Source organism: Sagittula salina (assembly GCF_017813235.1).
Classification (GTDB): Bacteria; Pseudomonadota; Alphaproteobacteria; order Rhodobacterales; family Rhodobacteraceae; genus Sagittula; species Sagittula salina.
Map to the genome: position 1 here is coordinate 1 of NZ_JAGISH010000009.1, position 198,694 is coordinate 198,694.

Sequence of the window (198,694 nt, forward strand, 5' to 3'; positions counted from 1 at the left end):
ATGGCGGCGTCGCTGAATTGCTGCTGCCGACCGCGTTTGCCGCTCGGTGGTGGTGCCCACACCATCTCCGGGTCGAACCAAAACGACAACGATCCGCGCTGCTTCAAACTGTCGTTGTACGATGGCCAGTTCGTGGTCTTGTACCTCGTAGGGGCCCAACTGCTCATAGCCCCTCGCTATCATGCTGGATTCACGCAGTGAATCCCCGGCGTGGATTTGTGCAACAAAGCCCCGCCAACTGAAAAATTTCGCTCTCCAGCAGAATCGGACGAAAACTCTCAAACAGAGCCTTTCAGAAATATTCGAGGGAGATGAAGATTCCCCTTGACACGGGTGCGCGCGAAAAACCGCCGGGTTGCGCACTCTTATGCCCCCTTGGCATGCTGGGGAGGGGCTTGGCGAGCCGTGGAGGACTCGAACCCCCGACCTGAGAATTAGAAGTTCCCTGCTCTAATCCAGCTGAGCTAACGGCCCGTTTTCGCTTCGGCTGTATCAGCCGAATTCGCTACCTTGTCAACTTTGTATAAGTTGGGGTGTCTACTGAAAAATCTTACAAGATCTCATGAACTTGTCACTAGAGGGTAGTTTTCAGGGTGTTATTCCTGCCCTATCCAGTTGAGCTAAGGGACCGATGGGGAGGCTTTTGCAGGCTTTCGGGGGCCGAGGGAAGTGCGTCTCTCCGCGCCCTGCCTCCGCCCCCGGTGCGTCCGCATCCTGTAGGGTACACGCGCGTCAGGCGCTGCTGCGCAGGCCGGACGGGCGGGCGGGCTGGGTCGCGCCGGTCTGTGCAGGGGCGGGGGAGGGTGCGGAGGCAACCTTCAGCCGGGCGAGGCCCCAACTCAGCAGGGCGGCCAGCGGCGGGATGAGCCAGCGAATTTCCTGATCGGGCGTCAGAACAAAGACGATCTGACCGGAGAGGGCCAGCATCGTGCCAAAGGCAAAGACCGGCAGGCTGTGGCGGCCCAGTAGACGCAGAGGCGCCGCCAGCCGGTGCCCGGCGATCACGCGGACGGAGCCGAGGCAAGACAGCACGTAGACCACCGCCAGCATGTGGCTGAGGCGGGGGAAGGCGAGGTAGGTCTTGTTGTGCGAGGTAAAGGGGTAGGGTACGCCAACGCTGCTCAGCTGCGCCATCTTGTGGTTTATGAACTGCCCAAGCGCCGGGATCTCACGCCAGGCCAGCACGAACAGCAGATAGCCCGCAGCCACCGCCAGCAGGAGGCGGGAAACCGGGACCAGACGTTCACCCCGCCGGTGTCGGATGCCGATCAGGAGGCCGACGACAAAGATCAACTGCCACGACAGCGGCGACAGGAACCAGCCGCCGTTGCCGGGGTAGTTCGGGATGTTCAGCCGATAGATGCCGCCGATCAGCCACAGCGTCACGCTAGCCGCTAGTGTCAGGCGTGGAAAACGCAGGCCGCCGATCAGAGCGAGCGGCGCGGCAAGCATCAGTACGATATAGCTGGGAAGGATGTTGACGTAACCGATCTGGAAGCCCAGAAGCGGCAGGCCGATCAGCGCCTTGGCCGGGTCGCGGTAGAAGGTGGCGAGGTTGTGCATCTCGCTGAATTTCGGGTTCACGAAAGCGTAGGTCGCCCAGGCGAAAAGCCCCAGCGCCAGCACCGTCAACAGCATCTGCACCATGTAAAGCGTCCAGGCCCGCCGCCACAGCGGCAGAACCGCGTCGCGCAGGCGACCCTTGCCGTCCAGCCAGCGCAGCATGGCGGGTGAATAGGCGATCCCCGCCGCGATGCCGGACATGACGAAGAACGCCTCTGCCGCGTCGGAAAAACCGAAGTTGCGCGAGGTGATCGCCTCCCACGGATTGCCGGGCATGTGGTTGATGAGGATCATCACCAGCGCCAGCCCGCGGAACATGTCGATGCGCGGATCGCGCGGGGCCTTCACCGGCACCGGGGTCCGGGCAGAGAGGGGAATGATCTGCGGTTGGGTCATGATCTGGGACTCGGGTCCTGAGAAAGGGGGCCGTGCCGCCTCAGGCGGCGTGTGCCGCCGCCGCGGGGAGGGGCGACGGCGCAGAGTGGAGTGCGCGGTAATGCGACAGGACGGGGCTGGGGCGGGCGTCTTCGGGTGTCCGGAACAGACCGTCGAGGATCGGCAGCGAGGTTGCCCAGATCAGCAGTGGGGCCGCGATCATCGGCAGGGTCACAGGCAGCAGCCAGATGGTCAGGGCGGGGGCCAGCCACCCGGTTGCCAGCAGCACCGCCAGCCCCCAGAGCGCGATCCAGCCCCCGGCGGCGATGCTTTCGGGCAGGGACAGGCGGCCTTCGCCGCGTTGGTTGGCGGGCCACCCGCCATCCTGCCCGGACAGCACCTGCAAAACCGCCCGCGTCTGGTAGGCCAGCATCACCGGCGCGATGAACGAGGACAGCACCACCTCCGCCAGCACCCCCGCCGTGGCGCGCAGCGCTCCGCCGAAACCAGGGGTGCGGCGCGCGGCGACAGCCTGCGCAAGAATGGCAAACTTTGGCAGCAGCAGCAGCCCGCCGATGCCGATGGCCAGCGCCACGATCTCGCGCGTGCGGTCGTCGGGAAAGACCGGGAACAGCTGATAGGGTTCGGGGAAGTAGTTGGGCGCGGGCTCCGTCACCGTCGCCAGCACGGAGGCGATCATGAAAGCCGCCCACAGTGTCGAGACGAGGTAGGCCGCGATCCCCTGCACAAAGACAAAGCGGCTCCAGGTTTTCAGCCCCGGCGCGGTCAGCAGGCGGATGTGCTGCAGATTTCCCTGACACCAGCGGCGGTCACGGCGCGCGTAGGCGATGATGTTGTCGGGGCCTTCCTCGTAGGATCCTTCGATCGCGGGGTCGACCTCCACACGCCAGCCGCCGCGCGCCAGAAGCGCGGCCTCGACGTAATCGTGGCTCAGGATCGTGCCGCCAAAAGGCGCGGGGCCGGTCAGTTGCGGCAGCCCGCAACATTGCGCCAGCGCGCGCACGCGGACGATGGCGTTGTGCCCCCAGAATGGACCGGTCTCGCCCTGCAACCGTTGCAGGCCGCGAGCAAAGACCGGCGAATGGAACGACGCCGCGAACATCATCGCGCGCCCGAAAAGCGACGAGCCGCCAACGATTTTCGGCAGCGTCTGCAACAGGCCCAGCCGCGGCTCCGCCATCATGCGGGCGATCATGTGGGCGATGGTTTCGCCCTCCATCAGGCTGTCGGCGTCTAGGATGACGGCAAATTCCCAGGCAGCACCCGAGCGGCGGATGAATTCCTCGATGTTGCCCGCCTTGCGACCGTGGTTGTCGGTGCGGTTTCGGTAGTAGACGCGCAGCCGGTCGGGGCGTTCGCGCAGCAGCGGCAGGAAGGCCGCGTATTCGCGGGCCTGCGCCTGCCGGTCGCGGGTGTCGGAAAGAACGGCGAAATCAACCGTCAGCCCGGCGGCGCGGCAGGATTGCTCCATCGCCTCGAGTCGGGCGCTGGCCGCGACAGGGTCCTCGTTGCATATCGGCAACAGCACGACGGTCGGCGCGGTGGGGGCGGGCAGTTCGCGGACCCTGCGCCGCAAATCGGGCAGGCCGATCAGGGCCTGCGCCGCGCCCCAGGCCAGCCAAAGCGTCGTGATGAAGATCAGCGCCACCCGCGCCGCGTCCCACAGCGATCCGCCATGGGCAAAGCTGGCGTCGGTCATCAGAACCGCCGCCGCCGTGGCACAGAGCAGGGCAAATCCCAGCGCCGTCACGCGCCAGCCCAGCGTCGCTGCTGTCAGCCGATCACGCATGGCGCAGGAACAGCCTTGCCAGCAGGGACTGCATGGCGGCGCGCGGGCTGTCCCCGGCGGGGTTCACCCTCTCCAGCACCTGCGTCGGCATGTCGAGCGGCGCCACCGGGGGCAGGCCGGTCAGAGTGTCGTCGGTGGTCGGGATCATCAGGTTCTTGTCCATTGGTAGAGCCAGGTCTCTGTCAGTCTCAGGTCGTCAAGCGTCAGGTCCGCGCTAAGTTCGACGGGGGCGTCATCCTCGGCGCGGACCTCGAGAACGAGGCGCCAGATGCCGCCCTCCTCTTCGAGCCGTTCGACGATGGATTGCACAACTTCGCCGTTACGGGCGGACACTTTTGCCTTGACGTCCTCGGCGGCGGAAAGTTCCGCCAGAATGGAGCCGCCGAAGTCTATGACGAACTTTTGCCGGTCGCGGGCGGGCTCGATGCCCGCAACACCGCCATGTCCGGCCAAAGTGCGCAAAACGCGGGCATGTTCGGAATCCGGCTTCAGCGGTCCCATGCCCCAGAGCAGCCGGTAGGACAGCTCCAGCGCATCCCCGGCCTGCACCTTGGCTTCGGGCACCCAGAAGGCGGCGATGTTGTCGTTGCTCTCGAGCTTTGTGGGAATCTCGATCAGGCGCACGGCGCCACGCCCCCAGTCGCCAACGGGTTCGACGATCAGCGAAGGCCGCCGTTCGTAGCCCGCGTGACTGTCGAGGTAGGCGTCAAAGCTGCGCGCGCGCTGCTCCAGCCCGAAGGCGGTGGGCGACACGGCACCGATGTAGGAATTGCCCAGCCGCGCAGGATTGCGCAGCGGGCGGAAGAACCGCCTGTCACCGGTGACCACCACCAGTCCCTCGCTGTCGTGAACGCGAGCGCGGTAATCGTGGAAATCGCCCATGTCGTTCGGGGCGAAGAGGAACATGGAGGTCAGCGGCGCGATGCCCACCTGATCCACGGCGTCGCGGAAATACAGCCGCTGGTCGACGGCGATCTCTGTCGTCTCGCCCGGCGTCAGGGTGAACCGGAAGGCGCCCGCAACGGATGGGCTGTGCAGCGCGGCGTAAAAGGTCACCGTCTCCTGCCCGGGTGCGGGGCGCTCCAGCCAGAACTCGGTAAAGGCGGGGAATTCCTCCTCGCCTCCGATGGCGGTGTTCAGAGCCAGCCCGCGCGCCGACAGGCCATAGAGGTTGTCGCGCCCCAGCGCGCGGAAATAGCTTGCGCCCAGAAAGGACACGACCTCATCGAAGCGGGTCGGATTGTTGAGTGGCGCGTTGATGCGGAAACCGGCCACCCCCGGCAGATCGGCATCCTCGGAAAACCGTTTGTCGAGGTCGTCGTAGTACCGGAAATCCTCGCGGGTGAACTGCATGGGCGTCGCCTGTCCGTCGACCACCTCGTGCAAATGCACGGGGGTGCGGAACAGCCAGCCGGGGTGGTAGGCGTGCAGGACGGCGCGCGCGTCTTCACCGGCCCAGCGGGCGCGCTCCGGACGGAACTGCACCTTACGGTAATCGTCGTAGGTCAGCGCGGCGGCAGGGCCGGTGATCTCGGTCGGCGGAACGTATTCCTCCTGCGCGGCGGCCTGCATCCTTTGCGACAGAATGTCGAAGGAAAAGGGTGTGCCTCCTGGTGCCGCAGGCGTGGGTTCACTCGCCTCTTGCGCGTTGCCGCGCTGCGGCAGGGTCGCGGCTAGAGCCAGGACCTGCGCGAGGAAGCTGCGCCGCGAGACGGCGGAGAGGGACGGGGGGAGGGGGTGGGATTCGGTCATGCTGCCTTGGGTGGCCAATCGTTTGCGAATTGAGCATTTATCGTGAACGGCGGGTTTTCCAAGTCCCTCCGGCAAACTGCTGCCAAAACCGAACGCCTGCGGCGGGAACCTGCCTCGAAAGTCTGCAAACACGCGATTTCCTCACCCCTAAGGCGCTTTTTTACAACTGACGGGTGCAGTGTGTGCGCATTCGTCAGTGTGGACATGTTCCCGTGTTGGCGGGATTCGGTCGCGCGCTCGGCGCGGGGCTCGTTCAATCTCGGCATGAGCGGCCGACCGGGTGGCCGTAACGGGCGAATCAGTGGAGAAATTGATTGGTGCAGGTGCAGAATAAATCACGTATGGGTTGTTTTTCGCCGGGTTTTTGGGGCTTAGCCGCACGCCTGCTGTATTCTCGCGGTAAGGCGCGCGCCGACGCGCGCCGTGTATCAATCGGTCCGGATGTCGGTCGGCCGCCTTGCACCCAAGACGGCGACGACCTGGACGATGACCGGGACGGGCAGTGCCGCCCGAAATGCGCGCCACCTGCAGCATGCCCACGCAGCCAAGCACCACGGCATCGAAGCGGTCCTCCGCCACCGCGCGCGGGGCCTCGGATGGGATGCCCGCGCAGGCGGCGTCCGGGGCGGCGTCCGGGGCGGCATCCAGAGCCAGAACCGGGATGCCGCTGGCGCGGACCCTGTCCAGCAGATTGTTCAATCCGAAACCGCGAATGTTCGCGTCGATAACCCGGACGGAAACAGCCAGCGTCGTTACCACATTATAGCGCCGGCAGCGCGGCGCGCAGTGGTGACAGGCGGTGCTGCCCGATACCGACCACCGGACGGGGCACGGCCCGCTGTGCCTGGGCAGCGCCGTGTCGTCGGAGCAGCCCTCCAGCGGTAGTTCGCGCCCGTGCCAGCGCGTCATCGACAGGGTGGAAATGGGGTTGATGGGGTAGACGGTCATCACACCAGGCCCTCGTCCGCGAACGCCCCCGCGCCGCACGCCTGTGGTCGACCTCCCGGCAGACTCGCCCGAAGACCGCTATCACCGCAAAGGAAAATGCCGTTGTCAGCGCGCCAGATCCCGAGCTCGCTCAATGTACCCGCAGCCCCGACGGGACAATGATCAACCGGACTCCAAGCGAGACCGGAATGAAGGGGATCACCAGTGCCCTGATGATGCGGTAGAATAATCCGCCTGACCCGGCGAGTCGCCTGCGGAAGGCGGGGCGCCCAAGAAGGAAGCGACCTCCAGTGGTGCCATGACCATCAGCCCCAGCATCAGCGACCGCCAGAAGGCGTCCCGGTTGTCGCCCTCCGCCTGCTCCTTTAGCAGGTCGCGGAACCGGCGCAGCGGCGGTGTTGCAGACCTCTGGAAGTCATGGATTCACGTCGTGAATACCCGTGCCCATACGAGACACATGAATAAGCCGTCACCCGCCGGCTACCGCACGACGCACTGGTCCGACGCCAATGCGGCACCGAGGCAGAGGGGGGCGGTGCCGCAGTGGCTGGACAAGGCGATGGCCTGGCACGCACCGCCTGAGGGCCGACCGGGGCGCCCCCCGGTCTTCTCGAGCGTGGCGATCCGGATCTGCCTGTTGGTCGAGGTGCCTTCCGTCGCAACCGGACCTGCGGAACCTTCTCGAGGGCAGCCCCTCACTGCGGGAGGCGTTGGGCGCATGAGGGCATACCGGGATGTGGCGGCGAAACCGGCGAGGGTGCCGGGCCGCACAGGTGCATGGCGACGCGACACCCCGGCGGGCCTGCCCGGTTGCTTTGGCGGCTATTCCGGATCCTTGCCGAGGCGCGGGGCCTGCCGCGTCGGTATGGGCTGACATGGGGCTGGTTGCCGCGCCGCCGCTCCGGCATAGTTGATCCCAGACGGCAGGAGGGCGCCATGACGCTGATTGTTTTCACCGACCTTGACGGCACCTTGCTGGATCACGAAACCTATTCCTGGGAACCGGCTCGCCCCGCGTTGGACGCGCTGAAGGCGCGCGGTGTGCCCGTGGTGCTGGCCACATCGAAGACTGCCGCCGAGGTGGCGGTACTCCACGAGGCCCTCGGGCTGGGGCAGACCCCCGCCATCGTGGAAAATGGCGCCGGGATCTACCGCCCCGGACAGCCCATCGAGGGCGGCGAGGATTACGCGCGCATCCGGCAGGCGTTGCGCGACGTCCCGACCGAACTGCGCGCGGTCTTCGAGGGCTTCGGCGATGTCTCCGACGAACGGGTGGCAGAGATGACCGGGCTGGCTGAGGAGACCGCTGCGCTGGCGCGGCAGCGGCAGTTCTCCGAACCCGGATCGTGGACCGGGACGGCGGCGGAGCTGACCGCCTTTCGGACGATGCTGGGGATGTATGGCGTGACGGCGCGGCAGGGTGGACGGTTCCTGACGCTGTCGCTGGGCCGGACGAAGGCCTGCGCCATGCGCGAGATCGCGGCGGAGTTGGGCGCCGACCGGACCATCGCGCTGGGAGACGCGCCCAACGACAGCGAGATGCTGGAGGCGGCGGATCACGGCGTGATCGTGGCCAACGGCCATGGCGCCGGATTGCCCCCCATGGACGGCGAGTCAAAGGGACGCATCCGGCGCACGCAGGCGCCGGGGCCACAGGGCTGGGCCGATGCGGTCCTGGCCCTGCTGAACGAGATTGAGAAGGACTGAAATGCATGGCTGACTTTCACCAGAACGGCAATATCGCCCAGTTCCACGACCTGCGGCAAAGGCCGATCGAGGAGATGGTCTACGAGATCGAGAGCTACGCGCAGACGCGTCGGATCAGCCTCGTCCTGCCGTCGCTGTTCTCCGAGCTGGAGGGCCCGGCGCTGGGCAAGATTCTTGGAGAGCTTTCGCAGGTCAGCTACCTGCATCGCATCATCATCGGTCTCGACCGCGCCGACGAGCACCAGTTCCGGCGGGCGAAGGACTTTTTTTCGGTACTGCCGCAGGATCACGTGGTGCTCTGGAATGACAGCCCGCGCATGACCGCCTGGATGGAAAAGCTTGACGGGCTGGGGCTGGCGCCGCAGGAGCCGGGCAAGGGCAAGAACATGTGGACCTGCATGGGCTACATGATCTCTTGTGCGGATACGTCGGTGATGGCGCTGCATGATTGCGATATTATTACATATCAAAGGGATATGCTGGCAAAGCTGGTCTACCCCGTGGTCAACCCCAACTTCCGCTACCAGCTGTCGAAGGGATTCTATCCCCGCATCGGCGTCGGCAAGCTGAACGGCCGGGTGACGCGGCTGCTTGTGTCGCCGCTTCTGATCGCGCTGAAGAAGGTGATCGGGGACCGCGATTACATCGACTACCTGCGCGCCTTCCGCTACCCGCTGTCGGGGGAATTCGCGCTGCGGACCGGACTGGTGCCGGACCTGCGCATTCCTTCGGACTGGGGGCTGGAGATCGGCGTCCTTTCGGAGGTCTGGCGCAACTCGGGACGGCATTCGGTCTGTCAGGTCGAAATCGCCGACGCCTACGACCACAAGCATCAGGAGGTCAGCGAAGATGACGCGCAGGCCGGGCTGAACCGCATGTCCACGGACATCTGCAAGGCGATCTTCCGCAAGCTGGCCGCCGATGGGACAGTTTTTTCCGCCAATACGTTCAGGGCTTTGAAGGCGACTTACTACCGGATCGCGCTGGACCTGCTGGAGTTCTACGACAATGACGCGCGGATGAACGGGCTGACGCTGGACCGGCACCGCGAGGAACGCACGATCGAGCTGTTCGCAGAGAACATCATGGCGGCGGGGCACGTTTTTCTGGCGAAGCCGAACGAGGCGCCCTTTATTCCGAACTGGAGCCGGGTGAACGCTGCCGATCCGGGTCTGGTGGGCGAGTTGCGCGCGATCGTGGCCGCCGACAACGCGGAGTATGAGGCGCGCCCGTTCTGAGGGTCGGCTTGTCAGAGGGCCCGAACGGGTCGGGGGCGGCTCTCGCGCGTTCCGCGCATCGCCCGCCCGCCAACCCGTGGTGCATGGTGTCGGCGCACCGCACATGGCTGTGAGGGATACGGGAGCTCTGCCCCCGGCCTGCGCCTCCCCCCGGAGATGCTGGCCCCACGGAGAAGCAGGCAGCGCGCAGGCTGGCGTGGTCAGCCCGGCATGAGGCCGATGTAGGCGGTGTAACCCGCGAGAAGCACGGCGCCTTCGGCACGGGCGATGCGCAGCCGGGTGGCGGCGAAGACAAGGAACAGAAGCGAGACCACAAGCATCGCGGGCGTGTCCACCGCGAGGATGCGGGGCGGCAGATCGGATGGCGCGATCAGCGCGGTAATGCCGCCGATGCCGAGGATGTTGTAGATGTTGGATCCCACGATATTCCCGAAGGCGACATCGCCCTGTCGGCGCAGCGCGGCAATGACGGAGGTGACGAGCTCCGGCAGCGAGGTGCCGACCGCGACCAGCGTGAGGCCGATGGTGGATTCCGAGATCTGCAGCGTGCGGGCGATTTCCACGGCGCCCGACACCAGCAGCCCGCCGCCGGTGATGATCAGGGCGAGTCCGGCCGTGGCCATCAGCAGCGGGAAGAGCAGGGGGGCGGGCGGGGCCGGGCTCTCCTCCGGCGGCGGGGTGTTGCGTTCCTGGCGGTAGACGAGGGCGATGTAGGTGGCGAGGCCCGCGAGGCAGAGCACGCCGGGCAGGCGGCCCATCCCGGCGCTGGCGGCGAGCAGCGCGAAGGCCACGGCGGTCGCCACCATGACGGAGGCATCGCGTCTGAGTCCCGCGCGGGAGACGGCGATCGGAAAGAGCAGCGCGGAGATGCCGCCAATGAGCAGGATATTCGCGATGTTGGATCCGACGATATTCCCCCATGCGATGCCCGGGGCGCCGATCAGCGCCGCGCGCAGGGAGGTGACCAGTTCCGGCAGCGAAGTGCCAAAGCCGACGAGCACGAGACCGATCATCAGCGGCGACACCGCGAGCCGGCGGGCGAGGGCGACGGCTCCCCGTACGAGGATATCCCCACCGAAGGTAAGAAGGACGAGGCCGCCGAGGAGCGGCGCCCAGGTATCGAGCATGGGTGTTATCCGGGCAGGGGCGGCGCGGGATGCGCTGCCGGTCCTGCTCAGGTCATGGCGCGGGGGGCCATTTGCAAGCCCCCTTCGGCACGATATTCGCGGGCCCCGGCGGAACGGCGCGCGCGGTCCGGGGGTCATCCCCGGTTGGTGATCCAGCGGCATTGATAGGGTGCCAGGGTGACGCCGTCTTCTTCGGGGTGCAGGGTTTCGCCAGTCAGCAGGTCGGTCCATGTTTCGTCGGCGATCAGGTTCATTGCGCGGGGTGGCAGGTCGACCGTTTCGGCGGACACGTTGTGCAGCGCGAATATGGACTGCGAGCGGTCCGGCGCCTGCCGCCAGACGGCCATGATCCGGTCGTCCAGCGTCAGGGTGAAGTTGGTGGCATTGGGGTGGAACGCGGGCTGGCGGGCCCGCAGTTTCAGCCGTCGGGAGAGTTCCGCCAGTACGCGGGACTGCGGGCTTTGGGGATCGTCCAGCAGGGCGCGCAGTTCGGGGTAGTCCCAGCGATGACGGTTGATCGCGCGGTTCATGCCACGACGGGTGACGCCGTCGAGGTCGTTTTCCGTGGCAAGCATGGCGTGGATGTAGAAGGCGGGAACGCCTTCGAGCGACATGACGATAGTCTGCGAGGCGATGAACCGGTCGAGGTGGTGCGCCGTGTCGCCCTTGTAGCTGCGCGCCACGGCCGAGAAGAAGGTGGCGTTCAGCTCGTAGACTGCCGTGCCGCCGTCAGGCAGCGCGCGCATCGACGCCCGCCCGCCGGAATCCATGACGGTCGAGATCATGCGCGCGATCTCCTCGTCGGGCAGCAGCCCTTCGGCGGGACGCATCCCGATGCCGTCATGGCTGGCAGTGAAGTTCAGGTAGGCGCAGCCCTGCGGCGCGGGCGGCATTGCGCGCATCCAGTGGGCGAGGTAGCGCGCGTCACCCGACAGCATGGCATGCAGGATCAGCGGCGGCAGGGGGAAGTTGTAGATCCAGTGCGCCTCGTTCAACTGCCCGAAGTAGCTGAGGTTCTCGGCCTTGGGGACGTTGGTTTCCGTGAGCAGCACCACAGGCTCCTGCGCGAAATCCGCCAGCACGCGCAGAAGTTGCACGATGGCGTGGGTCTGCGGCAGGTGGATCGAGGGCGTGCCCGGCTCCTTCCAGACAAAGGCCACGGCGTCCAGCCGGATGATCTGGACGCCCATGTCGACATGCAGGCGGATGATGCGGACGATCTCCTTCAGCACCTCGGGGTTCTTGAAGTTCAGGTCGACCTGATCGTGGGAGAAGGTGCACCAAACGTGTTTCGTGCCCCCGGCGGTCTCCACCTCCTGCAGGAGCGGGGTGATGCGCGGGCGCACGACCGTGGAGAGGTCATCCTCGGGCGAGGCTTCAAAGAAGAAGTGGTCGTAGGGGGGCTGCTGCTGGCGGTAGGCGTTGAACCACGCCCCCTGCGAGGAGACGTGGTTCAGCACGAGGTCCGACATGAGCTTCCACTCCGCGCCGATGCGCTGGATATCGGGCCAATCGCCGAGCGTGGGGTTGACCTTCGTGTAATCGGTCACGGCGAAACCGTCGTCGGAGGTGAAGGGGAAGAACGGCAGGATATGCACGCCGTTGACCACGCCGCTGAGGTTTTCGGACAGGAAGTCGCGCAGCAGGTCGAGCGGTTTGTAGACGCCGTCGATCAGGCTGTCGCCGTAGGTAATGAGCAGCACGTCCTTCTGCGACCAGAGCGCGTTGCCGGGCTTGCGCGCGCGGGCACGGGGCCGGGTGCCGCCTGCATGGTCCGCGGGCCAGAAGGCCGCGATGATCTCGGAGGCGAGTTCGTCCGGGTCGCGGTCCTTGTAGAGGCGCATGAGCAGTGCCCGCAGGCGGGACCGCAGGGCGGCGGGGGCGACGGGGGTATCCTCGGGCATGGGCTCTGTCTTCCGGGCTTGGTCCTGACGGGTATAGCGCAGGCAGCGTCCGGCAGGAAACCTGTCTTGCCGGGGATTGCCCCGGATTGGCGGCGGCTGCCCGGAAATCGAGCGTATGCGCTGGGGCTTGCGGGGTTGCGCGGGGCGCGCGGTTGGGGGAGCGTGACGCAGAGGGATGGAGGACAGCGAATGGCGGATGCGACGGTGAAGGCGCGGGGCCGCGTGCTGGAGATCACGCTGGAGCGCGGCGAGGAATACGCCGTGGACGCCGCGACCTCACCGGTGCTGCGCGCGGCCTTTGCGCGGTTGCAGCGGGACGACGGGCTTTCGGTCGGGATCGTCACCGCGCGGGGGCGGTTCTTTTCCGCCGGTTGGGACCTGAAAGCGGAGGATGCGGTTGCCTTACTGGGGAGGGGCTCTGCCAGAGGCGAGGGCGATTTTGCCGGTCTGACGGGGTTCTGGGGCCTGACAAAGCCGGTGATCGCGGCGGTAAATGGCAACGCGCTGGGTGGCGGCTTCGAATTGGTGCTGGCGGCGGATATGGTGATGGCGGCGGTGATGGAAAAGCGCGCGCCCGTCTGGAGCGGCGAATGATACCGAAGGCGGAGGCCGTCCTGCACCCCGTCTGGACCGGTGCGGTAGCGGCGCCGCTGGTGCTGGTGGAGGACGCGGTGCATCCGGAGTGGGTGGACGGATTCGGCCAGATGACCATGGCGTATCACCTGACGGTTTGCGAATTGGCGAACCGGGCTTTCTTCGACTGGGTGAACGATCCTTGTGCGGTGGCCGCGCGGGAGGGCCACGAATTTGTCGTCACTGAGAGCCATATGATCAGCGGCGGCGCGTTGCTGGAGGGGGAGGCGTTCTGCATCGAGACGCAGGTTCTGGCGTGGAATGCGAGGGGGGCCATCCTGTTTCACCGGGTGCTGGACGCCACCGGCGCGGTGGCGGCGACGGCAGAGATGGGGCTTCTGGGGTTCGACCTGCGCACCCGGCGTCCGGAGGGGTGGCGCGCGGTCGTGGCGGAGCGGCTGGCCATGGTCGCGGACCGACACGCGCGGCTGGAACGACCGGCGGTGGCGGGGCGGGGGATCGTGCTGGCGCGAGACTGAAACGCTTTCGCCTTGCGTGTGGCAAGGCGCGCGGCCTGCGGCTGCGCGAGGGGCTCTGCCCCTGTCCCTGCGGGACTGACCCCGGAGGTATTTGGGAACCAAAGAAGCTGAAGCGGGGGTGCCATCTGGGCCGTCGCGTGACCCGGTTCCGGTGGGGCGGCATTCCTCCTGGACCGCTGAGAGACCCCACCCGGACCCTTGGCTGACAGGACCTTGGTCGGACAGTGTGGGCAGGCCTTTTCGGGTGGCGGAACCTGGCATTAATCGGACCAGAATCGGGCCAGTCCGCCCTGCGCCGTCAGGTGGATGCGGCCATCGGGGCTACGGGGGTGGTGTTGCTGGTGTCCACCGTGCCGAAGCTGCCGGTGTAGAGCGTGTCGAGGTCGTCGTCGGTGACGATCGCCACCGGCAGGTCCGCTACGGCTTCGGCCCCTATGGCTGCGATCTGCAGCACGGTGACCAGCGCGCCGTCGATGGAGACGGTGATTTCGGTAATAGTATCGTCGCTCGACACGGTGGTGAGCGACACGTCAGCCAGCACCGTGCCGGGCGGGACAGCGACCAGAAGCTGATCCTGAGCCGGGTCGAAGTCTGTGATCATGATCGGTTCGTCGGCCCCCGCATCCACGATGAAGCTGTCCGCGCCGCTGCCGCCGGTCATCGTAGCATAGGAAACGCCGTAAAGCAGGTCGTCACCGGCACCACCGTCCAGAGACGTGGGGCCGTTGAAGAATGCATCCTCCGGCGCGGCGAGCGTATCGTTGCCAGCCTCACCGTAGAGTTCGTTGCCTTCGTCGCCATTGTCCACCAGCAGGTCGTCGCCCGTGCCGCCGTACAGGATGTCATTGAAGCTGCCACCCTCCAGCGTATCGTTGCCCGCCCCGCCGTAAAGAATGTCCGCGCCGTGGTCGCCGATGAGGCTGTCGTCGCCGTCCCCGCCATAGAGTATGTCCGCATCGTAGTAGCCATCGAGCGTGTCGTCGCCCGAACCGCCCAGAAGCGTATCGTCGCCATCTGCGCCGCCGAGCAGGTCGTCGCCGCCACCGCCGTCGATGCTGTCGTTGCCGTCTGCGCCCCAGGCGGTGTCATCGCCCGCACCCGCGATCACGGTGTCATCGTCCTGACCGCCGTCAAGATAGTCGTCGCCAGTGCCGCCCACGACGGTATCCTCACCGCTCGACCCATCGAGAACATCATTGCCGGAGGCACCCAGCAGCAGGTCGTCGCCGTCGTCACCGGACAGGTCGTCGTTCCCGGAATTGCCCTGCAGCGTGTCGCTGTCGGCCCCGCCAAAGACGACATCGTCGCCCGCGCGGCCGCGCAGCAGGTCGGCGCCGTCCCCGCCGTGTAGTTCGTCGTCTCCGGCGTCACCGATCAGCGTATCGTCGCCGCCTTCGCCCGCGATCCAGTCGTCGTCCCTGCCGCCGCGCAGCCAGTCGTCGCCGGGGCCGCCGAGAAGGTCGTCGATTCCCGGGCCGCCATTCATGGCGTCGGCACCTTCGCCACCGTTCAGCTGGTCGTCGCCGCGGCGGCCGTGGATGTCGTCGGCGCCAGTGCCGCCCCCAAGGCTGTCGTCGCCTGAACCGCCGCTGAGCGTGTCGTCGCCCGCCTGACCCTCGAGGCTGTCGTTTCCGGCGTTGCCGTGGATCAGGTCGCCGCCCGCGCCGCCGTAGATCTCGTCGTTGCCGCCGCGCCCGGAGATGGTGTCGTCGCCCTCGGTGCCGGTAACCTGATCGTAACCATTCGTACCCGCATAGGCGAATGTCGCGCCGAGAATGCCGAAAAGCGTCGCCAGGAAAATCATCACCCGTCCCCCCAAAGCCTTGGTTCAATCCTCGCAAACTGTGGCGGCGGGTGGAAAATGTGGCAAGAAGTTGTTGGTCTTGCTGGCGCGTTTGCCGGGGTGGTGGCGACAGTGTAGTTGTTTGAAACAAATTGTTTCCCTAAACGCAACGACCCCCGCAGGAAGGTCCGGGGGGCGTGCATTGGATCGGGAGGGCCAGGGCCCCTCGGGCCGTCAGGGCGATCAGTTCATGAACGCCTTGTCGGTAATGGCGTCGGTGAAGGCGCCTTCGGGTTGTTTGGTGATCACCGGGTCGGAGCCGCCGGCCAGCAGCGTGTCCACGGTGCGCTGGTAGTCAGCTTCGTCCAGGGAGCCGTCCGACCCCGCCGTCAGCTTTGCCACTTCGCCCATCATGCGGATCTGGTGCTCTTCGGTCTGAGCGCCGGTCTCGTCGTAGTCAAGCACGATCATCGCCGCTTCTTCGGGATGCTCCTCGGCCCATTTCCAGCCCGCCATGGAGGCCTTCACGAAGCGCGCCATCTTGTCGACGAAGGCCTCGTCGGAGAGCTTGTCCTCCAGCACGTACAGGCCATCCTCCATGGTGGCGACGCCCTGGTCCTGATACTTGAAGGTCACCAGTTCCTCCGGCGCCACACCGCTGTCTATGACCTGCCAGTATTCGTTGTAGGTCATGGTGGAGATGCAGTCCGCCTGGCGTTGCAGCAGCGGGTCGACGTTGAAGCCCTGCTTCAGCACCTCGACCGATCCTTCGGCCTTGCCGTCGGTCTTGATGCCCAGCGAAGACATCCACGACAGGAAGGGATATTCGTTGCCGAAGAACCAGACCCCCAGCGTGCGGTTGGCGAGGTCGGCGGGGTCCTTGATGCCGACGTCGGCCCAGCAGGTCAGCATCATGCCCGAGGATTTGAACGGCTGGGCGATGTTCACCAGCGGCAGGCCGTTTTCGCGTGCGGCGAGGGCCGCAGGCATCCATTCGACGATCACGTCGGCACCGCCGCCCGCGATCACCTGCGTCGGCGCGATGTCCGGACCGCCCGGCATGATGGTGACGTTAAGATCCTCGGCCTCGTACAGACCCTGATCGAGCGCCACGTAGTAGCCCGCAAACTGTGCCTGCGTGACCCACTTCAGCTGCAGCGTGACATCGTCGGCGGCCAGAGCCTGGCTGGCCATGAGCGCAAGCGCGGAGGCGGCGGTGAGGGTGTATTTCATGGTCTTCTCCTGTTGGTTTTGGTTGATCCCCCGATTCTTTGCCGGGGGGTTCTGGTGAACTCTAGCGTTGGCGCTGGCTGGCGTGCCAGAAGGTTGCACGGTTTTCGAGCAGCGCCACGACGCCATAAAAGGCGGTGCCCGCCAAAGCAGCAGTCACGATCGCCGCCCAGACCATGGCGAGGTCGAGCTGGCCGATGGAAGTCGATATGCGGAACCCCAGCCCCAGAGTGGGCGAGCCGAAGAACTCTGCAACGATTGCACCGATCAGGGCGAGGGTCGAGGTGATCTTCAACCCGTTGAAGATGAACGGCTGGGCGGCGGGCAGGCGCAGGGACCACAATGTCTGGGACCAGCTTGCGGCGTAGGTCTTCATGAGATCGCGTTGCATCTGGGACGTTTCCGCCAGCCCGGCCACGGTATTCACGAGCATGGGGAAGTAGACCATGAGCACGACGACGGCAGCCTTCGACTGCCAGCCGAAGCCGAACCACATCACGAGGATCGGCGCGGTGCCGACGATGGGCAGCGCGGCCATGAAGTTGCCCAGCGGCAGCAGCCCCTGGCGCAGCCAGTCTGAGCGGTCGATCAGCAGCGCAGTCAGGAAGGCGGCGCCATTGCCGATGATGTAGCCCGCCACGGCGCCCTTGAGGATGGTCTGGGTGAAATCCCCCCAGAGCAGGCCGAGGTTGGCGGCGAACCGCTCCGCGATGGCGGAGGGCGGCGGCAGGATCACCGCCGGAACGCCCGCGCCGCGCACGACAAGCTCCCACATGACGACGAGGGTCGCGCCGAAGATCAGCGGCACGGCCAGACGGACGGGCCGTGTATGGCAGGAGGGGCCGTTGGCGAGGACGGCGTTGAGCGTCCAGCCTGCGGCCCAAAGGACGAGTGCGGCGAGGATCAGGGGCATAGGGGAACTCCGGTCTTGGCGGTGGCGGATGCCTCCGGCGGGAGTATTTCGAAAGCAAAGAAGCGGGGGCGCGGGATCAGGGGATGGCTCATGCGCTCATCCCCATCTTTGCGAGGGTGCGGCGCTCGATGGCGCCGATGCCCCAGACGAGCACCGCGGCGAGCCCGGCGGCCATCAGAAGCGCTGCCCAGATCTGCGCGGTCTGTCCGTAGTAGCTGCCCGCGAGCATCCGCGCGCCCAGTCCGCCCTTCTGCACCGGCAGTTCGCCCACGATGGCGCCCACCAGCGAGGCCGCGATGGCGATCTTCAGGGAGGCGAAGAGGTAGGGCGTAGACGCGGGCAGGCGCAGTTTCAGGAGGGTGTCGCGGGAGGTGGCCGACCAGGTCTTCATCTGGTCCATCTGCATGGCGTCGGGCGAGCGCAGGCCCTTTACCATGCCGACGACCACCGGGAAGAAGCTGAGGTAGGCGGAGATCACCGCCTTGGGCAGCAGGCCCTGAATACCGACGGAGTAGAGCACGACGATGATCATGGGCGCCAGCGCCACGATGGGGATGGTCTGGCTGACGATGGCCCACGGCATGACGCTCATGTCCATGGTGCGCGAATGCACGATGCCGATGGCGAGAAGGGTGCCCAGTCCGGTGCCGATCAGGAAGCCGAGGAAGGTCGCGTTCAGCGTCACCAGGGCGTGGTAGACCAGGCCGCGGTTCGACAGCGAGCCGCTCTGGACCAGGCCGCGGCGGCCGGTGAGTTCCTCTCCGATGGTGGAGATGTAGAGTTCCGCCACCACCTGGTGCGGGGCGGGCAGGCGGGGCCGGTCGAGCGACCAGCTTTCTCCGAGGTGGTCGAGGTTCGACGCCACGAGCACGAGGTTGGAGGTGTCGCGGCGCGCGGTGGCCTCGGTGGGGGTGACCACGGCCCCGGCGCGTTGCGCCTGCGTCAGGGTCTCCTGCACGTTCATCGGCACGACGGCTGCGTACCACAGGGCGATCAGGGCGGCGAGGACGCCGAGTAGCGGGGGGATGCGTGTCATGCTGTGCCTCATGCGGGGCGCCACCATTCGAGGCGCAGTTCGGGCAGGTCGTTGAAGCCGCAGCGCAGGTGTTCACCGACGGGCACAAAGCCCTTGCGGCGGAAGAAGACCTGGGCGGCGATATTGCGCAGCGGTGGACTGGCGGTCAGCGTGTCATGTCGCGCCTGCACCCGGGCGAGCAGGGCGCTGCCGATGCCCTTTCCTGCGGGGATGCAGTAGAGGCCGCCGATGTCGCGGGTCTCCGGGTCGACGGAGATGTAGCCCAGAGGCGCCTCCGTTGCGGGGGCTTCTGCGACCCAGATCTCGCGCTGGTGGAAGACGCGGCGTACGCGTGCTTCGACTTGGACGTGGGTCAGCGAACGCGGATACCAGTCGGTCGCCTGGGCCCAGCGGGAGAAGATCGCGGCGCAGGCGGCGGCGTCGCCCGCCCGCGCGCGGCGGACCGTGAATTCCTCGCCTGAGAAGCCAGCCGGCTGGATCGCGGGTGGCTGAGGTACGGGTGGCAAGGGGGGCGCCTGCCAGGGCGGGATGGTGTCGACCATCACGACCCCGCGCTCTCGTCGCGGAGATTGCCGGCCGCGCGTGTCATTCCTCGTACCCCGCGCGCAGGCCCTCGCGGACGCGATGGGCGATCTCGATGAATTCTGGCGTGTCGCGGATATCAAGCGGGCGTTCGCGCGGCAGCGGGCTTTCGATCACGTCGGTGATGCGACCCGGACGCGGGCTCATGACGACGATATGGGTCGAGAGGTAAACCGCCTCGGGGATGGAATGTGTGACAAAGGCGATGGTCTTCTGCGTCTTGTCCCAGAGCCGCAGCAGTTCCTCGTTCAGGCGGTCGCGCACGATCTCGTCCAACGCGCCAAAGGGTTCGTCCATCAGCAGGATATCCGCGTCGAAGGCCAGCGCGCGGGCGATGGACGCGCGCTGCTGCATGCCGCCCGACAACTGCCAGGGGAATTTTTTCTCGAACCCGGAAAGCTCGACAAGGTCGAGCACACGCTGGATACGCTTTTCCTGCTCGGCCTTGGGAATGCCCATGATCTCCAGCGGCAGGGCGATGTTGCGCCCGATGGTACGCCACGGGTAAAGCCCCGCGGCCTGGAAGACATAGCCGTAGGCGCGGGCCCGCCGCGCGTCGTCCGGGGTCATGCCGTTTACTGTCAGCGTGCCTCCGGTGGGGTGTTCGAGCGCGGCCATGCAGCGCAGAAAGGTGGTCTTGCCGCAGCCCGATGGCCCGATGAAGGAGACAAATGCCCCCTTCGGGATGTCGAGCGAGACGTCCTTGAGCGCGTGCACGGGACCGTCATTGGTGTGAAAGGTCAGGTCGACGTGGCTTGCCTGGATGACCGGCGGGCGGTCGGCTGTCTGGGGAGCTGTCGGCGTTGGGGTTTGCATGGGTGTCCGGGCTATTGGGGCGTTCATTGTCGGGGGCGGGCCTTCTGGTCTTCTGGATTGGTGTCAGGGACTGTCGCGATGGCGCCGGGCGCCATGGAAGCAGGCGAAGCGGGGTCGCGGCAAGTGTTTTGCGCCGCTATTCGGGTGCGGGCCATCGCGGTCGGGTTCCGGGCGCGCATCGCGGCGCCGTCGCCCCAGAGCGGTGAAACGGTGCCGCGAGACGCGCGCCAACGGACGATGCGGCCTGGCGGGCGAGGGCTGGACGCGGCGGTGAAAAGCCTCATGAGGCGGTCCGGTCGTAGGTCAGGCGGGCTTTCAATCCCGGCAATTCGAGAAGTCCCTCGTAGCCTGCAACCGGCAGCGGGCGCAGTGTGGCGGTGCCACGGCGGCCATCGGCACAGGTCAGCGGGGCCTGCAGCAGCGGCCCTTGGGCGGCGTCACGCGTCAGCGGTTTCGGGCGGGCGGTGCAGGTGGTGCCGTCCATGGTGACCGCCAGCCGGGCGCCATCCGCTGCCAGCCGTCCCGAAGCTCCGGCCGGACCCTGCGTCAACGGCAGGGACGTGTCGGCGCAGGCGGCAGGCTGCAGCGTGGCGAGGACGGCTGCGCGGCAGGACACGCGGAGCAGTCCGTCTTGCGAGGGCCGAGCGCGGGGCCGCCGGAGACGATTGCGGAGGCATCCACAGGAGGCAATGCCCGCGACAAGAGGCGCGTCATGCCGCACCCTCCAGCCGGGTGGGGGAGACGAGGGGCAGTGAGTATTCGCAGAGCGGAGAAGCAGGACCCAGGTGCGAGCGGCGGTTTCATGGGCAGTCACAGGCTGCGGCGCGGAGGAGAGCCGCTGGCTTTGAGCGCGGGCGGCAGGGTGGATCTGAGTATTTTTGCCAAGAAGAAGCTGGGCGCGCGCCCTGGCTGACCTGGCTGACCTGGCTGACATGGCGCGTCTGACGGCAGGGGGGAGGGCGCGACGGTGTTCGGGCACCGCGCCTGTCTTCAGGGCGGTCGTCATGCCAGTCGCGATACCTGTCACGACGGCGGTGAGCGGACCGCGCGCGCCAGGTCCCGCACCCCGGAGGGGGCGCGGCGCCGGGCAGGCCGTCTTTTGGGCGCGCGGTCCGGTCATGGTGCGGTCAGACCCCGGTGGCCGGGATGCCGGAGCGCTGCACCGGGCGGGGGGCGGTAAGGTTCTTCCACTGTGAAAGCGCGGTGTTGGTCGGCGTGTTCGGTGTTCGGGCGACGAATTCGCCGTGGCCTTCGCGCGAGCTCAGCGCACCGTCGGTCACAGCCAAATGGCCGCGCGTCATGACGAAGCGGGGCAGGCCCTTGACCTCCTTGCCCTCGAACACGTTGTAGTCGATGGCGCTGGTCTGCGTCGCCGCCGAGATGGTTTTCGTCTTCTCCGGGTCGAGCACGAGGATATCGGCATCAGAGCCGACACGGATCGCACCCTTCCTCGGGTAGCAGTTCAGGATCTTGGCGATGTTGGTCGAGGTGACGGCGACGAATTCCTCCGGCGTCAGGCGGCCGGTCCCCACGCCCTGCGTCCAGAGCATCGGGATGCGGTCCTCGAGCCCGCCGGTGCCATTCGGGATCTTGGTGAAATCGCCCACGCCGTAGCGTTTCTGGTCTGTCGAAAACGCGCAGTGATCCGTCGCCACAACCGAAAGCGAGCCGGACATCAGCCCCGCCCAGAGGCTGTCCTGATGCTTCTGGTTGCGGAATGGGGGCGACATGACGCGGCGCGCTGCGTGGTCCCAATCGGTGTTGAAGTACTCGCTTTCGTCCAGCGTCAGGTGCTGGATCAGCGGCTCGCCCCAGACACGCTTGCCCTGACTGCGGGCGCGGCGGATGGCCTCGTGCGCCTCCTCGCAGGAGACGTGCACGATATACAGGGGCACGCCCGCCATGTCGGCGATCATGATGGCGCGGTTTGCGGCCTCGCCTTCCACCTGCGGCGGGCGGGAGTAGGCGTGCGCCTCGGGTCCGGTGTTGCCCTCTGCCAGGAGCTTGGCCGAGAGTTCAGCCACCACGTCGCCATTCTCGGCGTGGACCATGGCGATGCCGCCCAGCTCTCCCAGACGCTTGAACGAGGCGTACATTTCGTCGTCGTTCACCATCAGCGCGCCCTTGTAGGCCATGAAGTGCTTGAAGGTGGTGATGCCGCGCGTGTCGATCACGGTCTTCATTTCGTCAAAGACCTGTTCCCCCCACCAGGTCACCGCCATGTGGAAGGAATAATCGCAATGAGCGCGTGTGGATTTGTTGTCCCACATCTGCAGCGCATCCAGCAGACCCTGTCCGGGCGAGGGCAGGGCGAAGTCGATCACCATGGTCGTGCCGCCCATGAGCGCGGCCTGCGTGCCGGTGTCGAAATCGTCCTTTGAGTAGGTGCCCATGAAGGGCATTTCCAGATGCGTATGCGGGTCGATGCCACCGGGCATGACGTAGCAGCCCGTGGCGTCCAGGGTTTCGTCGCCGCTCAGACTTTCGCCGATCTCGATGATCTTGCCGCCTTCGACGAGGACGTCTGCCTTGTAACTCAGGTCGGCGGTGACGACTGTGCCGTTCTTGATGACGGTGGTGCTCATGGTTTTTCTCCCTGTTGGGCACGGACCGGCCATGCGGTTCTTCGTGCGGTGTTCGACATGGCGGGGCGGCGCGTCACGGCATATCCCCGCAGGTGACAAAGTCGCGGGTCCGGTCGCGGTCCTGGAAGGTCCGCGAGCGGCCGGATTTCCTGGCGGCCTCGCAAGGGGTGCGGCGCGGGTGGCTGTATTCGGCGGCGAAGACCGGCGTGCCCGCGTCACGACGGGGCTGGTCGGCGCCACACCCGCCGTCGAGAGAGCCGCTTTCGAAGATGGCCAAATCCATCGACTGTTCGAGGCGCGCCACGAGATCGGGGGTGTTCTTCCGCCCGGTCTGCAAGCCCATTGCATCGGCCCGGGCGAGCCGCATCCGGAAGTGCCCGGTGGTGTCTCCAGCCGTCAGGCCCAAGCCGCTGTCGTTCAGTTGCGCGTCCATGTTGTCCGGTTCGATCGCATCGAAGCCCGCATTGCAGAACCGCTCCGCCATGATCGGCAGCCGCACATCGTGCCGCCGGATGTCGAGGAACCGCTCGTCCGACCTGTCCGGCAGAGCGTTGCCCAGCACATCTTCGGACGTCGGGTCGGTACGCCCGGCCTCTCGGGTGCCGATCGAAAGGCAGCGGATCCACCCAACGCCGCGCGCGTCCAGCGCGTCGATGTCGGCATTCGGATGGTCTTGCGGGTCGGGGTCCATGACATCTACCGTGCGGCGCAGGTCGAAGGGCGCGGTCATCAGCTGCCAGTCCCACGTCTGAACGCCCGCCGCGCCCGGATCCGTCGGGGTGAGGAGAGGCAGGAGGGACAGGGCGCGCAGCATCCGCAATCAGATCCCGACGAAATCGGAACCCGGAGGTCCGTCATGCGTTTGAACCGAAGGCCCAGGCGGCGCCAGAACAAGGAAAGAGCCATGTCCGACACTACCACCGACGCCCTCGAGCACGCGCTCGGCACCATGTTCGAGACCGCCGAGGACAATGGCAAGCAGAGCCTGACCGTCTCGGTGCAGGATCTGCACAACGCTGGCGAATCCGACGGCGACCTGCCGGGCGACGCCATGGCACGTGCGGAACAGGTGCTGCGCGAAGCCATGCGCGACGGTGACACAGCAGCGGAGGGCGAAGGTTTCGCCGTCCGTTTTGGCCTGCCGCGCACCTGAGGTCACGCGACGATCCCCGCGGTTTCCACAACGGCATGGAACAGCACGTCGGTGCCCGCTTTGGCCCATTCCTTCGAGATGTCCTCGGCCTCGTTGTGGCTGAGCCCGTCAACGCAGGGACACATAATCATTGCGGTTGGCGCCACGTCGTTGATCCAGCAGGCGTCGTGACCGGCGCCGGACACGATGTCCATATGCGAGTACCCCAGCCGTTCGGCCGCGTTTCGGACCGCCGTCACGCAGCCCTCGTCGAAGGCCACCGGATCGAAGTGACCGACTGGCTCTATTTCCAGCCCGAGGCCAAGCTCGTCGGCGATTTCCTTTGCCTTCGCTTCGTACTGCTCGCGCATCGAGGTCAGCTTACCCAGGTCGGGCGACCGGAAATCGACGGTGAAGACGACCTTGCCGGGGATCACGTTGCGCGAATTCGGGTAGACGTCGCAGTGCCCCACGGCGCCCACCGCGTGCGGTTGGTGCGCCATGGCGATCTGGTGCGCGGCCTCGGTCATGCGCGCCATGCCGAGGCCCGCGTTCACGCGCATGGCCATCGGGGTCGAACCGGTGTGCGCGTCCTTGCCAGTCACCGTGCATTGCAGCCACCACAGGCCCTGGCCATGGGTGACAACGCCGATATCCTTTTTCTCCGCCTCGAGGATCGGGCCCTGCTCGATGTGCAGTTCGAACATGGCGTGCATATTGCGGTCGCCGACCCTTTCGTCGCCTTTCCAGCCGATGCGCTCAAGTTCGGCGCCAAAGGTCTTGCCCTCCGCATCCTCGCGTCCGTATGCCCAGTCCAGCGCGTGCTTGCCGGCAAAGACGCCGGAGGCCAGCATGGCCGGGGCAAAGCGCGTGCCCTCCTCGTTCGTCCAGTTGGTCAGTACGATGGGGTGTTTCGTCTTGATGTCGAGGTCGTTGAGAGTGCGCAGAACCTCCAGCCCGCCGAGAACACCCAGAACCCCGTCATATTTCCCGCCTGTGGGCTGGGTATCGAGATGGCTGCCCATGTAGACCGGCAGCGCGTCGGGGTCCGTACCCTCACGTCGGGCGAACATGTTACCCATCTCGTCGACGCCCATGGCGCAGCCCGCAGCCTCGCACCAGGACTGGAACAGCGCGCGGCCCTCCGCGTCGGCGTCGGTCAGGGTCTGGCGGTTGTTGCCACCCGCTACGCCGGGGCCGATCTTTGCCATCTCCATGAGCGAGTCCCAAAGGCGGTCACCATCCGTGGTCATGTTCGCCGCGAGGTTGGTCATCTCTGCTGCCATTTCATACACTCTCTGTTGGACCCGTCTGTCGCGGGCTGTTCCGATTTGACCAATCGGTCAAAACAACGCTACCAAAGGTCGAGTATCAGTCAAGCGTTCTGCCAAGGTCCGCGGCAAATGCTTAGGAAATATGCAGTCGAGGCTCAGGATGACGGAGAAAACGGCAGCGGTGCAAGCCAACGGAGGCACCCGAATCCAGCGCGAAAAACGCGCCGCGATCCTCGAAGCGGGGCTGACCGTCTTCGCCGAGGCCGGTTTTCGTGGCGCCACTCTGGACCGGATCGCCTCCGAAGCGGGCCTGTCGAAGCCCAACCTGCTCTATTACTTCCCCTCAAAGGAGGCGATCTACGAGGCGCTGCTGCAGGAGCTTCTGGAAACCTGGCTCGATCCGTTGAAGGCGCTGAACCCGTCGGGCGACCCGGTCGGGGAACTTCTCTCCTACGTTATGCGCAAACTGGAAATGGCGCGTGATTTCCCGCGTGAGAGCAGGCTCTTTGCCAATGAGATCCTCGCCGGGGCTCCGGCGATGCTCCCGGTATTGGAGGGCGAATTACGCACATTGGTGGACCACACAGCGGCAGTGATCGACGGCTGGGTGGCAGAGGGGCGGCTGGCAAAGATCGACGCCCGGCATCTCCTGTTCTCGATCTGGGCGCAGACGCAGCACTACGCCGATTTCGATACGCAAGTGCGCGCGGTCATGGGAAAGGCGGATTTCGACGGCGCGGCGGCGCATCTGGACTTGCTCTTCCGGCGTGTTCTGACGCCCTGAATTTCACCTTGGATTAACCGGATTCGCGACAGGGTGCGGGCATGCACCCCGTTCACCTGTCCAATGATCCCGCGAACGAACCCTGGCTCAGACAGATCCTTGCCGCGAAGGCCGTGCGCGAAGGCGGCGTGGTGCGGCGGGCCGTGCACGACTTGGAGCGGGAGATCGGGCGCGGCAGGCTGGTGGGGGAAGTGGCCCGGCGCGGCTTTCACATGATCGAATGCGGCGGCCAGTTCGTCATCATCTGCCGGACATCGGACCTGATCGTTCACCTCTGAGGCGTGCAAAGGCTTTTCGTACGAAAAGCCTTTGCAGCACGAAGAGTTCTCGTGGAGAACTCTTCGGTACCAGTCACTCTGCGGCCTTGGCCATCGGGTTGTTGGGGTGCGTGGTCCAGTTGCCATACTCGGCGGGGACGGTGCGGCCCGTGCGCGGATCGACGGTACCAGGCGCCAGACGCTCCATGGTGATGCAGTTCTCCACCGGGCAGACGTCGACACAGAGGTTGCAGGCCACGCATTCGGCGTCGTTGACTTCGAAGGTGCGGCCCTCGTGCATCCAGATCGCCTGGTGCGATGTGTCCTCGCAGGCGGCATAGCAACGGCCGCACTTGATGCAATCCTCCTGGGAAATCCGCGCCTTGGCGACGTAGTTGAGGTTCAGGTACTGCCAGTCGGTGACATTGGGCACGCCTTTGCCGACGAAATCGGCGGTGGAGGTGTAACCCTTTTCGTCCATCCAGTGCGACAGGCCGCGGATCATCTCCTGCACCACCTTGAATCCGTAGGTCATCGCCGCCGTGCAGACCTGTACGTTGCCCGCGCCCATGACCATGAATTCCGCCGCGTCGCGCCACGTGGTGATGCCGCCAATGCCGGAGATCGGCAGACTGTGTGTCGCCGGATCGCGGGCGATTTCGGCCACCATGTTCAGCGCGATGGGCTTTACCGCCGGCCCGCAGTAGCCGCCGTGGGTGCCCTTGCCGTCGATGGTGGGTTCGGGCGCGAACAGGTCGAGATCCACCGAGGTGATGGAGTTGATCGTGTTGATCAGCGACACCGCGTCGGCGCCGCCGTTCTTCGCCGCCTTGGCCGGGCCGCGGATATCGGTGATGTTGGGCGTAAGCTTCACGATCACCGGCTTGTCATAGTACATCTTGCACCAGCGGGTGACCATCTCGATGTACTCGGGGACCTGGCCCACGGCTGAACCCATGCCACGCTCTGCCATGCCATGCGGGCAGCCGAAGTTCAGCTCGATCCCGTCGCAGCCGGTCTCTGCCACGCGTGGCAGGATGGCTTTCCACGACGCTTCGTCGCACGGCACCATGATGGAGGCAATGAGCGCGCGGTCGGGGTAATCTGCCTTTACCCGCGCCATTTCGTCAAGGTTCACCTGCAGCGGTCGGTCGGTGATCAACTCGATGTTGTTGAGGCCCAGCAGGCGGCGGTCGGCGCCGTAGATCGCGCCATAGCGTGGGCCGTTGACGTTGACGACCGGCGGGCCTTCGGCGCCGAGCGTCTTCCAGACGACGCCGCCCCAGCCAGCCTCGAAGGCGCGGCGGACGTTGACCTCCTTGTCGGTGGGCGGCGCTGAGGCCAGCCAGAAGGGGTTGGGAGATTTGATGCCGAGGAAGTCCGTGGTAAGATCAGCCATGGGTATGCTCCTGTCGGGTGGCCCGTCCCGGGTGGACTGCGACCATTTCTGTTGTGTCTCCGGCGTCGGCAGCGCGTCGGGCTGCGCGGCGCCGTGAGTATGTGAAAAGCAGAGAAACGGTCAGGCTTCCCCGGTCAGCGTTGTGTGGATGTCCATGGCGGCGTCGCGGCCTTCGGCTACGGCGACCACTGTCAGATCCTCTCCGGGTGTACAGTCCCCACCCGCCCAGACACCGGGGATCGAGGTACGGCCCGTGGCGTCCACCGCGATCTTGCCGTGCTCCAGCGCCGGGCCGTCGGTGCCTGCGGGCACGAAGGTCTGGCCGATGGCGCGGAAAATCTGGTCGGCGGGCAGGCGGGTCGTTTCGCCCGTGCCCTTCAGCGTCCCGCCCTCGGTGGTGGTGTACTCCAGTTCGATTTCGGCACATGTCCCGTTGCCGTGGATTGCCACCGGCATGACATTGGGCAGGATGCGCACGCCTTTCGCGGTGGCAAGCTCCTGCTCGTAGAGGCTGGCGGGCATGGCGTCCTGCGCGCGGCGGTAGGCGATGGTGACGTTTTCCGCGCCTAGCAGCTTGGCCTGTACGGCGGCGTCGACCGCGGTCATGCCGCCGCCAATCACCACAACGTTGCGCCCGATGGGCAGGGCCGCGAGATCGGAGGCCTGCCGCAGCTCCTCGATGAAGGACACCGCATTGCTGACACCGTGGCGGTCAGTGCCCGCGCAGGTCAATGCATTCACCGCGCCAAGCCCCAGACCGAGGAAGACCGCGTCGAAATCCGACTGCAATTCAGAAAGCGTCACGTCCACGCCCAGCTTGCGCCCGGTGTGCAGGGTGATGCCACCGATCTGCATCAGCCATGCGGCCTCGCGGGCGGCAAAGTCCTCGGTCGATTTGTAGGAGGCGATGCCGTATTCGTTGAGGCCGCCGGGCTTCGGCTTGGCATCAAAGAGCGCCACGTCATGGCCCAGCATGGCCAGCCGGTGCGCGCAGGACAGGCCCGCCGGGCCGGCACCGACCACCGCCACGCGCTTGCCAGTGGATGGCGCCCGCGTGAAGGGATGCGCGTTCGACGCCATCACGCTGTCGGTGGCGTGGCGCTGCAGGCGACCGATCTCCACCGGCTTTCCCTCGGCGGTTTCGCGCACGCAGACCTGTTCGCAGAGCGTTTCCGTCGGGCAGACCCGGGCGCACATGCCGCCGAGGATGTTCTGTTCGAGGATGGTGCGCGCCGCCGCCTGTGGCTGGCCGGTAGAGATCTGGCGGATGAACAGGGGGATGTCGATATCCGTCGGGCAGGCGGTCATGCAGGGCGCATCGTGGCAAAAGTAGCAGCGGTCCGCCGCCACGGAGGCTTCGTGACCGTCGTAGGGTGCGTGCAAGTCGGAAAAGTTCGATGACAGCGTCTCGGGGGTGAGGCGCCCTGCTGTGATACCGGGGGTGAAAGGACTGGTCATGACGGCTCCCTGTTTATTCTTTCGTTCAGAGTGCCACAGGTTGAAATTTTATCAATTGGTAAAATTTCGACGCCCGCACTTTTCGCGCAGCGCCTTGACCACCTTGCCCATTTTTGCAGCGGTCAGACTGTAGCGTGACGCGATCTTTTGCAGTCAGTGACACGTTTCTTTACAGCAACGCATTTTCCTGAATAGCTCGCTCCGGCACCGCTATCTCTTCAATAGCCCCTCCCGCGGGCCCCTCGTAACCGAGCGTTGAACGGTCCTTGACGAACTCGATCAGCGTTACCCGTAGATCGCGGCGCGCTCGAAAATGAGCGCCAAGATCCTTGACCCATTGCTGTCGGCATGCAGGTTCACGAGCCGTCCGTCTCCGAACAGGTCGAGGAACGGCACGCGTGGCTTCTCGCTGGGGTGCGTGTAATCGAAGCTCAAGAGGCGTTTGGCCTGCCAAGACCCGCCCACATACTGATGCAGAACCATGCCATAATAAGCATAGGCCACGAGGACGGCGGTCCGGGCCATCTCGGGCGTCTCGATGCTGATGGTGTTGTAGACGCTGCCGACGCCCAGGTTGGCGATCTCGATGGAAGGCCACGGATCGACAAGCGGCGCCGCAGGGGCGGCGAGATAGCGGACCGACTGCTGGGCGTTGACCCCGTAAACGATGTCGATGCCGCGCTTGTCCCCTTGGAAATCTCCGGCGTCGATCCAGCAGACATCGACCCCATCGGCAGCCGACATAAGGGTGGTGATTGGCCATTGGTCGGTGACCGTTGCAGGGCGGCGCGCCAGATAGATGCCACCCTGCCCGTTGGGCTGCCGGTCATTGTCGCGACATGTGAACGCCAGGCATTGTTGCCCGCCAAGCCAAAGGAATTTACCCCGCTTGAGGAAGGACCAGGGCCCACGGCGGACGACCATGGTGTTCTGCACGAAGCTCGCGGTGGTGAGAGGATCTGCCCCGAAGGTCCACTTGTACCAGACGATCCCCCCGTTGGTGAGCGCGGAGCCGCTGCCAGCTCCCTGAAAGGCGACCACCAGTTCCTCGCGTCCGTCGCCATCCACATCGGCGACGAAGCAGTCCTGCCCGTTCGCATAGTTGGCCACGTTCAGCCGCACTCGGGTCCAACGGCCGTTGAGCCGCGTGGGGTTGACTGGGCGGTAGAGCCAGAACACGTCAGCCAGCTGGTCGATGATGACCAGCCCCTTGACCCCGTCGCCGACGTCCCAGACGCACATGCCTTCGATCTTTACGAAGCGATCGGTGGTGGTGGCGTTGACGTTTTCGTCCACCGTGTGGCGCACGAACTTGCCCGGGGCGATTTGCTCGTTGATGTAGACGCCTGCGACCCTCCCGTTCTTGTTGGTTGACGCTGCAAAGACGACGTCCTTCAGACCGTTCCCCGTAAGATCAAAGGTGTCGATGGCGTCGGGGTCGCCAACGTTTGCCAAGGTCATCGCGCCAGCGAAGTTCAGACCCTCCCCGAGGGTCAGGCCTGCCACTTGGTCGAGCGGGTAGACCGTGATGTAATGGGCCTCGCCCACGGCACTGCCGCCGATTGCCGTGGCGGTCCATACGCCGACGCTCGTCATGGCGGCATACGCCGTAGTGATGCTGAGCGTCTGACCGGTCCCGATATGGGTCACGGTAACAGCGGTCCCGACCTTGCGGATCTTGAAATGCTGAACCTGAGTGTCGTCGATGCCGGTCAGGGTCACGCTACCAAGCGACGTGGCTACACCGGAAGTGCGGTTCACCTCCTGCACCTGCATGGCTCCCCCGCCATAGCTCAGGCGTAAGAGATCGTTGCCGTTGCCGTCGATAATAACCCCCACGTAGCCCGTGGAACGTGCTCTCAGTCCGCAGAAGATCTCTCGGTTCGCACATCCCGCCGGAATCAGCATCACGGTCCGGGTAGGTGCGGTCGCGACGGTTGTATCCCCGGTCATCACGCCCGCGCCGTTGACCAGCAAGCTCTTCGCTCCGATCCGGTTGAAGGTCGCGGGGAACGCCTTGGAACCGCGCACAGCCCGCCGGTGGTGGGCGACGCGGCGATCATCCAGGAACCCGGCCTGGCCCTCGAAATCGTCGTGCACCGTGGCCAGAGGCGAGCCGTCATCGCGCAGCCACAGTCCCCGCGCCACGGAGTAGGTCGCGATCTCGCCGGTCGGCGCCCATGTCATTTTCTGGCCGTCACTGGCGGTTGTCGGGATGGTGCTGACCGACTGGATCGTCACCGTGTCGGCGAGAGCGTCAAAGGCGGCCTGCATGGCACCTGCGTCCGCGACCTTGGTCACCGTGATCGCATGGGTGCCGAGCACAAAGGTACCCGGATCTGCCACGCTGTAACGGTACGTGTGCCCCCCCTTGGTGGTCCCGCCGTTTACGAAGGTCGTGCGTAGATGCACCTCGGCGCTGGCATCCATGTCCGTGGCGCGAGTCCATGCGCCGGACGCGACCACATAGATGCCGTTCAGCGCGGCGTTTGTCTGGCCCCCGACACCGACCCGCTGTCCCGCCGTCACGGCCACCCCGTCGATGGTCTGCGCGCCGCTCAGGGTGATATTGCCGGCAGCCCATACAACTACGGGATCCACCACTTTTCCTCCGGTCGCCTGGAAACTTTCGGCGGCGGCAATGCGGGTATTCAACGTGGCGGCTGTTGCCCCGAGGCTGACAATGCTGCTGGCGTTCGCTGCCCCGGTGCCGGCCGCTTGCTCCGCAATTTGACGAATGCCCGACAATTCTTCTGCCACCGGTCCGGACCCGACGAGCTGGTTGGCCAGGGTGTCAGTGGCCAAAGGCCCGACTGTCCCGTCGCGGACGCCAACGAGCTGATCGACGCCGGTCAGTGAGGGTTTTTCAGTTACTTTGCCCATGTGCAAATCCTCAAATGATCGTGGCGGGGACCGGCCCCGCAGGTTGGTTGGCGATCCGGTCCGCATTGACCGGGGCGACGTAGTAGTCCCAGGCGCCCTGCGGCGCGGTGGTGCTCGAGGCGCGGTAGAGCAGGACGGACATGACGGTCGCGTCGCAATCCGCGCTCCAGGCGATCTCGATCGCATCCGATGCGGCGATGGCCGTGGCGGTGAACATCTGCGTGCCGTTGGCGGCGATCTCGATGACCTCGACGCCCGCGCCGCCTGCCAGGCGGACCGTGACGGTTCCGGCGGTCAGCCCCGTCACGACGATCTGCCCGCGATAGACCGCGCCTGCGGCCAGCGTCAGGTCCTGGGCGATGCTGCCTGAGCTGCCCGGCGCATGATCCGCCTGACCCGCGGCGATGCTCGCCCCGTCCATCGTCCAGGCGCCGGCATCGGACATGTCGCCGGCGGTCAGCAGCGAGCTGCGCGACGTGTCGCCGTCGATCATCGTGACGCTCGATCCGGACGCCGCCGACTGCGGGCCGCCCACGGCATGGCTGCCGATATCCAGGGCCGCACCCTGTGGCGCGCGGAACAGCTGCAGCTCGACAGTGTCCGGCGCGGTCGCGACCGTCACGAACGCATTGCCCAGGCCCCCGAGCGCCGTCATGCCGTCCGGGTCGAGCGGCACCGGCACCTCGATGTTGCCCGTGACGGTCGTGCTGGTCACGGCCGTGGCCGGGCTCGGATCGCCGAAGACGGAGATGGCCGTGGCAAAGATCTCGAGTGTGGTGCCGATGGGATAGTCGAGCTGCGCCCTGCCGCCGTTGCCCTGCACATCGGTGATCGTCCAGGCACCGCTGCCCGCGATCCGGTGGCTGACCTCGATGCGTTCGATCGAGACCCTGTTCGACGGCGGCATGCTGACCGGCACGGAGACCGCGGCGGCGGGCGCGCCGGTGTAATCGTATTCCGCCGCCTCCAGCGTGAGCGTGCCGACCACGGGCGTGGCCGGCGTGCCGGCGGTGTAGACGACATCGCCGGAGACGGCCGTCCAGGCGGGCGGCACCTCGGCATCGGTGAGCGTGTCGATCTCCGGGGCGTCGTTCTGCAGCGTGAGGCGGTAGGACATGTCCTCCGCGGGCTCGACCCCGACCACACGGCACGGGATGTCCACGCGCATCGCCTCCCCGAAGTGCACCTGCGTGCCCACCGGCGGCACCTCCGCCAGGTCGGGCAGGATCAGGACATGCGTCTCGCCCGGCACCGTCGCGAGGCTCGCCTGCACCGTGTCTCCCACGGTGTCCCCGGCGTCGTAGACCTGCCACTTCAACGCGTATTGAAGACCCTCTTCCATGACCACCGGCGCGTCGAGGATCACGCTCCGGTCCTCGACGCGCCGCACCCGGGCCGCAACCTGGACAGCGTCGAGAATATCGCAGGAGAGACCCACCGCATCGCCGCGCGTGGCGGTGCGCAGCAGGCTCGACTGGATGCAGCTGAAGGTGTCCGGGCGGTGGTCCAGTTCGTATTGCCGGCGGCGCGTCTCGATCCAGACCTCGGACGGATCGGTCTTGCCATCGAGCGGGAGGTCCTCGAAGTGCCGCGGCTCGCCCTCGAAGCCCGGCCAGGGGATGATCCGCTCCGTCTCCTCCCAGCCCGCCGTCTCGTCCCGGAAGGTCACGCGGAACGCATCCGGCCGCCGCGTCCAGCTTTTCGACCACGTGATGGCGGATGCGGTGAGCGGGCTGAGCCGGTCCGTGACGTAGGGCTGCGGCCGATCGATGATCACGCCCCAGCCCGTCCCGTCCCGCCGCCAGGTCGCGCGGCCGGCCGCCAGAACGCCGTGCAGCGCGTCCCCGAAGGTCTCATCGCCCGAGAGGACCCGATCGAACTTCAGCCCCTTCGCGTCGCAATGCTCGAAGAACTCCACCATGTCCGGCCAATGGATCGCGCCATCCGCGACGGGATAGGCATTCGCGGCGCCCCGCATCATGGCCAGGGCGGCGGAGGCCGGGTTGCGGCTCAGGCCGTCCTGCCACTCCGACCCGGTCCAGACCGGCGCGTAGCGCTGCACCACGCCGTTGAACGTGTCGAGCGTCCCGTTCGCGATCTTCGACGCCGGGATCCTCAGCTCGGTCAGTGCCAAGGGCCCGTCGTAGGCCAGCGGAGCACGCTCGCGTATCCCGGCAATCGATGACAGATAGGTGGTATCCACCGACGTGGCGCTGATCGACGTGGACAGTCGCACAACGTCGACCTCCCAGCGCCCGCGGGTCGGCACCCGCCATTCGAACTGCTGGAAGAAGCCGCTGGTGGTTTCCGCGCTCAGGGGCAGGACGCCGTAGACGCTGGACCACTCGGTCTCTCCGACCTGGCGCTGCCGCATCTCGACGCGGACCAGCGCGCCGGTGATCCCGCCCTTGCTGGTCCGCCCGTAAAGCCCGTTCGGATATTGCAGGATCACCCGCACCCGGTCCGTCTGGCCCGGCGAGGTCCAGACGATCCTCTGGTCTCCGGCCGGATTCGGTCGCAGCTCCGTCGCGAGACGATCCTCGATCACCTGCTCGCGGACGATCTCCAGCGGCGCATCGGAGGGCGTGCCCTCGCGCGTGTTCCAGATGGCCCCGGGGAACTCCCCGATCGGCGTGTCCTTGATCTTCAGGTTCGAGATGTCGAGCCGCCCGTGCCCCCAGAGGAACAGCCCGTGCAGGTACTGCTGGCCGCCGATGACCTCCGAATAAGGCCGAGCGGCAAACAGCGGCGCCATCCGGATGCGCCCCGCAGGCCAAGGGATCGCCTCGCCGGGGTTTGCCTGGTTCTGCCAGCCGTCGAGCTGGTAAAGCTCCTCGCCCTTCGGGGTCTGGTGCTGCTTCGGCGGCACCGGGATCAACGAGGATGCTAATGCCGCCCCTGCGTAGAGCACGGCGACACCAGCTGCGATGCCGACGACATTTGCGACACCAGCGCTCACCCCCAGCCCGGTGACTGCGCTCATTGCGAATTGTATGGCGACGGCGGCGCCCGGCACGTACCTCACGACCACGACGCTCCCCGGGCGGGGCCGCACTGCGCGCCAAAGCCCCATCGGAACCGCGACAGCATCGCGTGCTCCACCAATCGTGACGCGCACGCGCTGCGCATCCTCCTCGGGCAGATAGGGCAGACCGCGCGCGACGATCTCCGCGACGGTGATCCCGGCGTCGATCTCGATCGAGCGGCGGTGATCCGGCAGCGCCGCGTCTGCGATGATGACCCGGATCATGTCATCAGCTCCGCGTGCCGCCAGATGCCGACGCGCCGGGACCGCCAGGAGGGATCGTCGAGGCGCGCCACCGAGACCCGGTGCACATGCGCGTGCAGCATCCGCCCCGGGTCGATCGCGACACCAATGTGACTGGCATGCCCCTGCATGCGGAACAGCAGCCAGTCGAATGGCTGAATGTCATCGACCCGGTGCCAGGGTCCGACCCGAGCGGCGCCCTGGATCAACTGCGCGAGTTCCACCCGCTCCGCCCCGCAGGCATAATCGCCGGTGTAGGACGGCAGCTCGATCCCGTGCTCTTCGGCCATGATCAGCCGCGCGAGGCCGTAGCAGTCCACGCCGGACCAGTCGCGGCCCAGTTCGACGCGCGGAATGCCCACGTATTCGGAGACCCACGCGCTCATCGATACAGCCCCGGAAACGCCCGCTGTGTCATGCGCGGCGAGGGGAACATCTCGATATCGATCGGGACGTGGCTGAGAACCAGCTCCACACGACCGCCGGCACTGAGGTCCGCTTCCGCACTGCGCAGCTCGAGATCGAGATAGACCTCTTCGGGGCCGGCACCGAGGTGCCCGGAGAGCATCAGCGCCATGTGGCAGGTGGCGGGTGTGAGGATCGAACGCAGCAGGTCGAGGATCGACGATTGGACCAGGGAGAGCGTCAGCCGCGCCTCCGGCATCGTATCCTCGATCTCGCCAGGCCACTCGACATCGACGCCGACAAAGAGCCAGGGCTCCTCGACCAGGTCTGCCCCGCGCCAGCCGCAGCGCGTGCCATAGCGCAGCGGGTCCGTCGACAGGCGTTCCGTCATGTCGGTCGACAGCCGCAGCGGGGCGTTCATCTCAGGGTGCGTGATCTCCATCAGCACCAGCGGCACCGAGGCCGTGTCCAGCCCGTCGAAATGGCGGCGTCCGGGAAGGGAGAGGCGCCGGCTCATGGCATCACCGTCAGGTCGAAGTGGATGTCGAGGGATCTGCCGCGCCAGTTGCCCTCCTCGGGCTGGGTGGTGCCCCAGGCGCAGAGCATCCGCGCCTCGTCGAACCAGGGCGAGCCGTCCTCGAACTGCAACGGCGCGCCGGTCTCGTCGAGCAGCGGCCAGCCATCGCGCACCGGATCGGGCATCCAGAAATAGCGCGTGCCACCCTGGCAGGTCACATCGAAGAACATCCAGAACGTCGCCAGTTGAGGCTGCGTCAGCGTGAGCGTCACGGTCATCGGATGCGGCGTGAGCGTCAGGCGGCGCTCGAAGACAGGCGCGCCACTGTCGGTGGCACGCATCCGGCGGGTGTCCTGCCTGCCGCGACTATGGCCGTCGCGGCGCGGCTGCGGGACGTCGGAGGGCCAGGCGGGATAGCTCATCGCCGCGGCCCCGTCTGTCGCAATCCGAGCTGCTTCATGCGGCGGTCCGCGCCCCCGCCACGAACCGACATGCCTTGACCGACGGCCTCCGCCAGTTCGAAGCGTATCCGCCGCCGGCCGGAGGCATCTCGACCCCCTTCGCGGGCCTTGAACTCGACCCCGGTGTGGTTCTCGATGATGATCGGCATGTCGGCCCAAGGCCTCGGAGCAGCCCCGGAGAGGGAGCCCCCGTCCGCGTACCGGGGCAGCGGCAGCGGGGCGCCGGCATTGATCGCCTCCAGCAAGGAACGATGCCGGGCCGTGGCGTCGCTGTTCACCACGAATTCACCGGGGCTCTTCCGGTAGGGGCCGGTGGCAGACCACCCCAGGATACGATCGTCGCGCGATCCCCCCGGCCCGTAGGTCATCCCGCCGTCGGCAAACCCGAAGAGCTTGAAGATCGACGGGACGATGCCACCGCCGAAGAGACCGCCAAGAGGACCCTCACCCATGATCAGGGCGTCAGCCATCACGTCGAGGATCTTGGTGCCGATCCGGTCCCAGATCTGGTAGGCTGCATCCCCCTTCGCGCGCATCAGATCGAGGCCATCACGCATCAGTGACCCGCTGAAGTCCTGCAGCCCCTTGATACGCTCCTGCAGCGTCGTTTCATTCTGCAGGGCTTCGATCTTCTGTCGGACGGCGTCCACCTGAGACTGAGCCGCCTTCGTCAGGGCCTCCGCGTGGCGGAGGAGTTCCTGCTCGACCGGGTCGGTCTCGCGAAGGATCGCAAGCCGCCGATCGTAATCCTTCAGCAGGTCCTGAACCTCGTCGCGCTCCTTCTTGGTGGGCGACTTGCCTTTGCCGCCAGCGCCCTTGGTCAGCGAGTGTTGGAGCTTCGCATAGGCGGTATCGGCGGCCTGGGCTTCCTGCGCCAGGCGCGCGGCATTCTCTGCCTCTGCCTTGACCGTGCTCTCCATTTCCTTCAGCTGACCGATGCGGCCGGATGCGATCATGCCGTAGCCTCCATCCGGCAGCGACCGCTGGAAGTCATCGGCAGCTAGGCGGCCGGCGCGTTCGACGGGCTTGCCGACAGTGTCGAGCATGATCTGAGAGCGCGCGGCGGTCTGTTGCGATCCGGAGATCGCTGCCATCGCGGCCTTTTGGGCGGCGGCTCGGGAGAGGTTGGAGGCGAGCTGCGACGCAGCCTCGGCGGCTCCCCAGATGCCGCCGGCAATGTCCAGGGCGGCGAGGGACTGCCCTTCCAGGAACGCGGCCCGGAGTTCCTCCTTCATGCTCTCGGCGACGTCCAGCGTCCCCAATGTCTCATCGAAGACGGCTCGCTGCGCGTCCTGCTGGGCGCGCAGGACTTGAAGGCTGTCCTCGCCGTAGGTTGCCGCGAGACTGCGAAGGGCGTTCTCCTCGCGCATGGTATCGAGCATCTCGCGGGCGCTGGCCAGCGCCGCGTCAGAGGCGGTACGGCTCGATTGATAAGGCCCGTATGCCCGTGCTGCCTGTGTCTGTCGGAGTGTCTCCTGGTACTGCCGTTCACCGAGGATCCGTGAACGCTGGTACTCTGCCCAGGCCTGGCCAGCTTTGGCGGCATCGCGCGCGGGGGCGGGCTCCAGACCCTTGATCTCCAGAAGCCGTTGGATCAGCTCCTCGACGCCGGCGATACGCTCGTTCTCGGCTGCGCTGATCCCGTCCTGGAGTTCAGCGCCGGCAATGAGTGCCTCGCGCAGGCGTTGGGCGGCCGCCAGCTGCTCGTCAGTGCTCTGGGACGCCGCATCATGCAGCTGCGTATAGCTTGCGAGTACCTCATTGATGGCCGCGCGGCGTTCCTTGCGTCCACGCCCGAGGAGGGAGAGGTCGAAGAATTCCCCGATGGCCGCCTGGTCGCCGATGTCCCACTTCGGGACGTCCAGCTGCGTCTCGTCCAGAAGCGTGCGGATGGCAGCGCGCTGCGCCTCCTGCAGGCCACGAAGCGATGTCGCGCTGAACGACTTCAGATATCCCTGCGCGGCGATGGCGGCCGAGCCAAAGCGTTCCTCAAGCTCCTTCGTCGTGGCAGATGCGAGCTCACTGCCTTCCTTGTATTCCTTGATCCGGTCGCTCAGCGAGGAGACCCGATCCTCGTAGGTCTCCGCCTTCTCCTCGGAGGAGGAGAAGAGCTTCGCAACGACGCCCATGGCCGCGATCGAGCCGATGGTGATCAGGTTGATGGGGCTCAGCATTGCCGCGACCGAGGTCGTGATCATCTTCCAGGCTGCCGCGCCTTTCACGCCGGTCTGCTGGAAAACTTGGCCGATCTGGGTACCTTGCTGGATCGCCAGCTGCAGCGGGTTTTGACCGGCCATCAGCATGACGCCGATGTCGTTGAACTGCGAGGTGAGGTTCGCGACCGACCCTGCTGCCATTTCGCCGGTGCGGGCGAGCTGAGTGCTTTGCGTCGCAGCCCCACCTATCGCGCGGCCGGCGTCTTGTCCCCGCTGGGTCAGGCCCTTGGTTGCGGCGCTCAACCGATCCGTTTCGGACGCCGTCTTGCGCAGCTCGGCCTGGGCCTGCGTGCCATCCGCGGTGATCCTGCCGTGCAGCTTCAGCGCCATTTCAAACCCCGTTTAATGCGCGTTCAACGCGTCTCGCGCGCCTTGTTCGATGGCCCGGACCTCGGCCCAGAGTTTGGGTGTCATCTCGATCCCGGCCAACCGCAGACTGGCCTCCGCCCGCAACGGGTCGAGGCCGCGGTAGTGCAGCCCGGGGGCGCCCATCGGCGAGGTGATCTGCAGGATGTCCCACTGGTCGCCAATCGCGAGGAACGCTTCCACGGCGGGAACGTGTTCCGGCCAGACGCCCTCGTGTCCCTCGTCTCTGTGCTGCAGGGCATCCGCGGGCAGCCCCCAGAAAGCGCATTCCTCGGCCTCCGCATCGCTCACCCGGGTTTCGGACCAGAGCGCGCCGGAGACCGAAGCGCGCCCGGCCCATTTCAGTTTCCCAGCTTGCCGGTGATAATGGCCTCGTTGTACGCGCGGCTCAGCGAGAGCGCGTCGGCGGCATTCCCGATGACTTGGTCCAGTACCTCAGCATCGAACTCGACCAGCGTGCCGCCCTCGCCCTCGACATCGATGTGCGCGACGGTCGCCCTCAACATCGCCTGCAGCCCCTCCCCCTGGACGCGATCGATCTCGTCGTCGGGAAGCATGCGGAAGACCACCTTCGCGGACTGGCCGTCGACGAAATGGGCGGTGGTGGTGAATGTGCGGGAGGTGGCGATGCGCAATGCCATGGGGATCTCCGTCAGGTGAAGGTCAGGGTGAACTGGTCGTTGCCGGCGATGGGCATGGGCTTGGCGTTCAAGGGCAGTTCCTTGATGCCCTGCGCCTCGGTCGGCGCGCCCGGACGCAGCATCTGCCCGGCCGGGACGTCGATCCTGATCGTGCGTCCTGCAGCCGCCTCGTGCTGGAGAACCCAGACGGGTCCGGCCTGCGCATCCGCCAGCGACCAGGGGTTGAAGACCGCGAGGGCCTCCGCCTCGATCTGCGCCTGGATCATCTCGGCGCGATCGACCAGGGCGATCTCTTCCTTGTTGGCCAGGAAGCGAGGCTCGACCTGGCATGCCAGATCAAGCGTGAAGCTGCGCAGGAAGAGCGAGGCGCCGTCGATGGTGAAGATCGGGGTGTTCGCTTTCGACACGGCCTTCGGCTTCAGCCAGGACGAGAGGTCGGGCACGACGGGAGCCGCGTCGGTCGGCGCAGAATACAGCGCCGTGAACGACCATTCGATCATCGGCTCCGAGGAGGCGTTGAGAACCAACTTCGCGGTGCCCCGCGTCCCGGCGAAGGCGTAGAGGACCCCGTCCACGTTCAGCCAGAACGTGGCGCTGTCGAGCGCATCGGAAACGGGGTTGTAGACCACGGAGGTGCCGGGGGTGACGGTCTCGGCCATCCCCACGGCCCGCAGCATCGTTGCGAATGCGGGGGGCGTGCCGGCAGTGCCGGATCCGACCAAGTCGGTCTGGAAGCTGAGCGTTGCGTGCTTGTCGATCGGCAGGGATGCGCTGTTGCCCATCATGGGCGTTTCATGCGCGAGGTCTTTGTCGGCCCCCTCCGCCGGGTTGAAGGCGACGTTTTTCGCCTGGATCGCCGCGCAGGACCCGATGGCCAGCGGGGTGCCATAGGTCGCCTCGATGCCGCCCATCAGGACCTTCTTGCGCCAGAACTTGCCCATCGATCAGGCCTCCTTTTCGGTTGCCGGCGCGGGGCGCGCGGGCGCTTTGGTGGGCTTGCCGGTCTGTTCCAGCGCGCCCTTGTCGGTGACGGTGAAGCTGCCGCCGGACTGGGGCAGCTTGCGGGCCGCGCGGGGCGGCGCCGGGGTGGTCTTTTTCGCGGTCATGGCGTGGTCCTCAGTTGGTCGGTGATCGAGAACTCGGTGACGACGCTCATCACGCCGGAGGTTTCGGGCACGAAGCGTTGGCGGGTGAATTCGAACACGCCGACCGTTTCCCCTGGTGCCCAGCCGGCGAGCGCGGCGCGGATGTCGCCGAGGTGTTCGGTGATCCGGTCCAGCGCGCGCTGGCCGCGGGCATCCACCGATTGCAGCATGGTCACCACGGTTACGCTGTCGCGGATATCCTGGACGAAGGCGCCGGTTGCGAGCTCGGCCTTGCCGCCGATCGCATCGCCTGGCAGGAGGAACGTCGTTACGCCGCCGTTGGGCTGGCGACCGCTCTTCATCAGGCGGGACCATTCGGCGGCGAGACGGATCTCGCCGCATTCAGGGCACCGGGCTTCCAGTCGCGCTTTCACCTCATTCAGCATCAGATGAAGCCCTTCATCGTCTCGGCGGTAAAATCGCGGTCGCGGTCGGTGACCTGGGCACCGCTGGATCCGGTCCCCGGCGGCGTCACGCCATCCGCATCGAGCTGCACCACGCCCTTCTGGATCTCGCGCAGGGTCTGCATCGCGTCCTTGTAGTCCTGGGCGATCTTCTCATCCGGGGCGTAGACATGGAGCGTGTAGAACGTGATCGCGCGGGCCAGGGCGGGGAGCGGATCGGGAACCTCGGTAAAGGGCAGTCGGTAGCGCCCGGCCAGGTAACCATCCATCAGCGCCTCGGTGTCGGCGATCGCGCGGGCAACAGTGGCCGCGTTGATCGCGCCGGTTGCCATGGCGCCGCGGTCGGTCAGCTCAACCAGCAGGCCGGTGCCGTAGCGCTCTTCAAGGTCTGCTTGGGAGGTGTAGGGCATGGATGGCGTCCTGGTGGCGGGGTCGGGCCCCCCGGCGATCAGGACCGCCGGGGGATTGCGGGGCCAGCCGCGTGCCTGGCTGGCCCTGCGGTATCACTCGCCCGGCCAGGGCGTGACGAGCAGGGTCGGGTCTGCCTCGATCTGGGCCTTCTGGGCGGCGGTGAGATCCGAGATCAGCAGGATCACGGGCTCGGGGGTGAAGTGCATCCCGGCGCGCCAGCGGCCGCGCTTCGGCCCCTGAACCTTCAGGGCGCTGTCGGGCGCAGGGGGTTCGAGGGCGGGCGCCTGGCCGGGCCCGCCCCCTTCCGCCACCGGCGCCGCCGTCCCCAGAGCGGCGCCGGTTTCGTTGTCCGTCACGGCGGCGGGGGCTGCATCCTGGACGGGCGTCTGCTCGCCTGCTGCGGACTTCTCCGCTTCGGCTTCTGCGATCTTCTCGCGCAGGGTTTCGTCCTTCCAGTTGCTGCGGAAGGCGATGTTCAATTCGGACGCGCGGGCCTCCAGGGCCTTTCGGTCGGACATGTCGGGTCTCCTGCACCTGATCTTGGGATGGGGGCCGGCCAGCCGGCCCCGCACCGAAACTCAGGAACGCTCAGGCCAGAGCGATCAGGCCAGCCAGGGAACAACCAGCAGCTCGGCCGTGCCCTTCCACTCGTTGGTTTCGCCACCGGCGCCGTTTTCGGAGTTGAGGATCTTCCGGCCAGCGCTCTCCAGGGAGGGGCCCAACACCAGCAGGTTGGGCATCAGGCCAAGCGGCCGCCTCCCGTCGCCCTTCATGCCGGAGATCGCGGCGCGGGCGGTGGCGTAGTTCGCCGAGGTGAGGCTCTGCTTGGAGCCCCAGGCCATCTGCCAGAACCCGAAGCCCGCGTTCATGCGCGCGTCGGTGCCATAGACGAATTCGTTCTGGTCGAAGACGTTGTCGTCGGTCGGCTTGTCCTTCGCGACGAACTGGAAGTCCTTGCGCTTCTGCAGGATGAGCGGCTTCAGGGCGCGGGACGTATCCATCAGGAACCACGGGGCACCGCTGCCGCCGTCGGTGTTGGCCACGGTGGTCTCGTTGCCTTTTTCATCCAGCACCGGGTGGTCGGTATCGAAGAAGTTCTGGCCGTCGTAGCACTCGGTCGTGAAACCGTCCTTCAGCAGCGAGAAGATCAGCGTATCGGGGTGCGCCCCCGAGGACCGGCCCATCTCGGCGAACATCGGTCCGTAAATCCCGAGATTGTCGGTCTCGACGTCGTCCTTGTCGACGCCGATGGTCAGTTCGAAGGGCTTCTCGCGGATTGCGTAGTCGTGCTGCTGCAGGTTCTGCACGGCGCGGGGGCCGATCCATTCGCGGACGTTCGGCATCTTGCCGAGCCAGCCGTACTTCTGCTCCTTCTGCGTGGAGCGGACCTCGGTGGCGACGCGCTGCCACTGCGACGGCGCCTGGTCGAGGCCGTTCTGGAACGCACCGGAGAAACCGACGCGCAGGCTGTTGAGGTTTGCTGCGTTCACCAGCATGTCAGGGTCTCCTTCAGGAAGCGTTGGTCAGCGCGGCGTCGAAGCGGACCCAGACGCCTTGGGCGTCCACGTCGTCGACCACGCCAGCGGGCGAGCGGGTACCGGTGCCGTCGGTCTTCGCGACCGTCTGGTCGTCGACGGCGAAGGCCTTGGCGCCGATGTCGGCCGCGGTGATCTCGTCGCCACCCGCGCTGTTGGCGTACCGGAACACGCCGGGGCGGTAGGTGCAGGTCTTCTCACCGGCGGCACCGCCGCTGTTGTCGACCTGCTCTTCGGCGCGGCCGACACCAACCAGGCCGGTTGCGGTCTGCCCCGGCACCAGGTGCCCGGCGGAATTCCGCATGAGGTAGGCGCCGGCGAAGATCTTCACGGCGGCCGCCACGGTCCCGCGGCGGACGTCGCCCTCGGCGCGGGGCGTGTTGCGGTCTTGGGTCAGTGCAGACATCGTTCAGGCCTCCCGCGCTTCGGCGTCGGCCTTCAGCCCCGCCAGGTAGACGTCATGCGCCACGCCGAGCTGGTCGGCGATGGTGCGCTGCTCCGCCGTCAGGGCGGTGATCTCGATCCCGGCCGGGGCCGGTTTCCCGGTATGCGTCGGCGACAGTTTCGGCAGGCGCTTGGCGATCTTCTCGGCGCGCTGGGGATTGTCCGCGTGCATCGCGGTCAGCTCGACCGTCATCTCGTCGTCGATGGCGTAGCCTTCGCCGCGCATGCGCTCGATGAAGCGTTCGGCCTGCAGCCCGGCGACCTGGGCGGTCAGCACGACCACGTCGCCTGCGCCCTCGGCCTTCTTCGTCAGGGCCTTGGCCAGAACGGTGAGTTCCTGCACATCTGCATCGCCCTCCGCGCCGAGAACGGTGGCGAGGGCGGTCAGCTCGACCGGTCCCGCCTCCTTTTTGAGAGCCGTGATGGCGGCGAGGATGTCCTCTTCGCTCGCGGTCTCTGCCAGGCCCACGGCCTTGGCGAATTTCTCAAATCCCATGGCTTCGGTCTCCATTGTGAGGGATGCGATACTCCCGCCCAGCGCGGGGACATTGGTCAGTGACACCTGCGCCACGCGCAGGATCTTCGAGGGCTGGCTCTTGGCGCAGAGCAGCACCGGAGAGACGCCGGAATAGGCATAGGGCCGGGAGCCCATCAGCGCGCGACCCTGGGCGTTCCACTCGACGCGCCCCCAGAGGCCGTCGGCGCGCGCCTGCAGCTCGACGACGCGGCCCATGGCCGGCGCGTCCTCGCCCTTCGGCGTGCGGCGGATTGTGGAATGGTTCACGTCGACGATGATCGGCCCGGCGCTCAGGCTGGAGGAGATCAGCGCGGTGGCGTCATCGTAGCGCCACGGGCCACGGCCATCGATCGCCTGGAACGGCACGCCCGCGGCGGGCAGCAGCTGCATCCACTCCGGCGGACCGTCCTCGGAGGAGGCGGTCAGCTCGAAGACCTGGCAGAGAATGGCGGGCTCGGTTTTCATAGGGGGCAAACTGCCCCTCTTCACCGGCTCCGTTCACCGGGAAGGTTGATCCCGAGCTTCAGCCGTCGAAGGCGCCTTGCAGGTAGTCTTCGATCGTCTCGACGATGTCGACCTCGTCTTTCGGTCCCACGCCAAGGAAAGGGCGTGTTGGGATTTCACCCCAGGGGATAGGCGATCCGTTCGACATCGAGCCGAAAGCTCCGCGCTTTGCGCCGAATTGCATCGCGGCCGCCTGGATGCGGTTCGAGCCCCAGTCGACGCCCTGGGCAGACGCTTCGTAGGCGATCGTGTAGCTCAGCATCCGGGTCACGCCGATCAGCGGCTTCGTCGGAACGGGCGCATTGGCCTTCTTGCCCTCGCGGCGGCGGTAGCTTTCAAGGCTGGCCAACGACTTCGCGGGCCAGGGCGTGCCATCGGGTGCACGGCTGGTCGCAAAGTTCTGTTTGGTGCTTTCGACCATGAGTTCGCCCAGGTCGCGATAGAGCGGGGTCGGATCCTTCAGGGCCGCCGCCACACGTCGAAGGCCCGGCGTGATCTGGTCGCTGGTGAAGTCGATCGAGGTTCCGACCATCAGAGCCCCAGCTCGAGCGTGGGCGCGGCCGGGTCGAAGTCGGCCGCCTGGCGCGCAGTGGCCAGGGCTTCGTGCCACAGAGCGGCCTCGGTGCTCCGGTCCGGTTCGGGCAGTTCCTCGAGCAGCGTGTCCAGCTGCTCCTCGGCGTTCCCGGGCAACGGCTGGGCGTTGATCAGGGCGAGGATACGTTCTTCAACGTCAGACATTCCACCGGTCCTTCGCTTTGAAGACGGCCAGCAGCTCCGGCTTGATCCGCCAGTGGTGCTCCGGTCCAAGATTATACAGGACAAAGCTTTCCGCGACAAACTCCATCGCGTTGCTGCTGCCGTATTTCGAGACTGCCAGGTGCCAACCCTGCTGGTTCCAGCCATGGATCGCGTCGTTGATCTCGGTCCAGTGGGAGAAGTGCAGCTGGTGGCCGGTCTCGTGCACGGCGACGCCGCGAGGCGCTTCGTCGCCGGGGTAATCGACTGTGAACTGCCAAAGGCCGGCGTCGTGGGCCCGCTGCGCCGCCTGCTTTGCCGCGCCTTCCGGCAGTCGCTCTATCCCCTTGGCCTGTAGACGGCGGTACTCATCGAGCTTTCGATCCCGGGCGGCGAGGCGGCGGTCGAGGGGAAGTTTCGCCCAACCGCCCTTTTCCCACCAATCGCCGAATTCGAGGCCGCTGCGGTCCCACCCCATCGCACGGACGCGGGGCGCGTACCAGGCATGCGCCTTCGATGTGCTGCGGAGCCCCGCGGTGGCGCGGGCGATCAGCGTAGCCGATCCCACGGCTTGTAGAGGGACCATCTCGAAGCGATGCTTCAGATCCCACAGGGTGCGGATCACCTGGTTGACGGCGTCGAGCTGCACCTTGCCTGGCCAGGCAACTTCCTTCTCGGCGATCCCGGCCTCCACGACCAGGCGCGCGGTATCCTTCAGGTTCTTCGCCTCGCGCAGTTCCGGGGGACGCGGTGGTGGCGGGTTTTCGATCGAGCTGGCAAGGTCTGAAGCCAAGGGCTGCGGCAAGGTCGCCACCTTCGCCGCGACCGCCGCCCGCACCTGCTCGACCACCGTGCGGCCGGGCGCATAGCCCCAGCCTTTGTCGATGCCCTCGGGCTCGCCGGTTTTCGGATCCCGTGTGTTCCAGTCGTCGCCCAGCAGGACCATCGGATTGCCGCCCTTTCGCATGGCGTCCTTGATCGAGCGGGCCCCAACGACATAGCACCCACAGCCCCAGCCGTTTGGTGGGAAGTGGGTGAACCAGAAAGGGTGGTCGGAGGGGAGGATGAGGCCATCCCAGGCAAGGTGCTGCTCCCGCGGTTCCGCCGCGCCGGAGTGGCGATAGACCCAGAAGGGGAAGCCGCCGTCGACCAGCTGGGCGAAACGGCCGGCGGCATAGGTCGAGCGCAGATTGGTGGTATAGATCACCCGCGTGCGCCATGCCTCGCCGGCCTTGGTTCCCTCGCCCGTCCAGCCATGCCAGCCGCGCCGCGCGACGGTGGCCCGAAAGTCGCGGCGGAATTCCTCGATCGAGGTGCCGTCCTCGATCGCCTTGCCAACCGCGGCGGCGAGATCCCCGAGGAGGTCGGCCTTCAACGCCCCTGCCACCATGAACGCGTGATCGTGCTCACCATGCCATACGTCCGTCCAGCGGCTGGTCGGCAGCAGGGTGCCCAGTCGTTCGCGCCAGGCCGCGACCTGGGCGCCGAACGGTTGGTGAAAAACCCCGGACAGTTCGGCCATCGGTTATTCCGCCACCTCTGCCCGTCCGCCGAGCTCTGCTGCGGCAAAGCCGCCTGCGAAGAATGCGGTGAGGTCTTCCACCGGGATCTCGGGAAAGGCCCCGAGAATGATGTCGCGGGCCTCCTCAAGCGTCTCGGCGCCCGCGACCAGGTGCTCGATGCGCGAAAGCATTCGGCCGATGATCGGCGCTGCCTCCGCCTCCATACGATCGGCCATCGGGACGATTGGCTCAGGGCGCGGCTGGGGCTTGCCAACGCCTGTCGCCGGGCCCTGGGACGCGGTCAGGGCTTCTTGGGTGTTTAAGGGGTGTTTAACGGGGCGCTGCAGGTCATTTGCGGTCCCGACGCGGGGCGCGCTTTGCTCCGGGCTCGGGATCGCAGCCGATTTGCTGAGAGTTCGCGCCCCCTCGGCCGGACGGCGCAGCCCCAGCTTCGCGTACACGTCGTCCTCGGCGACGGAAAGCCCCAGGCCGACCGCCGTATCGACGTTCTGCATCCAGGCCGTCACGTCCTCGGCTTCCGGTCGGGCGATGACAACGCGCGGATAGCGGCCATGGCCTGGGAAGTTCAGGTCGACGATAGGGCGGATCAGGTCGCGGTTGATGGCTGCGGCGAGGGCCTTGGCATCCGCGCGCTCGATATCCTCCTGGACCAGCCGGTGTTCGGCTCCGGAGCCGAGCCCGCCGGTGACAGCGTCGGTCGTGGCCGTCTGGCCGAGAACCGCCTTCGATACCTGCTTGTCCAGCCAGTCGGCGCGCTGCTCGTAGAGCTGGACGGAGGAGGAGACCTGACCGGTCTGGATGAACTCGATCTCCACGCCCTCCGGGACGATCCCGGCGCAGTCTCCCGCGATGTTCGCGACCGCGCGGAACAGAGTGCGGCGATCCTCCTCCGATGCCCCGGTCGGATACTTCCCGAGGCGGAGAGGCTGGCCATAGGTCTGAACGAAGATCGCCCAGTCACGCTCCGTGAACTTCTTGAAGAGGTAGGCCCAGGTCACCGGGCGGGCGAGACCGCCGCGGGCCGGGATCCCAGACTTCGCGCGGATCTGCGCGGTGATGAACTTGAACGCCGGCAGGGGGACCTCCGGGCCGTGCTCGTCCAGCATCATCGGGGTGCGGAGGTCGCGCCGATCGAAGCGGAACCAGCGCGGGTCGCGCCATTCCAGTCGCGTCGGCATGAACTGCCCCATCGATCGATCCCAGATGATCTCGGTGAAGCTGTAGCCCTTGCCGATCGCATCGAGGATGTCGAACATCTCGTCCTGCAGTTCCTCCCGCTGCACCCAGTCACGGATCAGCTTGCCGGCTTCCACGTCGATCGGGTCGGCGCTCGCGTCCTCAACGGAGATGTCCAGCCCGGTCACCGACCGCCTGCGCGTGCCCAGGACGCCGACGTAATGAAGGTCGCGCTCCTCGATGATCTCCGCGAGCTCCAGGTAACGCAGCGGGTCGCCAGTCTCGGCCTCCCGCAGGATCTGGGCGAGGCGCCGAGGGTTCAGCCCATCGCCTGGGGACCCGGTCAGCGGCGATCGCACGCCGCCGAGCGTGGGACCCGCGACCTCCTGCGTGAGGACCGCCCGCTTGACGGGGCGGCCCCATTGGTCGAGCAGCTGCGTGTCTCGTGCCATGGTGGCTCCTCTCAGATTATGCCGCGCAGTCGTGCGCCCAAAGGTTGCGTCCACCAGCGGCGGCCCTCATCGTCGTCGTTGCCGGCATCGATGTCCTGGTCCCGGCGCGGAACCGGGGTGTATCCGATCTCGGAGGGCTTCTGCCGCGACGCGTACCAGGCAAGCGCTCCGGCGATGGCCGTATCGCCGTGGCGGTCGAGCCCGTCGGACCCCTTGAAGCGGAAATTGTCGGGTACCTTGATCACGCCTCCGTCGAACTGAAGGGCCTGGTGGTCGGAGAGAATGTCAGCGTGCGCCGGCAGCTGGATGGTCCGGTCGGTGAAGGCCTCGATGTAGGGAGGCATCTCTTCCTGGTACCACGCCCGGCTGAAGGAGACCTCGACGATCCGCGCCCCGTAACGCTGCGCCGCGACCTCCGCCAGGTATCCGCCGTTCCCCGTCTTATCGACCGCTCCCTTGGCGAAGCGCGGCAGCGCATCGACAACGTAGAAGAGCACCTGCTTCTGCTGCTGGAAGGGGATGTTGCGCATCTCGACCACGATCTTCGCCCGGCGCACGAGATCTTCGCCCTCCTCGAGCACCACGATGTCGGTGGCGTCGCCGGAGCGCGCGAAGTCTTCACCGAAGTAGTGGCGACGGGACGGGTTCAGGGTCTTCAGGACCGGGCGGAGATGGGCCTTGCACCAGGCCTCGGTCTCGGCCCGGCGGTCAGGCTCCGGAGCGTTCTTGAAGGCGTCGGGCTGGTGCCACCGGACGAACGGGATCCCCCTCACGAGGCAGGCCTCGATCTGGACCCGCGTCAGGGCGGCGCCCGCCATCTCGGACGGGATCGCGTCAAGCTCCTGCTTCATCGCCGCGTCGCGGGCGCCGTAGGAGCCACGGATCTGTGCCTCCCATGCCTTCTGGCCTGCCTGCGTCCACTCGGTGCCCCTCATCTGGCAGACGCGCACGTAGAGGCCGTTCCGCACCGCGTCGCCAAAGGTGTAGCGATGCACCTTCCAGGCGTTCTTGCCGGCACGCGCCTCGCGGATCACTTCGTTGAAGGGGTTCAGGTGGCCGTTGTGCGTCGAGATCATCACGACCTTGCCACCCCAGATCAGCATCGCGTTCACCGCGTCGATGACCTCGCGAACGTCGCGGTGAAACGCCGCCTCGTCGATCACCACCTTGCCCTGGAGGCCGCGGATGTTCGCCGGGTTCGACGACAGCGCCTCGACCCGGTAGCCAGAGGCGAACTGGACGCGGTAGGCGGCGATCTTGCGGGTCGTGCCGTCGTCCTGCTGATCCTCGAAGAGGAACTCCTCGATCTTCCCCAACTCGCCCGCGATGACCTTGGCGAAGTGCGCAACGTAGCCGATGAACTCGCGGCCCTTCTCCTTTGTGTCGCCGATGTAGAAGACGTTCATGCCGCCGGCCGTGCGACTGGCGGCGGCGACCAGCGTGTCGTCGAGCGCCTCGGCGAAGGTGATGCCCGTGCGGCGCCCCTTCTCGCAGATCTTCAGGTCGGAGTTGTCCTCCAGCCAGGTCTTCTGGTGCTCCATCAGGATCCCGTCGACACGCGGGTCGAGATCCGGCGTGATGTCACCGCCGCGCGGCAGGTCGCCGGGCAGCTGGTCGGGGTCGCGGCTTAGGACGGCAGCGGTCATCGTACGCGCGGCTTCGCATAGAGCGCACTGAGTGTCTCACGGGCGCGGAAGAAGTTCGGGTATCCTTGAAGGTTCGCCCCTCTGGCCTCCAACCTGAGCAGCCGTGCGTGCAGGCCGCCGTAGGTTCGCCCGTCAACCCGCTCACCGGCAAGGAACGCACGGATCAGGCTTGCCGCCTGGCGACAGGCGAGTGCGATCCGGCGGTCGCGCTTGTCCCAGTATTGGCCGTGCGCTGCCATGTCGTTTGCTACTTCTGCGGGGGATGCCATCAGGCGCGCCCCTTACGCTTAAGGCGTTCTTCCTGGCGGCGGACCTGCCGGGATTTTGTCGTCGGTAATGGTGGCGGCGAGCCCTTGAAGACACTCTTCAGAAAGCGGTTCAGCAAAGAAGCGAACATCAGCATCAGCAGGCCTCCCAGTAGCCGTTACGCAGCCAGCCGTGCCAGCCGGGACAGGGCGGGGCGCCCTGGTTCTTCACCGAGGGCTCGAGGCTCGTCTCTGTCCGGCTGCCATTCCAGCGCCAGGACGGGCCGCTCTGCTTCGGCTTGTGCGCATGTCCTACGGTGATCCGGGCGAGAGACCCGCAGCCGCAGGGGCAGTAGAACCACAACGACGCCACGTCCCCTTCGCCCGCGGCCGAGATCCAGATCGAGCCAGCCAGCCTCTCGGCGCGATGCCGGTGACGGTCTGAGAACACGATGGCGCGCAGCGGACCTGTCATGTCGATGCGCCCTCCCAGGCGGCGTTGAAGCGGTCTTCAAGGGCGTCTTCACCGGGTGCGGAAAGACGCCCGTCACGGTTCAGCAGGTCGGGTGCGAAGTCACCTTCTCCGAGGCGCCAGAGGTGGCGGGCGCAGATCTGGTTCACCAGGCGGCTGCAGCGCGGGTAGATCTCGACGGCGCGGGCCTCCGGTCCCCACACGGTGTTCTTGATCTCGAAGAGCTGGTCCCAGGTCAGCTGGCCTTCGTGCTCGACGCAGAGATGGCCGACGGCGTCGTCGATTGTGACGGGATAGCCGAGGAGGGTGAGGGTGCGGGGCTCGGTCATTTGCGCAGCCCCAGAAACTCGCTCCTCATCACCGCCAGGACTTCGGGGCTCAGCCCGTGCTCATCGCGTTCCAGCTTCTCGATGACCTCCGCCGCGTGCGCCTCGGCCTCTCGCAGCGCCGCCTCGCGGGCCTCTCGCGCCACGCGGGCGCGCTCGTCGGCGAGCAGCTTCTCGCGCATGCCGGAGGAGCTCATCAGGTCCTTAAGCATCCGGCCCAGCGACATCAGGTCCTTCGGGTCGAGATGTTCGTCCTTCACGCGCACCGCGTTGATCATGTGCACGGCGCTGGTGGCGATCATCTGCATCAGCACCTTGTGCAGCTCGCCTTCGGCCTCGATGTCCATATCGGCCAGCAGTGTCTCCGCGATCGAGAACGCCTCTCGCTGGTCCTTCAGCGCCTTCGAATAGTCACCCACCGCCGACTTGCCGACGCGCAGCTCCAGACCAGCCTCATCCAGGCGGAAGTTCAACGCCTCGGTCACGTCGACGATGTCGGCAAAGCCGCGGTCGCGCAGCTCCTCCGCCAGCCAGCGGCGAAGCTCCTCCGGGATAAGGTCCAGCTTCTTCGGCACGGGCATGTCAGGCCCTCGGCCGGGGACGCTGGATGCCGGGATAGGTGGCAATGCCCTGGGCGATCTCGCAGCCGCGCGTGGTGGCCGTCGCCACGATGAAGCCGCCCGGCAGATCCTCGGTGGTCAGCATTCCCTGGTCCTTCAGCCAGGCCAGTTCCCCCACCACCTGGTCGCGGGTGTAGCTGATGCCGAAGCGCGGCAGCAAATCGGTCATGATCGAGACGTTGGAGGTATAACGCGGTGCGTCTTCCAACATGCGAAGGATCGCTAGGCGGGCGTGCTCGCGCAGTTCTTCGGCGTAGCTCGACACGGGTTAACTCCTGTTCAAGAGGTAGGTTTCGAGGCGCTCTGTGACGGTCATCAGCCGCTGCACCCCGTCGCGATTGGCGATCAGGGTCGCGTCGATGCGCTCCAGATCGCCCCGGAGAGACGCCACTCCGAGCTGGATCTCGTGAAGGTCCTTCTTGGCAGGAAGGTTATCGACGGTGGTCTCCAGCCGGTCGATCCTGCGCTCGTGACGCGAGCAGCGATCGTCGACGGCGTCGATCCGGCCATCCACGTCCTTGCTGCGGGTTGCGAAGAAGGCATAGATGCCGGTCGCCAGGGACAGCAGAAAAGCCGCGACCGCTGCGATATCCTTGAGCGTTGCGAGGTCGAGCATCACTGCAATACCACCCGCAGTGGCCAGCACGGTCCGGACGTCCCGCGGAACCAGTTAAGCATGATCAGCCCTCTCGGATTGCGCGCCAATCGGCCAGCGCGGGGTTGTCGTCGTAGGTCCCGTGAGCCGGGGCATCAGTCAGTGTGGTGGCGGAGCCGGCGCCCAGCGCGCGCAATTCGCGGCGTTGAGCCAGGGCCGCTTGCGTCCCCGACATGACGCTGGCCAAATCGCGCTGGAAATCGAGGTCCTTGGCCTGCGCCCGCCCCCCAAAGAAGAAGGTCACGATGGCGGTGATCAGTACCCAGACCGGCGCGGGAATGATCGCCCAGGTCGTGAACACCTCCGCCATGAAGGCGGGGTCTCGGGCGGTCCAAACCAGCACCATAAAGACGCCAAGCGTGAAAGCCGGGCGCGGCAGGCGGTTCAATCCATCGACCAGACTGTCCCACCAGGTGCGCCGGCTGCGCGCGACGAACTCGGCCGCGAACTGGTTCAGCGCGGCCGTGTCCAGATCGTGACCGCGTGCGTCGGAGGCCTCGGCGTTGACCTTGAACACCTCGGCCAATTCCTTCACTGCCTTGCCGTTGCCTCCAAGAAGCGTCTGGACCAGCTGGATCAGCCCCATGCCGCCACCCGCTTGCGAAACTGGGCGTCCGTCATGTGGTACCGTGGAGAGATGAACTCCTCGGCCCGTTTGATCCAGCCGCCTTTGCCTCCGGCCCGCGTGCGAGCGTACTTGCGGGACTTCGGGCGGCGATCCGCGATGCGGAAGTAATAATCCCGCCGAGCGATCCCGTAGGCATCGGCGAAGCGCAAGGCATTGCGGGCGCAGGCCCGGTTGACCGCGGCGATCGAGCGGGGCCCTATAACGCCATCCACGGCGACGCTCTCCCCCGCGTCGTTGAGAAGCGCCTGGAGGATCTTCACTGCGTTCGCGCCGGCGTTCACATACATATCGAAAACGGAAGGCTGAAGCAGCGCGGGCAGCTCGTCGATGCGCGGGCCGTGGAAGTAGCGATCCTCGAAGATCTGCACGGCGTGGCCCCGGGTCAGGGCCTTGACGTCCATCACGTCGATGTCACCGTCACCGTCCAGATCGCCCCAGGGGATGTTGCGCAGGGTATGGATCGTGACGCCAAATTTCGTGGCGCCGCCTGGGTCGTCCGGATCGTTGACGAAGCCGCCCTCGCGGTCGACGATCTCTTCGGCCATTTGTCGGATCGCATGTGCCATTGAAGCCCCCTTGAATGGGGCCATCATGGCTGTCGCGGCCGTGTCATTCCGGGGGGAAGGTTGATCCTAGAACAGCGAGAACTGGTCCGGATCGGGCTTGCGCATGGGCTCGTCTCCGGCCTCGCGCAGCGTTCGCTTGACGTTAGTCGTCGTCGTCTTCAGGGCACGGCAGATCTGCGCCACGGAATAGCCCTCCGCGCGCAGGGCGCGGATCAGCCAGGTCTTCGGCATCGGGATCTCGGTCTTCGGATCGCGCATCATAGCCCCGAGACGCTTCAGCCGATCGGCACCGATCAGTGCCTCCGCTGCAGAACGGCCAGCCGGATCGGTGGGGAAGTAGAGCTGGCAGCCGCCGAACATGACAAGGAACGAGATCGCAGTCTCGTAGCCGAGGACCTCGACATAGGCGTCGAGGTGCGCCGGGTGGCGGGGATATGCCACCCGGTCATTCATTCGTCGTCAATCTCGCGGCGGCGCCTGGGGCCGCCCTTTCCGTTTGGGGGCGTATTGGCCCTGCAGCAGGTGATGACCGTCGTCTCCTTGATCCTGTAGTGCATGCCGTCGATGTTGACGGCGTTCATTCCGGTGGCGCTTCCCGCCGCGGCATCCACGCGACGACCGAGGTCCCGGCGGAGCCTTTCGACATCGAGGCCAAGCCCCCGCTCCATGTAACGGACCAGGGCGTGGTCGCTGACGTAGTGGCGCGGTTTCTTCATCCCTTGATCCTTTCCCAGTCGAAATCGATCTTCTCGCGCTTCAGCCATTGCTTGAGCGCATTCAGAACCGCGTCAATCTGCGCCCGGTCCCGCATGGTGTTGATGTCGATCGGCACGCTTCCCCAGGACCCCTCGAAGCGGTTCCGAACGAATGCATGCAGCCCGCGCGCCGAGGGGTCTTTCAAGACGCCTGCGTCCCCCAGCGCGCGCCAGAGGACGAAGATCAGGCGGACATCTCCACGCGACGCTTGCCGGAAGCGCCCCTTGCCGCGGGCGGAAGGCCGGAACCCCCGTGCCGACAGTGCGTCGAGCACCTGCTGATGCTCCGCGTCGCTCATGTCGGAGAGGCTGGCCTTGCCCACGAGCTCCAGCTGCATGGTCTTGCGGGTGTCCTCGTCAATGCCCAGGACACGGCAGGCCACGTGGATCGTGCGGATGGTTCGGTCCGTCATTGACAGGTCCTCCGCAGGGCGGCACCGTCGTGAGCGTTTGTCAGGAGGTCGCCATGTTCCGAACCGTTGCCGCTCTCGCAATCGTTGCCGCCAGCCCAGGGCAGGCACAACAGATATACGAACGCGTGAAATATCTTGAGGCAAGCTGTCAAACCCTGATCGTTTCGGTGTCCGATCGCCCATTGGTGACAGCCGATGCGGCGCTCTACTTCGACGGCATGATTCAAGGGGCAGCGGCGGCAGGAAGCACGCCAGCGGCGGTTCTCAATGCCTACCGCGTCCTGTGTAACCGGGATCCGGCCTACACGGTCGAAAGCGCGCTTAAGCGGGTGATGAAGGATCTCGGGCGGTAGCATCAACGCGGCTCCGCCCGGTAGATCACCTCGCTCGCCACCATCGCCGCCGAGGTAGGCGGCGATGGTGGCATCTCGCAGTCCGTGCAAGCGATCGAGCTGCTGGCGAGGGGACTGGCCATCGCGCTACGCCTTCGCCATATCGATGGTAATCGCTTCCCACTGCGCCTGGCCGTGTTCGCGGCGATAGAAACGCATGTAGGTCTTGGAGCCGATGGCGCGCTCGGCGTCGGTGATCGCCTGCATGGCGTTCCGCCAGCGCGGGTCGTCAATCTCCAGGCGCTTCAGGCCCAGCAGTTCCGCGCGGTTGATCTTGCCCTCCTTGTTGGTCTGGAAGGCGCGCTCAATGATGGCGCGCAGCTCCGGCCGGGCATCGGCGCTCCATTCGATCAGGCACTGGTCGACGAGGTTCTTGGCGATCTGCAGTTCCGGGCCGTAATCGAAGTGGTCTGCGACCTGGACCTTGACCTGCATCGTGCCGTCGAAGGACGTGAGCGTCAGGTTGCCTCGCGCGCCCCCCTTCGTTTCGCCGTACTCCGCGCTCAGCAGGCCCAGGAAGTCGTTTACATCCTCGAAGCAGTGGCCCTTGAACCGGGCGATCTGCCCGCTGAGGTCAGTGGCGAAGCCGATGATCTTGCGCACCAGCTCGTCGAGGAGTTGATCCTGCGGACGGATCTGCTCCAGCGGCACGGAGTGGCCCTGGGCGTTCTTCATGTGGGCTTCGCCGTTTACCTCGAAGACACCGGGTTTCGTCTGCTCGTTCATTGGTCGATTTCCTTCTCGGAGGTGGTTTCGGTAGTCGTGTCGCGGTGCCGGGGGCACCGGTTGCAGGCGCGAAACATCTGGACGTACAGGGTGTTCACATTGCGAAATTCGCGGGCCTTGGTGCGCCAGTCGCGGCAATCCTTTTTCCCGATTTCGCCCAGGGCGGGGCAGGCCAGCGTCTCGGAGAGGAGGATGCCGCGGACCAGGTCCTCCACTGCCGCCATGTCGCCGGCGTACTTGGCCGCCAGAACGTTGGAGACGAGCGACGGCGAACGCCCGATGCGATCAGCAGCCTTGTTCTGGCTGCTCCGGTCGCATTCTTCCGCCAGGGCACGTACCCAGTTCGGCATGTCTTCACCCCAGGCGGAGCGCGCCTTTTCCAGAGCGCTCATGTCCGCACCTGCTTCGCGCCCGCGAGCCAGCGTTCGCCTGAATTGCTGTCTGCTACGACCGTGACGCGTTCCACGACAGGAGCGTTCGGGCCTGTGTTGCGGACCAGTTGATAGTGGGTTTCCTGCTTGCCAGGGACGGCCTGTCCGCGAACTTTCAGGAAACCGGCCTCGAACAGTGCCAGGCAGTAGGCGCGAGCCTTGCCGCGCGAGATCTCCACGCCGCCCGCGTTGCTGTGCATGGCGATGTCGAGGTGGGTAAAGTGCTGGAGGTAGCGCATCGAGCGCCACATATTGGCCTCCGGCGTCGCCGCGGGGGCGGGTGATGCGCCAAGGGTTTCACGCCGTGCAGCGGCGATGAAGTAGCGGCGGTTCGCCTCCTTCCGCGTTATGACGATCAAACCCTCAGCCAGCCAGTAGGTGATGTACCGCTGCGCGGTTCCCTCTGGCAGCCTAAGGTTTCTGATGAGGTCGGGCAGGGTCCACTCGTCCATGGTCAGGACGGTCGACATTGCCGCATCACGCCGCGCGAGGGCGGTCTTTCTGGCGTCGCTCTCGGCCATCAGCGTGCCTTTCGTGCCAAGGCGGCGGAAGCACCCGGATAGACCTCGACCTTGCGGCTCACCGGCGGCGCGCCGGTGAAGTATGCCCGATCTCCCCACAACGACAGGTCGGCCCGCTTGGCGCCTTGGCGGCGCGCCAATTCCTTGACCATGTCAAGGTTGGTGGCCACCCGGCGAATGGCTCCGCTTGACGCAGCGACGATGCTTTCCAGCAGATCGGGAGCAACGGTGATGCCGGCACAGTAGATTTCCGCGAGCTTGCCCGCGTCGCGCACATCACAATCAACCGTTTCCTGCCAGTCCAGCACGCGGTTGTGGATGTTCTCCCAGCGGGTCAGTCCCTGCGGAAGGTTGGTTTCACCTACCAGGACGATCGGCGCCAGGCTGCTTTCGTAGATGTCACGCACCAGTTCGATCATGTTCCCGCGCAACATGTACTGTGCGTCGTCGATGATCAGAGGGCGGTCGGTGATCGCCAGGTGGGCCGAAATCGCATCGACGTAGTAGGGCGTGGTCTTGCGCCGCGGTTGGACGCCCATTTCCTCGCAGACCTTCTCGACGAAGTAGGCCTTCGTCCAGGACTGTTTCATCTGCACGACATGGGCCTGGTACTCGTTGGCGGCCACGATCACGGCCGTGGATTTGCCACTGCCCGACCGGCCGGAAAAGACACCCAGACCAGGAAGGCCGGGGGTGCGGTGGATCAGCCGCTCGGTGTGTTGCATCAGGGCTGCGACGTTGCGCAGGGGAGCGATGCGGGGAATGTTCATGCTCTCGTCCTCAATTGTCTTTGTCGCCAAGCGCCCGGTTCATCCGGGCGTGCGCGCGGTATTCGCCGGTGGTCTGGTAGTCGGCCAGCCACGCGGTCTGCTCTTCGGTCATCGGATGCCCTTCGGCTTGAAGGACCTCCAACTCCTGCGCCCGGGCAAAGCGAGCCTCGGGATCGTCTTCGGTTTGCGCCTGATGGCGCGTTTTCAGCTGGTGGATCTTCGCCTCCAACCGCTGCTCGGCATCGATATCCACGTGCCGCGTGCTGCGCCCTTGGCCCTTCGGGGCCTTGCTGTGCGGCACAGCCAGGCGCACGACCTCAGCCTCGGGCAGGGGCCCTTCCGGAACACTCTGACCTGCTGCGCGCAGACGGGCGGCGATGGCGGCATCGGTCAGCGTCTTGTGTGCCTTGGCCTCGGCGCGGGTCGCCTTGACCAGGGCGTTGCGCGCGCGCTGGTGCGCCCGGGCATCGTCGACGTTCAGGAAGTCGCCTTTCTGGACAACGGCGGCGCCTCCCAGGTACCGACCGTCCAGGTCATATACCCGAATGGCCTCGTGCAGGTTGTCGGGGTCGAACCGGGCCACGACCTTCTTCCCCGCGATGCTGTACATCCATTCGGACCAGTACCGGTTATCGTAGAGGCTCAGTTCGCCGTTCTTGCTGCTCGCCCGAACGCCCTTGGCGGTCAGGAGCCACAGTACCTGTTGCTCCTCGGTCGCTTTGCGGATCGGCGCCTGGCGATAACTGTCGTTGAAAACCTCGTCAAAGGACCGCTTGTTTGCCGTTTCCGACCGCCGCCCCCGGCGGGCATTGTGCGCGGCGATCTCCTGGTCGAGAACTTGCCTGAACTCGGAAAGCGTGACTGCTCGGTCCTGGTAGTTCTCCGGTTTGGCCGTGGGGCTGTTTCCCGTGTAGGCACCGACGAATGCGGGATGCTTCGCGACGCGACCGCAGAGATCCTTGAAGGCTCGCTCGATCGGCTTGGCCTGCCCCCAGGCGGGCTGGGCCCAATGAACCGTAATGCCGAGCAGGTGAAGGAGGCCGGGAATGTCATCGTCCTGGATCTTGAACCGGAAGCGCGTCTTGGCCCCACCGGTCATGACCTTCGCGGCGAATTCCCGCCCGTTGTCGAGCAGCGCGTGGTATGGGATGCCGTACTTCCGCACCAGATCTCCGAAGCACAACTGAACGGTGTTGCTGTTGGCCGTAAGGGACAGGCGGTAGGCGAGGATCTTGCCCGAATAGATGTCGGAGAATGCGATCATCTGGACCCGGACGGGTGCTTCCATTCCGGGCCAGAGGACGAAGACATCGAACTTGTGGTAGTCGCCCTGGACCGCTTCCATGGCGTGCATCGAGGTCTTGGAGCGCGTCTGGTGCGGGAAGTACCGCCGCAGTCCCATCACACCCTCGCGTTTGAAAACCTCGATGTGTTTAGGAACGGTTTCGGCGATCACCCGGCGAACCTTCCACAGGGGGGGTACGGGTTCTCCCCTGGACTTCGCGTCACGCTCGGCCCACTCGTAGGCGGCGGTCATGTCTGGTCCGGACTGGGTGAGCCAGGCACTCTTCACGAACTCGAGGAAGACCTCCGGGACCACGACCTTATCGGTCGCGCCGCCACCGCTGCGTGGCGCCAAGTGCGGCAGCCAGTCTTCGCGTGGCACACCGGCAACAAGGGAAAGCCAGTTCCAGACCGACTTCTCGGAGACCTTCCTGCTGCGCCGCACCTCGTCGACGGCGGCGCTGCGCGTCAGGCCGGCCAGTTCGAGCGCCTCGACTTCTGCGAGCGCGGCGAGGCGATCCTGCGACCTGCGCTTCGCCTTGTCGCTCTTGCGGTCATAGTCCGCCCAGAGGGTATCCCGATCCCGGGACGGCCGCGGGGAAGCCGTGGTCTGCCTGCGGCGCGCCAGGGCCACCTTGGCGCGGGTAGGAAAGAGGCTGAAGTGGTACTCCATTCCCCCCCCGCGACCGGCACGGCGTCGGGTCTTGCCCGGATGGTTGGCCCATCCCTCGCGCTTGGCCATGATCTGGACCGCGCGGGCAGTACCAGGCAAGTCCGGGAGGCCCGCGGCGGCGATCTCCGCCGCGCTCCACCACGTCTGGTCGGAGGCGTCGGTCATGTCGCGTCGCCCTCCCTGAACTCGGCCTTCTCGCCTTCCTTCCGTGCTGCCATGAAGCGTTCGAACTGAGCGTTTTTCCGGCAGAGCACAGGGAAGTTGTGGCGGTGTTTCGCTTCGGCCGCATAGGTCCGGAACGTCTGCCCACAAGCAAAGCAATGGTAGTCGGGAAGGCGTCGACCCATCACTGGTCTCCCATCTCGTCCAGAAGTGCGCGAACCTCGGTGCCGAGGTCCTCCAGGAACCGCCGGCGCGCCGCCTTGTTGGCCCGTGTCCAGGCGTCCTTCAGGCGTGCATGGCCTGCGTCCGTTGCGTCCTTGGGGGCGGGGCCTTCGCCGAGGTCCGACCGATATTGTGCCCGGGCGGCCGTGGCATTACGGGCTCGTCCCTGTGCCAGGGCGTCGACAACGTGAATGCGCTCGCCCGAATGCGTGATCTTCGAGAGCTCGACGAGATCGGCCAGCGTGACCGGTCGGGGGGCGCTGCGCAGGCGGCGGGCATCGCCACCCGACAGGGCTTCACCCGCCCGGACGAAGCTGCGGACATGGCGCGGGGTGCATCCCAGGCGCTCCGACACGCTCTCGGCGAAGGATACGACGGAAATCGTTTCCGCCGTATCCCAGCGCTTGGCGACAAGCCCGGCACCAACCTGCGCCCGTGTCTCCGGGTGCAGTTTCTCGTACACCTTTTTCCGCTCGGCCAGGAAGACGGCCGTGTCGAGGGGCGTCAGCTCAGCACCGGCGAGATTGTCGTCGATCTCCATAAGCTTGGCAAAGTCGTCGTTGCACGACCAGCACACCACCTTGATCGGGTCCATACCGGCCATGCCCTCGTCGCGGAGCGCACGTGCCGCCGTCAGGCGGTGTCCGCCAGCGAGGAGAACATACGCCCCGGTCTTCTTGATCTTCCTGACGTGGATCGCGTCCTTGATCACGCCAAGGTCACGGATCGAAGCCTTCAAAGCCTCGACGCCGGCCGGCGAGACCGGCCGCAGGCGATCACCAAGTCCGATCTCGTCTAGCGGCAACTCGGTAATGGTCGTGAGGATGTCAGCCATGCTTATGCGGCCCCTTCGTCATCTTGTAGTACCAGACCGGGCCATCGGGCCCCTTTCTCCGGGTGCACGCGATCACGGCCCCGTTCTGCCGCAGCTCTGACACGCAGGTACCTGGCGCAGGCGTCTTGGCTTTCCGGACCAAGTCGAAGCTCGAATGCTCCCGCCCATCGGACAGCACGGTCAGCACCCGCTTTAGGCGAGCGCTCCGGATGGCGCTTGCTGCGTTCATGACCGCACCCCGATCCGGGCGCGGCGGTGACCGATCTCAAAGGGCGCATCGGCGCTGAGTGTTCGGCACGACGCACACATGCGATGGTGCGGCCCCTCAGACAGGAATGCCTTTTCGCATGTGATGCACGGACGCGGACTGCTTGCAGCACGACGCCGGAGTTCACGCCGCGCAGCAGCCGCCTCCGCAACGGAACCGTGGGGCTCGCCGATGTTTTTACCGGTGGCCCGATCCTTGACCACATAGCCGCCATTCGACGAGAGGATGACGTAATCAGCCATGGGTCACCTCGTTGCGAAGGATCATTGCCAGCCCTCCGGTACGAAGAGCGGCCATCCAACCAGGAGGAATATCGCGATGAGGGCGGCGCAGACGGCTGACACGAAATCGCCGCCCCAGCTGTCAGAGAACCGCGCCTCGGCGGCGATGAACCTGGCCCAGGCCGCTCCCAGGGAGGAGGAGAAGGAGCGGCCTGGGTCCCCCGGCGTCACTTCGCCGGGGATATCGGACGGGCCGTTCTGCTCGATGGCTCCGCGAGTGGGCTGGCCCGTGTCCGACCCGTCCGATGTCTCGAGTTGCAGAAGCGGCGTGTCCAGGCAGGCGACGCCGCTGATGTCAGAGTTCTGGAGCGCTTCACCGTGCTCGCGGACATGCCGGGCCGCCATCAGGACGTGCGCCGCACGGTCCGTGCGCAGCACCGTCTGGATCAGCGCGGCACCGAGCGCGACACGCTCGATGTCAGTGAGCTCCATCGCCAACGCATGTGCGCGGAGGGTCATGGCTTCGTGGCTCACTTGCCCGCCCCCCTGTACCCGGCGTCCAAAAGGGCGCGCAGAACATGGATAACCAGAAGTGTGAGGATCAGCAGCTCGATCAGTAGGACGATGGCCACCCCGATCACGATCATCGTGTTCATCAGCCCCGCCCCCCGAAGTCGAAGGCAGGGGCGACCAGGTCGTCCCTCATCCAGCTCAGAGCGCAGCCAAGGCATAGGGAGGTCCAGAGCATGACCATGACCGCAAGAAGCAGTCCGAGCCAGATGGCAATCCATGCGAAAAACGTGAGCATCACGCGGCGTCCTTCCGTGTCAGGCGGTCGGGGAGCGAAACTCCGACGCGGCTCGCCTCTTCGCGGATCTCCGCTTCCAGGCGGCCCGCCTTTGCCAGCGTCACCGCATCGGGGTTCTTGATCATGCGACCGACCCGGTTGGCAGAACTGCGAACCCCGTCTTCGTTCAGAAAATGGCTAGGGCGGCACTTCTCCGCCTTGGCCGAGCGCAATTCGGCGAGCGCCAAGAGCACCCACCGCACGAAGGCCTCTCCATCGAAGAGCCTTCCATCCTGTCTGTTTTTGTCCGTCATTATGCCTGCTCCACATCTCTGCAGGCATAAAATCACCTTGTAAGTAGTTTTTCAATCCCTGAACTACACATTTCGCGCCGGATTGCACAAAACTGCATATGGCTTGCGTTGCGAAAATGTGAAAAACACGCTCAACGGATGATTTCTGAATTGGAGCAGAAGGACGTGACAGAGATCGACTGGGAGAGGCGTCGGAGAAACCTGCGCATCATGATGGCTGCCGCGGGTACCAACCCGACGCGGCTTGCGCGTGATGCCGGCTTGGCCCCCAACACTGTCAGCCAATTCACGAATGGGTCGAAGGGATTTCTCTCAGAAAAGACGCTTGCGAAAATTCTGCCATTGATCGACCTGACAGAAGTGAGCGACCTGGATACGGACAACCCTCTGGCTGATCCTAGGGTCGAGATCCGGCGCTTGATCGATCAGGTTCCAGAGGAACGGCTAGGGTTGCTGTTGGAGGTACTGCGTACCGAATTCCCTAAGACCAAACGCGAATAATCGTTCTGACCAGCCCTCTTTCGCATAGGCGATCCGAGAGGTCGGGCGTTCAGCTGATCGCCTACGTTTTCCAGTCTCTAAGCCAAGGGCCTTGCCCGACCCTGACCGTGAGCTGGGGCGAGAGGCCTTTTCTGCCCCTCACGTCGGGGCGGGACTTGGCCACCGATTGAGGGCGCTTGAAAGCTTCCTCGGACGGCATGCGAATAAACCCCTCCAAAATAGACGAGGCGCCTGCCAGTGCCTCCGGTGACAGGTTTTCGAGATGGCTTCGAATAGCCTCGCGGAGCTTTTCCACTCCTGTGGTGCCAAAATCATTGCCCAAGTACATTTTCCATGGTCTAACTACACTATTCACCCTGTGGAGAGGATACAGACCATGGTTTCACCTATCGTACAAGATGAAATGTCCAGCTTTGGACACGTTACGTTCTCGACTGACGGTCTGACCCAAGGCCATGCCGTCTCTACATTTTCCGCCGGATGGCAGGATCGCTACTTCGCCGGAAAGTTTTACTTGGCCGACCCGGTCATCAGCTTCGGCCTGCATGGAGCGGCCGGGTCGCGAATAACCATACTGCCGGAGAAAGTGAGAAAGACGCCGCTCTACGAAGAGGCGCGCGCCTTCGGCGCGGAAAGCAACGTTGCAGCGGTGAGCCATTTTGGCGGATCAACCCGCCTCTTTGGCGGCGTGAACCTTGATCTTGATGAACGCGTTCTGCCCCGCCTCCTGGGTAGCGTGCAGATGGATCACCGCCGCGACCTGGCCCAAGGCCTTCAGAGACTTTCCGACATCCAGATCGACCTCCTAGACCTCGCTGAAGAAGGTCATCCAGAGAAAGTCATCGCCGCGGAACTTGGCGTAAGCCTATCGACAATCGCACAGCGCAAACGGGCGATCTGTAATGCGATGGGCATGACGGTCTGGCGGTCTGTCCTTCAACTCTACACCTGGAACAAATGGGGTGGGCTCGTGGCGGAAGCTCGCTCGGAGCATGGGCAATGACAGGACGCTCCACACCGGTCGTGGTCATCGACCTGGCGGATCCAGGGCTTGATCATGAACTCTACTGGCAATGCCTGCGTCTTCGCCGCCAGGTATTCATCTCGGCACTCGGCTGGAACCTCTACGAACGGCAGGGGGTCGAATACGACGAGTACGATACTCCGGCTGCAGTTCACTTGGCCGCAATCATGGATGGAGAAGTGCTCGGATGTATGCGGATGCTACGGACCGACAACCGGCAGGGTGGTACCACTTACATGATCCTGGATGCGCACTTAGGGCGTATTCCGAACCTGCCGTCTGGGTTGCTGGACGAGGTGATTGCGAGTGCGTACGCTTGGGAGGCCTCGCGCCTGGCGCTTTCGCCTCGCGTGCCGGCAGTAGGGCGAAATGCCCTCCTGGTTGATCTGATTCGGGCCGGAATGGAGTATGCCGCCGAAAGGGGCGGCCACACCCTTCTGGGCCTAATGAACCCAGTGTTCGAAAGAGTTTTCAGGCGTGCCGGCTTGAAGGTTTGCCGGTCCGGGCCGATCTTGAGCCAGCGTGACGGTCGCATCTGCGTTCTCCGGATGAGTTTTTCCCCCAATCCGGACCGACATTGGTGCGCGGCTTGACACCTCGATGCCGGGCTAAACACTGTTCTGCCGGCTGTTCTCGCCGAGCATTCAAGGCAGGAGGCTCTCAAGTAAAGAGGCTCGTAATTGGAGCCGCTGGAGCAAAAATGGTATACCCATGTGGCCTTCCGCTGTGCCAAAATGGGTTCGACGTGTTCTTCGCCTGCTTGCGAATCTAGCGCCACGCCGATGTACTCGGCATTAGGGTGGAATAGATTGGAACCCTTGGCGGGCGATCAGTCATAACGGGCGATATCCATCTAGAGGATGTTGGCATGGGCGAGGCGAAGCACAGAAAAGCTATAGATCCATATTATGGCAAGAAGCCCAAATACGGACGAGGTATCCTGCTGAGTCCTCCCATGGTCTATGACGGAAAGAAAGTTGTGTTGCAGTCCTCAAGTATTGATCCTGGGGAGCTACGTCGTTCTGCGCTCTTTTGGGACAGGCTCGTTTGGCCGGACAGTGCTATCATATCCACGGGCTCCAATATCGATGAAGAGTTCCTGAAGGCCGAGGGACTGCTCACCCGTCCGAGACCAACTAGGTATAACCAAGAAGCGGGCCTGGGTGGGGCACTGTCTCTCACCCGGCTCGTATCGGCTTCAGATATCACTGTTGAAAGCCGGCAGGTTGGCTTGTTTGTTCAACAGCATGTCGAGGAATTCTTGGATCTGGAACGAGCTGAGCCCGGGCAGTGGACTATGGCCCAGGGTGAGGGGTCTCTTGTCATGGAGAACGAAAAATTCGTCAAGGGGCGGGGGCAGCTAGTGAAACTTTCGCGTGCGATCCCGCTGCCCGACCCCGGTTACCCGCTGCAAGATCTGCTGGAATTTAAGGAGAAACGGCAGTCAGAAATCATCGGGTTGACGCATGAATTAGACAAGTTTTTCTCGCAAGTAGCCAGTGCCAAGGACGGCGACTTCGAGCTGGCTCGACTGCTGCGCGTGGTGGATCGGCAGTGCTGCGACATGATCAAGGTCGCGAAAGAGAGCAAGCGACGCTTCCGCTTGGGCGATTTGAGCTTTTCGTTGTCACTCGACAGTTTTGAAAGCGCCGTCAAAAGGGTTGCTGCTTGGGAGGCGGCCGGCATTGTCGCGACGGGCTTGCCGATAGTAGGTGGGGTTCTGGGCGGAGCAACATCGCTCGTGTCTATTTCGCGCGGCATCGGGGCGCGCGAGATCACTGCTCGCGATAATCCGTTCAGGGTGGTCGGTACGATACACAAAGAACTGGTGTAAGGGTAATCCCCCGGGACTAGATCATCCCTTGCTGCACCGATGTCTCCCGCTGTCTCCTCCGGCCCGGGATGCAGGCGCGTATCAAGGTTGCTTCAGGCAACATTTGCAGCAAGAGTATGGGTGCGAGCGGCACCATTTCTGTTCCGGGGCAAGCTCGTCCCGCGAAAACCGTTTCGCAGTATGCGAGGGCGAACGTTTCCGCACGGATAGATCATCATTTTGATTGCATTGCAATTTTCTGGTATCTCCGAAACGGCTGACATTCTCCGTCCACCCTTTCGCGGTTCCGCGGCCCACGAACCACGATTTCTCATCTCTTCCAGTGCTCGTGAATGCCGGTTTCAACTATATTTGAAAGGGTTTTTGACGTGTGCCCCGTCTTGTCTGCGGAGCTGCCTCAGAACCGCTCTCACAGGCGCGTTCTTACCTGTTTCGCCTTCCCCTGCAAAAATCGCAGCCTGACGGGATTCGGCGACAAGATTCGCGCAAGGCCCTTTTTTCATTGCTCTTCCGTGAACCTCCGACCTCTTCGGATCTCTTCCGACATCACTGTAGAAAGATGTGTCACCCTACACAGACGTATGACAACGCCGGGAGCGGGCGCTTTCGCTTGGTTCAGGTTGGGATACGCCACCGAAGCGTTGGGGTGTTGACCCCATCCGGGATTCCACGCTGCGTGTAGGGTGCCAGAGCGGAAACAGGCATAGGGTGCCGTCCTTGGCACCGGCCGGCGACCTCTCGGCAAAGCGAGGGGACCGATGTACTGGCTGTCGGTCCTCCCGATGTGGATACGGCGGATGAGCACCCGCCGCGTTGCCGGGAACTCATTAGAGGATGCGAAAGAGGCTCCCATGCATAGCCCGTGGCAATCCGTTGGGCCACCCGCAGGGCCAGTCCCCGCAGGGCCAGTCCCCGCAGGGTCAGTCTCGGCATGTGTGGCGCGAAAGGGGCCCCGCTTACAATCCGCCCGTTACCGGGAACCGCCGATCGTCGACAGTCCCGCGCGGAAGGTGGTGGGGCTGCACAGCTCGGGCAACACGAAGGTCGGGGTGAACGTCGGCATCCCCATGGCGATAATTCTCACCAATTCACAGGTGTTGCGCACAATTCCCCGGCGGGTACGCGGCCGCAGCCGCTGGTGACGACGGCCCACCCGGGCTGAGCGACGTGCCCACCTGCTGGAGCCGGCCTTTGCCGCCATCAGCTCCACGGCCCAACGGACGCTGATGCCGCCAAAGTTGTTCCAAACGGTCGACATCGGGCCGAAGCATGACCGCTGCCAAGATCTCGGGCGGGGGGCGATATGGCCTGGCCGTGGTGCCGGACCGGGTGGGGGTGTGCTCCTGCCTTGCCGCCAGCATCAGGGCGCGCTGTTCTACGGGGCCGCGATTCCTGGCGAAGATGCCGTTAGAGTGTCCGGGGAGATCCAAGGCTTCTCGGGCCGGTACTCTGCCCGCGCTGCGGATCATCTGTATTGGCGCGCTGCGGCGCGGAGATCGAACCGCACCTCGGCGCACAGGTCCGGCTTTCGGTCTTTTTCACCGGATACGGACTCCGGTGCGATCGCCGGAACCGGAAGGACTGCGCCCCGAGTTTGCCGGCATGGCTTGTCACGCCCGCGACTGCGCGGACGGGAGCTGGCGGGGCGAACCGCTTCAGAAGGCGCGGAAGGTCAGGGTGGTCAGCGTCCGTTCCAGCCCGTCGATATCCAGCAAGTTGTCGTTGATGTACTTGCCGGTGTCCGCGTCCTCGGGAATGTACATCTTCATAAGCAGGTCATACTCTCCGCTGGTAGAGTAGAGTTCCGAGTGAATCTCGCGTAGGGCGATTTCGCCCGCCACTCGATAGGCGGTGCCGGGCTTGCAGCGGATCTGGATGAAGACACAGGTCAAGGGACTCTCCTGATCGTCAGTCGGGCACAGGGGTATCCCGCGCCGGGGCTTTGGCAGGGGTTAGAGCGGAAAATTCTCCGCGATACCAGCCCCCCCCTTCGGTGTGCCGTGGCGCTGGAGGGGAAGAGCTGGCGGGCTTGGCGGTGGACGACCGGGCCAGAAGGGTGGCAGGGTAGCGCAAAATCCTGTTGCGAGGCCCCATGACCACTCTGACGACCAGCCCCGTCATTACCCTGTCCGACACGAAATGTACCCTCGGAGAAGGCGCCTTCTGGCACCCGGAGCGGCAAAGCTTCTTCTGGTGCGACATTCTCGGGCACAGGTTGTATGAGCACGACGGAACGGCGCAGCACGCGTGGGATTTCGACCGGGCCATATCGGCCTGCGCCTGGGTGGACGCGGGGCGGTTGCTGATAGCCTCGGAGGTGGATCTGTTTCTCTTCGACCTCGCGACGGGGACGGAGGAACGCCTGGTGGCGCTGGAGGCCGACCTGCCCGGCAATCGGTCGAACGATGGCAGGGCAGATCCGATGGGCGGCTTCTGGATCGGTACGATGGATTACGGCTGCGCGCCCGGTAAGGGGGCGATCTACCGATTGTACAAGGGCGAACTGCGGCGGTTGGTCCCCGGCGTGGGTATCCCGAACGCCATCTGTTTCAGCCCGGACGGCCGCACGGCGCATTACGCGGATACCGACCTGGGGATGGTCTGGCGCGTGGCGCTGGATGCCGAGGGCTGGCCCCTGGGCGCGCCGGAGGTTTTCCTGGACCTGGCAGAGGATGGGCTCAATCCCGACGGTGCCGTGGTGGATACCGAAGGGCGATTCTGGACAGCGCAATGGGGCGCGGGGCGGGTGGCGTGCTATGGCACTGACGGGGCGCTTTTGCGGACGGTGGATCTGCCCGCAACCCAGGTGACCTGCCCGGCCTTCGGCGGGGCAGAGCGGCGGCGTCTTTTCGTCACCTCCGCAGCCGAGGGAAAGCCGGAGGAGGCGGAAGCGGGCCGTACCTTCTGCGTGGATCTTGACGGCGTGCAGGGGCAGGCGGAACCACGCGTTTTGCTGTAGCCAAAGCGCAGGTACAGGAAGGGAGGCAGCCATGCCCCATCACGGCGACGCAACACGCGAAGGCGAAATCGCGGCGGACCTGCCGCCCGCCAGCGATGCGGGCCTGCGCTTCATCGGCCGGATCGAGACGCCCTTCATTACGCGCGGCGACTGCCCGAGGCAGGGCGACATGGAAAACGGCCCCGATTGTGTCCTGAATCTCGCGCCAATCTACGGACCTGCGCTGCGCGAGATCGGCAAGCGCCGGCACCTGCAGGTCTTTTACTGGCTACACGCGGCCCGGCGCGACATGCTGGTTCAGCGCCGCAAGGGGGAGGGGCCGATGATGGGCACCTTTGCGCTGCGTTCGCCGCTGCGGCCGAACCCCATCGGCGTCTCTGTCGTGCGGCTTCTGCGCGTCGAGGGGACGCGGCTTTTTGTGCGCGGGCTCGATTGTCTCGACGGCACGCCGTTGCTGGATATCAAACCGATCACCTGCCGGGAGGAAATGCGCTGAACAGGAGGTACCCTCGCCCGGTCTTATCGTTCGTTATCCGAAGGCCTTGCTGGAGGGTTTCAATCGTTGGCGTCGACCTGCTCGGCGTAGCCGCGCCGAGCCAACTCGGCGCAGGTCTCGTCCCAGCAGCGCGCCAGTTCCCGGCCCTGCGTGCACAGGGCCGCCAGATCCTCGCTACGGGCCATTGTCTGGAACTGCCGCAGGAGGCCCGCCATGGGCAACGCGCCAAAGACCCCTGCGGACCCGGCGAGCCTGTGCGCCTCCTGCGAGAGCGAGCCGAAGGTGGGGTCGGGAGCCGCGAGCGCCTCTGGCAGGTGGTCGAGAAACCGGTCTATCTCTTTGGCGCAGTTGGCCAGCATGGCGCGCAGGTGGTCGTCGGCCAGCTCCTCCGTGACCTCCCGGAAATGTGCCGCATCAATGCGGGGCGGCGCGGTCTCCGCCAGCGCCTGGGAGGCATCCGTCCCGCCCGACGCGGCTTCTGGGTCTGGCGTCGTAACACCCCCGCGCCCTAGCATCTCTGTCAGGGTCCGGCGAAGGCTGGCCACGGTGATCGGCTTTGTCAGGACGCGGTCCATCCCGACGGCCCGGAACGCCCGCACTTCCTCGGGCAGGGCATGGGCGGTGGTGGCGACAATGGGGGTGCGGACGTTCGGTCCTTTGCCAGCGCGGATCATCCGCGCGGCCGTCATGCCATCGAGTCCGGGCATCGAGATGTCCATCAGGATCACGTCAAAGCGCCGCACCGCCGCCGCATCCAGCCCCTGCTGCCCGTCCTCCGTAATGGTTACGCGATGACCGTCGCGCTCAAGCATCTGGCGGGCGACTTCGCGGTTGATGGCATTGTCCTCGACCAGCAGCACGTCCAACGCTCGCGGCGGTGCCGCCTGCGGTTCGTTGGCCGGGATCCGCGCCACGGGGGCGTCGGCGGGCGGGTCCATCGGCAGCCGGACCCAGAAGAGCGACCCGTCGCCCGGTTCACTTTCGGCGCCCAGCTCTCCCCCCAGCGCCACCGCCAGTCGCTGCGAGATGCCAAGCCCGAGCCCCGTGCCGGTATTGCGCCGCCCGTAGCTGGAATCGATGGTCACGAAGTCGTCGAAGATCCGACCCAGATCCTGCGCCGCGATGCCGTCGCCGGTATCGGTCACGCGCAATTCGACAGCGTTCAGCCCTTCCGAAACGTCGGCTTCCAGCGTGATGCGCCCGTTCCGGGTAAACTTGATCGCGTTGGAGACGAGGTTCAGCAGGATCTGCCGCAGCCGGTCCGGGTCCGAATATGCATTGTGCAGTTCGGGCGAGGGGGGCAGCAGGTGCAGCTTGTTCCCCAATGCGCTGGCGCGGGGCGTCTGGCTGTCGATGATCTCCCGCATCAGTGCCACAAGGTCGAACCGGCGCTTGCGCAGCGGCATCTTGCCCGCGTCGAGCCGCGAGATGTCGAGCACGTCGTTGACATGCGACAGCAGCACTTCGCCCGATTGGCGGATGATGCGCAGATGGCGGCGGTTCTTCTCGTCCAGTTGTTCGGTCTCGCACAGGTCCAGCGTGCCGAGTATGCCGTTCAGCGGGGTGCGCATCTCGTGGCTCATGACCGCCAGCAGTTCGGCCTTCTGCTTTTCCCCGGCCACGGCACGGTCGCGGGCGCGCCTGAGCGCCTGTTCGGCGCGGACCCGGTCGGTGATGTCGCGCATGAAGGCGACAAAGATCTCGCCGCGCGGTCCCTGCGCCTCGGCCAGCGACAGGTCGACGGGAAAGATGCTACCGTCCTTGTGCCGTGCTTCGAGCTGGACGATGCCGCGCCCGACGACACGACCGACACCGGTGCGGGCATACCGCTGCATGGCCTGCCGGTGCATTGGACGGAAATGTTCGGGCACGATGAGCGAGGACATCTCTGCCCCGACCGCCTCCCGGTTGGTGTAGCCGAATACGCGCTCCGCCGCGCCGTTCCATTCGATCACGCGATCGGTCTGGTCGATCACCACCACCGCGTCGAGCGAGGTCGAAACGATCGTCTCCAGCCGTTCGCGGGTCTCGTGGTTCAACCGGGCTTCGCGTTCGCGCTGCCGGGCCAGACGGAGCACGGCAATCATCAGGATCAGCAGGATGCCAACCAGCGCGACCGTCATCATCCCGATCGAAGACAGGATGCGCGAAATTTCGATCCGGCGCACGTCGCCCGCGCGGGCAAAGAAGGAGACCCCGTCGAGCGCCAGCGCACGCACGGCCTGCCGCACCAATTCAGCCTGATCGAAAAGCTGGGGCAGGGCAGGGCGCAGCGCCGCGTCGGGGCCGTCGATCAGCGGCACCCAGTCGCTCCGGAAGGCTTGCGTCAGGGCCAGCCGCGCCTCCATCCCCGGCAACTTCCGCAGTTCGATCAGGACGTCGGCCCGGTTCAGCGTATCGATTCGGCTGTAGACCACGTCGAACCGCAGCCGCACGTGCTTAAGCAGGTCGGGTTCGTCGGGTGCGAGAATTGCCGTCTGCGTGGCGATCTGCAGCGCCATGACTTCGGTTTCGGCCTGACCCAGCGACCATTGCACGTTGGTGGCGGCCGAGGCGTTGAGCTGTTCGAGCTGGTGGCGTACCTCGATCACAAGAACGACGATCACGCCGATCAGAAGGGCGACGATGCAGACCGCCAGCCCGCGCCGGACCAGCGAGTTGCGCGAGAACTCGATGGCGCGGGGTGGCTGCGCCGACTGTCCGGTTCCAAGTGTCGCCACGGGCGTCCTGTCTTGCTGCGATGGCGGCTTCCGCACGTCCTGTCATGATCCCGCCGTGCCTTGACTTATCAGGTTTCGTGGGCTGGGTCAGGCGGTATCGCGGCGATATCCGGGCCTTTTTCGGACATGAACGCGGCTATTTCTTCAGCGCTTGATATCGATCCGCTGGAGCTGCCAGATCGAGCGCGCGTGGTAGGTTTCCTGCCGGAAGCGCGGGTCGTCGTCATAGGGGAAGATCAGCCAGATCGGACCCTTGTCCCGCACTGTCATCGGCTCGCCGTTGCGGTCGAGCGCGAGCAGGGCGAAATCCTCCTCCACATCAGACCACGGAATATTCACGGAGTAGTCGTTGACAGCTGTCGCGGCAATCGTGCCGTCTTTGATACCGAGAGCCATGGCAAAGGTCTTCAGGGGCACGCCGACGAAGGACTGCGGACCCTCCGTCCAGATCGTGTGGGTGACGACCTCGCGCGTGCCGAGCTTCATCAGCATCGCGCGGTCGAATTGCGCCGCTTCGCCAGCGTTGTGCTGTCCGATGTCCCCGGTCACGGTCAGGAGGATATCCCCCTTGGGCGCGGCGAGACCTTCGGCGGCAGCGGCGTTGCCGAAGAGCACGACGACCAAGAAAGTTCTGAAAAGCTTCATAAAGAGCTTTTCCATGTTGTTAACCTCCGTTAATTACGTCGGGGTAAAACGGCGTTTATGAGCGTAGCGGAACTTGCGTGGTGCCGCTACCATCGGTACGGTTTCGCTGCGTGCGCATTCGTATAGGCAGTGTGGATTTCGCACCTGTCGGCAGCAGCTTTTCAACTTTATTTTGTAGTGGGCGACGTCGCGCAACCTGACGTTATGTCGTGTTGCGGGTAAGTGAGGGTGAGTTGTAGATGGTGTCTTAATCTTCCTCGTTCATATGTCGCGCAACGGCATAGAACGGGGGCTTGGGGAATTCGCCCGGACGCGCCTGCGTGCGTCCAGGCAGGCAGAAGGGACTGCGTGATGCGTATTCTGGTGGCAGACGATCACGATCTCGTGCGGGAAACCATAGCGGCTTTCCTCGACAGCGCCGATATCGACGAGGTGCAGACCGTCGCCACGCTGGACGATGCCGTGCACGCGGCGAACTCGTCCGGGAGCTTCGACCTCGTGCTGCTGGACTACAACATGCCGGGGATGAACGGGCTGGAGGGGCTCGGCCGCATGCGGGAGGCCAACGATGGCCGGCCGGTGGCGATCCTTTCGGGCAGCGCCACGCGGGACGTCGCGGACGCGGCGCTGAAATCCGGGGCGCAGGGCTTCATCCCGAAGACGCTGAGTGCGCGGTCCCTGCTGACGGCGGCGCGGTTCATGGCGGCGGGGGAGATCTACGCCCCAATCGATTTCATGCAAAAGCATGGAGAAGAGCAGGGCGGCTCGTTGACCCGGCGGGAACTCGAAGTGCTGCGTGGCATCTGCGAGGGCAAGTCCAACAAGGAGATCGCCCGCGATCTGGAATTGCAGGAGGTCACGGTGAAACTTCATGTGAAGACATTGTCGCGCAAGCTGGAGGCCCGCAACCGCACCCATGCCGCGATGATAGCGCGGGATCGCGGGCTGGCCTGACCGCACAGAGGCGGCCCGAGGCCGGCAGGAAGAGTGGCTGAAGACCGGCCAGAATATCTGATTAGATAAGGCGCATCCTTGGGGTGCGCCTTTTGCGTTCGGGAAGGTCTCGGGCTGGCGGGGCGAAGTGCGCCTTACGATCCGTCCCGCAGGGTCAGCCGGATCGGCCCCGCGCGGTCAGTGGGTCCACTGTCCTCCACTTTTGTGTGGCAATCAGTGGCAACGTTGCGGCGACGTGCCGGACCCGCGGCATCAGCGGTTGCCAATCCGGGGACAGGGCGCGGGCGGCCTCCGACGGGCAGATGCTGCGCGGCGCGCGGGCACGGGCTAGATCCATGAGGATCGCGGCAATCCGGTCGTCATCTGGAGCGCCCATCAGTCGGCTTACTCATGCCGGCCCATAGGTGCGGCGTTCGACCGTCACCTTGCCCGCTGCGTCCGCGCGCAGGATGTGCAACTGTCCGTAGCCCAGCGGGCCGCCCTCGACCTGGAGGCCGAGGTCGCTCCAGATCTTGCGGATGTTGCCCTTGTTGCCGATCCAGATCACCGGCCCCGTGGCCGCCTGTTGCACCAGAGCGGCGGTGGGCGCCTCCTGCGGGATGCGCTGGATCGGCAGGTTCAGCGCCTTTGCCAATGGGGCGGCCGTCGCGAGGTTGCGGGCGATGCCGGGCGAGCAGATCCGCGTCAGGCCAAGGTCATTCGTCGCCGCGACCAGCGCAACTGCGCGAGCCTTGCCGCCGGTGGAAAGGTAGTCCTCCCCACCTTCCCGATCACCGTGGCGCGTGACCGCCAGCGTGGAGTCGGGTGCCAGTACCAGCCCTCCGGGACCGGTGGCGCAGGAGGCTGTCAGGACTGCGGGCAGGACGCCAAGGCCCAGGAGGAGACTGCGGCGGCGCATGGAGGGCTCCGTCGATCTGAAGAATACGTGGCCGCAGCCTGCCGCGTTGCACGCCAAGTGGCAACGGTTGCCTGCGCGGAGGCCCGGCAAAAGAACAGGCCCCGCCGGGTCGGGCGGGGCCTGTGAGGGGGGCATGCACGGCGATCAGGACAGTGCTTCGTCGCAACGGGCGCAGGTGGCCGGATGCGTGTGCGTGCCCACGTCCGGCAGGATTCTCCAACAGCGCTGGCACTTCTCGCCCGTCGCCTTTGCAAAGACCACGGCGACCTCCGGCACATCCGTCACACGGAAGGCGTCGTCGGGAGCGGGCGCGTCCGTCAGCGTGACGTTGGAGGTGATGCAGACGTCATCGAAGGCGACCGATCGCAGTTCCGCCAGCATCGCCGGGTCGGAGACATGCACCACCGGCGCCGCCTCCAGTGAGGCGCCGATGACCTTGTCGGTGCGCTGCACCTCCAGCGCGGCGGTCACGGCGCGGCGGGCGCGGCGGACCATCTGCCACTTTTGCGCCAGTGCGTCGTTGCGCCAATCGGCGGGCGTTTCGGGGATGTCCTGTAGGTGGATGGAGGATCCATCGCCCGGGAAGCGTTCCAGCCAGACTTCTTCCATGGTGAAGACGAGGATCGGCGCCAGCCATGTGGTCAGGCGGTGGAACAAAACGTCCATCACCGTGCGCGCGGCGCGGCGGCGGGCCGTGTCGCCGTCGCAGTACAGCGCATCCTTGCGGACGTCGAAGTAGAAGGCCGACAGTTCGATGGTGCAGAAGTTGAACACCTGCTGGAACACGCCCTGGAAGTCGTACTTCGTGTAGCCGTCGCGCACCACGCGATCGAGTTCCGCCACCCGGTGCAGGATGTACTGCTCCAGCTCCGGCATGTCCTCCGTCGCGACTCGCTGGTCCTCGGTGAAGTGGCTGACCGCACCCAGCAGATAGCGCATTGTGTTGCGCAGCCGGCGGTAGCTGTCGGCTACGCCCTTCAGGATCTCCGCGCCGATGCGCAGATCGGCGGTGTAGTCCGACTGTGCCACCCATAGCCGCAGGATGTCGGCGCCGTACTGCTTGGTCACGTCCTCGGGGGCCACGGTATTGCCGACCGATTTGGACATCTTGTTGCCCTTCTCGTCCAGCGTGAAGCCGTGCGTGACCACGGCGCGGTAGGGCGCGCGACCAAGAGTGCCACAAGCCTGCAGCATCGACGAGTGGAACCAGCCGCGGTGCTGGTCGGTGCCCTCCAGATAGAGGTCCGCGATGCCGTCCTTCGACCCGTCTGCCCGGTCGCGCAGCACAAAGGCATGGGTGGAGCCGCTGTCGAACCACACGTCCAGCACGTCGAAGACCTGCTCCCATTCCGCCGGATCGTAGTCGTTGCCAAGGAAGCGCTCCTTCGCACCGTGCTTGTACCAGGCATCGGCGCCCTCCGCCTCGAAGGCTTCGAGGATGCGGGCATTCACGGCCTCGTCCTGCAGCAAATAGCCGTCCTCGTCCGGCTGCACCCCCTTGCGGGTGAAGCAGGTCAGCGGCACGCCCCAGGCACGCTGGCGGCTCAGAACCCAGTCGGGGCGCGCCTCGATCATGGAGTACAGCCGGTTGCGCCCGGTCTGCGGGGTCCAGGTCACCAGCTCGTCGATGGAGGTCAGGGCGCGTTCGCGGATGGTCTTGCCGTAGGTGTCGTGGCCGTCGCCCACGGTGCGGTCGATCGCGGCGAACCACTGCGGACGGTTCAGGCGGATCACCGGCGCCTTCGACCGCCAGCTGTGCGCGTCCGATATCGTCAACCGCTGGCGGGCGAGCAGGCCGTGCAATTCGACCAGCTTCTCGATCACCGCCTTGTTGGCCTTGCCCGGCTTGCCCTTTTCGTCATAGACGCGCAGCCCGCCGAAGAACGGCAGGTCGGGCCGGAAGGACGAGTCGTCCATGATGTTGTAGGTCATGGTCAGGCCATGCTTTACGCCGATGGCATAGTCGTCGTCGCCGTGCGACGGTGCTGTGTGAACAAAGCCCGTGCCAGCGTCGGCAGTGACGTGATCGCCCGGCAGCATCGGCACCGTGAAGTTCCACTCGCCGCCCGCCTCCGGCGCGCCCTCGAAGGGATGCGCCAGCGTCATGCATTCCAGCAGTACCGGCGGCGCATCGCGCAGGCGGCGCACCATGTGCGGTTCAAGCCGCGCGCGTTGGAAGGTCGCCGCTGCAAGATCGTCGGCGAGGATGTATTTCTCTTCCTTGACCGCCCAGCATTCGTCCGGCGTGTCGAGGATCTCGTAGACGCCGTACTTGATCTCCGGGTTGAAGCAGACGGCGCGGTTCTGCGGAATTGTCCACGGTGTTGTGGTCCAGATGACGACATAGGCGTCGTGGCAGTCGGTGGTCAGGCTCTGGACCTCCGCCTGATAGGCGTCTTCGCCCACCTCGGCGATCATGTGATCCACCAGCGCGTCCGACCCCGCGATGCCGCCGACGCGGAACTTCACCCAGATCGCGTCGGTCTGGCGGTCGTGGTATTCGACCTCGGCCTCTGCCAGGGCGGTCTTCTCCACCGGCGACCACATCACCGGCTTCGATCCCTGGTACAGAACGCCCGACATCAGGAACTTCTGGAATTCCTCGGCGATCACCCGCTCGGCGTGGTAGTCCATTGTCAGGTAGGGATCGTCCCAGTTGCCGGTGATACCGAGGCGCTTGAACTCCTCGCGCTGGATGTCGATCCAGCCCTCGGCGAACTTGCGGCATTCCTGCCGGAAGTCGACGACATCGACTTCGTCCTTGTCCTGTCCCTTGGCGCGGTACTTTTCCTCGATCTTCCATTCGATCGGCAGGCCGTGGCAGTCCCAGCCCGGGACATATCGCGCGTCGCGGCCCATCATCTGCTGGCTGCGGACGATGAAATCCTTCAGCGTCTTGTTCAGTGCGTGGCCGATATGGAGGTGGCCGTTGGCATAAGGAGGGCCGTCATGCAGCGTGAAGGGCTGGCGGTCGCTGCCTTCGGCCTTTGCGCGCAGCTTGCCGTAGACGTCGATCTCCTGCCAGCGCTTCAGCCAGTCGGGTTCGCGCTTGGGCAGGCCCGCGCGCATGGGGAAATTCGTTTCCGGCAGGGCAAGCGTGGCTTTATAGTCGGGCGTGTTCGTGTCGGTGGTGTCGGCGCACATCGGGGGCGTCCTTCGGATCGTCTTTATGGAGAAAGTCGGGGAGAGCGGCGGCGCGGCTGGTCCATGCGCCTGGTCCCGGCGTCTGAGGTCAGAGCGCCGGGCACGTAATTCGAATGATGAAAGCACGGGTCATCATGCGGGCCTTATAGGCCGCAGGACCGAGGTGGTCCAGAGGGCGCTTGACGCGAAGGCGCCGCACACAGCGGGGGCCTCCCGGCATGGGGTTGCACGCGCGTGCGATCCGGGGCTTTCTGCGCGGGGTTCCCATATCCTGCCTATGCCGAAAAAGGAGAGCGCCATGAGCCTGCCGCCGAAGTTCGCTGTCACCCGCGCGGAGATCGAGCGCGTCGTGGCCACCTTCTACGAGGCGGTGCGCGCGCATCCCGGCCTCGCGCCGGTCTTTGCCGCGCATGTCACGGACTGGCCCGCGCATGAGGCGCGGGTTGCTGATTTCTGGGCCAACGCGATCCTCTTCGAGAAGGGCTATGATGGCAATCCGGTCGCCGTGCACCGGGACGCGCGCACCGTGCGGCCGGGCATGTTCGAGACATGGCTGGAACTCTTCGACAGCGTCCTCCGGCGGGAACTGGACCCGGAACCGGCAAGGGCCTGGTCGGCGCTGGCACACCGCATCGGCGCCAGTCTTCGCGCGGGCGTGGTCGAGCGGATGTCCGGCCCCGGCGGCGTCCCGATCCTGCGCTAGGGCCCCGATGGGAGGGCAGAGGCCAGACCCCTCCCCCGCCTCCGCGTCATCCCGCCGCGTGTTTCACGCGCCATGTGATTTTTTCGGGGCGATTCGCGCGAAATGCAGCCGAAAGGCTGGGGCGTTTTCGGCAAGGTTAGGCCGGTTCGTGCCCATGGCGCGGATTCCCATTGAGGTGATGCGGAGAAGTCACAAAAGCTGTGGTTGTCGGGCGCGGTTGTCAGCCTTGGGCCCGACCTTTGTGAGGAGTTTTCCGAATGGCTTACGAGGCACAACATTCCCTTTCGTCCCTGCCGCTGGTGGCGGACCGCGATGTCACCCCGCGTGGACAGCATGATACGTCAGATGGTCTCGGGACCGGTTCATGGTTGGGACTGATGGTGGCCATGGTGGTCATCCTCGCCGGGGCGGTGACGGTCTACCTTGGCCCGCCGGTGGAGGCCGTGGGCACGCTGCCCGCGCCCGTCGAGACCCAGCAGGTCGCGCAAATTACCGAGTAAAGGCGCGTCAGATAACCCGGAATTCGCCCGTCGCGGGGAAAACCCTGCGCGCGGGCGTGATGGTTCCGTAGCCGTACTGACGCCACCGGCCCAGCGGTCGGAGGCATATCCCCCGGTGCGGCGCGGGACAGGGCCGGGGGCCATTGGCCTCCGGCTTTTCCGTGTCGGTAAGGAGTGTCACACAGAGTCCGGTTGGGCCGTGTGGCAGAGGACTATCCCGCGGCGAAGGTCCTGTCGGCTCTGACTTTCACCGATCCGGAAATGACGAGTGATCGCCGTCCGGGTGCGCTCCTGCCGAACCGGACGCCCGCCGGGCGGGCGTCCGGTGGCATCAGGCCGCGACGCGGGTCGCCGACCGGGAACGGGGCATGAGCGACACGGACGGGCCTGTAGAGCAGCCATAAACGGCGATATGGCTCTGGTGATCGTCACCAAGCGCGGCATAGGGGATCGGTGCGGGTGGCAGCGGGCGGCGGCGAAGGCGCAGCGCCAACCCGGTCAGGCTGAGCGCCGCCCATGCACCGGGCAGGGCCATCGCTGCAGGGGACAGCGCATGGCTGGCGGGCAGTATCAACACCCCCGCCAGCGCATTCATTGCGAGGGTCGCGGAGCAGGTTCGCGCACCGGGTCGCAATGCGCAGGCCGCATAGGCCGTAAGCCACAGGGTCAGTCCCAGCAATCCCATGGCGCCGATGACGAGCCGGTACGGGTCGGTGGGCAGCGTGGCAAGCAAGGCGGACATGGCGGAATAACCTCGGATGAACAGGATCAATGGCAGGGGATTGACCGGGGCGAACAACAACTGGGACAAACGACAGCGATCAACGAATGTCAGGAAGTATGCGCGGCCAGTGCCTGCGCGTGTAGTGGGGATTTCCACACTCGAAACCGCGCGGGACAAGGGAATTGCCCTGGCCTCGATCCCGTTTCAGCCAAAGAGCGATCCAACCCCGTAGGCCAGCGCGGCGGCGAGGCCACCGATCGACAGGGTCTCCAGCCCGGAGCGCCACCATGGCGTCAGTGACCAGCGGCTTTTCAGTGTGCCGATCCCGAAGAAGGTGGCCAGCGTCAGCCCGGTTGCCACCTCGAACGCCTGCGGCACGCCGATCAGGAAGGGCAACATCGGCACCAGCCCCGCAGTGAGGAAGGCGGCAAAGGTGACAAGGGCGGCACGGCGCGGTTCGGGATCGGCGGAGCCCAGTCCGTATTCCCCGTCAAGCATCAGGTCCACCCAGGCCTTGCGGTTCTGGCCAATCTGGTCGGTGGCTTCGTCGAGTGTAGCACCCGATAGCCCCTTGGACGCGAGGATGGCGCGCAGTTCGGCGCGTTCGCCCCTGGGGTGACGGTCGATGTGGTCTTCCTCGATGCGGCGCAGGCGGGCGAGGTTGTCGGCCTCGGCCTTGGTGGCGGAATAGTTGCCTGCCGCCATGGAAAAACCGTCCGCCAGCACATTGGCAAAGCCAAGCGCGATGATGACGTAGGGCGAGAGGCCCGCGCCCTCGACGCCCGCGACGATAGCGAAGGTGGTCACTGCGCCGTCGATGCCGCCATAGACGATATCGCGCAGGTTGCCGCGCCCCGGCGGGGCTGCGAGGCGGGCCTGGATCTCGGCCTCGGAATGGCCGTGGTCTGGGTCGAGCATCGGGACCTCCTTGCGGTCATGGTCGGTGGAGGTCGGAACATCGATCCACCTTTGCTGCTAAGGGCGGTGTGCGCCTTGCGCTGGATCAGGTCGCGCGCATCTGCGCCCAGCGATTGAGCCAAGCCAGTCCCGCCAGGGAAAGTCCCAGCAGCAGAAAGGAAAACACCCGCGCCAGCCCATCGAGCCCGGCGGCGTCGATCAGGAAGACCTTGGCCACGGCGAGCCCTATGACGGCGAGTGCGGCACGGCGCAACCCGGTGCGGTGGTGCTGGAGCGCCCGCAGGAAGAGCGCGGCGCCGCTGGCCAACAGCGCCAGCGTGTAGGTGTAGAGTTCGGGCTGGGTGATGCCCTGGCTGATCGCCAGCCCGTCGGCCCCCTGAAAGGCATGGCGGATCACCAGCGCCGCCCAAAGCGCGCCGAGCGTCACCGCGCCGGCGCCGAGGATTGCGCGCAGGATGCGGTGCACGTGGTCGAGTCTGAGCGCCCCCGCCCCGAGGATCAGCGCCGGAAACAGGTAGGCCGGGGCCAGCGTGTTGAGCAGGACCGGACCCGCGACGTGCTGGTGCTCCACCAGAGGGTTGCCAAAGGTCAATGCCACGGCCAGCAGCGCCGAACCTGTCAGCCCGAAAATGGCCGCCAGCCCGATGCGCAACCAGCGCAGGCGGGTCCGGAGCTTCAGCCGGTCGAGTTGTGCCAGCGCCACGGCGAGCCAGACGGAGGCGTGCAACCCGCTCACCCAATGCTCGGACCCGGCGGGGTGGGCCGTAAGGCGGTCGATGAGGTGATAGAGGATGACGGATGCGGTGAGCGCCGCCGTGGACCAGGCTGCGCTTTCGAGGAAGACGCGCGCACGGGGGCGGTTGCGGGGTGCCAGAAGCGCGCGGGCTATGACGAGGGCCGTCAGGGTCCCGGCGTAGGCCGCCAAGGCGTGCGGGAAGGGTGCGCCGAACCCCCAGCCGACGCCGGGATCGACGGTCAGCCGGTAGCCCAGTGCGAGGATGCCCGCCACGATGTAGCCGGTCATGGGGGCAAGGTCGAAACGGCGATCCAGCGCCGCTGCCGCCAGCACGGTGGCGGCGAGCGAGAGGGTGAGGGCGGCTTCGGTCAGGATGATACCCAGCGCAAAGGCGAGGCAGGCCAGCGCAGATATGGTCGCCATCGCGGGGCGCAGCCGGTCGGTGCTGTCGGTTCCGTCGGCGCGAGCAAAGCGTTCGGCCAGAAGCGTCATCAGGGCCGCCGTTGTCAGGGCGTGCAACGCCCAGGGCCACGGACCGATGATCTGTGCGGGCTTCCAGGTCAGCTCAAGCGCGAGCCCGCCGAGCGGCGCCATGAGCGCGGCTGCTGCCGCCCAATGCCGCCCCGCGCGGGACGGCCCGCGAAGGCTGCGCCATGCGGTGGCGAGGGTCAGCAGCAGCGGCGCGAGGAAGGCGAGACTGACGGCGAGGGGCATGCGCGCCTCGGTCTGCGAAGCCTCGGTTGCGAGGCGGTCGTGCAGGGCCTGCAACAGGGGGCGGGTAAGGTCGGGCGATACGAGGAGTAGCAGCACGGTGGCGGCGGGGATGAGGGCCGCGTCCTGCAGACCCGGCGCGCGGGAGGACCAGTGTGTGAAGAGCAGGGCAAGCGTCGTCGCGAGTGTCAGCGCGGCCCACCATGGCGTTTCGCCCCCGTCGGCGCTGCCAAGCAGGATGAGGCAGGCGGCTGCTGTGGTTCCGAGAGCAAGCCAGACCGGAAAACGCGGTCGCGCCTTCTGTTGCGCGATCCATTGCAGCGGGCAGGGACTGGCATGGTCCGGGGTCAGGCCACGCGCGGGGATCAGTGTGGCCAGGATCGCGAGCGCCGTGGCGAAGACGGCAAAGGCCATGTCCATACTCTCACGCCCACCCCCCTCGGAGAGCCAGAGCATGGTCCCTGCGATCAGCCCCGAGCCGAGCGAGAGTACCGAAACCCAGGCCCAGCGGCGCAGCGTGTCGATGCCCAGTCCGAGCGCGGTGAGCAGCGCGAAGTAGGGCAGGAGTGCTTCGGGCGTCTCGGACCCACCGCCGACAAGGAACGGCGCGGCCTGCCCGCCGAGGACGCCGATTGCCGCCAGCAGCGGCCCGTTGCGCCAGCCGAGCACCAGCCCACCGAGCGCGGTGGCAAAGAGCGCGCCGAGCGTCGGGCCAGGGGCGATGAGGTCGTACAGCAGCCTTGCGGCGAGGATCGCGCCCATCAGCGTGACCAGTCCGGCGGAGGACAGTGTGGAAGGCAGGTAGGCGGTGGTCGTGGCCTCGGTATCGCCATCGGCCTCCCCCGGTCGGCGGCGGATGCGTTCTCCGGCGGCGATGAGCGCGGAGCCCAGTGTCAGCGCCGCAGCGACGCGCAGGGGAGGGGAGAGCAGCCCTGTTTCTACCCCGTATTGCACGAGGAATATCCCGGCGAGGGCGAGCGAGACGGCGGCGATGGCGTAGAACCAGTTCTCGCGCAGCCACAGTGCGAGTCGGCGTGCATGGGCGGCCAGCGGCGAGGCTGCGCGTTGCGGCCGTGGCTCCGGTGAGCGCGCTGGTGCGGCGTCCGATGTGACAGGGGCTACAGGCGGATGGGGGTCCGGCCCGACTGGGGGAGGAACACTCTGAGATGCGGTATCCGTCAATTCGGGCACGGCAGCGGCAGGGATGGCGGTCAGAGCCTTCAGCTGAGCGGCCAGGGCGTCGGTGCGGGCAGAGAGCGCGCGAACGGTGCGGCGTAGATCGACGAGGCGGATGATCAGGACGATGACCGCAACAGGCAGCGCGAGCAGGGCGAGGCCGAGCAGGACGAGGAGGGCTTCCACCGATGGATCTCCGCTATCGGGTCTGGGAGAGTTAACCATGGCGCCGGGGCCGGGCAAAGGGGGATTTCCCGACGTCCCGGAGGGGTTTCGTCGCGCTGCGCGCGACGACCGGCGCGCCTTTCGGGCGCGAAAATGAGTATTTGGGCCAAGAGGAAGCAGGGCGGGGGAGGAAGGGGATTGGTGCGTTCCGCCGGGTGCGAGCGTCTGTTGGTGCGTCCCACCGGGGTTCAGCGCCCGGGGTTCAGCGCTTGTCCTGCTGAAAGAGGCCGGTGAGTGAGGTACGGATTATCTCGCGCACTGCGGGACGGCGGCGGGCGGTGAAGGGCAGCGGGCGACAGACCTCCATCGCGGCGACACCGACGCGGGCGGTGAGGGCGCCATTGACCATACCCTCGCCGAAGCGGCGGGAGAGTTTGGCGAGGATCCCCGCGCCAAAGATCGGTTCGAGCATGTCGTCGCCCACCGCGACCGCGCCGGTGGCCACAAGGTGGGAAAAGACCGCGCGTGTCAGCCGCCAACTGCCCAGCGTGCCGGATCGGCCGCCGTAGATCTCCGCGATGCGGCGGATCATGCGCAGGTTCGAAGTCAGCGCGGCGGCGACGTCGGCCAGCGCCAGCGGCACCATGGCGGTGACGGCGGCAACCTGCCGTGCGGCGGCCTCAACCTCGCGGCGGGCCGCGGCGTCGAGGGGGGCGAGGATCTCGTTTTCGGCGTGGTGCACAAGGCCGACGGCGTCGAAGATCTCGTCCCGGCGCGCGGCAAAGCGGTCGCGGCCCCAGCGGGTGTCCTCGCGGCCCTTGTAAAGGGACACCAGATCATCGGTGAGGCTGCGCGCCTTTTCGAGGCTGTCCTCCGCCAGCGCGGTGTCGGCGGCGCGGTGCAGCGCATCTATCCGGGCCAGGCGACCGAAGGCAGAGAGTTCCTTGACCACGATCAGCACGCAGACGAGCAGGAAGGCGAGGATCAGCGCGGTGACGGCGTAGCCTACCGGCGGGTAGGTGGCGATCAGGTCGACTGCGTAGTCCCAGGCGGCCAGAGAGACCAACGTAACAAGGAGTGCGCCCAGCAGCCGCCAGAACCAGCGTGCCAATACGGACGGGTGGTAGGTGGCCACGACAGCGACGGTACCCATGGCCGCCCCCTCCGCAAGGGGCGAGAAGTCGGGGACCGGGGGTGCCTCCGCCGGGGAAGGGGCGCGGGCGGCCTCGTCGAGGTCGATGAGGACGGGTCCGCGCGGGCCGCGCGGCTTGGGGCTTTCCGGGGGTGTGTCGGGCATGGGCCTCTCCGCTGTGTCACAGGATACATAGGCGAGGGCAGTCGCCTCTGCCATCCCGGTCGGAATGCCGCTTTGGCACCGAGGCTCGGGTTTCGCCCCGGTTTCGTCCTCGACGCCAGCACTCCCCGCCGCGCTGTCGCCTGGATTGGCCTATTCACTGAAGTCTCCGAGAAGCAAGGACGCGGGGTGCGGGTCCCTGTTTCTTGCTTCAGAAATGCCTCCGGGAGAGGCAACGCGCTCCTCCGGCCCAGTCATCCACATCGTCCTCACGGATGAGTGAGAAAATCCGGAACCTTGTGAAGGGAGAGACGTTGGCCGGGACAGGCTGAGGGGGTAGGGCGGCGTGCGGCGCGGAACATCCATTCTTTTCGGGGTACTGTTTCTGACGGCGCTGGGCGGCTGTGACGGGCGGCACAACTGGATGGCGGGGGCGGGAGAGGAAGCCGCCGCGATCGGGGATCTTTTCCTGATTCTGATGGTCGGCGCCGCCGTGATCTGGTCGCTGGTCGTTGGCGCGGCTGTCTACGCGCATCGGCGCAGGGCGCATCCTGGGCTTGAGCGTGAGGCACGGCTGTTCGTGATCTGGGGTGGCGTGGTCTTCCCCGTGTTGCTTATCGGGGCATTGTTGGTCTGGGGGCTGTTCCTGCTCAAGGGGATCACCGCCGACGAGGGCGACCTCACGGTGCGCGTCGACGGCGAGCGGTGGTGGTGGCGGGTGACCTACGAGACGCCGACGGGCGATGTGGTCACCGCCAACGAGATCCGCCTGCCGCAGGGCCGCACAGCACTGTTCCGGCTGACGGCGGATGACGTGATCCATGCCTTCTGGGTGCCGGCGTTGGGTGGCAAGATGGACATGGTTCCGGGACGGGAAACGACGCTCGCCCTCACACCGAAGAAACTCGGCAACTGGGGCGGGCTCTGTGCGGAATTCTGCGGCGGCGCCCATGCGCTGATGCGATTTGACGCGGTGGTGATGGCGCCCGACGCGTTCGAGACATGGCTCGCACGAGAGGCGGAGACGGCGCAGGTAGCGGCGGACGATCCCGGGTTTCAGGTCTTCCTCGACGAGGGCTGCGGTGCCTGCCACACGATCCGGGGCACGCAGGCGGCGGGGCCGGTGGGGCCGGACCTGACGCATCTGGCCGGTCGGGAGAAACTGGGCGCCGGGCTTTACGAGATGACGCCTGAACACATGGCGCGCTGGATCACCGACACCCACGCCATGAAGCCCGACATCGACATGCCGCCCTATCCGCACCTCTCCGGCCCCCGGCTGGATACGTTGGTTGACTTTCTGATGAGGCTCGAATGACGCACGAGATCGACCTGTCGCAGCTGCCCCCGCCCGAGCCCTACGACAAGGCACGGGACGAGGCGCAGCGCGCGCGTTTGCTGCAGGCATGGGCGGCACCCAAAGGCTGGCGGCGGATCTCGGCGGTCAACAACTCCCATGTCGGCAAATGGTACCTGCTGACGTCGTTCGCCTTCTTCACCTTCGCCGGGCTTCTGGCACTTCTGATCCGGGCGCAGCTGGCGGTGCCGGAGAACGATCTCGTCAGCCAGTCGCTGTTCAACCAGCTCTTCACCCTGCACGGCACGGCGATGATGTTCCTCTTTGCCGTGCCGATCTTCGAGGCGGTGGCCATCCTGATCCTGCCGGAGATCCTCGGCGCGCGCGACCTGCCGTTCCCGCGGCTTTCAGCCTTCGGTTACTGGTGCTTCCTGATCGGCGGGGTCTTCGTCTGCGGCTCGATCTTCTTCGGCGTGGCGCCCGATGGCGGCTGGTTCATGTACACGCCGCTGTCCTCGGACCCGGCCTACTCGGGCCTTGGCACGGACATCTGGCTGCTGGGCCTGTCGTTCATCGAGGTCTCGTCCATCGCCGCCGCCGTCGAGCTGATCGTCGGTGTGCTCAAGAGCCGCCCGCCGGGGATGCGGCTGAACCTCATGCCGCTTTACTGCTGGTACGTTCTGGTGGTTGCGGGGATGATCCTGTTCGCCTTCCCGCCGCTGATAGCGGGCGACCTGCTGCTGGAGATGGAGCGCGCCTTTGGCTGGGCCTTCTTCGACCCGGACCGGGGCGGCGATCCGATCCTCTGGCAGCACCTGTTCTGGATATTCGGCCACCCCGAGGTCTATATCATCTTCCTGCCGTCCATCGCGCTGATCGCGACCATGTTGCCGACCTTTGCCGGCCGGCCCATGGTGGGGCATTCCTGGATCGTGCTTTCGGCCGTGGGCGTGGCCTTCCTGAGCTTCGGGCTCTGGGTGCACCACATGTTCACCACCGGTCTGCCGGAAATCTCGCTGTCGTTCTTCTCGGCGGCCTCGGAGGCGGTGGCGGTGCCCACCGGCATCCAGATATTCTGCTTCATCGCCACCATGCTGGTGTCGAAGGTGCGCCCCTCCGTGCCAATGCTCTATGCCGGTGGCGCCATGGCGATCTTTGTCTTCGGCGGACTAACGGGCGTGATGGTGGCTCTGGTGCCCTTCGACTGGCAGGCGCATGACAGCTACTTCGTCGTGGCGCACCTGCACTACACGCTGATCGGCGGGATGCTCTTCCCGCTCTTTGCCGGGGTGACCTACTGGTATCCCTTCGTCACCGAAAAGCGGATGAGCGACCGGGTGGGCAAATGGGCCTTCTGGCTGCTGTTCGGAGGGTTCAATCTTGCGTTCCTTCCGATGCACTGGACCGGCGTCATGGGGATGCCGCGCAGGGTCTGGACCTATGATCTCTCGGATGGCTGGGCGGTACTGAACATGGTCTCCACGGTGGGGGCGTTCATCTTTGCCACCGGTTTTGCGGTTTTTGCAGTGAACGTACTCTGGCCGCGTCGCAACCACCCGAGGGTCGCGCGCAACATATGGGGTGCGGGCACCATGGAGTGGTCGGGAGAGGTGCCGGGCAATCCGTGGGGCGTCCGGTCGATTCCCTACGTCCACACGCGCTACCCGCTGTGGGAGCAGCCAGACCTGCTGGACCAGATGGACCGGGGCGAATGGCTGCTGCCCGACGCCGAGGAGGGCAAGCGGGAGATGATCGTGACCGACATCCTCGACGCGCGTCCCCTTTTCGTGCAGCGAGTTGGCGGCCCGACCTTCCTGACCATCGGCGCAGGCGTCAGCCTCGGCGCGGTGTTCATCCTGGCGACCTTCCACCTCTGGGCGATCACGCTGGCCTTCGGCGCCGCCTTTGTCGCCTTCACGCTGTGGTGGCTGTGGACCGGCACGGCGCAGGTGCCGGAAGCGCCGGAAAAATATGTCGGGCGCGGCCTGACCCTGCCGACCTACGCCCAGGGCAACCGGGCAGTGGGCTGGTGGGCGGTCTTCATCACGATGACCGGGGACATGACGGCCTTCACCGGGCTGGTGTTCAGCTATTTCTTCTACTGGACGGCGCTACCGTCCTTCCTGCCGGGCGCGGCCAAACTGCCCGGGGTGCTGCCGCTGCTGATTGGCACGCTCCTGATGCTGGCGGCATGGGGCATGACCGTCGCGGCGCGCGGGGTTCTGGCGCAGGGCAGGCGCGGCGTGTCCATGGCGTTGCTGCTGGGCGCGGTGCCCGTGGGGGCACTTGGTCTCGGTGCATGGTGCTGGGCGGCGCTGGCGGCCGGGCTGGATCCGACGGTAACCTCCTTTGATGCCATGGTGTGGATACTGATCCTGTGGACCGGACTGCACCTGTCGCTGAACTGGGTGATGCACCTTTACGTGGCTGCGCGGATCGGGGCCGGGATCTGCCAGCCCGCCTACCGCGCCGATGTCATCAACCTGACGCTGTTCGGGCATTTCGTGGCGGTGACAGTGGCCGTGACTTTTGTGCTTCTGGCGCTGTTTCCGATGCTGATGGGGGTGTGAGATGCCAAAGGTGACACGGTACGACGCACCAAGGGTGATCGATTCCGGGTCGATCTGGATCCTCGTCGCCGCGCCGACGATCTGGGCGGTGCATTTCCTGCTGAGCTACTGGGTCGCGGCCGTCTATTGCGCCAAATCCGGCTCAGGCTGGCTCGGCGGGCTCACCGATCCGCGTTGGATCATCGTGGGACTGGGGGGGCTGTCTATCGCGGCTATCGTCTGGCTGGGGATGATCGCGGTGCGGCGTTACGGTGGCGTTTTTGTCGTGCTCGAGGAGATCACCGACTCGAGCGAGCAGGGCCGTGAACGCTTTATCGGGCATGTGGCGCTGCTGCTTTGCGCGCTCTCCGCTGTAGCGATCGTGTTTACCGTGATACCGGGGCTGGTATTCGACCGATGCTGATGCAGCGCCTGTCCGGGCTGGCGCTGCTGGCCGCGCTCTGGCTGACGTTGCCGGGGCTGGCCGCGGGATCGATGGTGCTGCACATGGTGCTGCATCTGGGCGTGACGGCGGTGGGACCAGCGCTGCTGGCGCCTGCGATGCCGGTCCGGGTGGGGCCGATGGGGCTGGCGTTGGCCGCCATGGCGGAGATGGTCGTGGTCTGGGGCTGGCATCTTCCGTCACTGCATCTCTGGGCGCGGATGACATCGGCGGGGTTCTTGTTCGAGCAGGCGAGCTTTCTCGCCGTGGGGCTGCTGCTGTGGGCGATGGTGCGCGGCGCGGGGGCATTCGGCGGCGCGGTGGTGCTGATGGGTACGGTGATGCACATGACGCTCCTGGGGGCGCTGATCGGCCTGGCACCGCGCAGTCTTTGGGGCGACATCTGCGCCGGGCACCTTGGGCTGACGGCCTTGCAGGAACAACAGGTCGCGGGCGTGCTGATGGCCGGGGGGGGCGGGGCGCTCTATCTCGCGGCGGCGCTGGCGCGGCTTGGGCGCGCGGTGCGGGACGGACAGGAGGATTGGGCATGAGGATTTGTGGATGACGCTCAAGAAGCGATGGATCGCGTGGGCGGCTGTTGGCGTGGTTGCATTGGGCAATGCGATCTTCTGGCTGGCGCCTTACAATATCGCGGCTTCTGTGCCGCACCTGCCGGGCGTGGGCGAGGTGCTGCACCAGTACATGCGCAATTCGGTCCGGGCGCGGGCACGCAGCGTTGCGGTGCCGGACCATGTCGACCTCGACGATCCCGGCCTGATCCGTCTGGGCGCAGGGCATTTCGCAACCGGATGCCAGACCTGCCACGGTGCACCGGGCATCCCGCGCAACCCGGTGGTGCTGGGGATGCGCCCCGAGCCGCCCGCCCTGACCTCTGAGAACTGGACGGCAAAGGACTTCTGGTGGATCGCGCGCCACGGTTTCAAATACACCGGGATGCCAGCCTGGCCAGGCAAGGGGCGCGAGGACGAACCCTGGGCCATGGCGGCATTCCTCACACATTACGACGAGTTTGATGCGGCAAGTTACGCGGATGCCGCCTGGGGCGACCGGCAGGCATGGCGCGCGGCCGCGGTGCGGTTTGGCGAACCCTCGGAGGCGGTCGCGCTCGAGAACGCCTGCATCCGGTGCCACGGCAAGGATGGCCTCGGCCGCGAGGGCACCGCGCCAAAGCTCGCCGGGCAGTCGGAGGCCTGGCTGGAACTGGTCCTGTCGGCCTACGCCGGGGGGCATCGGGAGAGTGGATTCATGGAACCTCTGGCGGCGGGTCTGACAGAGGAGCAGAGGAGCGCGCTGGGGCAACGCTTCGCTGGGATGGACGGCGCCTGGCAGGGCCGGCCGGTTGCAGGTGACCCCGAACGCGGACGAATGCTGGCAGAGACGGGTTCCGAACCCGAGGACATCGCAAACTGCGCGTCCTGCCACGAAGGCGCCGGAACGGATGGCCTGTCGCCGCGCCGCGCGGACACGCCCCGGATCGCCGGGCAGGATGGCTACTGGCTGGTGAACTGGCTGACGCTTTACCGGGATGGTCCGGTGCCCGACACGCCGCGCGCACATCTGATGGCGGCGGCGGCCAAGCCGCTTTCCGACGAGGATATCGCCGATCTCGCCGCCTACTATGCGGGCAGGTAGGGCCAGAATTTCTCAGAAACTCTCCGCGACGCCCGCCTGCGTTTCAGGCAGCACACCAGGTGAAGTGCACGTCGGGCAGTCCCTCGTCGTTGTGCCGTCCGGGGGTGGTTTCACCTTCTGCGAAACCTTCGCGTCGGTAGAACCGCCGCGCCCCGGTGTTGCGCTGGAGGGTCCAGAGGTCAAGCCTGTCGCGCCGGGCCTTGGCGTCCTGTAGCAGCGCGCGCCCCAGCCCGCGCCCCTGCGCGCCGTCGGCAATGTAGAGCCCGTGCACGTAACCGCCTTCTCGAGCGAGAAAGCCCGCGATGCAGCCGTCCAGTTCTGCCACGGTGATCCAGCCGAGGTCGATCATCCGTCCGGCATGGGCAATATCCTCGACCGAAGAATGCAGGCGCGGCTTCCAGGTCGCAGCCTGGGTGGCCTGAGTCATGATCTCGCCCAGCGCGCCCGCGTCGAGCGGCGTGGCCGGGCGCAGGGTGACCCTTGCCCGCATGGTGAGCGGCCCGTCATAGCCCGGATTGGTCGGGATTTCCTGCGGCACGTCGGCAGGCATCGGGTCAGAGGGCCCGGGGGTCTCCTCTGGCGGGCCGGGCGGCAGGTCGGGGGAGGGTGAGTCCGGCAGTTCCTCCGGCGTGTCCGGGTGGGTCGGGTCCTCGTTCGGCCCCTCCGGCAGGTCGGGCAGTTCTTCGGGCGGCTCCGAGGGCGGCATGTCCGGGGCGGGCGTGCCGGGGCTCTCGGGCGGCGCGCCGGGGGGCACCTCGCCGGGCGGTTCCGGCACCGGGTCGGTCGGCGTCGGGACGGAGGGGCCGGGATCGTCGGGCATGTCCGGCGGGTCGGCGAGGTGGGGCTCGGAAAAGCGGGGGGATGCAAGCTTTCTCTGGATCACAGGCGGTCTCCGATCAGGAACTGGGCGGCGCGGTCGAGCCGGATGTGCGGCGGCCCCTCGCCAGGTTTCAGCGTCAGCGCGGCGGGGGCAAAGGCCATCGCCGGGTAATCCCCGTCAAGCCAGCGCTCCGCCCCCTGCCGCGCGGTGGTCAGGATGTGGTTCGGGTCTTCTGGCAGGTCGCCCGCATAGAAGGCCGCTGGCCTCCCGGTCGACATCAGCGTGCCGCGCACCACCGGCAGGGTCTGGCCTTCGTGCGGCAGCATTTCCTCTGTCGTGGCGCGCAGAGCTGCGAGCGACATGGCCTGCGTTTCCGCCCCGGCAAAGCGTGCCCGGTCGCGGGCGTCACGGGTCAGCGCCTCCATGATGGCGGTCAGTTGCGCATGCTGCGTGTGGTGCAGGTGGTCGGCCTTTGTCGCGGCAAAGAGGATGCGGTCGATCCGCCGCCCGAGGAAGAGCGAACTCAGGAACGAAGAGGCGCCGGGCCGGAAGGCGGTCAGGATATCGGCCAGCGTGCGGCGCAGGTCCTCCACCGCGCGGGGGCCTGCATGGATAGCCCCAAGCGCGTCTACCAACACGATCTGCCTGTCGAGACGAGAGAAATGGTCCTGGAAGAAGGGCTTCACCACGCGCGCCTTGTAAGCGTCGAAGCGGCGCTCGAACTCGCGGTAAAGCGAGCCGCGCACAGCCTTGCTCGGTGGCAGGGGGGAGAAGGTCAGCACCGGCGACCCGGCGAGGTCGCCGGGCAGCAGGAAACGCCCCGGCGAGCAGTCGGAAAACCCCTCCGCCCGCGCCGCATGCAACGCTGCCGTGTAGGCGTGAGCCAGCCGCTGCGCCACGGGTTCTTCCAGCTTCGCCGCACCGGCCTCGGTGGTGGCCATTGTGCGAAATCGCTCCGGGTCGGGCCGCTGCTCCATGCGCTCCAGCATGTCCTCGGACCATTCGGCGTATGATTTCTCCATCAGGCCGAGGTCAAGCAGCCACTCACCGGGGTAGTCGACGATATCGAGATGGACCGTCCGCGGCCCCTGCAACCCGGACAACAGTCCCGATGGTCGTACCTTTAGCGACACCCGCAGCTCCGACACCGCGCGCGTGCCCTCCGGCCAGTAGGGCGCGCGCGCGGTGAGCGCGGCGAGGTGATGTTCGTAGTCGAAGCGCGGCAGAGTATCGTCAGGCTGCGGTTGCAGGAACGCGGTCAGGATGCGCCCCTCGGATTGGGCCACCAGCCCGGGCATCCGGCCACGATCCATCAGGTTGGCGACGAGCGAGGTGATGAACACAGTCTTGCCGGCGCGTGACAGGCCGGTGACGCCCAGCCGGAGCGTCGGCTCGAAGAAGGTCTCCGAAACGGTGTTCGTCGCGCGCTCGACGCTGCGCGAAAGACTGTCGGCGAGGGAGGTGAGAACCATGCGGGGCCCGTGTTGCTGCTCTCTCCTAACCTAGGGCCAGAACCGGCGGGCTGCCAGAGCCTTGCGGTTGCGAATGAGCCCGCGTTCCCCTTCTTTGGTTCATAAATACCTCGGAGGTGTGGAGGCAGAGCCTCCACCGCGCCCGGCAGGGGCGCGTCTTGCGCGCCGCAGGCGCGCGGGTCGGATTGCACCGCAATCGGAAAAACCTTATGCGACGGCCATGCCCAGATACGCGCTTCTCATCGAATACGACGGTCGGCCCTTTTCGGGCTGGCAAAGGCAGGCCAGCCAGCCCTCGGTGCAGCAGGCCATCGAGGCGGCGCTGGCCCGGTTGGAGCCACGCGCCCATACCATCGCCGGGGCGGGGCGCACGGATGCCGGCGTGCACGCGCGCGGACAGGTGGCGCATTGCGACATGGTCAAGGACTGGGACGCATTCCGCCTGTCGGAGGCGCTGAACCACCACCTGAAGCCGGCCCCGGTGGCGATCCGCGCCTGCTCGCGGGTAGCCGACGACTGGCACGCGCGGTTCTCCGCGACCGAGCGGCGCTATCTGTTTCGACTGCTGATGCGCCGCGCCCCCGCCACGCTGGAGGCGGGGCAGGTGTGGCGCGTGATGCATCCGCTCGACGTGGACGCCATGCGCGAAGGGGCCGCATACCTGCTGGGCAAGCACGATTTCACCACCTTTCGGTCCGTCATGTGTCAGGCGCAATCCCCGGTCAAGACGCTGGACGCACTGGACATCGAGCGCGTCGAGGGGCTTGCCGGGCCGGAGGTGCAGTTCCGCCTGCGCGCGCGGTCCTTCCTGCATAACCAGGTCCGCTCCTTCGTCGGCACGCTGGAGCGCGTCGGCGCCGGGGCCTGGGCGCCGGAGAGGGTGCGCGATGCGCTGGCTGCCCGCGAACGCGCCGCTTGCGGGCCGGTGTGCCCACCGGACGGGCTTTACCTGACGGGGGTAGGCTACCCCGTCGACCCGTTCTCAACCGCCTCTTAAGCGGCTTCGCTCTAAGCTCCACCGAAGCAGATCTTCGGAGGGCGGATGCTGCGGATTATGCGATTACTCCTGCCGGCGTTGATCCCGTCGTGGCGGTTCTTCCGTGCCGTGGCACCCAGCCCGCGGGTTGAGCGGCGCATCTGGCGCAACGGCCGGCCCGGTCCGTGGCAGCCGGTCTGCCCGCGCCCCGATCACGTCAGCGCGGTGCAGATGCTCGGGCGGCTGTTCTGGAATCCAGACTGGAATGCGGCGCTCTACCTCGTGACGCTGTCGGAACGCGTGGTCGAGCAGGGCTCCTCCCGCGCGGCGGCGGAGATCCTCGCGCGGGCCTCCGAGGGTTTTGAGGGCGTTGTCCAGATCCGCCTTGTCTTTGTCAGCCGGGAGGGTGGCGGCCTTGCCCGCGAGGTGCTGTACCAGAGTGCCGAACCCGAGGCGACGGGCTGATGGAGTTCGAAACGGCAGTGCGCATGGCGGAGGTGCTGCTGGCGCTGGCGGTGGCGCAGCAAAGTCTTGAACAATGGGTCATCGACATCGACGCACGGGGCTGGCTGGCCCTGCGGCTGGCTGCCTGCGCGATCCTTCTGACGGGGGGGAGCTTGGCCATTTACGGGTTGGTGGCTCTGGGGCTTTGGTGGCTGCACCGCTACGATGGACCCTTCAACGGCGGCGCCGACAAGATGACCTTGCTCGTCACCACCTGTCTCGCCGCTGTGCAGGCGGCGCCGACGCCGTTCTGGGCAGAGATGGCCTTTGGCTATCTCGGGCTGCAGTTGCTGCTGAGCTATGTGATTTCCGGACAGGTTAAGCTGGCGAACCCGGCGTGGCGGCGGGGGGAAGCGCTGCGGGATGTCTTTCTCTTTTCCGCTTATCCGGTCAGTGAAGGTCTGCGAGGGCTGGCGGAACGGCGGTTCGTGACCTTCTGGGGGGCGTGGTTGGTGATGCTGGTTGAGGCGGTCTTTCCGCTGTTCCTGCTGCACCCGCTGGCGCTGGTGGCAGGGCTGCTGCTGGCGGCCGGTTTCCACCTGTCCAACGCGTGCCTCTTCGGGCTGAACCGGTTCTTCTGGATATGGCTCGCGACCTATCCGGCGCTGATCTGGTTGCAGGGGCGGCTGGTGTGAACGCGAACCCGGCCGGGGGCGGGGGCAGTCGGGTCGCAGGTCAAAGCCGGCCTGGGGGGCTGGAGTACCGGCTTAATGTCTTTCCATATGGGGCGGTGGGCGCCGGAGTATTTGCACCAGGAAGAAGCACAGTCATGCATCGGTAATCGTATGCGCTCTTGTCGTCGCGAACGGCGCGTGGTTCCGTCCCCCCAAAGGCGAGGGCGCGGACAAGGGAGCGGACCATGCGGCAGGAAAACCTTGGGACGGCACTGGAAGGGGCACGCGCCCTGCGTCAGGCGCTGCATCGGGCACCGGAATTGTCGGGGCAGGAGCATCAGACCGCCGCGCTGATCGCTGAGCGGATGCGCAGCCTGGGTGCCGAGGTGGTGACGGGCCTCGGGGGTAACGGCGTTGCAGCGGTGTTCGGCAAGGGGCCGCGCGGGCTGCTCCTCCGCAGCGAACTCGATGCGCTGCCCATTCTGGAGACCGGAGCGCCGGAGTGGCGGTCGGCCGTGCCGGGCGTGGCGCATCTCTGCGGCCACGACGGTCACATGGCAATCCTGGACGCGGTGGCACATGTCTTGTCCGCCGATCCTCCCGACTGCCGCGTCATCCTGCTGTTCCAGCCTGCCGAAGAGACCGGGCAGGGCGCGCGGGCCGTGCTGGCGGACCCGCGATTCAAAACGCTTGGGGCGGACATGGCGATCAGCCTGCACAATATGCCGGGCATCCCGCTCGCCGCCGTCGGGCTGAAGGCGGGACCGGTCAACTGCGCCTCGCGGGGTTTGCGCGTGCGGATGGAGGGGCGTACCTCGCACGCCTCCGAGCCGGAGAAGGGCCGCTCGCCGGGCGTGGCGATGGCTCGGCTGGTGGAGCAGCTGGGCGTCTTGACCCGCGACCTGCCGACAGCTGACGAGGGTTTTCGCCTGGCCACTGTGACCCATGCCCGCCTCGGCAAGCCCGCTTTTGGCGTATCGCCGGGGGAGGCGGAGCTCTACGTTACACTGCGCACGCTGCTCGACGGGCAGATGGCCGCGCTGGAGGCAGAAGCGCGCGGGATGATCGACTCGGCCACGCAGGGCTTTGAAACCGAGGTTACCGTGCACGAAGCCTTTGGGCATTGCGTCAATTCGCCAAAGGCGGTGGCTCTGCTCGAGGAGGCGGTGAGAGGCCTGCCGCGCGCGGATCACGTGGCCCCGATGCGTGCCTCGGAGGACTTCGGTCTTTTCGCCAGCGTCATGCCCGCGGCGATGCTGTTCCTCGGCTCCGGAGAGACCTGTCCGGCGTTGCATGCCCCCGACTACGACTTTCCCGACGCCCTGATAGAGGCGGGCGCAGGAATATTCCTGCGCGCCATTTCAGCCTTCCGGCCGGTGCCAGCCTGAGGGGTCCCATGCGGCTCCTTGAGGCGCGGCACTGGGGCCAGCGCTGAAAACGCTTGCCTTTGCCCAGCCCCTGCGTCATTCCAAGCGCATGACGCACGCGACCCGGATCCGACGAGCCTGAACGCTCCTCTCCCACGCGCACGGCTTGCCGTGCGACGGATCGCTTTTCGTCCACCCTTCCCAAAGCCAACTTGACAGCCCCCCGGTGCCTTGCCACCAATCGGGCCTCTCTGTCCCTCCGGGGCACCAAACGAGGATAGACACATGACCTCTTCCGTTCTGCCGACGTACAATCGCGCGCCGCTTCACTTTGTGAAGGGCGAGGGCGCATGGCTGATCGAAGAAGACGGTCGCCGATTCCTCGATCTGGGCAGCGGCATCGCGGTGAACGCGCTGGGACACGCGAACCCGGAACTGGTGCAAGTACTGACGGAGCAGGCAGGTAAGCTCTGGCATGTCTCCAACCTCTATGAGATCCCGCAGCAAGAGGCGCTGGCCACCGCACTGACCGACAACACCTTTGCCGACCGGGTGTTCTTTACGAACTCCGGCACGGAGGCCTGCGAACTGGCGGTAAAGATGGCGCGCAAGTATTGGTACGAAAAGGGCCAGCCCGAAAAGGTGGAGATCATCACCTTCTCGGGCTCGTTCCATGGCCGGTCCTCCGCCGCCATCGCCGCCGCCGGGTCGGAGAAGATGGTGAAAGGCTTCGGCCCCGTGCTGGGCGGGTTCCAGCACGTGGACTGGGGCGACCACGACGGATTCCACGCCGCGATCAACGAGAATACCGCCGCCATCCTGATCGAACCGGTGCAGGGCGAGGGCGGCATCCGCCCGCTTCCCGACCAGTGCCTGCAGGGCCTGCGCAAACTCTGTGACGAGAAGGGCATTCTGCTGATCCTCGACGAGGTGCAGTGCGGCGTCGGCCGGACCGGCAAGCTGTTCGCTCATGAATGGGCGGACGTCACGCCGGACATCATGATGGTGGCGAAAGGCATCGGCGGTGGCTTCCCGCTGGGGGCAGTGCTTGCCACAGAGGAGGCATCGAGCGGAATGGTCGTGGGCACGCATGGCTCCACTTATGGCGGCAACCCGCTGGGCTGCGCGGTGGGCAAGGCGGTGATCGACCGCATCGCCGACGAAGGCTTCCTCGACACGGTGCGTGCCCGCGCGGGCCTCTTGCGGCAAAGGCTCGAAGGGCTGGTGGCATCGCATCCGGACGTCTTCGAAGGCGTCCGTGGTCTGGGGCTCATGCTGGGTCTCAGGTGCAGGATCGCCCCGGCGGATGTGGTCAAGGCGGGCTATGACGCCGAGGTCATCACCGTGCCGGCCGCCGACAATGTGCTGCGCCTTCTGCCGCCGCTCAATATAACCGAAGACGAAATCGCGGAGGCCATCACCCGCCTCGACCGCGCCGCCACGGCGCTCGAATCCAGGTGACCCACCCCGCCGAAGAAGCGCACTGCTTCTTCGTTGTAGAAATACTCCCGGGGGTCCGGGGGCAGCGCCCCCGGCACCTCCGCCAGCCGAGAAAACCGAACCGATGAACCACTTCCTCGACATTCACAAAACCGACAAGCACGCCCTCAGGGCCATCATCGACGACGCGAAGGCCGTGAAGAGCGCGCGCGTGGGCCAGCCCAAGGCCGCCCCGGACGCCGAACTGCCCCTGAAGGACCGCATGGTCGCGCTGATCTTCGAAAAGCCCTCCACCCGGACCCGTACCTCTTTTGACGTGGGCGTGCGCCAGATGGGCGGTCAGACCATGGTGCTCTCCGGCTCCGAGATGCAGTTGGGCCACGGCGAGACCATCGCCGACACAGCCCGCGTGCTGTCGCGCTACGTCGACATGATCATGATCCGCACCTTCGACGAAAGCGTGCTGGAGGAGATGGCCGAATATGCCTCTGTCCCGGTCATCAATGGTCTGACCGACCGCACCCACCCCTGCCAGATCATGGCGGACGTACTGACGTTCGAAGAGCACCGTGGCCCCATCGCGGGCAAGAAGGTGGTCTGGTGCGGCGACGGCAACAACGTCTGCGCCTCCTTCCTGCACGCGGCGGGCCAGTTTGGCTTCGACCTGACCTTCTCCGGACCGGTGCAGCTCGATCCCGAGCCGGAGTTCGTCGGCTGGGCGCGGGGGCAGGGCTCCTCCGTGGTGATTGAACGCGACCCGGCAAAGGCCGTCGAAGGCGCCGACCTGATCGTGGCTGACACCTGGGTATCGATGCACGACGCGCAGTCGGCGCGCGAACGGCGGCACAACATGCTGCGGCCCTATCAGGTCAACGCAGAACTGATGCGCCAGGCAAAAGATGACGCGCTCTTCATGCATTGTCTGCCAGCGCACCGGGAGGAAGAGGTGACGTCCGAGATCATGGATGGGCCGCATTCGGTGATCTGGGACGAGGCGGAAAACCGCCTGCACGCCCAGAAGGCGATCATGAAATGGTGCCTGCAGGGCTGATCCGGGGCGCAGGTCGGGATGACCCCGACCTGCCCTGAATCGGTGCGCGGCGCTCAGTACACCGCGTCTGTCAGCCAGTAGATAGCGCCCACCCAGAAGGCAGGGACGACAATCCAGACAAGCGCCCAGACAAACGGGCGCGCCGGGTGCTGCTCCTCCCAGCGGCGGGGGCCGCGATAGCGGACAAACGGCGCGCGGGCCGTCATGCGGCGCTGAAATTCTGGCAGATCGGTCGTGTCGGTCAGGGTCAAGCCGGGCAATCGAACCTCCATTCTGAACGTTCCTTTCCAAAAGCCTAGCGCCGCGAGGTTAACATTTCCTGAGTGGCTTTCAGGTCACACGGGGCGAGAGGACGACGCGGGGCAAGGCATGAGGTCCAGGGAGGCCATGAGGTCCAGGGATGTCAGGGGAGGCCGGAGCGGCGTCAGAATAGCCGTTCCGCCGCCCAGACCACTGTTGTGATCCAGCTCACCGGCACCACGACCAGCACGCACCCCCACGCCCAGACCTCCGCCGCGCCCCCGTCTGGGCGTCGCAGGGACGACGCTGCGGCGCGCCAGGGGCGGGGATCGAAGCGGCGGATCGCGTCCCCGCCGTTCGAATGGCGGTTTTCCGGGGCAAGCATCATGGTGCGTCCTCTCTGCGTCGGAACCTCCGCGCTACCTGCCCCATAAGACCTTAACGGACTGCGAGGGAGTCGCGGCGGAAACGCGGCGATTGAACGCGATACCGGGGAATTCGGGCTGCCGCACGGCATGCCGGGCAAATGCCCGGGCGTGGCTCAGGTTCCGCGCGGCTTGGCGCGCAGCGTGGGGTCCGCTTCGGTCGGGTCCTCTGGCCAGGGATGGCGCGGATAGCGCGCGCGCATGTCCTTGCGAACGTCGGCGTAGGACCCTGCCCAGAAACCCGGCAGGTCCATGGTCGTCTGCACGGGGCGCTGCGCCGGACTTAGTAGCGTCACTTTCAACGGTGTCCGCCCCACCATGGGATGCGTCGTCTGGCCAAAGAGTTCCTGCAGGCGGAGGTTGATTTCCGGGTGATCGCCGGAGTAGTCGATAGGGATCTGCCGACCCAGCGGCGTGGTGAAATGCGCCGGGACGGCCGCGTCCAGCGCCTGCATCTGCCCCCAATCGAGCCGCGCGCGCAGGGCGGGCAGCAGGTCGAACCGTTTCCAGTCGTCCGCTGTCTTAACGCCGTCGAGGAAGGGCAGTAGCCAGGTTTCGAGGCCGCCCGTCAGCGCCTCCACGTCCATGTCGGGCAGGTCGTGCCCCGCCTCGCGTGCCAGTTGCACCCGCGCCACGAAACGGCGCCCGGCGTCCGATAGCGCGATCCCGAGGTCGCGCACCCCGTCCAGCATGGCGCGGGCCACCGCCTGCGCCGGCGCGTCCTTCCAGATCCTGTCGTCGAGCGCGATGGCCCCCAGCCGCTCCTGCCGCCGTGCGACAACGCGGCGCTCGCGCTTTGACCAGTGGCAACTGTCGACCCAGTGGACCCGGTCAGCAAAGAGCCCGCGCAGCTCTGACGCCGAGACGGCGATCGCCTGCCGGATCTTCGCCTCGCGGGGGTTGCCGTCCGTGTCGGTGACGACGATAAGCATCTGCCCGGCAAGCGGATCGCCCGCATCCATCGCTGCGCCCTTGCCACCCGACAACTGGAAGCGCGGGGCGTCGCCCTTGCGGCGCAAACCAATGCGATCGGGATAAGCAAGCGCGGCAAGTTCGGCGGTGTTGAAACCGCGTTGCTCGGCGCGGTGTTCACCTTGGTGGAAATTCCCTGAGTTTAAGGAGCCTTTTCCACTTGGCCTCATGCTCTGTCTCAGGCGCTTCGCTTCGGTCCTGATACGTTCAAGGCTCGGCCTGTGGATGGCATATGGCTTTTCCACAGCAAAACGTTTTGGGTCAGCCAGCGCATCGAGCCGCAGGGACAGATCGGTGGGTGCTCCTGTGAGCGGATCGCGTTCCGACAAGAGAGCGGCCAATAGGGCGGCATCAGGTCCGCCAGATTGCAGCATATGGGCAAGCCGCGGATGTACCGGATATGTGGATAACTGGCGCCCATGTGCGGTGACGCGGCCCTTTTCATCCAGCGCACCCAACATCTGCAGGAGCGCTTTCGCCTCGCTGAAGGCGCCGGAGGGCGGTTGCGTCAGGAATGGAAGCTCTGAGGGGTCGGCGCCCCAGACAGCCAGTTCCAGTGCGAGACCCGCGAGGTCGGCAGCCTCGATTTCCGCCGGTGGGTAGGGGCTTAGGGCACCTTCCTCGCCTTTGGTCCAAAGCTTGTAGGCGACGCCCGGCGCCACCCGGCCCGCGCGACCAGCGCGCTGGGTCGCCTCGGCGCGGGTGACGCGTTCTGTCACCAGACGCGACATGCCGGAGCCCGGATCGAAGCGTGCCCGCCGAGCGCGGCCACCGTCGACGACCACCCGGATGTCCTCGATGGTCAGGGAGGTTTCCGCGATGGAGGTGGCGAGTACCAGCTTCCGGCCCGCGCCCTCGGGCCGGATCGCGGCCCGCTGTGCGGCCAGCTCCATGGCGCCAAAGAGCGGCCGCAGCTGGGTATCGGCAGGCAGGCGGAACCGCAGCAGCGCCTCGGTGCGGCGGATTTCGCCCTCGCCGGGGAGGAAGGCGAGGATGCCGCCGTCGGTTTCTTCGTGGGCCTTGAGGATCAGGTCCGCCATGGCCTCCTCGAAGCGGCGCTTGCCCATCGGAGTCTCAAGCCAGCGCTCTTCCACCGGAAAGGCGCGGCCCTCGGAGGTCACTATAGGCGCCTCCATCAAGGCGGCGACGGGGCCTGCGTCGAGCGTCGCGGACATGGCCAGCAAGAGCAGGTCGTCTCGCAGGGCGCCCGCGATCTCCAGACAAAGGGCAAGGCCAAAGTCAGCATTGAGCGAGCGTTCGTGGAATTCGTCGAACAGGATCGCGCCGATGCCCGAGAGTTCCGGGTCGGACTGGATCATGCGGGTCAGGATGCCCTCGGTGACGACCTCGATGCGGGTCGTCCGGCAGACGCGGGATTCCCCGCGGATGCGGTAGCCCACCGTTTTGCCGGGGGCTTCATTCAATTGTTCCGCCAGGCGCTGCGCTGCGGCTCGGGCGGCCAACCTGCGCGGTTCGAGCATCAGGATGCGCCCTTCCGTCAGCCCGGCCTGCAGCAGCGTGAGCGGCATGCGCGTCGTCTTGCCCGCGCCGGGCGGGGCCTGCAGCACTGCGCGCCCGTGGGTGCGCAGCGCAGCGACGAGGTCTGGGAGCACGGCATCGATGGGCAGGGCTTGGGTCATGGGTGCGATGTACCGGGGGACGCGTGTTTTGGCCAGTGGCGGGCGGCCCGGGATACCTATGGCAGACGGAAGCAGGGTGCATAGCCGCAGCACGCGGGAGCGTCTGGACTTTTGCGCGCGGTCGCGGGAAGAAAAGGCATGGATACCGAAGATCTGAAAACCCGCGTCCTCGCGGGTGAACGTCGCGCGCTGGCCCGCGCCATCACGCTTGTCGAAAGCGGGCGCGCCGATCACCGCGCACAGGCACTGGCGTTGCTGGATGGACTGAAGGGTCATGGCCGGGAGGCGTTGCGCATCGGGCTGTCCGGCACGCCGGGGGTGGGGAAGTCTACCTTCATCGAGACCTTTGGCTGCATGCTGACGGGGAAGGGACTGAAGGTCGCGGTGCTGGCGGTGGACCCGTCCTCGGCGCGCTCCGGCGGATCGATCCTTGGCGACAAGACGCGGATGGAGCGGCTGAGCCGCGAGAAGAATGCCTTTATCCGCCCCTCGCCGGCGCAAAGCCAACTGGGCGGCGTGGCGCGGCGCACGCGGGAGGCGATCGATCTCTGCGAGGCGGCGGGTTTTGACGTGATCCTGATCGAGACAGTGGGAGTCGGCCAGTCAGAAACCATGGTGGCAGAAATGTGCGACCTCTTTCTGCTGCTGCTGGCACCGGCGGGTGGCGACGAATTGCAGGGCGTGAAACGCGGTATCATGGAGATGGCGGATATCCTGCTGATCAACAAGGCCGACGGCGATCTGAAGACGCAGGCCCTTCGCACCTGCGCCGATTACGCGGGGGCGTTGCGCTTGCTCAGGAAACGGCCCCAGGACCCGGAGGGTTTTCCAAAAGCGATGACCGTTTCAGCGGTGGAGGCGCAAGGTCTTGAGGCTGCCTGGCAGGAGATGAACACGCTGGCCCGCTGGCGGCGGGAGACGGGCCATTTTGCGGGGCGCCGGGCCGAGCAGGCGCGCTACTGGTTCGAGGCCGAAGTACGCGATGGTCTGCTGGCTCGCTTGCGAGCGGCCTCTGCGCGGCAGGCAATGAGGTCGCTGGCGGCAGAGGTCGAGGCCGGCAAGCTGACTCCGGGGCAGGCGGCCCGGCAGATGCTGGAGGAGCATCTGACGTGAAGGCGCACCCCGTGTTCGAAGGCGACCGCTTGCGCGCGACGACTTTCCGGCCACGGCGGCGCAGGCTTTTTGTCAGTTTCCGGCAGCGGGTGGGGACACCGGGCAATTTTGACGAGGCCAGACCGGTGATGGGCTTCGTGGGGAATGGCTGGGCGCACCTTCACCTGCAATCGCGCTGGAACGACTGGTTCGTGAACCCTGAGACGGAGGCGCTTGAGGCACGACTTGCGGAGTTCACCGCACGATATGAACAGGTCGTGGCGATGGGGTTCTCCATGGGGGGCTATGGGGCGCTCCGGCTGGCGCGGGCGCTGCGACTGACGCGGCTCATGGCGATTTCACCGCAGTTTTCCATCGATCCCTGGGTGGTGCCCTTTGATCGGCGCTACCGGGCAGAGGCGGCGGGATGGGACGCAACGTCGGGCGACCTGACCCACCGCTGCACGGAGGTCGGCGGTGCGGTTCTGGTCGACCCTTTCAAGCCCCTCGACCTCGCGCACGGGCGCCTGATCTGCAAGGCCTTCCCGAAACTGACGCTGGTCATGCTCCCGTGCGGCGGCCACCCGGCGACGCGGGCGATCCGGCAGGGCGGGCGCTTTGACTGGCTGAAGACGGAGTTGGCGGAGGGCCTTGCCGATCCGCGGGCCGTCGGGCGGGTGCATCGCAAGGTGCGACGGCAATCCGAATCCTATTGGCGGCATCTGGCCGAAGTAGCCCGCTGGCACCATCGCCCAGCGCTGTCCGCAGCCGCCGAAGGCCACGCCAAAGCTCTGTCGGAAAAGGCCTCTGTGCGTCCGGCCGACAGGGCTTGACGATTCCCGCCGTTGCGCCTAGAAGCCCTCGATACGAGATTCCGGGCGCCCCCCGCAGTGAAAACGGGCGGCGCCTTTTGATATTGGCGCGGTGCTGTTCTCACAAGGAAGACTTTCCTGGGGGAGCGTGCCGACAGACGTGAGGACAAAGCGATGTCGCGAGTTTGCGAACTGACCGGCAAGGGCCCGATGACTGGCAACAATGTCAGCCACGCCAACAACAAGACCCGTCGGCGTTACCTGCCGAACCTGAACGACGTGACCCTGCAGTCGGAGACCCTGGGTCGCGGCATCAAGCTGCGCATCTCGGCGCACGCGCTGCGCTCGGTCGACCACCGCGGGGGCTTGGACAAGTTCCTGGCAAAGGCGAAGGACATCGAGCTTTCCGACCGCGCGCTGAAGGTCAAGAAAGAGATCGCGAAGGCGCAGGCGCCCGCAGCCTGACCCTTTCGAACGGAATTCTGCAGCCCCGGTCAGAGATGGCCGGGGCTGTTGCCGTTTACGCTTTGTGCGGTTGCATTTGTCGCATGACAAGTGGGGTAATTGCGCATATATCCGCCTTCGTGAATGTCTTGCGATCCCTGACGGCCGCTCTGCTTGCCGTGGCGCTGGTGGTGACCAGTCTCTCCGCCGGGATGGCCCGGGGGCAGGCAACGCCTGTGGGGGTCGTGGAGGTCTGCCAGGGTCTGACGATCGTCTCCGTCGAAGTGGACGGAGAGGGCAATCCCGTCCGCCACGTGCACCTTTGCCCGGACGGGGTCATGTCGCTGGTGGCTCCGCTGGCAGTGGCCGATTTCGACGTGCCAATTGCCTACTGGATGCCTGTGACCCCGGTCATCGAGACCGGCGGTCGTGGCAGTGTGGACGCGCCGCAGGGTGTGGCGCGTGGGCCTCCTTTCACCCTCTGATTTATGCAGACAATCAGAGACCTGAAAGGAAAAGACATGATGAAATTTCTTCTCCCCGGCGCAGCTGCGCTGGCATTCGCGGTGCCGGCGGGGGCGGATATTACCATTCACGATGCTTATGCGCGCTCTGCCGGGGCGATGGCTAGATCTGGTGCCGCCTTTTTCGTGATCGAGAATGACGGCGCGGAGGATGACCGCCTGCTCTCTGCGGCGTCCGACAGTGCGAAGCTCGTGGAACTGCACACCCACATGGAGATCGGCGACGGTGTGATGAAGATGACGGAAGTGCCCGAGGGTTTCGTCGTACCCGCCGGTGGCACGCACGCGCTGGCGCGGGGCGGCGATCACGTGATGCTCATGGGCCTGAAAAAGCCTATGGAACAAGGGGATAGCGTGACCGTGACACTGACCTTCGAGAAGGCGGGGGAAATGGTCGTGGAGATCCCCGTCGACCTCGATCGGCAGGATGGCATGGGCGGCGGCATGGGCGCTGGGATGGGCCATGGCGCAGGCCACGGCGCGATGAAGATGGGAAACTGAGCGGCGCTCGATCTCACCTTGAAGTGACTTGGAAAACCCGCCGTCAGGCGGGTTTTTCTTTGCCCTGGAATGACTTGGCCGCAACCTGCGCGTCGGGGGCGCGGTGGTGAAGCCGATGGCCGCAGCGACGGTTTTCGCGATCTCTGCGCAGAGGTGCGGGCGGGCCGGACGCAGGGATTCAGACGTCCTGCGAAAGCGTTAAACTACCAGATCGTGTGGATGCCAGTTTCGGGATGTGTCCCCCCGGCCCGCGTCAAGAGGGGCCAAATCGCGGGCGTTCGGTGGGTTAACCCGGCGCCCGCAAGGATTTCTTAGGGTGAGTCCCGGCCGGTTTGGCGGGGGAAACCGGCCGGTTCTTGACACTTGTGCGCGCGAGGGGCGGTGGGGCCCCGGATGCGCGCTCCGAATCGGAGAGACCATGCTGAACGAGATGGAAGCGATGAGCATCACCACGTTCCGGGAGAACGTGGCGGAACGGCTGCGAAAGGTGGAGGAGACGGGCGTGCAGCTCTGGCTGAAACGGCGGGGACGGCTGGGCTGCGCCGTGGTGCCGTTCTACCAGGTGAAGGTGCTGGACGCGCTGCTGGGCCGCTCTGTCGAGGAGGTGGTGCGCGGCATGCAGTCGGAGGCGCGGCTGTGGCAGGCGGCAAAGCGGATCCAGGCAGCGGAGGAACGCGCGCGGCTGCTGCGCGGCGAGGGTATCGGCGGGGCAACGCGGACCCGGCTGGTCGCGCGGATGCTGGAGGAGGGGTATGATCCGTGGGAGCGGGATGCGGTCTTGAGGCGGAGTAGGTGAGGGGTGGTGGCTCGCACGATGGTTATCCGTGTGTCGGACGAAGATCGCTGAAGTCCAGTTGGCCAGCCAGAGGGCAATTACGTTGTACCGTTCCGTTCCCGAGTGCTTTCAGCCTCTTATATAGGCAAGAGGCGACTTGATCAGAAGTCGAAGGCCTCTTAACGTGTGGGAGTAGTGTCTTGTGAGGACATACCGCATTGTCTTCCCTAACTCAAATTTTCAAAGAGCAGAAGAGTTGTCGTGATGCTCGATGCTCCGACACTTGTTACGGCGTTGCGAAAGTGGCGTTTTGGTCAGCATTTTTCTCGATGTTTATTGTCGGGCCGAGATTGTGGGATTGCTATCTTCAAGCTAGACGTGTCGAGGAGAGCTTTGAAGCGTTTGTGAACGCGGGTGCCGTTCTCTGGATTGCGGTTTGGTTCGCCACTATCGCCTTGAATTGTCATGAAAAAATCAATCACTTCTTAACTCTTTTGATCAATAGTATGTCTCTGCCGGGGTTTATTCTGGGAATCGCTTTGCTTGTGGGGGCGGGCGCGTGAGGAACTTGAGCATGGAGACCCGTGAATTCCTGCTGGGCCTAGTGATCTTTGGAATTCTTGGCGCTTGGGCTGCCTCTGCGCGTAGCCAAGACGTCCTCCCCGGGGGCCAAGTTGAAGGGGCAGCAGTCGGCGTTTTTGAAGCTGAAGATCTAACTGCATGGAAAAAGGTGCAACTTTTCGCTCTTGGTGTGGCAAATCCCTCGCAATTGGGCGACTATACTATAGCAAAAAAAGCTTCTTTGGATGATCTTGCGAAACTGAACGGAGAGCAGCTGAATTCGGTTATAGCTGACTGGATTCAAAATTCCGGAACTCTTGGAGTTGTTACGTCGGACGGGGCTTTAATCGGTGTAAAACCGTTTCTGGTGAACTCAGAAGTGTGCCCTACGTGCGCGTTTGATCCGTCAACTGTCGTAATGAGGTCCAAATCAGGCAGCGTGTTTGATTTTTCCAAGATTGACATGTCTGTGTATTCTTCTGATGACGACGGTTCACTGCAGGCAGTTGATTCCAGCAGTATCGTTTTCCTCTGGGAGGGGGCTGGTCAGTCGATTGAGCCGTCCTTAACCAAAGAAATATTGCTAAAGCGCTAACCCGCTTTCATCACTCCCGGGTTGCTGGATGTGGTGTGAAGCAATTAAACTCAGTTTCCCCTACACCCTTCCGTCCCGCGATGAACCGCGCTAGAGCCGACGCGCCGCCCCTATGGACGGGGCGCGTCGGCTCTGGCGCGGCGGGTGTGGGGGTGATGGCAGTTGGGCGGTTGGATTGGAAACCCACCCTACATGAGGTGTGTCTGATAGTGGGGGAATATGCGAAGCCCCGGCGCGGGGGGCCGGGGCGTTTGGTTTGTCGGCGCCTGAAATGGAGAGGGAGTGGGCACGCGGGATTTGCTGCGCAAACCCGCTGCCGCCCACGCGCACTCGAAAATGGACTTAATTGTCCATTTTGAGTGCGGAAATAAACGCCTCCTGCGGGATCTCGACCTTCCCGAACTGGCGCATCTTCTTCTTGCCGGCCTTCTGCTTCTCCAGAAGCTTCTTCTTCCGGGTGGCATCGCCGCCGTAGCATTTCGCCGTCACGTCCTTGCGCATGGCGGAGAGGGTCTCGCGCGCGATGACCTTGCCGCCGATGGCCGCCTGGATCGGGATCTTGAACATGTGGCGCGGGATCAGGTCCTTGAGCTTTTCGCACATGGCACGGCCGCGCATCTCGGCGCGATCGCGGTGCACCATCATGGAAAGCGCGTCGACGGGTTCGTCGTTCACGAGGATCTGCATCTTCACGAGGTTGTCCTCGCGGTAGCCTTCGAGCTGGTAGTCGAAGGAGGCGTAGCCCTTGGTCACCGATTTCAGCCGGTCGTAGAAGTCGAAGACGACCTCGTTCAGGGGCAGGTCGTAGACGGCCATGGCGCGGCCGCCGACGTAGGTGAGGTCGAGCTGGATGCCGCGGCGGTCCTGGCAGAGTTTGAGCACGTCGCCGAGGTATTCGTCGGGCACCATGATGGTGGCCTTGATGCGCGGCTCCTCGACGTGGTCGACGTAGGTGAGGTCGGGCATGTCGGCGGGGTTGTGCAGGTCGCGGCGCTCGCCGTCCTTCATGTAGAGGTGGTAGATCACCGAGGGCGCGGTGGTGATCAGGTCGATGTCGTACTCGCGTTCGAGCCGGTCGCGGATGACCTCGAGGTGGAGCAGGCCGAGGAAGCCGCAGCGGAAACCGAAGCCAAGGGCGGCGGAGGTCTCCATCTCGTAGGTGAAGGAGGCGTCGTTGAGGGCGAGCTTCTCGATGGCGTCGCGCATGTCCTCGAAGTCGTTGGCGTCCACGGGGAAGAGGCCGCAGAAGACGACGGGGATGGAGGGTTTGAAGCCCGGCAGGGGCGTTTCGGCGCCCTTCTTTTCCGTCGTGATGGTGTCGCCGACGCGGGTGTCGCGGACCTGCTTGATCGAGCCGGTGAAGAAGCCGATCTCGCCGGGGCCGAGTTCGGCGACGTCCTGCATCTGCGGGCGGAAGACGCCGAGCTTGTCGACGCCGTACTTGCCGCCGGTGCGCATCATGCGGATGTTGTCGCCCTTGCGGATCGTGCCCTCCATCACGCGGATAAGGACGACGACGCCGAGGTAGGGATCGTACCAGCTGTCGATCAGCATGGCCTTCAGGGGCGCGTTCGCGTCCTTTTCCGGGGGGGCGGGCAGGCGGGTGACGATGGCCTCCAGCACGTCGGGGATGCCGATGCCGGTCTTGGCGGAGATCAGGCAGGCGTTGGAGGCGTCGATGCCGATGACGTCCTCGATCTGCTCGGCGACGCGCTCGGGCTCGGCCGCCGGAAGGTCGACCTTGTTCAGGACGGGCACGATCTCATGGTCGGCCTCGATGGCGGTGTAGACGTTGGCGAGCGTCTGCGCCTCGACCCCCTGGGAGGCGTCGACCACCAGCAGCGAGCCCTCGACCGCGCGCATGGAGCGGCTGACCTCGTAGGCGAAGTCCACGTGTCCGGGCGTGTCGATGAGGTTCAGCACGTAGGTGTTGCCGTCCTTCGCCGGGTAGTCGATGCGGACGGTGTTGGCCTTGATGGTGATGCCGCGCTCGCGCTCGATGTCCATGGCATCGAGGAGCTGGGCCTTCATGTCCCGTTCCGCGACCGTGCCCGTGAGCTGGATCAGCCGGTCGGCCAGGGTGGATTTCCCGTGGTCGATATGGGCGACGATGGAGAAGTTGCGGATCAGGTGCTGGGGGGTGCTCATGCGAACAGGTCCTTCGGGGAAGGGCGTCAGGTTTGATCCGTGCATATGGCGCGGATGGGGGGGAATGGCAAGCGGTGTGGCACGAGGCAATGTGCCGGACTCGATGTATTCCCGGAAGATCGTCGTGGGCCTCGTGCAAAGGGTCACGCCCGACCCTGGGTGGGCGTCCGCAACGGCAGTGGCAAGCCTAGTCGGTCAAGGCGATCCTGTCGCGGGAGTGGCGTGCTTCGTCGCCAATACGCCCTCCGGGGGGAGTGGCGTGACCCGTTCTGGCGCCCGTGCCGGGGCTTGGGGTGGTTGCTGCCATCCTCACTTGGGCTTGTGCCATTGATCCAGCCAAGTAAGCTATCGCCAGATCGGGTGATGCGAGTGGGCCGTGCAGTTCAGGGACGACGACGCTTTCAAGCCATGGCTGCATAGGCAGAGCCCGGAGGTCTGTGTGGCCATCGCCACCCGCGCTGCATTGCGGGTGATGCCGCTCTTGGCGGCAAATTCCAGCTGGAAAGATACGAAGGATGGGCGAGAAGCGCAGGCAAGGCTTGTACTCTTGACAGGCTGGTGCACCCTGATCTCAGGGTTTGCGAGCACATGCCCATCCCCTGAAATCAAAAACGACGCAGTCAACGCCACCGATGCCGTCTCCGCCACCGCCGCCGCCGCCGCCGCCGCCGCCACCGCCACCGCCACCGCCGCCACCGACGCCTCCCTTGCCACCCCCTTCGCCACCCACGCCGCTAACGCCGCCGCCACCCACGCCGCTAACGCATACGCCGCCGCCACCGACGCTACCTACAGCGATTGTGATTTCATGGGGGAGGGGATGCTGCGCCAGCCGCTCTGGCACGACGCCGGTGTGCCGGTGGGTTTGCGCCCCGAAGACCTCGGCCCCACTCTGTTCGACACCGATCCCCGCTTTGCCTTCTTTGCCCGCTGGTACGACGGCATGGCGCGGGGGGAGCCGCTGGACTGGGAGTTGCAGCGCCGGGTGGCGCTGATCCCGGAGGAGACATGGCGGGCCGGAGTGGATGCGGTGGCGGCGGCGATTGCGGAGATCGAGGCCCGATTTGCGGTCCAGTCGGCTCTCGTAGACCTTGCACGACAGCGAATTGGGGGCCGCGTCGATCGTTTCGGAATCGGCGGAAACAACCCGCCTGAGGAGGTGGACCTCCCTCCGGATGTTTTGCGCAGCGAGACCATCATTCGGGGGGCGGTCGAGGATATCGCCGAGGAGGTCGAATCCGAAGAGCCGGACAGAGGGCGTATTGTCCGGGCCTTGGAGGCCATCAAGGCGGCGTTGGTGGTCGTCGCGAAGTGGACGGGAAGAAAGGTAGATCTCGCCGTGGATACGATAATCAAGGACGGCATCGGGACTGCGATCAAGTCTGGCGCAGCGCTTTTTGCCCTTGACCGACTGGTGCAGGCGGTCGAAGGCTGGTTGCCGTTTCTAAAGTAATCAGCGGCCTGAAAACCCACCCCCCGGCGGCCTTTTTGGCGCTTGGTAAAACCCCCTTTACCCCTCTGCTGTATGTCCTGCGCAAACCGGAGGGCGCATGACACAGGCTTGGGTACTCGATCCGCCGCAGGGGATCATCGACGGGTTGGTGAGGCTGCACGAGGCTGGCGAGAATGCCGTCGTGGCGGAGGAGGCGCGCAAGCTGCTGGAGGCGTTCCCGGCCTCCTACACGCTGTGGCAGATCCTCGGCGGGGTGCTGCTGGAACTGGGGCAATACGGCCCGGCGGAACTGGCGCTGGGGCAGGCGGTCACGCTGCGGCCCGACATCGCGGAGGCGCAGGCGAACCACTCCACCGCGCTGCGCGCTCTCGAACGCATCGACGAGGCGGAAACCCGCGCGCGGGAGGCGCTGCGGCTCGATGCCGGATCGGTGCGCGCGATGATGGAACTGTCCGCCGTCCTGATCCATCGGGGCGCGATGATGGAGGTGGTGAAAATCTGCGATCAGGTGCTGCGGCTGGACCGCACGGCCTGGGCGGCGATGAATACGCGCGGCGTGGCGTTGCAGGCGATGGGGCGCCTGCCGGACGCGCGCCGCGCCTTCGAGGCGGCGATCCGTGAGGTGCCGACGTTCGCGGAGGCGCACAGGAACCTGTCGGCTCTGAAGCCGTGGACAGCACCGGATGCCCATCTGGCGCAGATGCTGGCGATCCACGATGACGCCGCGACGGAGGACCCGGATCGGATGCGGCTGTCGGTGGCGCTGTTCCGGGCCTATGACAAGATGAACCAGCCAGAGGTGGCTTGGCCCTACCTCGCGGAGGCCAACGCCCTGCGCAAGGCGGCGCAGGGTTACGAATTCGCGGCGGACGCGGAGCTGTTCGCGCATATCCGCGCGGTTTTCGGCGACCTTGAGCCACTGGCGGCGGAGGCGGCACCGGTCGTGCCGATCTTCATCCTCGGGATGCCCCGGTCGGGCACCACCCTGTCAGAGCAGATCATGTCCAGTCACGGCTCCGTCACCGGGGCGGGGGAGCTGGGCGTGGTGAACGCGTTGGCGCAGCATTTTCTTTCGGGCGCGGTGCGCGCCGACGCGGCGGGGCTTACGGCCTTTCGCGCGGCCTATTTCGAAGCCGTCGCGCCGCTGGCGCAGGGGCGCGCCTTTGTGACCGACAAGATGCCGCACAACTTCCGCTATGCCGGACTGATCGCGGCGGCCTTCCCGGAGGCGAAGATCGTGCATGTGACGCGGGATGCGCGGGCGGTGTGCTGGTCAAACCTCGCGCATTACTTCGTCGCCGAAGGGCTGGGGTATGCCAATGACGCGGCGGATGTGGTGGGGTTCCACGGGCTTTACCGCGAAATGATGGATTTCTGGGAGAAGCGCTGGCCCGGACGGATCCGGGTGCTGGATTACGAGGCGCTGGTGGAGAACCCGGAGGCGGAGACGCGCGCCCTGATCTCCGATCTCGGCCTGCCGTGGGACGAAGCCTGCCTGCGACCGGAGGACAACCGGCGCGCTGTGCAGACCGCATCGACCGCCCAGGTGCGCAGGCGGGTCTACAAGGGCAGCTCGGCGGCGTGGAAGCGCTACGAGCCCTGGGTCGGGACCGCGTTTTCCCACTTGCCGGAGGGATGATTTCACCGGGAGATTCTTGAAGCTTCCGCGCGGCTCGGGCATGATGGCGCGGAGGGCAGTTCCGGGGCAGACGGCAAAGCCGCACCCGGTCAAGAGGACAGGTGGAATGACACGGATCAAGGTTGGTATGGCCCTGGGCCTGACCGCGTGCCTGGCGCTCGCGGCTTGTGGCGGCGGGTCAAAGACGCGGGTACATCAGAATTACGGCGGCGCATCGCGCTACGCCGGGCTGAACGTCACGCTGGAGCGGCGGGCCTTTGCCACGGGGCCGATTTCAAGCGCCTGCATGAGCGGCGGACGCAAGGCGGCGAACCGGGAGCTTTGCGGTTGCGTGCAGGCGGCGGCGAATGCGGCAATGCCCTCTGGGCGGGATCAGCGGCTGGCGGCGAGCTTTTTCGCCGATCCCCATCAGGCGCAGGTGATCCGGCAGTCGGACAACCCGACGCACGAGGCCTTCTGGAAACGGTACAAGACGTTTACGGCACAGTCGGAAACCCTCTGCCGGGGGCTATGAGAGATTTCCGATATCGGGATTCAATTCCCTGGTCTGGAGAGGTCCGCAGCCTGGAGAGGTCCGCCCCGCAACGCCCCGTTCTCCCGCAACGCCCCGTTCTCCGGCGCGAGGCGGGCCTCGGCCGTCAGGGCGTGGCCGATCATTCCCTCGGCGCGGGAGATCGTCGCGGTGGCGCGGGCGAGATCCGGCAGGGCTTCATCCTCGGCGCGTTGCCAGGTCACTGTCTTGAGAAACTTCAGTACCGAAAGACCGCCGGTATAGCGTGCCGCGCCGCCGGTGGGCAGCACGTGGTTCGGCCCGGCGGCCTTGTCCCCGAAGGCCACCGTCGTCCGCGCCCCGAGAAAGAGCGACCCGTAGGCGCTCAGTTGCGCCTGCCACCAGTCCAGGTCGGCGGTATGCAGGTGCAGATGCTCGGGAGCGATGCGGTTGGCCTCCGAAGCCATCTCGGCGCGGTCCCGGCACAGAAAGATCTGGCCCATGGCGTCCCAGGCCTGGCGCGCGGTGGCGCTGTTTCCAGGCCCGAGACGGTCGCAGGTTTCCGGCATCAGGGCATGCACCCGGTGGGCGACGGGCGCGTGATCGGTAATCAGCCAGCACGGCGACGTCGGCCCGTGCTCTGCCTGCCCGGCGAGGTCGAGCGCCACCAGCGCCGGATCGGCGGTGGCATCGGCGAGGATCATCAGGTCGGTGGGCCCGGCCAGGGCGTCGATGCCGATAGGTCCGAAAAGCTGGCGCTTGGCCTCCGCCACGTAGGCGTTGCCGGGACCGGTGAGGATGTCCACCGGCGGCGTACCGAATAATCCGAGCGTCATGGCGGCGATGCCCTGCACGCCACCCAGCGTCAAAATCGTATCCGCGCCCGCGAGTTGCATCGCGTAAAGCGTAGCGGGGTGGATCCCGCCCCGGTCCCTTGGCGGCGCGGCGGCGGTGACATGCGGCACCCCGGCGGCCTTGGCCGTGGCGATCGTCATCAGCGCAGAGGCGATATGCGCATAGCGTCCGCCGGGGACATAGGCGCCCGCTGCATCGACGGGAATGGCGCGCTGCCCGGCACGCAGGCCGGGACGCAGTTCGGTCTCGAAATCGGTGAGGGAGGCGCGTTGCGCGACCGCGAACCGGCGGATGTTATCATGGGCATAGGCCAGCGCCTGCTTCAGCGCGGGCGGCACCTGTGCCGCGGCGGCGGCGATGACCTCTGGTGGGGTGACGATCGGACCCTCCCAACCATCCAGGCGGCGGGCAAGGTCGCGGGTGGCCCCTTCGCCACCTTGCCGGAGGTGCCCGAGCATGACCCGAACAGTGTCACCGATGTCGGATGGCGCGGTGGCGGACAGGCCAGGGGCGGATTTGATCAAGCGTGGCATAGGTGGCCTCGAACGGGTTGACGTGCGCGTGGATTTCAGAAAGCTGAATTCAGGTACGGAAGAGAAGGCGCGGACCATGCTGTTGAAAGGGGTGACACTGCGCGGGCTCGAGATCTTCGAGGCGCTGGCTGAAAGCGGGTCGGTGGCGAAGGCTTCTGAGACCACGGGGCTGAGCCAGCCCGCCGTCAGCCAGCAGATGCGCAACCTCGAAACGGCGCTGGGTGTCGACCTCGTGGATCACGGGCGGCGGCCGATGATGCTGACGCCCGCGGGCCGCGCTTTCCTTCAGCGGACGAAAGCGGTGCTGCGGGAACTGCGTCTGGCGGGATCGGAACTGACGGTGATGGACCTCGCGCATCTGTCGGTGCTGAGCCTCGGGGTGATCGACGATTTCGACAACGACCTGACGCCGCGGCTGGTGACCATGCTGGCGGAGAGCATGACGAAATGCCGCTTCAAGCTGATCACCGCGCCCAGTCACGAGATCCGTGCCGAACTGCAGGCCCGGCGGCTGCACCTTGGCATCGCGGCGAGCGGCGGCGAAGTGCTGCCGGGCGTGGTCGAATATCCGCTGGTGCGCGATCCCTATATTTTCGTGTGTGCAAAGGGCGCGGTGGCAGAGGCGGGCAGTATCGAAGCGCTGATGACGCGCGCGCCGCTCCTGCGATACGACCGGGCGCAGCTGATCGGCCGGCAGGTGGAGGCGCATCTGGCGCGGCTGAAACTTACTTTCCCGGAGCGTTTCGAGATCGGCGCCCATCTGTCGCTGATGACGCTGGCGGCGCGCGGCACCGGCTGGGCGCTGACCACGCCACTGGGCTACATGCGCGCGGCAAGGCTGCACGACCAGCTGGAGGCGCACCCGCTGCCCTTTGCCCCTTTCGCGCGGACGATTTCGCTGTTCGCCGGGGGCGACTGGGACGACGCTGTCCCGCGCGACGTGGCCCGCACCATGAAGATGCTGGTGAGCGACATGGTTATCGGTCCCGCCTGGGCAAGGCTGCCCTGGCTGGTGGGGGAATTGCGGATTCTCGAAGCCTGATCGCGGAGTCATGCCGGGCAGGGTGCCGCAACGGCGCCCGCTGTCCAGCCTTCCGGTTGCTCATTCGCGAAGACCGGAGGCGATATTTCAAAACTGCGAAACTAAAGCGATCCGCTCCTGCTTCACCGCTTGTGTGCGTTGCTGGGAGGGGCGCCGCCGGAATGCCGGGGCGGTGCCCCCTCCATCGCTTCCGTTCAGCCGACCGCCTTGAGGAAGGCGCGCACGGAGGCCTCGAAGGCCCGGGGGTCGTCGGCGTGCAGCCAGTGCCCGGCCTGCGGTATCTTGGCGAACCGCGCCTTGGGGAAGAGGCCGCGGATGGTGTCGCGGTGCTCGGTCCGGACGTAGTCGGAGCGCCCGCCCGAGAGGAACAGCGTGGGGCCGGAGTATGCGGCGTCGATCCGAGGGAAGGAGAGGATCTGTGGCATCTCCCGTTCAAGCGTGTCGAGGTTGTATTTCCACGCCCGTGCCTTCACGTCGAGCGACTGTGTGAAGAAGCTTTGCAGCGCGGGATCGTCCACGTGGCGCGCCAGTTGCGTTACGGCGTCGGAGCGTTTCGTCACGGTCGTCAGGTCCACGGCGCGCATGGCGTCGATAAACCTCTGCTGCGAGTGGCTGTAGCTGACCGGCGCGATGTCGGCGACAAGAAGCGAGGCGACCTTTTCGGGGTGCAGCAGTGCCAGCATCATAGCGGCCTTGCCTCCCATGGAATGGCCCACCACATGCGCGCGGCCGCCGACGCTGTCGATGACCTCTGCAAGGTCGGCGGCGAGGTCGGGGTAGGAATGCGTTTCGGTGCGCGGGCTGTCGCCGTGATTGCGCATGTCCGGGGTCAGCACGCGCCAGTCATCCGAAAGACGGCGGGCGATGACACCCCAGTTGCGCCCCGACCCAAAGAGGCCGTGGACGATCAGGAGCGGCGTTGCGTCGGCTGCGCGCCCGGGGGCGCCGTGGTCGGTCAGGGTCAGCATGGGTCCAGAGATAGGCCGCGCGGGCGGGGTATGCCAGAGCGGATCGGGCCGGTTGGAAGGGGGCACAGGTCTTTCGTCCGAAAGACCTGTGCCGTGCGTGGTGGCCGGGGCAGGATCTTCGTCGAAGATCCTGGGGCGCTATTCGGTGTGAGCGTGCCCGCGGAGGCGCAGGAAGAGACTTTCTTCGTCATCGTTTCGGAAAAAAGGCACCGAGTCGGGCGGCGTGTCGTCGGTGGCGCGGGCGGCGACCTCGGCCAGCACCACCTCGGTGATGAAGGGCAGGTCGAAGTGGCGCACCTCGTCGAGGGCGATCCACTGCAGGTGGGACAGTTCGTCCGTGGCGTGGGTGAAGTCGTCGGGATCGGATTGCAGAGCCTCTGCGTCGAGCAGGAAGAAACGCGCGTCGAAGCGGCGCGGGCGGCCCGGCGGCGTGATGGCGCGGAAGACGAACTGAAGCGCCTCCGCCGAGGGGCGGTGGCCGGTGCCGGCAAAGCTGAGCCAATCCGGCGGGATCGAGCCGGGCCAGGGCGCGGGCAGGCCGAGGATCTGGCCTGTCTCCTCCCAGAGTTCGCGGACCGCAGCGGCGGCCAGCGCGCGGGAGATGCCGGGTGTCGCGTCCTCCTCAAGCCTTTGCGCGCAGAGTGCGGAGAGCGGACGGGCGAGGTTCACCGCGCTATCGGCAGTGTCGACCGCGCCGCCGGGAAAGACGAACTTGTTCGGCATGAAGGCGGCCTTTGCCCCACGCTGACCCATCAGGACGCGCGGGCGCGTGGCCCGGTCGCGCATGACGATGACGGTGGCCGCATGGCGGATCGCGGACTTGTCGGGAGCTGTCGGCTTGACCGACGTCTGATCTGCGGTCTGGTCGGTTTTCTGGCCTGTTTTCTGGCCTGTTTTCTGGCCTGTTTTCTGGCCTGTTTTCTGGCCCGTTTTCTGGCCCGTTTTCTGGCCCGTTTTCTGGCCCGAGTTCTGGCCCGACATATGGCCCGAGTTCTGGCCTGACATATGGCCGGGGTTCTGGTTCTGGTCCGGATTCATGCGCCTGCGGTCTTTCTGCAATGCCGCACCGACGGTGCGGGTCGGGCGGCCCGACGTCCCCCGGTCAGGAGGAATGATCCGGTTCGGAGGGGATCGCCCCGCCGTCGGAACGCGCGAAGCCGCCCATGCCGCGCGCCCACTGGAAGGCGACGATGCCGCCCTTCAGTCGCGGCAGAAGGTAGAGGGAAAGCGCCACGCATCCAACCGCAAAGATGGTGAAGAGCACCAGCGGGTCCGGGCGCCAGGTTTCGAACACGACCAGCAGCAACGGTGCCATGAGGTGCCCGACGATGAGAATGGTCAGGTAGGCGGGGCCGTCGTCGGCTCGATGGTGGTGCAGTTCCTGACGGCACACGGGGCAGCTTTCGCGGACCTTCAGGTAGCCCGACAGCAGCGGCCCGGAACCGCAGTTCGGGCAGCGTCTGCGCCAGCCGCGCCAGAGGACGGGCCACAGCGGTGCCCCTTCCGGAATATTGCCTGTATGTGACATGGCCCCTCGTACTTCCCTTCGGACCACTCGTACGGTCCTTCGCGGTCCTGTCCGTGAGCGCGAAAGATGCGACTTCCGTATCGGTTTAGAAAGGGGGCGTAGTGTCCTTGCGTCGGCGTGTCGCGGTGCCGGAAGGGCAGGCGGTGCCGATCTCGTGATAGCGGCGTGATGAAATTTCCGGCGGGGCGAGCGACGGGACCAGCGGGTTGGCGCGTGGAAGCCTGCAGAGACGCCGTAAGCAAGCGGCGGATCGCGGGGCGGCCGGACATGGCACCCCGGGACAAGCACGGAGACAGGACCATGACGAAGACAACCACGACTCTCTGGATCACCGGGGCGCTGATCGCGGCGCTGGGCGCCGGCGCGGCGCAGGCGCATGACAACGGGCGCGAGTCCGGCAGCCGTGACGGCATGGGGCCGCGCGGCGCCATGGGCGGCGCGGCGCTGGAGCAGATGATCACGGATGCCGATGCGGACGGCGACGGCAAGGTGACGAAGGCAGAGATGGAGGCGGCCGCCAGCAAGCGTTTTTCCGACGCGGACACCGATGGCGACGGCAAGCTGAGCGCCGAGGAACTGACCGCGCAGGCAGAGGCGATGCGCGTGGCGCGCCAAGAGACGCGCCGGGCGAAGCGGACCGAGGCGATGATCAGACGCTTCGACTACGACGGTGACGGCGCATTGAGCCAGCAGGAGATGCAGGCGATGCGTCCGGCGGACCTGTTTGACCGGATGCTGGAACGGCTCGATACCGACAAGGACGGGGCGCTGAGCACCGGGGAAGTGCAGGCTGCCGGGGAGCGCATGCAAGACCGCCGGGCGCAGCGCGGCGAGCGGTTCGGTCGCCACGAAGGGCGCGGCGAACGGGGCGAGAACGGGCACCGCTGGTTCCCGCGTGGGCAAGCGCAGGGCGATGGTCTGCGGAATGCCCCGGTTTCGCCGGAGATGGAACCCGGCACCGGGGGCAACTGAGCCCCCCGGAAACTGAAACGGCGGGTCAACCGGCCCGTCGGCGAGACGCCGAAGGATACCGGGCCCCCTGAGCGGGGCCCGGACGTGCGGGACGCCAGCGTTGCGCGGAACCGCCGGACACGGTAGCGCAGGGATACTGGAACCGGGATGCCTTATGACGCCATGAGCGATCAGACCGACGAGGATCTGCTGGCAGCCTACGCGCGGGGCGATGCCTCGGCCGCGCGCGCGCTGACGCAGCGGCTGGCGCCCCGCGTGCTGGCGCATGCCTACCGGATGCTGCGCGGCGACCGTGCAGAGGCGGAGGACGTGACGCAGGAGGCGCTTTTGCGGCTGTGGCGCGCGGCGCCCGACTGGCGTCCCGGCGAGGCGAAGGTGACGACCTGGCTCTATCGCGTGACGGCGAACCTCTGCATCGACCGGATGCGCAAAGGGCGGCGGCAGGGACCGGACCTGGACGCGGTGCCGGAGGTGGCGGACGACGCGCCCTCGGCGGTGGAAACGATGCAGCAGGCGGCGCGCGCGGAGGCGCTACAGGCAGCGCTGGACACGCTGCCCGAACGGCAGCGGCAGGCGGTGGTGCTGCGCCATATCGAAGGGCTGTCCAACCCGGAGATCGCACGGATCATGGACATCGGGGCGCGCGCGGTGGAATCCTTGACCGCGCGGGGGAAACGGGCCCTTGAGGCGATCCTGTCGGGTCGCCGGGCCGAACTGGGGTATGAAGGCGATGATTGAGCCGAGTGACAGGACCGGGGATGGCCCGGAGATGCTGGATGCCTTCTTTGACGCTGCGCGCGCGGAGGCGCCGTTGCCCGACGGGGATTTCATGGCGCGGTTGACGGCCGACGCTCTGGCGGAGATGCCGGTGGCAGGGGTGCGTGTGCGCGGTCGCACCGGGCTCTGGGAGCAACTGGTTCCGGCTCTGGGCGGCTGGGCCGGGCTGTCCGGGCTGGTGGCGGCCTGCGCGGTGGGCCTCTGGGTGGGGGTGAACCCGCCCGCGTCGCTGGGGCTTGATGACTGGTGGAACGGCACTGGCGCGGAACTGGGTGAGCTCGGGGTGGACCCGCTGTCCGGTTTCGAACTGGCACTGATGGAAGGATGACGGATGGCTTTGGGGGATGACGGCCGGACGGCGCCGCGCGCGGGCAAGGGGCTGCGGATCGTGCTCTTTGCCTCGCTGGCGCTGAACCTCGCGGTTGCGGGGGCCGTGGCGGGGTTCTTCGTGATGGGGCCGCCCCCGCCACCGCGGGACCGGCCCGGTGGCGCCGACCCGGCGTTGCCCTACACGCGTGCCCTGACCGAGGACCAGCGCCGCGCGCTGCGCCGCGAGTGGCGCGGTGCGGTATTCCGCGACCCGGAGGAGGCGCGCGGCGTCCGCTCGGGGGTCTTGGCGGATTACCGGGAGGCGCTGGAGATCCTGCGTGCCGCGCCCTTCGACGGGGCCCGGCTTGAGGCGCTCATGGCGGAGCAGGCAGAGCGCGGCGCAGCCGCGCGCGCGCGTGGTCAGGCGCTGTTGAGCGATTACGTGGCGCGGATGGATCCGGAAGACCGCGCGGCCTATGCCGACCGGCTGGAGGAGAGCCTGTTGCGGCTGCAGCGGCGGCGGGACCGCGACGCAGGTCCGCCGCCACGGCCCGCGGACTGAGGGCCGTCGCCCTGACCGTGCGGATGTGGCTTTGAAACGCTGACCGGGGGCGGCGGGTCTGCGGTGCGCGGGCCAAGGGGGGTCAGCTTTGCCGTTGGTTGCAGCGCCCCCGGATGGGACGACGCATCGAGTCGGGCATTCGAAACACCATCCTGACGCCGCCACGGTTCGACAGGGAGCAGGGGGCCGCCTGGCTGATATTTGCAGCACCCCCATGCGCCGCCGGTGTCAGCGGCGCGTCATTCACTCGTTCGACCCGACATTGCCAAGGTTTGAAAGGTGGCAGGGGGCGCCGCCCCCGAACTATACCTATGGGTCCATCCCCGGAGGTATTCTGAAAACAGGGAAGTCGGGGACGGTGTGCCCTGAAGGCCGCGCGGCTGGCTGTGTTTTCCGGGCATGGCCGCTGCGTTGTTTCGCGGAACTGCTGTGCGGGCTGTCACGGGCGGGAGAGGCCCCAGGGCGGCATGGTGGCGCCGTCGGTGCCGGTGTCGCGCTGCGCCAGAGGATCCAGAGGCGGAAGGCGTGGGTTGGGTTTCGGCGCAGGGGGCAGGGGGCCGCGTGTTGCCGCCAGCGGCAGGGCGCGCAGGGTGTCGGCCATGACGACCGCATTGCGGCCCTTGTTCTTGGCCGCGTAAAGCGCCGAGTCCGCGCGCGACACGAGGTCGGCGGGCTTGTCATGGGCGGCGGGCATGCCGATGGCCACACCGATCGAAAGCGTCACGGTGATGCGGCGGTTGCCCGACAGGGTGACGGGGTGTTTCGCCATCATGGCGCAGAGCCGTTCCGCCATGCGCTGCGCCTTGCGGCGGTCGGTGTCCGGCATGGCGATGAGGAATTCCTCGCCGCCCCAACGGGCGATCAGGTCGGCGGCGCGCAGGCTGTCGCGCAGGCGATGCGACAGGGCGACCAGCACCGCATCCCCCGCCGCGTGGCCGAAATCGTCGTTCACCTGCTTGAAGTGGTCGAGATCCGCCAGAAGCAAAGCATAGGGGCGGCGCAGGGCATCGGCTTGATCGGCCAGGCGCGAAATGTGCGGGAGCGCGTAGCGCCGGTTGTAGAGCCCGGTGAGCGGGTCGATGACCGCCGCGCGCAGACCGTCGCGCATATTCGCGCGCAGCCGGTCGCCGAGCCGCTTGGCCGTGATCTGTTTCTTCAGGCGGATGACCAGTTCGTCGACGTCCGGCCCGGTGGTCATCAGGTCGTTGGCCCCGAGGTCGAGGGCGGAGGCGGCTTCCTTCCGCTGGTGCGGGCGGGCGATGTAGATCAGCATCGACTGTCGGGTCGTCCGGTTGGCGCGCAGTTGCGGCAGAAGCGAAAGCCCGAGTCCGGCGATGCCGGGGGATTCGATCACCACCACCACGTCGGGCGGGTGGCCGGTGTCGCGCGGCGCGTCCTCAGCATCGACCAACTCGATATGGTCGTCGGTGCGCGCCCGGAGGCGGTTGACCAGGCCGCGCACCTCCGGTTGAGGGCCGGGCGAGACCACGCGCACACGGCCGGGCATGGCGAATTCGGCGGAATGTTCCGCGAGCCCGAGCGCGCGCCGGGTGTCGTCGCGCAGGCGCAGTTCGGCCTCCGCATCGCGGGCGCGCAGCAGCGAACGCAGCCGCGCCAGCATGACCACGTCGTCGATGGGTTTGGTCAGCACGTCCTCGGCCCCCGCCGCCAGCGAAGCCAGCCGTTCGCCAGGCTCGTCGACGTCATGCATGACGACAACGGGGATGGCCGGGCCGGGGCCGGACATCGATTTCTGTCGAATGGCGGCGCAAAGCGCCCGGCCGGACATGTCCGGCAGATCGGCGGCTGTCAGCACGAGATCCGGCTGCGCCTTGCGCAGCATGGCAAGCGCCGCCTGCCCGGACGTCGCCTGCACGACGTCGTAGTAGGCGGCAGAGAGCTTGACCCGCAATATGATACGGTTCGTTGGCACCGCATCGACCACCAGAATCCGGCTTGCCATTTGAGTGTGTCTTCCCCTGGACCTTCCCCTGAGCAGGGGGATCCTTTTGAACTTCCGATTGGGCTCAGGTTTGCTATCAGATGGTTAAGAAACCCTTTCGACGGGATGGGCACGATGGGATATACGCGGGAAGCTGCCGGGATGGTCGGGTTGCAGGCAGTGGCCTGGCTGGCGGGCAACGACGAATTGTTGCCGGTCTTCATGGGCGCAAGTGGCGCATCCGAGACGGATTTCCGCCAAGGGTTGCAAGACCCGGGCTTTCAAACTTCCGTACTGGATTTTCTGATGATGGATGACGCTTGGGTCATCGCTTTTTGCGATTCGGTCGGACTGGATTATCCGAAGCTGGCGGAGGTGCGCATGGTGCTCGCCGGCGGCGGGGAGGTGCACTGGACATGATGCGACCCCATCCGCAGGCGATCCTGTTCGACAAGGACGGCACGCTGTTCGATTTCGGCGCGACGTGGAACGTCTTTGCCGCCCGGCTTCTGGGGCGCCTGTCGGCGGGCAACGTGGCGCTGGCGCAGGCGGCGGCGGATGTGTTGCGCTACGATCTGGCCGATGGGGTTTTCCTGCCCGACAGCCCGGCCATCGCCGGGACAAACCGGGAGGTCGCGGAGCTTCTTGCACTGGTGATCCCTCGCGCGGTGGAGGCGCTGGAGGCGATCATCATCGACGAGGCCGCCCGCGCGCCGCTGGTCGAGACCGTGCCCCTGGGGCCGCTGATGGACACGCTGCTGCTGCGCGGGCTCAGGCTGGGGGTGATGACCAACGACACGTTCGATGTGGCAGAGGCGCACCTCACGGGTGTGGGGGTGCGGCAGCGGTTCGATTTTGTCGCGGGGGCCGACAGCGGGTTCGGGGCGAAGCCCGCGCCGGAACCCTTGCTGGCCTTTGCGAAGGCGGTGGGCGTGGTGCCGGAGCGGGTGATCATGGTGGGCGACAGCACGCACGACCTCTTGGCAGGCGCGGCGGCGGGAATGCGCTGCGTCGGCGTGCTCACCGGCATGGCGGGTCCGGAGGTGCTGGGCCCCCACGCGGAGGTGGTGCTGGAGGACATCGGCGCGCTGCCACACTGGCTCGACACGTTGAAACACTGAGCGCCGCTGACGCCCATCGCCGCGCTTTCGCGGCGGCGGGACCGAAAGCGACCGATCATGTCGTCTTTGCGCAGGCGGGGCAGGGGATTGTCGCGCTCTCATAGGCTCATTCCACGGGAGAGAGCCATGTCGGACGCATCAGATATCCCCCCCGAAACCACAGCAGTGCAGCCCGCGCCCCGCCGTGTCCGGGGGCGCCACGGCGGCCGGCTGGGCAACACGCGGCGCGGCGGTGCCACGATCGAGCAGATGCCATGGCGCATCCCGGTGAACCACGACCGCCCGACAGAGCCGCTGCCGCCGGACTCGGTGGCGCGGATGCACGACGTGACGATGCGCATTCTGGAGGACGTGGGGATCGAGTTCCTGCACCCGCAAGCGCTTGAGATCCTGCGCCGGACGGGCGGCTGCACGGTGACCGGAGAGAACGTCCGCATGGGGCGCGATTTCGTGATGGAGATGGTGGGGCGGGCGCCGGCCTCCTTTACGATCACGCCGCGCAACACTGACCGGACGTTGCCCATCGGCGGGAATTTCCTGCTGTTCGGCAATGTCTCCTCGCCGCCGAACTACTGGGACATGGAACTGGGCCGGAAGGTGTCCGGAACACGGGAGCAATGCCGCAACCTGTTGAAGCTGACGCAGTATTTCAATTGCATCCATTTCGCGGGCGGCTACCCGGTGGAGCCGGTGGACATCCATGCCAGCGTGCGTCACCTCGACGTGCTGCACGACAAGCTGACGCTTTGCGACAAGGTGGTGCACGCCTATTCGCTGGGCGCGGAGCGCGTCGAGGACGTGATGGAGATGGTGCGCATCGCGGGAGGGCTGACACATGCGCAGTTCGAGGCGACGCCGCGGATGTATACCAACATCAACTCCACCTCGCCGCTGAAGCATGACTGGCCGATGCTGGACGGCTGGATGCGGCTGGCACGCCGGGGGCAGGCTCTGGTGGTGACGCCCTTCACGCTTGCGGGGGCGATGGCCCCGGTGACCATGGCGGGCGCGGTGGCGCAGTCACTTGCCGAAGCACTGGCGGCGGTGGTTCTGGCGCAGGTGGTCCGCCCCGGCGCGCCTTGCGTGATCGGCACGTTCACGTCGAACGTCGACATGAAGACGGGCGCACCGGCCTTTGGCACCCCGGAATACATGCGCGCGACGCAGATGACCGGACAGATGGCCCGGTTCTACGGTCTGCCGATGCGGTCTTCGGGCGTGTGTGCGGCGAATGTGCCGGACGGCCAGGCGATGTGGGAGACGGAGCATTCGCTCTGGGCGGCGGTGCAATCGGGCACGAACATGGTCTACCATGCGGCGGGCTGGCTGGAGGGCGGGCTGATCGCCTCGCCGGAGAAGTTCATCATGGATTGCGAGGTCCTGCAGCAGATCCAGCGCTACATGGAGCCGGAGATCTGGGATTGCTCGGACGACGCACTGGCGCTGGAGGCGATCCGGGAGGTGGGGCCGCAGGGCCATTTCTTTGGCTGCCAGCACACGCAGGATCGCTACGAGACGGCATTCTACCAGCCGTTCCTGTCGGACTGGAAGAACTACGAGGCATGGCAGGTGGCGGGCGCGGCGTGGACGCCGGAGCGCGCCCACGCGGTTTTCCATCGTATTCTCGCGGAGTTCGAGCCGCCGCCGATGGAGGTGGCCGTGGCCGAGGAACTGGCTGATTTCGTCGCCCGGAGAAAGGCCGAAGGGGGCGCGCCGACGGATTTCTGAGCCGTTTGCCGACACGCCTATTATGCCGGTGTTAAGCCCCTTGGGGTCATATGGTCCCGTAATAGCCCCGTATACGGAGCGTCACGGCATGCACGGTCTGATTCTCAGAACCTTTCAGGTGTTTGTCCTGGATACATACGGCGACACCGCCTGGGACGCGATCATTTCGCGGGCCGATCTGCCGGTGCCTGCGTTCGAAGCGATGCTGACCTACCCCGTCGAAATCTACGAGGGGCTGATCGGCGCGGCAGAGCAGGCATTGGACAAGCCGCGCGACGTCTTTCTGGAGGATGTCGGCACCTACCTCGTATCGCATCCCCACAGCGAGGGGTTGAGGCGACTGCTGCGCTTCGGCGGGGTGGATTACATCGATTTCCTGCATTCGCTGGACGACCTGCCGGACCGTGCGCGGCTGGCGGTGGGGGATCTCTTTCTGCCGGATCTCGAATTGCACGAAGTGGGCCCTGGTTCCTTCCACCTGGAAGTGGGGGAGGGGCTCAGCGGCTTTGCCAGCGTGATGATCGGGGTGTTGCGGGCCATGGCCGACGATTACGGCGCATTGGTGCTGCTGGATGCGGAACCCGGCGCGCGACTTGTGGACATCACGCTGATCGAAACCGCCTATGCGGAGGGCCGTGAATTCGACCTCGCGGCGCGGGGCCAGTCATGATGCTGCCCAGCGAAAGCCTGAACGCGATCTGCCCGCTGCACGCGGTGCTCGATGCGAGGGGACGGATATTGCAGGCGGGGCCGACGCTGCAGAAACTCGGCGGTCCGGCGCTGGAGGGAAGGCCTTTCCTCAGCGCCTGCGAGGTCTACCGCCCGCGTGCAATCGGCGGCATGGCGGCGCTTCTGCAGACCCGCGGGCGCAAGTTGCACCTGCGATTGCGCAACGAATCACGAACCCCGCTAAAAGGGATGGTGGTCCCCACGGGTGATGGCGGTGCCGTGGTGAATCTCAGTTTTGGCATAGCGCTGATGGACACCGTACGGGACTTCAGTCTGACCAGCACGGACTTCGCCACCACCGACCCCGCGATCGAGATGCTCTGGCTGATGGAGGCGCAGTCGGCCGCGATGGATCTGTCGCGCAACCTGAACCTCCGGCTGCAGGGCGCGATGACGGAGGCGGAGGAGCGCGCCTTTACCGACGCGCTGACCGGCCTGCGCAACCGGCGCGCGCTGGACGCGGTGATGGAGCGGATCGTACGACAGAAACAGCCCTATTCGCTGATGCATCTCGATCTGGATCTTTTCAAGCAAGTCAACGACACGCTTGGCCATGCGGCGGGGGACGAGGTGCTGCGGCAGGTCGCCCGGGTCATGTTGGAAGAAACGCGCCACGAGGACACGGTTTCCCGCGTGGGGGGCGACGAGTTCGTGGTGGTCTGCACAGGGTTCATTCGCGCCCCGCGCCTGGCGGCGCTGGCACGCCGCTTGATTCGCCGCATCGAGGAGCCAGTGCCCTGGGAAGGAACACTGGCGCGCATCTCCGCCAGCATCGGAATCGTGATATCGGTCGACGGTCGACTGGACCCGGCCACCGCCCACGAACGCGCGGACGCGGCACTTTATGACGCAAAACGGGCAGGTCGCGCACAGTTCACCTTTGCTCCCGGGTCAGCGGGCGCCGCCCGTTTGGCCATGACAGAAAAGAAATGAATTTTTCCGCTCGCGGGGGGTTGCGCCCTCCCGGCGGTCCCATTAGAGAACGCGCCACGGTTGGGGTGTAGCCAAGTGGTAAGGCAACGGTTTTTGGTACCGCGTACCGTAGGTTCGAATCCTACCACCCCAGCCAACTTTCCAAGCGAAGCCAAGAAAAACAGGCCCTCCGGGCCTGATTTTGTGCGGCATGTGTCACACTCCGCAAAAACTGTGACACATAGTGTGACACACGGCATCCGCCGGACGAGCTACGCCCCTACCCGAAAGCGCCCGCATTCCGCCGGACCTTACCTGATGCGCAGGGGGAGGATCTTCTACTTCCGGAAACGCCTGCCGCGCACCGGGTCAAACCGGGAACCAAACCTTTTTCTGTGTCTCTCACTTCGCACCGACCTCCCGCTCGACGCCGTGAAACGCGCAGCCGCGCTGCTCACGGTCTACGAGCAAGAGGAAGACAAGATCGTGGACGCACTGAACTCCGGCACCCTGACCGCCACCGACATCAAGATCATTTTGACCGAGATGATGCGCACAAGGCTCGCGCAGTTTCTCGATCTGCAAAGCGCGCCTGTGGCCCAGACGGACGCCGAGATCGAAACGCGGATCGAGGAGCTGGAAGCAGAGAACAAATCCCTGCGGCGCGCCGCCAGGCGAGCAGATTGGGGCAACGTGCGCGAGCTGATCGCTGTTGCAGCGCGATCAATGGGGCTTGAGATGCCGGCAGAGATCGATGGGGACCTCGGTCGCAGCGCTCTCTCGATGCGGAAGCGCCTCAACGAGGTCGAAATCCAAATCGTCGATGGAGAAGATGTCCGCCGGAGCGCACGGCCGCTGCTGGATGAGCATGGTATCGATGACTTCGACCGCTTCATCGCTGCCCCCGTCGGGGTAGACGCCGCGTTCGCGGAAGTCGACAGACGATACCCCTCCAAGGAGATGAAGCGGATTACCGCGGCCTTGAAAGTCGCTTACGTGGAGTTCTTTCGAAATACTCCTCCCCACGCGATCGGCCAAAGCCGCCAGGAAGAATTTCTCAAATGGGTAGCCCGGTTCCCGAAGAACCACGGGAAGAAGCACGGCAAGAACGCATGGACCAACAAGAAAGAGGTGAATGGGGAAGGCCCCCAGGGTAAGACCATCTCGAAGACCGAAGAGATTGCGGCCGCCGACGCACATGATTACCTTGCGATGGAAGAGATCCGCGCCATGGAAGATATCTCCCTGGCCGAGAAACGAGCGAGGCTGGCAGAACAACTGCAGCCCCGCATCACCACCAATACCCTCCGCAAATATCGCGATAGCCTCAGCCGTCTGTTCAGGGTCGCTCGCGCCCTTGGCAGCGCTGTCCCGCAAGTGATTTCCTACGAGGAGCTGGACCGGCTGGTGCAATCTCTTGCAACCGACGATGAGCTGTATGTGAGGGTCACGAAGCCCAAAATCCGGCTCCCTTGGAGCAAGGAGCGCCTTGCCGCCTTCCTTACCAGTCCACTTTTCACTGGAAGCGCTTCGGAACATCGCCGCTGGAAAAGTGGGCGGATCGTGGTGCGCGACGCAAGCTACTGGGTCCCGCTCCTGGTGCTGACTTTGGGCTCGCGCATCACGGAGATCCTGCACCTGAAGAAGTCCGATGTCGTTCGTCGAGATGGCGAGCTCTGCCTGACACTCAACTGGGGCCCAGAGGCACCCGGCAAGACCACAAGCGCTCGCCGGATCCTCCCGCTTCCCAGGCTTCTTCTGGAACTTGGCTTCGCAGGATGGTTCCAAAACCTGCCTGAGGAGCAGATGATGCTGTTCCCAGAGGCGCTGGCTCGAAGCAAGAAGGGCGACGTGGTCTCGGCTTTTGGCAAGCACCTCCGCGGCATTTTGGGCCACCTCGGTCTGGCGGACTACGAGGAGGACTTCTACGCCTCCCGCAAGACCCTCTCGAGCATGCTGGACCAGGCTGGCATCCAGGAAGGTCGACGGCAGGCGATCGCCGGGCATGCCGGAGGCACGGTTCTTAATTGCCACTATACCGCCCACGAGGTCGAACAACTCAAGTCGGCACTCGACGAGGCCGATTTCCAACTCGAAATCCGCCATAATCCCAAACTGGGTTTCCCAGTGATCCGAAAATGCAATCTTGGGAAAAGGACCCAGCGGGACGTGGAAGTCACGCTGGCAGCCGATGGCCAAGCTGCTACGGTCGCAGTTCTTGACAAAGACGATCCTCATCCGGTGTTCGAATACGCCCTCGATGATAAAAACGACACCATGGCGCGCGGGGAAGCAGCGCGAGCTTTGGTGTCGATTGCAAAGGATTGCGCTCTCCGGATGCCCCGCAATTCTGAAAAACGTAAAGCGCTCGAACACCTGATGGCTTACGCTTAACCTCCAAATAACGTGGTAGGGCCGCGAGCCGGCCCTACCCAACTCATTATTGCAGCGCGATCGTCAATTGCTCAGCTTCTTGGAGTCTCACGACATCAGAGAGGCGATCTGCGAGGTTCCTCAGGGAGGAGCGCAGCCAGATAAGTGCGTCCCCCTGCCTTGTAATGGCGGACTCTTCATGCCCGCCTGACATGTCGCATTCATCGTGGACGAACCATGTTTGGGTCTCGCCCAGGATCGCCGGCTCCAGGCTCTCTGCGAGGTCCCTCAGGGCATGGATCTCGTCGCGAGAGAAGCTCTCCACAGAAAGTTCGCCGCGATTTAGGTCGCCGCCTCGTTCGAACCGTTCTTCGTTCAGAAGACCAACTCGCTCCGCGTTTGCAAAGGCTGCTTCCAAAGCCTCAGCGGCGGTCAGTGCGTCATAGATCGCCCGTGTGATCGGATCGTGCAGTGTGCATGCATCAGTCATCTTGATATCCCCCATGCACGGGGTTTCGGGGCGGGCTTCCCTCGATATTCATCAGCGAAAGCGCCTCCGCGAGAGTTTTCGCCAGCATCTCGATCTCGGTGGCAAAGGGCGCTACTGGATCGCAGATCTTCCGGCAATCTTCGTCAACCGAAGCGACGTCTCGTGTCTCCGAGGACGAGAGCAGTTCCAGAAGGGCCCCGGCTTCGCGAAGCGTGCTTCGATCCAGCGGGTGCCCCGCGCGCAGAAACTCCAGTAAATCTTGAGCTCGGTTCAACCAGCGGCGTCCGCCCAGCATGAGGGCCGCATTCTGAAGAGCTTCGCTGTCTTCTTCTGCAAAGTGGCGCGGCAGTAAGGCTGTCTTTGGAGTATCGAACATGATGTTCTCCAAGCAGTGCCCTCAGCAGGATGCCTCGGGTGACAAGATCGACCGTCTCTCCTTTCTCTTTCGCAACTCGCGCAGCCTCATGGCTCCCCAGTGGCCTGCAAGCGGCTTGCTGTCCCGCTGCCCTCACCGAAAGGGCCGCGGGACAGCAAGCCGACTTCGCGCCACCCGGGAATGAACACTCCAGCTTGTCCAAGTTCCTCTCTGCAACTACCGCCTCGACAAGGTCGTCCGCCTCTTCGTTACCTTCTGCGCTCGGATCGCGAACCTCTCCTCGCTCGCGCTCTTGTTCCGATCTTGCCGTTTCCGCAGTTCGTTCGCTGTTCGTTGTGCTTCCGTGGCCATGAGGCGGGGTATCAGGCGCCATGATCTGCTCTGACCCGGGGGCCTGGATCTGGCTACGCCCCTGTAGCGGACACGGACCTGTCCACGCGGCCACTGAGCCGGAAGCGGGAACCTGTCCAGCCTGCTTCAGCTGGTAATACTTGCTCCTGCTGATGCCGAGAGTTTCCCAGGGCTTGATGCGGGAGGCACTGTTTTCGTCGAGATACTCCTGTCGGCTCATCGCGCCCATCGTCGCCCGGCGCTGCCGTTCGGCGGCTGTCTTGCGGCGCCGTTTTTCTACCCCAGGAACAATTTGATTGAGATTGAGCTCGCGGGCCATCTGTGGCGGAACGTCGAGCTTCTCCGCGAGTGTCGCGCCTGAATAGTAGTATCTGCCCTCCTGTCCCGGGGCACCCGAGGAGGGAGCGCGTTGGGTTTTGTCGGCGGCTTGCTTCGCAATTGCAGCCACCTCCTGCGGTTCCAGACCGGGAGTGGCGATGGCCGCCATTGCCCGCACCTCCCCCTCGATGTCGCCGACGTCCCGCATGTGGGTCAAGCAGGTGGCGAAAAGGTGCAGCCACGTATTCCGGAAGCCCTCTTGGATGCGACCGCCATGAGCGATCCTGATCGCCTCGAGGTCTTCGACGACAAGCTTGAACCGCCGGGCCTGCGTGAGCCCCTTCGGCATCTCGGCTGGGGGCGATAGCTTTCTTGTGACAAACTTCTTCCGTTCGTCCAACTGGGCCCGGGTCGGCCTCCCCGCTGCGGTGAAGACGCGATCAGCCAAATCATCGAACCTTTGCCGATCACCGGAGCCGCCGCTCACCCTGACCGGCTTTCCCGCCTTCTCATTGATGGTTTCGGGAATCCGGAACACTCGGGAGCTATCTTTGCAGCCTTTGTCCACTCCAAACGAGATTGATATCTCGATCAGCGCATTCATGGCGGCCTGCCATCGAGGGCGCGCTGCCGCGGGAAGCTCCTGGATCAGCCAGATGGCCGCGAGGCCGCGTCCGGACTGTAGAAAGACCGAAGGTTGGGGAACGCCCGAGACCAGGAGCATCCCGGCATAGGCTGCCTGCACCTCCTCGGCGCTCTTGCCCCGCCACCGATCCGTAGTGAAGTAGTCCAGGTCGACATAAAGAGCGTTGAACGCCGCGAGGAACCTCGCCCGGCGGCCGAACCAGAAACGATTGAGCGTCAGAAAGCTCGTGTGATCAAGAAGTGTCGGGATCTGCGTCAAAAGCGTATCGCGATCGAGCGATCGGGTCTCGACACAGTCCTTTTCGAGCTTGATGAAGACCGACGCACGTCCCCGCCCGCCTTCAGGGTGAAGAAGGCTGAAATATTCCTCGGCAGAAATGTCCGAGATGCGGTCACGCGGGGCGAATTCACTGGGGGATACATGTTCCATCCCACGGAATTGCGCCCGGCGCGCCGATCAGAGAAAAATTTGGCAGAAATTTTAGCCATGGCTGGAAGCAGGCTGACGCTTGGCCTATCCGGGTAGACCGATAGGTGGCCGGACATACTTTCTGAAATTACTTTCAAACTTACCGACTTACCGACCAAACATTCAGACCAACAAACCTACTTACTTGCCTACATACCGTCTGACCAAACTGACCGGCCCTCAAAAAAAGTTGGCAAGTTTGTTTCCGAGATTTCGAGCTTGGACCCAACTCCCTCCTGCATTCGACAGCCACAGGAGAGAAACGATGCGCAAACCCATTCATACCGACGATGAAATCATCCAGATCGGAGAAGCCCTCAGGGCAAAACTTAGCCGGGACATCACGGCCACCGACATCCACAAGGCACTCGGCGGGAAGGGAAAGTTCTCCCGGGTCCGCGATCTGTGGAACGCCCACGAGGAAGCCCGGGAAGAGGAGCAGGAGGCCGACCTGCCTCTCCCAGAGGAGTGCCATGACCGGATCTCGGAGGCAGTCGTCTCTCTGCAGCGGTCGATGGAGGCTCTCGTGCGGGGCGTGGTCGTCCGCATGACCGAACAGAGCGTGCGGCAGTCGGCGATCCGGGATCGCGACTTCGCCCTGCTTGAGGCGGAGCACTCCAAACAGGTCCAGTCCCTGGAAGCTGAGGTCGCCTACCTGACTGAATGCCTCGATGAGCTCGAAGTCCAAGCCGAGGGCGAATGTGAGGCCACGGTCACCGAGAGCGCGGACCTCGGACCCGAACGCGCTTCACCTCAAGAACCGGCTCCGGCCGCGGCGGCCCTTGCGGCGGCTCGTAAGTCTCCAAATCGACCTCTGAAGAAAACTCCCCCGAGTCCTCGGAAGCCGGCTCGTCAGTCTCCTGCAAAGCCCAAGAAATCGCCTGGGCAAGCGGCGACCCCGTCTTGAGGCTTTCGAACTGGCTCGCCTGCGATATGGCAGCCTCCGCTTCCTGCGCGGATTGAACATTCTGAAGCCGGTGCCGTTCAGCATCGGCTTCTTTCTTGCGGGCGGCCTCGCGATCCCGCGCGATCGCTTCGGCCGCCTCCCGGGACTTCTCACGCTCCAGCGCCCGCAGCACCAACCAAGACTGCCATGTCGCCTCGTTATGAGCCTGGATCGCCCTGCGCCGCCGCCCCGCCCGGCTGGTGTCCTCGCCCTCCTCGCGCAACCGCCGTGACCGGGCGGCGCGGCGGGCCCCGAGATGGTCCTGGGAAATCAAGCCCTCCGGCGCGTCGCCTTCCGCTGCCATGGTCTTGTAGGACCGCAGATCGATCCGTGCGTTCGAACCGATGCGCTGCAAGGCGGCATTGGTCCTCCTCTCCCACTCCTGCCGGACCCGCAGGATCTCCTGGGGCCCGGTCTTGCGATCATCCAGAGATCTCGTCTTGGCCCCGAAGGCGCCGCTACTGGGGCAAACCTTCCGGGTCGTCATCAGAATGTGCGCGTGGAAGTTCCGGTTTGTCCGGGCGGGGTCAAAGAGCGCCTCGAGGTAGTCCTCCTGCACCAGCTCGAGCTTCCCCGCCTGATGCAGGCGTTCCTCGGCCCCAGCGAGGAACCTCGGCGCATGGATGTCAGCCTGGATGGCGACGCCATATTCATCCCGAAGCCAGAGGCTAAATCCACGAACCAGCCTCACCTGCTCGGCCAGCGGTAGCTCGGCCGGCAGGCTGGGGCGCAGTTCCCGGACCACGCGCGCGTTGCCGCGGGCCTCGGCCCTCTCCGCGCCATTCCAGAGCGCGGCGGCGTCCCCGTCCCAGTTGATGAGTTCGTGAGACAACAGACCGCCCAACTTGCCAGCCCGAAACCGCCGTCCGGTGCGCTCGTCCCGCCAGGATGTTCGGGCGCAATAGGCTGAGGATTTGACGGCGCTCCGGCCGTCGGCACGGGAGTGGATCACGACTTCAAGTCGGCTTGCAGGATGTATCATGCCCCGGATGTCGGGCCCGAAGCCGAAATCCGCTCCTTCAGCCCCGCCGGCGAGGCGCGCAGGCAAACTTCAGTTTGCGTAACTGCGCGCTTGCCTTCGGCAGACGGGGCCGAAGGGCGGCGATCACATTGTGGGAGCGGATCCCGCTGGAGGGACACATCTCCTTCTCGAAAAGAGCTAAGGGATGCCTCCGATGAACGATCTCGATACCCGAATTCAAGAGGCGCAAGCCCGATTGAATGACCTGAAAGCAATCGCTCGCAAACAGGCGCGCCAGGATGAAACACGCCGCAAGATTATCTACGGCGCAGCGGCCCTGGGAATTGTCTCGCAATGGCGCAAGACTGAAGGCAAATCCGACGACCAACAGGCTGAGGACTCCGGCCGAGCCGATCGCATGATGGCGGCCTTGCACCAGCACGTCACCCGACAGAGTGATAGGAAATTCCTCGGATTGCCTGACATTGCATCGAGTCCAAAGAGCACTGAATGAAGGCGGTGCTGGAGCGAATATTTCGGCCGCTGGCCCGGTATCTTTGGAAAGAATAAACCCGTTTATCCACCAAAGAAAGCAGTGGCATAAGCTCTCAGCCGTTTTGTCCTGAAAGTCGGTCATGCGGACAAAGCTGCCCTAACTGCGACGAACCAAGGCGATCCACTTAGGCGCCTTGGCTCGTCATGCCGAGCAGCCAGTCCCGAACGTGCAATGAGGCATCAGACGCGCCTTGTCGCGGCGTCAGGAGATAGAAGTCCAGTCCACCTTCGAGAGCGCTATCGAGCGGTTGCACAAGGTGCCCGGCCTTCAGGTCCCGCTGAACGAGGAAACGGCTTGCCAGCGCAATACCCTGCCCAGCCAGGGCCGCGTCGATAGTCAGTGTTGTCTGGTTGAAACGAAGTCCGCGCGACAGTTCAACCTCACCGCCAAAGGCCGCTTCGATGAACTTCGGCCAGAGATCGTGCGAGTCGTGCAGAAGCGTCACGCGCGACAAAGCCGCCGCATCGAGTGGGAGGTCCTGACGGGCGATCAGGTTGGGCGAGCAGACCGCGATGATCTCCTGCGGGAACAGTAGATCTGCGCGCAGGCTCGCCCCGAATGGCGGCTGTCCCTGCCGCACTGCGAGGTCGATCCCGTCGGCATGGAAGCTCGAGACGCGCTCGGTAGCAGTAATGCGCAGGTCGATCCCGGGATGGGCTTCGGTGAACTCCGCGAGCCGTGGGATGAGCCACTTGGACGCGAAGGTGGGTGTCACGCTGATCGTCACTCGCGATGGTGCCGACCTGAGTGCCACGGTTGCCTCCGAGAGCTGTGAAAAAGCCCGCGCAACCGCCGCATGGTATGCGCGCCCCTCCTCGGTGAACGCCAGACCGCGCGACACCCTCAAGAACAGGCGAAGGCTGAGATGCTCCTCAAGTCCGCGGACCTGCTGGGCCACCGCCCCTTGAGTTACGCCCAGGTCTTCCGCCGCCGCGCGGAAAGTCAGATGTCTGCCCGCCGCTGCGAATGCTCGGAGGCCGTTCAGGGGTGGCAAGTCGATTTCGTCTGGCACGATAGATTTCCTACACTCACGTAACAGGCCAGCTGGCTGGTCAGATAATCCTAAGCCCCTTATCTGCTGGATAACAGATGCAGCGGGCACTCTTTGGTAAGTAAGGAGCACAGGATCATGACGACAGAAAAAGTGGCATTGGTCACGGCAGGTGGCAGCGGAATGGGCGCCGGTGCCGCGAAACGCCTGGCCTACGAAGGCTTCAAGGTCGGTGTCCTATCTTCCTCCGGCAAGGGAGAGGCGCTCGCCGAAGATCTCGGCGGCTTCGGCGTCACTGGATCGAACCAGTCGGTCGAGGATCTCACACGCCTCGTTGACGGCGCGGTTGACCGGTGGGGCCGAATTGATGTCCTGGTGAACTCCGCCGGGCATGGGCCCAAGGGAGATATCATCGCGATCACCGACGAGGAATGGCATGCGGGACTCGATGTTTACCTTCTGAACGTGATCCGTCCCACCCGCCTCGTTACACCGATCATGGCGGCGCAGGGAGACGGCGCCATCATCAACATTTCGACCTTCGCAGCCTTCGAGCCCGACCCGCTCTTTCCAACTTCGGGCATCTTCCGCGCCGGCCTCGCCAGTTTCGCCAAGCTATACGCTGATAAGTATGCCGCGCAGAATATCCGCATGAACAATGTTCTGCCGGGCTTCATCGACAGCCTGCCGGAGACCGAGGACCGCCGCACGCGCATCCCGATGGGCCGCTACGGCAAGGAAGAAGAGGTCTCCTCACTCATCGGCTGGCTCGCTTCGGAAGGTGGCAGCTACGTCACCGGGCAGAACTGGCGGATCGACGGAGGACTTACTCGTGGCGTCTGAGGCAACCACCATCAGTGGGCACAGCCAGACGGCGTTTATCGTGAAGTGGGTGGCCTCGATCATCCAGATCCTTGGCTACGCCGGAACCGGTTTCGGCTGGACGCCTTGGAACCTCTACCTGTTCCTCGTCGGCGTTCTGGGCTGGCTGATTGTCGGCGTGCTCTGGAACGACAAGGCGATCATGCTGATCCACCTCGTCGCTCTTGGTTCCATGCTGGCGGGGATGGCCACTCAATGACTCGAAGCCGACATTGGGCCTTGAGTCTTTGAAACGCTTATCTGCCCCACAGGTGCGCAGGGCAGCCCTCAAGGCCAGCATAGCCCATATTCCTTCGAGCGCCGCAGCTGCTTACCGACAGCCCCCTGAAGCAAGACGCGCATCTGGTCGACCACCGGGATCGGCTTCCAGATCGTCGTCGATTTCTCCCGATTGACGCCAGATTTCGTAGTCCACTGCTTTACTACGTCCCGGACCGGCTCGCGATGGTTCCACCTCCACACGATTTCGTCGAGGTATCGCTGGAGGTGCTGTCGACCGAGGTTGTGATAGACTCCGACCAGAGCGCGTTGCACTTGGGAGATGACGGCCTCGGCCGTATTCACGTGGGCACCAGTCTCCGGGTTGGCATACTCTTTCTGGCTGTGGATCACATACTGATGGTCGGCCATGGTCTTTCCCAGGCCCCGGTAGCTCTTGCTTCCATCAGTCATCAGGCGCGTTGTCTCGGGGGCGATCCATTCCAGGAGAACCGGCTCGAGCGTCGCCCTTTTGTCATCGGAAACGACCCGGGCGCGCGCCTGTCCGTCGCGAGAGGCCGCCACGAAAATCATTGGCTTCCCAGTGCCCTTGCCGCGTGGATTATAGGCCCCTGAAAGCGATTTGGGTGCTCCGCCAACATATGCCTCGTCCACCTCGACGATGTCCTCCAGAGGCAGCAACTCGGCGTTCCGATCGTCCATCAGTTCTCTGATGGCGTGCCCCATCTTCCACGCGGTCTTCTGGTTCACCCCGAGCAGCCGTGCCATCACGACCGAGGAGATACCCTTGCTCGAGGTGAGCACCAAAAACATCGCGCAGATCCAGATACGCAGGTCGAGCTTTGTGCCGTGCATCGGGGTGAGCGTCGTGACCGTGAACTGGAGACGGCAATCCCGGCATTGGTAGAGCCCTGGTCGACAGGTCCGACCGCGCAGCGCCGAGGATTCCACCGACCCGCAATGAGGACAGTGCCTGCCGGTCGACCATATGATACACTCCAGGAAGCGCCGCGCGTGCATCTCGCTCGGCATCCGCTTCCAGATGTCAGGGATCGACTTCAGTTCGGTGATCATCAGGGCTCTCCGCTGGTTCCGCCAACCGAGCAATATTGGCCGGGCGAGTGTTTGACGAAGAAGAAACCTGGAAAATCGCGCAAAATGCGGCGAGATGACGGAAAAGCTAAGCCAGGTCAGCGCCTTGCGCGATTTGCTGCTTTTTCTCGTGGATAAGCGGGAGAATAAATTATCGACATTGTTTTCTGCCATGCTGTAAATAATCACCACGCCGTCTTTTGCAGCACGGCTTGTTCATTCAATCTCGAGTGCAAGTCGTGCGGTGTCCGCTTGACCCAAAGACACTGAAAATTTGAGCATGGACGATCTTCTCCACCCCCGTCAGAATAGGGGAAACTGACGAGGGCAGAGATGATTACCGGTGAACTGAAGTCTCAGGTCGACGCGATCTGGAACGCAATGTGGACGGGCGGGCTGTCGAACCCGCAGACGGTCATGGAACAGTTGACCCTCCTGCTCTTCCTCAAGGGCCTCGACGACGCGCAGACCCTCGCGGAACGGCAGGCACGGGCACGCGGCACGGAGATCGAGCGGAACCTCTTCCCGGACGAGTTGGATGGCATCCCGGTCGTTGACGACGCCGGCAACAAGATCGCTGATGGCCGTTCCTTGGCAGATCTCCGCTGGCCTCGGTTCACGACCCTGCCGCCAGCAGAGATGCAGGAAGCGGCCGAGAACCACTTGATCCCCTTCCTGCGCCGCCTCGGCTCTGATGGCGCGCCCCTGCGCAAGCACATGGCCAGCGCCCGCTACGAGATACCCACGGGCCGCCTCCTGGTGAAGGTCGTCGATCTCGTCTCGGACCTGCCGATGAAAAGTCGCGACACCAAGGGCGATCTCTACGAATACATGCTGTCGAAGGTGGCCGCGGCGGGCCAGAACGGCCAGTTCCGGACGCCCCGCCACATCATCGAGCTCATGGTCGCCATGACCGAGCCTCGGCGAGATGACGTGATCTGTGATCCCGCATGTGGCACGGCCGGATTCCTCGTCGGCGCGGCGGAATACCTGCGTCGCAATGATGCCGATGCCTGGACCGATCCGGACGCGCGTTTGCACGTCGAAACCGGCATGTTCCACGGCCATGACTTCGACGGCACCATGCTTCGCCTCGGTGCCATGAACATGGCCCTGCACGGGTTCGAGGACGCCTCCATCGTCTACCGCGACAGCCTCACCCAGGAGCACGGCGATGAGGCTGAGGCCTATTCCCTGATCCTCGCCAACCCGCCATTCGCCGGTTCCCTGGACGCCGAAGCGGTGGCCAAGGACCTCACCCGCATCGTCAACACCCGGAAGACCGAGCTGCTCTTCCTGGCCCTCTTCCTGCGCCTTCTGAAGCGTGGCGGTCGGGCGGCGGTGGTCGTTCCCGACGGCGTGCTCTTCGGCTCCAACAAGGCCCACAAGGAGGTGCGGCGTATGCTGGTCGAGGATCAGCAGCTTCAGGGGGTGGTCAAGCTCCCGGCCGGCGTCTTCCGTCCCTATGCCGGGGTTTCCACCGCCATCCTTCTCTTCCAGCGCACCGACTCCGGCGGCACGGATGGCGTGTGGTTCTACGACATGCATGCCGACGGCCTCAGCCTTGATGACAAGCGCAACCCGCTGGTGCCCGAGGACAAGATCGGCCCCTGGGCCGAGCTGTCCGAGGAGGAAGCGAAGCTGAACGACCTGCCCGACGCCCTGGCTCGCTGGCAGGAGCGCGAGGGGACGGAGAAGGATAATCCCCGCACGGCCCGCAGCTTCGTCGTTCCGAAGGCCGAGATCGCCGCCGCTGGCCACGACCTCAGCCTCAATCGCTACCGCGAGATTGAGCATGACGCGGTCGAGCACGAGCCGCCCGCCGAGATCCTGTCGCGCCTGCGCGAGATGGAGCGGGACATCTTCGATGGCCTCGAGGAGCTCGAGAGGATGCTCGGCGTTGGTGCCGTGAAAGAGGCCGCCGAATGACCAATGGCGAGACCTACGGCCGCACGATCCAGCTCTTCCTGGTCGACGGCAAGCCCACGGGACTCCGCAAGGCGACCATCCACGGCTGGACCGGGCTGCTCTTCGTTTCCGGGGCTTCCGCCTTCGGTGACCTCACGGCGCGGGACGAGGTGGACCGCACCGGTGTCTACATCCTCGCCGGTCCCGATCCCGACACCACCGGCACGACGCGGGCCTACATCGGCTCTGGCAACTCCGTCGCCGAGCGCATCAAGCAGAGCGCGGTGAAGCGCGATTTCTGGGAGACGGCGATCACCGTCACCACCAGCGACGACGACATGTCGAAGGGCCATGCCGAATATCTCGAGGCCCGTCTGATCGAACAGACGGCCAAGGCCGGGCGCGTGTCGCTCGACAACGGCACGAACCCGGACATCGGCCGCCGACGCCTGCCCGAGGCCGACATCGCCAACATGGAGCAATTCCTTGCGAACCTGCGGATCATCCTGCCAGTGATCGGGCTCGACATGCTGAAGCCACAACCGAAGGCCGTCAGCGCCAAGGCCAGCCCATCCTCGCCCTCCGTCTCGGACGAGGTGCAGTTCGAGATCCGGCACAAGAGCGGGGTCTCTGCCACGGCGGTCGAGGAGGATGGCGAGTTCATCGTGCTTGAGGGGTCGGAGGCCCTGAAGGATACAGGCTATGTCCAGCAGAGCTATGGCGGCCTGAAGGAGAAGCTCATCGCCGACGGCGTGCTGGTGCCGCAGGAGGTGCCTTCGGGCACGGGCAAACTGCGCTTCGCCAAACCCTGGTCCTTCTCCAGCCCCTCGGCGGCGGCCGCGGTCGTTCTGGATCGCAACAGCAACGGGCGGCTGGAATGGAAGGTGAAGGGTGCGAGCCAGACCTACCACGACTGGCAGCAGGCGCAGGCGGCGAAGCAGGAGGCGGCGGAATGAGCTGGGCGACGGCCAAGTTCTCCGAGGTTGCGACGATCGAACGGAACTCCGTCGCGCCTGCCGCTATCACCTCCGGAACGACCTATGTTGGACTTGAGCACATATCTTCGGGAGGTGAGAGTCTTTCTCCGGTTCAGGTCGAAGCCGGAGAACTGTCGAGCAATAAATTCGCCTTCGACGCGGATACGATACTCTTCGGCAAGCTTCGTCCTTACTTGGCGAAAGTGGTCGCTCCATCGGTTTCGGGGGTATGCAGCACCGACATCCTTCCGATTCGACCGGGCGGAGATCTCGACAAGAAGTTCTTACTCCATTTTCTGCTCAGCCCGAAGCAAGTCGCCTATGTCGCCAATAGAGCGACAGGTGCAAACCTCCCGCGGTTATCTCCGAAAGAACTGGCGGCGATGGAAATCCCCCTCCCGCCCCTCGAGGAGCAGAGGCGGATTGCGGGGATACTGGATGCGGCCGACGCCCTGCGCCGCCGCCGCCGAGAGGCCCTCGCCCTGCTCGACACCCTCCCGGGCGCGATCTTCGCGGAGATGTTCGGGGACCCGCGCGACAACCCCTTGAGCTATCCAGCACGGAAGCTTTCGGACCTATGCTCGCGGATCACAGTCGGCGTCGTGATTAAGCCCGCATCCTATTATGTAGATGACGGGGTGCCTGCCTTGCGGTCGGTAAACGTCCGGGAGGGCGGCTTTGACTTCAAAGATATGAAGTATTTCTCGCAGGAGACAAATGACGGCCCCCTCAAGAAATCCAAGTTGAAAAAGGGGGATGTCGTTATTGTTCGCACGGGGCAACCGGGGAGAGCGGCCGTTGTCGAGGAAGAAATTGTTGGGGCGAATTGCATAGACATGTTGATCGCCAGCCCGAAAGAGGATGAACTGCTGCCGTATTTCCTTGAGGCTTTTCTGAATTCCGAGGCGGGGCGACAGATGGCATTGTCAAATCAGACTGGGCAGGTTCAGCAGCATCTGAACGCAACCGCATTGAAGGGCATCGATTTCATTACGCCGCCGATCGAAGAGCAAAGAGAGTTCGCTCGGCGGCTGGACGAAATTCGCCGAGCAAAGGAACGCCTGAACGTCCATCTCTGCGAACTCGAAACCCTCTTCGCCTCCCTTCAATCCCGCGCCTTCGCCGGAGAGCTCTGACCTCGGGACACCGCCATGACCGCCAGCAACTTCGCCCATCTCGAACCCGACTTCCCCGCCGTCCATGCCGCGGCGACCTCGGCCGAGCGGCTGGCGATGTCGGAGCCCGAGGCGGCGGCGATCCTTGCGGGCAAGGCGGTGGAGCTGGCGCTCGGCTGGGCCTTCGCCAATGACGCCGACCTGACGCCCCCCGCGCAGGTTGGCGCCAGCCGGATGATCAACGACCCCGATCTGCGGACCATCATGGGCCAAAAGGTCCACTTCAAGGCCCGCTTCATCAACATGGTCCGCAACAAGTCGGCCCACGATGGCGCGACCCTGAAACCCGAGGGCGCGCGCCAGGTGGTGGAGGAGCTTCACCACGTCCTGCACTGGTTCGGCCGCACCTATGCCCGCCGCCAAAAGCCGCCAGAGCCGAACATCTTCGACCCGGCCCCGCTGTCTGCCCGGCTCGACCTGATCCGCGAAGCCCGCGGGCGCATCCACAGCACCGAGAAGGCCCTGGAGGCGCGCACCGAGGAGCTTGAAGAGCTCCGCGCCCGCTATGCGAGCCTCGACGAGGAGCTGAAGACGAAACGCGCCGAGGTTGCCAAGGCCCGCCTCGAGCTCAAGACCGACCCGCACGACTACAACGAGGCCACCACCCGCCTGCGCCTGATCGACCTGCTGCTGGCCGAGTCCGGATGGACCGACCTGAAGGAAGGCCGGGATCTGGAATACCGGGTGGAGCCCATGCCCAACGAGCAGGGCCATGGTTTCGCCGACTACGTCCTCTGGGGCGCGGACGGCCTGCCTCTGGCAGTGGTCGAGGCCAAGCGCACCCGCCGCTCCCCGTCCGAGGGCCAGCAGCAGGCGAAGCTCTACGCCGATGCCCTCGAGCATATGCACGGCCGCCGCCCGGTGATTTTCTACACCAACGGCTACGAGCACTGGATCTGGGATGACGCCCGCGGCATCCCGCCCCGTCGCCTGGGTGGTTTCAAGACCGCGCAGGAACTGGGCGAGATGATTGCCCGTCGAGGAAGTGCGAAGCCTCTTTCGGATCAGGGCCCCAACACGAAGATAGTTGAGCGCCCGTATCAGCATCGGGCCCTAAAGCGAGTGGCGAAGGACTTTGACGCCGGCTCCCGCAAGGCGCTGCTGGTCATGGCAACGGGCACGGGCAAGACCCGAACGGTGATCGCCCTCGTGGACATGATGGTGCGTGCGGGGCTGGTGAAGCGCGCCCTCTTCCTCTGCGACCGTATCAGCCTTGTCCGACAGGCGCGCAATGCCTTCGCGGCGCATATTCCGGACAGCTCTCCGGTGAACCTCGTGACCGATCCGTCCGGCACGGGCCGCGTCTATGTCTCCACCTATCCGACGATGATGAATCTGATCGACCGCGCCGATCATTCCGGCCGGCGCTTTGGTCCCGGGCATTTCGACCTCGTGATCATCGACGAGGCCCACCGGTCCATCTACAAGCGCTACCGGGCGATCTTCGAGTGGTTCGACAGTTACCTCGTGGGTCTTACAGCCACGCCCCGCGACGAGGTGGACCGGGACACCTACCGGCTGTTCGATCTCGACCCCGGGCATCCCACGGACTTCTACGGCTTGGAGGAAGCGATCGATGAAGGGTTTTTGGTGCCGTTCGAGCCGATCTCACTGCCAACCAGGTTCATGCGCGAGGGCATCCGTTACGACGATCTTTCGGACGAGGAAAAGGACCAGTGGGACGAACTCGACTGGGGCGAGACCGGGCGGCGCGAAGAGGTCACGGCCGGGGAGATCAACAAGTATCTGTTCAACGCCGACACGGTCGACAAGGTCCTGGCGCATGTCATGGAGCACGGCATCCGCGTCGCGGGCGGCGACAAGATCGGCAAGACGATCATCTTCGCCGCGAACAAGTCCCATGCGAGGTTCATTGAGGAACGCTTCAACGTGGGCTGGCCGAATTACGGTGGAACGTTCGCCAGGCGGATTGTGCATGGGGAAAGCTATGCCCAGAGCCTGATCGAGGCCTTCGAGATCCCGGGCAAAGAGCCTCAGATCGCCATCTCTGTAGACATGATGGATACGGGCGTGGACGTGCCCGAGGTGGTGAACCTGGTCTTCTTCAAGCTCGTGCGCTCGAAGACGAAATTCTGGCAGATGGTCGGCCGGGGGACACGCCTGCGGCCGAACCTGTTCGGCCCCGGCGTGGACAAGTCGGCATTCCGGATCTTCGATGTCTGCGGCAACCTCGAATTCTTTGGGTCGAATCCAGAGCTCAAGGACCCTTCTGTCCCGAAGTCGCTGACGGAGCGGCTGATCGAAGCAAGGTTGAAGGTGGCCCAGGGCATCGACGACACACTGGCCTCGACAACCCACGGGCAGCACGATGACGCGACGGAAGACCTCAAGGGTATCCGCGGGGAGATCGTTTCAGATGTGCGCCGTTTCGTGATGGGTCTCGACATCTCGTCTTTCGTCGTCCGCAGCCACCTGCGCTCTGTGGAGTCCTGGCAGTCAGACGATGCGCCATGGTCCGCGTTGTCAGAGGAGGCCACCGAGGAACTGACAGGCTTGGCAGCCTTGCCAAGCAACGCCGATCTCGGAGGGGAAGAGGCGAAAAGGTTCGATCTCGTAATGTTCGAGCTCCAGCTCGCGCTGTTGGGTAGGTCGATGAAGATGGAATCCTGCCGCCGGAAAGTGACAGAGATCGCGACCGCGCTATCTACGAAGTGCGACATCCCCGCAGTCTCCAGACACTCAGAACTCATCGAGGAAATCCTGAATGAAGCTTGGTGGGAAGGCCTGACTGTGCCCATCGCCGAGCGGGCCCGCCTGAGACTGCGCGATATCGTGCATCTTATCGACCAGTCGTCGCGCAGCATCCTCTACACCGATTTCGAAGATGATCTCGGAACCGCCACCCCCGTTCCTCTCAATCCGGCGGCAGACCTCGCTGCATTCAAGAGGAAGGCCCGCGAGTTCCTCTCCGGACACGGCGATCACGTCGCCCTCCGCCGCCTGCGATCCGGACGGCCGCTTACCCGCTTGGACATTGAAGAACTCGAGCGAATGTTGCTCGAGGCCGGCGTAGGGTCGGATGCCGACATCGAGATCGCCAGGAAAACCGAAACCGGCCAGGTGGGCGGGTTCGGCGTCTTTCTGAGGTCGATCGTCGGCCTTGATCGCGCGGCAGCCCAGGAGTATTTCGCCGAATTCATCGCAGATGGTGCCTCGGCCAATCAGATCGAGTTCGTCGGAATGGTCATCGAGCACCTGACCCGAAACGGTGTGATCGACCCGGGCCTGCTCTACGATAGCCCCTTTTCCGATAAGACGCCGGACGGCCCCGACAGCGTGTTCGAGGAGAAGGATGCGGACCGTTTCCTGGCGCGCCTCCGAACCCTGAACCAGACGGCCGTCGTGTCTGAGGTATCCGCCGACTTTGGCTAACGGAACGCCGTCAGCGAAAGCGATCAAATGTCGGCCTCAACGGTGTCGGTCCCCATCGGCCTTGCGAACCTCTTCGAGCCAGGGGTCAAACCAGACCCAGCTGTCGGGCGGATTGCCGGAACAGTCCTTGAAGGGCATCTTTGGCGGACGAGTGGTCGGCCCGGACGGGTTGAACCGACTGTCGACCTACCGAGGCTTTTGGGTGAAGATGGGCCATGTAGGAGGTGTAAGATGCAGGAAGAGGATCGCGTTGCCGCTGCTCTCGCGGGCCGACTGAGTCCCGGTGAGCTGACCGATGAAGAAGACGCTGCTTGGGAGGAGGCGTTCGTCAAACTCATGGGCGAACCAGGCCCTGACGAGGAGGCCTTTTTCGCCCGCCACCGAAAGTTGGGCTTAGGCGTCGGCCTCGACGAAGCGGGCAACCTGGTCTACGCGAAACCAGAAGAATGAATTATCGCAGACCTCTTTGCCTCGACCGCGCTGAAGCCGGCTTGCTGTGCCACCTGAAAACTGGACCGCTTGAAGCTGGAGTTTTCGGCTAATCTTTCCTGGCGGAAACGCATGCAGGCATCGAAGTTCACGGAAGCGCGTAAGGCGTTCATCGTGCAGCAGGGCGAGCAGGGCATGCCCATCGCGTAGGTCCGTCGCAAGGCTGGCATCCGTCAGGCGACCTCCTCCCTGGAAGCGACCGAAAGTGTCAGCGTCTTCATCTCGGGCTGCTTGTCGATCATGCGTTTCGTCTCGGTTGTAGCAGTCCGCCCTGGCCAAAAGCCTCAGGACTTCAAGTCGATGTCGGGACCGACTAAGCCGCGGGCGTTTCGGAAGGCCTCCGGGAAACCATCTTCCATAGGAAGCTCCTTCCGAGAGACCGCAATGCTGTCACCCTCGGCACGCAGGGCAACCTGGTCGTCCTCCCTAAGCCCCAGGCTTCGGACAAGAGCCCCCGGGATCCTGACAACGAGCGCAGTGCCCCATTTCTTGATGAACGGCATTCCAAGGCCTCCGGCGCCAACTCCATTCCATGATAGCACCGTTGCCGGGACAGGAGCATGCGATGACGACGTTCGAGATCATTTTGTCGATCACTTCGGTTGTCGTGGCGATCTGCGTGTCCGCCTGGATGCGGCATCTGGGGAACACCTCAGGCCGGGATCGGCAGGTCGATCCCGAGCGCCTACGGCACTTCATTGAGAACCCGCCCACGAGAGGGGCGACAAAGTCATGAAGCCCGGCTGGCGCGATGACGAGAAGCAGCAATCATGATGACTGCGCAGGACCTGATACGGCCGGACGGGACCGTCGTGCTCGATACGCTCCAGGGCCTCCGCCTGACAGAGGCTGAACTCGCAGGACTTCTTGGGGTGTCGGTGGCCTCCACGCATGAGGCTCCGCAGTTGAACGACCCCGCTTCGCAGCGCAAGCTCCGCGGCCTCATCGATATCCTTGCTCGCATCGCGCCTTGGCCCGGTTCTATGCCACAGACATACGTCTGGTTTACCTCCCAGCCCCCAACGCCCTTCGGCGACCAGACCGCGGATGAACTGGTTCGCGATGGCGCATTGAGGCGGTAAGATCCTACATCTGCCGGGTCGCTGTCGGCGGATACGCCTGAGACTCCAAACCGTGCGACAGCAGAGGTTGAGGCACAAAGGCGTCTAAAAAATGCGAGGCTCTCGACTATTTGCGCTCGGCCAAGCCGCAACTGAGCAACACGCAGTTCGCGGAGGGTCTCCCATCGGCGATACTCAAGCCGAATGGCCCGGGGGATGACGATAGCTCACCTCTGAGCTGGGCTGCGATTATGGCTGCAAAATACAACCAATCTACGGCAGCTGTGTCATGGAAACAGCGGTCGCCAAGTGCCAATGAGTAGCGCATCCGCGCAGGAATGAAGTCGATCCTAATTCTCGGAAGTAGGTCACTGTAACACCTCGACCCGAGTCAAACCACGTTATTGGAAAGCTTGGTTGACACAATATACCTATGTTTATAACATACTGATATTATGACAGAAAATCCTACCACCCCAGCCAGTTAAAAATTTCCTGTGCAATCAAACGGTTACACTCGGCACCCTCGGGGGCAGCCGGAACACTTTGCCGGTGCATGTAGTCTGCACATCCCGAGTGAGAAACAGAAAGCCACGGCGCGACCGCGGATGCAACGCGAAGTATGCGAGTCAGCAAGCGCAGTCTGCACGAAGAGCATTGGCTAGAATCGCTGCCGGATCGAAGGTGTGCCGCCTGTCGTCGGCGAACTTGTTGCAACGGGAGTGTTCCGCGTGTGCGTCTGGTGGCGCGTTCGCGCACATGGGGGCCGATTTTGGGCCTGCCAGGTCGTCATATCGGTAATTCTGGGCATGGATAGCGGCGCACCGAGATGACTCGGTGGCGGCCCTCTGCGTGGCTCCTGCGATCTGCTGGTCCAGCGCCTAACCCAGAGGATTCCCTTGGGAAAACCTGTCGGGCACCTGATGGCTCCCCATCGCCTGCGTCGATTCTTTCTAGGACATCGGCCTCGTCGTGAAAGCCATACTTCCCACCCGCGCCGGTTGCGTCGTCTCGCTAGAGTTAGGTCATCGACAACAGAACGAGACCACCATGAAGCCCCCCCACGAGACCACCGCCGCCGTCATCTATACCGGCGCCCGGCGTGCCGAGATCGCGGGATTGCCGGCGGACGACCTCGGTATCGCGGACGGGATCCCCTTCGTGCATATCCGCCCCAATCATTTGCGCGGCCTCAAGAACGCCGCCGCGCGCCGTGGATACCACTGCACCCGCATGTCGTGGAGTTGGGGTTCGCCCAATTCGTCGAAGCGGCACAGAAGCGGGGATGGATTGCGCTCTCTCCGGAAGCCGTCCCCAAGAGGATCCGCCATCTGGCTCATGTCGTCACGGAGGACAAGGACGCGCATGATCCCAAATTTGGCGACGTTCTGGATTACATGCTGCGAACCGCGCTCGATAAGGCGTTGGACGGCAACCCGCGTGCGCTATCCTGTCATGGCTTTCGACACTACGTGAATGATCACTTTGCGAGCCTGCGGCAGGATGACGGCATCAGCCTGGCGATTCCAGACATCGATCGTCTGGATGTTCTCGGGGACAAACCGAAGGACGTGAACCTGGCGACATACCGTCGGGCGGAGAAACCCCTTGGTCCTTTGTATCGAGCGATCCTGACATTGCCCCGGCTGTTTTGACCGGTCGTGTCGTGACCGGTCAATGTTGGGCGCTTGCCGACCGCGAGCGGGTGGCGCAGTGCGGGCAGTTACCCAGCCAATGCTGGTGCTAGCGCAGCTTTTCCGCCATGCTTGCGTCACTTGGTCGGCGGAGAGGCCCGGTAGAGCATTTCCGCCCGCAGGGGATTCTTCCGGTTGAACGGGAAAAGATAGTCCTGGATGCGAACCATGTTTGCGTTCTCGTGGATGTGGGCAGCGCGTGCTTGCGTCTGCGCTGCATTCACCTTGCCATTATCCGGCATGAAGGGGCACCGTTCGCGCACGACTGCGGGGATCTCATCCTGGAACCAGGTGAACTGACGAATCCATGTTCCATGGCTTTCCCACCAGAAATACATTGCACCGTCGGACGGATCGTAGGTGACGGGGTTTCCCGGTCGCGAAGCGCTCGGCTCAGCGCGCTTTTCCTCGACGGGATCCCAAAGGATCAGCCCGCCGGGACCGATCACCGGCGGCCGCGTCAGGTAGACCCCCTTGGTCTCCTCGATGCGCCCGTTGCGGAGGAAACATTCGTGCATCTTGCCCGACGCCTCGAAGTAACGGACTGCCGTGTAGCTGCCCCAGTCCATGATCGCGACCAGGTAGAGGAACCTGCGCCGCATGGGGATGTAGTTAATGTCTGCGCGCCAGACGTGGTTGGGACGCTCGATCACCAAGTCTCTGAGCAGATAAGGATATTTGCGGTGCTCCGGATGCGGCACCGTCGTCTTTGGTTTCTGGTAGACGGCGCGCTAGCCCATCCGCGCCATCAACCGCCGGACGCGTTTTCGCCCGACGCAATAGCCCTGCTTGCGCAGAGGCCTCGCCATCTGGCGGCCGCCGTAGAACGGCGTTTCCATGAACTGCGCATCGATCACTTCATCAGTGCAAGGTTCAGCGGACTTCTCCGTCCTGCCCGGGCTATACCATGCCGACCGGCTTATCCCGATCAGCGCCCGGCGCGCTTGCGCCAGCCGGGGAACCAGAATCCCAAATCCAACTCTCGTTATGAATGAGGAACCGGCAGGGGGCAGAGCACCGGCACGACCGCCGGCATTGGTGTCCCCGCAGATGCATGCGGGCCACCCCTCAAGTTTTCCTAAAATCCTCATTGAAGTCCCCTTCCTTGCCCCATTCCCACCCGGAGCCTTGTCCGAATCTTATCCGAGAACGGCCATTGAAACGTCGCGGCCCCCCGGTCCGCGCCAAACCGGAGACCCGAGGGCCCATGCGGACGCATCATCAGAGCCTTGCTCGCTTCTGGCGGGACGACGAGGGCACCATCACCATCTTCTCTGCCATCATGCTGATCCTGATCCTCGCCATCACCGGCGCCTCGGTCGATCTCATGCGCCGCGAATCCGAACGGGTGCGCTTGCAGGTCACGCTCGACCGCGCCGTTCTCGCCGCCGCCGACCTCGATCAGGGGCGGGATCCCGAAAGCGTGGTGACCGATTATGTGGCCAAGGCGGGGCTGGCGCAGCAAATGACCGGCGTGACCGCCACGGCCGATCCGGGTGCCCGCGTCGTCTCTGCCACCGCGGACATGGATTTCATGACGCTGTTCCTGCCCATGATCGGCTATCCGACCCTGCCGATCCATTCCCGATCCACCGCCGAGGAGCGCATCGCTAACGTCGAGATCAGCATGGTCCTCGACATCTCCGGATCGATGCGCTGGAACAACCGGATCGAGACGCTGCGCCCCGCCGCGAGCCGGTTCGTCGAGAAGGTCCTGACCGAAGACAGTGCCGGCGTGACCACGCTGAACCTTATCCCGTTTGCAGGGCAGGTGAATCCCGGCACCACCATGTTCGACTACTTCCGCGGCAAGCGCGACAAGATCAAGCACGCGAACAATGGATGGGGCAACGGCGACCAGGATGCGCCGGGCAATTCGCTGTGCTCCAACAATGCCGAGAACGCGGACGAGGCACTGCTCGATCCCGCGTGCGGCGGCGACCCGCTGGCCGAGACGGGGCTTGTCCGGGCGTGGGACGCGCCGATCGGGAACATCGTCTTCTACTTCGACACCAACGGTGACGACATCTACGACCGGGCCCACCGCGTGGGGTCGCTTCCAGCCAACGCACCACGCGACGCCGACGACTTCTTTGGTGGCTGGGTTGCCTACCTGATCGCGAACGACTGGCGGCTGTCCGGCTTCGACCAGTTTCTCGGCTTCTCGATCAAGGGCTCCTCCGGCCGCGCAGAGTACTTTCAGGTGAAGGGCGACCTCAACGGCCCGCTGAACGACCTTGGCCCCACGAAAAACACCGGCCGGATCCCGGGCCGCAGCTACGCCTGGGCTGACGTAGACTACACCCTCTGGGCCGCGGCCTACGTGCCGCCGGTGGCTCCGCCGGAAGAGGTCAACGTCAACATTCCCTCCTCCTGCGTGGAGATCCACGACGCGGAATTCGCCACCACCGCGCTGCCCCTGAGCGAGGATTACGTGCCTCACTTCCAGTATTGGCCGGCCGCTCTCGAGGACATGGACTGGGGCTGGTGCCCGGGCGAGGATACGGCGATCCAATATTACTCGGACAACGCCGCAGCGCTGGTCGACTTCATCAACAACATGCGACTGCATGACGGAACGGGACTGCAGTATGGCATGAAGTACGCCCTCGCTCTGCTCGATCCGGCGACCGCCCCCGCGGTGGATACGCTGATCGACGAGGGGCTGGTGGACGGCCGTTTTGAGGGGCGGCCCATTGCCTGGCGCGACCCGGAGACGGAGAAGTTCATCGTCGTCATGACCGACGGCATGGTGACCGACCAGGTGCGCCCCAGCGATCCCACCGCCCCGGTAAACGGCTATATCGATCTGCAGACGCAGGGCGCGGGCAGTTACACGATGCTGTCCAGGCAGGCCAACAATCTCGACAATCTCTTCAGCCAGTGCCAGCAGGCGCGCGACCTTGGGGTGACGGTTTTCGTTGTCGCCTACGAGACCACGCCGGAAGCCGCGCGCGAACTCAGCAACTGCGCCTCCTCGGCAAGTCATTTCTTCGACGTGGATGGTGAAGACCTCATCGATGCCTTCGATGTCATCGCCCGCCAGATCAACAACCTGAGGCTAATCCAATGATTGTTGAAACGTCCTATGCGAAAGAGATGGGGGCGGACCGGCGTGCGGACCGAAATCGATTGGCCGAACCTGAATGTGTCCAAATCTCGCCTGATTGTCCGGTCTATCATTATCCCTGCAGCAAAGAATTTGCCTTGGGAAAGACACGCCATGTTCTCGATGACCAGCCGTCTGGCCCTGCTTCGCCACATGATCCGCGACGAAACCGGGAACATCACCCTGTTTTCGGCACTCATCCTGATCATTCTCCTGGCTGTTTCCGGTGCTTCGGTGGACGTCATGCGTAACGAGGCGGACAGGGTGACGATGCAGGCGGCGCTGGATCGCGGAGTGCTGGCGGCGGCGGATCTGGATCAGCAGCAGGATCCCAAGGGCGTGGTGGATGACTACCTGGCAAAATCGCCGGCTGCCGCCATGCAGACCGACGTCACGGTGACGCAGTCCCTGAACAGCCGGACTGTGGCGGCCAGGGGCACCGCGACCACGGACACGATATTCAGCCATATGTGGGGCTACGACCGGTTCGTGATCCCCGCGCGGGCGACGGCCGAGGAAAAGATCGCAAACGTGGAAATCAGCCTCGTGCTCGATATCTCCGGCTCCATGCAGAACAACAACCGTATCGAGAGGCTGAAGCCCGCCGCGGCCGCTTTCGTCAACAAGGTGATGACAGAGGATTCCAACGGCATCACCACGTTGAATCTCGTGCCCTTCGCGGGGCAGGTGAACCCGGGCGATACCCTGTTCGATTATTTCCGCGGCGAGCGTCCGAAGATCAACCAGAACAATGGCTGGGGCAATGGCGATCAGGACGCGCCGGGCAATTCGGAGTGCACCAACAACGCCGAAAACGCCACCGACTGCGACGACAGCACGACGGCTGAGCCGGTGACCGCAGATCCCGATGCCAGGGACTACTTCAGGAAGCGGTCGAAGGCGGTCACCGACATGGTGTTCTACTACGACACCGACGGCGATGAAATCTACAACATCGCGCACAAGGTCGACGGCTTCCCCGGCACGTGGCCGCGCGACCCGGACGATATCTTCAAGGGCTACGTGGCCGCCGCCTTGCACTTCGACAGTCGGCTGACCGATCCCTCGCAATTCCTCGGCGCCTCGGTGCGGACGACGGACAAGCGGACCTATTACTACCAGGTAAAAGGCGACGAGAACGGCAGGCGCAACGACATTGGTCCGACGCTGCACAAGGGCAACAACCCCGGCTGGACCGTCCGCTACGACTGGATCAACCCCGACGACTGGGTCGATCATTACGTTTCGCCGAACCAGGCCGCAATGGACGCCGAAGCGCAGGCGGAGGCCGATGCGGCTGCCGGGGGAGGTGCCACGTCCAACGGCGTTGAAGGAACACAGACCGTCAACATGCCTTCTTCCTGCGTCGAAATCCACGGCGAGGAATTTTCTGACACCGCGATGCCGAAGTCCAACGACCACGTCCCGCATTTCGTGTTCTGGGGGATCGACGACGACACGATGGACTGGGGCTGGTGCCCCTCCGAGGAAATGGCGATCCAGTATTATTCCGACAGCGCCGAAACGCTGATCGAGTTCATCAACAAGATGCGTCTGCACGACGGCACGGGCTTGCAATACGGCATGAAATATGGCCTTGCGCTGCTTGATCCGGTGAACCGTCCCGCGCTGTCGGAACTTATTGGCGAAGGCGTGGTGAACGCGAGTTTTGAAGGCCGCCCGATGGATTGGGGCGATACGGAGACCGAAAAGTACATCGTGCTGATGTCCGACGGTGACGTGACCCAGCAGATGCGGCCGAACGATCCTGAAAACCCGTCAAACGCCACCACGCCGCTGTCGAGGCAGGGGAGCGGATCTTGGCACGAATTCACCTCGGCGGCGACGGGCCGCAGCCAGTTCCACCGCCAGTGCGATCTGGCCAAGCAGAACGGCGTGACCGTCTTTACCATCGCCTTCGAGACCAGCTCTTTCGCCAGCGAAGTGCTGGCTTACTGCGCCTCATCGGCCAGCCATGCCTTTCACGTCGTGGGCGACGAGATCCATGACACCTTCGATACCATCGCCCGCCAGATCAACAACCTGAGGCTGATCCAATGATGTCCAGCATCCGATCTTTGGTGACGCGTTTCCGGCGGGAGGAGGACGGCTCCGCCGCAGTTGAGTTCGCGCTCTATTTCACGCTTTTCTTTTTCATCCTCACGGCGGGATGGGAAGTCGCCTACATGAACCTGCGTCACGCGATGCTGGAACGCGCGGTGGACCTTTCGGTGCGCGACATTCGCCTGTCGACGGGGGCGGTGCCCAGCTACACCGAGATCCGCACGCGGATCTGCGAGGACGCCGCGATCCTCTCGGATTGTGGCAGCAACCTGATGCTCGAAATGGTGGAGGTCGATCCGCGCAACTTCTGGACCATCGACCCGAACCCGGACTGCCGCAACGCCGAGGAAGAACCGCGGCCGGTCCGCCACTTCAACGCGGGTCAGGACAACGCCCTGATGCTGATCCGCGCCTGCCTGAAGTACAAGCCGATGATGCCCACCACCGGCATCGGCAAGGAGCTGAACAAGGACAGCGAAGGTTACGCACAGATGATCGTGACCTCTGCCTTTGTCCAGGAACCGAGGTAAGCGCCATGATGACCCTGTTGCTGACCCGCCTGCGCGGCTTTGCCGAGGATACCCGGGGCAACGTCACCCTCGAGACGGTGATCTGGCTGCCGCTTCTTCTGACGGTGCTGGCCTCCATGGTTTCGCTGCACGATGCCTTTCGTTACAAGAGCCTGAATACCAAGGCCGCGTATACGATCTCGGACGCGCTGTCGCGCGAGACCGAACCGGTCGACGACGCATACCTGGACGGCATGGTGGACGTGCTCGAATTCCTGACGATTTCGGCCGGACCCTATTCGGTGCGGGTGACGCTGGTAAGCTTTGACGCCGACACGTTGAACTACGATGGCTCCGTTCGGAGTGCGGGCGCGGGATACCAGGTGGATTGGTCCCAGGTTCGCGGAGATTTCATTGCGTTGACCGATGCAGAACTCGCCGAGATGACGGCGAACCTTCCCGAAATGCTCGATAACGAGCGGGTGATCCTGGTGGAAACGCGGACCGAGTATATCCCGCCGTTCGAAATTCCGATCCTGAACGAGGCGGATTTGTTCTACACCTACGGTTTCACCCGGCCCCGCTTTGCCCCCAAGATCGTCTGGGCCGACAGCACGGGCACCTGAGCCGGAGCAGGGCCGGCTTGACGGCGGTCCGAAGGCTTGTGCCTCGTACGGTCAGCCATTCCCGCAACGGGCGCCCCATGGTGCCCGTCGCGCTTTGGTCCAAAGGCGACCCCATCTGTCGCAGAGCGATCATCTTTTCGCGCGGAGGCGTTGATACTTGCCTGCGGGGCCGGCCGGATGGCTTGGGACGGGCAGGGAGATCGGCATGGGCAGGACGACTGGCGCGATTGGTGGAGGCATGGGCAGCGGCTCGGGGCGCTTTTCCGGGTGGCGCATCCTGAAGGAGGGGCTGACCGGAAACCGTGGCTGGCGCCCGCATTTCCGGAACCCCGCACCGAAGCCCGAGTACGACGTTCTGATTATCGGTGGCGGGGGGCACGGTCTCGCCACGGCCTTCTACCTCGCCCAGGAACACGGCCTGACCAATGTCGCCGTGTTGGAGAAAGGCTACCTCGGAGGCGGCAACGTCGGCCGGAACACCACCATCGTCCGCGCCAACTACGGGCTGCCGGGCAACTCGGAATTCTACTCGCATTCGCTGAAGCTCTGGGAGGGGATGGAGCGGGAACTGAACTTCAACACCATGATGAGCCAGCGTGGTGTGCTGAACCTCTACCATTCGGACGGGCAGCGCGACGCCTTTGCCCGGCGGGGGAACGCCATGCGCAATCAGGGTGATGACGCGGAACTGCTGGACCGTGCGGCGGTCCGCCGGCTGGTGCCTTATCTCGATTTCGACAACGCGCGCTTTCCGGTGCATGGCGGGCTGCTGCACCGGCGTGGCGGCACCGCGCGGCACGACGCGGTGGCCTGGGGCTATGCGCGCGGGGCAGACCACCGGGGCGTCGATCTGATCCAGAACTGCACTGTGACTGGCATCGACATCGTGCAGGGCCGCGTGACAGGCGTGCAGACCACACGCGGGGCGATCCGGGCGAAGAAGGTCGGCATCGTGGTGGCGGGGCGGTCCTCGGAGGTGGCGGCCATGGCGGGAATGCGCCTGCCGATCGAAAGCCACGTGCTGCAGGCCTTTGTCACCGAGGGGCTGAAGCCGGTTATCGACCATGTGGTGACCTTCGGCATGTCGCATTTCTACATCTCGCAGAGCGACAAGGGCGGGCTGGTGTTCGGCGGCGACCTCGATTTCTACGCCTCCTACGCGGCGCGGGGCAACTTGCCCATGGTCGAGCACGTCATGGAAGCGGGCATGACCCTGATGCCGATGATCGGCAAGGCGCGTGTTCTGCGGTCCTGGGGCGGGATCATGGACATGTCGCCGGATGGATCACCGATCATCGACAGGACGGGGGTGGACGGGCTCTACCTGAACTGCGGCTGGTGCTACGGCGGTTTCAAGGCGGTGCCGGGCTCGGGGTTTTCCTTTGCGCATCTGGTGGCCACCGACCGTCCCCACGCCCCCGCCGCGCGCTTCCGGCTGGACCGGTTCGCGACGGGCCGGGGGCTGATGGACGAAGAGGGCACCGGCGCGCAACACAACCTGCATTGAGGGGCGGAGAGGGGAAAGATGAGTATTTTGACCAGGGGGAAACTGGGGGGACTTGCCCTCCTTCTTGCGGCGGCGCTGGGCGGGGCGGTCGGCGCGGCCTCGGGAGAAGATCTCGCGCCCGGTTGCTATGAGCGCGTCTACAGCCCGGCGCATCTGTCGGCGCACCCGGGGCAGGTGGTTTCCATGCTGCGCTTTCACGTTGGCCAATGGGTGACGGAGGTGGCGCGTGACGCGACGCTGTCTGTTGTCATGGTCGGGCAGGGCGGAGCCGTAGGCCTGAACCCTTGGGGCGACGCCCTGAAGCAGTCGCTGTTCTGCGGGAGCGAGACGCAGGAAACCGTGCATTGCCGGGTGCAATGCGATGGCGGCGGGCTGGAGGTGACGCGGCAAGACGCGGCCGGACTGACCTTCCGCACGCGTTACCTTCTGGTGGGTGAAGGGCAGGATGGCTGCGGCGGGCTGGCCGATCTGGCGGAGGCGCCGGGGCAGTGGGTGTCTTATCGGCTGAACCGCGTCGATGACGTCTTCTGCGAGGATATGTGACCGATGCGCCTGACCTGCCCGCTCTGTGGTGCACGTGATCGCCGCGAATTCACCTATCAGGGCGATGCGATCATGCTGACCCGACCTTCGAACGACGACCCGACGGCGTTTTCCGACTGGCTGCATCTGCGCGACAACCCCGCCGGGCGAACGCGCGATCTCTGGTATCACGAAGCAGGCTGCTGCGCGTGGCTGGTGGTGGAACGGGATACGGTCACGCACGCGGTGCATTCCGTGGCGCTGGTGGAGGGTGAGGATGCGGATTGAGGGCTACGGGCGGGTGGATCGCGACGTTTCGCTGGATTTCAGCTTCGACGGGCGCCGGTTTGCCGGGCATCCCGGCGATACGCTGGCTTCCGCCCTGATGGCCGAGGGCGTGGTGCTGACGGGCCGCAGCTTCAAATACCACCGCCCGCGCGGCGTACTGACGGACACTTCCGCCGAGCCGAATGCCCTGGTCACCGTCGGGCGCGGGGCGGGGCGCGACCCGAACACCCGTGCCACGGTACAGGAGCTCTACAACGGGCTTGAAGCGCGCAGCCAGAACCGCTGGCCGACGCTGTCGCTGGACCTCTGGGCTGTGAATGACCTTGCCGCGCCGTTTCTCGGTGCCGGGTTCTACTACAAGACCTTCATGTGGCCGCGGGCCTTCTGGGAGAAGCTTTACGAGCCGATCATCCGCCGTGCGGCGGGGCTGGGCGCGCTGTCAGGTGAAGCGGACGGCGAGCGTTACGAAAAGGCCTACGCCTTCTGCGACCTGCTGGTGATCGGCGCCGGCCCGGCGGGGCTGATGGCGGCACGTGTGGCGGCGGAGGCGGGGGCGCAGGTCATCCTGTGTACCGAAGAGCCCCGGTTCGGCGGACGCTTGCTGGCCGAAGCGGAGGAGGTCGACGGCCAGCCGGGGCACCTCTGGGTGGCCGGGGTGTTGGCGCGTCTGCGCGGAATGGACAACGTCCGCCTTATGCCGCGCACCACTGTCACCGGGGCCTATGACGGCGGTACTTACGGGGCGCTGGAGCGTGTCTCCCACCATGTCGCGGACCCGCAGGGGGCACCGCGCGAATGTTTCTGGCGCATCGTGGCGCAGAGGGCGGTGCTGGCTGCCGGGGCGCTGGAGCGGCCCGTGGCCTTTGGCGACAACGACCGGCCCGGAGTGATGCTTGCCTCCGCGCTGCGCGGCTACCTGCATCGCTATGGGGCTGCACCGGGGCGACAGGTGGCGGTGTTCACCAATAACGACGACGGCCACCGGACGGCACGCGACCTCGCGCGGGCGGGGCTGAACGTGGTCGCGCTGGTGGATTCTCGCCACGACGCTGAAAGTCTCGCGGGCGAGGTGCCCTTTTTTCCCGGCTGGCAGGTCTGCGGCACGCAAGGCAGGCGGCGGCTGTCGGGGATCACCCTGCGGGCGCCCGACGGGCGGCGCGATGTCTTGCAGGTGGAGGCGCTGGGCGTCTCCGGCGGCTACAACCCGTCGCTGCACCTGACCTGCCACATGGGGGCGCGGCCCGTGTGGCGAGACGACATTGCCGCCTTCGTGCCGCCTGCCGCGCATGTGCCGGGTTTGACCGTTGCGGGGTCCGCCAATGGTGCCTTTACCACCTATGGCTGCCTGACGGAGGGTGCAGAGGCCGGGGCGGAGGCTGTGCGGGTGCTGGGCTTTCGCGCGGAAGTCGCGGACAACATCCCTCAGGCGAACAATACGCCCAACCGCCTGCGGCGCCTCTGGGCCGTGCCGGGCCGGGGGCGGGCCTGGCTCGATTTCCAGAACGACGTGACCGTGAAGGACGTGCGGCAGGCAGCGGCGGAGAATTACGCCTCCGTCGAGCATATGAAGCGCTACACCACCCAGGGTATGGCCACCGATCAGGGCAAAAGCTCCAACGTCTCGGCGCTGGCCATCCTCGCCGATGCAACCGGTCGCGACATACCGGAGACCGGCACGACCACCTTCCGTCCGCCCTACTCACCCATTGCGATCGCCGCCATGGGCGCGGGCGGGCAGGGTGCGGGTTTTGCTCCGGAGCGCTTCACCACCTCGCATGAGGCAAGCCTGCGCCGCGCGGCCCCTATGGTGGAGGCAGGTCTGTGGTATCGCCCGTCGTATTTCCCGGTAAAGGGTGAACGGCACTGGCGCCCGGCCTGCGACCGCGAGGTACGGATGGTGCGTGACCGGGTCGGGGTCTGCGATGTCTCCACCCTTGGCAAGATCGACCTGCAGGGGCGGGACGTGGGGCGGTTTCTCGACTGCGTATACGCCAACACCTTCAGCACCCTGAAGCCGGGGCGCACCCGCTACGGGTTGATGCTGCGCGAGGACGGATTTGTCATGGACGACGGCACCACGGCGCGGTTGGCCGAACTCCATTGGCTGATGACGACCACCACTGCCGCCGCCGGACAGGTGATGCGCCATCTCGACTGGGTGAAACAGGCCTATGCCCAGGGCTGGGACGTTCGATTTATCTCCGTCACGGAGCAATGGGCGCAGTTCGCGGTAGCGGGTCCGCAGGCGCGAGATCTGCTCAATGACGTGCTGGATGCCCCGATCGACAACCTGGGTTTCCCGTACATGGCAAATGGTGCCGTTTCGATCGGCGGCACGCGGGCGCGGCTGTTCCGCATATCCTTTTCCGGCGAGCACGCTTACGAAGTCGCCGTGCCCAGCCGCTATGGTGCGGCGCTCTGGGATCTTTTGGTAGCGCGGGCGGAGGCGCTTGGCGGCGGGCCTTACGGCATGGAAGCGCTGAACGTCCTGCGCATCGAGAAGGGGCATATCACCCACGCCGAGATCCATGGGCGCACAACCGCGCATGACATCGGGATGGGGCGGATGATCGCTGCAAAGGACTGCATCGGCCGCACCATGGCGGGGCGGCCGGGGCTGGTGAACGACCGCGAGGAACTGGTGGGCCTGCGTCCGCTTGCGGGCGGCACGCTCACGGCGGGGGCGCATCTTTTCGCGCCGGAGGCCGATCCAGTGCGCGAAAACGATCACGGCTATACCACCTCCGCCTGTTTTTCGCCCACGCTGGGGGAGGAACGCGCGCTGGGCTTTCTGTTGAACGGCCACCGTCGCCATGGAGAGACGGTCCGGCTGGTGGATCACCTGCGCGGGATCGACACGCTTTGCGAGGTGACCGCCCCCTGCGCCTTTGACCCGACAGGAGGCCGTCTTCGTGACTGATCTGATCGCACGCTCGCCCGCCTTCGGGCTGACCCCGGTCGCATACGGGGCAACAACCCTGACGGAGGGGCCCTGGCAGCAACTGACCGCGCTCATGCCCTTTGCCGGGCAGACCGCCCGGATTTGTACCGCGCTTCAGGATGCCTACGGCCTGAACTTTCCCGCGCCGGGGCGGCTGACCCGTGCGGGCCACACCACATGCGTCTGGACCGGGCGCGGGCAGGCTTTTCTTGTCGGGTCCGAACCCGTTCAGGATCTGGCACGATACGCCGCCGTGACCGATCAGTCCGACGCTTGGGTGACGCTGGACCTTACCGGCGAACAGGCGGCGGAGGTGCTGGCCCGGCTCGTGCCGCTGGACCTGTCGCCGCGCGCCTTCGGTGCCGATCATGCCGCCCGGACCCTGCTGGGACATGCCGCCATCCAGTTGCACCGCCTGGAAAACGGCTTTCGCATCAGGGGCTTCCGCTCCATGGCGCGGACGATTGTGCACGAAACCGCCGATGCGATGGCAGCCGTTGCCGCCCGCGCGGCTCTGGACTAGAACCCAGTCGTAACCCATCGTTCCGGAGTCATGAGATGCGCAAGACGATCCTTGCCCTATGCCTTGTTTGCGCGGCCCCCGCAGCCTTTGCGCAGGAGGCGCTGGACAAATGCGCCCAGACCGAGGCCTGGTTCAACCTTGCCGTTGACAGCCGCAAGCTGGGCGAGACCGAGATCGCCGTGCGCCGGACGCTGCGCGCGGACATGGGCCGTGACGCCGCCGATCAACTGGTGGCCTTTGTCTATGCCCTGCCGGAGGAGCATCTGACCCACGACGTGGGTGCCTTGGCACGCGAGCAGTGCGAGGGGCTCTGAGCGGCCCGATTCCAGGCCCGATTCCAGGCCCGATTCCTGGCCCGATCACTGTCGTGTTCCGTGGCTCTCATATCCGCACGCAGACCCTCTTGAGAATCGCCCCCTGACCGGAGGATACTGCGCGCCATGAGCCTCCCCCCCGGATTCCTGGACGAACTGCGAAACCGCATCAGCCTTTCCGACGTCGTCGGGCGAAAGGTCATGTGGGACAAGCGGAAATCCCAGCCTGGCAAGGGCGACCTATGGGCGCCGTGCCCTTTCCACCACGAAAAGACCGCCTCCTTTCACGTCGATGACCGAAAGGGATTCTACTATTGCTTCGGTTGCCACGAGAAGGGCGACGCCTTTTCCTTTGTACAGAAGCTGGACAACGTGGGCTTCATGGAGGCAATCGAGATCCTCGCCACCGAGGCCGGGATGGAAATGCCTGCCAAGGACCCGAAGGCACAGGAAAAGCTCGACCGGCGCACCGTTCTGGGCGAGGTCATGGAGCAGGCGGTCCAGTTCTTTCGGTTCTCGCTGAAACAGCAGGTGGCCAGCGATGCCCGCGCCTATCTGGCGAAACGTGGTATGACGCCGCCGGTACTGGACCGGTTCGAAATCGGCTTTGCCCCGCCGGGCTGGGACAATCTGCGGCTGGCTCTGACTGGCAAAGGGGTGTCGATTGACGACCTCGTGGCCTGCGGCCTGTCGAAGAAGTCGGACAAGGGCAAGGAACCCTACGACGTCTTCCGCAACCGCATCATCTTTCCGATCCGCGACGCGCGCGGGCGGGCAATCGCCTTTGGCGGTCGGGCGATGGATCCCGACGACAACGCGAAATATTTGAACTCGCCGGAAACGGAACTGTTCGACAAATCGCGCAACCTGTACAACCTGCGCCCCGCGCGGGAGGCTTCGGGGCGTGGCCAGCCGCTCGTCGTGGCGGAGGGCTACATGGATGTGATCGCTCTGTCAGAGGCAGGCTTTCGCGCCTCCGTCGCGCCGCTGGGCACCGCCGTGACGGAGAGCCAGTTGCAGCTGATGTGGCGGTTGTCGGAAGAGCCGGTCATCGCGCTCGACGGTGACAAGGCCGGCCTGCGCGCCGCCTACCGCGTCATCGACCTTGCATTGCCATTGCTGGAAGCTGGCAAGTCCCTGCGCTTTGCCCTCATGCCCGAGGGCAAGGATCCCGACGACCTCCTGCGCGCCGAGGGCGCGGAGGCGGTGAGCCGCGTGCTGGACGCTGCCGTTCCCATGGTCGAACTGCTCTGGCGCAACGAAACCGAGGGCAAGACCTTCGACAGTCCGGAACGCCGTGCGGCGCTGGACAAGGCCCTGCGCGAGCGCGTGCGGCTGATCCGCGACCCCAGCCTGCGCCAGCATTATGGCGAGGCGATCCGCGAAAGGCTCGACCAGCTTTACAACCGGGTCGGGACGCGGGCACCGGACAGCTTTGACAGCGGCTTCGGCGGCGCACCCGGCGGGGGATACGGCGGCAACTTCGACAGAGGATACGGCGGCGGCGCAAAGGGAGAATTCAGGGGTGATTTCAAGGGCGGCTTCAAGGGCAGGGGCGGGCGCGGCCCGCGTCGTCCTTGGAATGCCCCGGAGCCGCCCAGTCCCACGGCGAAGGCGTCGCTGCTTGCCTCCGGAGGCGAGACGCCCGAACTCCGCCTGCGTGAAGAGGTCATCCTTGCCACGCTCTTTTGTCATCCGGCGCTGAGCGAGACGTTCGAGCATCAACTCGAGGCGCTCTCCTTCGCGGACCCCGACCTTGCCACGCTGCGGGACATCCTGCTGACTTGCCTCGACCGCCCCGACGCCGTGGCCGAGGAGGCCGAGCGCAGAATCGGGCCGCAGAGCCTTGAATCCCTCCTCTCGGCGCGCCATATCGCCGTGGTTCCCTGCATCCGTACGCCCGGTGCGCTGGACCTCGCCCGCACGACCGTGGCCGAGGAACTGGCCAAGCTGGAGGCCCTGCGCGGCTGGCAGGCGGAATTGCAGGAGGCGGTCGAAGACCTCGATGAGGGAAGCGAGACGACGACCTGGCGCCTAGGCCAGGCGGCGCGGGCGAAGTCCGAAATCGGTCGCCGTACCGACGAGAGTGAAATGGACTACGCCGTGGCAAAAAATGGTGCCCTGGTGGACAAGGACGAGCGAAGCGCATTTGATTCGCTCCTCTCCACGATCCGATTCGAAAAGGGACGCAGATAATCCTCACCGTGGTGAGAAAAAGGTAAACAATTGAGGCTAGACGGGTGTCCGAATCGTCGAATCGCTATAAGTAGTCGGTTTAACGAATCACTCCGTCCCCTGATCAGGAGAGCCGCATGGCAGCCAAGGACAACGAAGACACCAAGTCCGACGACCAGGAAGAAGAAATCAGCCTCGACATGAGCCAGGCAGCGGTCAAGAAGATGATCGCCGAGGCGCGTGAGCGTGGCTACATCACCTATGACCAGCTCAACCAGGTGCTTCCGCCGGATCAGGTGTCTTCGGACCAGATCGAGGACGTGATGTCGATGCTCTCCGAAATGGGCATCCAGGTCACGGAGGACGACGAGGAGGCCGAGGAAGACGATTCCAAAAAGGGCTCCACCGATCTGGTCGAACAAAAGCGTGGCGGCGAGGTCACGCTTGGCAGTGGCACGACGGAAAAGCTCGACCGCACGGATGACCCCGTGCGCATGTACCTGCGCGAGATGGGGTCGGTCGAACTGCTGTCGCGCGAGGGCGAGATCGCCATCGCGAAGCGTATCGAGGCCGGCCGCAACACGATGATCCTCGGGCTTTGCGAAAGCCCGCTGACCTTCCAGGCCATCACCATCTGGCGCGAGGAACTCCTGTCGGAGGATATCCTTCTGCGGGACGTGATCGACCTCGAGACCACGTTTGGCAATCAGCTTGGCGAAGACGGCGAGATCGACGAACCGGTGGTGGATTCCACCGCTGCCGTCGGTTCCTCCGCATCGGGAACCGATGGCGAAAACCGCGCCACCCGGTCGGACGAACAAGAGTATGACGCCGACGGCAATCCGATCAGCCGCGACGACGACGACGACGACGACGAGCAGGCCAACATGTCGCTCGCCGCGATGGAGACCGCGCTGAAGCCGCGTGTTCTGGAAACGCTCGATCGCATTGCACAGGACTACGAGGCGCTGGCCGAGATGCAGGACAGCCGCATCTCAGCCACGCTGAACGAGGACGGGTCCTTCGACTCCACTGACGAGGCGATGTACCAGAAGCTTCGCAGCGAGATCGTCGAGCTGGTGAATGGTCTGCACCTGCACAACAACCGCATCGAGGCGCTGATCGACCAGCTGTACGGCATCAACAAGCGCATCATGTCGATCGATTCCGCCATGGTGAAGCTGGCCGATCAGGCCCGCATCAACCGCCGCGAGTTCATCGAGGAATACCGCGGCCACGAGCTTGATCCGAACTGGCTCGACCGGATGGCGGAGAAAGGCGGTCGCGGCTGGCAGATGTTCATCGAGCGCTCCTCCGACAAGGTGGAGGAACTGCGGTCCGACATGGCGCAGGTCGGCCAGTACGTCGGTCTCGACATTTCCGAATTCCGCCGCATCGTTCAGCAGGTCCAGAAGGGCGAGAAAGAAGCCCGCCAGGCCAAGAAGGAGATGGTGGAGGCGAACCTGCGCCTCGTGATCTCCATCGCGAAAAAGTATACCAACCGTGGTCTGCAATTCCTCGACCTGATCCAGGAAGGCAATATCGGCCTCATGAAGGCCGTGGACAAGTTCGAGTATCGCCGCGGCTACAAGTTCTCGACCTATGCGACGTGGTGGATCCGCCAGGCGATCACCCGCTCTATCGCCGATCAGGCGCGTACAATCCGCATCCCGGTCCACATGATCGAGACGATCAACAAGCTGGTCCGCACGGGACGTCAGATGCTGCACGAGATCGGCCGCGAACCGACCCCGGAGGAACTGGCCGAGAAGCTCCAGATGCCGCTGGAGAAGGTCCGCAAGGTGATGAAGATCGCCAAGGAGCCGATCTCGCTCGAAACGCCCATCGGCGACGAGGAAGACAGCCAGCTGGGCGATTTCATCGAGGACAAGAATGCCGTCCTGCCGCTGGATTCCGCTATTCAGGAAAACCTGAAGGAAACCACGACGCGGGTTCTGTCCTCGCTCACGCCGCGCGAGGAACGTGTTCTGCGGATGCGCTTTGGCATCGGTATGAACACCGACCACACGCTCGAAGAGGTGGGGCAGCAGTTCAGCGTGACGCGCGAACGCATCCGGCAGATCGAGGCTAAGGCGCTGCGCAAGCTCAAGCACCCCTCCCGGTCGCGCAAGCTACGCTCCTTCCTGGATCAGTAGATGTCGTTCTGGAAAAGACTTTTTGGCGGTGGGACCGAGAAGCCCGCCGCCGAGCCCATCGAATATGAGGGCTTTCTGATCACGCCGCAGCCCATTGCGGAAGATGGCGGCTACCGCATCTCCGCCGTAATCGAAGGCGAAGTGGGCGGTGAGACGAAAACCCACACCCTGATCCGCGCGGACGTGTTACGCGATCCCGATGATGCGGCGGAGGCCTCTGTCGCCAAGGCAAAGCAGATGATCGACCAGACGGGCGCGGGGCTTTTCGACGCATGAGGCGGCTTCTGGCTCGACTGGAGTGGTGGATGGTCGGGCTGCTTTGCCTCACGCTGGGCCTCGCCCCTGTAATCCCGGAACCGCATGTCTGGGAAAAACTAAAGATGCTGGCAGCGGGTGACCTGACGCGGCCGATGGACATCTTTGACCTCTTGCTGCACGGCATGCCCTGGATGTTTGCATTGGCAAAACTGGCACTGCGTCCCGCACGATAAACAGCCCCGCGAGGGGGCAGTTTCCCGACCGATCTTTGCAAAAGAGGAACCTTTTCCGGGCTTTGCTCGTTCATGTGCTGAAGGAGACCGACATGACCAAGCTGCCCGTCCTCGTTTTTGCCATCGCCGCCACGGCAACCGCCGCGATCGCCGCCAGTGACATGCTCGCACCCCAGGACCACGGCGTGATCGAGATCGAGGTCGCGCCCGAGGACCTGTCACGCTGCCAGGAAACACTGGCGCAGGTGGCGGCCATGCCGGCCGTTTCTGATAGCGGACATGCGCTTCCGGCCTCCGCGACGCAGGGCCTGCCGTCGGTCGCCTGCGTGGTGCGCGACATCTGATCGCCGCGCCGAAGCTCTTTTCCCCACAGGACAAGTGTCCCTGGAAGAAGCCTACAGTTCTATCCCACGCACGTTCGCCAATCCCTCCGACGCCGCGTCATAGCGGCGTCGAGTTTTTGTGGAACGCCTGTGCCAAACCCAATACGCGCGCAGTGTGGAGCAGTGTGGATCTGGCCGTGCTCAATCGGCGCTGCTTCGTACCCGGCAGACCGTCATTGACCCGCTCGCCTTGTGGCGCCAGCCGCCGATCCCGTGATCGCCTATCTCCCGCATACGCATGAAGGTTCCGGCTGCCTGCCCGCCCATATCAAGGCGGCGTTGATCCCCATCTCGGACCATCGCACCGCCCCGCCATGGAGTGCTGTCACCCCTGCACACGGGACACGAAACGCCGGCAAGCCCCTGACAATGCCTCATTTAGAGGCGCGAATATTTCCCTACCCAAAACCTAGGCGATCGCCTATAGTGCCTGTGGATAAGGGGGGACAACCCCCAAAAGAGGCGGGAATTAAGACGAGGGGACAGGTCGATGCGCTGCCCGTTTTGCGGAAATATCGATACTCAGGTCAAGGACAGCCGCCCGGCGGAAGATCACGTCTCCATCCGGCGCAGACGCTTTTGTCCGGCGTGCGGTGGCCGTTTCACTACTTATGAACGTGTACAGTTGCGCGACCTCGTGGTGATCAAGACCAACGGACGGCGCGAGGACTTCGACCGGGACAAACTCGAACGCTCGATCCGGATTGCGTTGCAGAAACGGCCAATCGACCCGGAGCGTATCGATCAGATGATCTCCGGCATCGTGCGGCGGCTCGAAAGCATGGGCGAAACCGATATCCCCTCAAAGCAGATCGGCGAGATCGTGATGGAAACGCTGGCCCGCATCGATACAGTGGCCTATGTGCGCTTTGCCAGCGTTTACAAGAACTTCCAGGCTGCGGACGACTTTGACAAGTTCGTTTCCGAACTCCGCCCCGAAAACAGCCAACCGGCACGCTGAACATGGATGCCCGCCTGATGGCCCAGGCCCTGGCGCTGGGTCGCCGTGGTATGGGGCAGACCTGGCCCAACCCCGCCGTCGGCTGCCTGATCGTGCGCGATGGGCGGGTGGTCGGGCGTGGCTGGACGCAGCCCGGTGGGCGCCCGCATGCCGAGGTCGTGGCGCTGGCCCAAGCCGGGGAACAGGCCAGTGGCGCAACGGCTTATGTCACTTTGGAACCCTGTAGCCACCAAGGCCAGACACCGCCGTGCTGTGATGCACTGATCGCGGCAGGGATCGCCCGTGTGGTGGCCCCGGTGGCCGACAGCGATCCGCGTGTCTCGGGACAGGGGTTCGACCGCCTGCGCGCGGCAGGCATTTCCGTTACCACGGGCGTGCTGACGGCACATGCACTTCAGGATCATGCGGGTTTTTTCCTCAGGGTTGAGCAGGGTCGTCCGTGGCTGACGCTGAAACTGGCCATGACGCTGGACGGTCGCATCGCCACCGCTACCGGGGAAAGCCAGTGGATTACCGGCCCCACAGCCCGCCACGCGGTGCACGCCCTGCGCGCCAGCCATGATGCCGTGCTGGTCGGCGGCGGCACCGCGCGCGCTGACAATCCGCGCCTGACGGTCCGCGGGCATGAAGTAATCCGCCAGCCGGTGCGTATCGTGGCCAGCCGCCATCTGGATCTTCCACTGCTTGGCGATCTTGCGCGCACGGCAGAAGAAGTGCCGCTCTGGCTATGTCATGGCCCAACCGTAGGGGCCGACTTGTTGACTGCGTGGAAACAATTGGGCGCTATTCTGGTATCGGTCCCTCTCTCGGCGGGGCGGCTTGATGTGGCCGCGCTGCTGCAAACGCTCGGTTCGCGGGGCATGACCCGGGTGTTCTGCGAGGGCGGCGGACAGCTGGCCGCCTCGCTGCTGGCACAGGATCTCGTTGACGAATTGCACGTATTCACGGCGGGTGTGGCGCTCGGTGCCGAGGGGCATCCGGGCATCGGTGCCTTGGGGGTGGATCGTCTCGCGGATGCGCCGCGTTTTGCTCTTGTGGATATCATGGCGCGGGGGATGGACGTCCAGCATGTTTGGCGCCGGATCTCGCTTGGGTAGCCGCTTGATCTGTGGCGCGTAACGTTTTTCGGTTCGAAAGATCAGGTCCTTCCCTGCCTGTGGACAAGCCTGAAAATATCGGTCTATTCAGTCTTCTGGGCCACGAGGTTTTACTGGGCGTTGAAAAACAGTGGTTCAGCTACGCCATAGATGCGCATAGCTGGCCAGCGCACCCTGCAATTTGGACAGCCCGCGATTGAGCGCGCTGGGACTTGGAATGGTGCTGTTCGCCAACCGGTCAACAACAGTTTCGACAGAGCAGGGGAGGCCGGTGACCGGATCGCGATACCGTGGGTAGTCGATCAGCGTTGCGTGGGCCAGGGCCTCGACAGTCGGGCGCGGTCCAGAGAGCCGTCTTTCCGGTATGGGGCCAAGGTCCCGGGTCAATCCCCATCCGGCGTAAAACGGCACGCCCATTGTTGTAACCGGGCGCCCGCGCAGCAATGCCTCGAATCCTGTGCCGGAGGTCAGGGTCCAGACTTCTTCAACCGCGTCGAGAGCTAGGGATATGTCAACCCGGTCAAGCGTAAGATCCGCCCATCGCTCGGGCGCATCGACCCGGCCGCTCCGCAGGCCCGCCTCCACGTCCGGATGCGGCTTCCAGAGGATCACGGCATCCGGGTTCGCCTCGCGCGTCCGACGCAGGAGATCCTCGTTCGTGCGGACTTCCGGGCTGCCAAGAAGGATAGAGGCATCGTCCTCCACTTGCCCGGGCACAAGAATACGGTAGCCTTTCGGTAGCTTCGGTAAACCACCCGCCAAATTGTATTTTGATAAGCCCCGGCCCACGAGGCTCTGTATAACTCTGTGGATACGTTCGGTCTGGTCAGGCCTCATCCGTTTCGCCCGGAGATGTATCAGTCGTTCCAGCGTGCTCGGGCGGCTCGGATCGAAGTGAATTCCTTCGTGATCGAGCGTCAAAGAGAGCGGAGGCACCAGTGTCGCCCCCAAGCCGCGCGATCTGAGGAAACCATCCTCCAGAGAAACCGCGCGTTCCCCGGCTGCGGTACTCCACGCCATACAGCGGCGCCCTGTCGACGAAGCCAGTTTCAAGGCCTTATCCACATCGTCTTCGAACCGTAACCGCTTTTCCCTGCCAAAAAATTTCTGCAGGAACGGCCTTTTCCACAGTCGGGCATTTGCCACGACCCAGCCTTGCCGATCCTCGCGCCATGCCCGGGCCTGCGCCTCCAGGGCGCCGAGGATATCCTCGATTTCGCCGCGCCTATCGCGGTAGGGGTCATACCAGACCGGGTAGAGCACCAAAGCCCCCGCAACCAGCTGCACCTTTGTCAGGCGTCGTTTCCGACGCGGAAACTGGGATTCGTCGTCCGTCAGGCCCCAGCCAGCATAGAACGGCATCCCGAAAACCCGCGGCCGATGGCCGACGAGGATGGCCTCGAACCCCATCTGCGATGACAGCGTATAGACACGCGTCGCGCCCTCCAGCAGCGCCCAAGGGGAGGCATCCCCATCATATAGCGCTACGGGACCAATGGCGTCAGCGGGCCCAAAATGCCCTTCACGAAATCCATGCGCCGTTTCCGGATGGGTTTTCAACAGGATGCGGCAATGCGGGTTCTCTTCCCGCGCGACGAAGAGCATTTCGAGAAACCGTGCTCGGTCACCGCCCGATGCCAGAACGGATGCGTCGCCGTGCGTCTGGTCCACCACCAGCACATAGCCCGGCGCAGGGGGGGCCACGTCCGTCCGGGTGGCGGAATACTTTGACACCTGCGCTTCGCGCATTCGCGCGATGACCCCGCGCGCGCGCTCCAGCAGTACGTGGTCGTCAAGCGGGTGTTCCCCAAGCAGGTTTTCGAGATCCGAGGGGGCGCGTCCGTCGAAATGCACACCGCGATGGTCGACCAGCAGACCGAGGGGGGGCTCTCCGGTTCGGCCCGGGTGCAGCGACCGCAAAAAGGCGTCTTCGACCCGCACCACCTGCGCACCGCGCCGTGCCGCCACGGCCTCCCCGCGACGGGCATAGGGCGACTGCCCCCAGACGCCCACCAGATCCCCGGCAGCGGGCATCCCGACGGTAACCCGGTACCCACCCAGCGCAAGAATGCGCCGCAGATGGCCCTTCAGAAAACCGCCGCTATAGACATACAAACGCCGGGAAGTCTCCTCCCCGGCGTTGTCATGTTCGTGCGAGTCCAAAGGTTTAGCCACCGCTGCCCAGCGTGTCGGCGATCGACGTCACGGTGGCCACCGAACCCAGAGAGCCGGTCAGGGAGGCGATGGTCTTATCCCACTGCACGTAGGGCGCTTCGGTCACATATAGTGTGTCCTGATCACGGATGACGAAATCGCGGGCCATGAACATGCCATTTGGCTGCGTCAGATCCAGAACATAGATCAGCCGTTGCGCCCCCACGAGGTCGTTGCGGCCCAAGACCTGATTGGCGATTTCTGCCGGCTCGTTCCGGAAGACAAAGACGCCGGTCGGGTCGGCGGTGGCCGAGAGCAGGCCGCCTACAGTGGCGATGGCTTCGACGGCGGAAATGCTTTGCGCTTCGAACGGCACGCGCGCCTGCGCACCGGTGGCGCCAAGCGCGGTGAAGGCGCGGGTGTCCTCTTCGACGAGGATCCGATCGCCGCCGCGCAGGGCGATGTCGAACTCGGGCGTCTTGAACAGGTCCTGGAACCAGATGGTTTCGGTCTGGTTGCCGCGGATCACCTTCACCTGCGCGATCTCCGGCGTGATTGTCACGCCGCCGGCGCGGGCGATCATGGATGCCAGCGTGCGCGTGGGACGTTCGATGGCAAATACGCCCTGGCTGCCCACGGCGCCTACCAGCGACACGGTGGACCCGTCGCCCGCCAGCCTGCGCACCTGCACCTGCGGGTCAGGCGTCTGATCCTCGAGTTTTGCCGTGATGATCTGGCGGATGCGTTCCGGCGTGTTGCCCGCCGCCCGGATGCGCCCGGCATAGGGGATGAAGATGAAGCCGGAGCCGTCCACCTGCACCTCTTCGAGCATCGCGGGCGCGCTGCCAGAGGTTCCGCCGCCGCTTCCCAGCAGCGGGTCATCGACGTTTTCCCAGATGGTCAGGCCCAGCGTGTCACCGGGATTGATGATGTCGGAGCCGACGACGGCGGCGTTTCGGAAGGCGTCGGAAAAGCCCAGCGCCGGGACCACGGCGGTGGCGCGGGTCACGCGGTCGTTGACCGACACGATGAAGGCATCGCCTTCGCGCTGCACCGAGCCGGCAAAAATCTCTTTCTTGTTGGGACCGACGCGCGGCAGGCCGCAGGATGCCAGAATCGACACCGCGGCCAGAAGTGCCACGCTACGCGCAAGGCGGGTGGGGGAGTTTTTCACTGCTCGGTCTCCTCGACCTGTGTTCTGCCTCAGACTTTTTTTCAAAGGCTACCGAGGGGGCGGGGGAAAATCCAGCATTTGCGGGAGGGTGCCCTAGTGCACCACGCGCAACTGTTGCCGCGGGGCCGCGGTTCCGCTGGCGAAAGCATCGTATGGGTCCTCCGACGCCAGCATGAGGTCGACCACCTGGCGCAGCAGCTGCCGGCGCCCGCGCGCCGAATAGAAGCCGCCGGGCAATTGCGAGGTCTCCAGCAGGTAGCGCCGATAATCCTTGTAAGCCTTGTTGTCAGGTCGCGAGGGCGCGGCAAAGAACTCCGCCAGAGGTTGCGTGGAAACGAACTCAGGCTTGGCGTAGACCGCGTCACCGAAGACCTTCAACGGGATGCCGCGCCAGAGCACCTGTTGCGCGGCGGTGGAATTCACGGTCACCGCCGTGCGTGCGTCGTTAAGCAACTGCGCCAGCTTGCCGCCGCGCACGTAGTGAACCCGGTCAGAGACCCCGTGCCGCTGTGCGGCTTCTCGGATGGCGCGGCGCACGCCCGCGCGGTCGTCCTCCAGCGGGTGGGCCTTGAACACCAGATGATGATGGCCTGGCGCGCCCTCGCGGAAGCCCGCCACTACCAGTTCGACAAAGTCGGGCATGGTGGCAAAGGGGCTGTGTTTCTGGAAGCTTGAATCGTGTTCCAGCTGCATCAGACAGAGGTGATAGGGAAAGCCCCCCAACCGGATACGTGTCGTGGCGATCACGCGGTCGACCCAGCTTGCGGGCATCAGGAGCAGGCGTTTGAGATAGAGCAGGAATTCCTGCACCACGCTCAGGGCACGATGCGGGCGAAAGTTGCGGTAGGCACCGTTCCGGAACATCACGAACCAGTGGTAAAGCGCACCATAGAAAATGTGGTGCCGCATGTCGCCCCAATGGGCGGGGGGAAGAGGGGCTTCCATGTCCGACAGTGCCAGCGCCGCCTGCATGTCCTTCACCGTCATGGACATGAGTTTGGAATGCCCGTTCGAGCCACCGCGCTCGTAGGTGACCCAGTAGGGGCGCATGTAACCCTCTTCGAAGACATGCACCGTCAGGCCGCGCCGCTTCGCTTCCTCGATGGCCTCGGCATGGATGCGGCGCACGTCGCCGTAAAGCACCAGGTCGGTGATGCGCCTTTCGTGAAGCAGGTTGACCAGCCAGCCACGCCAATCGTCAGGTGTGCCGCGATAGGGCAGATAGCTGCGCGGGTGAAACCAGAAGGCGCGGTCGCCCGCGTTGAAGCCCACGCGCCAGACCTCCGCTCCGGTCTTGCGCAGCATGGTGCCCAGCCGGTTGAAGAATGGCCCGTGGGGTCCCTGCAAGAAGAGGAAGACGCGCCTTTCTCCGGTGGTGGTCGCCATTGTTCCGCTCCGATGCGTCGGGACGCAGCGTGTAACGCCAAAGCTTGCCCGTCGCCTTGCCCATCGCGGGGCAGTGTGTGAATGCTTTGTTGCCATTCTATTGACGGATGGCGGCGAAAATAAGGCCCATGTGTTCTGTGTGTTCCATGCGGTTCAAGAGACAAGGCGGTTGGCCCGCCCGCGTGTGCGGGGGCGGGGGCCGGAAGGAGAAAGACATGTTCACGGGGATCATTACGGACGTGGGCGCGGTGCGCGCGCTGGACAATCGCGGCGACCTGCACGCGAGGATCGGAACAGCCTATGATACGTCGGGCATCGACATGGGCGCGTCGATCGCCTGCAACGGCGTCTGCCTGACGGTGGTGGGTTTGGGGCCTGACTGGTTCGACGTGGTGATCAGTGCCGAGACGCTGTCGAAAACCAACATCGGCGGCAAGGCGGGCTGGGTGGAGGGCACGCCCCTGAACCTCGAACGGGCGCTGAAGGTGGGGGACGAATTGGGCGGGCACATCGTGTCCGGCCATGTGGATGGCGTGGCAGAGATCGTGGCGCTGGAGGACGAGGGTGAAAGCACGCGCATGACTTTCGCGGTGCCGGAAGCGCTGGCGCGCTACATCGCGCCGAAGGGATCTGTGGCCCTGAACGGCACGTCGCTGACGGTGAACGAGGTGGACGGCTGCCGCTTTGGCGTGAACATCATCCCGCACACCAAGGACGTCACCACCTGGGGCCGCGCGACGGTTGGCGACCGAGTGAACCTTGAGATCGACACGCTGGCGCGCTACGTGGCGCGTCTGCGCGAGTTCGACTGAGGAAATTGGCGGGGTTTCGGCGCGGATGGTACCGGAGTGATGCGCAAGCCGCCCGGAGTGCGGGCCGGAATTGGAGGAAGCCCTGCTTCCCCCAAACCCCCATCGCGGTATTTCAGAACCAAAGAAGCAGGGGTGGGGCGTTCGCGATCGTGACTTTCTGCCGGGGTCATTCGGCCGGTTGGAAGCCGACAATGAGTTGCCGGAGGCCGAGGGCGGCGCCGGCGAAGATCGCGGCGAAAGTGACCGGTGCGGAAAAGGCCAGCAGAGAGAAGGCCGAGAGCCCCTGTCCGATGGAACAGCCGAGCGCAACCACGGCACCCGCGCCCATCAGCGCCGCGCCAAAGATCTGACGACGCAGTTCGCGCGGATCCTCGCAGGCTTCCCAGCGGAAATGTCCCTTGATCAGCGATCCGACAAAGGCGCCCGCCCAGACGCCCGTCACCGATCCCACAGCGAAGGACAGGGGGCGCGCCGAGCCTGTCATCCACCACAGGATGGATTCTCCCAGCGGGGCGGCGAAGCTGTGCGAAACGACGGGCAGGGCCTCGAAACCGTGGTGTGCCACCCAGGATGTACCCGCCCAGGCCAACACCACCGAAAAGCCCACGGCTGCCGCCCAGAAAAGACGCGCGGGTTTCTCCCAGACTGCGGCGGAGGCGGCGGAGCCTGCGACGATCAGCCCGCCCAGTACCATGCCGATAAGGTTGACCGAGAGGCCTGTCATGGCCCCCAGCTGGTGGGCAATACCCGGGGCGACCTCTGTCGTGACAGGTCGTTGCGGGAAGAGGAAGTCGCGCAGCGGTGCCAGCGGGCCGGAGAGCACGACGAAGGTGGAGACCCCCATCACCAGCACGATAACGAAGCTGCGCAGGTCGCCGCCGCCGAGCCGCGCGATGGCACCGTAGCCGCAGTTTCCCGACAAGGCCATGCCGTAGCCGAACACCAGCCCGCCCGCGACCGAGGCCAAGGGCATCCAGCGAATGCCGAGGTAGTAGGTTTCCGTATCGACCAGCAGCCCCATGGCCATCAGTCCAAAGCTGCCCATCACCGCAAGCCCGATGGCGATGCCCCACATGCGCAGCCGAACGGTGGAGCCGCCGTAAAGCGCGTCCTCGATGGCGCCGAGTGTGCAGAACCGCCCCAACCGCGCAGCGAGACCCAGAAGCAGTCCGCTCCCCAGCCCGATCAGCGCGACGAGATTGTATTCCCCGATGGTATCCAGCATGGCCGAGCCCTCCTCCGGCCCGATGGTCAGGGCCATCGGGATCAAACGACTATGCGGAGGTGCGCGGCGTTTTTCAACAGAGGCTTGCGCGGATACCGGTCACGGCCGGTTTGCGCCGCAGAACAGGTCGTAGACCGTTTCCAGCATCTTGCGCGGCTTGTCGTCGGCGAGGCTGTAGTAGATCGCCTTGCCGTCGCGGCGCGGCACCACCAGGCCTTCGAGGCGCAGGCGCGAGAGTTGCTGGCTGACAGCCGCCTGACGCGCGGAGAGCAGCGACTCAAGTTCGGTCACAGATTTTTCGCCCGTCACCAGATGGCACAGAATCATCAATCGGCCTTCGTGGCTGATCGCCTTCAGGAAGGCCGACGCCTGCGTTGCCTGATCAACGATCGCGTCAAGCTCTGCCTCGGTCAGGTCGTCGCGTAAAACCGGAAGTCCCATCTTCTGTCCCTGATGTCTTTTTTCAGTTTGTCTGCGGTACGAAATCCGTATTGGTTTCGAGCAATTTCGAGAACAGGGGCCAGAAGAAGTCCTGCCCTACGTAACCTTCCATGCGGGCGACCTCCTGTCCATCCGTCACAAGTATGAAGGTTGGGGTGAAATTCACACGGCGGGCATAGCTGATGCCATCGGGCGGGCCCATGTGCAAGTCCGCACGCTCGAGGGGCGCGTAACGTCCTTCGGCGGTGTTGGGGTAGGCGGGGGCGATTTCATCGTCCCAAGCGGCGCAATAGGCGCAGCCGCGTTGTTCCACCATCACGAGCGCGATGTCCGACGCAAACGCGGGCGCGACGCACAGTACGGTCGCCGCCAGCACGGATACGATACCACGAATGCTCATCATGCCCTCTGAGATGGTGTATACCGGGAGTTATAAACATGTCAGGGTCGGAAATGCACAGATTGACGCCGACGTTGGACAACGTAATATGAATATGTGAATTATTCAAGGAAAGGCGCAACCCGTGCTGGATATTTCCTTCGCAGGCGCAGCATTCGCTGGACTGTTGAGTTTCTTTACGCCCTGCATCCTGCCGATGGTCCCGTTTTACCTGTGTTACATGGCCGGGATTTCCATGAACGAGTTACGCGACGATACCGGGATCACGCGGGGTGCGCAACGGCGGCTGATCCTTTCAGCGGTGTTCTTCGCCGCCGGTGTTACCACGATCTTTGTGCTGTTGGGCATGGGGGCGACCGCGGTGGGCGAGGTGTTTGCCGACTGGAAGCGACCGCTGTCCTACGTCGCCGCCGCGATCCTGCTGGTCTTCGGGCTGCATTTTCTGGGCGTGATCCGCATCGGGCTGCTGTATCGGGAGGCGCGGCTGGAGAGCAAGGCCGAGCCGACCTCTGTTCTGGGCGCTTATGTCATGGGGCTCGCTTTCGGATTTGGTTGGACGCCCTGCGTGGGGCCGGCGCTGGCCTCGATCCTGATGATCGCCTCCGGCATGGGGGATATCGCACGCGGCGGTCTGCTGCTGTTCGTCTACGGCGTCGGGATGACCGCGCCCTTCGTCATCGCGGCGCTCTTTTCCGGGCCGTTCCTGAAGTGGACAGCGCGTCACCGGTCCAAGCTTCAGTATGTCGAAAAGGTGATGGGGGTCATGCTGATTGTCTTTGCGATCCTGATCGCAACCGATAGCGTGAACATCATCGCGCAGTGGATGATCGACACTGTCCCGGGCTGGACGTCGCTGAGTTGACGCGTCCGGGCGGGAGACCTGAAAGGGAGGGAAGACGATGAAGGCATGGATCGGTGCGGCGGTTGCCGCGTGCATGGCGCTGCCTGTCTGGGCGGCACAACTGGGGGATGACGGGCTCTACAAGGAGCCCTTCATGCGCAATACCTTCAAGGATCTGCGCGAGGACCTCGACGAGGCTAACGCCGAGGGCAAGCGACTGGTGCTCATGTTCGAACAGAACGGCTGTGTGTACTGTCACCAGATGCACGAAGAGGTCTATTCCGACCCGAAGATATCTCAGTTCATCCAGGACAACTTCTTTGTCGTGCAGCTGAACCTGCACGGCGACACGGAAGTGATCGACCTCGACGGGGAGGCGCTGTCCGAGAAGCAGATGGCGCGCAAATGGCGCGTGCTGTTTACCCCCAGCGTCGTCTTTCTGCCCGAAGAGGTGCCGGAGGGAGAGTCCGCGGTGACGGCCGCGGTGGCCGTGATGCCCGGAGCGTTCGGCAAGGGAACCACGACAGACATGTTCACGTGGGTGCTGGAGAAACGCTACGAGATGCAGGAAGAGACCGGCGAGGACTTCCAGCGCTATCATGCGCGGCGTATCCAGGAGCGTTCCAACGGCTCTACCGACTGAATGCCCTGTTGAGCGGGCGGGCCGGGTGATTCTCGAATCGCTCGGCCCTTTATTGGCCACCGTGCCTGACGCGGGGTGAAACTGGGGCTGTCGAACTAGCGAACTGTTGATCACAGCAGTGTGAAGTGCGTGGCGACGACGGGTTCATGCGCTGGCATCGATTGCGCCTTGCGGACATGGGGCCATCGGGCTCCGTCCGCATGATCGCAGTAGGAAAAACGCCGCCCTTGACCTTGGGTCCGCTTCAAATTTTTGATTTTGTTAACTTTTGCTGCCGACCCTGAGTGATAGAACATGAAGGGAAGGTTGGCGGAGCCTGCGCTCCGGGTGCATGGTACGTTTCAACAATTCATAACTGTGAATTTGTTGTTGCGTCTCGTGGGCGCGGTGGCCTACGGTATACACCAGCCGGTATGAGGTAGAGCCCTTGTATGGGCTCGCAAGCCTAGGGAGGGAACATGAGGCTTACAGCAATGACGGCAGCCGTGGCGCTACTGGCGGGCGCGGCATTCGCGGAGGATGTCGCACCGGATGCGGTGCAGTTCGGGGAAGACGGCCAGATCGAGGCTTCGCTGACCGGCACTCCGGGAGACCCGGAAAACGGCAAGGCGATCATGACCAACCGTGGCAAAGGCAACTGCGTTGCCTGCCACGCGGTAACTGCGCTGAGCGATGCGCCGTTCCACGGTGATGTCGGTCCCTCGCTCGACGGCGTGGGCGAGTACCGCTCGGAGGCGGAGCTTCGCGGCATCGTCGTCAATCCGAAGATGATTTTCGAAGGCACGGTCATGCCGGCCTTCTACAAGACCAGCGGCTTCACCCGCCCCGGCGACGGGTACACGGGCAAGGCCGCCACGGACACCATCGAGCCGATCCTTTCGGCTCAGGAAGTGGAAGATGTGGTCGCATTCCTTTTGACCCTTAAGGATAGCTGATCCCTTAGTTTGAGGAGACTGAAACATGGAATTCACGCGTCGTGAAACGCTGGCCCTCGGTGCCGGTGCTGCGCTGCTGACCGTCGTGCCGTTCCGCGCCTTTGCCGCGACGACCGACGAACTCATCGCCGAGTTCACCGGTGGCGCCGAAATGGCGGATGCGGGCGTCGACCTGACCGCCCCGGAAATCGCCGAGAACGGCAATACCGTTCCGATCTCGGTCTCGGCAGAGGGCGCGTCGTCGATCCTCGTGCTGGCCACGGGTAACCCGACCCCGCCGGTCGCAACCTTCAACTTCGGCCCGCTCGCGGGTTCGCAGACCGCTTCCACCCGTATCCGGCTTGCCGGCACGCAGGATGTGGTCGCGGTTGCGAAACTCGCTGACGGGTCCTTTGCCAAGGCGTCGAAGACCGTGAAGGTCACCATCGGCGGCTGCGGCGGCTAAACAGTTAATCCCAGGAGACAAACAAAATGGCAGACGGTGTAAAACCCCGCGTCAAGGCTCCGAAGTCGGCAGCAGCCGGCGAGTCGGTCACGCTGAAGACTCTGATCTCGCACCCGATGGAATCGGGGCAGCGCAAGGACGGTGACGGCAACATCATCCCGCGGTCGATCATCAACCGCTTCACCTGCGACTTCAACGGCCAGAACGTGATCGACATCACGCTCGAGCCGGCGATCTCGACCAACCCCTACTTCGAATTCGATGCGACCATCCCGGAAGCCGGTGACCTGAAGTTCACCTGGTACGACGACGACGGGTCTGTCTACGAAGACACGAAGTCGGTCGCCATCGGCTGATGGATTTCCCCTGTCCCGCGGCGCGCGCGGGGCAGGGGGCGCAACAGGGAGGGAATGACATGAAATTCACGGCACTGACGGCGGTTGCCGCACTGCTGATGGCTCCGGCAGCCTATGCCGAGGCCGATGACGAAAGCCTCGTCATCAACGGCGATCTGGAGATCACCACCCATACCGACGCCCCCGCGCATCTCGACGGTCACCTCGACGAGATCTACTCGGGCTGGCACTTCCGTGATGACGAAACCCAGGCCATGGAAGCGGATGATTTCGACAACCCGGCCATGATCTTCGTCGATCAGGCACGGGACATGTGGACGACCCCCGAGGGTTCCGAAGGCAAGTCCTGCGCGGACTGCCACGGCGCGCCCGAGGATATGGCGGCAGTGCGTCCGGTCTACCCGAAGTGGAACGAGGACGCTGGCGAAGTCCGCACCATGCAGATGCAGATGAACGACTGCCGGACCAACCGCATGGGTGCCGATGCGTGGAAGACGGACGCCAAGGATGCGCTCAACATGGAAGCGCTGATGTCTTCCGTTGCGCGCGGCCAGCCGGTCAATGTGGCCATTGATGGCCCGGCTCAGTCGGTCTGGGAACAGGGCAAGGAACTGTACTACACCCGTACGGGTATCCTCGACCTGTCCTGCGCCTCCTGCCACGAGGAAAACTACGGTAACCGCATCCGGTCCGACCACCTCAGCCAGGGCCAGATCAACGGCTTCCCGGCCTACCGTCTGAAGAACGCCGGTCTGAACGGCGTTCAGGGCCGGTTCAAGGGCTGCGTGCGCGACACCCGCGCGGAGACTTTCTCGCCGGGTTCGCCGGAGTTCATCGCTCTGGAGCTGTATGTCGCATCGCGCGGCAACGGCCTCTCGGTCGAAGGCCCGTCCGTCCGCAACTAAACAGTGTTACCCCGTGCGTCTTCTGACGCGCGGGGTTTCCCGTAAACAACCCATTCACACATGCGCATGTGTGTCATGACAGAGAGACCCTCCCCATGATCTCGAGACGCGATTTCCTGCAGGTGTCCATGGCGGCTTCGGCGCTGGTGGGCGCTTCGGGCTTCGGCAACTGGGCGCGGCTGGCCGCGCAGCAGAGCCTCACCCAGGACCAGCTGTTGCAGTTCGACACTTTCGGCAACGTCAGCCTCATCCATGTCACCGACATCCACGCGCAGCTGAAGCCCATCTACTTCCGCGAACCGTCGGTCAACATTGGCGTCGGTGCGAACAAGGGGGAGGTGCCGCACGTGACCGGCGCCGACTTCCGTCGGCTTTACGGTATCGAGGACGGTTCCCCCTCGCATTACGCCCTGTCCTCGGGTGACTTCGCCGCACTGGGGCAGGCCTATGGCAAGGTCGGCGGCCTCGACCGCGTGGCAACCGTGATCAATTCGATCCGTGCGGACCGGCCCGACGCGCTGCTGCTGGACGGTGGCGACACCTGGCACGGCTCCTACACCTGCTACCAGACCGAAGGGCAGGACATGGTCAACGTCATGAACGGGCTGAAGCCCGACGCCATGACCTTCCATTGGGAATTCACCCTCGGCACCGACCGCATTACCGAGCTGGTGGAAGGTTTGCCCTTCGCCGCGCTGGGTCAGAACATCTTTGACGCGGAATGGGACGAGCCGCTGCCCGACCTCTTCCCGCCCTACAAGTTCTTCGAGCGCGGCGGCGTAAAGATCGCCGTGATCGGACAGGCCTTCCCCTACATGCCGATCGCCAACCCGCGCTGGATGTTCCCGGAGTTCTCCTTTGGCATCCGCGACGAGAACATGCAGGCCATGGTGGACGAGGTTCGCGCACAGGGCGCGGAGCTGGTCGTGGCACTGTCGCACAACGGCTTTGACGTCGACAAGAAGATGGCTGGCGTGGTCAAGGGCATCGACGTGATCCTTTCGGGTCATACCCACGATGCGCTGCCCGAACCCGTTCTGGTGGGCGACACCATCATCATCGCGTCCGGGTCCAACGGCAAGTTCGTATCCCGCGTCGACCTCGACGTGCGCAATGGCCGCATGATGGGCTTCCGCCACAAGCTGATCCCGATCTTCTCGGACGTGATCGAACCCGACGCGGAGATGACGGCCCTGATCGACGAACAGCGTGCGCCATACAAGGAGCAACTCGAAGAGGTCATCGGCACGACCGATGAGCTGCTGTACCGCCGCGGCAACTTCAACGGGTCGTGGGACGACCTGATCTGCAACGCGCTGATTTCGGAACGCGATGCCGACATAGCCATGTCGCCCGGCGTCCGCTGGGGACCGTCGCTGCTGCCGGGTGACAGCATCACCCGCGAGGACATCTGGAACGTCACCTCCATGAGCTACGGAGAGGCGTATCGTTCGGAAATGACCGGCGAATTCATCAAGGTGATCCTCGAGGATGTGGCCGACAACATCTTCAACCCCGACCCCTACTACCAACAGGGCGGCGACATGGTGCGCATTGGTGGCATGGGCTACCGCATCGATGTGACCAAGCCGCAGGGGGAGCGCATTTCCGAGATGACGCTGCTGAAGACCGGCGAGGCGATCGATCCGTCGAAGACCTACGTCGTCGCCGGTTGGGCGTCCGTCAACGAGGGCACCGAGGGGCCGCAGATCTGGGACGTTGTGGAAAACCACATCCGCCAGCAGGGCACTATCAAGCTCGACCCGAACACCAGCGTCGAGGTCGTCGGCGCCTGAACCCTTTCGGCGGGCTGAACGCCCGCCGAAGTTCCGAAGAATTCATTCACATAGATGAATGATTTGATCCGTAAGGAGATTGCCATGAGCAAGGATACGAACGCGCCGTCGCGCCGCCAGTTCCTGACCAGTGCCGCCGCACTGGGGGCAGGGGCGGTGGCGGCATCGGCTGCCCGCGCCGCGGGGCCCGACCCGCTGATCACCGAGGTCCAGCCTTGGGCCTCCGGCTTTGGCGACGGCGTTGACGTCACACCCTATGGCCTGCCGATCCGCTTTGAGGGTGACGTTATCCGCCGCAACGTGGAGTGGCTGACCGCCGATACGATCTCGTCGATCAACTTCACCCCGATCCATGCGCTTGACGGCACTATCACGCCGACCGGTTGCGCATTCGAGCGTCACCACTCCGGTGCGATCGAACTGGCGAAGGACGACTACCGGCTGATGATTAACGGCCTTGTGGATCAGCCGCTGGTCTTCACCTATGAGGACTTGGAACGTTTCCCGCGCGAACAGCATGTCTATTTCTGCGAATGCGCGGCCAACACCGGCATGGAATGGGCGGGTGCGCAGCTGAACGGCGCGCAGTTCACCCATGGCATGATCCACAACATGGAATACACAGGCGTGCCCCTGCGCACCCTGCTGGCGGAGGCCGGCCTGGATGCGGCGGGCGAGCTGAAGGACAAGTGGGTCTACGTCGAGGGTGCCGATGCGTCGTCGAACGGCCGTTCCATCCCGATGGAAAAGGCCATGGACGACGTGCTGGTAGCGTTCAAGGCCAACGGCGAGGCGCTCCGCAAGGAACACGGCTATCCCGTCCGGCTCGTGGTGCCGGGCTGGGAAGGCAACATGTGGGTGAAATGGCTGCGCCGCATCGAAGTCACCAACGCAGCCGTCGAATCGCGCGAGGAAACGTCCAAGTACACCGACACGCTGGCCGACGGCACATCGCGCAAGTGGACCTGGGTCATGGACGCGAAGTCTGTCGTGACCTCGCCCTCGCCGCAGTCGCCGATCAAGCACGGCCCCGGTCCGCTGGTCATCACGGGCATGGCATGGTCCGGGCATGGCAAGGTTACTCGCGTTGACGTCTCCAAGGACGGTGGCATGACATGGGAAACCGCGCGTATCGCTCAGGACGGGGCGAACAAGGCGCTGGTGCGTTTCTACCTCGACACCACTTGGGACGGCGAGGACTGGCTGCTGCAATCGCGCGCCATCGACGATACGGGTTACGTCCAGCCGACGAAGGCTCAGCTGCGCGAAGTGCGTGGCGAGAACTCCATCTACCACAACAACTGTATCCAGACCTGGCACGTAAAAGCCAACGGGGAGGCAGAAAATGTCGAAGTCTCTTAATCTTTACGCCGGCTCCGCGATCGGTGTGGCGCTGTTGCTGACGGCAGCCTACAATTTTGCCGACCGCAACGTGGCGCCTTACCCCAAGAACCCGCCGATGCTGGCCTCTTTGCCCGCGCCGATCCCGGAACCGGCAGCCCCCGTGCAGGCAAAGGCCACCGCGGCGGCGAATGACCAGGTGGCCGAGGCATCTCTGACCGACGGCCTGCTGGTCGGCGCGGCCGAAGCCGACACCGCACCCGCCGGGCTGCGTTTCGGTCTGGGCCGCGCCGCCATGCCGGAGGAAATCTCTGCGTGGGACGTGAAGATCATGCCGGACGGCACCGGCCTGCCCGCAGGCTCGGGCAATGCCCTCGACGGTGAACCGCTTTTCGAGGAAAACTGCGCCGTCTGTCACGGCTCCTTTGCCGAGGGCGTCGACAACTGGCCGAAGCTGGCCGGGGGGGACGGCACGCTGGCTGCGAAGGACCCGCTGAAAACCGTGGGCTCCTACTGGCCGTATCTCTCGACCGTCTGGGACTATGTGCACCGCTCGATGCCCTTCGGCAACGCGCAGAGCCTGACCCCGGACGAGGTCTACGCCATTACGGCCTACATCCTTTACTCCAACGACCTCATCGACGACGATTTCGAACTCTCGCCCGAGACTTGGAACGAGGTCGAGATGCCGAACGCCGACGGCTTCATCGTCGACGACCGCGCGGACACGGAGTACACCGAGTGGCGCACCGACGAGCCTTGCATGGAAAACTGCAAGCCGGAGCCGGTGAAGATCACCATGCGTGCGACCGTGCTTGATGTGACCCCCGATCAGGCGGGCGACGAAGCTCCGGCGGACGCGGCGGAGGAGATGAACCACTCCAACGACGCGGCCACCGTGCAGCCCACCGACGAAGCCGCTGCGGACGAAGCACCGGCGGCCGCAACAGAAGCGGTCGACGAAGCCGCAGCTGACGCGGGTGCTGACATGGGCGCCCCGGATCCGGAACTGGTCGCCGCAGGCGAGAAGATCTTCAAGAAGTGCAAGGCCTGCCACCAGGTCGGCGAAGGTGCCAAGAACAAGAGCGGCCCTCAGTTGAACGGCGTCGTGGGTCGTGACATCGCCGCTGTCGACGGCTTCAAATACTCCAACGCCATGCAGGATCTGCCCGGCGACTGGACGCATGAGGCGTTGGCCGCCTTCCTCGCAAAGCCCAAAGACTACGTGAAGGGGACGAAGATGTCCTTTGCCGGTCTGAAGAAGGACGACGACATCGAGGCGGTCATCGCCTACCTGCAGTCGTACCCGTAATACGCGTCGGTTCTGTATGACGCTTTGGCAAAGGCGGCGCCTCCGGGTGCCGCCTTTCGCGTTTCCGTGAATCGGGCAGGGCGGCCCTTGACCTTTGACACGGGCGGGCTTCCTGTCTGCGCATGGCTCACGGACATCACCATCATCACCACCCGAATGTGGACGCCGCGACCGGAGACCGCCGCATCGCGCTTGCCGTTGGCGTCAATGTCCTGCTCACGGTTGCGCAGGTTATCGGGGGAATCCTCTCGGGCAGCCTCGCCATGATCGCGGATGCACTGCACAACTTTTCGGACGCCGCGAGCCTCGTCATCGCGGTCTGGGCGCGCAAGATCGCCCGTAAACCCGCAGATTCCGAAATGACCTTCGGCTATGCGCGGGCAGAGGTCGTCGCCGCGCTCATCAACCTGACGACGCTGATCGTCGTCGGGCTCTACCTGTTTTACGAAGCGGTTTTGCGCTTCATCAATCCTCAGTCGGTCGACGGCTGGATGGTGGTGGTCATCGCCGGCGTCGCGTTGGTTGTCGACCTCGCCACTGCGGCGCTGACCTATGCCATGGCCAGGGACAGCGTGAATATCCGAGCCGCCTTCCTGCATAACGTTGCGGACGCGCTGGGGTCGCTGGCGGTGATCCTCGCCGGCACGCTGATCCTGCTCTTTGGCTGGACATGGGTCGACCCGGCTGTAACGCTGGGTATCGCGGCCTACGTTTTGTGGATGGCATGGAGCGAGATCGGCGGTGTGGTCCGCATCCTCATGCTGGGCGCGCCGCCACGCATGGTGCCAGAAGCGGTACTGCGTACCGCCGAGGATGTCGAGGGCGTCGAGGGCCTGCACCACGCCCACCTCTGGCAAATGGACGAGCGGACTAGTGCGCTGGACGCGCACGTCGTCATCGGTCCCGGCGCATGGAGCGAGGCCGACGCCATCAAGATGGCGGTCAAGGCCCGGCTCCATGCCGACCACGGACTTGAACACGTCACGCTTGAGCTGGAATGCGCGGCGCACAGCTGTGTCCATCCTAGGCGCATTGGGCATTGAACCAGGGATTTGCGCCGTGAGGATGCAGAAAAACGAACTCTGGACATGGCTTGGTTAGGATTGCCTTAACGCAGGAGGCGGTATGCCGGGAGAACTGGAACTTGGCCGGCGGCCGGCGCGGGGCCGGGGAATGTGCCGGATACGTGGCCGGCAATGGGGGCAGCGACGGCAAGTAGCACAGCCTGCGGCAGTTTCCCGCCGCCCCTTGCGGCCCCCCAACCCCGATACTAAGACTCAGGTAACACAGAGACGATAGTCAGAACCGAAGATCAAATCAGCAGGCGGGCAAGCGATGAGAGATCCAGTCGAAACCTACATGAACCTCGTTCCGATGGTGGTGGAACAGACGTCGCGGGGCGAACGCGCCTACGACATCTTCTCCCGCCTCCTGAAAGAACGGATTATCTTCCTCAATGGTCCGGTGCACGACGGCATGTCCAGCCTCGTCGTGGCGCAGCTGCTGCACCTCGAGGCGGAGAACCCGTCGAAGGAAATCTCCATGTACATCAACAGCCCCGGCGGTGTCGTCACTTCCGGCCTGTCGATCTACGACACGATGCAGTACATCAAACCGAAGGTGTCCACGCTGGTGATCGGTCAGGCTGCCTCCATGGGCTCGCTGCTTTTGACCGCAGGCGCGGCGGGGATGCGCTTCTCGCTGCCGAACTCGCGCATCATGGTGCACCAGCCGTCGGGCGGCTATCAGGGCCAGGCGACGGACATCATGATTCACGCCGAGGAAACGCTGAAACTGAAGCGCCGCCTGAACGAGATCTATGTGAAGCACACCGGCCAGACGTACGAGGCGGTGGAGCAGGCGCTGGAACGCGATAACTTCATGGATGCCGATAGGGCCAAGGAATGGGGCCTGATTGATGAAATCGTGACCAACCGCGAGCTGGACGGCGAAGAAACGAAGAGTTGAGAGGCGGGGTCCCTTCCCCGTTAGGGATGGGGCCAAATTTCGCATTGTCGCGCCCGGATGGCTGGCCTAAGCTTGCCGGACATCTGGCGCAAGGCCTCCGTCGGGGTCCGTAGGCTGCCTTTGGGGTGGCGGGCCAGACAGGCGATCAAGACCGGGAAATCCGGGAAAGGTGCTGAGTATGGCAACGAATACAGGTGGTGACAGCAAGAACACGCTCTACTGCAGCTTCTGCGGCAAGAGTCAGCACGAGGTGCGCAAGCTGATCGCTGGCCCCACCGTGTTCATCTGCGACGAATGCGTCGAACTCTGCATGGACATCATCCGCGAGGAGACGAAGGGCGCAGGGCTGAAATCTGCCGACGGCGTGCCCACCCCGCGCGAGATCTGTGACGTGCTCGACGACTACGTGATCGGCCAGATGAAGGCGAAGCGGGTCCTTTCAGTGGCGGTGCACAACCACTACAAACGTCTGAACCATTCGCAGAAGTCCGCCGACATCGAGTTGGCGAAGTCCAACATCCTGCTGATCGGTCCCACCGGCTGCGGCAAGACGCTGCTGGCGCAGACGCTGGCGCGCATTCTGGATGTGCCCTTCACCATGGCGGATGCAACCACGCTGACCGAAGCCGGTTACGTCGGGGAGGACGTGGAGAACATCATCCTGAAGCTGCTTCAGGCCTCCGAATATAATGTCGAACGCGCGCAGCGCGGCATCGTCTACATCGACGAAGTGGACAAGATCACCCGCAAGTCGGAGAATCCGTCGATCACCCGCGATGTGTCCGGCGAGGGTGTGCAGCAGGCGCTCCTCAAGCTGATGGAGGGCACCGTGGCCTCCGTGCCGCCGCAGGGGGGGCGCAAGCATCCGCAGCAGGAATTCCTGCAGGTGGACACGACGAACATCCTCTTCATCTGCGGCGGCGCCTTTGCCGGTCTCGACCGCATCATCAAACAGCGGGGCAAGGGTTCTGCCATGGGCTTTGGCGCCGACGTCCGGGACGACAGCGAAAAGGGCATCGGCGAGACCTTCAAGGATCTCGAACCGGAGGACCTGCTGAAGTTCGGCCTGATCCCTGAATTCGTCGGTCGTCTGCCCGTGGTGGCAACACTGGAGGACCTCGACGAGGACGCTTTGGTGACCATCCTCACTCAGCCGAAGAATGCGCTGGTGAAGCAGTACCAGCGCCTGTTCGAGATGGAGGATACCGATCTGACCTTCACCGACGATGCCCTGTCTGCCATCGCGAAGAAGGCGATCCAGCGCAAGACCGGCGCGCGCGGGCTGCGCTCCATCCTTGAGGGCATCCTGCTCGATACCATGTTCGAGCTGCCCGGTATGGATGAGGTGACCGAGGTCGTAGTGAATGAAGAGGCTGTGGCCTCCGACGCGAAGCCGCTGATGATCTACGCCGACCAGAAAAAGGAAGGCGCCTCCGCCTGACCGAGCGGTCTCAGTAAGACAAAAAACAAGGCCGGGCTTTTCCTGACGGATACCGGCTTGTGGGGCACGGTTTGTAGGAACTGGCTGCAATGAGAATGGCCGCGATGGGAGAACCATCGCGGCCATTTCCTGTGGTGAGGGATGCGCTTCTTTCAACATGGCGGGTTCTTGCGGGATCCGGTCCGGCCCGCCGCCTTCGCCTCGTCGAACGCCACGTCGGTCGAAATACCGGAATCCCGGGACTCGGCATGACTTGCGTCTCTTGGCTGCCGTCTTCGGGAAGGTCTGTTGGTTGTGCGACGGCCTGGGCGGCTGGAGCTTTCCACGACCGGTCGAGACTGGCACCGACCTTCGTGCCGGCATGGCGCCAGGGCCGACAGAGCACGCGGTAGAGATCAGGCACATCTTCGCCTCCGCCCTTCCGGAGCTTGCGCGCATCCAGGCCGTGCCGCAGTGCGGGCGTCGCTTCTGCGGCAAGCGTCGCGCGCGCGGCGGACGCTGGACAAACTCGTCTGTCCCCGGGATGCGGCGGGCGCGTGGCATCCGCTTTCCTGCCCTCGCGAAGTCGGCGATTTCTTCGTATGGCGGCGTATAGACCCTCGGCTCGAAGACATTGTAGCCGATCCGGCAGATGTTGCCGCTCGAGATCGGCACCGCAGGATTGATGATCGCCCCCTGGACCTAGGAACCGCACGATCCGTGCGCCTCCGCTGGCAGCCCTGTCCGCCAGGCTGAGGCGCTCTCGGAGCGCGTTCATGACGGTGCCCGCCGGTTGCAGGTTGCCTTGTAGACCCACGGCGCCAGGTCCCCGGGGAGAGCGGCATCGAGCGGGCCATCGAACGGGATGTTCTTCACCTCCCGACGCAGATGCCGCGGGAGGATCGGGAATCCGACGACCTTGTCGAGCCCTCCGCCCGCTTGCATCGGCGCGGACACCCAGGCGGACACCCAGGCGGCACCCAGAGCTTCGGAACTACGGGGATCTGGCGGGTCGATCCCGGATACGGGCCGGTCCCGCGCGGCGCAGGCGCCATATGGTCCTGGTCCGCGATATTGGCCTCCGTGACGGTGCGGGCATCAGTCTGCGGAGAAAAACGTCCGCCATACATGCCGTCGTTGTGGGCCCACAGGCGAGGACCACCCCCTCCAACCAGGCGATGCGATGCAGGGTTTGTGCAGGACGCGGACGGCCTCCGGTGTGGCCGTCTACTTCGTGGCCTTGCCCTTGCTGTCGCGTCTCAGGCGTGCGCCGTTCAGCGACAACTCCTCCGAAGCAGCAAGGAAGCGGGCCGTGTTCAAATCGGGCCGTGTTCAGATATCGCGGTAAATCAACAGCCCGCCGCGTTTCGGCGACAGGCTTGCTTGTGGCTATGTCCCAAAGGGCGGAATGCGTCGTGCTTTTCCCCGCCCTTTTTTGTGGCTAAATGCAGCGGAAGTCAGGTGCCACACTGAATCAGGAGAGAACGATGGCGATAAAGCGTATTCACACCGGCAGCCCGTTCGAGGCGAAGATCGGCTATTGTCGCGCCGTCGTCGCGGGCGGCTTTGTGCATGTGGCGGGCACCGTCGGGCAGGGTGGCGACGTGGTCGAGCAATGCCGCGCGGCGCTTGAGACCATCGAAAAAGCCCTGAAAGAGGCAGGCTCCTCCTTCGAGAAGGCGGTGCGCGTCAATTACTACCTGCCCGATGCGGCTGAGTTCGAAGCCTGCTGGCCGATTCTGACAGAGGTCTTCGGGGCCAACCCGCCCGCGGCGACGATGGTCGAATGCAACCTGATCGACCCAAAGTACAGAATCGAAATCGAGCTGACCTGCCTGGCTTGACGCGCGCGCCCGGGAGCCATCCCCGGGCGTCACGGGCAAGCGCTCAATCCAGCCGGTAGTTCGGCCCCAGCAGCGCCTGCATTTCTGCCTCCAAAGGTTGCGGCCACGCCGGACCCCCTGCGATGAAACCGCCCGCGATCAACTGCTTCTGCATCTCGGCAAAGTCCGGTTCGCCAATGGCCAGGCGGCTGCGTGCCGATTCCTTGGACCGCCAGCGCCGGCGGAGCGTATCGATCCAGAGCGGCGCGCGCCCGGTGAAGCTTTCTACATGGGTCGAGATGAACCCCGTCGACACCGAACGGCGGCGCAGGATCATCGCCACATCGGCGTCCCGACCAGCCGCATAGGCGTAAAAATGCAGGGCGGACCCCTCCACCGCGATCACCTTCCGCGCGGCGCGGTAACGGGCGATCTGCACGTCGAGCGGGTGCTCCTGCGGGTGGAAGACCGCGTAGCCCTCCGCCTCCAGCAGCCGCTCAAGGATAGGTTCACCCAAAAGAGCGCCACGGTTCGCCCCGAGTTTCGAACGGCTGACATAAAGCCGTTCCGGTCCCTCTGGTTCGATCCCCCTGCCGAAACGGTTGGAAATGGCGCGGCGAAACGCCTCCGTCCCGCGGCTGATCTCTCCCAGACCAAAGCCCTGGCCCGGAACCACCAGCACATCCGCCTGGACGGGCGCGCGGGCAATGTGCATCGGCAGCGAGCACCCCATGCACCGAAGGAAAGCCATGTGAAAGCCGGGGAGCGCTTCGTCTCTCTTCGGATTCTTGGGGACGTATAGGATGCCATCCAGACCAGCCGCATCGATTCGGTCCAGAGCCCAGAGGCGGGTGATGCTTTCGGTGATGTAATGCGGGAAATAGCGCCAGAGCACGCCTCCCCAAAGCCACCGGCCGGGCAGGCGTTCCGTCGCGCGCGGCATGGCGGGGGGATGCGTCATCAGCCGCTCCTTCTGCCAGTGGCCCGCGTGGCTGACGGGGTGGCCATTGGCATCGAGCACGCCAGTGACCTGCACATGGGACCGTTTTGCCGGGGGCACGACGACGGGGCGCTCGACCTCCACGATTTCCTCGGACCAGCCGCCGGAAGGGTGGGGGGGCTGTGCGTTCAGGTCTTCGCGTTCGCAGGTCCAGACAAAGCGCGTAGAGACCGCGTCGCGCTTGCGAAACCCCGCCGCGCGCAGGGCGTCCTTGCAGGCGCTTGTGCCTGGCTTGCCATAAAGATCGGGGTGAAACTCGATCACGATGGCGCGGATACCCGTCAGATCGCCGTCGCGCAGAAGGTCGAGTTCCGCGCCCTCGATATCCAGGATCAGCACATCGGGGCGAAAACCCCGGACCAGGTCGGCCCAGCCGGCCGTCGGAACCTCAATCGGCGTGGTTTCGCGTTTGCCGGTGTCAGTGAGAGAGGAGCCGAGGAAGCTGTTGCGGAGGTGGAAGGCAACCGCTTCGGGGCGCGCTTCGCTGGCCAGTACGACCGCGTTGCGTACCTCCATGACGTCCTCGAGCCCGTTGATCTTATACAGAGCCTGAATATACGGCAGGAGGTTCGGATTGGCCTCGAAGGACAGGACCGCCTCGGGCCGCGCGTTCCGGGCGACGACAGCGCCCACGATCCCCAGACCTGCCCCCAGTTCCAGCACGCGGTCGCCCTCGCGGACGACGGCGAGCGCACCAGCGATCTCGTCGCCCTCGTAGCGGCCTTCCTCCATGCGTCGGATGCGGGTTTCGTTGAGAAAGGGCGAAGCGGGCACTTTCACACCCTTGCAAAGCGCCGCGACAGGGGCGGTCCGTCCCAAGTGCTTCATGCCTGCCTGCCGCTCCATCCCATGCTCCCCTTGGCGCAAGCGTGCCACAGCTGGCATCCTGAGGCAGCGATTTTTCGCGAAAAATCGGGGCGGCGCGGCGATTTGCGTCCCCCGCGCCACTGGACGGGGACGGCCGCTTTCGCCATACATGCCGTGAAACCTGAAGGAGTCGTCCATGGGCATTCTCAACACCCTTCTCCGCGCTGTCACATGGTGGAACGGTGCCACGCTCAACACGCTGCTGTACACCAAGCGCAAGGGCAAGAAAGTGGGCGAGGACGATCAGGGCAACACCTATTACGAAAGCACAGAGGGCCGCCGCTGGGTGATCTTCAATGGCGAATCCGAGGCCTCGCGCGTATCTCCCGACTGGCACGGGTGGCTACATCACACCTTTGACGAGAAGCCCGGCAGCGCCGCGCTGAAACACAAGCCCTGGGAACAGCCGCATCAGGAAAACCTGACCGGCACAGCACTGGCCTATGCGCCTGCAGGATCGATCCGCAAGCCCCGCCCGGTGGAGCGCGCGGATTACGAGGCCTGGTCGCCCGAATGACGCATTCCGTGGGCGAAGTCGCCTTGGGTGGGGCTGTATTGGCTGGGGCGCTCGCCTTTGGCCTATATACCGTTCAAAGCACAGGATTTACCCTTGGTGCCACCGGCTATCCGCTGACCGCCTCATTTCGGTCGATCGAAGGCGTGAGCGTCGGGACCGACGTGCGACTGGCAGGGGTGAAAGTGGGCACCGTGACCGGCATCACGCTGAACCCCGACACTTTCCGTGCCGATACTGTCGTGACGGTCAGGGACGGCGTGCAGATCCCCGATGACAGCGCGATCATTGTCGCCTCCGAGGGACTGCTTGGCGGAAATTTCGTGGAAATCTCGCCCGGCGGCTCGCCCTTCTACTTTGGCGAAGGGGACGAAATCCTCGATACGCAGGGCTCGGTCAGCCTGCTGTCGCTCCTGCTCAAATACGTGGGCTCCGGAGGGTCGGAGGAATGAAGCGCGTGCTCCTGGCGCTGGCGTTTCTGCCGGTCATGTGTGCAACTGCGGCCTCTGCGCAAGAGGCTGTAAACGTGGGCACCGGTGCCGTGTTACGTGCACTCGACAAGCTCAATGCCAAGGTCAGCGATGTCACTCTGGCCAACGGCCGGTCGGAAGTGATGGGACTGCTTGAGGTTTCGCTGAGGGAATGCCGCTACCCGGCGGGCGATCCGTCAGGCAATGCCTATGCCTTTCTCGCCATCCGGGAAGCTGGCGTGGCCCAGCCCGTTTTCGAAGGCTGGATGATTGCGGGGTCCCCGGCGCTGAACCCGCTAGACCATGCACGATACGACGTCTGGGTACTGCGATGCACAACGGATCAGGGAGCGGATCAGGGAGCGGATCAGGCGGGCGAGCAGGCCGAAGACTGAAGGCATGGCTGCATGGGACACAGGGCGAAATCCGGGGTTGGAAATCGACTGTGGGGGTTGCGACCGTGAGCGGATCGCGGCGGTGAATACAAGTTCTATTTCAGTCTCTTGGCTATGTCGTCACCGCTATTGGCCAGCGGCTGGGACAGTATGTCGGCCTCGCCCTCCAGCGCTTCGGCCAGCCGGGCCCGGTAATCGGCGCGGGTGATTTCCTGCGCACCCAGCGTTGCAAGGTGCGGTGTCAGGAATTGTGTGTCGAATAGCGTGAAGCCGGTACGTCGCAGCAGATCCACGATCCAGGCCAGCGCCAGTTTCGAGCCGTCGGTGATGCGCGAAAACATGCTTTCCCCGCAGAAGGCTCGCCCCACAGTGACGCCATAGACTCCGCCTACCAGAGTGCCGTCCTGCCAAACCTCCAGAGAATGCGCCTGACCCAGATCGTGCAGGGCGCCATATAGCGCGCGGATTTCGGCGTTGATCCATGTTTCTGCCCGGTCGGCACAACCGTCGATCACGCCCTGAAAATCGGCGTTCAGCGTTACCGCGTAATCCATTCGCCGCAGGCGTTTTGCAAGGCTGCGGGAGACGTGAAAGCTGTCGAGCGGCAAAACCCCGCGTCGGCGGGGGTCGACCCAGAATATCTCCGGGTCGTCATGCCGTTCCGCCATTGGGAAAATGCCGGATCGGTAGGCGTGCAAAAGCAGTTCGGGAGTAACGTTCATGATCAGACGCGCGCAAATTCGGCCGGAGACTAACGGATCGCGGCAGGGGGGGCAAACGGAGTTCGGCCACTGGGCGGTCGTGAAATGTGAGGACTATCGTCTACATCGAGTTGTAGGGCATCGGCCGCGCCGACTCTGCCTATGGGCACGCGCCTGTCCAAAGCGCGTCAGTGCAATGAGACAGGCCGCCCCCGGAGGAGCGGCCTTTTGGTTTTGGAAATGGAAGCGTCAGGAAAGCCTGCCAGCCGCAAGCCATTTCTCCAGCCAGTGAATATTGTATTCGCCGGTGTGGATGTCCTTTTCCTGCAGGAGCGCGTGGAACAGCGGCACAGTCGTGTCGATACCGTCTACAATCAACTCTCCGAGCGCGCGGTTCAGACGGGCCAGCGCCTCCGGGCGGTCGCGACCGTGCACGATCAGCTTGGCGATCAGGCTGTCGTAATAAGGCGGGATGCGATAGCCGTCATAAAGCGCAGAGTCCATTCGCACACCAAGGCCGCCCGGCGCGTGAAAATGCGAGATCGTCCCCGGCGAAGGGCGGAATTCCGGCAGCTTCTCGGCGTTGATGCGAACCTCGATTGCGTGGCCGTTGATCTGAAGGTCGTCCTGCGTAACAGACAACGGCAGGCCGGAGGCCACGCGGATCTGTTCACGCACGAGGTCGATGCCGAAGATGTATTCGGTCACCGGGTGTTCCACCTGCAGACGGGTGTTCATCTCGATGAAGTAGAACTCGCCGTCCTCGTAGAGGAACTCGATGGTGCCCGCGCCGCGATAGCCCATCTTGGAGATGGCATCCGCGCAGGTCTTGCCAATCCGGGCGCGTTCCTCGGGGGTGATGCAGGGGCCGGGGGCTTCCTCGAAGACCTTCTGGTGACGCCGCTGCAGGGAGCAGTCACGTTCCCCCAGATGCACGCCGCCGCCTTGGCCGTCGCCAAAGACCTGGATTTCGATGTGGCGCGGCTTCTGAAGGTACTTCTCGATGTACACTTCATCGTTGCCGAAGGCGGCCTTGGCCTCCGCGCGTGCGGTGCGGTATGCTTTTTCCATCTCGGCTTCGGATGTGGCGACCTTCATGCCACGCCCGCCGCCACCGGCAGTGGCCTTGATGATGACGGGGTAGCCGAATTCGGCCCCGATCGTCTTGGCGTCCTCCAGCGTCGCGACGCCCCCGGCAGAGCCCGGCACACAGGGAATTCCCAGCGCCTTCGCCGTTTCCTTTGCGGTGATCTTGTCACCCATCATGGAGATGTGTTCGGCCGAGGGGCCGATAAAGGTTATATCGTGGTCTTCGACGATCTGCACGAAACGCGCGTTCTCCGAAAGGAAGCCGTAACCGGGGTGAATGGCCGTGGCGCCGGTGACTTCGCAGGCCGAGATAATGGCCGGGATCGACAGGTAGCTGTCTGTGGAGGACGCCGGACCGATGCAGATGGTTTCGTCTGCCATGCGCACGTGCATGGCGTCGCTGTCGGCGGTGGAATGCACAGCGACAGAAGGGATGCCCATCTCGCGGCAGGCCCGTATCACGCGGAGCGCGATTTCGCCCCGGTTGGCGATGAGGATCTTGTCGAACATGCTCTTATTCCAGGATCACCAAGGGGGCGCCGTATTCGACGGGGGCGCCGTCCTCGACGAGGATGCGCTTGATCGTGCCGGCACGCGGGGCAGGAATGTGATTCATGGTTTTCATCGCCTCGACGATCAGCAGGGTGTCGCCTTCCTTGACGGTCGCGCCGACGGCGATGAAGGCAGGGGCGCCCGGTTCCGCCTGCATGTAGACGGTGCCGACCATGGGGGAGGTCACGGCGCCCGGATGGGCGGCGGGGTCCTCCGGGAGGGATGGCGCGGGGGCGGGGGCAGCAGCCGGGGCCGGTGCAGCGATCGCCGGGGCCGGTGCGGGGGCGGGGGCAGCGTATGTCACCTGCGTCGGCGCCGCGCGGGAAACGCGGACGTTCAGGCTGTCGTCGTCGCCGTACTCGCGGTTTACCTCGAGCTCGGTCAGATCGTTGTCGTTCAGCAGCTCCGCCAGCGCCTTGATAAAGGCGACGTCCGCCTCGTGGGAATTCTTGCTCATACCGTCCTCGTGCCTAGACTGGGCCACTGGGGCCTTTAGCGCCAACCTGCGTGGCCTCGCGTGGCGTTATAGGTGAGGTTTCGCGCGGTGAAAAGCGACGCCTGCGGGGGAGCCGGCGTGATTTTGCAGCTTTCCGGGCTGTGCGGGGGCGGTTTTCAAGGCTTTGGAGGGGGGAAGGGGGCGGAGACGGAGAAGCGCGGCGGGCTGGACACCGCCGCGCTTGACAGGCGCCGCCCTGACCCGGTCCCCGAAGCCAGGACGAGTAGGCCTGCCGATCCCTCCGGAGAGGGAACACCTAGGGCAGGGTGCTGAGCACGTCCGTGCGAGAAATGCTGGCGGCTTCCTCGTAGCCGGCCGGCGCCATGGAGGCATTGATCTGCGGGTTTACCGACGCGGGGTCCACTGCCTTCACCGGCATGTTCATAGGAGCGCGCTCGGGGACAGGGGCGGCCTTCTCGATCGCAGGTTTCTCCGGCGCGATGCGCTTCCTGGCGGCCTTTTGGAAGGGGAGCGGTTCGCGCGGCGCCTCCGCGCGGGTGGAAGCCTCGCTGGGCTCTGTCGCCCCTGCCGTCTCGGCCTGCGCGGAGTCCGGCGTGTTGTGCGCGGGCTCCGCTTTCGAGGCGTCGTCCGCGTTGGCCGGTTTCCTGCTGACGACGTCGTCTTTTTCCAACTGCTCGCCCACGACCTGATCCTGCAACATCTGACTGATCTTGATCTGCATGATCGACGGCGGCGGGTTGTGCGCCACGGGGTCAGGCTCGTTCTGGACCGCGAAATAGAAGGTGCGCGGGGAATTGCGCCCCAGCTGGGTCTCTGGCCGGCGGGCGTCGAGAATGGGTTGCACCTCCGCCAGCGGGGGTTTCTTTTCCGGTGCGCCCGGCAGGGCATGGGGGTGCCCCGTGACCTGTGGCGCACTCAAGTATGAGAGGCCTGCGAGTTGCATTTGAATGCTCCGTCCAGCGTGCCCCCACCAGACAAAGGTAACATATCCAGAACACCTTGGCAGCGGGACCGGTCAAACTGGAAGCAAATTCGTGCGCGCTGCTTAACGCCACCTAAGAGCGTGTTTACCCGGGAAACAGAAAGGCAGGGAAGGCGCCCAGCCGTTTGCAGTAAATGAAGCACTCGCTTGCCCGAATCTTCCTTCGGGCGGGTCCGAGCTGCATCGCGGGCATTTCCGTCGTCTATGATGAGCCGGTCCTGTGTGAGCGAAGCGGTAGATCTCGACAACCTTCACCATCATCTCCCGGTTGTGGAGCCGGTCTCGGTCCCAGGCTCGACCGTTGCCGCTAGGCATACCTGTCCATTACCAGCAGTGGTGCCAAACTGTTCCTCCAACGCATCAACGCCCGAGACGAGAAGGGCGCGATGATACTGACCTCCAACCGCGGCTTCGCCGAATGGGGTGAGGTCTTCGGCGATCCCGTCGTCGCCACGGTGCTGCTGGACAGACTCCTGCATCATGCGGTCGTCGTGCAGAACGAGGGCGCCAGCGACCGCCTCCGCGGCCACGCCGACCTGATGCCGGATTATACCCGGTCACACGCCGCCATGACCCCGCCACCGCCCCAGAAGAGGCGCGGCCGGCCCCCCAGGAACGGAGGTCTTAATCACACGGCTGATCCCCGAATCCGTTAGGCGGGGAATTTTGCGCCAGCACTTTTTGGGGAACTTTGATCCAGCATTTACACTGGTTGTCGTTCTTGTCTGTCATGGCCCTCCCTCTCGGGGCATCGCTACGCAATGCCCTGCCGGGCAGCGGTCCACAGGTCTCCGCCTTGCACCGGGCTTCGGAAGTTATTTCCCAGCATTTCCTTCAGCGTGGCCACGTCGAGCAAGCGTTCGGCCAGCGTCTTCTTCAGCTGCGCGTTCTGGGCCTCGAGTGAACCGCCCCGTGTTTTCGGCACCTGTATTCAGGCCGGGGGAACCTCTCGGAAGCAGGTTCCTTCTGCGATCATGCTGTTGAGCAGACAGAGCAGTTTTCTCGCGGTCGCTGTCAAGGCGGCTTTGACTGGCTTTCCCGTGTCCTGCAGCCTCTGTCTGAACGCTCGGAACATGGCGGCCGAGTGTCGTTCGCGTGTGGGGCCGCCAGGGAGAGGACAGTCCGGACGGTGGCCCGTCCGCCGCCGATGGCCCGTCTTGCGCTACGCTGACCGCTATTCCGGGCAATCGGCGCAAGGCCGGCAAGAGCTGCGATCTTTCGGCGATCGGTTGTTCCGATCTCGGGCACCTCGGCCATGAGCCTGGCCGCGACAATCGTGCCGACACCCGGCACTGACTGCGGCTGACGATCCGTTTCGGCCAGTTCTGGCGAGGACCGAACGATTTCCGCGCTTCTGGCTTCGACCTTTTCGATCCGCCGCTCGAGGAGCAGGATCAGGCCCTTGATGTCCAACCGGGCGTCGTGGTCTGTCGTCTGCCGAAGTCTGGTTACCTCCTGCTTTCGCATCCCGACCACGGGCAATGAATGCGGGTTCGGTACTTGCGCCAGCTCATCGTCGTCGGAATGACATCGCGGGTCCGGCAGGTCGCTGCCCACCCCGAGCGGGCCGATCCCTGGCTGACCGAGCTGTTATAGCGAAAGCCCGCCCGGCTTGCCACCGTCGCCATGGTTAATAAGGCAGCACGCATCATGTGGGCCGTGTTGACCTGGGACGAGCCCTCCAAGCCGCACACGGCGTAAGTCGGCAAACGCCCCAAGAGATAGCAAGACCAACGATGTGATGGTGTAGGTGTTCATTTCCACCCAGAACTGACCCGGGAAGTCGCCAGGTCCGGATGCTGTGACAGGGGTTTGTCCCGGTTCTCGCGGCTTCGCCCGGGTAGCAATCGCGTGGCTTCTCTTCTTGGAATTGCCTGCGAAGTCGGCGATACCCATCGACAATGGCGCCATTGTACTTGATGATCGCGGACTGACCGCCTGGGCCGCACCTGAAGGTCTTTTCGTCGCCACCCGTTTTTCGGGACCAGTAGCCTGCGTTGAGAGGCCGGCGGAGGAACCATCGCAGGTGTGAGTACGAATCCTCCCTCGGAAAATACCACATGTGGTGGCTATCGAGGGAAACGGTAGGCCAAAATTTTGCCAACCATCGTATTTTCCGAATTGTTCCTATCATTTAATGCAAAGGGCTGGAGTTGGCCCCGGCTTTTCATGTTTTTGTCATTGTCGACTGGGGATCCGGCGGCTGGCCCGATTCCCGTTGCCGCTTCGGGATGGATGGAGGGCGACCGTCCGTCGGGACGGTCGCGCGCGTTATGGCTTCATCGGTTCATCCTGTTTTCGATGAGGTCGTCGACGACGGCGGGTTCTGCGAGTGTTGATGTGTCTCCGAGGGCGCCGTAGT

General features: G+C 65.0%; 199 protein-coding genes, 2 tRNA genes and 5 pseudogenes. 99 read left to right on the forward strand and 107 right to left on the reverse strand.

Features of this window, described 5'->3' with window-relative positions:
* The 7 genes and pseudogenes from J5474_RS15600 to J5474_RS15630 all read right to left on the reverse strand — a co-directional run.
* Nucleotides 1-167, reverse strand: a pseudogene (locus J5474_RS15600) (IS5/IS1182 family transposase); the annotation flags it as partial.
* 229 nt (nucleotides 168-396) lie between these two features.
* Nucleotides 397-474: transfer RNA gene (locus J5474_RS15605), tRNA-Arg, on the reverse strand.
* A gap of 258 nt (nucleotides 475-732) precedes the next feature.
* On the reverse strand, nucleotides 733-1,959 hold the full coding sequence (locus tag J5474_RS15610; protein ID WP_209361860.1) for an OpgC family protein: 1,227 nt from the start codon (nucleotides 1,957-1,959) through the stop codon (nucleotides 733-735).
* Nucleotides 1,960-1,999: 40 nt separating this feature from the next.
* Nucleotides 2,000-3,748 (reverse strand): glucans biosynthesis glucosyltransferase MdoH, encoded by a 1,749-nt coding sequence (gene mdoH, locus J5474_RS15615; RefSeq protein ID WP_209361861.1) that lies wholly within the window; start codon nucleotides 3,746-3,748, stop codon nucleotides 2,000-2,002.
* On the reverse strand, nucleotides 3,741-3,896 hold the full coding sequence (locus tag J5474_RS15620) for a hypothetical protein (protein ID WP_209361862.1): 156 nt from the start codon (nucleotides 3,894-3,896) through the stop codon (nucleotides 3,741-3,743). The genes mdoH and J5474_RS15620 overlap by 8 nt, the downstream gene beginning before the upstream one ends.
* Nucleotides 3,896-5,500: an OpgD/OpgG family glucan biosynthesis protein gene (locus tag J5474_RS15625; protein WP_209361863.1), complete on the reverse strand. Its 1,605-nt coding sequence runs from the start codon at nucleotides 5,498-5,500 to the stop codon at nucleotides 3,896-3,898. Before J5474_RS15625 ends, J5474_RS15620 begins: the two co-directional genes overlap by 1 nt.
* Nucleotides 5,501-5,647: 147 nt before the next feature.
* Complete coding sequence (locus J5474_RS15630; protein WP_209361864.1) at nucleotides 5,648-6,448, reverse strand: aspartate/glutamate racemase family protein; 801 nt, start codon at nucleotides 6,446-6,448, stop codon at nucleotides 5,648-5,650.
* Between the two features lie 457 nt (nucleotides 6,449-6,905).
* Between J5474_RS15630 and J5474_RS22835 the strand changes: the two are divergent.
* The 3 genes and pseudogenes from J5474_RS22835 to J5474_RS15640 form a co-directional block, all read left to right on the forward strand.
* Nucleotides 6,906-7,097 (forward strand): annotated as a pseudogene (locus J5474_RS22835) (IS5/IS1182 family transposase); the annotation flags it as partial.
* Between the two features lie 287 nt (nucleotides 7,098-7,384).
* Nucleotides 7,385-8,155: an HAD-IIB family hydrolase gene (locus J5474_RS15635; RefSeq protein ID WP_209361865.1), complete on the forward strand. Its 771-nt coding sequence runs from the start codon at nucleotides 7,385-7,387 to the stop codon at nucleotides 8,153-8,155.
* Nucleotides 8,156-8,160: 5 nt separating this feature from the next.
* Nucleotides 8,161-9,393, forward strand: coding sequence for a glycosyltransferase family protein (locus J5474_RS15640; RefSeq protein WP_209361866.1), 1,233 nt, complete (start codon nucleotides 8,161-8,163; stop codon nucleotides 9,391-9,393).
* A gap of 200 nt (nucleotides 9,394-9,593) precedes the next feature.
* Here J5474_RS15640 and J5474_RS15645 read toward each other — a convergent pair whose 3' ends face one another.
* The gene (locus J5474_RS15645; RefSeq protein ID WP_209361867.1) at nucleotides 9,594-10,520 is read right to left on the reverse strand and encodes a calcium/sodium antiporter; all 927 of its coding nucleotides are present in this window, start codon (nucleotides 10,518-10,520) and stop codon (nucleotides 9,594-9,596) included.
* A 134-nt stretch (nucleotides 10,521-10,654) separates the two neighbouring features.
* Complete coding sequence (locus J5474_RS15650) at nucleotides 10,655-12,424, reverse strand: alpha-amylase family glycosyl hydrolase (RefSeq protein WP_209361868.1); 1,770 nt, start codon at nucleotides 12,422-12,424, stop codon at nucleotides 10,655-10,657.
* Nucleotides 12,425-12,613: 189 nt separating this feature from the next.
* Here J5474_RS15650 and J5474_RS15655 point away from each other — a divergent pair, with 189 nt between their 5' ends.
* Together J5474_RS15655 and J5474_RS15660 are read left to right on the forward strand one after the other, a co-directional pair.
* On the forward strand, nucleotides 12,614-13,018 hold the full coding sequence (locus J5474_RS15655; protein ID WP_209361869.1) for an enoyl-CoA hydratase-related protein: 405 nt from the start codon (nucleotides 12,614-12,616) through the stop codon (nucleotides 13,016-13,018).
* Nucleotides 13,015-13,536: a thioesterase family protein gene (locus tag J5474_RS15660; RefSeq protein WP_209361870.1), complete on the forward strand. Its 522-nt coding sequence runs from the start codon at nucleotides 13,015-13,017 to the stop codon at nucleotides 13,534-13,536. Before J5474_RS15655 ends, J5474_RS15660 begins: the two co-directional genes overlap by 4 nt.
* Before the next feature lie 298 nt (nucleotides 13,537-13,834).
* Here the strand turns inward: J5474_RS15660 and J5474_RS15665 are convergent, their stop codons facing one another.
* From J5474_RS15665 to J5474_RS15705, 9 genes are all read right to left on the reverse strand, one after another.
* Nucleotides 13,835-15,340, reverse strand: a complete 1,506-nt coding sequence (locus J5474_RS15665) for a calcium-binding protein (RefSeq protein ID WP_209361871.1) — start codon at nucleotides 15,338-15,340, stop codon at nucleotides 13,835-13,837.
* Between the two features lie 222 nt (nucleotides 15,341-15,562).
* A complete protein-coding gene (locus tag J5474_RS15670) occupies nucleotides 15,563-16,552 on the reverse strand; it encodes an ABC transporter substrate-binding protein (protein WP_209361872.1) in 990 nt (329 codons plus the stop codon).
* 61 nt (nucleotides 16,553-16,613) lie between these two features.
* Complete coding sequence (locus J5474_RS15675; RefSeq protein WP_209361873.1) at nucleotides 16,614-17,462, reverse strand: ABC transporter permease; 849 nt, start codon at nucleotides 17,460-17,462, stop codon at nucleotides 16,614-16,616.
* An 88-nt stretch (nucleotides 17,463-17,550) separates the two neighbouring features.
* Nucleotides 17,551-18,498 (reverse strand): ABC transporter permease, encoded by a 948-nt coding sequence (locus tag J5474_RS15680; protein ID WP_209361874.1) that lies wholly within the window; start codon nucleotides 18,496-18,498, stop codon nucleotides 17,551-17,553.
* Between the two features lie 8 nt (nucleotides 18,499-18,506).
* Entirely contained in the window at nucleotides 18,507-19,040 is a 534-nt protein-coding gene (locus J5474_RS15685) for a GNAT family protein (RefSeq protein ID WP_209361875.1), read from the reverse strand.
* 43 nt (nucleotides 19,041-19,083) lie between these two features.
* On the reverse strand, nucleotides 19,084-19,896 hold the full coding sequence (locus J5474_RS15690; protein ID WP_209361876.1) for an ABC transporter ATP-binding protein: 813 nt from the start codon (nucleotides 19,894-19,896) through the stop codon (nucleotides 19,084-19,086).
* Between the two features lie 280 nt (nucleotides 19,897-20,176).
* Nucleotides 20,177-20,512: a hypothetical protein gene (locus tag J5474_RS15695; protein WP_209361877.1), complete on the reverse strand. Its 336-nt coding sequence runs from the start codon at nucleotides 20,510-20,512 to the stop codon at nucleotides 20,177-20,179.
* Between the two features lie 511 nt (nucleotides 20,513-21,023).
* Nucleotides 21,024-22,481: a dihydropyrimidinase gene (hydA, locus tag J5474_RS15700; RefSeq protein WP_209361878.1), complete on the reverse strand. Its 1,458-nt coding sequence runs from the start codon at nucleotides 22,479-22,481 to the stop codon at nucleotides 21,024-21,026.
* Between the two features lie 73 nt (nucleotides 22,482-22,554).
* Nucleotides 22,555-23,295, reverse strand: a complete 741-nt coding sequence (locus tag J5474_RS15705) for an endo alpha-1,4 polygalactosaminidase (RefSeq protein ID WP_209361879.1) — start codon at nucleotides 23,293-23,295, stop codon at nucleotides 22,555-22,557.
* Nucleotides 23,296-23,385: 90 nt separating this feature from the next.
* Here J5474_RS15705 and J5474_RS15710 point away from each other — a divergent pair, with 90 nt between their 5' ends.
* The gene (locus J5474_RS15710) at nucleotides 23,386-23,634 is read left to right on the forward strand and encodes a hypothetical protein (protein WP_209361880.1); all 249 of its coding nucleotides are present in this window, start codon (nucleotides 23,386-23,388) and stop codon (nucleotides 23,632-23,634) included.
* Between the two features lie 2 nt (nucleotides 23,635-23,636).
* Here the strand turns inward: J5474_RS15710 and J5474_RS15715 are convergent, their stop codons facing one another.
* Nucleotides 23,637-24,899, reverse strand: a complete 1,263-nt coding sequence (locus J5474_RS15715) for a Zn-dependent hydrolase (protein WP_425342894.1) — start codon at nucleotides 24,897-24,899, stop codon at nucleotides 23,637-23,639.
* A 148-nt stretch (nucleotides 24,900-25,047) separates the two neighbouring features.
* Between J5474_RS15715 and J5474_RS15720 the strand changes: the two genes are divergently transcribed.
* Nucleotides 25,048-25,671 (forward strand): TetR family transcriptional regulator C-terminal domain-containing protein, encoded by a 624-nt coding sequence (locus J5474_RS15720; protein ID WP_209361881.1) that lies wholly within the window; start codon nucleotides 25,048-25,050, stop codon nucleotides 25,669-25,671.
* 41 nt (nucleotides 25,672-25,712) lie between these two features.
* Nucleotides 25,713-25,949 (forward strand): hypothetical protein, encoded by a 237-nt coding sequence (locus J5474_RS15725; RefSeq protein ID WP_209361882.1) that lies wholly within the window; start codon nucleotides 25,713-25,715, stop codon nucleotides 25,947-25,949.
* Nucleotides 25,950-26,022: 73 nt separating this feature from the next.
* On the opposite strand, the gene preA is transcribed toward J5474_RS15725, so the two are convergent.
* The 35 genes from preA to J5474_RS15895 form a co-directional block, all read right to left on the reverse strand.
* Complete coding sequence (gene preA, locus J5474_RS15730) at nucleotides 26,023-27,327, reverse strand: NAD-dependent dihydropyrimidine dehydrogenase subunit PreA (protein WP_209361883.1); 1,305 nt, start codon at nucleotides 27,325-27,327, stop codon at nucleotides 26,023-26,025.
* A gap of 120 nt (nucleotides 27,328-27,447) precedes the next feature.
* Nucleotides 27,448-28,785: an NAD(P)-dependent oxidoreductase gene (locus J5474_RS15735; RefSeq protein ID WP_209361884.1), complete on the reverse strand. Its 1,338-nt coding sequence runs from the start codon at nucleotides 28,783-28,785 to the stop codon at nucleotides 27,448-27,450.
* A 285-nt stretch (nucleotides 28,786-29,070) separates the two neighbouring features.
* Nucleotides 29,071-31,668: a hypothetical protein gene (locus tag J5474_RS15740; protein WP_209361885.1), complete on the reverse strand. Its 2,598-nt coding sequence runs from the start codon at nucleotides 31,666-31,668 to the stop codon at nucleotides 29,071-29,073.
* 10 nt (nucleotides 31,669-31,678) lie between these two features.
* Nucleotides 31,679-34,918: a TipJ family phage tail tip protein gene (gene gpJ / locus J5474_RS15745; protein ID WP_209361886.1), complete on the reverse strand. Its 3,240-nt coding sequence runs from the start codon at nucleotides 34,916-34,918 to the stop codon at nucleotides 31,679-31,681.
* Nucleotides 34,915-35,322, reverse strand: coding sequence for a C40 family peptidase (locus tag J5474_RS15750; RefSeq protein ID WP_209361887.1), 408 nt, complete (start codon nucleotides 35,320-35,322; stop codon nucleotides 34,915-34,917). The genes gpJ and J5474_RS15750 overlap by 4 nt, the downstream gene beginning before the upstream one ends.
* Nucleotides 35,319-35,858 (reverse strand): hypothetical protein, encoded by a 540-nt coding sequence (locus tag J5474_RS15755; protein ID WP_209361888.1) that lies wholly within the window; start codon nucleotides 35,856-35,858, stop codon nucleotides 35,319-35,321. The genes J5474_RS15750 and J5474_RS15755 overlap by 4 nt, the downstream gene beginning before the upstream one ends.
* Nucleotides 35,855-36,280 (reverse strand): hypothetical protein, encoded by a 426-nt coding sequence (locus J5474_RS15760; RefSeq protein ID WP_209361889.1) that lies wholly within the window; start codon nucleotides 36,278-36,280, stop codon nucleotides 35,855-35,857. The genes J5474_RS15755 and J5474_RS15760 overlap by 4 nt, the downstream gene beginning before the upstream one ends.
* Nucleotides 36,277-38,865 (reverse strand): phage tail length tape measure family protein, encoded by a 2,589-nt coding sequence (locus J5474_RS15765; RefSeq protein ID WP_209361890.1) that lies wholly within the window; start codon nucleotides 38,863-38,865, stop codon nucleotides 36,277-36,279. Before J5474_RS15765 ends, J5474_RS15760 begins: the two co-directional genes overlap by 4 nt.
* A 12-nt stretch (nucleotides 38,866-38,877) precedes the next feature.
* On the reverse strand, nucleotides 38,878-39,192 hold the full coding sequence (locus J5474_RS15770) for a DUF1799 domain-containing protein (RefSeq protein WP_342454052.1): 315 nt from the start codon (nucleotides 39,190-39,192) through the stop codon (nucleotides 38,878-38,880).
* Nucleotides 39,193-39,242: 50 nt separating this feature from the next.
* The gene (locus J5474_RS15775; RefSeq protein WP_209361891.1) at nucleotides 39,243-39,542 is read right to left on the reverse strand and encodes a hypothetical protein; all 300 of its coding nucleotides are present in this window, start codon (nucleotides 39,540-39,542) and stop codon (nucleotides 39,243-39,245) included.
* An 11-nt stretch (nucleotides 39,543-39,553) separates the two neighbouring features.
* Nucleotides 39,554-40,483, reverse strand: coding sequence for a phage tail tube protein (locus J5474_RS15780; protein ID WP_209361892.1), 930 nt, complete (start codon nucleotides 40,481-40,483; stop codon nucleotides 39,554-39,556).
* A gap of 3 nt (nucleotides 40,484-40,486) precedes the next feature.
* Entirely contained in the window at nucleotides 40,487-40,648 is a 162-nt protein-coding gene (locus J5474_RS15785) for a hypothetical protein (protein ID WP_209361893.1), read from the reverse strand.
* A complete protein-coding gene (locus tag J5474_RS15790) occupies nucleotides 40,645-41,073 on the reverse strand; it encodes a phage tail terminator protein (RefSeq protein ID WP_209361894.1) in 429 nt (142 codons plus the stop codon). The genes J5474_RS15785 and J5474_RS15790 overlap by 4 nt, the downstream gene beginning before the upstream one ends.
* Nucleotides 41,073-41,501 (reverse strand): gp436 family protein, encoded by a 429-nt coding sequence (locus J5474_RS15795; RefSeq protein ID WP_209361895.1) that lies wholly within the window; start codon nucleotides 41,499-41,501, stop codon nucleotides 41,073-41,075. Before J5474_RS15795 ends, J5474_RS15790 begins: the two co-directional genes overlap by 1 nt.
* 93 nt (nucleotides 41,502-41,594) lie before the next feature.
* A complete protein-coding gene (locus J5474_RS15800; RefSeq protein ID WP_209361896.1) occupies nucleotides 41,595-42,020 on the reverse strand; it encodes a hypothetical protein in 426 nt (141 codons plus the stop codon).
* Between the two features lie 84 nt (nucleotides 42,021-42,104).
* The gene (locus J5474_RS15805; protein ID WP_209361897.1) at nucleotides 42,105-42,998 is read right to left on the reverse strand and encodes a Mu-like prophage major head subunit gpT family protein; all 894 of its coding nucleotides are present in this window, start codon (nucleotides 42,996-42,998) and stop codon (nucleotides 42,105-42,107) included.
* Nucleotides 42,999-43,011: 13 nt separating this feature from the next.
* Entirely contained in the window at nucleotides 43,012-43,443 is a 432-nt protein-coding gene (locus J5474_RS15810) for a hypothetical protein (RefSeq protein ID WP_209361898.1), read from the reverse strand.
* 3 nt (nucleotides 43,444-43,446) lie between these two features.
* Nucleotides 43,447-44,463, reverse strand: a complete 1,017-nt coding sequence (locus tag J5474_RS15815) for a phage protease (RefSeq protein ID WP_209361899.1) — start codon at nucleotides 44,461-44,463, stop codon at nucleotides 43,447-43,449.
* Nucleotides 44,464-44,521: 58 nt separating this feature from the next.
* Complete coding sequence (locus tag J5474_RS15820; protein WP_209361900.1) at nucleotides 44,522-45,034, reverse strand: phage virion morphogenesis protein; 513 nt, start codon at nucleotides 45,032-45,034, stop codon at nucleotides 44,522-44,524.
* Nucleotides 45,034-45,240, reverse strand: coding sequence for a hypothetical protein (locus J5474_RS15825; protein ID WP_209361901.1), 207 nt, complete (start codon nucleotides 45,238-45,240; stop codon nucleotides 45,034-45,036). Before J5474_RS15825 ends, J5474_RS15820 begins: the two co-directional genes overlap by 1 nt.
* The gene (locus J5474_RS15830) at nucleotides 45,233-46,759 is read right to left on the reverse strand and encodes a phage head morphogenesis protein (protein ID WP_209361902.1); all 1,527 of its coding nucleotides are present in this window, start codon (nucleotides 46,757-46,759) and stop codon (nucleotides 45,233-45,235) included. The genes J5474_RS15825 and J5474_RS15830 overlap by 8 nt, the downstream gene beginning before the upstream one ends.
* A 3-nt stretch (nucleotides 46,760-46,762) precedes the next feature.
* Nucleotides 46,763-48,388 carry a DUF935 domain-containing protein gene (locus J5474_RS15835; protein WP_209361903.1) on the reverse strand — a complete coding sequence of 542 codons (1,626 nt, stop codon included), beginning with the start codon at nucleotides 48,386-48,388 and terminating at the stop codon, nucleotides 46,763-46,765.
* An 11-nt stretch (nucleotides 48,389-48,399) separates the two neighbouring features.
* Entirely contained in the window at nucleotides 48,400-50,034 is a 1,635-nt protein-coding gene (locus J5474_RS15840; protein WP_245216513.1) for a hypothetical protein, read from the reverse strand.
* Entirely contained in the window at nucleotides 50,031-50,303 is a 273-nt protein-coding gene (locus J5474_RS15845; protein WP_209361904.1) for a hypothetical protein, read from the reverse strand. The genes J5474_RS15840 and J5474_RS15845 overlap by 4 nt, the downstream gene beginning before the upstream one ends.
* A complete protein-coding gene (locus tag J5474_RS23000; protein WP_280842520.1) occupies nucleotides 50,303-50,437 on the reverse strand; it encodes a hypothetical protein in 135 nt (44 codons plus the stop codon). Before J5474_RS23000 ends, J5474_RS15845 begins: the two co-directional genes overlap by 1 nt.
* Nucleotides 50,437-50,754 carry a ubiquitination-like system serine protease family protein gene (locus tag J5474_RS15850; RefSeq protein ID WP_209361905.1) on the reverse strand — a complete coding sequence of 106 codons (318 nt, stop codon included), beginning with the start codon at nucleotides 50,752-50,754 and terminating at the stop codon, nucleotides 50,437-50,439. Before J5474_RS15850 ends, J5474_RS23000 begins: the two co-directional genes overlap by 1 nt.
* Nucleotides 50,751-51,080: a DUF7694 domain-containing protein gene (locus J5474_RS15855; protein WP_209361906.1), complete on the reverse strand. Its 330-nt coding sequence runs from the start codon at nucleotides 51,078-51,080 to the stop codon at nucleotides 50,751-50,753. Before J5474_RS15855 ends, J5474_RS15850 begins: the two co-directional genes overlap by 4 nt.
* A complete protein-coding gene (locus tag J5474_RS15860) occupies nucleotides 51,077-51,658 on the reverse strand; it encodes a phage protein Gp27 family protein (protein WP_209361907.1) in 582 nt (193 codons plus the stop codon). Before J5474_RS15860 ends, J5474_RS15855 begins: the two co-directional genes overlap by 4 nt.
* Before the next feature lies 1 nt (nucleotide 51,659).
* Nucleotides 51,660-51,962 carry a VpaChn25_0724 family phage protein gene (locus J5474_RS15865; RefSeq protein ID WP_342454053.1) on the reverse strand — a complete coding sequence of 101 codons (303 nt, stop codon included), beginning with the start codon at nucleotides 51,960-51,962 and terminating at the stop codon, nucleotides 51,660-51,662.
* A gap of 3 nt (nucleotides 51,963-51,965) precedes the next feature.
* Nucleotides 51,966-52,313, reverse strand: coding sequence for a DUF2730 family protein (locus J5474_RS15870; protein ID WP_209361908.1), 348 nt, complete (start codon nucleotides 52,311-52,313; stop codon nucleotides 51,966-51,968).
* Between the two features lie 64 nt (nucleotides 52,314-52,377).
* Nucleotides 52,378-52,938 (reverse strand): 3TM-type holin, encoded by a 561-nt coding sequence (locus J5474_RS15875; protein ID WP_209361909.1) that lies wholly within the window; start codon nucleotides 52,936-52,938, stop codon nucleotides 52,378-52,380.
* Complete coding sequence (locus tag J5474_RS15880; RefSeq protein ID WP_209361910.1) at nucleotides 52,929-53,525, reverse strand: holin-associated N-acetylmuramidase; 597 nt, start codon at nucleotides 53,523-53,525, stop codon at nucleotides 52,929-52,931. Before J5474_RS15880 ends, J5474_RS15875 begins: the two co-directional genes overlap by 10 nt.
* Nucleotides 53,526-53,612: 87 nt before the next feature.
* On the reverse strand, nucleotides 53,613-53,999 hold the full coding sequence (locus tag J5474_RS15885) for a nucleoside phosphorylase-I family protein (RefSeq protein ID WP_209361911.1): 387 nt from the start codon (nucleotides 53,997-53,999) through the stop codon (nucleotides 53,613-53,615).
* A complete protein-coding gene (locus J5474_RS15890) occupies nucleotides 53,996-54,262 on the reverse strand; it encodes a hypothetical protein (RefSeq protein WP_209361912.1) in 267 nt (88 codons plus the stop codon). Before J5474_RS15890 ends, J5474_RS15885 begins: the two co-directional genes overlap by 4 nt.
* The gene (locus J5474_RS15895) at nucleotides 54,259-54,714 is read right to left on the reverse strand and encodes a gp16 family protein (protein ID WP_209361913.1); all 456 of its coding nucleotides are present in this window, start codon (nucleotides 54,712-54,714) and stop codon (nucleotides 54,259-54,261) included. The genes J5474_RS15890 and J5474_RS15895 overlap by 4 nt, the downstream gene beginning before the upstream one ends.
* Before the next feature lie 53 nt (nucleotides 54,715-54,767).
* Here J5474_RS15895 and J5474_RS15900 point away from each other — a divergent pair, with 53 nt between their 5' ends.
* Entirely contained in the window at nucleotides 54,768-55,067 is a 300-nt protein-coding gene (locus J5474_RS15900; RefSeq protein ID WP_209361914.1) for a hypothetical protein, read from the forward strand.
* A gap of 126 nt (nucleotides 55,068-55,193) precedes the next feature.
* On the opposite strand, the gene J5474_RS15905 is transcribed toward J5474_RS15900, so the two are convergent.
* From J5474_RS15905 to J5474_RS15955, 12 genes are all read right to left on the reverse strand, one after another.
* Nucleotides 55,194-55,832 (reverse strand): DUF3164 family protein, encoded by a 639-nt coding sequence (locus J5474_RS15905; RefSeq protein ID WP_209361915.1) that lies wholly within the window; start codon nucleotides 55,830-55,832, stop codon nucleotides 55,194-55,196.
* Nucleotides 55,829-56,224, reverse strand: a complete 396-nt coding sequence (locus J5474_RS15910) for a hypothetical protein (protein WP_209361916.1) — start codon at nucleotides 56,222-56,224, stop codon at nucleotides 55,829-55,831. Before J5474_RS15910 ends, J5474_RS15905 begins: the two co-directional genes overlap by 4 nt.
* Complete coding sequence (locus J5474_RS15915) at nucleotides 56,221-56,784, reverse strand: hypothetical protein (RefSeq protein WP_209361917.1); 564 nt, start codon at nucleotides 56,782-56,784, stop codon at nucleotides 56,221-56,223. Before J5474_RS15915 ends, J5474_RS15910 begins: the two co-directional genes overlap by 4 nt.
* Complete coding sequence (locus J5474_RS15920) at nucleotides 56,784-57,554, reverse strand: AAA family ATPase (protein ID WP_209361918.1); 771 nt, start codon at nucleotides 57,552-57,554, stop codon at nucleotides 56,784-56,786. The genes J5474_RS15915 and J5474_RS15920 overlap by 1 nt, the downstream gene beginning before the upstream one ends.
* Nucleotides 57,555-57,564: 10 nt before the next feature.
* Complete coding sequence (locus J5474_RS15925; protein WP_209361919.1) at nucleotides 57,565-59,676, reverse strand: transposase domain-containing protein; 2,112 nt, start codon at nucleotides 59,674-59,676, stop codon at nucleotides 57,565-57,567.
* Nucleotides 59,673-59,858: a hypothetical protein gene (locus tag J5474_RS15930; protein ID WP_209361920.1), complete on the reverse strand. Its 186-nt coding sequence runs from the start codon at nucleotides 59,856-59,858 to the stop codon at nucleotides 59,673-59,675. Before J5474_RS15930 ends, J5474_RS15925 begins: the two co-directional genes overlap by 4 nt.
* Nucleotides 59,858-60,730, reverse strand: coding sequence for a ParB/RepB/Spo0J family partition protein (locus J5474_RS15935; RefSeq protein ID WP_209361921.1), 873 nt, complete (start codon nucleotides 60,728-60,730; stop codon nucleotides 59,858-59,860). The genes J5474_RS15930 and J5474_RS15935 overlap by 1 nt, the downstream gene beginning before the upstream one ends.
* A gap of 225 nt (nucleotides 60,731-60,955) precedes the next feature.
* Complete coding sequence (locus J5474_RS15940) at nucleotides 60,956-61,240, reverse strand: hypothetical protein (RefSeq protein WP_209361922.1); 285 nt, start codon at nucleotides 61,238-61,240, stop codon at nucleotides 60,956-60,958.
* Nucleotides 61,241-61,261: 21 nt separating this feature from the next.
* The gene (locus tag J5474_RS15945) at nucleotides 61,262-61,738 is read right to left on the reverse strand and encodes a hypothetical protein (RefSeq protein WP_209361923.1); all 477 of its coding nucleotides are present in this window, start codon (nucleotides 61,736-61,738) and stop codon (nucleotides 61,262-61,264) included.
* Between the two features lie 11 nt (nucleotides 61,739-61,749).
* On the reverse strand, nucleotides 61,750-61,875 hold the full coding sequence (locus J5474_RS23005; RefSeq protein ID WP_280842521.1) for a hypothetical protein: 126 nt from the start codon (nucleotides 61,873-61,875) through the stop codon (nucleotides 61,750-61,752).
* Complete coding sequence (locus J5474_RS15950; protein WP_209361924.1) at nucleotides 61,875-62,027, reverse strand: hypothetical protein; 153 nt, start codon at nucleotides 62,025-62,027, stop codon at nucleotides 61,875-61,877. Before J5474_RS15950 ends, J5474_RS23005 begins: the two co-directional genes overlap by 1 nt.
* Nucleotides 62,027-62,320 carry a hypothetical protein gene (locus J5474_RS15955; RefSeq protein WP_209361925.1) on the reverse strand — a complete coding sequence of 98 codons (294 nt, stop codon included), beginning with the start codon at nucleotides 62,318-62,320 and terminating at the stop codon, nucleotides 62,027-62,029. The genes J5474_RS15950 and J5474_RS15955 overlap by 1 nt, the downstream gene beginning before the upstream one ends.
* Before the next feature lie 165 nt (nucleotides 62,321-62,485).
* Between J5474_RS15955 and J5474_RS15960 the strand changes: the two genes are divergently transcribed.
* The 4 genes from J5474_RS15960 (at nucleotide 62,486) to J5474_RS15975 (ending at nucleotide 65,679) form a co-directional block, all read left to right on the forward strand.
* Entirely contained in the window at nucleotides 62,486-62,821 is a 336-nt protein-coding gene (locus J5474_RS15960) for a helix-turn-helix domain-containing protein (RefSeq protein ID WP_209361926.1), read from the forward strand.
* A gap of 376 nt (nucleotides 62,822-63,197) precedes the next feature.
* Complete coding sequence (locus J5474_RS15965) at nucleotides 63,198-63,824, forward strand: autoinducer binding domain-containing protein (RefSeq protein ID WP_209361927.1); 627 nt, start codon at nucleotides 63,198-63,200, stop codon at nucleotides 63,822-63,824.
* Nucleotides 63,821-64,438 carry an acyl-homoserine-lactone synthase gene (locus J5474_RS15970; protein ID WP_209361928.1) on the forward strand — a complete coding sequence of 206 codons (618 nt, stop codon included), beginning with the start codon at nucleotides 63,821-63,823 and terminating at the stop codon, nucleotides 64,436-64,438. Before J5474_RS15965 ends, J5474_RS15970 begins: the two co-directional genes overlap by 4 nt.
* A gap of 275 nt (nucleotides 64,439-64,713) precedes the next feature.
* The gene (locus tag J5474_RS15975; RefSeq protein WP_209361929.1) at nucleotides 64,714-65,679 is read left to right on the forward strand and encodes a DUF6236 family protein; all 966 of its coding nucleotides are present in this window, start codon (nucleotides 64,714-64,716) and stop codon (nucleotides 65,677-65,679) included.
* A 1,655-nt stretch (nucleotides 65,680-67,334) separates the two neighbouring features.
* Here J5474_RS15975 and J5474_RS15980 read toward each other — a convergent pair.
* Nucleotides 67,335-67,571 carry an Lrp/AsnC ligand binding domain-containing protein gene (locus J5474_RS15980; RefSeq protein WP_209361930.1) on the reverse strand — a complete coding sequence of 79 codons (237 nt, stop codon included), beginning with the start codon at nucleotides 67,569-67,571 and terminating at the stop codon, nucleotides 67,335-67,337.
* Between the two features lie 200 nt (nucleotides 67,572-67,771).
* Between J5474_RS15980 and J5474_RS15985 the strand changes: the two genes are divergently transcribed.
* Together J5474_RS15985 and tsaA are read left to right on the forward strand one after the other, a co-directional pair.
* On the forward strand, nucleotides 67,772-68,638 hold the full coding sequence (locus tag J5474_RS15985; protein WP_209361931.1) for an SMP-30/gluconolactonase/LRE family protein: 867 nt from the start codon (nucleotides 67,772-67,774) through the stop codon (nucleotides 68,636-68,638).
* A gap of 31 nt (nucleotides 68,639-68,669) precedes the next feature.
* Entirely contained in the window at nucleotides 68,670-69,134 is a 465-nt protein-coding gene (gene tsaA, locus J5474_RS15990; protein ID WP_209361932.1) for a tRNA (N6-threonylcarbamoyladenosine(37)-N6)-methyltransferase TrmO, read from the forward strand.
* Nucleotides 69,135-69,193: 59 nt separating this feature from the next.
* Here the strand turns inward: tsaA and J5474_RS15995 are convergent, their stop codons facing one another.
* On the reverse strand, nucleotides 69,194-71,854 hold the full coding sequence (locus J5474_RS15995; protein ID WP_209361933.1) for a hybrid sensor histidine kinase/response regulator: 2,661 nt from the start codon (nucleotides 71,852-71,854) through the stop codon (nucleotides 69,194-69,196).
* Nucleotides 71,855-71,998: 144 nt separating this feature from the next.
* A complete protein-coding gene (locus J5474_RS16000) occupies nucleotides 71,999-72,514 on the reverse strand; it encodes a putative pterin-binding protein (RefSeq protein ID WP_245216514.1) in 516 nt (171 codons plus the stop codon).
* A 336-nt stretch (nucleotides 72,515-72,850) separates the two neighbouring features.
* On the opposite strand from J5474_RS16000, the gene J5474_RS16005 reads away from it, so the two are divergent.
* The gene (locus tag J5474_RS16005) at nucleotides 72,851-73,453 is read left to right on the forward strand and encodes a response regulator (RefSeq protein ID WP_209362109.1); all 603 of its coding nucleotides are present in this window, start codon (nucleotides 72,851-72,853) and stop codon (nucleotides 73,451-73,453) included.
* Between the two features lie 154 nt (nucleotides 73,454-73,607).
* Here J5474_RS16005 and J5474_RS16010 read toward each other — a convergent pair whose 3' ends face one another.
* The 3 genes from J5474_RS16010 to ileS all read right to left on the reverse strand — a co-directional run bounded on the left by J5474_RS16010 (nucleotide 73,608) and on the right by ileS (nucleotide 77,495).
* Complete coding sequence (locus J5474_RS16010) at nucleotides 73,608-73,829, reverse strand: DUF3253 domain-containing protein (protein ID WP_209361934.1); 222 nt, start codon at nucleotides 73,827-73,829, stop codon at nucleotides 73,608-73,610.
* 12 nt (nucleotides 73,830-73,841) lie between these two features.
* Nucleotides 73,842-74,351: a histidine phosphatase family protein gene (locus tag J5474_RS16015; protein WP_209361935.1), complete on the reverse strand. Its 510-nt coding sequence runs from the start codon at nucleotides 74,349-74,351 to the stop codon at nucleotides 73,842-73,844.
* Between the two features lie 144 nt (nucleotides 74,352-74,495).
* Entirely contained in the window at nucleotides 74,496-77,495 is a 3,000-nt protein-coding gene (gene ileS / locus J5474_RS16020) for an isoleucine--tRNA ligase (RefSeq protein WP_209361936.1), read from the reverse strand.
* Between the two features lie 298 nt (nucleotides 77,496-77,793).
* Between ileS and J5474_RS16025 the strand changes: the two genes are divergently transcribed.
* Together J5474_RS16025 and J5474_RS16030 are read left to right on the forward strand one after the other, a co-directional pair.
* Nucleotides 77,794-78,198 (forward strand): group III truncated hemoglobin, encoded by a 405-nt coding sequence (locus J5474_RS16025; protein WP_209361937.1) that lies wholly within the window; start codon nucleotides 77,794-77,796, stop codon nucleotides 78,196-78,198.
* A 257-nt stretch (nucleotides 78,199-78,455) separates the two neighbouring features.
* On the forward strand, nucleotides 78,456-78,698 hold the full coding sequence (locus J5474_RS16030; protein ID WP_209361938.1) for a hypothetical protein: 243 nt from the start codon (nucleotides 78,456-78,458) through the stop codon (nucleotides 78,696-78,698).
* A gap of 331 nt (nucleotides 78,699-79,029) precedes the next feature.
* Here the strand turns inward: J5474_RS16030 and J5474_RS16035 are convergent, their stop codons facing one another.
* The 4 genes from J5474_RS16035 to J5474_RS16050 all read right to left on the reverse strand — a co-directional run bounded on the left by J5474_RS16035 (nucleotide 79,030) and on the right by J5474_RS16050 (nucleotide 84,425).
* Complete coding sequence (locus J5474_RS16035; RefSeq protein WP_209361939.1) at nucleotides 79,030-79,440, reverse strand: CBU_0592 family membrane protein; 411 nt, start codon at nucleotides 79,438-79,440, stop codon at nucleotides 79,030-79,032.
* 186 nt (nucleotides 79,441-79,626) lie between these two features.
* A complete protein-coding gene (locus J5474_RS16040; RefSeq protein WP_209361940.1) occupies nucleotides 79,627-80,340 on the reverse strand; it encodes a VIT1/CCC1 transporter family protein in 714 nt (237 codons plus the stop codon).
* An 85-nt stretch (nucleotides 80,341-80,425) separates the two neighbouring features.
* Nucleotides 80,426-83,149: a DUF2339 domain-containing protein gene (locus J5474_RS16045; protein WP_209361941.1), complete on the reverse strand. Its 2,724-nt coding sequence runs from the start codon at nucleotides 83,147-83,149 to the stop codon at nucleotides 80,426-80,428.
* A 241-nt stretch (nucleotides 83,150-83,390) separates the two neighbouring features.
* The gene (locus tag J5474_RS16050; RefSeq protein ID WP_209361942.1) at nucleotides 83,391-84,425 is read right to left on the reverse strand and encodes a YcjF family protein; all 1,035 of its coding nucleotides are present in this window, start codon (nucleotides 84,423-84,425) and stop codon (nucleotides 83,391-83,393) included.
* A 343-nt stretch (nucleotides 84,426-84,768) separates the two neighbouring features.
* On the opposite strand from J5474_RS16050, the gene J5474_RS16055 reads away from it, so the two are divergent.
* The 5 genes from J5474_RS16055 to J5474_RS16075 are packed head-to-tail and all read left to right on the forward strand — an operon-like array spanning nucleotide 84,769 to nucleotide 90,363.
* Entirely contained in the window at nucleotides 84,769-85,740 is a 972-nt protein-coding gene (locus tag J5474_RS16055; protein WP_342454054.1) for a cytochrome c oxidase subunit II, read from the forward strand.
* Nucleotides 85,737-88,289, forward strand: coding sequence for a cytochrome c oxidase subunit I (gene ctaD, locus J5474_RS16060; protein WP_209361943.1), 2,553 nt, complete (start codon nucleotides 85,737-85,739; stop codon nucleotides 88,287-88,289). The genes J5474_RS16055 and ctaD overlap by 4 nt, the downstream gene beginning before the upstream one ends.
* A gap of 1 nt (nucleotide 88,290) precedes the next feature.
* Nucleotides 88,291-88,692 carry a hypothetical protein gene (locus J5474_RS16065; protein WP_209361944.1) on the forward strand — a complete coding sequence of 134 codons (402 nt, stop codon included), beginning with the start codon at nucleotides 88,291-88,293 and terminating at the stop codon, nucleotides 88,690-88,692.
* Nucleotides 88,686-89,261, forward strand: a complete 576-nt coding sequence (locus tag J5474_RS16070) for a cytochrome c oxidase assembly protein (protein WP_209361945.1) — start codon at nucleotides 88,686-88,688, stop codon at nucleotides 89,259-89,261. Before J5474_RS16065 ends, J5474_RS16070 begins: the two co-directional genes overlap by 7 nt.
* Before the next feature lie 10 nt (nucleotides 89,262-89,271).
* Nucleotides 89,272-90,363, forward strand: a complete 1,092-nt coding sequence (locus J5474_RS16075) for a c-type cytochrome (protein ID WP_209361946.1) — start codon at nucleotides 89,272-89,274, stop codon at nucleotides 90,361-90,363.
* 43 nt (nucleotides 90,364-90,406) lie between these two features.
* On the opposite strand, the gene J5474_RS23155 is transcribed toward J5474_RS16075, so the two are convergent.
* Both J5474_RS23155 and J5474_RS16085 read right to left on the reverse strand, forming a co-directional pair.
* Nucleotides 90,407-91,246, reverse strand: coding sequence for a GNAT family N-acetyltransferase (locus tag J5474_RS23155; protein ID WP_342454055.1), 840 nt, complete (start codon nucleotides 91,244-91,246; stop codon nucleotides 90,407-90,409).
* Entirely contained in the window at nucleotides 91,243-92,655 is a 1,413-nt protein-coding gene (locus J5474_RS16085; protein WP_209361947.1) for a YcjX family GTP-binding protein, read from the reverse strand. The genes J5474_RS23155 and J5474_RS16085 overlap by 4 nt, the downstream gene beginning before the upstream one ends.
* Before the next feature lie 220 nt (nucleotides 92,656-92,875).
* Between J5474_RS16085 and truA the strand changes: the two genes are divergently transcribed.
* From truA to argF, 6 genes are all read left to right on the forward strand, one after another.
* Nucleotides 92,876-93,652, forward strand: coding sequence for a tRNA pseudouridine(38-40) synthase TruA (truA, locus tag J5474_RS16090; RefSeq protein WP_209361948.1), 777 nt, complete (start codon nucleotides 92,876-92,878; stop codon nucleotides 93,650-93,652).
* Between the two features lie 57 nt (nucleotides 93,653-93,709).
* A complete protein-coding gene (locus tag J5474_RS16095; protein WP_209361949.1) occupies nucleotides 93,710-94,096 on the forward strand; it encodes a hypothetical protein in 387 nt (128 codons plus the stop codon).
* Nucleotides 94,096-94,770 (forward strand): HTTM domain-containing protein, encoded by a 675-nt coding sequence (locus J5474_RS16100; protein ID WP_209361950.1) that lies wholly within the window; start codon nucleotides 94,096-94,098, stop codon nucleotides 94,768-94,770. The genes J5474_RS16095 and J5474_RS16100 overlap by 1 nt, the downstream gene beginning before the upstream one ends.
* A 224-nt stretch (nucleotides 94,771-94,994) precedes the next feature.
* Nucleotides 94,995-96,137, forward strand: coding sequence for an amidohydrolase (locus J5474_RS16105; RefSeq protein WP_209361951.1), 1,143 nt, complete (start codon nucleotides 94,995-94,997; stop codon nucleotides 96,135-96,137).
* A 264-nt stretch (nucleotides 96,138-96,401) separates the two neighbouring features.
* Nucleotides 96,402-97,577 (forward strand): aspartate aminotransferase family protein, encoded by a 1,176-nt coding sequence (locus J5474_RS16110; RefSeq protein ID WP_209361952.1) that lies wholly within the window; start codon nucleotides 96,402-96,404, stop codon nucleotides 97,575-97,577.
* A 103-nt stretch (nucleotides 97,578-97,680) separates the two neighbouring features.
* Nucleotides 97,681-98,607, forward strand: coding sequence for an ornithine carbamoyltransferase (argF, locus tag J5474_RS16115; RefSeq protein ID WP_209361953.1), 927 nt, complete (start codon nucleotides 97,681-97,683; stop codon nucleotides 98,605-98,607).
* Nucleotides 98,608-98,660: 53 nt separating this feature from the next.
* On the opposite strand, the gene J5474_RS16120 is transcribed toward argF, so the two are convergent.
* The 3 genes from J5474_RS16120 to hrpB all read right to left on the reverse strand — a co-directional run bounded on the left by J5474_RS16120 (nucleotide 98,661) and on the right by hrpB (nucleotide 101,884).
* Nucleotides 98,661-98,867, reverse strand: a complete 207-nt coding sequence (locus J5474_RS16120; protein ID WP_209361954.1) for a hypothetical protein — start codon at nucleotides 98,865-98,867, stop codon at nucleotides 98,661-98,663.
* Between the two features lie 164 nt (nucleotides 98,868-99,031).
* Nucleotides 99,032-99,235: a hypothetical protein gene (locus tag J5474_RS16125; RefSeq protein WP_209361955.1), complete on the reverse strand. Its 204-nt coding sequence runs from the start codon at nucleotides 99,233-99,235 to the stop codon at nucleotides 99,032-99,034.
* Nucleotides 99,236-99,388: 153 nt separating this feature from the next.
* Nucleotides 99,389-101,884 carry an ATP-dependent helicase HrpB gene (hrpB, locus tag J5474_RS16130; RefSeq protein ID WP_209361956.1) on the reverse strand — a complete coding sequence of 832 codons (2,496 nt, stop codon included), beginning with the start codon at nucleotides 101,882-101,884 and terminating at the stop codon, nucleotides 99,389-99,391.
* Nucleotides 101,885-102,022: 138 nt separating this feature from the next.
* Here hrpB and meaB point away from each other — a divergent pair, with 138 nt between their 5' ends.
* From meaB to J5474_RS16170, 8 genes are all read left to right on the forward strand, one after another.
* Complete coding sequence (gene meaB / locus J5474_RS16135; protein WP_209361957.1) at nucleotides 102,023-102,997, forward strand: methylmalonyl Co-A mutase-associated GTPase MeaB; 975 nt, start codon at nucleotides 102,023-102,025, stop codon at nucleotides 102,995-102,997.
* Nucleotides 102,994-103,809, forward strand: coding sequence for an alpha/beta hydrolase (locus J5474_RS16140; protein ID WP_209361958.1), 816 nt, complete (start codon nucleotides 102,994-102,996; stop codon nucleotides 103,807-103,809). Before meaB ends, J5474_RS16140 begins: the two co-directional genes overlap by 4 nt.
* A gap of 153 nt (nucleotides 103,810-103,962) precedes the next feature.
* Nucleotides 103,963-104,253 carry a 50S ribosomal protein L28 gene (gene rpmB / locus J5474_RS16145; protein WP_209361959.1) on the forward strand — a complete coding sequence of 97 codons (291 nt, stop codon included), beginning with the start codon at nucleotides 103,963-103,965 and terminating at the stop codon, nucleotides 104,251-104,253.
* Between the two features lie 128 nt (nucleotides 104,254-104,381).
* Nucleotides 104,382-104,717, forward strand: a complete 336-nt coding sequence (locus J5474_RS16150; protein WP_209361960.1) for a hypothetical protein — start codon at nucleotides 104,382-104,384, stop codon at nucleotides 104,715-104,717.
* Between the two features lie 36 nt (nucleotides 104,718-104,753).
* A complete protein-coding gene (locus J5474_RS16155) occupies nucleotides 104,754-105,257 on the forward strand; it encodes a copper chaperone PCu(A)C (RefSeq protein ID WP_209361961.1) in 504 nt (167 codons plus the stop codon).
* Nucleotides 105,258-105,675: 418 nt separating this feature from the next.
* Nucleotides 105,676-106,053 (forward strand): hypothetical protein, encoded by a 378-nt coding sequence (locus tag J5474_RS16160; protein WP_209361962.1) that lies wholly within the window; start codon nucleotides 105,676-105,678, stop codon nucleotides 106,051-106,053.
* 197 nt (nucleotides 106,054-106,250) lie between these two features.
* A complete protein-coding gene (locus J5474_RS16165; protein ID WP_209361963.1) occupies nucleotides 106,251-106,595 on the forward strand; it encodes a hypothetical protein in 345 nt (114 codons plus the stop codon).
* Nucleotides 106,596-106,606: 11 nt separating this feature from the next.
* A complete protein-coding gene (locus tag J5474_RS16170) occupies nucleotides 106,607-107,188 on the forward strand; it encodes a ligand-gated ion channel (protein WP_209361964.1) in 582 nt (193 codons plus the stop codon).
* Nucleotides 107,189-107,530: 342 nt separating this feature from the next.
* Here J5474_RS16170 and lepA read toward each other — a convergent pair whose 3' ends face one another.
* The gene (gene lepA / locus J5474_RS16175; protein ID WP_209361965.1) at nucleotides 107,531-109,336 is read right to left on the reverse strand and encodes a translation elongation factor 4; all 1,806 of its coding nucleotides are present in this window, start codon (nucleotides 109,334-109,336) and stop codon (nucleotides 107,531-107,533) included.
* A 376-nt stretch (nucleotides 109,337-109,712) separates the two neighbouring features.
* On the opposite strand from lepA, the gene J5474_RS16180 reads away from it, so the two are divergent.
* From J5474_RS16180 to J5474_RS16190, 3 genes are all read left to right on the forward strand, one after another.
* Nucleotides 109,713-110,789 (forward strand): hypothetical protein, encoded by a 1,077-nt coding sequence (locus J5474_RS16180; RefSeq protein ID WP_209361966.1) that lies wholly within the window; start codon nucleotides 109,713-109,715, stop codon nucleotides 110,787-110,789.
* Between the two features lie 97 nt (nucleotides 110,790-110,886).
* On the forward strand, nucleotides 110,887-112,428 hold the full coding sequence (locus J5474_RS16185; protein ID WP_209361967.1) for a tetratricopeptide repeat-containing sulfotransferase family protein: 1,542 nt from the start codon (nucleotides 110,887-110,889) through the stop codon (nucleotides 112,426-112,428).
* A gap of 106 nt (nucleotides 112,429-112,534) precedes the next feature.
* Entirely contained in the window at nucleotides 112,535-112,942 is a 408-nt protein-coding gene (locus tag J5474_RS16190) for an arginine transporter (protein WP_209361968.1), read from the forward strand.
* A 20-nt stretch (nucleotides 112,943-112,962) separates the two neighbouring features.
* Here J5474_RS16190 and hisD read toward each other — a convergent pair whose 3' ends face one another.
* Nucleotides 112,963-114,306, reverse strand: coding sequence for a histidinol dehydrogenase (gene hisD, locus J5474_RS16195; RefSeq protein WP_209361969.1), 1,344 nt, complete (start codon nucleotides 114,304-114,306; stop codon nucleotides 112,963-112,965).
* 76 nt (nucleotides 114,307-114,382) lie between these two features.
* Between hisD and J5474_RS16200 the strand changes: the two genes are divergently transcribed.
* Nucleotides 114,383-115,348 (forward strand): LysR family transcriptional regulator, encoded by a 966-nt coding sequence (locus J5474_RS16200; protein WP_209361970.1) that lies wholly within the window; start codon nucleotides 114,383-114,385, stop codon nucleotides 115,346-115,348.
* Between the two features lie 194 nt (nucleotides 115,349-115,542).
* Here the strand turns inward: J5474_RS16200 and J5474_RS16205 are convergent, their stop codons facing one another.
* The 3 genes from J5474_RS16205 to J5474_RS16215 all read right to left on the reverse strand — a co-directional run bounded on the left by J5474_RS16205 (nucleotide 115,543) and on the right by J5474_RS16215 (nucleotide 117,844).
* A complete protein-coding gene (locus tag J5474_RS16205) occupies nucleotides 115,543-116,316 on the reverse strand; it encodes an alpha/beta fold hydrolase (protein ID WP_209361971.1) in 774 nt (257 codons plus the stop codon).
* A 138-nt stretch (nucleotides 116,317-116,454) separates the two neighbouring features.
* The gene (locus J5474_RS16210; protein WP_245216525.1) at nucleotides 116,455-117,102 is read right to left on the reverse strand and encodes an NUDIX hydrolase; all 648 of its coding nucleotides are present in this window, start codon (nucleotides 117,100-117,102) and stop codon (nucleotides 116,455-116,457) included.
* Nucleotides 117,103-117,418: 316 nt separating this feature from the next.
* Nucleotides 117,419-117,844, reverse strand: coding sequence for a DUF983 domain-containing protein (locus J5474_RS16215; RefSeq protein ID WP_209361972.1), 426 nt, complete (start codon nucleotides 117,842-117,844; stop codon nucleotides 117,419-117,421).
* Nucleotides 117,845-118,144: 300 nt separating this feature from the next.
* Here J5474_RS16215 and J5474_RS16220 point away from each other — a divergent pair, with 300 nt between their 5' ends.
* The 4 genes from J5474_RS16220 to J5474_RS16235 all read left to right on the forward strand — a co-directional run bounded on the left by J5474_RS16220 (nucleotide 118,145) and on the right by J5474_RS16235 (nucleotide 120,464).
* Nucleotides 118,145-118,816 (forward strand): EF-hand domain-containing protein, encoded by a 672-nt coding sequence (locus J5474_RS16220; protein WP_245216515.1) that lies wholly within the window; start codon nucleotides 118,145-118,147, stop codon nucleotides 118,814-118,816.
* A 147-nt stretch (nucleotides 118,817-118,963) separates the two neighbouring features.
* Nucleotides 118,964-119,554: an RNA polymerase sigma factor gene (locus tag J5474_RS16225; protein ID WP_209361973.1), complete on the forward strand. Its 591-nt coding sequence runs from the start codon at nucleotides 118,964-118,966 to the stop codon at nucleotides 119,552-119,554.
* Nucleotides 119,538-119,921 carry a hypothetical protein gene (locus tag J5474_RS16230; RefSeq protein WP_209361974.1) on the forward strand — a complete coding sequence of 128 codons (384 nt, stop codon included), beginning with the start codon at nucleotides 119,538-119,540 and terminating at the stop codon, nucleotides 119,919-119,921. The genes J5474_RS16225 and J5474_RS16230 overlap by 17 nt, the downstream gene beginning before the upstream one ends.
* Before the next feature lie 3 nt (nucleotides 119,922-119,924).
* A complete protein-coding gene (locus J5474_RS16235) occupies nucleotides 119,925-120,464 on the forward strand; it encodes a periplasmic heavy metal sensor (RefSeq protein WP_209361975.1) in 540 nt (179 codons plus the stop codon).
* Between the two features lie 439 nt (nucleotides 120,465-120,903).
* Here the strand turns inward: J5474_RS16235 and J5474_RS16240 are convergent, their stop codons facing one another.
* The gene (locus J5474_RS16240; RefSeq protein ID WP_209361976.1) at nucleotides 120,904-122,427 is read right to left on the reverse strand and encodes a diguanylate cyclase; all 1,524 of its coding nucleotides are present in this window, start codon (nucleotides 122,425-122,427) and stop codon (nucleotides 120,904-120,906) included.
* A 114-nt stretch (nucleotides 122,428-122,541) separates the two neighbouring features.
* Here J5474_RS16240 and J5474_RS16245 point away from each other — a divergent pair, with 114 nt between their 5' ends.
* From J5474_RS16245 to J5474_RS16275, 7 genes are all read left to right on the forward strand, one after another.
* On the forward strand, nucleotides 122,542-122,826 hold the full coding sequence (locus J5474_RS16245) for a DUF3572 domain-containing protein (RefSeq protein WP_209362118.1): 285 nt from the start codon (nucleotides 122,542-122,544) through the stop codon (nucleotides 122,824-122,826).
* Nucleotides 122,826-123,527: an HAD family hydrolase gene (locus J5474_RS16250; RefSeq protein WP_209362120.1), complete on the forward strand. Its 702-nt coding sequence runs from the start codon at nucleotides 122,826-122,828 to the stop codon at nucleotides 123,525-123,527. Before J5474_RS16245 ends, J5474_RS16250 begins: the two co-directional genes overlap by 1 nt.
* Nucleotides 123,528-123,653: 126 nt before the next feature.
* Nucleotides 123,654-125,255 carry a trimethylamine methyltransferase family protein gene (locus tag J5474_RS16255; protein WP_209361977.1) on the forward strand — a complete coding sequence of 534 codons (1,602 nt, stop codon included), beginning with the start codon at nucleotides 123,654-123,656 and terminating at the stop codon, nucleotides 125,253-125,255.
* 88 nt (nucleotides 125,256-125,343) lie between these two features.
* Nucleotides 125,344-125,925 (forward strand): heme NO-binding domain-containing protein, encoded by a 582-nt coding sequence (locus J5474_RS16260; protein ID WP_209361978.1) that lies wholly within the window; start codon nucleotides 125,344-125,346, stop codon nucleotides 125,923-125,925.
* On the forward strand, nucleotides 125,922-126,917 hold the full coding sequence (locus J5474_RS16265) for a GGDEF domain-containing protein (protein WP_209361979.1): 996 nt from the start codon (nucleotides 125,922-125,924) through the stop codon (nucleotides 126,915-126,917). The genes J5474_RS16260 and J5474_RS16265 overlap by 4 nt, the downstream gene beginning before the upstream one ends.
* A 61-nt stretch (nucleotides 126,918-126,978) precedes the next feature.
* Nucleotides 126,979-127,053 (forward strand) — tRNA-Gln (locus J5474_RS16270).
* A gap of 161 nt (nucleotides 127,054-127,214) precedes the next feature.
* Nucleotides 127,215-129,290 carry a site-specific integrase gene (locus J5474_RS16275; RefSeq protein ID WP_245216516.1) on the forward strand — a complete coding sequence of 692 codons (2,076 nt, stop codon included), beginning with the start codon at nucleotides 127,215-127,217 and terminating at the stop codon, nucleotides 129,288-129,290.
* A 46-nt stretch (nucleotides 129,291-129,336) separates the two neighbouring features.
* Here the strand turns inward: J5474_RS16275 and J5474_RS16280 are convergent, their stop codons facing one another.
* The 3 genes from J5474_RS16280 to J5474_RS16290 all read right to left on the reverse strand — a co-directional run bounded on the left by J5474_RS16280 (nucleotide 129,337) and on the right by J5474_RS16290 (nucleotide 133,846).
* Nucleotides 129,337-129,759, reverse strand: coding sequence for a hypothetical protein (locus J5474_RS16280; RefSeq protein ID WP_209361981.1), 423 nt, complete (start codon nucleotides 129,757-129,759; stop codon nucleotides 129,337-129,339).
* Nucleotides 129,760-129,902: 143 nt separating this feature from the next.
* Complete coding sequence (locus J5474_RS16285; RefSeq protein WP_209361984.1) at nucleotides 129,903-131,879, reverse strand: hypothetical protein; 1,977 nt, start codon at nucleotides 131,877-131,879, stop codon at nucleotides 129,903-129,905.
* A 752-nt stretch (nucleotides 131,880-132,631) separates the two neighbouring features.
* Nucleotides 132,632-133,846, reverse strand: a complete 1,215-nt coding sequence (locus J5474_RS16290) for a MobA/MobL family protein (protein ID WP_209362122.1) — start codon at nucleotides 133,844-133,846, stop codon at nucleotides 132,632-132,634.
* Nucleotides 133,847-134,039: 193 nt separating this feature from the next.
* On the opposite strand from J5474_RS16290, the gene J5474_RS16295 reads away from it, so the two are divergent.
* Nucleotides 134,040-134,339 (forward strand): hypothetical protein, encoded by a 300-nt coding sequence (locus J5474_RS16295; protein WP_209361986.1) that lies wholly within the window; start codon nucleotides 134,040-134,042, stop codon nucleotides 134,337-134,339.
* 166 nt (nucleotides 134,340-134,505) lie between these two features.
* Here the strand turns inward: J5474_RS16295 and J5474_RS16300 are convergent, their stop codons facing one another.
* On the reverse strand, nucleotides 134,506-135,393 hold the full coding sequence (locus J5474_RS16300; protein ID WP_209361988.1) for a LysR substrate-binding domain-containing protein: 888 nt from the start codon (nucleotides 135,391-135,393) through the stop codon (nucleotides 134,506-134,508).
* Between the two features lie 117 nt (nucleotides 135,394-135,510).
* Here J5474_RS16300 and J5474_RS16305 point away from each other — a divergent pair, with 117 nt between their 5' ends.
* Together J5474_RS16305 and J5474_RS16310 are read left to right on the forward strand one after the other, a co-directional pair.
* Nucleotides 135,511-136,215: an SDR family oxidoreductase gene (locus tag J5474_RS16305; protein ID WP_209361991.1), complete on the forward strand. Its 705-nt coding sequence runs from the start codon at nucleotides 135,511-135,513 to the stop codon at nucleotides 136,213-136,215.
* Complete coding sequence (locus tag J5474_RS16310; RefSeq protein ID WP_209361993.1) at nucleotides 136,205-136,453, forward strand: DUF6552 family protein; 249 nt, start codon at nucleotides 136,205-136,207, stop codon at nucleotides 136,451-136,453. Before J5474_RS16305 ends, J5474_RS16310 begins: the two co-directional genes overlap by 11 nt.
* Nucleotides 136,454-136,521: 68 nt before the next feature.
* Here J5474_RS16310 and J5474_RS16315 read toward each other — a convergent pair whose 3' ends face one another.
* The gene (locus J5474_RS16315; RefSeq protein ID WP_209361995.1) at nucleotides 136,522-137,547 is read right to left on the reverse strand and encodes an IS1595 family transposase; all 1,026 of its coding nucleotides are present in this window, start codon (nucleotides 137,545-137,547) and stop codon (nucleotides 136,522-136,524) included.
* Between the two features lie 351 nt (nucleotides 137,548-137,898).
* Here J5474_RS16315 and J5474_RS16320 point away from each other — a divergent pair, with 351 nt between their 5' ends.
* From J5474_RS16320 to J5474_RS16340, 5 genes are all read left to right on the forward strand, one after another.
* Complete coding sequence (locus J5474_RS16320) at nucleotides 137,899-139,494, forward strand: HsdM family class I SAM-dependent methyltransferase (protein WP_209361997.1); 1,596 nt, start codon at nucleotides 137,899-137,901, stop codon at nucleotides 139,492-139,494.
* Nucleotides 139,491-140,429: a GIY-YIG nuclease family protein gene (locus J5474_RS16325; protein ID WP_209361999.1), complete on the forward strand. Its 939-nt coding sequence runs from the start codon at nucleotides 139,491-139,493 to the stop codon at nucleotides 140,427-140,429. The genes J5474_RS16320 and J5474_RS16325 overlap by 4 nt, the downstream gene beginning before the upstream one ends.
* On the forward strand, nucleotides 140,426-141,586 hold the full coding sequence (locus J5474_RS16330; protein WP_209362001.1) for a restriction endonuclease subunit S: 1,161 nt from the start codon (nucleotides 140,426-140,428) through the stop codon (nucleotides 141,584-141,586). The genes J5474_RS16325 and J5474_RS16330 overlap by 4 nt, the downstream gene beginning before the upstream one ends.
* Nucleotides 141,587-141,601: 15 nt before the next feature.
* Complete coding sequence (locus J5474_RS16335; RefSeq protein ID WP_209362003.1) at nucleotides 141,602-145,018, forward strand: DEAD/DEAH box helicase family protein; 3,417 nt, start codon at nucleotides 141,602-141,604, stop codon at nucleotides 145,016-145,018.
* 231 nt (nucleotides 145,019-145,249) lie between these two features.
* The gene (locus J5474_RS16340; RefSeq protein WP_209362006.1) at nucleotides 145,250-145,468 is read left to right on the forward strand and encodes a hypothetical protein; all 219 of its coding nucleotides are present in this window, start codon (nucleotides 145,250-145,252) and stop codon (nucleotides 145,466-145,468) included.
* Nucleotides 145,469-145,791: 323 nt separating this feature from the next.
* Here the strand turns inward: J5474_RS16340 and J5474_RS16345 are convergent, their stop codons facing one another.
* The gene (locus tag J5474_RS16345) at nucleotides 145,792-146,010 is read right to left on the reverse strand and encodes an AbrB/MazE/SpoVT family DNA-binding domain-containing protein (RefSeq protein WP_209362008.1); all 219 of its coding nucleotides are present in this window, start codon (nucleotides 146,008-146,010) and stop codon (nucleotides 145,792-145,794) included.
* Between the two features lie 62 nt (nucleotides 146,011-146,072).
* Between J5474_RS16345 and J5474_RS16350 the strand changes: the two genes are divergently transcribed.
* The 3 genes from J5474_RS16350 to J5474_RS16360 all read left to right on the forward strand — a co-directional run bounded on the left by J5474_RS16350 (nucleotide 146,073) and on the right by J5474_RS16360 (nucleotide 148,223).
* A complete protein-coding gene (locus tag J5474_RS16350; protein WP_209362009.1) occupies nucleotides 146,073-146,243 on the forward strand; it encodes a hypothetical protein in 171 nt (56 codons plus the stop codon).
* Between the two features lie 34 nt (nucleotides 146,244-146,277).
* Nucleotides 146,278-146,589: a hypothetical protein gene (locus J5474_RS16355; protein WP_209362010.1), complete on the forward strand. Its 312-nt coding sequence runs from the start codon at nucleotides 146,278-146,280 to the stop codon at nucleotides 146,587-146,589.
* Nucleotides 146,590-147,806: 1,217 nt separating this feature from the next.
* A complete protein-coding gene (locus J5474_RS16360) occupies nucleotides 147,807-148,223 on the forward strand; it encodes a hypothetical protein (protein WP_209362011.1) in 417 nt (138 codons plus the stop codon).
* Nucleotides 148,224-148,822: 599 nt separating this feature from the next.
* On the opposite strand, the pseudogene J5474_RS16365 reads toward J5474_RS16360, so the two are convergent.
* Nucleotides 148,823-149,119 (reverse strand): annotated as a pseudogene (locus J5474_RS16365) (IS3 family transposase); the annotation flags it as partial.
* Nucleotides 149,120-149,469: 350 nt separating this feature from the next.
* Between J5474_RS16365 and J5474_RS16370 the strand changes: the two are divergent.
* The 17 genes from J5474_RS16370 to ribD all read left to right on the forward strand — a co-directional run bounded on the left by J5474_RS16370 (nucleotide 149,470) and on the right by ribD (nucleotide 167,928).
* Nucleotides 149,470-151,335, forward strand: coding sequence for a TadE/TadG family type IV pilus assembly protein (locus J5474_RS16370; protein ID WP_209362012.1), 1,866 nt, complete (start codon nucleotides 149,470-149,472; stop codon nucleotides 151,333-151,335).
* A gap of 150 nt (nucleotides 151,336-151,485) precedes the next feature.
* Nucleotides 151,486-153,432, forward strand: a complete 1,947-nt coding sequence (locus tag J5474_RS16375) for a pilus assembly protein TadG-related protein (protein WP_209362013.1) — start codon at nucleotides 151,486-151,488, stop codon at nucleotides 153,430-153,432.
* On the forward strand, nucleotides 153,429-153,965 hold the full coding sequence (locus J5474_RS16380; RefSeq protein ID WP_209362014.1) for a TadE/TadG family type IV pilus assembly protein: 537 nt from the start codon (nucleotides 153,429-153,431) through the stop codon (nucleotides 153,963-153,965). Before J5474_RS16375 ends, J5474_RS16380 begins: the two co-directional genes overlap by 4 nt.
* Nucleotides 153,966-153,970: 5 nt before the next feature.
* Complete coding sequence (locus tag J5474_RS16385) at nucleotides 153,971-154,570, forward strand: TadE/TadG family type IV pilus assembly protein (RefSeq protein WP_245216517.1); 600 nt, start codon at nucleotides 153,971-153,973, stop codon at nucleotides 154,568-154,570.
* Nucleotides 154,571-154,808: 238 nt separating this feature from the next.
* Nucleotides 154,809-156,077, forward strand: coding sequence for a sarcosine oxidase subunit beta family protein (locus J5474_RS16390; RefSeq protein ID WP_209362126.1), 1,269 nt, complete (start codon nucleotides 154,809-154,811; stop codon nucleotides 156,075-156,077).
* 18 nt (nucleotides 156,078-156,095) lie between these two features.
* Nucleotides 156,096-156,620: a hypothetical protein gene (locus J5474_RS16395; RefSeq protein WP_209362016.1), complete on the forward strand. Its 525-nt coding sequence runs from the start codon at nucleotides 156,096-156,098 to the stop codon at nucleotides 156,618-156,620.
* A gap of 3 nt (nucleotides 156,621-156,623) precedes the next feature.
* Nucleotides 156,624-156,887 carry a sarcosine oxidase subunit delta gene (locus J5474_RS16400; RefSeq protein ID WP_209362018.1) on the forward strand — a complete coding sequence of 88 codons (264 nt, stop codon included), beginning with the start codon at nucleotides 156,624-156,626 and terminating at the stop codon, nucleotides 156,885-156,887.
* Nucleotides 156,877-159,807 (forward strand): sarcosine oxidase subunit alpha family protein, encoded by a 2,931-nt coding sequence (locus tag J5474_RS16405; RefSeq protein ID WP_209362020.1) that lies wholly within the window; start codon nucleotides 156,877-156,879, stop codon nucleotides 159,805-159,807. Before J5474_RS16400 ends, J5474_RS16405 begins: the two co-directional genes overlap by 11 nt.
* Entirely contained in the window at nucleotides 159,800-160,351 is a 552-nt protein-coding gene (locus J5474_RS16410) for a sarcosine oxidase subunit gamma (RefSeq protein ID WP_209362022.1), read from the forward strand. Before J5474_RS16405 ends, J5474_RS16410 begins: the two co-directional genes overlap by 8 nt.
* 35 nt (nucleotides 160,352-160,386) lie before the next feature.
* Nucleotides 160,387-160,665: a hypothetical protein gene (locus J5474_RS16415; RefSeq protein WP_209362024.1), complete on the forward strand. Its 279-nt coding sequence runs from the start codon at nucleotides 160,387-160,389 to the stop codon at nucleotides 160,663-160,665.
* Between the two features lie 126 nt (nucleotides 160,666-160,791).
* Nucleotides 160,792-162,861, forward strand: a complete 2,070-nt coding sequence (gene dnaG, locus J5474_RS16420; RefSeq protein WP_209362026.1) for a DNA primase — start codon at nucleotides 160,792-160,794, stop codon at nucleotides 162,859-162,861.
* A 116-nt stretch (nucleotides 162,862-162,977) separates the two neighbouring features.
* Complete coding sequence (gene rpoD / locus J5474_RS16425; RefSeq protein ID WP_209362028.1) at nucleotides 162,978-164,996, forward strand: RNA polymerase sigma factor RpoD; 2,019 nt, start codon at nucleotides 162,978-162,980, stop codon at nucleotides 164,994-164,996.
* The gene (locus J5474_RS16430) at nucleotides 164,997-165,272 is read left to right on the forward strand and encodes an HlyU family transcriptional regulator (protein ID WP_209362030.1); all 276 of its coding nucleotides are present in this window, start codon (nucleotides 164,997-164,999) and stop codon (nucleotides 165,270-165,272) included.
* Between the two features lie 29 nt (nucleotides 165,273-165,301).
* Nucleotides 165,302-165,487, forward strand: a complete 186-nt coding sequence (locus tag J5474_RS16435) for an RND transporter (RefSeq protein ID WP_245216518.1) — start codon at nucleotides 165,302-165,304, stop codon at nucleotides 165,485-165,487.
* A 92-nt stretch (nucleotides 165,488-165,579) separates the two neighbouring features.
* The gene (locus J5474_RS16440) at nucleotides 165,580-165,831 is read left to right on the forward strand and encodes a hypothetical protein (protein ID WP_209362034.1); all 252 of its coding nucleotides are present in this window, start codon (nucleotides 165,580-165,582) and stop codon (nucleotides 165,829-165,831) included.
* Between the two features lie 529 nt (nucleotides 165,832-166,360).
* Nucleotides 166,361-166,831 (forward strand): transcriptional regulator NrdR, encoded by a 471-nt coding sequence (gene nrdR / locus J5474_RS16445; RefSeq protein ID WP_209362036.1) that lies wholly within the window; start codon nucleotides 166,361-166,363, stop codon nucleotides 166,829-166,831.
* 17 nt (nucleotides 166,832-166,848) lie between these two features.
* Nucleotides 166,849-167,928 carry a bifunctional diaminohydroxyphosphoribosylaminopyrimidine deaminase/5-amino-6-(5-phosphoribosylamino)uracil reductase RibD gene (gene ribD, locus J5474_RS16450; RefSeq protein ID WP_209362038.1) on the forward strand — a complete coding sequence of 360 codons (1,080 nt, stop codon included), beginning with the start codon at nucleotides 166,849-166,851 and terminating at the stop codon, nucleotides 167,926-167,928.
* 135 nt (nucleotides 167,929-168,063) lie between these two features.
* On the opposite strand, the gene J5474_RS16455 is transcribed toward ribD, so the two are convergent.
* The 3 genes from J5474_RS16455 to J5474_RS16465 form a co-directional block, all read right to left on the reverse strand.
* Nucleotides 168,064-170,103 carry a capsular polysaccharide biosynthesis protein gene (locus tag J5474_RS16455; protein ID WP_483414424.1) on the reverse strand — a complete coding sequence of 680 codons (2,040 nt, stop codon included), beginning with the start codon at nucleotides 170,101-170,103 and terminating at the stop codon, nucleotides 168,064-168,066.
* Nucleotides 170,096-171,256, reverse strand: coding sequence for a polysaccharide biosynthesis/export family protein (locus J5474_RS16460; RefSeq protein WP_209362041.1), 1,161 nt, complete (start codon nucleotides 171,254-171,256; stop codon nucleotides 170,096-170,098). Before J5474_RS16460 ends, J5474_RS16455 begins: the two co-directional genes overlap by 8 nt.
* Nucleotides 171,257-171,349: 93 nt before the next feature.
* On the reverse strand, nucleotides 171,350-172,642 hold the full coding sequence (locus J5474_RS16465) for a capsule biosynthesis protein (protein WP_209362043.1): 1,293 nt from the start codon (nucleotides 172,640-172,642) through the stop codon (nucleotides 171,350-171,352).
* A 215-nt stretch (nucleotides 172,643-172,857) separates the two neighbouring features.
* Between J5474_RS16465 and J5474_RS16470 the strand changes: the two genes are divergently transcribed.
* Complete coding sequence (locus J5474_RS16470) at nucleotides 172,858-173,454, forward strand: riboflavin synthase (RefSeq protein WP_209362045.1); 597 nt, start codon at nucleotides 172,858-172,860, stop codon at nucleotides 173,452-173,454.
* A gap of 166 nt (nucleotides 173,455-173,620) precedes the next feature.
* Here the strand turns inward: J5474_RS16470 and J5474_RS16475 are convergent, their stop codons facing one another.
* The 3 genes from J5474_RS16475 to J5474_RS16485 form a co-directional block, all read right to left on the reverse strand.
* Complete coding sequence (locus tag J5474_RS16475; RefSeq protein ID WP_209362047.1) at nucleotides 173,621-174,679, reverse strand: YeeE/YedE family protein; 1,059 nt, start codon at nucleotides 174,677-174,679, stop codon at nucleotides 173,621-173,623.
* Between the two features lie 99 nt (nucleotides 174,680-174,778).
* Nucleotides 174,779-175,120, reverse strand: a complete 342-nt coding sequence (locus tag J5474_RS16480; RefSeq protein ID WP_209362049.1) for an ArsR/SmtB family transcription factor — start codon at nucleotides 175,118-175,120, stop codon at nucleotides 174,779-174,781.
* A gap of 22 nt (nucleotides 175,121-175,142) precedes the next feature.
* A complete protein-coding gene (locus J5474_RS16485; RefSeq protein ID WP_425342895.1) occupies nucleotides 175,143-175,520 on the reverse strand; it encodes a thioredoxin family protein in 378 nt (125 codons plus the stop codon).
* Nucleotides 175,521-175,644: 124 nt separating this feature from the next.
* On the opposite strand from J5474_RS16485, the gene J5474_RS16490 reads away from it, so the two are divergent.
* From J5474_RS16490 to J5474_RS16550, 13 genes are all read left to right on the forward strand, one after another.
* Complete coding sequence (locus J5474_RS16490; protein WP_209362052.1) at nucleotides 175,645-176,382, forward strand: cytochrome c biogenesis CcdA family protein; 738 nt, start codon at nucleotides 175,645-175,647, stop codon at nucleotides 176,380-176,382.
* A gap of 37 nt (nucleotides 176,383-176,419) precedes the next feature.
* Nucleotides 176,420-177,004 carry a thioredoxin family protein gene (locus tag J5474_RS16495; RefSeq protein WP_209362054.1) on the forward strand — a complete coding sequence of 195 codons (585 nt, stop codon included), beginning with the start codon at nucleotides 176,420-176,422 and terminating at the stop codon, nucleotides 177,002-177,004.
* Nucleotides 177,005-177,462: 458 nt separating this feature from the next.
* Complete coding sequence (soxX, locus tag J5474_RS16500) at nucleotides 177,463-177,939, forward strand: sulfur oxidation c-type cytochrome SoxX (RefSeq protein ID WP_209362057.1); 477 nt, start codon at nucleotides 177,463-177,465, stop codon at nucleotides 177,937-177,939.
* A gap of 25 nt (nucleotides 177,940-177,964) precedes the next feature.
* Nucleotides 177,965-178,384, forward strand: a complete 420-nt coding sequence (soxY, locus tag J5474_RS16505; protein WP_209362059.1) for a thiosulfate oxidation carrier protein SoxY — start codon at nucleotides 177,965-177,967, stop codon at nucleotides 178,382-178,384.
* A 26-nt stretch (nucleotides 178,385-178,410) separates the two neighbouring features.
* Nucleotides 178,411-178,740 (forward strand): thiosulfate oxidation carrier complex protein SoxZ, encoded by a 330-nt coding sequence (gene soxZ / locus J5474_RS16510; protein WP_209362064.1) that lies wholly within the window; start codon nucleotides 178,411-178,413, stop codon nucleotides 178,738-178,740.
* 59 nt (nucleotides 178,741-178,799) lie between these two features.
* Nucleotides 178,800-179,645, forward strand: a complete 846-nt coding sequence (soxA, locus tag J5474_RS16515; protein WP_209362067.1) for a sulfur oxidation c-type cytochrome SoxA — start codon at nucleotides 178,800-178,802, stop codon at nucleotides 179,643-179,645.
* A 95-nt stretch (nucleotides 179,646-179,740) separates the two neighbouring features.
* Nucleotides 179,741-181,441 carry a thiosulfohydrolase SoxB gene (gene soxB, locus J5474_RS16520; protein WP_209362069.1) on the forward strand — a complete coding sequence of 567 codons (1,701 nt, stop codon included), beginning with the start codon at nucleotides 179,741-179,743 and terminating at the stop codon, nucleotides 181,439-181,441.
* 84 nt (nucleotides 181,442-181,525) lie between these two features.
* A complete protein-coding gene (gene soxC / locus J5474_RS16525) occupies nucleotides 181,526-182,803 on the forward strand; it encodes a sulfite dehydrogenase (RefSeq protein ID WP_209362071.1) in 1,278 nt (425 codons plus the stop codon).
* Entirely contained in the window at nucleotides 182,787-184,094 is a 1,308-nt protein-coding gene (locus J5474_RS16530; protein ID WP_209362073.1) for a c-type cytochrome, read from the forward strand. The genes soxC and J5474_RS16530 overlap by 17 nt, the downstream gene beginning before the upstream one ends.
* Nucleotides 184,095-184,216: 122 nt before the next feature.
* Nucleotides 184,217-185,137, forward strand: a complete 921-nt coding sequence (locus tag J5474_RS16535) for a cation diffusion facilitator family transporter (protein ID WP_209362075.1) — start codon at nucleotides 184,217-184,219, stop codon at nucleotides 185,135-185,137.
* Nucleotides 185,138-185,429: 292 nt separating this feature from the next.
* Entirely contained in the window at nucleotides 185,430-186,062 is a 633-nt protein-coding gene (locus J5474_RS16540; protein WP_209362078.1) for an ATP-dependent Clp protease proteolytic subunit, read from the forward strand.
* A 178-nt stretch (nucleotides 186,063-186,240) separates the two neighbouring features.
* On the forward strand, nucleotides 186,241-187,503 hold the full coding sequence (clpX, locus tag J5474_RS16545; protein WP_209362080.1) for an ATP-dependent Clp protease ATP-binding subunit ClpX: 1,263 nt from the start codon (nucleotides 186,241-186,243) through the stop codon (nucleotides 187,501-187,503).
* Nucleotides 187,504-188,969: 1,466 nt separating this feature from the next.
* Entirely contained in the window at nucleotides 188,970-189,326 is a 357-nt protein-coding gene (locus J5474_RS16550) for a RidA family protein (RefSeq protein WP_209362082.1), read from the forward strand.
* Between the two features lie 43 nt (nucleotides 189,327-189,369).
* Here the strand turns inward: J5474_RS16550 and J5474_RS16555 are convergent, their stop codons facing one another.
* Complete coding sequence (locus J5474_RS16555) at nucleotides 189,370-191,151, reverse strand: FkbM family methyltransferase (protein WP_245216519.1); 1,782 nt, start codon at nucleotides 191,149-191,151, stop codon at nucleotides 189,370-189,372.
* A gap of 157 nt (nucleotides 191,152-191,308) precedes the next feature.
* Here J5474_RS16555 and J5474_RS16560 point away from each other — a divergent pair, with 157 nt between their 5' ends.
* The 3 genes from J5474_RS16560 to J5474_RS16570 are packed head-to-tail and all read left to right on the forward strand — an operon-like array spanning nucleotide 191,309 to nucleotide 192,551.
* Entirely contained in the window at nucleotides 191,309-191,689 is a 381-nt protein-coding gene (locus tag J5474_RS16560) for an NADH:ubiquinone oxidoreductase subunit NDUFA12 (protein WP_209362084.1), read from the forward strand.
* Complete coding sequence (gene mlaD, locus J5474_RS16565; protein ID WP_209362086.1) at nucleotides 191,686-192,138, forward strand: outer membrane lipid asymmetry maintenance protein MlaD; 453 nt, start codon at nucleotides 191,686-191,688, stop codon at nucleotides 192,136-192,138. Before J5474_RS16560 ends, mlaD begins: the two co-directional genes overlap by 4 nt.
* Nucleotides 192,135-192,551 (forward strand): DUF2155 domain-containing protein, encoded by a 417-nt coding sequence (locus J5474_RS16570; RefSeq protein ID WP_209362088.1) that lies wholly within the window; start codon nucleotides 192,135-192,137, stop codon nucleotides 192,549-192,551. The genes mlaD and J5474_RS16570 overlap by 4 nt, the downstream gene beginning before the upstream one ends.
* A 95-nt stretch (nucleotides 192,552-192,646) precedes the next feature.
* Here J5474_RS16570 and aat read toward each other — a convergent pair whose 3' ends face one another.
* From aat to J5474_RS16590, 4 genes are all read right to left on the reverse strand, one after another.
* On the reverse strand, nucleotides 192,647-193,273 hold the full coding sequence (aat, locus tag J5474_RS16575; protein ID WP_209362090.1) for a leucyl/phenylalanyl-tRNA--protein transferase: 627 nt from the start codon (nucleotides 193,271-193,273) through the stop codon (nucleotides 192,647-192,649).
* Between the two features lie 228 nt (nucleotides 193,274-193,501).
* Entirely contained in the window at nucleotides 193,502-194,851 is a 1,350-nt protein-coding gene (gene accC, locus J5474_RS16580) for an acetyl-CoA carboxylase biotin carboxylase subunit (RefSeq protein WP_209362092.1), read from the reverse strand.
* A 4-nt stretch (nucleotides 194,852-194,855) separates the two neighbouring features.
* The gene (accB, locus tag J5474_RS16585; RefSeq protein ID WP_209362094.1) at nucleotides 194,856-195,350 is read right to left on the reverse strand and encodes an acetyl-CoA carboxylase biotin carboxyl carrier protein; all 495 of its coding nucleotides are present in this window, start codon (nucleotides 195,348-195,350) and stop codon (nucleotides 194,856-194,858) included.
* A gap of 295 nt (nucleotides 195,351-195,645) precedes the next feature.
* A complete protein-coding gene (locus J5474_RS16590) occupies nucleotides 195,646-196,293 on the reverse strand; it encodes a hypothetical protein (protein ID WP_209362096.1) in 648 nt (215 codons plus the stop codon).
* Nucleotides 196,294-196,655: 362 nt separating this feature from the next.
* Here J5474_RS16590 and J5474_RS16595 point away from each other — a divergent pair, with 362 nt between their 5' ends.
* The gene (locus J5474_RS16595; RefSeq protein WP_342454057.1) at nucleotides 196,656-196,988 is read left to right on the forward strand and encodes an ATP-binding protein; all 333 of its coding nucleotides are present in this window, start codon (nucleotides 196,656-196,658) and stop codon (nucleotides 196,986-196,988) included.
* A 123-nt stretch (nucleotides 196,989-197,111) separates the two neighbouring features.
* Here J5474_RS16595 and J5474_RS16600 read toward each other — a convergent pair.
* Together J5474_RS16600 and J5474_RS16605 are read right to left on the reverse strand one after the other, a co-directional pair.
* Nucleotides 197,112-197,236: pseudogene (locus J5474_RS16600) on the reverse strand (IS3 family transposase); the annotation flags it as partial.
* 110 nt (nucleotides 197,237-197,346) lie between these two features.
* Entirely contained in the window at nucleotides 197,347-197,745 is a 399-nt protein-coding gene (locus J5474_RS16605) for a transposase (protein WP_209362100.1), read from the reverse strand.
* 81 nt (nucleotides 197,746-197,826) lie between these two features.
* Here J5474_RS16605 and J5474_RS23300 point away from each other — a divergent pair.
* Nucleotides 197,827-198,033 (forward strand): annotated as a pseudogene (locus J5474_RS23300) (IS110 family transposase); the annotation flags it as partial.
* Between the last annotated feature and the right edge of the window lie 661 nt (nucleotides 198,034-198,694).

Bases quoted from the DNA above. Each gene is read 5' to 3' on its own strand.
- J5474_RS15610 (WP_209361860.1), bottom strand. From the start codon at position 1,959: ATGACCCAACCGCAGATCATTCCCCTCTCTGCCCGGACCCCGGTGCCG.
- mdoH (WP_209361861.1), bottom strand. From the start codon at position 3,748: ATGCGTGATCGGCTGACAGCAGCGACGCTGGGCTGGCGCGTGACGGCG.
- J5474_RS15620 (WP_209361862.1), bottom strand. From the start codon at position 3,896: ATGATCCCGACCACCGACGACACTCTGACCGGCCTGCCCCCGGTGGCG.
- J5474_RS15625 (WP_209361863.1), bottom strand. From the start codon at position 5,500: ATGACCGAATCCCACCCCCTCCCCCCGTCCCTCTCCGCCGTCTCGCGG.
- J5474_RS15630 (WP_209361864.1), bottom strand. From the start codon at position 6,448: ATGACCGTCTACCCCATCAACCCCATTTCCACCCTGTCGATGACGCGC.
- J5474_RS15635 (WP_209361865.1), top strand. From the start codon at position 7,385: ATGACGCTGATTGTTTTCACCGACCTTGACGGCACCTTGCTGGATCAC.
- J5474_RS15640 (WP_209361866.1), top strand. From the start codon at position 8,161: ATGGCTGACTTTCACCAGAACGGCAATATCGCCCAGTTCCACGACCTG.
- J5474_RS15645 (WP_209361867.1), bottom strand. From the start codon at position 10,520: ATGCTCGATACCTGGGCGCCGCTCCTCGGCGGCCTCGTCCTTCTTACC.
- J5474_RS15650 (WP_209361868.1), bottom strand. From the start codon at position 12,424: ATGCCCGAGGATACCCCCGTCGCCCCCGCCGCCCTGCGGTCCCGCCTG.
- J5474_RS15655 (WP_209361869.1), top strand. From the start codon at position 12,614: ATGGCGGATGCGACGGTGAAGGCGCGGGGCCGCGTGCTGGAGATCACG.
- J5474_RS15660 (WP_209361870.1), top strand. From the start codon at position 13,015: ATGATACCGAAGGCGGAGGCCGTCCTGCACCCCGTCTGGACCGGTGCG.
- J5474_RS15665 (WP_209361871.1), bottom strand. From the start codon at position 15,340: ATGATTTTCCTGGCGACGCTTTTCGGCATTCTCGGCGCGACATTCGCC.
- J5474_RS15670 (WP_209361872.1), bottom strand. From the start codon at position 16,552: ATGAAATACACCCTCACCGCCGCCTCCGCGCTTGCGCTCATGGCCAGC.
- J5474_RS15675 (WP_209361873.1), bottom strand. From the start codon at position 17,462: ATGCCCCTGATCCTCGCCGCACTCGTCCTTTGGGCCGCAGGCTGGACG.
- J5474_RS15680 (WP_209361874.1), bottom strand. From the start codon at position 18,498: ATGACACGCATCCCCCCGCTACTCGGCGTCCTCGCCGCCCTGATCGCC.
- J5474_RS15685 (WP_209361875.1), bottom strand. From the start codon at position 19,040: ATGGTCGACACCATCCCGCCCTGGCAGGCGCCCCCCTTGCCACCCGTA.
- J5474_RS15690 (WP_209361876.1), bottom strand. From the start codon at position 19,896: ATGCAAACCCCAACGCCGACAGCTCCCCAGACAGCCGACCGCCCGCCG.
- hydA (WP_209361878.1), bottom strand. From the start codon at position 22,481: ATGAGCACCACCGTCATCAAGAACGGCACAGTCGTCACCGCCGACCTG.
- J5474_RS15705 (WP_209361879.1), bottom strand. From the start codon at position 23,295: ATGCTGCGCGCCCTGTCCCTCCTGCCTCTCCTCACCCCGACGGATCCG.
- J5474_RS15710 (WP_209361880.1), top strand. From the start codon at position 23,386: ATGTCCGACACTACCACCGACGCCCTCGAGCACGCGCTCGGCACCATG.
- J5474_RS15715 (WP_425342894.1), bottom strand. From the start codon at position 24,899: ATGGCAGCAGAGATGACCAACCTCGCGGCGAACATGACCACGGATGGT.
- J5474_RS15720 (WP_209361881.1), top strand. From the start codon at position 25,048: ATGACGGAGAAAACGGCAGCGGTGCAAGCCAACGGAGGCACCCGAATC.
- J5474_RS15725 (WP_209361882.1), top strand. From the start codon at position 25,713: ATGCACCCCGTTCACCTGTCCAATGATCCCGCGAACGAACCCTGGCTC.
- preA (WP_209361883.1), bottom strand. From the start codon at position 27,327: ATGGCTGATCTTACCACGGACTTCCTCGGCATCAAATCTCCCAACCCC.
- J5474_RS15735 (WP_209361884.1), bottom strand. From the start codon at position 28,785: ATGACCAGTCCTTTCACCCCCGGTATCACAGCAGGGCGCCTCACCCCC.
- J5474_RS15740 (WP_209361885.1), bottom strand. From the start codon at position 31,668: ATGGGCAAAGTAACTGAAAAACCCTCACTGACCGGCGTCGATCAGCTC.
- gpJ (WP_209361886.1), bottom strand. From the start codon at position 34,918: ATGATCCGGGTCATCATCGCAGACGCGGCGCTGCCGGATCACCGCCGC.
- J5474_RS15750 (WP_209361887.1), bottom strand. From the start codon at position 35,322: ATGAGCGCGTGGGTCTCCGAATACGTGGGCATTCCGCGCGTCGAACTG.
- J5474_RS15755 (WP_209361888.1), bottom strand. From the start codon at position 35,858: ATGAGCCGGCGCCTCTCCCTTCCCGGACGCCGCCATTTCGACGGGCTG.
- J5474_RS15760 (WP_209361889.1), bottom strand. From the start codon at position 36,280: ATGAGCTATCCCGCCTGGCCCTCCGACGTCCCGCAGCCGCGCCGCGAC.
- J5474_RS15765 (WP_209361890.1), bottom strand. From the start codon at position 38,865: ATGGCGCTGAAGCTGCACGGCAGGATCACCGCGGATGGCACGCAGGCC.
- J5474_RS15775 (WP_209361891.1), bottom strand. From the start codon at position 39,542: ATGGCATTGCGCATCGCCACCTCCCGCACATTCACCACCACCGCCCAT.
- J5474_RS15780 (WP_209361892.1), bottom strand. From the start codon at position 40,483: ATGGGCAAGTTCTGGCGCAAGAAGGTCCTGATGGGCGGCATCGAGGCG.
- J5474_RS15785 (WP_209361893.1), bottom strand. From the start codon at position 40,648: ATGACCGCGAAAAAGACCACCCCGGCGCCGCCCCGCGCGGCCCGCAAG.
- J5474_RS15790 (WP_209361894.1), bottom strand. From the start codon at position 41,073: ATGCTGAATGAGGTGAAAGCGCGACTGGAAGCCCGGTGCCCTGAATGC.
- J5474_RS15795 (WP_209361895.1), bottom strand. From the start codon at position 41,501: ATGCCCTACACCTCCCAAGCAGACCTTGAAGAGCGCTACGGCACCGGC.
- J5474_RS15800 (WP_209361896.1), bottom strand. From the start codon at position 42,020: ATGTCCGACCGAAAGGCCCTGGAGGCCCGCGCGTCCGAATTGAACATC.
- J5474_RS15805 (WP_209361897.1), bottom strand. From the start codon at position 42,998: ATGCTGGTGAACGCAGCAAACCTCAACAGCCTGCGCGTCGGTTTCTCC.
- J5474_RS15810 (WP_209361898.1), bottom strand. From the start codon at position 43,443: ATGTCTGCACTGACCCAAGACCGCAACACGCCCCGCGCCGAGGGCGAC.
- J5474_RS15815 (WP_209361899.1), bottom strand. From the start codon at position 44,463: ATGAAAACCGAGCCCGCCATTCTCTGCCAGGTCTTCGAGCTGACCGCC.
- J5474_RS15820 (WP_209361900.1), bottom strand. From the start codon at position 45,034: ATGGTCGGAACCTCGATCGACTTCACCAGCGACCAGATCACGCCGGGC.
- J5474_RS15825 (WP_209361901.1), bottom strand. From the start codon at position 45,240: ATGTCTGACGTTGAAGAACGTATCCTCGCCCTGATCAACGCCCAGCCG.
- J5474_RS15830 (WP_209361902.1), bottom strand. From the start codon at position 46,759: ATGGCCGAACTGTCCGGGGTTTTTCACCAACCGTTCGGCGCCCAGGTC.
- J5474_RS15835 (WP_209361903.1), bottom strand. From the start codon at position 48,388: ATGGCACGAGACACGCAGCTGCTCGACCAATGGGGCCGCCCCGTCAAG.
- J5474_RS15840 (WP_245216513.1), bottom strand. From the start codon at position 50,034: ATGACCGCTGCCGTCCTAAGCCGCGACCCCGACCAGCTGCCCGGCGAC.
- J5474_RS15845 (WP_209361904.1), bottom strand. From the start codon at position 50,303: ATGGCATCCCCCGCAGAAGTAGCAAACGACATGGCAGCGCACGGCCAA.
- J5474_RS23000 (WP_280842520.1), bottom strand. From the start codon at position 50,437: ATGCTGATGTTCGCTTCTTTGCTGAACCGCTTTCTGAAGAGTGTCTTC.
- J5474_RS15850 (WP_209361905.1), bottom strand. From the start codon at position 50,754: ATGACAGGTCCGCTGCGCGCCATCGTGTTCTCAGACCGTCACCGGCAT.
- J5474_RS15855 (WP_209361906.1), bottom strand. From the start codon at position 51,080: ATGACCGAGCCCCGCACCCTCACCCTCCTCGGCTATCCCGTCACAATC.
- J5474_RS15860 (WP_209361907.1), bottom strand. From the start codon at position 51,658: ATGCCCGTGCCGAAGAAGCTGGACCTTATCCCGGAGGAGCTTCGCCGC.
- J5474_RS15870 (WP_209361908.1), bottom strand. From the start codon at position 52,313: ATGCTCGACCTCGCAACGCTCAAGGATATCGCAGCGGTCGCGGCTTTT.
- J5474_RS15875 (WP_209361909.1), bottom strand. From the start codon at position 52,938: ATGGGGCTGATCCAGCTGGTCCAGACGCTTCTTGGAGGCAACGGCAAG.
- J5474_RS15880 (WP_209361910.1), bottom strand. From the start codon at position 53,525: ATGGCCGAAGAGATCGTCGACCGCGAGGGCGGCTTCGTCAACGATCCG.
- J5474_RS15885 (WP_209361911.1), bottom strand. From the start codon at position 53,999: ATGAATGACCGGGTGGCATATCCCCGCCACCCGGCGCACCTCGACGCC.
- J5474_RS15890 (WP_209361912.1), bottom strand. From the start codon at position 54,262: ATGAAGAAACCGCGCCACTACGTCAGCGACCACGCCCTGGTCCGTTAC.
- J5474_RS15895 (WP_209361913.1), bottom strand. From the start codon at position 54,714: ATGACGGACCGAACCATCCGCACGATCCACGTGGCCTGCCGTGTCCTG.
- J5474_RS15900 (WP_209361914.1), top strand. From the start codon at position 54,768: ATGTTCCGAACCGTTGCCGCTCTCGCAATCGTTGCCGCCAGCCCAGGG.
- J5474_RS15905 (WP_209361915.1), bottom strand. From the start codon at position 55,832: ATGAACGAGCAGACGAAACCCGGTGTCTTCGAGGTAAACGGCGAAGCC.
- J5474_RS15910 (WP_209361916.1), bottom strand. From the start codon at position 56,224: ATGAGCGCTCTGGAAAAGGCGCGCTCCGCCTGGGGTGAAGACATGCCG.
- J5474_RS15915 (WP_209361917.1), bottom strand. From the start codon at position 56,784: ATGGCCGAGAGCGACGCCAGAAAGACCGCCCTCGCGCGGCGTGATGCG.
- J5474_RS15920 (WP_209361918.1), bottom strand. From the start codon at position 57,554: ATGAACATTCCCCGCATCGCTCCCCTGCGCAACGTCGCAGCCCTGATG.
- J5474_RS15925 (WP_209361919.1), bottom strand. From the start codon at position 59,676: ATGACCGACGCCTCCGACCAGACGTGGTGGAGCGCGGCGGAGATCGCC.
- J5474_RS15930 (WP_209361920.1), bottom strand. From the start codon at position 59,858: ATGGGTCGACGCCTTCCCGACTACCATTGCTTTGCTTGTGGGCAGACG.
- J5474_RS15935 (WP_209361921.1), bottom strand. From the start codon at position 60,730: ATGGCTGACATCCTCACGACCATTACCGAGTTGCCGCTAGACGAGATC.
- J5474_RS15940 (WP_209361922.1), bottom strand. From the start codon at position 61,240: ATGGCTGATTACGTCATCCTCTCGTCGAATGGCGGCTATGTGGTCAAG.
- J5474_RS15945 (WP_209361923.1), bottom strand. From the start codon at position 61,738: ATGACCCTCCGCGCACATGCGTTGGCGATGGAGCTCACTGACATCGAG.
- J5474_RS23005 (WP_280842521.1), bottom strand. From the start codon at position 61,875: ATGAACACGATGATCGTGATCGGGGTGGCCATCGTCCTACTGATCGAG.
- J5474_RS15950 (WP_209361924.1), bottom strand. From the start codon at position 62,027: ATGCTCACGTTTTTCGCATGGATTGCCATCTGGCTCGGACTGCTTCTT.
- J5474_RS15955 (WP_209361925.1), bottom strand. From the start codon at position 62,320: ATGACGGACAAAAACAGACAGGATGGAAGGCTCTTCGATGGAGAGGCC.
- J5474_RS15965 (WP_209361927.1), top strand. From the start codon at position 63,198: ATGGTTTCACCTATCGTACAAGATGAAATGTCCAGCTTTGGACACGTT.
- J5474_RS15970 (WP_209361928.1), top strand. From the start codon at position 63,821: ATGACAGGACGCTCCACACCGGTCGTGGTCATCGACCTGGCGGATCCA.
- J5474_RS15975 (WP_209361929.1), top strand. From the start codon at position 64,714: ATGGGCGAGGCGAAGCACAGAAAAGCTATAGATCCATATTATGGCAAG.
- J5474_RS15985 (WP_209361931.1), top strand. From the start codon at position 67,772: ATGACCACTCTGACGACCAGCCCCGTCATTACCCTGTCCGACACGAAA.
- tsaA (WP_209361932.1), top strand. From the start codon at position 68,670: ATGCCCCATCACGGCGACGCAACACGCGAAGGCGAAATCGCGGCGGAC.
- J5474_RS16000 (WP_245216514.1), bottom strand. From the start codon at position 72,514: ATGGAAAAGCTCTTTATGAAGCTTTTCAGAACTTTCTTGGTCGTCGTG.
- J5474_RS16005 (WP_209362109.1), top strand. From the start codon at position 72,851: ATGCGTATTCTGGTGGCAGACGATCACGATCTCGTGCGGGAAACCATA.
- J5474_RS16010 (WP_209361934.1), bottom strand. From the start codon at position 73,829: ATGGGCGCTCCAGATGACGACCGGATTGCCGCGATCCTCATGGATCTA.
- J5474_RS16015 (WP_209361935.1), bottom strand. From the start codon at position 74,351: ATGCGCCGCCGCAGTCTCCTCCTGGGCCTTGGCGTCCTGCCCGCAGTC.
- ileS (WP_209361936.1), bottom strand. From the start codon at position 77,495: ATGTGCGCCGACACCACCGACACGAACACGCCCGACTATAAAGCCACG.
- J5474_RS16025 (WP_209361937.1), top strand. From the start codon at position 77,794: ATGAGCCTGCCGCCGAAGTTCGCTGTCACCCGCGCGGAGATCGAGCGC.
- J5474_RS16030 (WP_209361938.1), top strand. From the start codon at position 78,456: ATGGCTTACGAGGCACAACATTCCCTTTCGTCCCTGCCGCTGGTGGCG.
- J5474_RS16035 (WP_209361939.1), bottom strand. From the start codon at position 79,440: ATGTCCGCCTTGCTTGCCACGCTGCCCACCGACCCGTACCGGCTCGTC.
- J5474_RS16040 (WP_209361940.1), bottom strand. From the start codon at position 80,340: ATGCTCGACCCAGACCACGGCCATTCCGAGGCCGAGATCCAGGCCCGC.
- J5474_RS16050 (WP_209361942.1), bottom strand. From the start codon at position 84,425: ATGCCCGACACACCCCCGGAAAGCCCCAAGCCGCGCGGCCCGCGCGGA.
- ctaD (WP_209361943.1), top strand. From the start codon at position 85,737: ATGACGCACGAGATCGACCTGTCGCAGCTGCCCCCGCCCGAGCCCTAC.
- J5474_RS16065 (WP_209361944.1), top strand. From the start codon at position 88,291: ATGCCAAAGGTGACACGGTACGACGCACCAAGGGTGATCGATTCCGGG.
- J5474_RS16070 (WP_209361945.1), top strand. From the start codon at position 88,686: ATGCTGATGCAGCGCCTGTCCGGGCTGGCGCTGCTGGCCGCGCTCTGG.
- J5474_RS16075 (WP_209361946.1), top strand. From the start codon at position 89,272: ATGACGCTCAAGAAGCGATGGATCGCGTGGGCGGCTGTTGGCGTGGTT.
- J5474_RS16085 (WP_209361947.1), bottom strand. From the start codon at position 92,655: ATGGTTCTCACCTCCCTCGCCGACAGTCTTTCGCGCAGCGTCGAGCGC.
- truA (WP_209361948.1), top strand. From the start codon at position 92,876: ATGCCCAGATACGCGCTTCTCATCGAATACGACGGTCGGCCCTTTTCG.
- J5474_RS16095 (WP_209361949.1), top strand. From the start codon at position 93,710: ATGCGATTACTCCTGCCGGCGTTGATCCCGTCGTGGCGGTTCTTCCGT.
- J5474_RS16100 (WP_209361950.1), top strand. From the start codon at position 94,096: ATGGAGTTCGAAACGGCAGTGCGCATGGCGGAGGTGCTGCTGGCGCTG.
- J5474_RS16105 (WP_209361951.1), top strand. From the start codon at position 94,995: ATGCGGCAGGAAAACCTTGGGACGGCACTGGAAGGGGCACGCGCCCTG.
- J5474_RS16110 (WP_209361952.1), top strand. From the start codon at position 96,402: ATGACCTCTTCCGTTCTGCCGACGTACAATCGCGCGCCGCTTCACTTT.
- argF (WP_209361953.1), top strand. From the start codon at position 97,681: ATGAACCACTTCCTCGACATTCACAAAACCGACAAGCACGCCCTCAGG.
- J5474_RS16125 (WP_209361955.1), bottom strand. From the start codon at position 99,235: ATGATGCTTGCCCCGGAAAACCGCCATTCGAACGGCGGGGACGCGATC.
- hrpB (WP_209361956.1), bottom strand. From the start codon at position 101,884: ATGACCCAAGCCCTGCCCATCGATGCCGTGCTCCCAGACCTCGTCGCT.
- meaB (WP_209361957.1), top strand. From the start codon at position 102,023: ATGGATACCGAAGATCTGAAAACCCGCGTCCTCGCGGGTGAACGTCGC.
- rpmB (WP_209361959.1), top strand. From the start codon at position 103,963: ATGTCGCGAGTTTGCGAACTGACCGGCAAGGGCCCGATGACTGGCAAC.
- J5474_RS16155 (WP_209361961.1), top strand. From the start codon at position 104,754: ATGATGAAATTTCTTCTCCCCGGCGCAGCTGCGCTGGCATTCGCGGTG.
- J5474_RS16160 (WP_209361962.1), top strand. From the start codon at position 105,676: ATGCTGAACGAGATGGAAGCGATGAGCATCACCACGTTCCGGGAGAAC.
- J5474_RS16170 (WP_209361964.1), top strand. From the start codon at position 106,607: ATGGAGACCCGTGAATTCCTGCTGGGCCTAGTGATCTTTGGAATTCTT.
- lepA (WP_209361965.1), bottom strand. From the start codon at position 109,336: ATGAGCACCCCCCAGCACCTGATCCGCAACTTCTCCATCGTCGCCCAT.
- J5474_RS16185 (WP_209361967.1), top strand. From the start codon at position 110,887: ATGACACAGGCTTGGGTACTCGATCCGCCGCAGGGGATCATCGACGGG.
- J5474_RS16190 (WP_209361968.1), top strand. From the start codon at position 112,535: ATGACACGGATCAAGGTTGGTATGGCCCTGGGCCTGACCGCGTGCCTG.
- hisD (WP_209361969.1), bottom strand. From the start codon at position 114,306: ATGCCACGCTTGATCAAATCCGCCCCTGGCCTGTCCGCCACCGCGCCA.
- J5474_RS16200 (WP_209361970.1), top strand. From the start codon at position 114,383: ATGCTGTTGAAAGGGGTGACACTGCGCGGGCTCGAGATCTTCGAGGCG.
- J5474_RS16205 (WP_209361971.1), bottom strand. From the start codon at position 116,316: ATGCTGACCCTGACCGACCACGGCGCCCCCGGGCGCGCAGCCGACGCA.
- J5474_RS16210 (WP_245216525.1), bottom strand. From the start codon at position 117,102: ATGCGCGACCGGGCCACGCGCCCGCGCGTCCTGATGGGTCAGCGTGGG.
- J5474_RS16215 (WP_209361972.1), bottom strand. From the start codon at position 117,844: ATGTCACATACAGGCAATATTCCGGAAGGGGCACCGCTGTGGCCCGTC.
- J5474_RS16220 (WP_245216515.1), top strand. From the start codon at position 118,145: ATGACGAAGACAACCACGACTCTCTGGATCACCGGGGCGCTGATCGCG.
- J5474_RS16225 (WP_209361973.1), top strand. From the start codon at position 118,964: ATGCCTTATGACGCCATGAGCGATCAGACCGACGAGGATCTGCTGGCA.
- J5474_RS16230 (WP_209361974.1), top strand. From the start codon at position 119,538: ATGAAGGCGATGATTGAGCCGAGTGACAGGACCGGGGATGGCCCGGAG.
- J5474_RS16235 (WP_209361975.1), top strand. From the start codon at position 119,925: ATGGCTTTGGGGGATGACGGCCGGACGGCGCCGCGCGCGGGCAAGGGG.
- J5474_RS16240 (WP_209361976.1), bottom strand. From the start codon at position 122,427: ATGGCAAGCCGGATTCTGGTGGTCGATGCGGTGCCAACGAACCGTATC.
- J5474_RS16245 (WP_209362118.1), top strand. From the start codon at position 122,542: ATGGGATATACGCGGGAAGCTGCCGGGATGGTCGGGTTGCAGGCAGTG.
- J5474_RS16250 (WP_209362120.1), top strand. From the start codon at position 122,826: ATGCGACCCCATCCGCAGGCGATCCTGTTCGACAAGGACGGCACGCTG.
- J5474_RS16255 (WP_209361977.1), top strand. From the start codon at position 123,654: ATGTCGGACGCATCAGATATCCCCCCCGAAACCACAGCAGTGCAGCCC.
- J5474_RS16260 (WP_209361978.1), top strand. From the start codon at position 125,344: ATGCACGGTCTGATTCTCAGAACCTTTCAGGTGTTTGTCCTGGATACA.
- J5474_RS16265 (WP_209361979.1), top strand. From the start codon at position 125,922: ATGATGCTGCCCAGCGAAAGCCTGAACGCGATCTGCCCGCTGCACGCG.
- J5474_RS16275 (WP_245216516.1), top strand. From the start codon at position 127,215: ATGCGCAGGGGGAGGATCTTCTACTTCCGGAAACGCCTGCCGCGCACC.
- J5474_RS16280 (WP_209361981.1), bottom strand. From the start codon at position 129,759: ATGACTGATGCATGCACACTGCACGATCCGATCACACGGGCGATCTAT.
- J5474_RS16285 (WP_209361984.1), bottom strand. From the start codon at position 131,879: ATGGAACATGTATCCCCCAGTGAATTCGCCCCGCGTGACCGCATCTCG.
- J5474_RS16290 (WP_209362122.1), bottom strand. From the start codon at position 133,846: ATGATACATCCTGCAAGCCGACTTGAAGTCGTGATCCACTCCCGTGCC.
- J5474_RS16295 (WP_209361986.1), top strand. From the start codon at position 134,040: ATGAACGATCTCGATACCCGAATTCAAGAGGCGCAAGCCCGATTGAAT.
- J5474_RS16305 (WP_209361991.1), top strand. From the start codon at position 135,511: ATGACGACAGAAAAAGTGGCATTGGTCACGGCAGGTGGCAGCGGAATG.
- J5474_RS16315 (WP_209361995.1), bottom strand. From the start codon at position 137,547: ATGATCACCGAACTGAAGTCGATCCCTGACATCTGGAAGCGGATGCCG.
- J5474_RS16320 (WP_209361997.1), top strand. From the start codon at position 137,899: ATGATTACCGGTGAACTGAAGTCTCAGGTCGACGCGATCTGGAACGCA.
- J5474_RS16325 (WP_209361999.1), top strand. From the start codon at position 139,491: ATGACCAATGGCGAGACCTACGGCCGCACGATCCAGCTCTTCCTGGTC.
- J5474_RS16330 (WP_209362001.1), top strand. From the start codon at position 140,426: ATGAGCTGGGCGACGGCCAAGTTCTCCGAGGTTGCGACGATCGAACGG.
- J5474_RS16335 (WP_209362003.1), top strand. From the start codon at position 141,602: ATGACCGCCAGCAACTTCGCCCATCTCGAACCCGACTTCCCCGCCGTC.
- J5474_RS16340 (WP_209362006.1), top strand. From the start codon at position 145,250: ATGCAGGAAGAGGATCGCGTTGCCGCTGCTCTCGCGGGCCGACTGAGT.
- J5474_RS16345 (WP_209362008.1), bottom strand. From the start codon at position 146,010: ATGCCGTTCATCAAGAAATGGGGCACTGCGCTCGTTGTCAGGATCCCG.
- J5474_RS16350 (WP_209362009.1), top strand. From the start codon at position 146,073: ATGACGACGTTCGAGATCATTTTGTCGATCACTTCGGTTGTCGTGGCG.
- J5474_RS16355 (WP_209362010.1), top strand. From the start codon at position 146,278: ATGATGACTGCGCAGGACCTGATACGGCCGGACGGGACCGTCGTGCTC.
- J5474_RS16370 (WP_209362012.1), top strand. From the start codon at position 149,470: ATGCGGACGCATCATCAGAGCCTTGCTCGCTTCTGGCGGGACGACGAG.
- J5474_RS16375 (WP_209362013.1), top strand. From the start codon at position 151,486: ATGTTCTCGATGACCAGCCGTCTGGCCCTGCTTCGCCACATGATCCGC.
- J5474_RS16380 (WP_209362014.1), top strand. From the start codon at position 153,429: ATGATGTCCAGCATCCGATCTTTGGTGACGCGTTTCCGGCGGGAGGAG.
- J5474_RS16385 (WP_245216517.1), top strand. From the start codon at position 153,971: ATGATGACCCTGTTGCTGACCCGCCTGCGCGGCTTTGCCGAGGATACC.
- J5474_RS16390 (WP_209362126.1), top strand. From the start codon at position 154,809: ATGGGCAGCGGCTCGGGGCGCTTTTCCGGGTGGCGCATCCTGAAGGAG.
- J5474_RS16395 (WP_209362016.1), top strand. From the start codon at position 156,096: ATGAGTATTTTGACCAGGGGGAAACTGGGGGGACTTGCCCTCCTTCTT.
- J5474_RS16400 (WP_209362018.1), top strand. From the start codon at position 156,624: ATGCGCCTGACCTGCCCGCTCTGTGGTGCACGTGATCGCCGCGAATTC.
- J5474_RS16405 (WP_209362020.1), top strand. From the start codon at position 156,877: ATGCGGATTGAGGGCTACGGGCGGGTGGATCGCGACGTTTCGCTGGAT.
- J5474_RS16415 (WP_209362024.1), top strand. From the start codon at position 160,387: ATGCGCAAGACGATCCTTGCCCTATGCCTTGTTTGCGCGGCCCCCGCA.
- dnaG (WP_209362026.1), top strand. From the start codon at position 160,792: ATGAGCCTCCCCCCCGGATTCCTGGACGAACTGCGAAACCGCATCAGC.
- rpoD (WP_209362028.1), top strand. From the start codon at position 162,978: ATGGCAGCCAAGGACAACGAAGACACCAAGTCCGACGACCAGGAAGAA.
- J5474_RS16430 (WP_209362030.1), top strand. From the start codon at position 164,997: ATGTCGTTCTGGAAAAGACTTTTTGGCGGTGGGACCGAGAAGCCCGCC.
- J5474_RS16435 (WP_245216518.1), top strand. From the start codon at position 165,302: ATGGTCGGGCTGCTTTGCCTCACGCTGGGCCTCGCCCCTGTAATCCCG.
- J5474_RS16440 (WP_209362034.1), top strand. From the start codon at position 165,580: ATGACCAAGCTGCCCGTCCTCGTTTTTGCCATCGCCGCCACGGCAACC.
- nrdR (WP_209362036.1), top strand. From the start codon at position 166,361: ATGCGCTGCCCGTTTTGCGGAAATATCGATACTCAGGTCAAGGACAGC.
- ribD (WP_209362038.1), top strand. From the start codon at position 166,849: ATGGCCCAGGCCCTGGCGCTGGGTCGCCGTGGTATGGGGCAGACCTGG.
- J5474_RS16465 (WP_209362043.1), bottom strand. From the start codon at position 172,642: ATGGCGACCACCACCGGAGAAAGGCGCGTCTTCCTCTTCTTGCAGGGA.
- J5474_RS16470 (WP_209362045.1), top strand. From the start codon at position 172,858: ATGTTCACGGGGATCATTACGGACGTGGGCGCGGTGCGCGCGCTGGAC.
- J5474_RS16475 (WP_209362047.1), bottom strand. From the start codon at position 174,679: ATGCTGGATACCATCGGGGAATACAATCTCGTCGCGCTGATCGGGCTG.
- J5474_RS16480 (WP_209362049.1), bottom strand. From the start codon at position 175,120: ATGGGACTTCCGGTTTTACGCGACGACCTGACCGAGGCAGAGCTTGAC.
- J5474_RS16485 (WP_425342895.1), bottom strand. From the start codon at position 175,520: ATGAGCATTCGTGGTATCGTATCCGTGCTGGCGGCGACCGTACTGTGC.
- J5474_RS16495 (WP_209362054.1), top strand. From the start codon at position 176,420: ATGAAGGCATGGATCGGTGCGGCGGTTGCCGCGTGCATGGCGCTGCCT.
- soxX (WP_209362057.1), top strand. From the start codon at position 177,463: ATGAGGCTTACAGCAATGACGGCAGCCGTGGCGCTACTGGCGGGCGCG.
- soxY (WP_209362059.1), top strand. From the start codon at position 177,965: ATGGAATTCACGCGTCGTGAAACGCTGGCCCTCGGTGCCGGTGCTGCG.
- soxZ (WP_209362064.1), top strand. From the start codon at position 178,411: ATGGCAGACGGTGTAAAACCCCGCGTCAAGGCTCCGAAGTCGGCAGCA.
- soxA (WP_209362067.1), top strand. From the start codon at position 178,800: ATGAAATTCACGGCACTGACGGCGGTTGCCGCACTGCTGATGGCTCCG.
- soxB (WP_209362069.1), top strand. From the start codon at position 179,741: ATGATCTCGAGACGCGATTTCCTGCAGGTGTCCATGGCGGCTTCGGCG.
- soxC (WP_209362071.1), top strand. From the start codon at position 181,526: ATGAGCAAGGATACGAACGCGCCGTCGCGCCGCCAGTTCCTGACCAGT.
- J5474_RS16530 (WP_209362073.1), top strand. From the start codon at position 182,787: ATGTCGAAGTCTCTTAATCTTTACGCCGGCTCCGCGATCGGTGTGGCG.
- J5474_RS16535 (WP_209362075.1), top strand. From the start codon at position 184,217: ATGGCTCACGGACATCACCATCATCACCACCCGAATGTGGACGCCGCG.
- J5474_RS16540 (WP_209362078.1), top strand. From the start codon at position 185,430: ATGAGAGATCCAGTCGAAACCTACATGAACCTCGTTCCGATGGTGGTG.
- clpX (WP_209362080.1), top strand. From the start codon at position 186,241: ATGGCAACGAATACAGGTGGTGACAGCAAGAACACGCTCTACTGCAGC.
- J5474_RS16550 (WP_209362082.1), top strand. From the start codon at position 188,970: ATGGCGATAAAGCGTATTCACACCGGCAGCCCGTTCGAGGCGAAGATC.
- J5474_RS16555 (WP_245216519.1), bottom strand. From the start codon at position 191,151: ATGGAGCGGCAGGCAGGCATGAAGCACTTGGGACGGACCGCCCCTGTC.
- J5474_RS16560 (WP_209362084.1), top strand. From the start codon at position 191,309: ATGGGCATTCTCAACACCCTTCTCCGCGCTGTCACATGGTGGAACGGT.
- mlaD (WP_209362086.1), top strand. From the start codon at position 191,686: ATGACGCATTCCGTGGGCGAAGTCGCCTTGGGTGGGGCTGTATTGGCT.
- J5474_RS16570 (WP_209362088.1), top strand. From the start codon at position 192,135: ATGAAGCGCGTGCTCCTGGCGCTGGCGTTTCTGCCGGTCATGTGTGCA.
- aat (WP_209362090.1), bottom strand. From the start codon at position 193,273: ATGAACGTTACTCCCGAACTGCTTTTGCACGCCTACCGATCCGGCATT.
- accC (WP_209362092.1), bottom strand. From the start codon at position 194,851: ATGTTCGACAAGATCCTCATCGCCAACCGGGGCGAAATCGCGCTCCGC.
- accB (WP_209362094.1), bottom strand. From the start codon at position 195,350: ATGAGCAAGAATTCCCACGAGGCGGACGTCGCCTTTATCAAGGCGCTG.
- J5474_RS16590 (WP_209362096.1), bottom strand. From the start codon at position 196,293: ATGCAACTCGCAGGCCTCTCATACTTGAGTGCGCCACAGGTCACGGGG.